Below are 230686 nucleotides of genomic sequence, written 5' to 3'. Positions count from 1 at the left end.
CGGCGAGGCCGTTCGGGAAAGCCAGCACCACACCAATAAACAGCGCGCCCATGGCGAAGGGCCAGAGTTCCGGGAAGGACTCGGAGAAACCACTCTTGGCTGCGTTCACCAGCAAAGCGCCGTAAACCGCCCCAAGAATTGACAGCCGACCGCCAAGGGCGCAGAAGATCACCATCTCGATGGAAGCGACAATGCCGATGAACGATGGCGACATGAAGCCCACGATCAGGGTGAACATCGCGCCCCCGATTCCGGCGAAGGCTGCCGCCAGGCAGAAAACGAAAATCTTGAAGGCGGCGACGTCGTAGCCCGAGAAACGTACCCGCATTTCCTGGGCATTCATGGCCACCAGAATGCGTCCCAGTTTCCGGTTCTGGACAAGCCGTGCCGCGAACAGACAAAGGAACAGCATTCCGACGCAGACGAAGTACAGGGTGGTCCGTGCCTCATCGGTGCGGATATCCCAGCCCTTCAGGGTCTGCAGATCGGTAATGCCGTTTACGCCCCCGGTGTACCCCTGTTGTCCGATAATCAGGATGGTCAGGATTGCGGCTATGGCCTGGGTGATGATGGCAAAGTACACCCCGCCCACACGGCGGGTGAACATGGCAAAACCGATCACGAACGCCAGCAGAACGGGCACGCCTATAACCGCGATCAACGTGAACGAGAAGCTATGGAACGGTTCCCAGAACCACGGCAGCTCGGTGAGCTGGTTCCAGTCCATGAAATCCGGAATGCCCGGGGTGGACTGGATCGCCGTGGCCTCTGGCGTGGAAGCTTCCAGCTTCAGGAACATCGCCATGCAATAGCCACCCAGGCCGAAGAACACGCCCTGGCCCAGGCTGAGGATGCCGGCTTTACCCCAGCACATCACCAGTCCGATCGCCACAAAGGCGTATGTCAGGTACTTACCCACCATGTTCAGCCGGAACGGGTCCAGCGCCAGCGGCAGGATAACAACCAGCAGAAACGCCAGCGCCAGGTAATACAGGCCCTCGCGGGAGCCGAACCATTTCAGGGGGGATGAACTCTTCATGACAATCTCCTAGCGACGGACCTTGAGGGCCATGAGTCCTTCTGGACGCAGCATCAGAATGCCGACGACAACCAGCAGGGTGAGTACCTTGGCCATGGAACCACTCAGGAAAAACTCCATGGTGGACTGGGCCTGGGAAATGCCGAAGGCGGAAATAATGGTGCCAATCAGGCTTTGGGCACCGCCGAAGACCACCACCAGGAAGGTATCAACAATGTAGGCCTGGCCGGACGACGGCCCGGTGGAGCCGATCATGGTGAACGCAGCGCCAGCAATTCCGGCGATACCGCAGCCGAGGGCAAAGGTGGCGCGGTCAATACCAGCACTGTTGATGCCGACAGCCTCAGCCATAGAACGGTTCTGAACCACAGCCCGCACGTTCTTGCCCCAGCCGGAGCGGTACATGAGCAGGTAAACGGCGACTGCAATGGAGAGCGCGATGATCATCACGAACAAGCCGTTGATCGGCAGTTCCACCAAATCGGTCACCTGGAAGGCGCCCATCATCCATTCGGGAAGATCAACGCCCACTTCCCGGGCACCAAAGATGGAGCGGTAGGCCTGCTGCATGATCAGGCTCAGACCCCAGGTGGCCAGCAGTGTATCGAGTGGACGGTGGTAGAGATGCCGTATCATCAGCCACTCAACGAGTGCTCCCAAGACGGCGCAGATCAGAAAGGCCAGAATGATGGCGAAAAAGAAGTAACCGCCAAACAGTCCGGGCAGGTAGGACTGGAAAAAACCCGACGTCAGGTAGGTTGTGTAGGCACCGAGGATCATGAATTCCCCGTGGGCCATATTGATCACCCCCATCTGACCAAAGATGATGGCCAGGCCCATTGCCATCAGTACGAACACTGAAAACAGGGAGAGCCCGGCAAACCCCTGCATGGCAAATATCGACATCAATTCACTGCTGGTGTAGCCATCGAACATGACCCTTCTCCCCTTCAAACCAACATGCTTTGCGTTGCGGAGGCGATGAAGGCCGGCGCGCGGTAGCGCCGGCCAATCTGTTTTACTGGTAACCTTCCGGGAACGGGTCTGGCTCCATCAGCTCTTCAGTTTCGTGAACCACCTTGTACTGACCATCAACCTGGGCCTGGCCAATCCGGGTCTTGGACCAAAGGTGGTGGTTTTCGTGGATGCGTACGTAGCCTTCCGGTGCCTTGGTGAACTCGATGCCAGCGAACTCTTCGCGAATCTTGTCGATGTCGAAAGAGCCGGCCTTTTCAACCGCCGCTTTCCACAACCATGGGCCGAGGTACGCGGCCTGGGTGACGTCGCCGATGACCATGTCATCGCCGTAGGTTTCCTTGAAGGCCGCAACAAACTCATTGTTGTTGGGGTTGTCCAGGCTCTGGAAGTACTTCATGGAGGCGTAGATACCTTCCACGTTGTCACCGCCGATACCGCGGATTTCGTCCTCGGTTACGGAGATGGTCAGCAGCAGCGGCTTCTCGTCGGTGAAATCAACACCGGCGGCTTTCATCTGCTTGTAGAAGGCCACGTTGGAACCGCCCACCACGGACGCGAAGATCACATCGGGCTTCTTGAGCTTGATCTTGTTGATGACTGAATTGAACTGGGTGTGCCCCAATGGGTAGTACTCTTCACCCACAACTTTCAGACCCAGCTTATCGATGTGCTTTCGGGCGATTTTGTTAGAAGTTCGTGGCCAGATGTAGTCGGATCCGAGCAGATAGAAACTTTTGGCGCCCTTTTCCTTTACCGCCCAGTCGATACCCGCAAGAATCTGCTGGGTGGCTTCCTGGCCGGTGTAAACCACGTTAGGGGACTGCTCAAGACCTTCATAGAAGGTGGGGTAATACAGCATGCCGTTGTACTGCTCAATGACCGGCAGGATGGCCTTGCGTGACGCAGAAGTCCACGCGCCAAAGATCGCGGCCACGTTATCCTGACGCAGAAGCTTGCGGGACTTTTCGGCAAACGTCGGCCAGTCGCTGGCGCCGTCTTCCTGAACAAATTCTATCTGGCGCCCCAGAACGCCGCCGGACTCGTTAATCTGTTCAATCGCCAGCTTTTCCGCCTGCACCGAGCCAATCTCACTGATTGCCATGGTGCCGGTGATGGAGTGCAGTATACCAACCGTCACGGTGTCATCCGTCACCGCCAGATCGGTTGTATTGACGTCTGCCGTACTGGGTGTCGCCGCTTGCGCGGAGGTAGCCAGCATAACGGACGCCGCCAGTGTCATCAGACTCTTTCTAAACCCCAGCCTCTTGCCAGGCGATCGTACGCTGGCGTTTGTATCTGTCGTACCCATGGTGATTCCTCGCAGTGTTTGAAATCCGGTACCGCGCTTTTCATCGAAAGCACAGCGTCCACATCAAACATTCTGCTTGCGCCCCTTAAGGGAGCCCATTCGGCAATCACCCCAGCGCACTACGTCATTTGACGCATTCCTGATTCCGGCAATACAGGCTAAAACGCGGGTACACGATTTAAATGTGTCCGCTTTTCCTTGCGTTCCTGTCCATGGCACGAAAATTGTTGGTGTTTTCAGGTCCGGTGCACCGCGCCACGCAACCGCACTTATTTCGGGCACTCCTTATCCAGCGACACAGGCAACACAACGATGGCCGCACGACAAAGCATTTTCCGTGTAAGGCGCAATTACAATCAGTGGGTGGCCAACCAGACGCTCGAAGACTACGCCTTGCGGTTTACCGCGAAGAGTGCACGGCGCTGGTCCGCCGCCCGCGTTACTAATACGGCTCTGGGAGCGATTTCCTTTCTGGCGCTGGAAGCCATCGGTGGGGCCATCACTATCCACTATGGATTCAACAACGCGGTCGCAGCCATCTGCGCCGTGGCGCTGATCATCTTTCTGACGGCGATACCCATCAGCTACTACGCCGCTCGCTACGGTGTTGATATAGACCTGCTTACCCGCGGCGCTGGCTTCGGCTACATCGGCTCCACCATCACCTCGCTGATCTACGCCTCGTTTACGTTTATCTTCTTCGCGATCGAAGCGGCAATCATGGCCATGGCGCTGGAGCTGCTGCTGGATATACCGTTGGTGATCGGTTATCTCATTTGTTCGGTGGTGATTATTCCCCTGGTCACCCACGGCATAACCGCCATCAGCAAGTTCCAGCTCTGGACCCAACCGGCGTGGATTGTGCTGCAGCTGCTGCCGTTCGTTTTCATCATCTGCATGGATGCCGGCTCGGTGTCGGACTGGACGCAGTTTGAGGGTACTGCCCCCAATCAGGGCGGCGAGCTCAATCTGCTGCTTTTTGGGGCAGCGTCGGCCGTGGTGTTCTCGCTGATTGCACAGATAGGCGAACAGGTCGATTTCCTGCGTTTTGTCCCTGAGCCTGAGCAAGGGCAGCGTTTGCGGTGGTGGACGGCAGTGATGGCCGGTGGGCCTGGATGGATTGTCATTGGCGCATTGAAAATCCTGGCGGGCTCGTTCCTGGCCGTGCTGGCCCTGAACCATGGCGTGTCGGCGTTGGACGCCTCCGACCCCACCCGCATGTACATGGTGGCATTCGGCTATCTCTCGTCGTCACCGGAAGTGGCGCTGGCCATCGCGGGCATCTTTGTCATTCTTTGCCAGGTCAAGATCAACGTCACTAACGCCTATGCGGGGTCCATTGCCTGGTCGAATTTTTTCTCACGCCTGACCCACAGCCATCCGGGCCGGGTGGTGTGGCTGGTCTTCAACGTGACCATCGCATTGCTGGTGATGGAGTTGGGTGTTTATCGCGCCCTGGAAGAGACTCTGGGCTTCTACGGTATCGTGGCGGTGGCATGGGTGGGCACCCTGGTGGCCGACCTGGTGATCAACAAACCACTGGGCTTCAGCCCGAAGCACATCGAGTTCAAGCGGGCACACCTATACGACATCAACCCCGTTGGTGTCGGCGCCATGGTACTGGCCTCGGTCATTGGCATGGTGTGCCACGGTGGTGCCTTGGGCGAGATTGCCCAGGCTCTGTCGCATTTTATTACTCTGGGCGCGGCATTGGTAATCGCCCCTCTCATTGCGTGGCAGACCGGAGGGCGCTTCTACACCGCTCGACCGTTCGTACCCATCGCCACCGACAGACAACTCGTTGGCTGCTGCATCTGCGAATATGAGTTCGAGCCGGAAGACGTGACCGGCTGCCCGGCCTACGCCGGCAATATCTGCTCGCTGTGCTGTTCGCTGGATGCACGCTGTGGCGATTTCTGTAAACCCGGTGCAGGTTATCGACATCAGCTGCAGCAGTTTTTTGGCCTGTTTATTCCCGCGTCAGTGCTCTCAAAACTACATTCGCGTATTGGCCACTTCCTGACGTTGTTGTTCCTGATCAACGGTCTGTCCGGGCTGCTTCTGGCACTGATATACGCCAAGACACCGGTGAATTCGGCCACCGAAGCCATGCTGCTGTCGATCACCCTGTGGAAGGTGTTCTTCGTCCTGATCATTATCACCGGCGTGGTGTGCTGGCTGTTTGTGCTGGCCCATGAAAGCCGCGTGGTGGCCGAGGAGGAGTCCCAGCGACAGACCCGCCTTCTGACCGAGGAGATTGTGGCCCACGAGCGCACTGATCAGGCCCTGCAACAGGCCAAGGAGCACGCGGAAGCGGCCAATGGCGCAAAGAGCCGATACCTGACTGGTATCAGCCACGAGCTGCGCTCACCGCTGAACGCAATCCTGGGTTACGCCCAGCTGATGGAAAACGACACCGCGATCCCGGACAACCGCAAGGACGCACTGGGTGTCATACGCCGTAGCGGTGAGTATCTGGCAGACCTGATCGAAGGCCTGCTGGACATCTCCAAGATCGAAGCGGGGCGGCTGGACCTGCACCGGGACGAAGTGCGTATTGACCTGCTGATGGAACAACTGGTGCATATGTTCCGGCTACAAGCGGAAGAGAAAGGGCTGGCCTTCAGTTACCACGGCCCTGCCCGCTTACCAGAACTGGTGACCACGGATGAAAAGCGCCTGCGGCAGATACTCATCAACCTGCTGTCCAATGCGCTCAAATACACCGACAACGGCAGCATTTCGTTAACCCTGAAATATCGCAGCCAGGTGGCCGAGTTCACGATAAAGGATACCGGCGAAGGCATCGCCGAAGAGAACATTGAGCGCATATTCCGGCCTTTCGAGCGTATACGCACCCCCGGACAAAGTCGCACCGGGACCGGGCTCGGGCTCACCATCACCCGACTGTTGACCGAAATCATGGGCGGCGATCTCTCTGTAGAGAGCACGCCCGGAGAAGGAAGTATCTTTCGCGTCAGCCTGATGCTGTCCAGCCTGCATACCTCCCGTCCGGAATCCATGACATCCCCGGCGCGGCGCATTTATGGCTACAAAGGCCCGCGACGCAAGATCATGGTGGTGGATGACGAATCCTCCCACCGCCAGGTGATCCGAGCCATGCTTGCTCCCCTGGGGTTTGAAATTGTCGATATCGGCAACTCCCTGGCGGTGGTGGATGCCATCGACAACAGCCATCCCGACCTGCTGTTACTCGATGTCTCCATGCCCGGGTACAGTGGCTGGGATATCCTTACGCAGTTGCGAAGCAACAACCATCAGGTGCCCGTGGTAATGGTATCGGCCGACGCCAGTGAAGGACGCAACCGGCCGGAATCACCCACCCTGCACAACGGCTACATCATTAAGCCGGTGCGCTTGAACCTGCTGCTGGACCACATCGCCCGCCTGCTTGCCCTCGACTGGCGCTTCGAGAAAAGCCCGGAACCGCTGGCAGCCAGCATTACGCCCGAATCGGAAACGCTGATTCTGCCCGCGGAAGAACATCGTGCCGCGCTGGTGGGGCTGGCCACCATCGGCCACAAAAAAGGACTTCTTGAGGCACTGCACGGGCTCCGTTACCGGAGCGAGGCAGATCCGGTGTTTGTAGAAGAACTCGTGAAGCTCACCAACGACTTCCAGTTCGAAAAAATCATTGATTTGATCAAGGTGACGGAACATGAACACACCTGAAGCCCGAAAGACGGTGGTTATGGTGGTGGACGACGCTGTCGACTGCATTCGCATGATCAACGACGCCCTGGAAGGTGCCGGCATGACGGTATTGATTGCACTGGAAGGCAGCCAGGCCCTGACCATCAGCCAGAACATCACCCCGGACATCGTGCTGATGGACGCCATCATGCCCAACATGGACGGCTTCGAAACCTGCCGTCGGCTGAAGCAGAATCCGGACTTCGCAAATACCCCCATCATTTTCATGACCGGCCTCAGCGATACCGAACACGTGGTGATGGGCCTTAAATGCGGCGGCGTGGACTACGTCACCAAACCCATCAACACTACCGAGCTGATGGCCCGCATGCAGGTACACCTGACCAACGCCCGCATGGCACACAGCGCTCGGGCCGCACTGGATACCGCCGGACAGAACCTGTTTGCCGTGGACCGTAACGGAGTCATTCTGTGGACAACCCCCCAGGTTCATCAGCGGCTCATTGGCGGCGGCTCGAATAACCTCGAACTGCTGACCAACAACCTGGCCACCTGGTTGAGTCACAATCCGGAGAACGGCCACAGCCTTACGCTGGATTTCCTGCCCGAGCTCCACGCGGTGGAATTCCTCACCCTGGTCGACCAAAGAGAATACCTGTTGCGCCTGCAAGAGGTGCAGAAGCCCAGCGAGGCTACTGGTGCGCTGCGGGCGCGCTTCAGCCTGACCGGACGGGAGTCCGATGTGCTGTTGTGGATCGCCAATGGCAAAACCAACCGCGAGATCGGACAGATACTGGAAATGAGCCCACGCACGGTAAACAAGCACCTGGAGCAGGTATTTCGCAAACTGGGTGTGGAAAACCGCACGTCGGCCGCTGCTGCCGCCATCAAATGTCTGGCGCGAACCTGACCACTACGGGCAACGAAAGGGGCGTAGCCGCAGGGAGGAGCCTTACCCGTTCCACACCGGATAAGATGGGCCGATCTTCCTGCCGAGGCCAACCCCATGAACAAACCCATCGTCATCATCGGCGGCGCATCGCTGGATACCATCATTCAACTCGATGCCCTGCCAACCCCAATGCCACAAACACTGTGGCCGCGAAGCAGTTACAAATCCGTGGGCAGCACCGGTGCTGGCAAGGCGCTGAACCTTGCAGCGCTGGGGCGCAGCGTAGTCTTGCATTCGCTGCTGGGGCAGGACGCGGAGGCCGATCTGGTGCGCCACGCCCTGAATAAGCCTGGCATTGAGCTACTTGCAGAAATCACCGACACGCCGACAGAACAGCACGTAAACCTGATGGACCCTCACGGCGGGCGGGTTTCCCTGTTTGTACAGCCTCCGGCTGACCCAAGTGGCGTTGATTGGACGCCGGTGACCTCCGCAATTTCAGGCTGCGAACTGGTGGTGATCAATATCCTGAGCTATGCGAAGCCGGCACTGGCCCTGGCAAAAAACGCGAACAAACCGGTGTGGACCGACCTGCATGACTATGACGGTCGGAACCCACATCATCAGCCGTTTATCGATGCGGCGACTGTCGTTTTCCTGTCCAGCGACAACCTTCCGGACTATCGCAGTTTCATGGAAACGATGATCGATGATGGCAAGGAGCTGGTGGTGTGCACCCATGGCAGTGAAGGCGCCACTCTATTGAGCAGGGAGGGAGGATGGGTTGCGCAGCCGGCGTTTCCAGTTGACCGGGTGCGGGATACCAATGGCGCGGGTGACGCCTTTTTCAGTGGCTTTCTGTGCGGCTACCTGGGCGGCGAAGACCTGCGAACGTGCCTTCAGCTTGGCGCGGCCTGTGGCGCACTCTGCGTGACCTCACGATCACTGGCGGCGGAACACCTGAGCCTTCAGCGACTTTATGACCATTTGCGCGAGGGCGGCTGGTAGTTTCTCAGGGCGGATACCAGCTCGTTGGGCTGGTCTTTGACGATCACCATCTCGGCGTACTCCGGCTTCAGGAAGCCGGCACCGGACATCGTGCGGATAAACGCCAGCAACTCATCGTAGTAGCCATCCACGTTGTAAAACGCACAGGGCTTGCTGTGATATCCAAGCTGGCCCCAGGTCCAGGCCTCGAAGATTTCATCCATGGTACCCGGACCTCCCGGCAGGGCCACAAACGCGTCGGCCATATCCGCCATCAGCGCTTTGCGCTCGTGCATGCTGCTCACCACATCCAGGCGGGTCAGGCCCTGATGGGCCAGTTCGCGGTCGCGAAGGGATTCGGGTATGACGCCGTATACGTCCCGGCCGCCGGCCAGAACGGCATCGGCAACCACGCCCATCAGGCCCACCTTGCCACCCCCGAACACAAGATCCATGCCCTGGCTGGCCATATACTGGCCAAACGCATCGGCGGCTTGGGCAAAACGTTCGTCATTTCCCAGGCTGGAGCCACAGAAGACGGCGATTTTCATAACAGAGTCCTGTAACAGGTTCGTGGTTTGGTGGCACGGGTAATATACTGTCAGATATCGGCAAGGGACCGCTAGCATCAACTTAGTGCACAACCAATACGGAATCGTTTTCCATGAAAACCGTTTTTTCTCCGCTGCACAATCGCCGTACCGCAACGACCGAGTTGGACGGCGGCATATTAATCGCCCCCCACGAAAAACCGTCCAGAGCGGAGACCATACTGGGCCGGGTCAAACAGGAACAACTGGGAGACGTCCTTCCACCAGACGACTTCGGCCTCGAACCAGTTCTGCGCGTGCACACCCCGGATTACGTGAGCTTCCTCCAGGCCTGCTGGAAAGATTGGGAAGCCGAGGATAAACCCGGCGAGGCTATTCCCGCCGTCTGGCCGGGCCGGGGGATGCGGGAAAGGGTGCCCAAAGACATCGACGGCCGCCTGGGCTATTACAGCTTTGCCGCTGAAACCTCGATCACCGAGGGTACCTGGGACGCTGCCTGCGCCTCGGCAAACGTCGCTCTGACCGCACAGGCTCTGGTGGCCAACGGAGAGCCTGCCGCGTTTGCACTATGCCGCCCACCTGGGCATCACGCCCATGCCGACCTGTTCGGAGGCTACTGCTTTTTCAATAACGCGGCTATTTCCGCCCAGGCATTTCGGGACCAGGGCGTCAAACGCGTGGCAATACTGGACGTCGACTTCCACCATGGTAACGGTACCCAGGCCATTTTCTATCAGCGCAGCGACGTCCTGACCATCAGCCTGCACGGCGATCCGGACCTGGTGTTCCCTCACTTCCTCGGGTTTGAGGATGAAACCGGCGAAGGCGACGGCAGCGGCTATAACCAGAACCTAGTGTATCCACCGGGCACGCCCTTCAAGGTCTGGCGCGAAGGGCTGGAAACCGCTTGCCAGCGAATTACGGAATACCAACCCGAAGCATTAGTGATCGCCCTGGGAGTAGACACCTTCGAGGACGATCCGATTTCCTTCTTCAAGCTCACGTCTGCGGACTACGTGCTGATGGGGGAGCGGCTGGCGGAACTGAACCTGCCGACCCTGTTCACCATGGAGGGCGGCTACGATGTGGATGCCATTGGCGTGAATGTGGTGAACGTACTGAAGGGTTTTGAACGCGGCCGGCTATGACTCCGGCTCGTTCAGTTTGGCGAAAGCCTCCGGGTAACGGCGCTTCATCCGCGCTAACCGAAAGATAGTGATGAAATTAGTCACCACCACCATACCCTCTGCCAGCGTTCCACCCACGGAGCCAATCAGCAGGTTGTTCAACATCCAGCAGATTGCAGCGCCGGCCAGCGTCAGTCGCATGGGAATGCCGCGCAGCATGAACATACCGACGGTGCCGAACATGGCCGCGCCAATGGCGAAGAAGTCAACGGGGGTACGCCAGGTCAGAGCCGCTGCCAGCAGGTTTACCGCGAGTACCGCCAGCATGACCTTCCAGTTGCCCAGGTATCGCCGGGCCAGCACGATGCGACCGATCACCAGCAAACTCAGTACCGCCGCCGTCCAACTGCCGAACAGGGCAAACTGAAGCGCAAAGGCCACATTCGCGGAGATCAGCAACACCATCAAACGGTCGTCCCGCTTGCTGGCAAAGCCGACAATGCAAAAGCCCAATGCAATCAGACTGACCGCCTGGCCAGCCAACTCTGTCAGGCTCATTCCCTCAAACATCGCCGGCGGCACGGCCTGGCATTTGATGGCTGCGGTTAACCCGGATCACCGCCTGCGGTAATCCGGGTCAGTCCAGCACTGCGGCAGGGATTCCCCGGACGGGAAATTCAGGCCGGCCTTTTCGAAAAACTCCGGGTCCTGGGCTTCTTCACCAAAATGCAGGCTGCCCTTAACGCTCGATTCGTTGGGATCCATCAGCATTCTGGTGTCCAACACCTCAATCATGTGTCCGGTCGATTTCTCGGCGAGAAACATAAAGCCCTCCCGGGTTTCCCCTGATGATGTGTGAAGCTATCTAGCTCGCTAACTCAATCTTCCTGAAGTCGAGTGTATTCTCTTTGGGCGAACCTTCAATGCCCATCACCTCAGCGCGACGTTTCGTGACAATGTACACGAAGCAGCCGAAGTACAGCGCAATTACCAGCGCGCCCACCCATTGAATGCGCAGGAAGTCGAGCTGGAACAGCAGCGTCAAACCACACATCGCAATCAGGTTGCCAAAATAATACTTCCACTGGCCCAGTCGGCTTGCGGTCAGGTTGAGATTGTCGGTGTATAACCGGATCAGCGAGTCCAGTGAGTTGATTACCATCAGGATACCCACCGTAATCATGGCGATGTTGATATAGCTGGCGATGTTCAGGCCTTCAGCGTGATAGTGGTAAAGCACCGAAAACCAGGTACCGATAGCAATGGACGGAAACACCAGCATGGCGATCATCAACTGCCAGGTACGCAGGCCGCTGACAAAGCGCGCGGTGAACTGGCCGATCATTATGCTCCAGGAGAACCACCAGAACAGGTAAAACTCGTGGTAATCGTTCAGCGGTAACATGAAGTGATGCAGGTTGGTGAAGTACTCACCAATCAGCCCAGCCGTACCGAAGAAGTCTCCCACGCTGCCGTTGCCCGTCAGGAAAGCACGGCCCCACATCACCGCAATCAGCGCGATGAACAACCAGCTGGAACCCAGGCTGAGTATGCGCACGTATTTGATTTTACTGCTGGAATAAACCGCAGCCGCAATCGCCGCGAAAACGATCAGGTAGAAAGTGGGCACGACCGTTTCGCCATCACCAATTTCCGGCAGATACCAGGGCAGGTTGACCAGTAACAGGAACGCGGTAAAGGCGCAGGTTCCGATGATGACCACATTGTTAACCACTCGCACCAGCGGTATGTCGAAGAACTTCACCCGCGGCTCGATCACACAGAAGTAGAAGCAGGTAAGGAAGTAGAACCCCCAGATCAGAAAGGCCCAGAACCCGAACTCAATCGCCAGTGGGTTGGCGAAGCCGTATTCGGGGCTTTCCGTCAGGTTGCCGTAACCGGCAAATTCCGTCAGCGGAAACATGATCAGGCCGACGTCCAGGCCCGAAGTAAACAGAATGGCTATAAACGTGAAGGTACGTACCGGCGTCACGCCGATGACTTTCAGGTCCCACCATTTGAACAGGATCAGCGCGATAGCCGCGAAAGTGAAAATCAGGCCTGTCGATAACCAGAGTGTCATACACACCTCCGGTTTCTCGCTTTACTTATTATATAGGACAACATGGGTGTTCCTCCTCTACTTTGAAGCACGTGTTCATTCGAATCGGACACAAACCCCCGCGTTGACGGGTCAACACTTAACTATCGCGCGCTCAGAACGGCACGGTTATCGCGCCGCAGCGACGATAGGTAAGTCCTGATGGTTTGCATAACAACCGGCGGCCATTGCGCCGCCGGGAACGGTATCAGGCGATCCCGCGCGCGGCCCCTCCGGGACGCTGGCGATCACGCCATTGCTCGTCCATCGCCACAGGGGCGTCAGACGGATTCAGTGGCGCCACGCCACGAATGAGGTCAGCGGCACGCTCCGCCACCATGATGGTGGGAGCATTGAGGTTGCCGTTGGGAATGGTGGGGAAGATGGACGAGTCCACTACCCTCAGGCCGGTGAGGCCATGAACCCGTGTGTCGGGCCCTACGACTGCCTGGTCATCCACACCCATCTTGCAGGTGCAGGAAGGGTGATAGGCGCTTTCCACCGCCTGGCGGACAAAGGCGTCAATTTCCTCGTCACTCTGCACATCAACACCGGGCTGGATTTCGGGTCCTCGATAGGCATCCATAGCAGGCTGGCTGACAATCTCACGGGTCAGGCGCACACAATCACGGAAGCCTTCGCGGTCATCCTCGTGCTGCAGGTAGTTGAACTGTATGCGCGGCGGCTGGCGCGGGTCGTCGGACTGCACAGTCACTGAGCCACGGCTCTTGGGCTTGTTATGACCGACGTGCAACTGGAAGCCATCGCCGTTGAAGGCTTCTTTACCGTCATACCGCATGGCCGCTGGCAGAAAGTGATATTGCAGGTCCGGCCATTCGACCCCCGCCTTGGAGCGGATAAATCCGCAGGACTCGAAGTGGTTGGTGGCGCCCAGGCCGTCTTTCTTAAGCAACCAGCGAACACCGATCTTGAGCTTGTTCCACCAGTCGAGCTTGCCATTGAGAGAAACCGGCTGCTTGCAGCGGAACTGGAAGTAGAACTCCAAATGATCCTGCAGGTTGCCGCCGACACCGGGCAGTTCGTGATTGACGGGGATTTCGGCCTGCTCCAGTACGTCGCGGTTGCCAATGCCGGAAAGCTGCAAAAGATGGGGTGAACCAATAGAGCCGGCCGACAGGATCACTTCCTCTGACGCTGTAACATCCACCCGTTTGCCGTCTTTCTCGTAGCGCACGCCGGTAGCCTGCTTGCCCTCCAGCAACACCTTGTGCACCAGTGCATGGGTGACCACTGTCAGATTGTCCCGCGCCATGGCCGGGCGCAGATAGGCATTGGCCGTGGACCAGCGACGGCCATTCTTGACGGTCATATGCATGGCGCCGAAACCTTCCTGGCGCTCGCCGTTGTAGTCGTTGGTGGCGAAATAACCGGCATCCACGCCTGCGTCCACAAAGGCCTTGTAGAGCGGGTTCTGCATGTTATTGCCGTTGTTCACGCCCAGCGGGCCCTGGTCACCACGGTAGTCATCAGCGCCAAAGGCCCAGGTTTCCGCCTTCTTGAAGTAGGGCAGACAGTGACGATAGTCCCAGCCTTCGGCGCCCTGCTCCTGCCACTCGTCGAAATCACGGGCATGACCACGTACGTAAACCATGCCGTTGATGGAGGAAGAGCCACCCAGCACCTTTCCCCGGGGGCAGTGCATGCGGCGGTTATCCAGGTAGGGTTCCGGCTCAGTCTCAAACTGCCAGGCGAATTTTTTGGTGTTCATGGGGATGGACAGTGCCGTCGGCATCTGGATAAAGATGCTCTTGTCGCTGCCGCCGGTTTCCAGCAGCAGCACCCGGTGGCGGCCATCCTCGGTAAGCCGGTTGGCCAGCACACAGCCTGCAGACCCCGCGCCGACAATGATGTAATCGTAGTTCACTTCTTTCATACGCAACTCCGAACAGACCGCTTAGAACGGACTGTCTATGTCCTCCATGCCCACGTACACCGCCTTCAGTTGGGTGTAGTGATCGAGTGTGACGCGGCCGTTTTCGCGGCCAACACCGGAGAGCTTGTAGCCACCCACCGGCATTTCCGCAGGCGATGCTCCATAGCTGTTGATCCAGCAGATGCCAGCCTGGATGCGGTGAATCACCCGGTGGGCGCGACGGATATCGTTGGTGAACACCCCAGCTGCCAGACCCGTATCCGTGCTGTTCGCACGGCCGATCACCTCCTCCTCGTCGGAGAAGGTCAGTACCGACATCACCGGCCCGAAGATTTCCTCGCGGCAGATGGTCATGTCATCGGTACAGTTGGTGAAGATGGTGGGCTCCACGAAGTAACCGCCAGGCGCGGAGGCCGGCTTCGCGGCCTTACCGCCATGACTGAGGGTGGCGCCCTCGGCAATGCCTTTCTCGATGTAATCCAGCACCAGTTGCTGGTGCTTCTGCGAGATCAGCGCGCCGAAGTTGGTGTCCGGGTCGGTGGGATCACCCATGCGAATGTTGTTCAGAGTGCGCTCGAGCAACCGGTCCATAAATTCGGAATAGATGTCCTGGTGCACGAACACGCGGGTGCCGTTGGTGCAGATCTCGCCCTGGGTGTAGAAGTTACCCAGCATGGCCGCGGAAACCGCGTTATCGATATCCGCATCGTCGAAAACAATCAGCGGTGATTTACCGCCAAGCTCCATGGTGACGTCTTTCAGGGTGGAGGCGGCTGCGGTCATTACCTTCCGGCCAGTGCCGACTTCTCCGGTGAACGACACCTTGGCAATATCGGGGTTGTGAGTCAGCCAGGCACCAACATCACCCGCGCCCTGGACCACGTTGAACACACCCGCCGGTACACCGGCTTCAACAAAGATCTCAGCCAGCTTGAGGGCGCCCATCGGAGTTTCCTCCGAGGGCTTGAAAATCATGCTGTTACCCGTTGCCAGGGCCGGGGCGGACTTCCAGCAGGCAATCTGCAGCGGATAGTTCCACGCACCGATACCCGCACACACACCCAGCGGTTCACGACGGGTGTAATAGAAATCCCCGCCAAGGTCCTGCTGGCCACCTTCAACGGACGCGGCCAGGCCGGCAAAGTATTCCAGGGTGTCCGCACCGGTCACCACGTCAACAACCTGGGCTTCCTGCCAGGGTTTGCCAGTGTCCTGAACTTCCAGCGCGGCCAATTCGTCGTTACGTTCCCGCAGTAACGCCACGGCACGCTGGAGAATACGGCCACGCTGGGCACCGGTCATCGCAGACCAGACCTTGAAGCCGGCCTGGGCGCTGTCTATCGCGGACTTTTTTACAGCCTCATCGGCGATTTCCATTTCATAGATCACCTCGCCCGTGGCCGGATTCACAACCGGGAAGGTTTCGCCGGAGGCATTGGCCATGGGCTGGCCGTTGATAAAGTTCTGATAACGGGGCAATTCAGTCATGGGGTTCAAACCTGATCGTGTGAATTCGGGGTTAATTAAGGGTGGATTCGAGTGCGTTCAATGCAAATCGTTTACACAGCGTTTCCGCCGCCGAGAAGCCTTCCTGAGGATCGGTACTCAGGGCGCTGCGCAGCCAGAAGCCGTCGATCATCGACGCCAGCTGGCGGGCAGCTTCGGTGGCGGCCTGTTTTGGCAAACGCTGGGCGAAGGAATAACGCAGATTGCTGTACAGCCTGGCGTTGTTGATCTGCTGCAGGCGCTGCAAACCCGGCTCGTGCATGGAGCGGGCCCAGAAGCTGAGCCAGGTCTTTGCTGCCAGATCGGTGCGCTGAAACTCGGAAAAGTTGGCTTCCACGATGCACTGAAGGCGTTGTTCCGGCGACCCATCGGTGCGGGCCATCCGCTCCCGCAGCTCCTTCCCCAACTGGTCCAACAAATAACGCAACGCGGCTTCGATCAGCCCCTGCTTACCACCGAAATAATGGCTGATGATGCCGGACGACATGCCGGCACGACGGCTGATGGAGATGATGGTGGTGTTCTGCAGCCCCAGCTCGGCAATAGACGCCATGGTGGCATCAATCAGTTGCTGCTTTCGGGTGTCTTTCACGCCAACAATCGGCATCGCGTTTCCTGTCCGTTTTATTAATTGAACGTTCAATTAAAATAAAGTGTACAGAAAGTAATCGACTTGTACAACCTAACCGACCCACTCCCAAGAGACGCCCATAAAAAAGCCCCGCTATCCGGAAGCCGGACAGCAGGGCTGAAAAACACGAACTGGTTAGGGGTCAGCCGTGTGTGAACCTGTTTAGCGGAGGTTCAGGCCGCCGCTTCGTCGCTCTCGCTCTCATCAACGGAGTTTCGAATCAGGAAATCGAACGCGCTCAGGGCGGCCTTGGAGCCTTCACCCATGGAGATCACGATCTGCTTGTAGGGCACGGTGGTGACGTCACCGGCGGCAAACACGCCCGGAATGGAGGTTTCACCGCGCTCGTCAACAATGATCTCGCCATGCTGGCTCAGCTCGATGTCGCCTTTCAGCCACTCGGTGTTCGGCACCAGGCCGATCTGGACGAACACGCCTTCCAGCGATACATGGTGGCTCTCTCCGGTTGTGCGGTCGGTATACTGCAGGCCGTTTACCTTGCCGTTCTCGCCGGTAATCTCTGTGGTCTGGCCCGAGGTGATGATTTCCACATTCTTCAGGCTGCGCAGTTTCTTCTGCAGCACATCGTCTGCTCGCATAGCCGCGCCGAACTCAATCAGAGTCACGTGGCCAACAATACCGGCAAGGTCGATGGCCGCTTCCACGCCGGAGTTACCGCCGCCGATCACCGCCACACGCTTGCCCTTGAACAACGGGCCGTCGCAGTGCGGGCAATAGGCCACACCTTTATTGCGGTATTCCTCTTCACCCGGAACCCCCATCTGGCGCCAGCGGGCACCCGTGGACAGGACCAGCGTGCGGCTCTTCAAAGAGGCACCATTGGCCAACCGTACTTCATGATAGCCACCCTTGCGGGCCGCCGGAATCAGCTTCTCCGCGCGTTGCAGGTTCATGATGTCCACGTCGTATTCCTTGACGTGCTGCTCCATCGCCGCCACCAGCTTGGGGCCTTCGGTGTAGGGCACGGAAATCAGGTTCTCGATGCCCATGGTGTCCGCCACCTGTCCGCCGAAACGTTCGGCGGCAATACCGGTAGAGATGCCCTTGCGTGCCGCGTAGATAGCGGCTGAAGAACCCGCCGGGCCACCTCCGATGACCAACACCTCGAACGGGTCTTTTTGCTTGAGCTTGTCAGCGTCACGAGCCTCGGCACCGGTGTCGACCTTCGCGATAATCTGCTCCAGAGTCATGCGACCCTGGCCAAACGGCTTGCCATTGAGATAAACGCTGGGCACCGCCATGACCTCGCGCTGCTCGACTTCGTCCTGGAACAGGGCACCGTCGATCGCCGTATGCTTGATCCTTGGATTGAGGACGCTCATCAGATTCAGCGCCTGGACCACGTCCGGGCAGTTCTGGCACGACAGCGAAAAGTAGGTTTCAAACTCAAAGTCGCCGTCCAGGTTTTTGACCTGTTCAATCACGTCTTCGCTGGCTTTCGGCGGATGACCACCTACCTGCAACAGCGCCAGCACAAGGGAGGTAAACTCATGACCCATGGGGATGCCGGCGAATCGCACGCCGATGTCGCTGCCAACACGATTGATGGCAAATGACGGGCGACGTACTTGCTCTGACTCTTCCGTACGCAGGCTGATCTTGTCAGACATGGGCTCGAGCTCGTCCAGCAACTGCTTCAGTTCCTGGGACTTATCGCTGTCGTCATAAGCAGCAACCAGCTCGATCGGCTGCTGCAGCTTGTCCATGTAGGCGTTCAACTGTTCCTTGATACTGGCATCCAACATGCTCTTTTTCCCCTTTGGATAGCTTTAAACTGAATGTGCGAACTCGGTTTGAGTCGTGAATCGAATATAGGAGAACGATACGGACTGGCCCGTCCAAGCTCAAATTAATTGATCCAAAGTATTTGATAGGCCTTTGCTATTCAAATCGATAAATCAATTGGATAGAAACGAAAAAGGCCCGCAGAGCGGGCCTTTTTCAGGTTTCACTGTTACCGAAACCTTAGATCTTGCCAACCAGGTCCAGTGACGGCGTCAGAGTCGCTTCGCCTTCTTTCCACTTGGCCGGGCAAACTTCGCCGGGATTGTTACGAACGTACTGAGCCGCTTTTACCTTGCGCAGCAGGTCATCAGCGTCACGGCCGATGCCTTCGGCAGTGATTTCCATGGCCTGGATAACGCCATCCGGGTCGATCAGGAAGGTAGCGCGGTCTGCCAGGCCCTGGCCTTCACGCATCACACCGAAGTTGTTGGTGATAGTGCCGGTCTGGTCGCCTACCATGAAGTAGTTGATCTTGCCGATAGTCTCGGAGCTGCTGTGCCACGCCTTGTGGGTGAAGTGGGTGTCGGTGGATACGGAGAACACTTCCACACCCAGCTTCTGAAGCTCTTCATACTTGTCGGCCACGTCGCCCAGCTCGGTCGGGCAAACGAAAGTGAAGTCGGCCGGGTAGAAGAAAAATACCGACCACTTACCTTTTACATCGGCTTCGGAAATTTCAACAAACTCGCCGCCCTTAAAGGCGGTGGCGTTGAACGGTTTAATTTCGCTGTTAATCATACCCATAGTAGATATCTCCAGTTGGTTGAGTTTAGGCATTGGCTAACGTGAGTTGGCTAAGGTATTGATTTGATCAAAAACATTCAAATTGATTGTTTTTAGCCGTTCGATAGGAAACCGCTATTTTGATTCTGGGAAGGCTGCAGGAAAAGACTAATCCGTGTTATCGGGCTCGAAGGCGCCCTTATGAAAGTCAATGGCAGCGTCCACTTCTTCCATGCCGCAGACCCTTGGTTCCGTCAACGTGCCACCGGCCAGTGCCCGAAGCACTGCGTGCACGCCATGAGACAATGATTCGGTATTGTAACCGCCCTCCAGCACCATGGCCAGCCGGCCATTACAGTGCTTGTCCGCAATCTCCTGAACAATGCCCGTCATGGCCGCGAAGCCTTCGTAGGACACATTGAGCGCCAGGTCGTACCAATGGGCATCAAAGCCGGCGGAGACCAGTACCAGGTCCGGTTTGAAATAGTCGGCGGCGGGTACCAAAATTTCGCGTAGCGCTTTGAGATAGGCTACGTCCCCCGCGCCACCGGGCATGGGAACGTTGATGGTGGTGCCCTCGCCCAGGCCGGCACCTACGTCGGTTAATGCTCCGCTACCCGGGTAGAAAGGCGCAGCCCGGTGAATATCAAAAAACATGGTGTCCGGATCAGCCCAGAAGATATCCTGGGTGCCATTGCCATGGTGGGCGTCCCAATCGACGATCAATACCCGTTCACAGCCCAACTCTGCCTGCGCGTGTGCGGCCGCAACAGCAACATTATTGAAAAGGCAGAACCCCCTTGCGCGCACTGGTTCGGCATGGTGGCCAGGCGGCCTGACCATCGCGAAGGCGCTGTTCGTGCGGCCCTCAACCACCGCTTCCACGGCTGCGATAGCGGTACCTGCCGCCACTTCGGCGGCTTCAACACTGCCCGGTGAAACGGCTGTGGTATCGACATCCAGCCACGCACTTTCGTCCCGTAGTGAGAATATGTCGTCCAGGAAGGAAGTGGTATGAACCCGGCTCAACTGGTCTGGCGTTGCCGCTTTACCTGGCTCGATCCGAACACCGGGAATGGGGTCACGGGCGAGCAAGTCCATGATCGCGGTAATACGGCCCGGATGCTCCGGGTACTTCCACTGCACATTAAGCCCCGACAGAATGGAACGTACCCGTTTGTCCAGGCGACCGGGCAGGAAATCCATGTTGGTATCAGGGTGATGGGCCAACACCCGTTCATCATAAAAGACGGTGACGTCCCGCTGTTGTGACAAGGCGATGCTCTCCTCTGTCGGGCCTTAGCACAATCATAGTCTTATCAGGGCAAATCACAACGTTGCTCACAATCGCCAGCGCATTGGATGTGCATGTTTGAGCACGCCGACACCATCCCAGTCATTCCAGCCAGTAAACGGAATTGGCAAGTCCTGTTCCACTCCCGACAAACGGCGCGCCCATTGGTCTTTCAGTGCGCCCAGATGATCCCGGAATGCACCTTCACCCTGGTAGCTGATGCCACCACCCTGTACTCCATAGCTTAGGTGCGGCGCCAGCACGTCATAACCCACGTAATACAGTGAAGAGTGAACCGGCCACAGCCACTCCACCATATTACCGGCACGGCCAAACGGCATGAACGCCTGCTCCGGAGAACCAGTGGTTACAGAACACATCGCCTGTTTACCGCGAAAATAGCCGCGATCGTAGCGCATGCTTCCCGAATAAAGTCCGCCATAAACCAACACGCGATCAAACCAGCCCTTCAATATGGCGGGTTGAGAATGCCACCACAGCGGAAACTGGAAAATCACCAGATCGGCCCAATTCAGCCGAGCGATCTCGCGCTGAACATCTTGAGGTAATGCATTGGCATCATAGTGAGCCCGCTGCTCCGTCAGCGGCGCAAAATAGCACTCATCCTGCCGCTTGCCATACCACGACGAACGCTCCACCGGGTCAAAGCCTTCTCCATAGAGGTCGTCTATTTCTACCTCATGCCCAGCCAGATTCAGGGTTTCTGTAGCCACATCCACCAAACCACCACTGAATGACCGCCTTTCCGGGTGGGCCAGAACGATCAGTACCTTCATGCCTGAATTCTCCTTAGTGTTTCGGTGAATTCAGACTAACCTGTTCGATTATGGACATGTATTCCAAATGTTTGAGAACATTGTTTGCATAAAAGAACAAGTGGTGAAGCAATGGCAAGAGAGGGCACGCTCCCCAGGCAGGCCTTACTCATCCGTTTTGGGAGGTGACCACAAGGGCACCTCCTCACGACGGGGCGGTTCCCAGTCCTGTTGCATCACATCGCTCAGGGTATCCTCCAGCTTCATGAACAGCTCACCATAACGGGGGCTAAAGCGGATACCCTCTTCGATTTCCTTCCAGGCGTCGAACAGCTCGTCCTCGTGGGACTTTTCATTATTGATAAACGCCCAGGTCATCTGTCGCGACCGCAATGGGTGAACGCCGAATGCGGTCAGCGCATGCCCGCCCAGCTCCACCGCAGAGTGGTAGGTTTCGCTGACGACGTCGTCAGCGCCGGCCTGGCGCAATTGATAGCCATGGCCCCGGTCGAACGCCCGTGCCAGAACCCAGACGCCGGGGTAGTGTTGCTTGACGTGGTGCACCAGCGACACAGCTCGATCCCTGTCATCAATTGCAACCACGAGCAAGCGCGCGTGGGCGATGCCCGCCGTTTCCAATAACCCCGTATGGCTGGCATCACCGAAATAGCTCTTGATATTGATACGTCGCAGGTTTTCGATCTGATCCAGAGCCAGGTCCAGCGCGACAATGGGAATCTTGTTGGCGCGCAATAACCGGCACACAATCTGGCCAAATCGTCCAACCCCGGCCACGATCACTGGCGCCTGCTCCTCGATCACATCGGCTTCCCGCTGCTCATTGCGGGCTTCACGATACCGCGGCAGGATCAGCCGGTCGTAGGCAATGAACAACAGCGGCGTAAGGAACATGGACAACGCCACCACCAACCCCAGAAGCTGGACGATGTCTGTGGGGATCACACTGTTCTGCATGCTGTAGGTCAGCAGCACGAAGCCGAATTCGCCGGCCTGTGCCAGCCCCAGGGTGAACAACCAGCCATCACGGCCCCGCAGCCCGAATAACAATGCAAGGAGCAACAGAATGGCTGCCTTGACCAGGATAACCGCCAGCGCCAATGTGATCACAGTGCCCCATTGCGCTGCCAGCATCTCAAAGTTGATACCGGCGCCCACTGTGATGAAAAACAACCCGAGCAGTAGCCCTTTAAAGGGTTCGATGTTGGCCACGAGTTCGTGACGGAACTCGCTGTTGGCCAGCACCACACCGGCGAGGAAAGCCCCAAGCGCCGGCGACAGATTGACGACACTCATCAGCGCGGCAATACCGATCACCAGCATCAGAGCGGTGGCTGTAAAAACCTCCCGCATACCGGACTGAACCACGTAACGAAACAGGGGCCGACTCAGGAAATGACCGCCGACGATCACCGTGGTCACAGAGCCGATCACCACCAGGGCGTGAGCCCATCCCGGCAGATGCGCCACCAGGCTGAAACCGCCCTGGTGCCCCGGATCCGTCGCCCCAACGCCCGCCAGTTCGGATATCGCCAGCAGGGGAATCACCGCCAGCATCGGAATAACGGCAATGTCCTGGAACAACAGCACCGAGAAAGCACCCCGGCCACCCTCGGTTTTACTGAGCCCCTTCTCGTTCAGGGTCTGCAGAACAATGGCGGTGGAAGATAACGAGAAGATAAGGCCAACGGCGACGGTGGTCTGCCATTGCAGCCCCATCCACCAGGCAATCGCCATTCCGGCAGCAGAGGTAAGCACCACTTGCAGACCGCCCAGGCCCAGCAAGCGAATCCGCATGGCCCAGAGGGATTTCGGGTCCAGTTCCATGCCCACCAGAAACAGCATCATGACCACACCAAATTCGGCGAAATGCTGAATGGTTGCGGTTTCTTGCCCTACCAGCCCCGTCACCGGCCCGATAACGACACCGGCCACCAGATACCCCAATACCGAACCCAATCCCAGGCGCTTCGCCAATGGCACCGCGACAACAGCGGCGGTCAGATAGATAAACGCCTGGATAAAGTATTCGGTCATTACAGCTCCATCAGGTCAGCGAATGATAAACACCTTGATACTAGCTGGATTCCCCCGTGTTGCCATCCACCGTAACCGCAAACCTCTGGGATGCAGGATCGTTAATCACTCCGCCAGTGCTGTTCAAGCAACGCACGTTCCTGGCTGGGCCCGATGGCGGGCTTGGCCATCATCCGATCCAATTCCTCGTCAAGCACACTGCCACCGCTCGCCGTCTGGTATGCATCAGATGCCAGGGAAGGCTCTGCTTCGGCCGTGGCCACCTGCTCCCAGGAACCTGTGCCGGTGCGACAGGCAATTTGCTCCGACGCGGACGTTTGTGTCTCCAGGCGGAACTGGCGGCACCATTGACCGGCCTGGCTCTGGAACGTCAGTCTCGGCGTCACGTTCGCCTGGTCATTAACCTGGTATACCTCGCCACTGGGCTGGCTATCCAGAACGTCTGCCACTGCGGGCGACATCGGATCGCCGTTCGTTGCCACGGTCAGCCATTGCGTCAGCGCCACCCCCGCGATGATTGCGGCGGCGACAGCTTTACCCGTGTGTCCGGGCAGCCTTCGCCACCACGGAAAGGCGACCACATTGTCCTGCGCAGGTGTAGCACCCCGGGAGGCCTTTTCTTCCAGCATTTGGGTGATCGATGCGGGCAAAGGACGATCATCAATCGATCCGTAATGGGCCTGCAGCTCGGCATCCACCGACGCCATATCGGCCAGTCGATCGGCCAGCGTCGGATCCTTCTCGAGTTGGTCCCGAACGGCCTCCATCTCCGCGTCAGTTAGTTCGTTATCGAGGAAAGCCGACAGGGTTTCGTTAGTCATGTTCATGAATCGGTCCTCATGGTTACAGGCGCCAGAGCCTCACTTAACGCCGCCCTGGCTCGGGCCAGCCGGCTCATCACCGTGCCCTTGGGTACCTCCAGAATCTCAGCCACGATCTTGTAGGGCATGCCCTGGATCGCCACCAGGGATATGATCTGGCGCTGATCCTGGGGCAACCTTGCCATGGCAGCGTCCACCCGGTGCCACTCGATCTCTTTGGTGGTCTGGTGCTCGCCATTGATCACCTGCCCATCCGTCAGCTCCGGGTGTTCTGCTGCGTCTCGCCGAACCTTGCGCGCTCGGCACTCGTCTATCCAGACATTACGGCAAACCCGGAACGCCCACTTGGTAAGGTCGGCGTCGTCCGGCATGTCCCTGGTCAACAAGCGCTCCACCGTATTCTGCAGCAGGTCGTCGGCGTCTGACAGGGAGCCGGTCAACGAGTAGGCGAATCGTCGGAGCCTTGGTAATAATTCGGTGATTTCCTCTTTCATAGCCTTCAACTTCCAAAGGTGTTATCGGTAAAACGGCCGTGAAACCGATTTATTCCATGGACCAAGGAATTTTTTTTCCGCCGGGCCGTTGTATCGTATGACACACATCATCAGTCGGACGGGCACGATGAAACCTTTTCCCATGAGACACTTGTTCCCTGCTATCGCACTTTGCACGCTTTCTGCGCCGGCCTTATCCATCGGTGTCGGCGACGTAACCAGCGGTCAGATAGATCCGATAACCCGCCAGATCGAACAGAAGACGCAGCGCATGGTGGAGCAGGCCATGGACCGTCGCCTTGAGAAACAAATCAACGCACAGGCCACAGAGCTGATGGAACAACTCGTGGAGTTACCGTCGGTCCTTCCCATTCTCACGCGTCAGGGACAGAAAGCGTTCAATGATATTCGACTGGACGACGGTGCCCGGGCGGTGGAAAGTCAGTGGTTGGTGACCGGTACCGCTCCGGAACTCGCCCGCCTTGACCGGCCCGGGATCACGGTTCTCGGGCGCCACGAGCTGACCGGCCTGGGAATGACCGTCGTTCGGTTCCGGGTCACTGCCGAGCTGGATTCTCATAAAGCCTTAGGGGCCGCCCTGCCAGAGCTCGCGGATCGGCTGGACCGCAATCATATCTACGCACCACAGACGGGCGCCAAAGAACCCTCACCCGAAACCGGAATCCCGCAATGGCATAGCCTCTGCACCGTACCGGTTCGCATTGGAATGGTGGACACGTCGATTGCCACCGACCATTGGGTATTTGGCGACGCAAAGATTGTGCAGGAGCGTTTTCTGGCATTGGCGGAAGTGGATGGGGCACTGACTGAGCCGACAATTCACGGCACGGCCGTCGCCAGCCTGCTGGTCGGCAACCGCCCTGGGCAATGGCCTGCCCGGCTGCCGCAGGCAACGATCTTCAACGCGTCGGTGTTCTATGACCGGGATCGCAGCCTCTCAGGCGCCACACTTGGCCATTTACTGGAAGGCCTGAACTGGCTGGCCGGTCAGGATCTGTCCGTGATCAACATCAGCCTGACAGGCCCGGACAACCAGCTTCTCGCTGCGGCGGTGAACCGCCTCAGGGAACGCGGCGTGCTGATGGTTGCGGCGGTCGGCAATCAAGGGCCCTCTGCCCCGCCATTATATCCGGCCGCCTACACGGAAGTGATCGGTGTGACGGCGGCGGACCGTTCCGGGAAGCTCTACCGCTGGGCCAATCGGGGTGAACAGGTGATGTTTGCCAGCAACGGCGTCACCGTTCCGGTAGCGCATCCTGACGCCGGCATGGCTGCAGACAGCGGTACCTCGCTGGCGTCACCGGTGGTTGCCGCTGCACTGGCCTGCCGACGTAATAAACTTTCGGAAAACAAGGCCGTTGGTGCCCTGATCAATGCAGCGAAGGATCTTGGCCGTCCTGGCCGCGACACCGAATTCGGTCACGGCTTTCTGGATTTCTGACCGCCGGGGTTCAGAAATCCGCCCTGAGTGTCACCCCCGCCACGGTCTTGTCGTAATCGGCGGAATCCACGTTCGAGGTATACTGGCCCCAGGAAACACTGGGCTCAACACTGAATACCTCGTTAAGCCCGATCCGCCAGCTGGCCTCCAGAATACGGGCTTTGTCCGCCCGCTCATTGCTCGAGCGTTCGGTAAGGTCGCCGGTCAGAGGGTCCGTCAGAACCGGATCGGTGCTGGTGACGGTCACCTCTTCATATTCTCTGTCCTCATAGCGCCAGCCAAACCGCAACCGGTTTTCCTCGCCGGCCAGGGTAAACCGATGCACCAGCGCTACCCGAACCCGAAACAGGTCGTTGTCGTAGGCTTTCGCCTCCGCATCTTCGCGATCACCGTCGAGGCCGATTAGAAAGTGGCTCTGGGCCTGGTTGAAAAAGAAAAACGCATCCAGGCTGGCACCTTTTATCTCGGCATCCCGCGCATCACTGTCATCAAATTCCTTGCGCTTGTCCTGCAGGCTGCCCCGCAGATAAACGTCCTCCGCGAGCAGGCTGCCCAGGTAGACACTGGCACGCCGGAAATCAAGGAATGGGTCCGATCCCAGGGTTGCGTGGGAATAGTAATAACTGGTGCCAACGGTGACCGGGTCGAAGTCATAACTGACATCGGCCGACAGCAGGTGAATGTTTTGATCGAATTCATCAAGGTTCTGGTACCGTCTGCCCGAGAGCGAATAGCCGAGCGTCACGTTCAATCGCTCGGTGGGTTTCAGGATACCTTCCAGACCGGCGTCGAAAACCCAGGCCTGATCGCTCTCATCGGCGGACGTGTTCAGTTCGTCCACGGTCACGTTGCTGTCGTGCTCATAACCGCCTTCAAGATATCCAGTCGCCGACGCTTTCTCCTGCGCCTGAACCATCAATGCCGGTGACGCCAAGCCAATGGCCAGCGGCAATGTCAGAATACGTGGAATCAGCTGCATGTCTGCTCCTTTAAGTTGGGCGTCCAAAAGAAAGCCGGGCCATAGGGCCCGGCGAGTCTGGAGGAATTGTTACAGTAGGCCGCCACTGCCGGACCCTTTCACGGTCCCCTTGACGGTGCTCTGCACTTCACTCCGGACGCTCTCAGATACTGACGTTCCGATCTGCTGATTGGTTTCAGCGCGAATCTCGGCATTTCGAGCCTCATTCATGCGCTCTTGCGCCTGTTCGCGCTTCTCACCGGCTTCATCGCGAGCTGTATCCGCTGTGGCATCAGCGGTTGCTCGCACTTTCTCGCCAGTTTCGACACCGGCGCTGACCGCCTGATTGGCCCTTCCGCGGGCTTCTTCGCTGGCCGCCTGGCGTTGGTCGGCAGCTTCGTCTCGAGCGGCTTCGCCGTTGACACTGCCCTCTGCGCTTGCAGAGGCACCACCGTTCGCGGAAACACCGTTGCGGGTGCTGGCTTCCGCACTCATGTTGGTCTCAGCCTGCGCGTTGGCATTGGCCGAGCCAGACCCTTCAGCGGCGAAAGCGCCGGTGGAAAGGATGGAACAGATTGCGAGTGTCAGTACGTGCTTTTTCATGGTTACGTCCTCCTGATTTACCCGTTTCGGGTGGCTTTCATCAGGGAGACGGCTGAGCCTGGTGTTTATTCCAAAAAAATTCACCGTCTAGGTTTTTGGCACGTAAGAGCGGACATCCCAGCAGAAATAGCGTTTCAGCACACTGTTCGCCTCCAGCTCTTTCTGGCGCCAGCCGTAGACCTTGGGTTTGCTGGTTTCAATGGCGAGGGTGCCAAACACCAGCCAATCGTAGATCGCCAGTGTGGAGGTCACATTCTTCGCTGAATTGGGCCCGCGGGCATGATGATGGTGATGCTGAGTGGGAAACACCAGAATGTGCGCCAGTGCCCACATGGTCCTGCGCACCCAGGCCCAGCGGTGGTTGTGGAAGTACAGGTCATAGTTCCAGTTCACATGAGTATGGGCCGCCCATAGACCCTTGAAGGCGGTGGCAATCAGGAACACCTCTACCAGCCCCAGATAGAGGCACAGCAACTGAAAGGTGTAATTGGGCATGATCAACCACCAGGCCCAGCCGTTGACGAAGGTCTGCGTTACCGTCAATTGGCCCTTGTTGTCCTGGCCCCCCGACATGTGGTGCGGGCGGTGGCTCATCTTGTAAAACGCCTGAACCCATTGCAGAACACGGTTATTGGGTCGGCGCCGGTGGGCAAACAGGTGGAAACTGCCGTGGATAAACTCCTCCACGCAGAAAAACACAATCAATGTGGGCCAGAAATACGACTGCTCGAGCCAGGCCAGTGAACCGGCGCTGCCGGGAAGCAACGTTGACAGGCCAAGCGTCAGCAATAGCAGCACCAGCGGCCGCTGCACGGCCACCATCATGAACGTGGCCAGGAACGCCATGCGCCAGTCCTGCTTATTCTTTCGGCCGTCACGGGTACGGCCGCTTAGCACCTCCCAGAGGGCGGTGACCACAATAAAAGCCGTAACCAGCATCGTCAGTTTCTGATCATCCATTATTGTTCTCCGAGACGAGGGTTTGTACGTCTTCTGACGCTACTGGGGAGAGCTATATTTTTCTATTCAATATTTGCTATAAGTATTATCCATGAAACTGAATTTACGAAGTGTCGATCTCAACCTGCTGCCGGTCTTCGACGCCATAATGGAAGCCGGGCAGCTCTCCCGCGCCGCCGATTCCCTGGGCATGAGCCAGCCGGCGATCAGTGCCGCATTGCAGCGCCTGCGTCATACCCTGGGTGATCCCCTGTTTGTGCGTACCCATCAGGGTATGGTGCCGACGCCCCGCGCCCGTGAGCTGCACAGAAGTCTCAGCCAACAACTGGGGGCCATGCGGGACACGCTGGACCCGGCCAATCGCTTTGTGCCCGGGACCAGCCAGCGACGCTTTCGCGTGCTCAGCAACGACTATTTCGAAATGGTGGTGTTACCAACGTTACTGACCCGCCTGAGAAGCGAGGCGCCCAATGTGGTGGTGGAGGTTGCCCTGGCCGGCGATGACATGCCCCAGAGGCTGTATACCGCCGAAGCGGATCTTGCCGTGGATGCCTTTGCAACGGAGAACGATCGATTACGGCGGCAAGTGCTTCTGGCGGAAAGGCTTGCAGTGGTGGCACGAAAAGACCACCCCGATCTGCGGGGCGATTGCAGCAAGCAGCAGTTTCTGGACGCCGAACACGTCGTACTGCCGGATCGGAACCGGCGCTTGCCCCTGGACCAGATCCTCAACGAACCGGGTTGGCAACGGAGAACCGGGGCGAGGGTCACCCAGTTCGCCAGTATGCTGGCCACCTGCAGCCGCTCCGACATGATTGCCACGGTGCCCGAACGTCTGGCCCAACAGTACGCCCGCGCATTCGGGCTGAAGACCCTGCCGTTTCCGGTAGAGGTGCCCCCGTTACCCGTCTACCTGCTTTGGGCCCCCGTCATGGACAGCGACCCGGCCCACGAGTGGTTCCGCCAGCATCTGATGGAAAGCGTCACAGGCTAATGGGCCGGCTTTCACGATCGATGTCATCAAGAGTTTCAAACAACCACACACCGGCAAGAGCCTCCAGTGCCTCTGCAATCACCAGCTCGTCCTCACGGTCCTTGCGCCAGATAAAACTCAGGGCACAGGGGATGCGCACGCCATCCACAACGACCAGCCCCCGTTCCTGTCGCTCTGCCATTGCCAGGGCATCCCGGGCCAGGCTGAGCCCGACGCCCGCCCTGACCAGATCCAGCATGCAGGCTTCCTGGTCGACCTGTGCCACCCCATTTGGAACCAATCCGTGAGGCGCCATTGCGTCAGCCAATAATCGATTGTGCACTGAATCCGGCGGCGTCACGATCCAGGGCAGCCCGGCGAGGCTCGACCAGCGACTGTCCGCCACCCGTGATGCCCATCCCGCCGGTGCAATAACGTGATAGTCAAACCGGGTCAGCTCTCTGTACATTAACTCTGGCGACGACTGTCCAGCGCCCAGACCTGGTGGGGCAAGAAAAAACCCCACGTCCAGGCTGCCATTGCGAACCTGTTCCAGAACCCGGCCACTCATCCCCTGATGCAGCTCGGTTTCAAGTTGCGGCGCGCGAGCCACCAATTGGCGTAGAAACGACCCCAGGCGGATAAATTCCGGATCCACGATGGTGCCAATCTTAAGGCGTCCACGAACCGTGCTGTGCAATGCCTGGGCGCTTTGCTCAAATGCGGCTATTCCCGCCAACGCCTTTTCGGCCACCGGCAACAGGTTTTGGCCATCCGCACTCAGCACCAAACCCTGCGGCTTACGCCGAAAAAGCCTGAGGCCAAGATCATCCTGCAGCTGTTTCAGTTTCAGGCTCACAGCCGGCTGTGTCAGATGCAGTCGCTCGGCAGCCCTGGAAACACTCCCTTCACGAGCCACACACACAAAGGCGCGTAATCCCTGCAAGTGCTGCATAGCCGTCTCCTCTTCAGAATTACAATATAAGAATTACTTATATCATGATTTAAAATAACTCAATTGCTTCGGTACCTGACCGACCGTAAATTATCTGTTCAATTATTATCCAACGGCGACGAATGCCCTGATTAATGGCTTCTAGAACCCTTACAAAAAAACTGAATCAAAAAGCAGGTAAAGACAACCATGAGCACTCCAACGATCCAGCATTATATCAATGGGCAAATTTCAGAAGGCAGATCCGGCCAGACTCAGGACGTATTCAATCCCGCTACCGGCAAAGTCTCGGGCCAGACCGCTCTTGCCAACCGTGGTGATGTTGATCAGGCCGTGGCCGCTGCGTCTGCCGCCTTCCTAAGTTGGGCGGACACCCCACCGATTCGTCGCGCACGTGTCATGTTCAGGTTCCTGGAGCTGCTTAACCAACACAAAGACGAACTGGCCGAAACGATTACTCGCGAACATGGCAAGGTCTTCACCGACGCCCAGGGGGAAGTTGCCCGGGGCATCGACATTGTCGAATTCGCTTGCGGCATTCCACAGCTTTTGAAAGGCGATTACACCGACCAGGTCAGCACTGGCATCGACAACTGGACCATGCGCCAGCCGCTGGGTGTGGTTGCCGGCATCACTCCCTTCAACTTCCCGGTGATGGTGCCCATGTGGATGTTCCCGGTGGCGATCGCCGCCGGTAACACATTCGTACTCAAACCGAGCCCGATCGATCCCAGCGCTTCTCTGATGATTGCTGACTTGCTTCAGAAGGCCGGGTTGCCCGACGGCGTTTTCAACGTCGTGCAGGGCGACAAGGGCGCCGTGGAGGCCCTAATTGAGCACCCGGACGTTATGGCGCTGAGTTTTGTCGGCTCTACTCCGATTGCCAATCTGATCTACGAAAAAGGCGCCCGCCACGGCAAGCGCATTCAGGCTCTCGGCGGCGCCAAGAACCACATGGTGGTTATGCCCGATGCCGATCTGGACAAAGCCGTGGATGCACTCATTGGCGCTGGTTACGGAAGTGCCGGCGAACGCTGCATGGCAATCAGCGTGGCGGTTCTGGTCGGTGATGTCGCTGACAAGCTGATCCCCAGGCTGGCAGAGAGGGCGCGGAGCCTAAAGGTCAGGAACGGCATGGATCTGGACGCCGAAATGGGTCCGATTGTCAGTGCCAGCGCTCACCAGCGCATTACCGGTTATATTGATAAAGGTGTTGCTGAAGGCGCTGAACTGGTGGTCGACGGCCGCGACTTCGATGCAGCGTCAACGGGCGAAGGCTGTGGCGAAGGTTTCTGGATGGGTGGCACGCTGTTTGATCACGTCACTCCGGAGATGACGATTTACCGGGAAGAGATCTTCGGCCCGGTGCTGGCCTGTGTGCGGGTTCCCGATGTTGCGACTGCCATCCGCCTGATCAATGATCATGAATTCGGCAACGGTGTCAGCTGTTTCACCGAGAGCGGCAGCGTCGCCCGTGAATTTGGCCGTCGCATTCAGATTGGCATGGTCGGCATCAACGTACCCATTCCGGTTCCCATGGCCTGGCACGGATTCGGTGGCTGGAAACGCTCGATGTTTGGCGACACCCATGCCTACGGTGAAGAGGGCGTAAAATTCTACACTCGGCAGAAATCCATTATGCAGCGCTGGTCAGACTCCATTGATGCCGGCGCCGAGTTTGTGATGCCAACCGCCAAGTAACACGCAAACCAGTCCGGGAGACAGACCATGTCCAATAACAACAATGCACACGGGCAGCACGAGTTTGACTACATCGTCGTCGGGGCCGGCTCTGCCGGCTGCCTGCTGGCCAACCGTCTGAGCGCCGACCCTGCCAACCGGGTGCTGCTGATCGAGGCGGGTGGCCGTGACAACTACCACTGGATCCATATTCCAGTAGGCTACCTCTATTGCATCGACAATCCGCGCACTGACTGGCGCTTTCGCACCGAGCCGGACCCCGGCCTGAACGGTCGATCACTGATCTACCCCAGGGGGAAAACCCTGGGTGGCTGCTCCAGCATCAATGGCATGCTCTACATTCGTGGCCAGGCCCGGGATTACAACCACTGGGCCGAGGTTACCGGAGAGCAGGCGTGGTCATGGAATAACTGCCTGCCCGACTTTATGCGTCATGAGGATCACTACCGGTTGGACGAAGAGGGCGACGCCGATCCGGAACACGGGAATTACCACGGCCACGGCGGTGAGTGGCGGATCGAGCATCAGCGGCTGAAATGGACCGTTCTGGAGGACTTTGCCAGCGCCTGCGTTCAGGCTGGCATTCCCCGGACCCGGGACTTCAACCGCGGCGACAACGAAGGCGTTGACTACTTCGAAGTCAACCAGCGCTCCGGCTGGCGTTGGAGTACCTCGAAGGCGTTCCTGCGGCCAGCCAGGACGCGCCCTAACCTGACACTGTGGCATTCCACCCATGTCATGGCGCTGGACATGGCGGCAGGTGAAATGCCCCGATGCACCGGCGTGCGTGTGGAGCGAGCGGGAGAGGGGGAAGTGACCGCCAACGCCCGCCGCGAAGTCATCCTCTCAGCCGGCGCTATCGGATCCCCCCAGTTGCTGCAGCTGTCGGGCATTGGCCCGGCGGATCTGCTTCGGGAGCACGATATCCCGGTTGTTGCCGACTTACCCGGCGTCGGCGAGAATCTTCAGGATCACCTACAGATTCGATCGGTCTACAAAGTTCGGGGCGCGAAGACCCTGAACACCATGGCCAATTCACTGATTGGCAAGGCACGAATTGGGCTGGAATATCTGCTTACCCGCTCCGGCCCCATGAGCATGGCCCCCTCCCAACTCTGTCTGTTTACCCGCAGTTCCGAAGAATATGAGCACGCCAACATCCAATACCACGTTCAGCCATTGAGTCTGGAGGCATTTGGCCAGCCGTTGCATGACTTTCCAGCCATTACCGCCAGCGTCTGTAACCTCAATCCGACGAGCCGCGGTACCGTGCGTATTCGTAGCAGAGACTCCAGAATCAAGCCCGCCATTGCCCCCAACTACCTGAACACCGAGGAAGACCGCAAGGTCGCTGCGGACTCTCTTCGGGTAACGCGCCGCATTGCAGAGCAACAGGCATTGGCGAAGTATGAGCCGGAAGAATTCAAGCCGGGCCTTCAGTACCAGACCGATGAGGAACTTACCAGGTTGGCTGGAGACATTGGCACCACGATTTTTCACCCTGTGGGAACCACCCGCATGGGGCGGGCAGACGACGACATGGCCGTCGTCGACCCCCACCTCAGAGTTCGTGGCGTCGCTGGCCTGCGCGTGGTGGATGCCGGCGTCATGCCGACCATCACCAGTGGTAACACCAACTCCCCCACACTGATGATTGCGGAGAAAGCAGCAGGCTGGATTCTGAACGGCACGTAAGTGCCGGCCAGCTTGCCGGACTGAAGGTCAGTAAGTTGCTACCACTCCAACTGCGCGCTGGTCTGGTACTCAATGACCCGGGTTTCGAAAAAGTTCTTCTCTTTGCGCAGGGTGGCCTGCTCATCCAGCCAGGGTGAGACGTTCTTCGCGCCCGGGAACGGTTCTTCCAGGCCCACGGTTCTGGCCCGGCGATTGGCCACAAAACGAAACTGCTCGCTGTGGTACTCCGCGGAATAGCCCAGAATCGGATCCCGCAGGATGTAGTTGGCGTATGCGGTTTCAGCGGCTTCGGACTCGTCCCACATATCACGCACGGCTTTGGGGTCCAGGGTGATGTTTTCCTCTTCCAGGATCTGATTCACCACTTTCAGCCCGAACGAGAAGTGCATGGCTTCGTCCCTCAGGATGTACTGCAGTTGCTCACCGGTGCCCCGCATCAGGCCCCGGCGCTGCAGTGCGAAGATCGGGCTGAAGCCGTTGTAGAACCAGGCACCCTCAAATACCGCTGCGAAGAACAGGTATGACATGATGAATTCCTGCAGGTCGTCCTTGTTACGCAGGTTCATGTCAGAGCGCATGGCGGCATCCAGCCGCCGGTTGGCCATCTGGATCTTGCCGTTGATGGCTGGAACCACCCGATAGCGGTTGTAGATCTCGCTCTGGTCCAGGTTGAGGGTTTCAATGCAGTGCTGGTAGGCCCAGGTGTGCATGGCTTCCTCGTACACCTGCCGCGCCTGGTAAATCTGCAATTCCGGAGCACTCATTTTCTCCATCACCGCCAGGCCGATGTTACGCATCGCCAGGATGTCGGAGGTGGTGAGGTACGCCAGCACGTTCTCATACACGTGCTTTTCCGGGGCGGACAGGCGGTGGTGGTAGTCGTGAACGTCCTGCGCCATGTTCACATCCAACGGTGTCCAGTGGTTCTTGTTGGCATTCATGAAGTATTCCCAGGCCCAGGGATACTTGAAGGGTGCCAGCTGATTGATGTCGGTTTCGCCGTTGATAACGCGTTTGTCATCGACATTGACCGGGGCCGGACCCTCCTGGGCGCCCGGGCGGGTTTGGGTGTTTGGTTCGTCGTCCCAGTTAAGCATCTGTCTACCTCTAGAATCTTGGTGGCGGTCGGATTTACTGGCAGGCTTCGCAGTCCGGCTCATCAATGCTGCATACCTGTGGTTGCGGTGCTGCTACCGGCGCGGTTTTTTCGGCACCTGTGGCCCCCAGAGAGCGCAGGTAATAGGTGGTTTTCAGCCCCCGTTCCCAGGCCAGCTGGTACAACTCGTCCAGCTTCTTGCCGCTGGGCTCCGCCATGTAGAGGTTCAGGCTCTGGGCCTGATCCAGCCATTTCTGACGCCTCGCCGCCGCCTCCACCAGCCAGCGGGCATCGATCTCAAAGGCGGTGGCGTAGCGGGCCTTCAGTGCTGCCGGAATCCGGTCAATCTGCTGCACACTGCCATCGAAGTACTTGAGATCGTTGACCATCACGTTGTCCCACAAACCCTCTGCTTTCAGATCACGAACCAGCGATGGATTAACCACCGTGAACTCGCCGGAGAGGTTCGATTTCACGAACAGGTTCTGGTACGCCGGTTCGATGGACTGGGAGACACCGACGATGTTGGAAATGGTCGCCGTTGGCGCAATGGCCATCACATTGCTGTTACGCATGCCATTGCGGGCGATGAGCTCCCGCACGGGAGTCCAGTCGAGGCGCGTGTCGGTGTTAAGGCTCAAATCGCCCTCACGACGGTTCGCCTTTAGCAGGTTGATGGAATCAATGGGTAAGATCCCCTCGTGCCACAGTGAGCCCTCATAGGTCTCATAGGCACCGCGTTCGCCGGCCAACACCGCCGAGGCCCGGATCGCGAAATAACTGATCTGCTCCATCGCCACATCGGCAAACTCCACCGCTTCCGCGCCGGTATAGGGCAGATTGAGTCGATACAACGCATCCTGGAAGCCCATCAGGCCGAGACCAACAGGCCGATGCTTGAAATTCGAGTTCCTGGCCTGTGGGACCGCGTAGTAATTGATGTCGACCACGTTATCAAGCATTCGGACTGCGGTATTGACCGTGCGTTCGAGGCGCTGGACGTCGAGCCCACCGTTGTGGACATGAGCCGCCAGATTGATCGAGCCCAGGTTGCAGACCGCGATTTCATCCGCACTGGTGTTCAGGGTGATTTCGGTGCATAGATTGGAGCTGTGCACCACGCCCCAATGCTGCTGAGGCGAACGCAGGTTGCACGGGTCCTTGAAGGTAATCCACGGATGACCGGTCTCGAACAGCACGGTCAGCATCTTGCGCCAGAGCTGTTTGGCGGACACCGTCTTGAACAGAGTAATCTCGCCCCTGGCCGCCATCGCTTCGTATTCCTGGTACCGCTCCCTGAAGGCGTTGCCGTACAGGTCATGCAGGTCCGGAGTGTCGTTTGGCGAGAACAGGGTCCAGTCCTGATCACTGCGCATGCGTTCGATCAGCAGGTCCGGTACCCAGTTAGCGGTGTTCATGTCGTGAGTACGACGACGTTCATCGCCGGTGTTCTTGCGCAGCTCCAGGAACTCCTCGATATCCAGGTGCCAGCTTTCCAGATAAGCACACACGGCACCCTTGCGCTTGCCACCCTGATTCACCGCCACCGCCGTGTCGTTCACCACTTTCAGGAATGGCACCACGCCCTGGCTGCTGCCGTTGGTCCCCTTGATGTGGGAGCCCAAAGCCCTGACTGGCGTCCAGTCGTTACCCAGACCGCCGGCCCATTTGGACAGCATGGCGTTGTCGCGGATGGCGCCGTAGATGCCCTCCAGGTCATCCTGAACGGTGGTGAGGTAGCAGGATGAAAGCTGGGAATGGCGGGTACCACTGTTGAACAGGGTCGGCGTGGAGGCCATGTAGTCGAAGGACGACAACAGATCATAGAACTCTATGGCCCGTGTATTAGGGTCATCTTCCTGCAATGCCAGACCCATGGACACGCGCATGAAGAAAACTTGGGGCAATTCCAGCCGGTCACCTTTCCAGTTGAGGAAATAACGGTCGTAGAGGGTCTGCAGGCCCAGGAAGCCAAACTGATCGTCCCGCTCCGGCTTGAGGGCAGCACCCAGGCGTTCCAGGTCGAACGCCGCCATGGCGTCATCCAGCAGTTCGTAGTGGATACCCTGCTCAATGAAGCTGCTCAGGGCCTGCGGGTATATTTCCGCCAACGGCAGGCTGAGGGGCAGCTTGAGGGCGGTCGCGGTTTCCAGCCGCAGTTGTTCCAGCAGCAGACGAGCGGTCACGGCACTGTAGTCCGGTTCCTGTTCGATGCGGCCACGGGCGGTCATGATCAGGGCGGACAACACCTCTTCCTCGGCAATACCGTCGTACAGGTTCCGCAGCGCCCCTTCCACCAGGGATTCGCCATTGATGCCCTCCAATCCCTGACTGGCACGCTCCACCTGGACCTTCATCAGTCCCAGATCCAGCGGCGCGGCCTCACCGTTGGTTTTTTTCACCGTTAACGTGGGATGGGCCTCCACCGGCGCCAGGCTGGCCCGCTCCTGGGCATGGGCTTCCCGGTAGAGCACGTAGGCGCGAGCCACTTTCTGCTCCTCCGCCCGCATCAGCGCCAGCTCCACCTGGTCCTGGATATCTTCAATGTGCACCTTGCCGCCGGCTTTCAAGCGTCGGCTGATGGCCTGCATGACCTGATGGGTAACCTGTTCCACGGAATCGTGGATACGGGCCGAGCCTGCCGCATCATCGCCTTCGACGGCAAGAAACGCTTTGGTCACGGCAACACTGATTTTGCTGGCGTCGAATCCAACCAGGGCGCCATTACGTTTAATAACCTGTAGGGAGGCAGTGTTGGTTGAGGCAGATTGGCCGGGCTCGGCCAGGGTGGCAGTGGACATGTCGGTGCTCCTGAGTACGCGTTTATGCCAAGACCTTCGCGTACGCAGGGGCGAGCATTGCTCTGAACAGAGACAACGCAAAACCGATCTGCTCACCTTGATACGCGAAGGTGCAGTTGTATTCCCTGGCAGGTCTTCGGACTCAGGGGCGTGAACCTGTTGGCTCGGCCTTGCGTGGCGACTTCCCGGCATTCGCCAGTGTCTTTATGCCACGCTCGTTCCCCAATACCGCTGCGCGTCAGTTCCGGAGTCTCACCGGATTCCCGGTACCACGATCATCATGACGAGGGCGATCTCAGATTGATCAACCTTTGTTCACTATATCTGGTACTAAGCCAAGGATATAAACACTATATAGGCTAAGATAAATCACAACAAGGCACTTTTTCGACGGTGTCCGGTCAGTAGCAGAACCCATAGGAGACATCCATGAACAACACCCGACAAAACCTGGTTGCCACTATTGCCCTGATGTTTCTGGCAACCACGGTTCAGGCAGATACCGGAAAAACCTCGCTGGTTAATGCGTTCTCGACCATGACCTCGCTGGACGAAGGTTGGGAGCCACTCAAGTTTCCGAATATAGACCGCCACAGCCGCTATCTGTTGACGGACGACAACGGTGAACAGGTGGTCAAGGCCACCACGGAGAACAGCGCCTCCGGGCTGATTGCGAGGGTATCCGTCGAACCCGGGGATTCGCTGATCCTGCGTTGGCGGTGGAAAGTGTCGAACGTCTATGAGCAGGGAAATGCCCGCACAAAGCAGGGTGATGACTACCCTGCACGAATCTACGTGGCCTTCGAGTTCGAGCCGGACGAAGCCGGCTTTTTCGAGCGCGCCAAACGCAAGACCGTGGAAGTGGTGTTCGGGGAGGAACTGCCGGGCAATGCGCTGAACTACATCTGGGCCAACCGGCTGCCGGTTGGCGAGATCGTTGCCAATCCCTTCACCGATACCACGATGATGGTGGCGGTGAACTCCGGTGCCACCAACACGGGCGAATGGGTCACGGTGGAGCGGGACATCGTCGCGGACTACCGCAAGGCCTTTGGCCGCAAGCCACCGAAACTCGTTGGTGTGGCCATTATGTCGGATTCCGACAATACCGGAGCCTCTGCCACCGCGTGGTATGGCGATGTCAGCCTGGTCAAACCAGATTGACGACGCAAAACAGACCCACCGTACCCATAACGATGGTATAGGGAAACGCCATCACAACCATCCGCCCGTAGGACAATCGCACCAGCGGGGCGATTGCAGACGTCAGCAGGAACAGAAACGCCGCCTGGCCGTTGGGGGTCGCCACGCTGGGCAGGTTGGTGCCGGTGTTGATGGCAATGGCCAGCTCCTGGAAATGCTCGTAGTCGATACTGCCAGCATCCAGCGCCTGTTTGATTTCACTGATATAGACGGTGGCTACGAACACATTGTCGCTGATCATCGACAACAGCCCGTTGGCAATAAAGAACATGCCCGGCTGCTGGTCCTGCGGCAGGCTGAGCACAAAATCGATGATCGGCTTGAACAGGTGTTGCTCGTGAATCACCGCGACAATGGCGAAAAACACCACCAACAGCGAGGTAAACGGCAGCGACTCCTGAAAGGCCTTGCCGATCTGGTGCTCATCGGTAACACCGGTGAACGAGGTGATCAGGATAATCACCAGAAGGCCGATCAATCCCACCTCTGCCAGGTGAAACGCAAGCCCGACAACCAGCACCAGGGCCGCCATCGCCTGCACCCACAGGGCAGCCTGGTCGGCCTTTGTGCGCTTGGTGCGCTCGTTGTCAGCAAACTCTTCCAGTACCTGGCGAACGGGCTTCGGCAGGCGGGCGCCATACCCGAACCAGCGCAGCTTTTCCAATAGCCAGCACGTAGTCAGGCCAGCCACCAGCACCGGCAGGCTCACCGGCGCCATATGCAGGAAGAAACTGACAAAGTCCCACCCAACGACCTTGGCAATCAACAGGTTCTGGGGCTCGCCCACCATGGTAGCCACTCCCCCCAGTGCCGTACCAATGGCGCCGTGCATCAGCAGGCTACGCAGAAAGGCCCGGAACTTATCCAGGTCTTCCCGGTGTAGCTCGATCACGTGTTCATCGCTGTTGGCGTTGTGATCAGCGTGGTGATAGCCCTTGCCGGAGGCCACCTTGTGGTACACCGAGTAAAAACCGACAGCGACACTGATGATGACGGCGGTGACCGTAAGCGCGTCCAGGAATGCGGATAGAACGGCCGCGGCAACACAGAACAGCAGAGACAACGCAGATTTTGAGCGCACACCCACCAGGATCTGGGTAAACGTCACCAGCAGCAGCTCTTTCATGAAATAGATGCCAGCCACCATGAACATCAGCAGCAGGATGACCGGGAAGTTCACCAACACCTCGTGGTACACCGCGTCCGCTGACGTCATCCCCACTAACAGGGCTTCAATCGCCAGCAACCCACCGGGCAACAGTGGATAACACTTCAGCGCCATGGCCAGGGTAAAAATAAACTCTCCCACCAACACCCAACCGGCAACCGCCGGGCCAAGGGTCCAGACAATCAGGGGGTTGGCGATCAAGAAAAGCAGGATGACCTGTTTGTACCAGGCGGGTGCGTTACCCAGGAAGTTGTGGGTAAAGCCGGAGAGAACGGTTGTGGGCATTGCGGGAATCTTCTGAGTAAACGGTTTGTTGGAATTGTGTGGCAGAAGGCCCGCATCTTCCTTGATATTTGTGTAACCGGTAATCCCCCAAAGGTACAGGGTGAGTGCCTATTTGGTCTTAACATGAAACAAGGAAGAGTGGCCGGACGACCACTCAAAAGAGTTTCGTAATATTACTTAAAAACAGGGCCGGAATCGACTCTATTTTCAGCACTCAGGGTTTATGATGCCCATTATCACTTTCCGCTTACGGGTCAGAAACGGTAGGAAACCGACGCCGTAACGTTACGTTCTGCCCCGAAGTAACAGAACTCCAGACTGTTATAGCAGGACGCCACGTATTCCTTGTCCAGCAGGTTGTTCACGTTCAGCTGGGTAGAAACGCCTTCCAGGCCAAGCTTGCTGAAATCGTAGCCCAGGGCCAGATCCACCAGGGTGTAGTCCGGCACTTTTTTGGTGTTGGCGTCATCGGCGTAGATGTCCGCGATGTGACGGACACCCAGTCCGGCGTTGGCACCGTTGAGTACTCCCTGCGAGAACCGGTAGCCTGCCCACAGGGTCAATTGGTGTTCCGGCACCTGGCTGGCGGTATTGCCCTCGCGATAGGCTTCGGACTTCTCAAAGGTGACGTCCGTGAACGCATATCCAGCCTGGACATTCAGGTTCTCCGTCAGCTGTGCTTTGGCCTCCAACTCCACACCCTGCGACTCAATCTCGCCGATGCTGCGGTAGAAGGACTCCTGCGGCAGCTTGGTGGCCAGGTTTTCCTGGTGGATGCGGAACAACGAGAGCGTGTACAAATCCGTGGTTCCCACTGGCTGGTATCTCAGCCCGGTTTCAATCTGCTTGCCTTCGCTGGGGGCCAGCAGGTCGCCGTTCTCGTCGGTATAGGCACTGGGCGAAAACGACGTGGAGTAGGAGACGTAGGGGGCGATGCCGTTGTCGAACAGGTAGAGCAGCCCGGCGCGGCCACTGAACTGGGTTTCGTCCAGCTCTGCCACGACACCGCTGTCACGATTGGTGTTCTCGATCTCCACCCAGTCGTGACGGCCACCCAACGTCAGCCGCCAGCCGCCGGTAGCCAGTTGGTCCTGCAGATAGACCCCGGTTTGTTTCTGCTTGCGGAGATTGCGCTGCGGAGGATACAGGGCGGTGGGTTCAGCCCCGTACTCAGGATTGAAGGCATCGATGGCCGGAAAGGCGCCCGAAGGCCAGACCACGTCGTTTTCACGCTGTTGATAGTCCACCCCCACCAACACGGTGTGATCCACCGCGCCGGTCGTCACTTCCCCCTGGATCTGGTTATCGACGGTAAGTGCCTGCAGATCCTCCTCGCCACCGGAGTAGTAGCGGTTTAGCTCGGTGGCCGAGGCCCAGCCATAGGCATAGACCTGCTTCAACTCAACGTCCGAATCCAGATAGCGGGCTTTCTGCAAGGCGGACCAGTTACGGTTGATTCGATGCTCCAGATCGTACCCCACCATGGTCATATCGCGCCGGAACAGGTCGTAGTCCGGCTCGCCCTCAAAAAAGGTGTTGTCGATTTTCTGTCCGTTGCGGGACTCCACCGTGCCCTCGTACGGCAAACCGCTGTGGTAACCACCTTCCGGATCACGTTGAAGGTAGGCCAGCAGCGTCACGCTGGTATCGTCGGTCATGTCCCAGGTCAGCGACGGGGCAATGGCACGACGATCCAGTTCCACGTGGTCCTGTTGCGCATCGGCAGCGGAGACAATGCCGGTCACACGGTAGGCCACCCGTTGCTCATCATCCACCGGGCCGGTGACGTCAAAGGCAAAGCTACGCTGGGCGTTGTTGCCGAGCGAGACACGGATTTCTCCCCCGTCCCGGAACTCCGGACGCTTGCTGGTCAGGGCAACAATCCCTCCGGGGGAGCCCTGGCCGTAAAGAACGGAGGTCGGGCCTTTGACAATCTCGATGCGCTCAAGGAACCAGGGATCAATGGCAAAGGAGCTGTAGGAGCCACCGTCGTTCATCACCCGCAGGCCATCCAGATAGGTGTTGTTGATACTGCCATCGGAAAAACCGCGGAGAATCAGGTAATCGTAACGGTTGGAAGAGCCCACCTGGTTCGTACCCACACCCGGGGTATAGCTGGCGGCGCGCTGAACCGTGCGGGCGCCTTTTTCTTCCCAGTCTTCACGGCTGACAACGGATACTGATTGCGGGGTTTCAATCACCGGGGTATCGGTTTTCGTGGCGCTGCGGGTCGCTGTCACGTTTAACGCATCCAGCATTGTCGGCTCGCCCTGTCCCTGGGCAACGGTCACTGGTGCGCCGGTGACACCGATAAGGGTCACGGCAACCGCAAATGACAAACGGGAATGTCGGAACATGAAAACCTCACTTGGACCTAAAAATTATGTAATGAGAATTATTATCTTTTAGATCCAGGATTAGATATTCAATATGACAGATTGTGTATGAGAGGTGCCAAATCCGGCTACTCAGATGACATTTTTGGGGGAAACACCGAAGTGGCGTCGAAAGGCAGTGGCGAAATTGGTGGCGTGACGATAACCCGACCGGTGCGCCGCCTGCTGCACGGAGTAGCCCTGCTCCAGGTAATGCCAGGCCAGGTTCAGCCGGCATTTACGCAGATACCCGAACACCGACAATCCGTAGGTCGCACGGAATTTACTACGCAAACTGCTGGGACTCATTGCGGCACGGCGGGCGAGCTCTGTCAGGGCGTAATCGTCCGTCGGGGCGAATTCCAGCAGCTGACGAATGGCCTCCAGGCGCTGGTGCTCCTGGGTGGACGCGCGACTTTTCCGCTCAATCGCTGGCACCTTCTCCGGGAGACCATAACCCACCAACTGCAGCGCCAGGCCTTCCAGCACCAGCGTTTTCTGAAGCTCGGGCAGCCTGGCGCCAAGGGCTTGCTCAAGGGCCGTCATGAGAACCGGTGGAACGTTCCACAGCACCACCGGATCCTGCACCCCCCTGAGCAGGGCTCGCAGAGAACCCTGTTCGGTCTGCGCCGGCAATGGGCCGTCGGGATCAAAGGCCAGCACGATGGTTTCCAGACGTTGTCCGGCAGGCTGATAGGCTTCCAGCGCATATTCCGGTCGTAATTGCAGGCTGGCGGCCATGCCACACCCAAGCTCCCGCTGGACCGCACCGATCGACAGGCGAATGCGTCCTTCGAGCACGATCACCATCAACAGCGGCGCATGACCCAGCGACACCGATTCGTAGCTGTGGGAAATTGTCAGGTTGGAATGGGTAAAACGAAACCCCGAAGGTAGCGAGGTTTCATCAATCCGCCCCCGGGCGATGGTTGAATCGTCATCGGGGGCATCGTGACCATCGACACCGGGAAAGCGGTAGCTAATCCCATAGTCGCGGCCAAAAGCCAGGAAATCCTGCCTGCCGAACGACATTGATTCGGCACGATCGCCCAACACTAGCCAGCGGAACTCGCTGTCGTGCCTGACGACGCGGGCACAACGGCATCTGCCAGCAACTCAGCAGTGATCGCAGACAGGGTCCAGCCCAGATGACCATGCCCCGTGTTATAGAACACGGTGGGTAACCGACCCGGACCGACTCGCGGCATCATATTGGGCAACATGGGGCGCAGTCCCGCCCAGGGTACGACGCGGCGGGTACAAACCCCCGGGAAACACTGCTCGACCCATCGGGTGAGCGGCCGGATACGATCATCCCGGATATCACGGTTATAACCGCTGAATTCTGCCGTACCCGCAACGCGGAAACGATCATCTCCCAGCCGGCTGGTGACAATCTTGGTGGCGTCGTCCAGCAAACTGACGGTCGGTGCCGCTTCCTGGGAGGCTTGGTCGTCCAGCTCAACGGTGATGGAATATCCCTTCACCGGGTATATGTTGACTCGGTCCCCCAGCTTGGCGGCCAGTTCCCGGCTACCCACACCCGCACAGATCACCACACCATCAAAAGTGTCGCGGGTCTGCTCCTCGCCGTCATGGGAGGTTACCCAGGCATGGGACCCGTCCGCACTAAGCTCGGTCACCGAGTGTCCATAGCAGGTTTTGACGCCGAGGCGAAGAATGGCCTCCGCCAAGCCATTGGTGAACTTATGGATATCACCGGTTGAATCGCTTTCGGTGTAGAAACCGCCGTAATAGGTCCCTGCCAGCGTGGGCTCAATAGTGCGCATTTCCTCGGGTGTGACTGCCCGACGCTCCAGGCCGCCGGCGGCCAGCAACCTGGAAACATTCGCCGCATGGTCGAACCCGGCCTTGTCACGGTAGATATGGAGGATGCCCTGCTTCTTCAGATCAAAGTCGATCCCTTCGTTCTGCGCCCAGGCAAACAGGTGATCGCGAGCGGCAATCGCAAGGCGGGCGGTTTCCGTGGTGTTCTGTTCGTACTGGGGAATCGCGGCAATGAACTCGGCGAACCAGCTCAGTTTGTGCCAGGAAGGCTTGGGGTTGACCAGTAGCGGCGCATCCCTTCGGGACATCCACTTAAGGCCCTTGATGATGGTCTGCCAGTTGTTCCAGACCTCAGCGTTGGAGGCGGACAATTGGCCACCGTTGGCAAACGAGGTTTCCATTGCCGCATAGCGGTGTTTCTCGTAAACGGTGACATCCAGGCCGCGCTTGGCCAGGGTGTAAGCGGTGGTGATACCCGTGATGCCACCGCCAATAACTGCAATTCGCTTCATAACACTCTCCAGGGGCGTCCAGGGTTTCCTTTCTCCACAGCATGGTAGAAAGCACCCCTTCCGTCACTGGACCTGAGAGATTCACGCACCGTTCCAACGGAACCGGCCGCTTGCTCCTTCGGTGTGCCAACGGACGCAGTCGCCGGCAACTCTTCGGAAAGTATTCATGCTAGCGGTCCGTTTGCCTGAGAGTTTCCGGGGCAGTTGCTCCTTCGGCGCCGGTCGCAGGGGGGTGCGACGCGATCTCTCCCGCTAGCATGTCTGATTGGTAATTAACGCCAATCTGCATCGCAACATAGCAAATAACGCAGCTTCACAAAACCTTTATGCATGCATCTCGATCTTGCCAAGCCGGTGCTGGCCTTCATCGCGAGCGGCGATTCCCCCGCTACCTGCCTGGTTAAAAAGGTATCAGGGACACAACTGCCCACCGTTGACATCGATTACCTGGCCCGTGATGTAACCGCTGGCCGCATGAGAGGCCAGGAACAGGAAGGATGGAGCCACTTCTTCCGAGGTTCCCAGGCGGCCCATAGCAATCGTAGACGCAATCTTGCCGAGCAACTCTTCACTCTTGTCGGCATGGAAGGCGGTATCAATGGTACCGGGTGCCACGATGTTGAAGCGAATATGGTCCTTGGTAAATTCCTTGACCCAGTTGCGATGCAAGTTGTGCAGCATCGCTTTACTGCCGCCATAGAGGGACGCTCCGAGGCCGCCCCCCTCGCGTCCGGCAATGGAGCCGGTGCTGATCACGCTGGCAGTCTCGCCACGTTCTTCCGCTGAGGCTTTCAAGTGCGGCATGGCAAAGCGGGTGGTCATGATGACCGAGCGCAGGTTCAGGTTCATGACCAGATCGAAGTCATCGTCTTCAAGCGATTCGAGACCTTTTCGCACACCCAGCCCACCGGCGTTGTTCACCAGTACATCCAGCCCACCAAAACGATCCACGAATTCGCCAATCAAGGCCTCGCACTCACTGCTGTCACAAAGATCGTGCTCAAAGTACGCGAAGCGGACCTTTTCTTTCTCCAGATGTGAAATCAACTCCAGGGCGGCCTCATCTTTCTGACTACTGTTGATGCCGATGATGGCTCCCTGGCGGGCAAAAGCGATAGCCGCAGCGCGACCGATGCCCTTGGTAGAGCCAGTGATGAGGACTTTCTTGTTATTGAGATCTGAAAACATGGGGGTTCTCTCCTGCAATGGGGATTCAGTGATCGTGTGGCCGATTCAACCTGAAGAACGAATCCGGGTAGACGTTTTTTGCCGAAAATTTGGTCACCTGTTCACGTTACCTTTGCATTCACACAGCGTCAAACAAATATTTACAAATCAGGCTAGTTTTGCCAACTGACCGGACGAAAACAAGCTTCGATAGAAAAAGTTCGGTCAGCCGCCGATACACACTGCCACAAAGATGCAGAGAATATTGTCACTAAAAAACAGATATTTATGAACACTTTGTTAATATTATGGTCAGCATTTCAGAGCGAAAAACGGCCCTGTCGAAACAAAAAATCAGAAAAATAAGTTGTAATAACTTGTCTTTTTCTGAGTCATGGTGCACGCTTTCTATCGAGCTTTCAGAATCGATGCTGACCATCAGGTGTCATCGATGACTTGAGCTCACACCACAAATACAATAAGAGAGAAAATCGATGAACAAGCTCAAAAGACTTAGCTGTATCACTCTGTTCTCGGCAATCTCAACGATTGCCATCGCGGATAACTACCCTTCCAAGCCCATCACACTGATCGTGCCCTGGTCCGCCGGCGGCGGGACAGACGCTGTGGGTCGCCAGTTTGCGGCGGGCTTGCATGAAGAGCTGGGGCAACGGGTCAACGTCGTCAACCGTACCGGTGGGTCCGGCGTGATTGGCCATATGGCCATGAAGATGGCTCGTCCTGACGGTTACACGCTCGGTTTGGGAACCGCCGAAATCGCCACCTATCAGCATATCGGCACCGCTGACCTGTCCTATGAGGACTTTACGCCGATTGCACTGCTGAACCTCGACTACGCCGCCTTTACCGTCAACAACGACGCGCCATGGCAAACGTTGGACCAGGCGTTGAATGATCTTGCCCAGTCTCCCAATGAGTACACGGTATCCGGATCGGCGCCGGGTGCGGCCTATCACCTCTCCTTCGCAGGATTCCTCGATCAGCAGGACATCAATCCGAATACCGTCAATCTGGTACCCAGTGAAGGGGCTGCGCCCGGTCTACAGGAGTTGGCAGCTGGTGGCGTTGATATCGTCTTCTCGTCACTTCCTGAGATTGACTCTATGCGCAAGTCAGGTCGCGTGCGCACCCTGGCGGTGCTCGCCAATGAACGTCAGGAGCTCTTCCCGGACGTGCCGGCAGCGAAGGAAGTCACCGGAGACAGTTGGTCCCATGGTTCCTGGCGTGGTTTTGTTGGTCCCAAGGGACTGCCAGAGGATGTCCGCCAGCGACTCGAACAGGCAGCCGAGAAAGTCTGGAACTCCGATGACTTCCAGTCCTTCATGAGTAGTCGCGGCTTCGGCGCGGTGTGGAAAGGGCCTGAAGGGTTTCACCAGTTCATGGCCGAGCAGGACAGTAACAACAAGGCGACGATCGACAAGCTGGGATTGGGTCAGTAATGACACTCGCCCTCCTACTTGAGAGTGATCAATATGCGTACCAATGATGCAGTTTCAGGAGCAATAGCGGCAGCTCTCGGAGCTGCCCTCATTGTCGCCTCGGCGGATCTGAGCCCGCTTCCTCGACAGGTCTACGGTGCCGGAACCTTTCCGACAGTGACCGGCGTGCTGCTACTGCTGGTCGGAGGGCTTCTGGTTGTTAAGGGGCTGCGTGATCGGCAGCCGTGGATACGCTGGACCGCCAAGGTACCACTACGAGCCTTCCTGAAGGCGCTTGGCGCAGTGGTAGCAAGCGTGACCGCCTACATTCTGCTAACGCCGGTACTGGGTTTTCCAGTCGTCGCATTGGTTATTCTGAGTCTCCTGTTTCAGGTTTACTACCGCCGTGGCTGGGTACTGTCGGTCTCAATCGCGGGCATTTCAACGGCAGCGATCTGGGGCCTGTTTGCGCAGATGCTTTATGTGCCGCTGGAACCTGGACTACTTGAGTGGGTGCTCTATCCATGACTGACATCCTGGAAGCTATATCGCTGGTCGCCAGCTGGGACGTGATTCTCGTCATCGTCGCAGCGTCCCTGTTCGGGCTTTTCATGGGCGCCATACCCGGCCTGACAGCAACTATGGCCACGGCGCTACTGGTGCCGGTGACCTTCTTCATGGAACCCCTGCCTGCCATCGCCGCCATTGTCTCGGCAACCGCTATGGCCATCGTGGCGGGGGATATTCCCGGCGCGTTACTGCGCATGCCCGGAACACCGGCCTCCGCTGTCTACGCCGATGAAGCCTATCTGATGGGTAAAAAAGGAAAGCTGGGTCTTGCCCTCGGTATCAATGTGACCTGCTCTATGCTCGGCGGAATAATTGGCGTCATCGTCCTGGCACTGTTTGCCCCGCGGATTGCGGAATTTGCGCTGCAGTTCACCAGCGACGAGTATTTCTGGCTGGCGCTACTGGGGTTGTCCTGTGCCATCCTGGTGTCGGGCAAAGACCCGCTTAAAGGCGCCGTCTCGATGCTGATCGGCCTTACTATCGCCATGGTCGGAATGGACAGCGTATCCGGCCAGGTGCGTTTCACCTTTGGCAGTTACGACCTGCTGGCTGGTGTGTCCTTGTTGCCGATACTGATCGGGCTGTTTGCCATTACCGAGCTGCTTCGTAGCATTCCAGGTTCCGGGCATGGCGCTCCCAAAACCGATGTGCCTCCAGGTTGCGTGCTGAGCGGGGTTGGCTCCACGACCTGGCGTTACAAAGGTGGTGTGGCCCGTGGTGGGTTACTGGGCACCATGATCGGCGCCTTGCCAGGTGCCGGCGCTGATATCGCATCCTGGATCAGCTATGCGATCAGTCGCAAGCTGTCCCGTACACCGGAAAAATACGGAACCGGTCACCCGGAGGGACTCGTGTCGGCGAGTGCCGCCAACAATGCTGCCCTGTCAGGCGCCTATATACCGGCGCTCGTCTTCGGCATCCCCGGCGATACCGTAACCGCCATCATCATTGGTGTGCTGACCACCAAGGGCATTACCCCGGGACCCGATGTTTTCACCGAACAGGGTGCGTTGGTGAACGCCATCTTCCTGGTGTTCGTGCTGGCCAATCTGTTGCTGCTGCCCCTGGGAATCCTGGCCATCAAAGGCGCCGGCCGGCTCTTGACGGTGCCAACCGGTGTTCTTTATCCCCTGATTCTGATGTTTTGCATCGTGGGCGCCTTCTCCGCGAACAACACCATGTTCGATGTCTGGATCATGCTGGGGCTGGGGTTACTGGGTTACTTCCTGATGGAAAACGACTTCCCGCTCGGTCCGTTAATCCTGGCCTTCATTTTGGGACCGATTATCGAAAGCAATTTCATGCGCTCCATACTGAAGTCCGACGGTGACCTAATGGCCTTTGTCGATCGCCCCATCGCTATGGTGCTGGCCATTCTTGCAGTACTCGTTTGGACGCTGATCATCGCCAATGGGGTCCTGAAACCCCAGAGCAAAGGCGGGAGTACCGGGAAATCAAACGATGCATTGAACGTAGCGAATGGAAAATAACATGGTACAAGACGATACGTATTCACTGGCGTCGGCGGTCTACGAAAAAATTCTCGCCGCCGTCATTGATGGCCAGTATCCAATCAACAAGAAGCTCCCCACCGAGGCACAGTTATGCCAACGTTATGAGGTTTCCCGCCCTGTTCTGCGTGACGCGCTAGCCCGACTCAAGGAAGACGAATTGGTGGTATCCCGCAGGGGGTCCGGCAGTTTTGTCATTCGCCGCCCCGACAGTGCCGTATTGAAGTTTGCACCGATCTCCAGCATCGCGGATATCCAGCGCTGCTTCGAGTTCCGTACCAATGTCGAATCCAAGGCGGCACATCTTGCCGCACTGCGGCGCACGCCCGAACAGCTTGCCCAAATTCGGCACTGTTACGATCTGATCGACGAAGCCAACGCCCGGCAAATGCTTGCTACCGAAGAAGACTACCGTCTTCATCTGGCCATCACCGAGGCAGCCAGCAACCACTACTACTACACCGTGCTGAAATCACTTCATGAGAGCATCAAGGAAGGCATGAACCTGACCAGGAATCTGTCACTGATGGCGCCGAAAGAGCGTCTTCGGCTGGTACAGGATGAACATCTGGCCATCGTCGAGGCAATCGCTGAACAGGATGGTGAACGGGCAGAGGCCGCAATGAGGTCCCACATCGACAAGGCCCGTCATCGGATGTTCGAGGGAACCCGTTGATGAGCCAAAGACCATGAACGGGAACAACCATCTAAAAGGTCAACACAACAGCATGAAAGACGTGCAAGCCACCAGGATTCTGACATTCGGCGAGGCGATGGCCATGTTCGTTGCAGATGCCCCGGGCAGTCTGGAGGACATTGAGCAGTTCCAGCGTCGAATTGCCGGCGCCGATACCAATGTGGCGATTGGACTGGCCCGGCTGGGCTTTCCCGTTAGCTGGTTGAGTCGGGTCGGTGCGGACGGTTTTGGCCGTTTCATTCGCCGCACCCTGGAGTCGGAGGGGGTCGACTGTCGCTACCTGATTGAGGATGAAAACCATGCCACCGGTCTGATGTTCAAGGAACAGGCCGAACACGGGGCAGACCCCAGAGTGGAATACTTCCGGCGCGGGAGTGCCGCCAGTAACCTGGGCGTGAGGGATGCCAGCGCAGTCGATTTCACCGCGATACGCCACGTCCACGCCACCGGCATCCCCCCTGCTCTCTCACCGAGCTGCCGGGATCTGTCCTGGTGCATTCTGGAAAGAGCTCGGGAAAACGGCGCAAGCATTTCCTTTGATCCGAACCTGAGACCCAGTCTCTGGAAGAGCGAAACTGATATGCGGGACACCCTCAATGCCATGGCCTTCCGGTCAGACTGGGTGTTGCCCGGGCTCGCCGAGGGCCAAAGGCTGACGGGTTGTGATACGCCTGAAGCCATCGCCGATTTTTATCTGCAAAGGGGGGTAAGCGCAGTGATCCTTAAGCTTGGCCCCGAAGGCGCGTTTTTCCGCGGTCGCCTTGGAGGAAGTGAGGAGACCTTCACCGTTCCCGGTTATTCCGTACCCAAAGTCGTGGATACTGTGGGGGCGGGCGACGGGTTCGCGGTTGGTGTGGTCAGTGGGTTGCTTGATGGGCTGTCCCCACAATCGGCCATCCGTCGGGGAAATCTCATCGGAGCTCAAGCTGTCCAGGTGCGTGGTGACATGGAAGGGCTGCCCAGTCGGGCAAGGCTTGGCGACCTGGAAGCTTTATAGAGCAGGAGATCATGGGGTAATTCTCATAGGTTCAGCGTCACCATCTACTCGACGGTAACACTCTTCGCCAGGTTCCGCGGCTGATCCACATCAGTACCTTTTAGAACAGCCACGTGATAGGACAGCAACTGCAGCGGCACGGTATAGACAATCGGTGAGGTTATCGGGTGTACCGATGGTAGCGGCATCACGTGGATGCCTTCCTGTGGCCGCACGTCCGCCGCCTGGTCGGCAAATACAAACAGCTCGCCGCCGCGAGCGCGAACTTCTTCCAGGTTGGACTTCAGCTTCTCCAACAGCTCGTTGTTGGGCGCCACCGTAACCACCGGCATCTCCCCATCCACCAGAGCAAGGGGGCCATGCTTGAGCTCACCGGCCGGATAGGCTTCGGCGTGGATGTAGGAGATTTCCTTGAGTTTCAGTGCCCCCTCAAGGGCTACCGGGAACATGGCGCCACGGCCGAGGAACAGGCTGTGGTTCTTGTCCATGAAAGACTTCGACATCTCAGCGATATCACCGTCCAGTGCCAATACCTGATCCACCTGGCCGGGTAGCAGGCGAATCGCCTCCACAATCTCTGCTTCCCGTGACTCTTCCAGGCCATTGTGGCGAGCCAGTGCCAGGGTGAAGATCAATAGCGCAGTAAGCTGGGTGGTAAACGCCTTGGTTGAGGCCACGCCGATTTCCGGGCCGGCCTGGGTCATGATCACCAGATCGGATTCCCTCACCAGGGAGCTGCCGGGCACGTTGCAGATGGCCATGGCGGCACGGAAGCCAGCTTTTTTGGCCTGGCGCAGTGCGGCCAGAGTATCGGCGGTTTCGCCGGACTGGGAGATGCACAGGAACAGGGTATCCGGCTGAATCACATGTTTGCGGTAGCGAAACTCGGAGGCCACTTCCACGGAACAGGGCACACCCGCCAGTTCCTCTATCCAGTAGCGTGCCACCATACCGGCATGGTAACTGGTGCCACAGGCGATGATCTGAACATGGCGAACGTCTTCCAGCAGGTTGCCGGCCTGGGTGCCGAGCGCCTGTTCCAGCACGCGGGTGTTGGTTACCCGGCCTTCCGTTGTCGCGCGGATGACCCTCGGCTGCTCATGGATTTCCTTGAGCATGAAATGGCGGTACTCGCCTTTTTCGGCGGCATCCTGGCTGTGTTCAAAGCGGGTAACCGCACGTTCCACCGGTTGCTTGTTGCGGTCGTGAATCTCAATCCGATCACGACGGATATCGGCGATATCTCCTTCTTCAAGGAACATGAAACGGTCGGTGACGGGCAGCAACGCGAGCTGGTCGGAGGCGATAAAGTTCTCGCCGATGCCGACACCCACGACCAACGGACTGCCTTCACGGCAAACCACCATATGGTCCGGCTCGTCTGCATGAATCACTGCCAGCGCAAACGCTCCGCGCAAACGTTCAATGGCTGTGCTCACGGCTTCGTATAGGCTGTCGCTCAGGCGGAACTGCTTTTCGATAAGATGCGCAACAACTTCGGTGTCGGTCTGGGAGGTGAATTCAAACCCTTCGGCTTTCAGTTCTTCCCGTAGCTCCTGATAGTTCTCGATAATGCCGTTGTGGACAATGGCCAGACGGTCACCAGACATGTGAGGGTGAGCATTGATCTGGGACGGTTCACCGTGGGTCGCCCAGCGGGTGTGCGCAATGCCGGCAGTTCCCTCAAGCCCATTGCCAGTGATGGCATCGGCCAGGGCCGCAACCTTGCCCACTTCGCGGGCCCGGTTAATGGCCTGTTTGCCGTCGATCACGGCCATGCCGGCGGAGTCGTAGCCCCGATATTCCAGACGACGCAGGCCTTCGAGAAGAATTCCCTGGACATCCCTTTCTGATACCGCACCTACAATGCCACACATGTCGCTGTCACCTGTCCGTTGTATATCGTTTAAATCACTTTTTCGTCGGCCGTTCCCAGCCGGAGATATTGCGCTGACGAGCTCGTGCGACCGCCAGCTCACTCTCCGCCACATCACGGGTGATGGTAGAGCCCGCACCGACGGTAGACCCGGAAGCGATGCTGACCGGCGCCACCAGTGAGGTGTTGGACCCAACAAACACGTCATCACCAATAACGGTTCTGGATTTATTCACCCCATCATAATTACAGGTGATGGTCCCTGCACCCACATTTACATTACGGCCAAGTGAGGCGTCACCAACGTAACTGAGGTGGTTGATCTTGCTTCCCTCGCCCACGTCGGCTTTCTTGGTTTCAACAAAGTTGCCTACCTTGGTGTTGGCCGCCAGCCGGGTACCGGGCCGAAGGCGGGCGAACGGTCCGACACTGGCGCCCGCGCCCACGTTCGCGCCGTCGATTAGCGAGTGCGCTTCGATTGTTGCACCGGCCGCGATATGGCTATCCCGTATCACACAACCAGGTCCGATACTGACACCGTCTGCCAGCGAGACCTTGCCTTCAAACACCACGTTAACATCGATCAGGACATCCTGGCCCACCGACAACTCACCACGCACGTCAATACGGGCAGGATCCGCCAGGGTTGCACCCTCAGTCATTAAACGGTCGGCTTCCTGACGCTGTACCCAGCGCTCAAGTTCGGCGAGTTGAAGACGGTTGTTAACACCCTGGACCTCATATTCGGACGCAGGTTGGGCAACGGCGATATCCACTCCGCGGTCAGCCGCCATGGCAATGATATCGGTCAGGTAGTATTCACCCTGAGCGTTGCTGTTGGAGAGCTGCGGCAGCCAGTCCTTCAAGTGGCGTGCCGAGACCGCCAGGATGCCCGTATTCACCTCCCGGATTTGCTTCTGGGCATCAGTGGCATCCTTCTGTTCCACGATCGCACGCACCTTGCCGCTCTCATCCCGCAGGATGCGCCCGTATCCATCCGGTGTTTCCAGGTTCACGGTTAACAACGCGAGTGAACGATCACTTACCTGAGAAACCAGGTTTTCAAGCGTCTCAACTTTGGTTAGTGGTACGTCGCCATAGAGAATCAACACTCGCGCCTCATCCGGCAGAGCCGGCAGAGCCTGAGCAACCGCGTGGCCCGTGCCCAGTTGCTGTTCCTGCAGTGCCCAGATGAGATCTTCGGCGGGTGTAATCTGCCGGACCTGGTCCGCACCATGCCCAATGACGCCATGGATACCGGAGGCGCCCAACTGGCGGGCGGTATCAACAACGTGATGGAGCATGGGCTTGCCAGCCACCCGATGGAGAACTTTCGGCAGCGACGATTTCATTCTCGAACCCTGGCCGGCGGCCAGAATCACAACGTGAAGGGGAGTCATACGATTACCACGCTCCGGATCGGTAGCCAGTTTCAGTGCCTGAACAAAAAAAACCGCACCCTTCGTTGCCTGACAACGTTTCGCTGTTCTCAGGCGACTCAAGATGCGGTTTTGGTGATCGGCAGTCCCGAAAAGATACGCCTAGCGCATCTTGTTGCGCAGCTGCTGGATGGTTCGAAGCTGGGCAACAGCTTCGGCCAACTCGGCGGCGGCACGGGAATACTCAAATTCACCCGTTTGATTGGCGAGTGCCTTCTCAGCCTCACGCTGAGCTTCAATCGCCGCTGCTTCGTCCACATCCTTGGCACGGACAGCCGTGTCCGCGAGCAGCGTTACCAGATTCGGCTGAACTTCCAGATAACCACCAGACACGTAAAGGATCTCTTCCTCTCCGCCCTGTTTGATTATCCGGATAGGACCCGGCTTAAGCTGGGTCAGCAGCGGCGTATGGCCCGGGGCGATACCCAGGTCACCTTCAGAGCCCGCTGCGATCAGCATTTCAACCAATCCGGAATAGATCTTTGTTTCGGCACTTACCACGTCACAATGCACGGTCATACCCATGTTGTTGCCTCTCTGATCGATCCGGAAACAAGCGCTTTAGGCTCAGATTACTTCTTTGCCTTGCTCTTCATTTCCTTCGCTTTCTCGACCGCTTCCTCAATGGTACCAACCATGTAGAACGCCTGCTCAGGCATATCATCATAGTCACCGTTGAGAATGCCCTTAAAGCTGCTGATGGTTTCCTTCAGGGAAACGTACTTACCGGGAGAACCAGTGAAGACTTCAGCAACATGGAACGGCTGGGACAGAAAACGCTCGATCTTACGGGCACGGGCAACGGTCAGCTTGTCTTCTTCTGACAGCTCGTCCATACCCAGGATGGCGATGATGTCTTTCAGCTCTTTGTAGCGCTGCAGGTTGGTCTGCACGCCACGAGCCACTTCGTAGTGCTCGTCACCGATGACCAGCGGATCCAGCTGACGAGAGGTGGAGTCAAGCGGGTCGATCGCCGGGTAAATACCCTTGGAAGCGATGTCACGGCTCAGTACCACGGTCGCGTCAAGGTGGGAGAAGGTGGTCGCCGGAGACGGGTCGGTCAAGTCATCCGCCGGTACATAGACCGCCTGGATGGACGTGATGGAACCGGTCTTGGTCGACGTGATCCGCTCCTGCAGCTCACCCATCTCCTGGGCCAGAGTCGGCTGGTAACCTACCGCAGACGGCATACGGCCGAGCAGGGCTGATACTTCGGTACCCGCCAGCGTGTAACGGTAGATGTTATCGACGAACAGCAGTACGTCACGACCTTCGTCACGGAACTTCTCAGCCATGGTGAGACCGGTCAGGGCCACACGCAGACGGTTTCCGGGAGGCTCGTTCATCTGGCCATAGACCATCGCTACTTTATCAAGAACGTTGGAGTCCTTCATTTCGTAGTAGAAGTCGTTACCTTCACGGGTCCGCTCACCAACACCGGCGAATACAGAGAGACCGGAGTGCTCTTTCGCAATGTTGTTGATCAGCTCCATCATGTTGACGGTCTTACCAACACCGGCACCACCGAACAGGCCGACCTTACCACCTTTGGCGAACGGGCAGATCAAGTCGATAACCTTGATGCCGGTTTCCAGCAGGTCTGCGGACGCTGCCTGGTCGGCATAGCCCGGTGCCTTGCGGTGGATACCCCAGCGCTCTTCTTCGCCGATCTCGCCCTGTTCGTCGATGGGACGACCCAGAACATCCATGATACGGCCCAGAGTCTGGGTGCCAACCGGTACTGAAATGGCTTTACCGGTGTTGTCTGCTTTCAGGCCACGCTTCAGGCCTTCGGTGCTGCCCATGGCGATGGTACGAACAATGCCGTCACCCAGCTGCTGCTGGACTTCCAGAGTTGTATCGCCACCTTCAAGCAGCAGTGCGTCATATACGTTGGGTACGGAGTCACGTGGAAATTCCACGTCGATAACCGCGCCAATGATCTGAACGATGTGTCCGCTACTCATGCTCGGTTCCTCGTTATCTTGATAGTCAATAAAACCAGTTGGATTGCTGGCGGATCAGACCGAAGCCGCACCGCTGACAATCTCCGAAATCTCTTGGGTGATAGCTGCCTGACGCGCCTTGTTGTAAGCCAGCTGAAGCTCGTCGATGATGCCACCGGCGTTGTCAGTTGCACTCTTCATGGCGATCATACGGGCGGCCTGTTCACATGCCAGATTTTCCACCACACCCTGGTACACTTGGGATTCAATGTAACGTGGCAGAAGGCCATCGAGGATCTGCCTGGCATCGGGCTCGTAGAGATAATCCCACTGGTTCTTGATCTCTTCCTCGTCTTCTCCCGGAGGCAGTGGCAGAATCTGCTCCACCTGCGGGGTCTGGGTCATGGTGTTTTCGAACTCGTTGCTGACCAGGTAAAGACGGTCGATCTTGCCTTCCGAGAACGCATCCAGCATGACTTTGACGTTGCCGATGAGTTTTTCAGAGCTCGGGCTGTCCCCCAGATGGGTCAGCGCCGCAACGACGTTGCCGCCATAGCTCCTGAAGAAAGAAGCACCTTTCTGCCCGATGGTACACAGATCAGCCTCTACTCCTTTCTCTTTCCACGCTCGCATGTCACGAACAAGCGCTTTGAACAGGTTGATGTTCAGACCACCACACAGGCCACGATCCGTAGACACCACCACATAGCCCACGCGCTTGACTTCACGCTCGACCATGAACGGGTGCTTGTACTGGACGTTCGCCTTGGCAATATGCCCAATAACCTGGCGCATCTTTTCCGCATAAGGGCGTGTTGCCTTCATGCGCTCCTGAGCCTTGCGCATCTTGCTCGCCGCAACCATTTCCATGGCGCTGGTGATTTTCTGCGTGCTCTTGATGCTGGATATCTGGTTACGTATTTCTTTTCCGGCGGCCATAACTCACTGCCCTCTCAAGTTAGACACTCGTTGCTCGAAAATCGGCCCGCAACGCATTGCAGGCCCATTCGTTACCAGCTTTGAGTGGTCTTGAATTTCTCAAGTGCAGCTTTCAGGCTCGCGGCAATTTCATCGTTGTAATCGCCTTTCTCGTTGATCTTGTCGAGAAGTTCTTTCTGCTCGGACCGCATCCAGTCCAGCATCAGTGCTTCGAACTTCACTACATTGTCGACATCAACGTCGTCCAGGAAGCCTTCGTTGGCTGCGAACAGAACCGTACCCATTTCAGCCACGGACATCGGGCTGTACTGGTTCTGTTTCATCAGTTCGGTCACCCGCTGACCGTGCTCAAGCTGCTTACGGGTCGCTTCGTCAAGGTCGGAAGCAAACTGTGCGAAAGCGGCCAGTTCACGATACTGGGCCAGCGCGAGACGGATGTTACCGCCAAGCTTCTTCATGATCTTGGTCTGGGCGGAACCACCCACCCGCGATACCGAGACACCCGCGTTCATCGCCGGACGGATACCGGAGTTGAACAGGTTGGTCTCCAGGAAGATCTGGCCGTCGGTGATCGAGATCACGTTGGTCGGTACGAACGCGGAAACGTCGCCGGCCTGGGTCTCGATGATCGGCAGAGCCGTCAGCGAACCGGTCTGGCCTTTTACTTCGCCGTTGGTCAGCTTTTCAACTTCGTCGGCGTTGATCCGGGACGCCCGCTCCAGCAGACGGGAGTGCAGGTAGAAAACGTCACCCGGGTAAGCTTCACGACCCGGCGGACGACGCAGCAGCAGGGAGATCTGGCGATAGGCCACAGCCTGCTTGGACAGATCATCATAGATGATCAGTGCGTCTTCACCGCGGTCACGGAAGTATTCACCCATGGATGTGCCGGAGTAGGGGGCCAGGAACTGCATCGCTGCAGGATCGGCGGCACCGGCGGCAACCACGATGGTGTGATCCATCGCGCCGTGCTCTTCCAGCTTGCGCACAACCGCGGCAATGGAAGACTGCTTCTGGCCGACAGCCACGTAGATACACTTGATGCCGGAACCTTTCTGGTTGATGATCGCGTCGATGGCGACGGCGGTCTTACCGATCTGGCGGTCACCGATGATCAGCTCACGCTGGCCACGACCGATTGGCACCATGGTGTCGATGGCTTTCAGACCGGTCTGGACCGGCTCATCAACGGATTGACGAGCGATAACGCCGGGAGCCACTTTCTCGACCGGTGAGGTCAGATCGGTGCCCAGTTCGCCCTTGCCATCGACGGGATTACCCAGGCCATCAACCACACGGCCCATCAGTTCCGGACCTACCGGTACTTCCAGGATGCGGCCGGTACAACGAACCTTCTGGCCTTCCGCCAGATCTTCGTAGTCACCCAGTACAACCGCACCCACAGAGTCACGCTCCAGGTTCAGGGCCATACCGAATATGCCGTTGGCAAATTCAATCATCTCACCGTACATAACGTCGGCGAGACCGTGGATCAGTACGATACCGTCAGAAACGGAGAGGATCGTACCTTCGTTCTTTGCATCGGAAGAGATATCGAGCTTTTCGATTCTCTTCTTGATGATGTCACTGATCTCGGATGGATTCAGTTGCTGCATGCCTTTATCCTCAAACCTTGTGCTGAAATCAGGAGCCCAGAGCGTCGGCCAGTTTGGTCAGCTTTCCGCGTACAGATGCGTCAATCACCATGTCGCCGGTGCGTACAATCACACCGCCGATCAAAGACTTGTCCATTGACGCTGCGAGTGACACTTGGCGCTCGAGTTTGGTCGACAGTGCCTGGGCGAGCTTCTGCTGTTGTTCGTCCGTCAACTCATATGCAGAGGTGACATCAATATCAACAGTGCGCTCAAAGTCAGCCCGGTACGTGTTGAAGAGCGCTGCAATCTCGGGCAGAAGACTCAACCGGCGATTGGCCGCCAGAATCATTAAGAAATTGCGAACCGACTCTGTGACGTTGTCTCCAACGCACTCCAGAATCATGTCTGCCTTCTTCTGCTCTTCGGTGCCTGGACTGGCGAGAAGCTGTCGAATGTCTTCGTTGGCTGTAATCTGCCCGGCAACGGTTAGCACTTCAGACCATTCAGCCAGTTGCTTCTGGTCCTGAGCGGCCGAAAATGCTGCCTTTGCGTAAGGGCGGGCCAGCGTTCTCAGTTGTGCCATGATGAACCTCGTCGTTTAGAGTTCTGCTGCCAGTTTGTCCAGCATCTCACTGTGCTTGTTGGCATCGACAGAGGTTTCCAGGATCTTCTCAGCACCGGCAACCGCGATGGCGGCAATTTCTGCACGCAACGCGTCACGAGCCTGATTGCGCTCCTGCTCAATTTCGGCCTTGGCCTGCTCAATCAGCTTCTGGCCTTCCTTGCGGGCATCGTCTTTCGATGCTTCCACAATCTGGGCCGCACGCTTGTTGGCCTGTTCGATCAGGCCAGCCGCTTGCTGCTTGGCTTCACGCAGTTCCTTGGCTGACTTTTCCTGAGCCAGTTCCAGATCGCGCGCGGCGCGGTCTGAGGCAGCCAGTCCGTCAGCGATCTTCTTTTGACGTTCCTGCAGTGCGGCCATAATCGGCGGCCACACATATTTCATGCAGAACACGACAAAGATAAAGAACGCGATGGCTTGACCAATCATCGTCAAATTAATGTTCACGTCTTCACCTCTCGCCTGTTGTGTAAAGAATCATCAGACCGGGAGTATTCCCGGCGGCGACTCGATTAACCGGCGATCTGGCCGACAAACGGGTTGGCGAAAGTGAAGAACAGAGCGATACCAACACCGATCATGGTTACGGCGTCCAGCAGGCCAGCAACGATGAACATTTTAACCTGCAGCATCGGGGTCATTTCCGGTTGACGTGCGGCGCCTTCCAGGAACTTGCCACCGAGGATACCAAAGCCGATAGCAGTACCCAGGGCACCCAGGCCGATCAGCAGTGCAACGGCAATCGCGGTCATTCCAACTACAGTTTCCATGATAACTCCCAGTTTTCAGTTAGGTTTTCAGTTTAAGGGTTTTGGTTTTCAAACTACGTTTTAATGGTTCCGATCAATGACTGTCTTCGTGAGCCATGCTCAGGTAGACAATCGTCAACATCATGAAGATGAACGCCTGCAGCGTGATGATCAGAATGTGGAAAATGGCCCAGGGTACCGACAACGCCCACTGTGCCCAGAACGGCAGCAGGGCAATCAGGATAAAGATCAACTCACCGGCATAGAGGTTACCGAACAGACGCAGTGCCAGTGAAATGGGCTTGGCCAGCAGGCTCACACCTTCCAGCAACAGGTTAACCGGTACCAGCAATACTTTGAGAAAGAAGTTGTCGGACGAGAACGGGTGCAGGGTCAACTCCCCGACAAAACCACCGACGCCTTTGACCTTGATGCTGTAGTAGATGATCAGGAAGAACACGGAGAGCGACATGCCCAGTGTGACATTGACGTCCGTAGTCGGCACGACCTTCATGTATTCCAGACCCATCATGTGGAACAACTGGGGCAGGAAGTCCACCGGTACCAGGTCCATCAGGTTCATCAGGAAGACCCAGCAGAAGATGGTCAGCGACAGTGGCGCAATCACCTTGTTCCGGCCGTGGAAGGTCTCTTTGACACTGGTATCAACAAATTCGATCAGAATTTCAACAAAGTTCTGGAGACCACTGGGCTGCCCGGAGGTCGCTCGCTTTGCTGCCACGCGAAACAGAATCAGGAACAGGGCGCCCAGCGCAACAGCCCATCCGAGAGAATCCACGTGAACGGCCCAGAAACCCATATCAGAGGCTTCCCGGGCATTGTGGGCCATGGTCCAGCCTGCTTCCGACATCACCGAACCATCAGCACGCTCATAGCCGGCCGGAAGTTTCCCATAGGTGAGATTCTGGAGGTGGTGCTGGATATACTCTGATGCGCTGCCTGCCATAACGTTCTCTCAGGTCCTGTTAGCTTCGCTGCGTTCTGCGGCTCGCAAGGAGCGGAGTCAACCAATTGGTGACCAACATGATCGCAAATGATAAAAAAAGTGCCGCTATATCAAGCGACGGAATCCATTTGAACACCATCGTAAACAGGATGGCGCACAGGATGAGCTTGCCGGCCTCACCCTGGTAAAAAGAACTCATGATCTGCCGGGCAGACCGCGCGCCGGAGTAGCGGAAAGCCTTGAAGGCAAAATAGCCGTGGGGCAGAAGAAAAATAAGCCCCCCAAGCAGTGCTGAATAACCGGCCACCTGGCTTTTAAAGAGGAAGGCCAGACTGACGACGACCAATACCACACTTTCTATTACAAACCATCGTGCGATGGGCGGACGCTGTATCCCACCCTGTTCAGCCTTCGTCATGGTATTTCCCGGTTGCCACACCGCTTTGGCTCGGTGCCGTTTATTAATTAGACAATCGCACCGATACAAGCGCCGCAGATTATATGTGTTCAATCTACACGAATCAACAAAACCGGAATTGTCTCTCCGCCCTGAAACACGCAGAAAAACTGGCGTTGGGGGAAATGGGGACACAAATAGACACCAAAGCGAAGGGGCAGCACTATATGTAGTGGTACCTAGTCAATACTGACCTTTGGCACCCCGTCGTTGGTCGCAGAGTGCCAGCACTAAATTGTTAACAGCGGCACTGTGGGAATCCTGCCAGGAGCGTTACTTGATATGGCCCAGAATGCCATCCAGCTCGTCGAGGGAGGTGTATTCAATCACCAGTTTGCCCTTGCCACGCTGGCCATGGTCAATCGACACCCGGGCACCGAGTCGCTCGGCCAGGTCGTCCTGCAGAGCGCGGATGTTCGGATCCACTTCACCCTTGGTTTTCTTGCGGTTCGGCGATTCCTGTTGCACCCGGCGAACCAGGGCTTCCGTCTGCCGAACCGACAGGGACTTCGCGACCACCTGCCGCGCTACCTGCATTTGCTGCTCAGGCTGAAGCGTAAGCATGGCACGGCCATGCCCCATTTCCAGGTCGCCATGTTCCAACATAACACGAACGTCTTCCGACAGGCTGATCAGTCGCAGCAGGTTGGTGATGGTGGTACGGGACTTACCCACCGCTTCAGCGACCTGAGCCTGGGTCAGGCCAAACTCATCCTGCAGACGTTGTAGTGCAAAGGCTTCTTCGATGGGATTGAGGTTCTCGCGCTGGATATTCTCAATCAGCGCCATGGCGATGGCGGCATCATCCGGCACGTCACGGATAATGGCAGGAATGCGGTCCAGCTCGGCCATCTGGGTGGCTCGCCAGCGGCGCTCGCCTGCGATCAACTCAAAGCGGCCTTCGGCAATCGGGCGTACGACAACGGGCTGCATCACACCCTGCTGACGGATGGAGTCAGCCAGTTCCTGAAGAGCCGCCGGGTCCATGTCACGGCGAGGCTGGAACCGGCCACGTTGGATCAGGTCGATCGGAACTTCCCGGAGCTCACCGTCGTGGTCCTTCAGTTCCTGGTCCAGGTTGACTCTGGAGCCCTGCAACAGAGCGCCCAGTCCGCGCTCACCCAGTCCTCGTTTCTTCGCCGCCATGGTATTTGTCATTCTTCCCGATGAAATATCTGTGTGCAAAGGAGAGGTAGTTTACACGGCAACGGCCGCAGATGTCTTTTGCGATCCATGCCGGCGTACCATTTCACCGGCCAGGGCCAGGTAGGCCACCGCGCCCTTGGACGCGCGATCGTATTTCAGCGCCGGCATACCATAGCTCGGGGCTTCCGCCAGCCTCACGTTGCGGGGGATCACCGCACGGTAGACCTTGTCGCCGAAAAACTCGTTGAGCTGGCTGGAAACATCCAGGGTCAGGCTGTTGCGGGGGTCGTACATGGTGCGCAGGATGCCTTCTACCTGCAGGTCCGGGTTGACGGTTTCCTGAATCTGCTCAACCGTGTTCATCAATGCCGCCAGGCCCTCAAGAGCATAATATTCACACTGCATGGGAATCAGCACCGTATCCGCCGCTGACAGCGCATTGACGGTCAGCAGGCTGAGGGACGGCGGACAGTCGATCAGGATGTAGTCGTAGTTCTCCCGCACCTTGTTCAGGGCCAGACGCAGGCGATGCTCGCGGCCGATTTCGTTCATCAGTTCCACTTCGGCAGCGGTCAGGTCGCCGTTGGCCGGCAGTATGTCGAACCCAGAGACTTCAGCCCGGAAAATGACCTCGGCTGCCGTTGCCCGTTTGGTGAGCATGTCGTAGCCGGAGAGCTCCAAGGCATTCTTGTCCACACCACTGCCCATGGTGGCGTTGCCCTGGGGGTCCATATCCACCAGTAACACGCGGCGCTTGGTTGCGGCCAACGACGCAGCCAGGTTGACGCAGGTGGTGGTTTTACCCACACCGCCTTTTTGATTGGTCACTGCAATCACACGCGCCATGACTCGCCTCCTGTCGTGAAATTCTGATGGCTGGAATCCCGACCGATCACCAGCAGGTGACGGTCGCCGTCCGAGCCAGGTACCGATAATGACTGTCGGGATGTTACCTGCCAACCCGCTGGCAGGGCAGCCACCTCATCATCCGGAAACTGACCTTTCATGGCAAGGAACTCACCCTCATCCGCAAGCAGATGCCCGCACCAGTTGACGAGGTTATCCAGTGCCGTAAACGCACGACTGCTGATCTGCCGGTATCGGATCGCGGGATCACAGCTTTCAGCCCGGCCGTGAATGATCTCCACATTTTTCAGGCCAAGTTCCAGCACACACTGGGTCAGGAAGCGGGTTTTCTTGCTGTTGCTGTCCAGCAGGGTAAAACGCCTGTCGGGTAACGTGATCGCCAGGGGGATGCCGGGCAACCCGCCCCCGGCACCAACATCCAGCAGATGGTCCGCGGTGACAAACGGCAGGATACTGAGGCTGTCCAACAACTGGCGCGACACCATCTGTCGTGGCTCCCGCACAGCCGTGAGGTTATAGGCGCGGTTCCACTTATTCAGCAGGGCCAGAAACGCCAGCAGCTGTTGCTGGCTGGCGCTGTCCAGTTCCAGGTTGAGGTCAACCAGGCCCTGGGCGAGCTGGCGTTGCCAGAGTGCATCGCTCATGGGCGCACTCAGGCGGATTGCTTGCGCAGCAGGTCGCGCTTCTTGAGATGTACCAGCACCTGGGAAATGGCGGCCGGGGTCACACCCTGGATGCGTGAAGCCTGGGCCACGGTTTCCGGCCGTACTTCCTTGAGCTTCTGCTTGATCTCGTTGGACAGGCCACCAATGGCATCAAAATCAATATCATCCGGTAAACGGGTATTTTCGTTCCGGCGCAGGCGCTCGATTTCGTCCGCCTGGCGGGAGATATAGCCCTCGTACTTGATCTCGATTTCCACCTGATCCGCCACCGCCGGGTCGTCTGCGTGGCCTTCGGCCATGTCAGCAATGTGGCGATAGTTGATCTCGGGGCGCCGCAGCAGCTCCGCCAGTGTCTGGTCACGGTTCATGGGCTGGCGCAGGTGGCTGTTGGCGGCGTCCCCACCAGAGGTGCCCGGATGAATGCGTGTGGTTTCAAGGCGCTGACGTTCAGCCGCGATGGCTTCACGCTTGCTGTTGAAGGCCTGCCAGCGTTGGTCATCCACCAACCCAAGCTTGTGACCGGTTTCCGTCAGGCGAAGGTCGGCGTTGTCCTCCCGCAGGATCAGTCGGTATTCGGCACGGCTGGTAAACATGCGGTACGGCTCGGAAGTACCCATGGTGATCAGGTCGTCCACCAGAACGCCAAGATAGGCTTCGTCACGGCGGGGGTACCATTCGTCCTTGTCTTGAGCACGCAATGCCGCGTTGATACCCGCGAGAAGGCCCTGGGCACCGGCTTCTTCGTAACCGGTGGTGCCATTGATCTGGCCCGCAAAGTACAGGCCCTGGATGAATTTGGTTTCCAGGGTGTGGCGCAGATCCTGTGGGTTCAGGAAGTCGTACTCAATGGCGTAGCCGGGCCGCGTAATGTGGGCATTCTCGAAGCCGGGAATGGTGCGCACAGCGGCAAGCTGGATATCGAACGGCAGACTGGTGGAGATGCCGTTGGGGTACAACTCATTGGTGGTCAGCCCCTCCGGCTCCACGAAAATCTGGTGCGAGTCCTTGTCGGCAAACCGGTTTACCTTGTCCTCGATGGAGGGGCAATAGCGAGGCCCGATACCTTCGATGTTACCGGCAAACATGGGCGACCGGTCAAAGCCACTGCGAATGATGTCGTGGGTTTGTTCGGTGGTGCGGGTAACGTAGCAACATACCTGTTCAGGATGCTGGTTGCGGGAACCCAGGAAGGACATCACTGGCGCCGGATCATCACCCCACTGCTCCTGCATCACGGAGAAATCCACGCTGCGAGCGTCAATACGGGGTGGGGTGCCGGTTTTCAGGCGCCCGACGTTGAACGGCAGTTCACGTAAACGCTGTGCCAGCGCGTTCGCCGGTGCGTCACCGGCACGGCCACCGGAATGCTGCTGCATGCCTATGTGGATAACACCGCCAAGGAAGGTTCCGGTGGTCAGCACCACCGTGGGCGCGCGAAAACGAATGCCGGACTGGGTAACCACACCGGTGATGCGCCCACCATCCACAATCAGGTCGTCAGCGGCCTGCTGGAACAGGGTCAGGTTGGGCTGGTTCTCGAGGATTTCGCGGATGGCCGCCTTGTACAGCACCCGGTCTGCCTGGGCGCGGGTGGCTCGTACCGCCGGTCCTTTGCGCGAGTTGAGAACGCGGAACTGGATTCCCGCCTTGTCGGTGGCCATGGCCATGGCGCCACCGAGGGCATCGATTTCCTTGACCAGATGGCTCTTGCCGATACCGCCAATGGCGGGGTTGCAGGACATCTGGCCCAGGGTCTCGATGTTGTGGGTCAGCAGCAGGGTCTGCGAACCCATGCGTGCAGCCGCCAGCGCGGCTTCAGTGCCGGCATGGCCACCACCAATGACTATGACATCGAAACGGGTCGGATAATCCACAACATCACCTCGGCAAACGGGGATTCAGAAAAATTCTCGGTCTCAGGAAACAGCCTGAAAATCAGGGCGGGGAGTATAACGCCTCACCCGGTAAATTGCAGTCAGAATGTGCAAATTTTAACCAGACATGAGGGATTATCGAAAGACCCCGGGCATTACCTACCCGGTACATAGGGTTCCACGCCGGGTTTCACGAATAGTGGATAACCGAAATCTGACGGATATCAGCGGCTTGTAGACACCTTTTCAGAAAACTTTTCAAGAAAGTTATCCACACCTTAGATGTGTTCTAAAACGCCTTATAATGTCACTTAATTATTTGTTTTTAAATAAGTATTTTTGTTTTAACCAAAGCTTATCCGAAGGTTATCCCATAAATTATCCACAGGTTGGTGCTACCTGCGGTAGAAGGAACCCACCACTGATCGGCAGCCAGTATGTTTTCGGTAAACACTCTGAACCCCGGTCGTTAGAACTGATCCATCTCTTTTGACTGCGGCGCGGCCGTCATGCCGCGGCCACCGGGGGACTGACTGGCCTGTTTTTCAAGTTCCAGTGCAATCGCGTTGGTGGACTTGGCAAACCGTGCCAGCAGGTTATAGAGCACAGGAATGATAAACAGGGTCAGGGTTGTGGCAAACACCAGCCCGCCGAGGATAACGATACCGATCGAAGCCCGGCTTTCCGCACCCGCACCCGTTGCGAGCACCAAAGGCACGGCGCCGAAGACCGTGGATATGGTGGTCATCAGCACCGGCCGGAAGCGCAGACTGGCACCTTCCAGAATCGCGTCCTTCACTTCATAGCCCTTATCGCGGAGCTGATTGGCAAACTCAACAATCAATATGCCGTTCTTCGCCATCAACCCCAGCAACATGATGATGCCAATCTGGCTGTAGATATTCAGGCTGATGCCGGCCCACCACAGGCCCAGCAGGGCTCCGGTGACCGCCAATGGTACTGACAGCATGATGATCAGCGGGTGAATCCAGCTTTCGAACTGGGCCGCCAATACCAGAAAGACAATCACGAAGGCCAGACCAAAGGTGACGTAGATCGCCGACGACGATTCCTGGAATTCCCGCGATAGTCCCTTGTAGCTCACCCTCGCCTCCGGCGGAAGGTTATCCACAGCCAGGTTGTTCAGATACGTCAGTGCCGACCCCAGATCATAGCCATCGGCCAGCGAGGCACTGATGACAACTGCCGGCAAGCGGTCGATGCGTCGCAGGTCGGGATTGGCGCCAATTTCCTCCACCGACACCAGCGCCTGGAGAGGAATCAGGGTGCCTCCTTCGCGAGGGCGCAGGAAAATCTGGCCCAGGTCTGACGGCGTTGCCCGATCAGCATCTGCAGCTTGTAGAATGACGTCGTATTCGCGTCCACGGTCCAGGTAGGTGGTGACTTGTCGTGACGCCAACATGGTCTGCAGTGTCAGCCCCACATCTTCGATGGTGACATCCAGGTCCGCAGCTCTCTCCCGATCGATGGAAACGCGCAGTTCGGGGCGGGTCAGCTCGAAATCAGTGTCCAGGTTCAGCAGGTTCGGGTTGTCCTTCGCTCGTTCGACGATTTCCTCGCTCCAGGCCTGCACACTTTCGTAATCCGGCCCGGCCACTACAAATTCCACCGGTTGATCAAAGCCGCGCTGACCGAGCCCTGGCGGGTTCACCGCAATCGCACGAATACCCGTGATCTCACTGAGTTTTCCCCGCAACTCGCTGGTTATTTGCTGTTGTTTGATATTGCGATCTTCCCAGGGCACCAGGCCCATGATCATGAAGGCGTTGTCCTCTTCGTCGCGGAAGCCAACGATCGATAACAACCGATTGGAGACACCCTCTTCCAGGTAGGGCAACAGGTCCTGCTCCGCCTTGCGCACGTAGTGATCGGTGAACTCGACCGTCGAACCCCGGGGCGCGCTGGTTGGCATAATGATTACGCCCCGGTCTTCCGTGGGCGCCAACTCCTGCGGCAATCTTGGGAAAATCACCGTGGCAACGATCAACCCGGCAAGCCCAAGTCCCAGCAACAATCCGGGCTGGTTGAGGGAGAAGCTGAGCATCCGTTCGTAGCCGTGGGTCAGGCCATTGAGCACTTTTTCACTGGCCGCCCACAACCGGTGTCCTTCCGCCGATTCCGGGCTATGCCGCAACCATTTCGAGCACAGCATGGGTGCCAGGGTAAGTGCCACCAGGCTGGACACCACCACCGCCGCAGCCAGGGTGAAGCCAAACTCGGCAAACAGTCGCCCGATGTTGCCGCCCATAAAGGAGATGGGTACGAACACGGCTACCAGGGTGAGCGTGGTGGCAATAACGGCAAAGGCCACTTGCTTGGCGCCGCGATAGGACGCCAGCAGTGGAGGTTCGCCCTCATCGATCCGGCGCTGGATGTTTTCCAGCATGACGATGGCGTCGTCTACCACCAGACCGATGGCCAGAATCACCGCAAGCAGGGTCAGCACGTTGATGGAGAATCCAAGGAAACCGAGCCCGATAAAGGCGCCGATAACCGCCACCGGGATGGTCACCGCCGGTATCAAGGTGGCCCGCCAGGAGCGCAGGAACAGAAAGATCACCAGAATGACCAGGGACACCGCAATGGCGAGCGTAAATACCACTTCCTTGATCGACGCGCGGATGAATATCGACTCGTCGTAGCTTTCTGCAATCGTCACTTCCGGGGGCAGTGTTTCGCGTATTTTTTCCAGCTCAGCGCGCACGGCATCGGAGACCGCCACCGTGTTGGCCTTGGACTGGCGAATAATGCCCATGCCGATTGCGGTCTTGCCGTTGGCCCGCAGTCGGCTGACATCAGACTCCACCCCCATCTGGACATTGGCCACCTCGCCCAGGCGCAGAAGGTCATTGCCGTCGCGACGAATCACCAGATCACGGAACTGCTCAACATTGGTGAGCCGGCCCTCCGCACGCACCGTGAAGTTGCGGGTGGAAGAGTCCACCGAGCCGGCTGGCAGTTCAACGTTGTTGGCTCGCAGTGAGCGTTCCACCTCAGCTACGGTGATATCCCGCGCGGCCAACCGTTCACGGTCCAGCCAGACCCGGATGGCGTAGCGCCGCTCACCACCAATGCGTACGTCGGCAACGCCATCCAGCACGGACAGTCGGTCGGCAAGCACCCGTTCGGCAAAATCGCTCAATTCCGCACTGTCCCAGATGTCACTGCGCAGGGTCACCCACATCATCGGGCGGGCGTCCGAATCGGCCTTCTGGACCACCGGCGCCTCGGCCTCTTCGGGCAGCTGATCGGCAATGCGGGACACGGCATCGCGCACATCGTTGGCAGCAATATCGACGTTGCGGGAAATGGTAAATTCGATACTGGTCCGGGATTCGCCCTGTTCGGTGGAGGACTCAATGGAGCGAATACCTTCGATTCCGCTGATAGCCCCTTCAACCACCTGAGTAATCTGGGTGTCCACCACTTCGGCGGCGGCGCCAATGTAATCCGTGGAGATGGACACCACGGGTGGGTCAATGTCCGGATACTCCCGCACTGGAAGCCCCAGCAAAGCCGCCAGGCCGAAAACCACAATGAGAAGACTGAGAACCGTCGCAAAGACAGGACGTTTAATGGAGACATCAGACAGGATCACGGTTCACGACTCCAGGGAATTGGCAAAGCGGTTGTCGGGGACCACATTCTCCCCTTCTACCACACTGATCCTGTCGCCACTGCTCAGTCTGTCCTGGCCGGTTACGATCACCTGCTCATCCAGCGACAGTCCGTCAACGATTTCCACCAGGCCAGGCATCCGGGACCCCAGGGTCACCGACACCCGTCGGGCAATACCGTCTTCGGCCACGAACACGTATTTTTCATCACCACGAATCATCACCGCCTGCTCGGGAATGACCAGGGATTCACGTTCGCGGAGCGTCAGCGTGGCCGACATGAACTGGCCAGGCTTGAGTTTGCCATCGGGATTGTCGACCAAGGCCCGGACCGGCAGTGTTCGGCTCAGCTCATCAATTCGTGTGCCCAGCTCCACCAGTTCACCGCCAAAAACTTCTCCGGTATAAGCCGGCGACGTGCCCCGCACGGTCTGGCCAATGTGAATCTGGCCGAGGAAGCGCTCTGGGATTGCGAAGCCCAATTCCATCTTGGTGGTGGAATCCAGTGTTGCCACCGACGTGCCTGCACCGAGATAGGTTCCCAGGCTGATATCGGAAAGGCCAATAATCCCGGCAAACGGCGCTTCAATACGGTGATTGTCGAGACGGGTACGGGCCGCCTCACGCTGGGCTTCCGCCACATCGACAGCGGTGCGCAATTCATCCACCTGGGACTGGGAAATGCTATTGTTGGTCTGGAGCTTCCGCGCGCGATCAAACTGGCGACGGGCATCGGAGAGGGTGGCTTCTACCACTTGCAGATCGGCACTGGCCTGACGATCGTCCAGACGCAGCAACAGGTCACCGGCCTGGACCCGCTTTCCTGCATCAAGGTTCATTTCAACGACACGACCGCTGACTTCGGTGGTCAATTCCACCTGATCCCGGGCCCGAAGGCTTCCCACCGCCCTGACGGTGTCACTGACCAGCTCCATTTCGGGAGTGACCGTATTCACCTTGCTTGCAGGGCGTTCCCGTTGGGCGTCCGCCGCCTGCTCCCCGGTCAGATGCTGCCAGGAGAACGCCCCCCCGGCGGCCAAAGCTACGAGTACCAGCGCGATCAACCATTGCTTTACCATAATGCATTATCCGTCTGCTTGATTGTGTCCCAACAACCGGCTGAAAGTTCAACATAGGCTATCGTTTGCTGATCACCAGCACGATCTCCCCGACTTCAATCCCCCATTTGGTCATGGTGGTCTGGTTGATCAGGGTGTCCGGTGTAATCAGGTACATCCAGTCATCCATGCGGACATCAATAGTGCCGTCTCCATAGGACACCCGCAGGACATAGTTCATGTTAATGGCATTGCCTTGCCAACGCATGGTGCCCGGTTCCACCACATCACCGGCATCGGCGTGCAATGCGCCGTTGTCGGGTGTCAGTGTCCATACCCGGGTCTGTATTTCGCCATCGTCGAACCGGAATTCCTCATCCAGGGTGCCGACGCCGTTGCTGTCCCAACTGGCGGAAATATCCGCATCGAAGGTGCGAATCACTTCGCCCGAGAAATCCTTGACCACACCCCGGGCAGAAAGTTCGCCGGTAAAGAATTCCCGGGGCGTCAACACCGGCCCGCGGTCACTGTAGTCCTCAAGCGCCGGCCCGGCACAGCCGGCAAGCAACACTGTCGCCAACAATAACCAGAGACAGCGGGGCAAACCAGTGATCCTGCTCGTCCCAATCGATATTTGCATGATATTTACACTCCCCTGGTAATTCAGAATGGATGATCGGCCCTTCAAATACGCCCATCACGTTGCTACCGATCATTAGAGAACGTCGGCGTGCATGCTCGCGTCATTTCAGCCAATTGTCCTTTTTGACAGGGGACATGGCGGTTTCCGTCAATGGCAGGTCGCCGGCAATGCCGTAAAACATCGGGCAATGGAAACAGAACCACAGAGGTATTTGCTATGCCGGTGTACAAGGCACCCTTGCGCGACATGAAGTTCCTGCTCAACGAGGTTTTCGACTACCCGGGGCACTACACTCGCTTGAAGACCGGGGAGAACGCCACTCCGGATATCGTCGATGCGATACTCAACGAATGCAGCAAATTCTGTGAAGAGGTATTGAGCCCGCTCTATCAGAGTGGCGACGAGGAAGGCTGCAGACTGGATAACGGCGAAGTCATCACCCCCACGGGCTACCGTGAAGCCTATCAACAGTATGCGCAGGGTGGCTGGCAGGGTCTGTCTGCACCGGAGGAGTACGGCGGGCAGGGACTTCCGGCCTCCATGGGCCTGTTCAAACAGGAGATGATGGGTACCGCCAACTGGTCTTTCTCCATGTACCCGGGTCTGTCGATGGGAGCCATGAACACCATCTTTCTGCACGGCAGCCAAGACCAGAAGCAAACTTACCTGGTACCACTAACCGAAGGCCGGTGGGGTGGCACCATGTGCCTGACCGAGCCCCAGTGCGGGACCGATCTGGGACAGGTGAAAACCAAGGCGGCCCTTCAGGAAGACGGCAGCTTCAAACTCTCCGGCACCAAGATCTTCATTTCCTCCGGTGACCATGATCTGACCGAGAACATCGTTCATATTGTGTTGGCCCGTTTGCCGGATGCTCCGAAAGGCACCCGGGGCATCAGCCTGTTCATCGTGCCCAAGTTCCTGCCTGACGGGAACGGTGGCGTTGGCGAAGCCAATGGCGTGAGCTGTGGCAGCCTGGAAAAGAAAATGGGGATCAAGGCCTCAGCCACCTGCGTGATGAATTTCGATGAGGCCATCGGCTTCCTGATCGGGCCGCAGAACGAGGGGTTGAACTGTATGTTCACCTTCATGAACACGGCGCGGATCGGCACCGCCATCCAGGGTGTCGGCCCGGCGGAACTGTCCTACCAGTGGGCGCTGGAGTACGCCAAAGAACGCCGCTCCATGCGCGCCCTGTCAGGAAAGAAGGAACCGGAACAGGTGGCCGACAGCCTGATTCACCATGCCGATGTCCGCCGCATGTTGCTGACCCAGAAAGCCATTGCCGAAGGCGGGCGGGCGATGCTGTATTACGCCGCGCGGCTCGCTGACCATATGGTGGAAGGCCACACCACCGGCGATCAGAAAAAGGTCGATGCCTACGATGACAAACTGGGGTTCCTGACGCCTATCCTCAAAGGTTTCCTGACAGAACTGGGTAACGAAGCCGCAAACCATGGGGTTCAGGTCTTCGGGGGGCATGGGTACATCCGAGAGCACGGTATGGAACAGATCGTGCGCGATACCCGGATTGCCACGCTCTATGAAGGCACCACCGGTATCCAGGCGCTGGACCTGCTGGGCCGCAAGGTACTGTTGATGACTCAGGGCGGGGCGGTCAGGGAATTCACCCTCAAGGTCGCCAATTTTGCCCGCAAGACCCTGACGGACAAACGGGTACGACCTTTCTCGGTGGAGCTGCTCAAACTGACCGCGCAATGGAATGTGCTGACGGTTCGCCTGATGCTGGCCGCCCGCAAGGACCGTGACGTCGTGAGTTCAGCAGCCCATGATTTCCTGATGTACAGCGGTTACGTCACCATGGCCTATATGTGGGCACGAATGGCTGCTGCCGCCTCTGATAAACTGGACAAGGGAGGCGCCGACTCCGAGGACTTCTATCGCGCCAAACTGGCGACGGCGGAATTCTACTACGAACGCCTGTTGCCACGGGCACAGGCTCATGCCACCGGAATGCTGAGCCCCAGCCGGAATCTGATGCAACTGGCCCCTGAGCACATGGCCTTCACTGACTGATTGCGGCTCATGGTATGGCGAGGCTGGAAACACAGACCTCGCTCATACACCACCAACGCAGGCTTACAGCCCGTATTTGGTTTCGATGGCCTCGAACATGCCGGATTCGTGCACCTTTTTGAGCCCGGCGTTAAGTTTTTCAACGGTGGCTTCGGGGGTTTCGGGGTTGATGGCGAGAAACAGCTCGGTGTCATTGAAAGAGAAAACGGGTTCGATTCCGTCCACATTCTGCTGCGACGCCACATAGGGCCCGCCCAGGCGGTCGGCGAGCCAGAGGTCAATCTGGCCGAGTTCCAGGCGCTTGGGATTGAGGTCATCACTGTCCAGTGCTGACACCTCATATCCATGCTCAATCAGATACTCGGTCTTGACGTCATTACGGTAGCCGCCGAAAAGCATGCCTCTGGTGTCTTCCAGCCGGTCAATCTGCAGATCGGTGCCCGGGGGCGCGAAAACAGTCCACAGATTACGGGACAACGGGCCAACCCATTTGAATCGGGGTGCACGCTCTTCGGTATAGGTTGTACAAAAGATGCCGTGGTTGCTCTTGTTCAGCGCCCGATTGTAACCATAGTCCCAGTTTCTAAGCTTGATCACGTATTCAAGATCGGTGTTGTTCAGAATGGCCTTGACCATTTCCGTGCAGATACCGTCAATAGCGTTGCCTTTGTGCTCAAAAGCGCGGCCAGTGGCACTCATGTTGTAAGGAGGAAAATTCTCCGTATACAGGTAGAGCTTTTCATCAGCCTGAGCTGTAGGAACACTCACCATTGCGACCAGAGCAGCCAGCAGCAGGGATAGAATATTCCGCACGGTTTACCTCCTTAACATTCATGATCGCCACAACGAGGCGTTATTATTTGCATATTAGAGCCTAACCCAGGCTTTGACGGTGTTTGACAATAAAAGTGTGTGTTTTCGTAAGGAAATGAACGCGTGTCTGCCTAGTCTGCAGACCCGGGAGTCGGTATCGGCATGCTGAAGTGTTCGCCCTGGGAAAAGTTTATCCCCAATTCCCGTACCCTAGCCTGAACCGGCTCATTGTGGACAAACTCCGCTACCGTTTGAATGTTCAGGCTGCGGGCGAACTGGACGATACCACTGGTCACCAGAAACGCGGTGTGATCCTGATGGAGATTACGGATCAGGCTGCCATCAATCTTGATGAAGTCCACGTTCAGGCTCAGCAGGTGGGAAAAATTGGAGTAGCCGGTGCCGAAATCGTCGATGGCAATACGGCACCCATAGGGTTTGACCTGTTCGATGAACACACGGATATCGTCGTAATTGGTAATACCATCGGATTCCAGGATCTCGAAGATAACGCGATTACCAATGCCTGAGGTCTCGATGGCGGAGAGAATCCGAGCGACGGTCTCCGGCTCGGTGATGTCGCCGTAGGAGAGGTTGATCGAAAACTCCTCGTCGCGCCCAGTAAAACAGGCGAAACACTTCTCGATCATCAGTTCGGTAATACGCTGATTCAGCCGCAGTTTATTAGCGATGTCCATAAAACGGCCAGCACTGATCACGCTGCCATCCGGTTCTACCATTCTCACCAGGCACTCGTACTTGGAGATACGGCCACTCTGGTTATCGTGAATCGGCTGAAACCAGGGCATCAGGCGATCATGGTCGATGGCTTCTTTCAGGCGATTGGCCCAGTACAGGTTGTTTTCGTAGTTTTCCTCAACCCCCACAGCCGGGTCATACAACAGATGGTGGCGACCCGTTTCGCGGGCCTGCAACACCGCCACTTTTGCCTGGCTGATCAACTGATCGGCGGCATCTTCCGGCTTCCGGTTCTTGCGAAGCGCGATGCCGATACTGACATCCACCGTCAGGCGCTGTTCCTGCCAGTACACCCGGTCGCCCGTAACCAGATGCCGAACCTGAACAGCAAGTTGGTGAGCCACTTCCGGCTCCATTGCTGGTGCCATGATAGCGAACTCGTCACCGGGAAGACGGTACACCCGAAAAATCTCACGGTTGTGATCGCGGCTAAACGCGGTCAATCGTGTGGCAACCGCCAAGAGTACATGGTCGCCACAGACATTGCCGAACAAGCTGTTGATCTGGTTGAAACGGTCCAGATTGATAATCAGCAAGGCGGCGGCTTGACGGTTCTGGAGATCCCGCAACAGACGAACACGGTTGGGGAGACCGGTGAGCTCGTCAGTATAGGATGCCTGCAATTCGCGAATCAGCTGGATAATCCGGTACAACAGGTACAGGCTCAGAATCAGCATCGCCGACACGGTACCGACAAGAATCCGGTAGTTGGTGCGCTCCATCGGCACCAGGACTGCATTGATCTCATTTCGCGGCACGCCCGCACCGTAGACCATGCCACCAGCAGTGGCCGCAAAGTAGAGTTCGTAGTCTTCGTTGCCCACTGAGAGGCCCCGGGTGGTCAATTCACCGAGCTCGCCCGGTAGCCGGGCTGCGTCAACATCGGCACCAAGGTCAAGCGCCAGGATGGCATCAATCAGGGCCTGACCCTCACGGGTGTCTTCCCCCTGACTGAGGCTCGAGAGGTTGCGATTGTTACGGTCATTCAGGAAGGCGAAACTGTGTTGGGTGACAGTGATGCGACTGACGACATCAATGATCTGGTCCGCACCCCAGGCCGTTGTGGCCAGGCCCAACAGGTTGCCGTCGCGATCGTACATAGGAGTGGCGAGCGTCAGCACTGCTCTTTCGGTATTAAGGTCGAAATACACTGGCGACCAATAGACGCGCCCGGAATGGTCGGGGTCGGCCGTCCACTCCTGCTCCAGTGTACGATTGAACCAGGGGGCGTTGCGATAGTGGTCAAAGCGGGATTCGGTATCCAGCCTCGTCAGGGTTTTGTCATTACCCTGCAGAAAGTAGGGCATATAGCTGGAGCCTGTTTCTGACAAAACGCCCGGTTCAAACCAGAGACCGGCGCCCGCCGCTCCGTCGAAATCCTGTAAGTGGGCCCTCAAGGCGTGTTCCAGGCTCTCCCGAAGCTCTTGGGAAGCGTTATCGGACATCCCGCTCGCAACCATTCCATGAAAACTCTCGCCGATGTTAGCCAGGGTCATGGTGTAGCTTGCCAATGCGGATTGGCGGGCGTTGATGCGCGACAGTCCCGCACCTACAACCTCATTGATCTGCTGCCGGCGGAGCTCGGAGAGGGCATCCCTTGAGTAGCTGAGATTCAGGCTCGACAACAGAAACATTCCAGCAACAAACACCAGCAACAACAAACCCAACATCCACATGATAGATTGGCGTGAAGATGGATTTTTCCGTTTACTAAGGCGGCTGGGAAGAGTCCCTGGCATTAAGGCTATCCTCGGACAATGGATCAGGTATCGCCGGCAGGGAGGTCTTCAAGGTGCCGATCCAGCGCTGCCTGGGCTCGCTTGTGGCCCCGCTTTGCGGCCTCAGTGTACCAATAAACGGCTTGATCCATATCCTGCCCGATACCATGGCCGGTGGCGTACATCTGGCCCAGCAGGAACGCGGCCTCACCAGAGGCCGGCGAGGCCTTTTCTGCCCACACCAGTGCACTGGTGTAATCCTCGAAGGCATAGAAAATTATGGCCATATTTGCCTGCGAGCGCACGTCGCCGTTGTCTGCCGGTCCTTGGCAGGCTTTTCTGGCCTCGCTGTAATTACGAATGGCCGTCAATAGGTAGCAGTCACTCAGGGCCCGGTCTGAAACTCCGTTGTCATCGGCAACCACCACCGTGGCTGGCTCCGGCTCAGCACGAGGCTTGGGTTCCGGTATCGGCGGTTGCCGCTCAACCCGTTCCGAAAAGGCAGCAACATGGTCCGGGCATGAGTAGTTGTAGCCGGCTTCATAGCGCTGGAGCGTTACTTCCGTAGCTGGCTTATTGGCGTATTTCACAGCCACAGCCTCACAACGCACATCCCTCTCGCGCTCTACCTGTTGCAGCATGGAAGCCCGGGACGGATCGTCGCGGTGCTCAGCAAGGTATTCCGTCAGTGGATCGATGTACGGCTGGTCAAACAGCGCCTGCTGCTCCCTTTGGTACGGATTCGACGATCCCGGGTTAACAATTTTCTTCATCACCTGCCCGGTTCGTTCCAGCAAATCGGACGATGCCGCGGACAAACGATCACCGTCAACGCTTGCGCACCCGCTGAGAAGGACGAAAATCAGAAGACAGGAATACGGACGATACATCTACACTCACCAGCCGTTTTCAGCAGTCGATTGAGTGCCTAGTTTTACATGGAAAAAGGCACGTTCAAACCGTTTCTTTCGAGGCTTATTTGCCGATGCAGAAACTGCTGAAGATTTTTCCCAGTAAGTCATCGGGCGTCATTGCGCCTGTGATCTCTCCAAGAGAATCCTGGGCGGCACGAAGGTCCTCTGCCAACAGTTCACCGGCGCCGTAGCCCTGCAACTGGTCCTCACCCTGCAGTAGGGAAACGCGAGCACGCTCAAGGGCATCCAAGTGGCGACGCCGGGCGATAAAGCCACCTTCGGTGGTACTGGCAAATCCCATGCACTGCTTCAGATGATCGCGCAGCACTTCCAGACCGTCTGCTGACTTGGCCGCAATGCGGACCACCGGCGCGGCACTGTTGTCCAGTTGCTCGATACCCGCAGGCTCGTCAGTCAGGTCCACTTTGTTACGGATGACGGTCAGGGGGGCGCCCGGCGGTAACTGGTCGATGAAGTCTGGCCACAGTTGATGAGGTTCGGTTTCCGGTGTGGTGGTCGCATCCACCATCAACAATATACGGTCGGCCTGACGAATCTCGTCCCAGGCCCTGGCAATCCCGATCTGTTCCACTTCGTCAGGGCTGTCCCGCAGGCCGGCGGTATCGATGATGTGCAGGGGCATGCCATCAATATGGATGTGTTCGCGCAACACATCCCGGGTGGTGCCTTCAACCGCGGTCACAATGGCCGCTTCCCGTCCCGCCAGGGCATTGAGCAGGCTGGACTTGCCAGCGTTGGGACGGCCGGCAATCACCACCTTCATACCATCTCGCAGAATGGTGCCCTGCTGGGCTTCCGCAAGAATAATATCCAGGTCCTGAATAATAACCTGCAGGTCGTTCGCCACTTTGCCATCCGCCAGGAAATCGATTTCCTCTTCCGGGAAATCGATCGCTGCCTCGACATAAATCCTTAGGTGGGTAACAGCTTCAACCAGGGCGTCGATTCTGCGGGAAAATACACCCTGCAGGGATCGCACGGCGCAGCGTGCTGCTTGCTCCGAACTGCTTTCAATCAGGTCAGCGATAGCCTCGGCCTGGGTCAGGTCCAGTTTGTCGTTCAGGAAAGCCCGTTCTGAAAATTCACCGGGCCGGGCGAGGCGAGCGCCAAGTTCGCACACCGTTCTCAACAGCAGGTCCAGAATAACGGTGCCACCGTGACCCTGGAGCTCAAACACATCTTCGCCGGTAAACGAATGGGGATTGGGAAAATACAGCCCGATACCTTCATCGATCAGCTCCCCCCGATTGTCGAGGAACGGCCCATAATGGGCGTAACGCGGCCTGGGCTCGAACCCCAGCATCTGGCGTGCAATGGCCGTCGCCTGCGGCCCAGATACCCGAACAATACCCACCCCGGATTGGCCCGGCGCCGTGGCAATCGCTGCAATGGTATCGGTGGCATAAAACATCGTTACTATCCCCTTGTCCCTTGGACCCCCTGAAACAACAGAGGCTCCTAAAAGGAGCCTCTGTAATCACTGGAACCGCTGGATGACCGGTCAGCTCTTCTTGGCCGCAACTTCTGCTTCAATCTTGCGGGTAATGTACCACTGCTGACTGATGGACAGGATGTTGTTGACCAACCAGTACAGTACCAGGCCTGCCGGGAACCAGAGGAAGAACACGGTAAAGATCAGCGGCATCAGCTTCATGATCTTCGCCTGCATCGGGTCCGGAGGTGTCGGGTTCAGACTCATCTGCAACATCATGCTGGCACCCATCAGGATCGGCAGGATGAAGTACGGGTCCATGACCGACAGATCCTGGATCCACAGCATGAAGGGGGCATGTCTCAGCTGGACACTTTCAAACAGCACCCAGTACAGGGATATAAAGACGGGCATCTGTACCAGTATCGGCAGACAACCACCTAACGGATTTATCTTCTCCCGTTTGTACAACGCCATCATTTCCTGGGACATTCGCTGGCGATCATCGCCATACAGTTCCTTCAACCTTGTCAGCTGGGGCGCCACCGCTCGCATTCTTGCCATGGACCGGTAACTGGTGGCTGACAGTTTGAAGAACACCGCCTTGACCAGGACAGTCAACAGGATGATCGCCACACCCCAGTTGCCCACCAACCCGTGGAACCAGTCAAGAATAATGAACAACGGCAAGGCAATGAAGAACAGGAAGCCAAAATCGACCGTCCGGTCGAGGTTCGGGGCAACCCTTTCAAGGCGCTCAATGATCTTGGGACCGACATAGGCCTTGGCGGATACTTCGCTGGTTTGACCCGGCTCCACAATGGTCGCGGGGTACACAAAGCCCATCACGTAGAGCGGGCCACGACGAGTGGACTGGAACTGGGCCGGCTGATCACGTTCGGGAACCCAGGCCGCCAGGAAATAATGCTGGAGGAAGGCCAGCCAGCCATTGGTCACCGACTGGTTGATCGGGTTCTCGGAGAGGTCGTCAAAATCGAACTTCTCGTAGGGATCTTCCGGCGAACTGACGACCATGCCGAGGAAGGCACGTATACCCAGGCTGTTCTGGGCAGTGGGGTCCGGTGCCTGATCACGGACAATCTTGCCGGTCATATTAGCCTGCCAGACGCTGTCGGACTGGTTGTTGATCTGATAACGAACATCAATCTCGTAGCTGTCCCGGCTAAACAGATACTGTTTGGTGACTTCGACGTTGTTGTCTGTGGTGAAGGTGAGATCGACCGTCAGTGTATTCTCGCCCTCCTGGAGTTCATATTCTGACGCAGACGCGTTGTACACCGGTGCACTGCCATTGCGTTTACTGTCTATGCCATCGCGGCCAATCAGCCCACTCTCCATGATGTAGGTGCGCTTGCTGGTATTGGTCAACAACCTCAGCGATTCTTCACTGTCGAGCGACCGGTCGTGCTGTAGTAGAGAACTTTCAATCAGATTACCGCCTACACGGTCGATCTTGAGCTCGTAGACGTCGGTCCGCACAGTGATGAGTTGATCACTGGCTGAAACTGAGGATGTTTCCGAGGCTGAGAGGGTCTGGCCGTCGCCTTCCGGAGTGGTGAATTCTTCGCTTGAAGTATCGCGGCCACTGGTGCTCTCGCCAGGGAGAGTCATGTCATCCGTGGATGCAGGCTGGGTGCCGGTACTGGCCTGTTCCGTGGCGGGTTGGGTCTGCGGCTGGTTATAGTCTTCGTTCCAGGCAAGCACCATCATGTAACTGACAATGGCAAGGCCGGCAAATAATACAATGCGTTGAATATCCATAAACTTACTGTTTGGTCGGGTTAGTGTTATGGGTTTGGCTGGCCGGCCCGCAGCAGATGGAAGGTACTACCTCAGTGCGAACGTCAGTGCCCGGAACGGGATCATACCCGCCTTTTGCCCATGGATGACACCTCATTAGACGTTTGACCGAAAGAAAAAGGCCTCTAATGGCGCCGTGGGCGGTGATCGCTTCGACAGCGTATTGGGAACAAGTGGGGTAGTGACGGCAATGACTGGCCATCATCGGGCTGATCGCGTACTGGTAGACTCGGATGGGCAGGAGCAGCAGTTTGCGCATTAACCCGTTCCTTTGCCGGTACCGGAGAGTTCCGATGTGGTTGGTTTCTGGAGCTGGCGGTTTTTCTTCCTGAGGCGTGCCCAGAGCTCCGTCAGGGTAGCATTGAGTGCCGTATTATCAAGCTCCGTCAATCCTCGCCGTCCAAGAACCACGATGTCCAGGGCAGGGTACTCCTGTTCGTGCCTGAAGGTTTCCCGAACCCGTCGTTTAACGCGGTTGCGCTGTACCGCCAGTTTGAGATTCTTCTTTGAAAACACCAAACCAATCCTGGCGTGCCCCAGGGAATTGGGTGTGGCCAGGATCAGGAAATGTCGGTGCGGAACCCTGAGCTGTACGTCATCGAAGACTTTGCCGTAATCGGATGGCTTGAGCAGCCGGGACGATTTTGGAAAGGTCAAAGCCTTCATCAGGCGGTCAATGTCTTATGCAGACAGACGGGCACGGCCCTTGGCGCGACGACGGGAAATTACCTTACGGCCGTTGGCGGTTGCCATGCGGGCACGGAAACCGTGAACGCGCTTACGCTTCAGTACGCTTGGTTGAAACGTTCTTTTCATGGTGTCGGTCTCACATTACAGATGTTGGAAATTCAATTGTTGGCTGGAAAATGAACAGCCAAAACAGGAGCGGCATTCTATGCAATGTGGCGGTGGAATTCAATGGTTATTCGAGACCAGTCACGGGTTATTTCCATCTCCGCTGATTCAGGGTTCAGGTAATAAATTCATTAAGTCTTTTTGTATTCTCTTTAAGGATTATTATTACTGTTATTACGCAGGCCTTTTTCTGTGGAAAATCGATGGAATTTATTTAGAAACAGCAGATTGGAAGGTTTATAAAGTGGTTGAGAAGTGGGGTTGAGGCCTGTGTATATTCGAGGCAGGAAATGTGGGTAAGTTGCGGGTTTGCTCAGATCGCGATTTATCCACCGAACATCGGGGTGTCGTCCACAGGGTTAAGGGCGCTCTGTACACACAGGTCTGTGGGTAACTTTTTCTGCGCGATATTTCTGTACACAAGCCTGTAGGTAAGTCTGTAAAAAATTGAAATAAAAGAAAATAAATTTCCACAGGCTGTTTATTAAATGCGTTTGGCCCTTTCACTTGGGAGGTGCTCAGGTTAGAATCCTTGGTCATCTCTTTCGTCGGGTCATGGAGATCCGTGACGAGAAATTTCTGAGGCATCGGAGGCAAGACTGTCGTGCCGAACAACCTATGGCATCAGTGTCTGGAAGTACTCCGGGACGAGTTTCCCGCCCAGCAATTCAACACCTGGCTTAGACCCTTGCAGTCGGATCACCGCGAGGGTCAGCTGATGCTGTTTGCACCCAACCGGTTTGTCATGGACTGGGTGAACGAAAAATACCTCAGAAGAATTGAAGAAGTCCTGAAGGATCTTCACGGTGGCCAGGCGCCTCGAATTGATATGAAGGTGGGGTCCGCACCACGGTCGTCTGACCTGGTGGTCCGTTCCGAGAACGCGGTCAGTGGCGTAGCCGCCGAACAGGAGGAAGCGGGTAGTCGGGTAACGGAAGAAGAGAAAGGCGTTGCGGCCACAGTGACCACGCCGTCGGTAAAGGCCAAGAGTACCAGCGAACGGCGTTCGGTTCAGGTTGAGGGTGACATCAAGCACCAGAGTTTCCTCAACGAAGGCTTTACCTTTGACACGTTTGTGGAGGGTAAATCGAACCAGTTGGCTCGGGCGGCCTCGATGCAGGTCGCAGAAAATCCTGGTGGGGCCTACAACCCACTGTTTTTGTATGGTGGTGTGGGGCTGGGTAAGACCCACCTGATGCATGCCATTGGCAATGACATTGTACGGCGCAACCCCAGGGCCAAGGTGGCCTATCTTCGCTCCGAGCGGTTTGTCGCGGATATGGTGAAGGCGCTTCAGTTAAACGCCATCAATGAGTTCAAGCGCTATTACCGTTCTGTGGACGCACTGTTGATAGACGATATTCAGTTTTTTGCCCGCAAGGAGCGCTCCCAGGAGGAATTCTTCCATACCTTCAATGCGTTACTGGAGGGTGGGCAACAGGTTATTGTGACCTGTGACCGCTTTCCGAAAGAAATTGTGGATATGGAAGAGCGCCTCAAATCCCGTTTCGGCTGGGGCCTGACTGTGATGGTAGAGCCACCGGAGCTGGAGACGAGGGTCGCCATCCTGATGAAGAAAGCGGAGCAGGTGAACGTCAAACTCAGCAGCGAGGCGGCGTTTTTCATTGCGCAGAAAATTCGATCGAACGTTCGTGAGCTAGAAGGGGCGCTGCGTCTGGTGATAGCGAATGCTCACTTCACTGGATCGGAAATCACCCCGCCGTTTATCCGGGAAAGCCTCAAGGATCTGTTGGCGCTGCATGAGAAGCAGGTCAGTATAGATAACATCCAGCGTACGGTGGCGGAGTACTACAAGATCAAGGTGGCCGATCTGTTGTCAAAACGGCGCACTCGTACGGTGACCCGGCCAAGACAGGTTGCCATGTCCCTGGCCAAGGAATTGACCAATCACAGCCTGCCGGAAATTGGCGATGCGTTTGGTGGCCGTGATCACACCACGGTATTGCATGCCTGCAAAAAGATTGTAGAGCTGCAGGAAACGGATCCTGGCATCCGTGAGGATTATCAGAACTTTATGCGGCTACTGACAACCTGACCGGGTTAGCGGCGGCCAATACACATTCACCTTCCAATAAAAGAATGCTGAGTGCCATGAAACTGACGATCAGCCGAGAATCTCTGCTTACCCCCCTTCAGTCCATTGCCGGTGTGGTGGAGCGAAAACAGACAATGCCCGTTCTCTCCAACGTGTTGTTGGTGGCCGAGGACAATACCCTCACGCTGACCGGTACCAATATGGAAGTGGAACTGGTGGGACGGGTGTCACCGGTACACGTTGACCAGCCGGGCCGTATTACAGTACCGGCGCGGAAGTTGTCCGATATTTGCCGGGCGTTGGGTGACGAGGCGCCTATTGAGTTGGCGTTGGAGGGCGACCGCCTGCATCTGCGTTGCGGTGCCAGCCACTTTACGCTGTCGACCTTGCCGGCGGAGCATTTTCCCAACGTTGAGGATGATGCGGAAAGTTTTGGCCTGGAGCTGCCCCAGAAAGAACTCAGTCGAATGTTCGATGCCACCGCTTTTGCAATGGCTCAACAGGATGTTCGCTATTACCTGAATGGGCTGTTGCTGGAAGTTGACAAGGATCACGTTCGCACTGTGGCTACAGACGGCCATCGCCTGGCCATGGCGCATTTTGATTTGCCCACCGGCTGCCCGGAACCTCGCCAGGTGATCGTGCCGCGTAAGGGTGTGCTGGAACTGGCGCGCTTGCTGGATGATGTGGAAACCCCGGTGACCCTGGTGATCGGAGACAATCATCTGCGGGCGACGGTTGGTTCCTATACCTTTACCTCGAAGTTGATCGAAGGCAAGTTCCCCGACTATAACCGGGTGATTCCCCGGGGCGGGGATAAAGTTGTCCTGGCGGATCGCGCTACCCTCAAGAACACACTTCAGCGTGCCGGCATTCTTTCCCATGAAAACATCCGTGGCGTACGCCTGAACCTGGCGCCCAACGAGTTGCAGGTATTTGCCAACAACCCGGACCAGGAACAGGCCGAAGACGCGCTGCCGGTCGAGTATCAGGGCGAATCACTTCAGATTGGCTTTAATGTAGGCTATCTGGTGGATGTGATGAATGCGCTGGATGAAGATCAGGTCAAGATTACCCTGGCCAATCCCAACAGCAGCGCGTTGATCGAGGCCGAGAACGACAATCGCTGCCTCTATGTTGTCATGCCGATGCGGCTGTAGGTGAGCCGGATTGGTTGTGGCCGCCAGATATTTACCGGATCAGTAAGGAAGAGAGTCATGGGAACGGTGACGAACAGCCTCAAGGGTGCCTTTCGAATCGGTCAGACCGTATCGGTGTTAGGACGCGCCGGAGTGAATTGGGTGCGGGGCGACCGCCCGCCCGCACCGCGGTTGCTCAGGCAGACGTTTGAATCCCTGGGTGCCACCTACATCAAGCTCGGCCAGTTTATCGCCAGCTCCCCCACGTTTTTCCCCAAGGAATACGTGGAGGAATTCCAATACTGTCTGGACCGTACCCCAAGCCTGCCATTCAGTGTGATCCGGAAAATTATCCGGGACGAACTGGGCCGACCAATCGAAGACGTTTACTCTGACATTGACCCGGTGGCTTTGGCATCGGCGTCGATTGCACAGGTTCATGCCGCGAAGCTGGTCACCGGTGAGGATGTGGTGATCAAGGTGCAAAAGCCGGGTGTGGAAAACATTCTGCTGACAGATCTCAATTTCCTGTACCTGTCCGCAAAAATTCTGGAAACCCTGGCGCCTAAACTGTCCTGGACATCGTTGTCCGGAATCGTGGAGGAAATCCAGCGCACCATGATGGAGGAATGCGACTTCATCAAGGAAGCGAACAACCTTAAGGTGTTCCGGGAGTTTCTCCATAACACCCATAACGAAGACGCCACTGTGCCACGGGTTTATGAAAGCTGCAGTACCCGGCGCATTCTTACCATGGAGCGCTTCCACGGCGTACCCCTGACGGATCTTGAAAGCATCCGGGGTTACGCTCGCGATCCGGAGCGCACGCTGATTACGGCAATGAACACCTGGTTTTCCAGTCTCACCCAGTGTGAGTTTTTCCATGCTGATGTTCATGCGGGCAACCTGATGGTGCTGAAAGATGGCCGGGTTGGTTTTATTGATTTCGGTATTGTCGGACGTATCCGTCCGGATACCTGGCAGGCCGTCAGCGATTTTATTTCGACGGTCATGGTGGGCAATTTTGAAGGCATGGCCGACGCCATGATTCGTATCGGTATTACTCACCAAAAGGTTCAGGTTGCGGAACTGGCAGCCGACCTGCGACGTCTTTATCAGCAAATGGATACCATGGTGCCGGATGAAGTTCCCTATCAGGCTGAACAAGCCGAGGATGACGTGAACAACATCCTGATGGATATGGTACGAATTGGTGAGGGCCACGGGCTACATTTTCCCAGGGAGTTCGCGCTTCTGCTGAAACAGTTCCTGTATTTCGACCGTTACGTTCACATACTGGCACCTGAAATGGATGTCTTCATGGACGAGCGGTTGAACATGCTGCATTAATCGCGTTCACCCGCAAGGTTTTGTACACTGGGCAGCGTTGTCGATAAGGCACGCTGCCTTTTTTGTCCCCGTCTCCTGCAGGTTGATAACCTATCGTGACCTATGGCGCTCGTTAAACTTCAATCGGAACATTTCCGCAATCTATCGCCTGCGCCAGTCGGTTTCTCACCTTCCATTAATCTGTTGTATGGCGCCAACGGCAGTGGAAAAACCAGCGTGCTGGAAGCCATTGGTTACCTGGGGCTTGGCCGCTCCTTCCGGGTAAGTCGACATCAGGCGGTGGTTAGCCACGGTGAACACAAACTCACGGTGTTCGGCGGTCTGGATCAGGGAATTCCCGGAGGAGAACAAACATCAGTTGGTGAGCTTAACCATCGTGTGGGTATTTCCAGGGATGTGACCGCTAAAGAAACCACCCTTCGAGTGGATGGCGAAGCGGTTCGTAACCTGTCTTCACTTGCCCGGCATCTGCCCGTCTCGGTTATCGATCCGGGGGTGTTTGATATTGTTGCCGGCGGGCCTGGAAAACGCAGACAGTTTCTGGATTGGGCAGTGTTCCACGTGGAACCTTCGTTTGCTTCGTTGTGGCAGCAGTGTCAAAGAGTGACGTCACAGCGGAATCAGATCCTGAGAAATGGTAGAATAGATGACGCTCTGATGAAGGTCTGGGATTCCCAGTACACGGAGTTGGCAGAGCGCCTGACGCAAGCCCGGAACGAAACCTTTCGGCTTTTTACCAAGGCTTTTTACAGTTTACTCGGTGAGATAGATGCCCCCTGGGTTGATGGGCTCAAGCTGGACTATTACGTGGGTTGGGACGCCAGTCAATCCCTGGCCGAGGTACTACGTTCGCACCGGGAGAAGGAACAGAAAATGGGCCATACCCTGTACGGTCCCAATCGGGCTGACATCCGCTTGAGATACCAGGGAAGGCCGGTGGCGGAAACCTTCTCCCGGGGCCAGCAAAAGACGCTGGTCATTTTGATGAAGATCGCACAAGGCATGGTGCTAAGCGATCTGGGAAAGCAGGTTACCTTTCTGCTGGACGATATCAATGCAGAGCTGGATATCGTCCACAGGGCCATGCTGGCCCAAAAGCTCTACGAATTGCGATGTCAGGTGTTTGTGACTTCGATAGAGGCACCCAGGCCTGATGAGTTATGGCGGCACACCATGCCGGAATACAGATTGTTCCACGTGGAACATGGCAAATTGACGGAAGAACAGGAACCCGGATGACCCACTTTTATCGCTCTGAAATAACAGCGGCAATGGCTTCACGCCGGGAAATCACCCTTCAGGAGTACCCTAATGAGTGAATCGAACTACAACTCCTCAAGTATCAAGGTATTGAAAGGACTGGATGCCGTTCGGAAGCGGCCCGGTATGTATATCGGTGACACTGACGACGGCACGGGCCTGCATCACATGGTTTTTGAGTTGGTGGACAACTCCATTGACGAGGCGTTGGCTGGGCACTGTTCTGAAATCGGGGTGATCATCCATCCGGACGAATCGGTCACGGTCAGGGATAATGGCCGGGGCATTCCGGTCGACCTTCACAAGGAAGAAGGTGTCTCCGCTGCGGAAGTCATCATGACGGTTCTCCATGCCGGTGGTAAGTTTGATGACAACAGCTACAAGGTCTCAGGCGGGCTTCACGGTGTTGGGGTGTCGGTGGTCAATGCCCTCTCCTCTTCCCTCACGTTGACCATTCGACGTGATGGCAAGGTTTATGAGCAAACCTACAACAACGGCGTACCAAAAGCGCCGCTCGATGTGGTTGGCGACACCGACGCCAGTGGTACGAAGGTTCACTTCATTCCTTCCCCGGAAACGTTTACCAGCATTGAGTTCCACTGGGATATTCTGGCCAAGCGCCTGCGGGAGTTGGCGTTCCTGAACAGCGGTGTGCGTATCCGCCTGCAGGATGAGCGTAGTGGCAAGGAGGAGGTATTCGAATACGAGGGTGGCTTGCGTGCCTTTGTTGAGCACCTTAACGCTAACAAGACACCGATCAACCGCGTGTTTCATTTCATTAAGGAACGTGAAGACGGTATCGCGGTGGAAGTGGCGATGCAGTGGAACGATGCCTTCCAGGAAAATATCTACACGTTTACCAACAATATCCCGCAGCGCGACGGCGGTACCCACCTCGCTGGCTTCCGTGCGGCCCTGACACGTTCGCTCAACAATTATATTGAGCACGAAGGCCTGGGTAAAAAGGCCAAGGTCAGCACATCCGGTGACGACGCCCGGGAAGGTCTGACGGCCATCATCAGCGTGAAGGTTCCTGACCCCAAGTTCTCGTCCCAGACCAAGGACAAGTTGGTTTCTTCCGAGGTCAAAACCGCGGTTGAGCAGGAGCTGTATCAATCCTTTGCGGACTTCCTGCAGGAGCAACCCAACGAGGCGAAGTTAATCGTCAACAAGATGATTGAAGCCGCCCGCGCCCGTGAAGCAGCCCGCAAGGCCCGTGACATGACGCGCCGCAAGGGGGCACTGGATATCGCCGGTCTGCCGGGTAAGTTGGCGGACTGTCAGGAAAAGGATCCCGCGCTTTCCGAACTGTTCATTGTGGAGGGTGATTCCGCCGGCGGGAGTGCCAAACAGGGGCGTGACCGGAAGACACAGGCCATCCTGCCCCTCAAAGGTAAGATCCTGAACGTGGAGAAGGCCCGCTTCGACAAGATGTTGTCCTCGGCGGAAGTGGGTACGCTCATTACCGCGCTGGGCTGCGGCATCGGGCGAGAGGAATTCAATCCGGAAAAACTCCGCTACCACTCCCTGATTATCATGACCGATGCGGACGTGGACGGTTCCCACATTCGTACGCTGCTACTCACCTTCCTGTTCCGTCAGATGCGTGAAATCATAGAGCGTGGCCATGTGTTCATTGCCATGCCGCCGTTGTACAAGGTCAAGCGTGGCAAGCAGGAGCAGTACCTGAAAGACGAGAAGGCCAAGGAAGCCTACCTGACACAGACCGCCCTGGAAGGCGCCCAGCTCTATGTCAATCCGGAAGCGCCGGCCATCAAGGATTCCGCTCTGGAAACCATGGTGAAGGATTACCAGGCGGTGATGGCAATGATTGATCGTCTGTCCCGCGCCTACCCGGCCAAGGTACTCCAGCAAATGCTGGACAACGTGACCCTGAAGCCGGAGCACCTGAAGGAAGAGGCGGAAGTGGCTCGCTGGGTTGCCCGCCTGGGCGAAGGGCTGCAGCTGGATACCCGTACCGGCACCAAGTACACCTTCTCGGTGGAAAAGGACACTGAACGCAATCTCTACCTGCCCAAGGTAGTGATTTACGTGCACGGTATTCCCCATAACCACGTGTTCAGCCATGAGTTCTTCGAGTCGTCCTCCTACGCGGCCATCGCGAGGATGGGTGAGACGCTGGACGGTTTGATCGAAGATGGTGCTTACATCCAGCGTGGCGAGCGCAAGCAAGCGGTGCTGTCATTCGAGGGCGCTCTGGACTGGCTGATGAAGGAAGCTCAACGCGGCCTGAACATCCAGCGCTATAAGGGGCTGGGCGAAATGAATCCGGAGCAGTTGTGGGAAACCACCATGGATCCGGAGACTCGTCGCATGATGAAGGTCACCATCGAGGATGCCATTGCGGCGGACCAGATCTTCACTACCCTGATGGGCGATGACGTCGAGCCACGGCGGTTGTTTATCCAGAGTAACGCGCTTGAAGTGACTAACCTGGACGTGTGATCGCGGCGGTTTTGTGATCGGACCCGGGTTATCCGGGCAGACGAAAAAGGCGACCTGATGGTCGCCTTTTTTCTTTATGATTCAGTTGCTTATAGTAATTCAGTATTGCTGGATGGAGTTAACCACCTTTCCTCGTGGATGTGTCAGAAGACTTGCTGTCGTGCTGGGCCGCCAGGTGAGGCGCCATAACATCCTCAAGGGTGTAGCCGGTGAGCCGGCGAATGGAACGCCACAGGTAGTAGAAAATGGCGATCATCATGATCATCGAGGGAATGGCGATCATGGGATAACTCACCAGGGTCATCCTGCCCAGTTCCTCATTGAACGCCTGGGTTCCGGACGGGCTGGTGACAATCCACTTGGCCAGCACGAAATTCATGATGGAGGAGAATAGAAAGGTCAGGCTGAAGAAATAGCTGGCCTTGAGCAGTCGAGCGTCGAACTCTTCCTCACTTCCGTTTTCCTTCAGCACCGCCTGAATCTTGTTAACGTTCAGCACGGACGGGTTGTACAGCAGGGTTCTAACCAGCGGATAGCGTGTACGGGTTGAAACAAGCACGGCAATACCGATGACGGCGGGAACCGCAGCTTCCTTGATCGCCAACCAGCCGGCATCCAGTTCCATCAGGCCGATACCTCCGGTCAGGCCTACGCTGACAATGCCGAGCACGGCTATAAAGTTGTATTTGCGATAGCGCACCAACTCGAACAGTCCCCATCCGAGGGGAAAGGCAAGCCCAATGACCAGGGCCATGACACTGCCCAGATATTCATCCCCGCTCAATTTCATCAGAATGAAGGAGGGAATGATGATACTGACGAGTAGGTCAACCCAGGGCCTTGGCTTGTGGGTCGGTGGTGATTGGGTTTCCGGGTCGGTCATAAATCAGCCTGATCGTTCGGGGAAGTGATGCCGGTGGAATCCAGCATACCGAATAAGTCGTCAGGCAGTATACGATGAAACCGTGATTGTGAGTAACCGAGGTCGGCGGTAACCGACCCGCTGATGCGGGCCGGTTGTCAGTTGGTGGCAGGTCCGTTCTAGAACGAACCGGAAGTGGAACTGATGGTGCCCTCTCCTCCGGTCTGGACCTGGTTATTACCACCCGACTGCCACTGCTGCTGCGCGCCAGGATCGGTTTCGCTGCGCTTGAGACATTTCCATTCGATGGAGGTCTCCGCTGGCAGATCGATCGACCCACTCCAGGTTGGGTAGGCTGTTGGATCCAGTTTTACCGCATCGGCGGGTGACCAGTTCCCCAGTGCGCCATCGTTGCCGGTGACGTACACGCTTTGCCCCATGGTGGTAGTGCCGTTCTGGCACTGGAAGGTGACGGATGCTGTTCCTGCCGTTGGCGGGTTGGGATTGCCTCCGTCACAGGGGCCTCCGGTATGAAGTGCGGCCGCTTCCATCGCTGGTACCGTCAAGGCCACCTGGCCATTCTGCACCGTCACGCAGGCACCGTTGCCAGCCACATTGCGATAGTCACCATCGGCCAGTCCGGTGCTAAAGGTCCTAGACAGAGCGCCCCCTTCACGATTGATGGCGACGAACCCCTTGTTGCCCCGACTGAACGCAATCTGGTTATTGCCGTTGTCCCACCAGTTGTTCACGCCCTGGCCGTCGGTTTCCGCCCGGAAGGCAACCATGTTGGCAATGGAGTCCCAGCGATGTTCGCACACCCAGGCCGAACCGCACTGGGCTGTACCATTCTGATAGACGTTTTGGGCCGGCGGGCCCTGGTCGCCGTTGGAAAACGTGTAACTCGACATTACCTTGGGGTAGCCATAGGGCCAGCCCAGCATGAACACGTTGGCCAGGTTGTAAAGAGCACCATCCTTGTAGGTCAACACATTGCTGCCACCGGCTCCATGGCCACGCTGGTTGTCATGGTTGTCGGTGAATACCACGGCATCAGTGCCGGACAGGAATCCCCAGCTCTCGCCAAAGGCGTTGAGATTGGCCAGTTGCAGGTTCTTGAAGACGTTGCCGATGGACGCGCTGTAGCGGAACTCGGTGACGTCTGACGTCCCGGTGTATTCAGTGGCACTGACGGCTTCACCACCCAGGTCGATCACCTCCTGGAATACGTACAGTGGGCCGTTGGCCTGATTGATGATGGCGCCGATATCACCGGGCGACATATGTTTGGCGGCGTCCACCCGAATACCCTTTACACCCAGCGAAGTGAGTTGATTGAGGTAGCCGGCCAGAGTGTTGCGCACATAGCTGCTTCCGGTATCCAGGTCCGGTAAGCCGACGAGGCGGCAATTGCGCACGCGCCAGGCATCCGAACTGTAATCCGAGCCGTTGATACTGCATTCGGCGTGGAAATCGTTGCCACTGTAGATGGGATACGTCAGGGAATCGCTATTGTAATAGGACCCCGCCGTACCGGTTCCCGTACCATTGGCGGTATGGTTGATCACCGCATCGACATAAACATCGACCCCTGCCGTGTTGCAGCGCGACACCATGTTGGCGAACTGGCTGGCGTTGCCACTGCGGCTCTGGAGCTGGTAGCTGACCGGTTGATAGCGCGTCCACCAGGCGCTGCCCTGAATGTGTTCCTGCGGCGGTGACACCTGTACGGCGCTGTAACCCTTGGGCCCGAGAAACTGTTCACATTCGGTGGCGACATCGCTCCATTTCCATTCGAACAGATGGACAAAGGTACCGGCATGGGCGGTATTGATGGGCAACGCAAGTGTCAGGCCGAGACTGACACCGGTTACCAGGCGTTGTATGGAGATCATTGTGTGCTCCTGTCTTGTATTTGTTGTGGAGACGATCCAATGGCCAATGCCGCCTGTTGACGGCAGTTGTGGATGTCCATTGTCAACATGAAGTGTTCAATCGTTAGCCAAAACATCCTTTCAGGCAGTTTGCGGGGAGTAGTCAGGGGGAGGAGTTACGATATGTGCGTAGCCTTAAGATACGTGTCACTAAACTGAAACACGCTTGCCAGAGGGATCGGTTAAGCTTGCAGCCGATGTTTTGATGGGGCTTTAGGAGGAAGCATGAAGATCATTGCGTTTTACAGTCTTAAAGGCGGTGTCGGTAAAACCGCTGCGGCTGTAAACATTGCCTACCTGGCCAGCCAGGCTGGCATTCCCACCCTGCTGTGGGATCTCGACCCTCAGGGGGCGGCCAGTTGGTATTTGTCAGGAACGGATGAGATCAAAGGGCGGAAACTGGCCGCACTGATGGATGGCAAGACCCCCATCGGCAAGTTCATTCGTGCCAGTGCCTACCCTGACCTCGATTTTATCCCGGCCCATAACAGTTTTCGCAACCTAGATGTCCGCCTGGATAAGAATGACAGCGCCAATACCCTCAAAAACTGGCTGGCGCCGTTATCGGAGGAAACCAGCCTGGTCGTACTGGATTGCCCACCCTCGATGTCGCGGTTGTCCGAGCAGGTGTTGAAAACCGCTGATGGCGTGTTCGTGCCAGTGGTTCCGACCTGGCTTGCCCTGAATAGCTGGCAACAGCTCCAGGCGTTCGCCAGGGACAAGAAGCTCAAACCCGGTCGTTTGCACCCGTTTTTCTCCATCGTGGACCGCCGCAAGAATCTGCATCGCGAGATGGTGATTCATCGCAAACAGCGCCTCGAGAATGGGTTGAACGCGCTGATTCCCAATGCCAGTGTGGTGGAGAAGATGGGTGAGAGTGGCCAGCCGGTGGAATTGATGGACCGGTCATCCGCGGCTGCCGATGCCTACCGGCGCTTGTGGAAGGAGATCAGGAAGTTGATCTAGAACGGTTAGAACCCATAAAAAACGCTGGTCAGCTTCACACTGACCAGCGTTGCGGTGCTCAGAGGCAGGTGTGTTAAAGACCCTGCCTGAGGGCGTTTCAGCCCACCTCTTTCAGTGCCTGCTCAACGATCGCCAGGCCTTCCTCAAGAATATTATCCTCGATGGTGACCGGCATCAGGAAACGCAGGGTATTGCCGTACATGCCGCAGCTCAGCAGGATCAGGCCATTTTCCTTGGCTTTCTTTGTAACGGCCGCCGCCAGGTCTGCTCTGGGTTCTTTGCTGGTCTTGTCGGTGACCAGTTCAATGGCTGCCATGGGCCCGAGGTTGCGCACGTTGTCCACGTGGGGGAACTGTTCCTGCCACTGATCAAAACGTTTGCGCAGCGTGTCACCCAGGCGCTGACTCTTGCCCAGAATGTCTTCTTCCTTGAACACGTCAAATACTGCCAGGGCTGCCGCACACGCCGTCGGGCTGCCAGTGTAGGTGCCGCCGAGGGAGTTCGGGCCGGACGAGTCCATCACCTTGTCGGTACCGACAATGGCTGAGATCGGCATACCATCGGCCATACTCTTGGCCATGGTCATCATGTCGGGCTCGACACCGCTGTGCTCAATGGCGAACATCTTGCCGGTCCGGCCAAAGCCGCTCTGAACCTCATCCGCGATCATCAGGATGCCGTTTTCATCGCAGATCTTGCGAATCTCTTTGAGGAAGCTGGCGGGTGCGGCGTAGAAACCGCCCTCACCCAATACCGGCTCTATCACGATGGCGGCGGTGTCACTGGCGGGTGAATCAGCTTTCATGGCCATCTTCAGGCCACGGAGCGCTTCATCCTCACTGACGCCGTGATAGGGAACCGGATAGGGGGCGCGGAAGACGGTGCCCGGCATCGGGCCGAAATCGGTCTGGTAAGGCGCGGCTTTGCCGTTCATGGCCATGGTGTAGAAGGTACGGCCGTGATAACCGCCGTCAAAACAGATCACGTTGGTTTTGCCGGTCGCCGCGCGGGCGATTTTCATGGCGTTTTCCAGGGCCTCTGCGCCGGAGTTGGCCAGCATGACCTTGGCGTGGCCCTTTACCGGAACCACTTCACTGAGCTTCTGTGCCAGCTTCACATAGCCCTCGTAGGGCATGACGGTCTGGCAGGTATGCATCAGCTTGTCCAACTGCGCCTTCACCGCTTCAACCACTTTGGGGTGACGATGGCCGATATTCAGTACACCAATGCCGCCGGCGAAGTCGATCATACGCTTGCCATCGGCATCCCAGAGCTCGGCATTGGTCGCATGGTCGGCAAACTGCTCGTTGGGGCTGGCAGCACCGGCCGCGACATAACGTTCTTTGAGTGCCTGCAATTCTTTGTTCGTCACTTTGCCTCTCCTCGAATTCGGTTTGGTACTGTCAGCATACACGAAATGATGGCCCGGTTTGAAAACCCGGCCCTGTTGTTTCTACGTACTGGGGCCGCCAATGTCTTCCCGGAACTGAAGTTCCGAAAGTCTCCGGTACAGCGGATTCCGTTCGACAAGTTCATCGTGGTTGCCGATATCTTGAATAATTCCGGCGTCCATCACAATGATACGATCGGCGTGCCTGACGGTGGCCAGCCGGTGTGCGATGACCAATGTCGTGCGGTTGGACATCAGTCCCGGCATGGCATGCTGGATCAGGTGTTCGCTTTCTGCATCCAGTGCACTGGTCGCCTCATCCAATAACAGTATAGGCGCATCCGCAAGTAGTGCGCGGGCAATCGCCAGCCGCTGCTTCTGCCCACCTGACAGTCCGAGACCGGTGTCGCCCAGTGGCGTTTCATAACCCTTTGGCAGTTTGCGGATAAACTCATCGGCATGGGCAATCCTGGCGGCCTCCACCATGGCAGTGTCGCTGGCCTCCGGTCGGGCGTAGCGGATGTTATCGGCAATGGTGCCGTGAAACAGCGCGGGATTCTGTGGCACCAGTGCAAAGCATTGGCGCAGGTCTGTAAGCGCTAACTTACGACTATCGATGCCGTCGATGAGGATCTGCCCCGTATCTGGGTCATAGAACCTCAAGAGCAGGTCGAACAGCGTAGACTTCCCGGCACCAGAGGGACCAACCAGGGCCACGGTTTCGCCTGCCTGGATACTAAGTGAAAGGCTTTGCAGAACCTTGATATCGCGACGAGCCGGATAGGAAAAGGTTAAATGGCGGATCTCGATATCGCCGCGAAGCGTGTCGGGCAGAGCCTGGGTCGCGTTTGCCTCACTGTGGATTTCACTGGGTGTCTGCAGCAGCTCGAAAATCCGCGCCGCTGCCCCGGCTGCGCGCTGCAACTCACCAATTACCTCACTAATGGCCCCGGCGGCGAGTCCCACCAGCAGGCTGTAGAACACAAATGCCGCCAGCTCGCCCGGGCTGGTACGGCCGGAAATCACGTCCAGCCCGCCAATCCAGATCACCACACCGATGGCTCCCATGACCAGGGTAATGGCGATGGTGGTCAGCCAGGCCCGCTGGTGAATTCTCACACGGGCAATATCGAAGGCATTCTCCGCCACCTGTGAGAAAAACCGGCGGTCATGGGGCTGATGGTTGAACGCCTGCACCGTCTTGATCTGGGTGAGGTTCTCTCCCACGTAACTGCCCACTTCCGCGACCCGGTCCTGGCTCAGCCTGGACAGCTGGCGGACGCGGCGCCCGTAAACCAGGATGGGAATAATCACCAGCGGAAAGCCGAGGATGATGATGCTGGCAAGTTTGGCATTGGTCACGAACAGCAGGATCAGCCCGCCCACCAGCATCAGGGTGTTGCGCAGCGCGATGGAGACCGTGGAGCCAATGACGGATTGCAGCACAGTGGTATCAGCGGTAAACCGCGACTGTATTTCCAGGCTTCGGTTTTTCTCGTAGAAGCCAGGGTGAAGGTCGATCAGGTGGTTAAACACCTGCTTGCGAATATCCGCCACCACCCTTTCGCCAATCCATGAGACAAGATAAAAGCGGGCAAAGGAACCAATAGCCAGCCCGATCACCAGCACAAAAAACAGCCCTACCGCTTTGGACAACATCGCGGGTGACTGCGTGGCGAGGCCCTGGTCCACCAGAATTCGTAGACCTTGACCGAGTGCAAGCGTGATGCCGGCTGTAATAACCAGAGCCACGAGAGCGCCGGCAACGGCTCTTTTGTAAGGGCTGATGAAATCGATAACCAGCTTCAGGGCTTTTCGGTGACGGGTGTTAATGATGTGCCTCCTGACTTCGGGGTACTGTAAACTCTGGCAACAATACGGTTTCTACTCCTAACAGGACCTATCATACATGCGGGCAGAGCACGCGTGGGTGGCAGGGTCTTCCGGGACACGCTGTAAATACGTCCCTGTACGCTCGACAAAAGCCATCCCTGGCTTTTGACGGTCCCGGAAGACCCTGCCACCCACACGCGCTCCCTAACCTTGGAGTTATTTTCGACAGTGAGAGCCTACGCCGATAACGATTACCCCGCTGACCACAAACCCGACTGGAAAGTTATCGCTGGCCTGTGGCCCTATCTGGCGGAATTCCGGGGCCGTGTCGTTCTGGCATTGGCTTTCCTGTTGATCTCCAAATTGGCGACAGTTGCGACCCCAGTCGCCCTGAAATACATCGTCGACTACCTGGACGAAAATCAGGGCGGCGAGGTGCTGCTGTGGATACCGGTCATACTGGTCGTCGCCTACGGCCTGCTCCGATTTGGCAGCACGCTGTTCAGTGAACTGCGGGACGCGGCTTTTGCGAGAGTGGCAGAGAGAGCCATGCGACGCGTGTCGCTGCGGGTTTTCGAACATCTGCACAACCGGGAGCTGGCTTTCCACCTGGACCGGAAAACCGGTGGACTGGCCCGGGACATTGAGCGGGGCACCAACGGCATCAGCTTTCTGCTGCGCTTCACCCTCTTCAACATTGTACCCACCCTCCTCGAAATCCTGCTGGTGGCCGGCATTCTCTTCGTAGTGTTCAACGTGGGCTACGTGCTGGCGATTCTGGTGGCGGTGGTGGTGTATGTGGTGTTTTCCATTAAGGTCACCGAGTGGCGCACGAAATACGTGCGGGAAGCCAATGCCCGTGACAACCAGTCCAATTCCCGGGCGGTGGACAGCCTGCTCAACTACGAGACCGTAAAGTATTTCAATAACGAACGCTTCGAAGCAGAGCTCTACGACAAGGACCTGGATGACTGGGAACAGGCACGGCTCAAAAACCGACTGTCGCTGGCTGCCCTGAATTCAGGCCAGGCCCTGATCATCGGCGCAGCGATGATCGTCATCATGGCCATGGCAGTGCAGGAAGTGGCCAGTGGAGAGATCACCCTGGGAGATTTCACCATGATCAACGCTTACCTGCTGCAGCTGTTTATCCCGCTCAACGCACTGGGGTTCGTGTATCGGGAGATCCGCCAGGCATTAGTGAATGTGGAGAGGCTGTTCGGTTTGCTCGGCGACGAACCGGTCATCGAGGACGCACCGAGCGCCAAGGCGCTGGTGGTGGAGAAAGGCGACGTTCGTTTCGACCAGGTTCATTTTGGCTATCGCCCGAACCGACAGATTCTCCGGAACGTGAGTTTCTCTATTCCCGCAGGCCACACCGTCGCCGTCGTGGGCGCCAGTGGTGCGGGGAAATCGACGCTCGCCCGCCTGCTTTTCCGGTTCTACGATGTGAATCAGGGCAGTATCACCATCGATGGTCAGGATATCCGTGAGGTTACCCAGGATAGCCTGCGTTCTGCCATTGGTGTGGTGCCCCAGGATACGGTGCTGTTTAACGATACGCTTTTTCGCAACCTGGCCTACGGTCGGCCTGAGGCCAGTGAGGAAGAGGTATACCAGGCGGCCCGAATGGCGCACCTGGAACAGTTTATCCACAGCCTGCCCGATGGCTACAACACACAGGTTGGTGAACGGGGATTGAAACTTTCCGGCGGTGAGAAACAGCGGGTCGCCATTGCCCGGGTGATTCTCAAGAATCCGCCGCTGCTGATTCTGGATGAAGCTACTTCATCCCTGGATTCGCTGTCTGAACAGGCGATCCTGGGGGCCTTGAAGGAAGTCAGCCGCCAGCGCACCTCCCTGGTTATCGCTCATCGGCTGTCGACGACGCGGGATGCGGATACCATTCTGGTGATGGAAGGCGGCCGTATTGTTGAGAGTGGAAACCATGTCGAGCTGCTGGGCCAGAAGGGGCATTACGCCAGGCTCTGGGAACAGCAGCATCGGATTGGTGATGATGTTGTCAGGCAAGCCCCTGATCACGGGCCATGGCCATAGCCGCTTTTGGCCCTGTCCATAGCGATGGCAGTATGACAAAGGAGACCGGTATGGCAGTTATCACAATGAACTGCTGAAGCACGCCGATCTGGCCTGAGCCCATATACAGCAGAATGGCGGCCATCAGGGCCATGGCACCGCCCCAGAATACCCGGATCCAAGGATTTGGCTCATCATGGCCAGCGCCCACCATGGCGATGGAATAACTCATGGAGTCACCGGTGGTGGCAACAAAAATGGTGGTGAGCACCAGTATCGCGGCGGCCATCCAGGTGCCTCCTGGCAGTGCCTGGGCAACGGTCAGTGTGGCGACGTCAAAACGGAAATTGTTTAACGCTTCGGTCAGGTCAAAGGTGCCGGCCAGCTGATGATAGATACCGGAGCCGCCCAGCAGTGTAAACCAGATTGTGGTGGCGATGGGTGCGAGCACGGCAACCGCGAGGATCATTTCACGAACCGTGCGTCCGCGGGAAATTCGCGAAACAAACACCGCCATCAATGGTGTGTAACCGATAAACCAGGCAAAGAAAAACACCGTCCACCATTTCATCCACCAGTCCGGCGCCGTTTCAGCGGTCATCGTCGACATCGCCATGAAAGACGTCAGGTACTCGCCGAACGACTGAGTAAAGGTGTTGGTTAGAAACAGTGTGGGACCGAACAGGAAAATCACCGCGGCGATGGCCAGGGCGAGGAGCACGTTGAACCGGCTGAGCAGCTGAATGCCCTTGTGCAGGCCGGTCATGGCGGAGGTCATGTACACCCCGGCCAGAATGATCAGTACCGCGAGCTGGGTGCCATAGCCATCGGTGGTGCCAAACAGCTCATGCAAGCCAAAACTCACCTGGGTGGCCAGGAAACCAATAGGGCCTACGGTTCCTGCGACCACGGCAATGACGCAGAGAGCGTCAATCACTCCACCGATCTTGCCTTGAACAGCGTTCTCACCAAACACCGGATACAACAGGGTTCGCGGCTGCAGCGGTTTGCCCTGATCATAGTGAGCCCTGCTGAGAACCAGTGCGGTCAGCGAGCCCAGAACTGCCCAGGCAAGGAAGCCCCAGTGAGTGAACGACTGCGCCATGGCGGGAGCAGTGGCCGCAGCCGTTCCGGCTTCGGTATCAAACGCCGGTGGTGTTACCACAAAGTGATAGACCGGTTCCCCGGCGGCGAAAAACACCCCTCCTCCGGCCAGCAACGTACACATAATCATTGAAAGCCAACGGAAACGGCTGATTTCCGGCTCGTCCAGGCCACCAATCCTTGCATTGCCCGCCTTGCTGACCGCTGTTCCGAGTGAGATGAAAAAAGTTGCCAGCAACAGTAATTGGAAGAACGACCCCAAGTATTTTGCCGTCCAGGTAAATCCGGCGCCAATCGCTGTAGCGACGGCGCTGCTATCAATAATGGAAGCGCCAACGAAAAGCAGGATGAAGCCAATCGTAAGCGTCAGAACGATCGGGTCGCTATCGGAGAAAGCGCCCGGCCGTTCAGAGGTAGCCAGGGAGTCTGTCTGGGAGGTCATGGTTGTTCCTTTCGCGAAGAGCCGCGCAGGGTACAGAAAAGTTCAGACCTCTGCATTCCTTTGTGGGCGTAGCCGCCCTCCCAGGCACTGATAAGCTCGTCAGGACTCCGGAAATGCCGTCCAGTCGTCCAGCCAGGTTGATGTGGCCCTGGGGTTGATTGCGCCCTGGTATATCGCCGACTCATCAAAGAATTCGGCTTTCGGAGGCCGTTTGGCGGTCATGACGCGCACTGAGCTTCTGGGGCGGAAATGCGGCGAAGACTCACTGGTGACAGAGGGCTGCAAGCCGGTTTCAACCTGAACGGTGTTCTGCAGTTCGGGGCTTCGTATCCACAGTTCTTCGTTGAACCCGAAGTCATCGTCGTCCGCCTCGTTGACAATGTTGAGGTTGCCCAGCCTACCGTTGTTGGCAAGCAGGTTGTGGCTGAACGTCAGGGCCTTCATGCCGACCAGCGCGGTCACTTCGTCCCGTGTATCCAGGGCTTCAATAGCGTAACTGTCGATGATCATATTGTGGAAGTGGCCGCCGGAGCCTTCCCTCAACAGAATGGCCCGATGTTCCTTCGCGGAACGGCCGCTTCCATAAAGGGTGACGTTGTAGAACGTGGGTTCGGATTGCGGCTGGGCCGAGTGGCTGGAGCCATTGTTGTCGCCCTCAAAGGCGTTGTCGCCAATGTCCCGGTACTGCTGGACAATGGCAAACTGTACCCGGCCTCGCCAGCCCCAGTCCCAGTCGATGCTGTCATCGGCGGCGCCGGTCACCAGGATGTTTTTCAGGTCGACAGTGCCACCGAACATTTCGATGCCGTCGTCCAGTGCGCGGTGAACCTGCACGTTCTGGATAATGGTGTTGGAGCCACAGCCACCCAGGGTTAAGCCGTTCAACTCGTTGTTCTGGTAGACCTCGAAACCGGCAAATTCAATGCGGGTGTATTGCACCACGCCGCAGCTGTGTTGCGTGTCGCTGCCACCGAACTGTCCACGGGTGTCGTTTTCAGGCACGCCTTCTATTCGCGCATTCGGTTCGTTAACCGGCGCCTTGCCCAGAAGCACCACGCCACCCCAGTCCCCGCGAGCCCGTTGGCCGGGTTCCTTGCTGCTGGTGAAGACCACCGGTTGGTTCCGGCTGCCACGGGCAAACAGTCTGGCACTGGGCGTTACGATCAGTGCAGAACCGGGTTCACCCTCGACGGTTACGCCGGGTTCGATGGTCAGGTTCGCGCCCTCCACAAAGACGGTGTTTTCAAGGGTGTATCGATGCCCGCTTTGCCAGACGGTGTCTGCGGTAATGTCGTCGCTGATGCGTACGTTGCGATTCTCAAATGCCGTAAAGCCGGCGACCGTGGCGACAACGGCGCCAATCACGGGCACCAGTACCAGTGCGTGACGGGCAAACCAACTGCGTCTTTTCTGGGGCGTGACGGGACTGGCCTGAAGTTTCTGGTTCGACGATTTGGCCATCAGCGGACGGCCATCATCATTGGCCATGATCTCGCGCGCCAGCGTCTGAAGCTCAGGTGTGCCATTGGCTTCCACGCGCATCAGAACGTCGTTGCGATAGTTTGGCTCTCTCAGCAAGACGTTGAGATGGACAAAGTCGACGCCCGGGCACTGGCCCTTATCGATACGGCGTTTGAGTCGCCAGAGCTTCTCTACCAGAAGGGAGGATTGGTCGGACATTACTGCTGCTCCGTTGGGATGAGAGCACCGTTGTACCTGTCCTTTGTTAAAGCTTTATGTCAATTGCAGGAAATAAATCGGGTATCCAGGGAAATTGTTGCGAGGGAGGGGGCAATAGCGGGAAAATGGTCGGCGTGGCAGGATTCGAACCTGCGACCCCTTCGTCCCGAACGAAGTGCGCTACCAAGCTGCGCCACACGCCGATCAACGGCCGGTATTATACGGATTGGCTGGTTATTTACCAGCCCCCGTATGATTTTCACTGCCCACTGGCAGTGGGCAAAACCGAGATATCCGCCACCCGCAGAAACAGGTTTCTCAGCAGGTTGAGCATGGCCAGGCGGTTATTGCGCACGGCCTCGTCGTCAGCCATCACCATGACTTCATCAAAGAAGTTGTCCACCGGCTCCCGCAGGCTGGCCAGGGAGCTCAGGGCAGTGGCGTAATCGCCTTTTTCGAACAGCGGCAGTGCCTTATCGGCCTGCTGGCGAATTCGGTCGGCCAGCGTTATTTCAGCCTCGTCCTGCAGCAACTCGCTGTCGATGCTTTCACTGATGCCGTCGCCACCCTGTTTGGTGAGGATGTTGGACACCCGTTTGTTGGCACCGGCCAGGGCCAGGGCTTCCGGCAGTTGGCGGAAGGCTTCCACGGCTTTCACCCGGCGGTCAAAGTCCAGCGGGCGTGTGGGACGGCGGGCGTGCACGGCGAGGTAGACTTCGGCACTGATGCCCTGCTCTTCATAATGCGCGCGGAAACGCTCGAGCATGTAGTCCACCACCGCGTTGGCCACTTTCGGTTCGGTAAAGCTGTTGTGTTGCTCTACCGCCCATTCGCACAGGGTTTGCAGGTCCAGCGGCAGCTCTCGCTCGATGATGATGCGCAATACGCCCAGTGAAGCTCGACGCAGCCCGAACGGGTCACGGGTACCAGACGGTGGCTGATTGATGCCGAACAGCCCCACCAGGGAATCGATGCGGTCGGCAATGGCCACGGCGCAGCCCGTCAGTGTTGCGGGCAGGTCGTCACCGGCAAAGCGGGGCATATACTGCTCGTTCAGGGCGCTGGCCACGTCTTCGTTTTCGCCGTCGTTGGCGGCGTAGTACTGGCCCATGATGCCCTGCAGGTCAGTGAATTCCAGCACCATCTCGGTGACCAGGTCGGTCTTGGCGAGCATGGCGGCGCGCTCGGCCAGAACGGGATCGCTGCCAATGGCGTCGGCGATCTTCTTCGCCAGTGCGGCAACCCGCACGGACTTGTCGTAGATGCTGCCCAGCTTGTCCTGGAACACGATCGGCTTGAGCTGGTCGATGCGGTCCTCCAGCCGGGTCTTGCGGTCAGTGTCATAGAAGAAGGCCGCATCGGACAGGCGTGGGCGGATGACCTTTTCGTTGCCGGAAATGACCTGTTGCGGGTCCTTGCTTTCCAGGTTGGCGACGGTGATGAACAGCGGAAGCATCCGGCCGTCGGCGGAGACGACGTGAAAATATTTCTGGTGCTCCTTCATGGAGGAAATCAGTGCCTCGGCGGGAACTTCCAGGAAGCGTTCCTCGAAACGGCCCATGAGAGGAACGGGCCACTCGTTGAGGGCGGTGACTTCGTCCAGCAGGTCTTCATCGATAACCGCCTGGCCGCCTGCTTCCTTCTTGGCGATAGCGGTGACGCCATCACGGATCTGCTCGCGGCGTTCGGCGAAGTCAGCGATCACATACCCTTCCTGGCGTAGCACCACTTCGTAGTCGCCGGGCGTGGGCACAATCAATGATTTCGGGCAGTGGAATCGGTGGCCACGAGTCTTGTTGCCCGGGGTCAGCCCCATGATCGGGGCGTCGATCACCTTGTTGCCAAACAGAAGGATGGCCCAGTGCACCGGACGCACGAACTCGGTTCTGTGCGCGCCCCAGCGCATGCGTTTTGGGATCGGCAGTGCGGCCAGGGATTGGTCCACCAGTTCCGGCATCAGTTCAACGGTGGGACGGCCTTTCTCGATAGTGCGATAGACCACCCAGGCACCCTTGTCGGTTTCCATGGTGTCGAGCTGGTCTGGTGTCACGCCCAGGGATGTGGCGAAGCCGGTCAGTGCCCGGGTGGGGTTGCCGGAATCGTCGAACGCAGCTTTCACGGCCGGGCCGCGTTTTTCCACCGGTTTGTCCGGTTGAGCGTCTTCCAGGTCCCTTACCCTGACGGCAAGCCGGCGTGGTGCGGCAAAAGCTTCCACTTTGCCGAACTGAATACCGGCCTCTTCCAGGCCATTGGTAATGCCACGGGTAAACGCGTCCGACAGTGGCTTGAGGGCCTTGGGAGGCAACTCTTCAGTGCCCAGTTCGACCAGAAAATCCTGTGTTGCCATGATTATGCGTTCCCCTGTTCCTGCTGAGCTTTTTTCGCTTTCTTACCCTTCTTGCCGTTCGCCTTTTCGGCGGCGGCCTCGGTCGCTGCCAGTACCTCTTTGCGCAGGGCGTCCGGTGCCAGCGGGAAGCCAAGCTTGCGACGACTGTCGAAATACGCCTGGGCAACGGCTCGGGCCAGGGTGCGAACCCGCAGGATAAAGCGTTGGCGCTCGGTCACGGAGATGGCGTGGCGGGCGTCAAGCAGGTTGAAAGTGTGTGAAGCCTTGAGCACCTGCTCATAGGCGGGCAATGCCAGGCCAGCTTCGATCAGGCGCGCGCTCTCGCGTTCGTGTACATCGAAACTGTGAAACAGGAACTCGGTGTCGGCGTGCTCGAAGTTGTAGGTGGACATCTCCACCTCCTGCTGATGGAACACGTCTCCGTAGGTGACCACACCATCCGGGCCTTCGGTCCACACCAGGTCGTAGACACTATCCACGCCCTGCAGGTACATGGCAATGCGCTCAAGCCCGTAGGTGAGCTCGCCAGTAACGGGGTAGCATTCGAGGCCGCCCACTTGCTGGAAGTAGGTGAACTGGGTGACTTCCATGCCGTTCAGCCAGATTTCCCAACCCAGGCCCCAGGCGCCGAGGGTCGGTGATTCCCAGTTGTCCTCGACAAAACGGATATCGTGTACCAGTGGATCCAGCCCAAGAGCCTTCAGGGAATCCAGGTACAGCTCCTGAATGTTGTCCGGAGACGGTTTCAGCACCACCTGGAACTGGTAGTAATGTTGCAGGCGGTTGGGGTTCTCACCGTAGCGGCCATCGGTGGGTCGACGGCTGGGCTGAACATAGGCGGCGTTCCAGGTTTCCGGGCCGATGGAGCGCAGGAAGGTGGCCGGGTGGAAGGTGCCGGCACCCACTTCCATGTCCAGGGGCTGTAGGACTACGCAGCCGTGCTGCGCCCAGAAATTCTGCAGGGCGAGAATGAGGCCCTGGAAGGTTTTGATATCCGGCGTGTTTGCGGAAGTTGCCTTGTCTGTCACGACGTTTGCCTGCTGGTCAGTCTGTGTGTGGCGCCCGGGCATTCGGCCGGGGCACTCCGAAAAAAGGGGCATTATACGCCTGCCAATCGCGTATTTCTAAGTTGGGTTCAGACGATTGATTTTGCGCTAGAAGAACGTCAGTCCCACCTGGAACAGTTTCTCCACATCCCGTATCCGCGACTTGTCCACCAGGAACAGGATAACGTGGTCATCCGGCTGTACCCGCAGGTGGTCGTGGGCGATGAGGACTTCGCTGTGGCGGACGATGGCGCCGATGGTGGTGCCTTCCGGCAGGTTGATCTCGTCAAGCCGCTTACCCACTACCCGGGAGGACCGGTGGTCGCCATGGGCGATGGCCTCAATGGCTTCGGCAGCGCCCCTACGGAGTGAGTGAACGTTTACTACGTCCCCACGGCGAATGTGGGTGAGCAGACTGCCAATGGTCGTTTGCTGGGGCGAAATAGCGACATCAATGTCGCCACCCTGGATCAGGTCAACATAGTCCGGGTTGTTGATCAGCGTCAGTACCTTGCGGGCACCCAGACGTTTGGCCAGCAGTGACGCCATGATGTTGGCTTCATCATCGTTGGTGACCGCACAGAAGACATCGGTATTTTCGATGTTTTCTTCCAGCAGAATGTCCTTGTTGGCGGCGTTGCCCTCCAGCACCACGGTTTTACGAAGGTTCTCGGACAGCATCACGCAACGTTCGTGGTCCCGTTCCAGAAGTTTCACCTGGTAGCGGGATTCGAGGGTATGGGCCAGGCGCTGGCCGATGTTGCCACCGCCACAGATAAAGATGCGCTTGTAGGGCTTCTCCAGTGGCTGCAACTCGCTCATTACCGAGCGGATATGGTCGGAGGCAGCGATGAAGAAGACCTCGTCGCCGTCTTCGATCACCGTATCCCCCTGAGGCATGATCGCACGGTCCTTCCTGAAAATGGCGGCGACCCGTGTTTCGATTTTGGGCATATGGCTGCGCAGGTACGACAACTCGTGGCCAACCAGTGGGCCGCCTTCCGTCGCCCGAATGGCGACCAGCTGAACAAGTCCCTTGGAAAATTCCAGTACCTGCAGGGCGCCGGGGTATTCGATCAGTCGTGTAATGTGCTTGGTGACCAGGTGCTCCGGGCTGATCAGAACATCTATGGGGAAACCCCGCAGGCTGTCCAGATCCTTTTTCTGATCCCGCTGGTAGAACAGTTCCGGTTTTGCCAGGTAGGCGTTGGCCCTGACCCGGCAGATGGTTGTCGGGGTTTTGTACAACAGCTTGGAGACCTGGCAGGCCACCATGTTGACCTCATCGCTGTTGGTCACGGCGATGACCATGTCGCCATCTTCAGCGCCCGCCTGACGCAGAACCGTGGGGAAGGAGGCCATGCCCTGGACAGTCCGAATATCCAGGCGATCCTGAAGCTCCCGCAGGCGGGTACTGTCACTGTCGATCACGGTGATGTCGTTGGCTTCGTTGGCAAGGTTTTCTGCCAGGGTCCCGCCCACCTGGCCGGCACCGAGAATCAGGATTTTCATGGTTCGGGTTTCTCCAGCACAGCGTAGAAAAATCCATCGTGGCTTTCGGGAACGGGCAGCATCTGGCGGCCGGTTTCCATATCGCGCCCCCAAAGGACGTCAGGCTCCACCAGGGCAGCGTTGTCCTGCTGTTTCAGGAATCGACGAATTATACGGTGATTCTCCTGCGGAAACACCGAACAGGTGGCATAGACCAGGCGCCCTCCGGGCGCGAGCACTTGCCACATCGACTCCAGCAGGCCCAACTGAATGCTGGCGAGCGGGACAATGTCTGATTCCCGGCGCAGCAGCTTGATGTCCGGATGGCGGCGAATCACGCCGGTGGCGCTGCAGGGCACGTCGAGCAGGATGCGATCGAACGGCTTCCGGTCCCACCACTGGTCAATATCTGCGGCATCGGCCTGTTTCAGTGTCGCCACGAGGTCCAGCCGTTCCAGGTTTTCCTGCACCCGAGGCAGTCGATCAGCGGATTCGTCGATAGCGACCACTTCTTCCAGTTGCCCACAGCTTTCAAGGATAGCGCAGGTTTTGCCTCCCGGTGCGGCACAGGCATCCAATACCCGTTGGCCGGGCGCCAGGTCCATCAGGGTGGTGCAGAGCTGGGCTGCTTCGTCCTGCACACTGACCGCGCCTTCGGAAAACCAGGGCAGGAGGTCTACCGGCACCGGGGCGGTCAGTTGGATGCCGTGGGGCGCGAACAGGGTGGCTTTGGCGTCGATGCCGGCATCGGACAGCAGCTGCAGGTAGTCGTCGCGGCTGAAGCGCAGGGCGTTCACCCGCAGGGTCATGGGGGCCTGGGTGTTATTGGTTTCGAGAATGGCCTGCCAGTCGTGGGGCCAGTTATGGCGCAGCTTTTCAAGCATCCAGGGAGGATGGCTGAAACGACCCGCTTCGTCGGCAAGGGGCGGTTCCCCTTCCCGCTCCGCAGCCCGCAGAACGCCGTTCACCAGCCCTGTCAGATGCGGTTTGTCGAGGGCGCGGCAGGCTTCCACGGTTTCATTCAGAATCGCGTAGGTGGCCTGCTGGCTGAAGCGAAGCTGGAACAGTGCCACCAGCATCAGGTGATGGACCACCCGGTCGGATTTGCGCAGCGGTTTTTTCAGGCGCGTCTGTAGTTCGCCATCAAGCCGGTGAAACCAGCGGCAGGTGCCGTAACACAGTGCCTGTAGTGGTGGCCGTTCGTTGTCTGCCACATCACCCATGGCGTGGGGCAGGCATTGGGACAGCGACTGGCCGTTCTCAACGGATTGCAACACTCGGGCAGCAACCGCCCGCAGTGGCTGGCCCTGCTGGCTCATTCAGTTCAGCTCCTGGCCGGGCATCAGTATGTCCTTGCCGCCGTTGATCAGGTCGTTCACCGATTGTGGCCGCGAGCCGGACAACTGCAAACGGGTGATCCTCAGGGATTCCAGGCCGCAGGCAATGTCGATCCCTGTCCGGTCGCGGCGGATCACCGTACCCGGGTGTTTGTCGCTGGTGTCGTCCAGAATCTCCGCCTGATGAATGCGGATGCGCAGGTCCTCCAGGTCGGTGTAGGTGCCCGGCCAGGGATTAAAGGCACGAATCAGCCGGCTGATGGCGGGGGCGTCCCGGGTCCAGTCGATGTGCCCTTCTTCCTTGCTGAGTTTACGGGCATAGCAGGCCCGGGCCTCGTCCTGGATTTCGCCCTGCAGCTCGCCTTTTTCAAGCTGCTCCAGCGCCTTGACAATGGCTTCGCCACCCAGGCCCGCCAGCCGGTCATGAAGGCTGCCGCCGGTATCGGCGTCTTCGATCGGGGTAATGGCTTTCAGCAGCATTGCGCCGGTGTCCAGGCCAGCGTCCATCTGCATGATGGTAATACCGGTTTCCCGGTCACCCGCGGCAATCGCACGCTGAATAGGTGCGGCACCGCGCCAGCGAGGCAGCAACGAAGCATGGATGTTCAGGCAGCCGTGACGAGGGAGATCCAGTACAGCCTGTGGCAGAATCAGGCCGTAGGCAGCGACTATCATCACGTCTGCGTTAAGGCTGCGCAGCTGTTCCTGCGCTTCGGGCGATTTCAGGGACTCTGGTTGGAACACGGGAATGCCCGCCTCAACAGCAACCTGTTTGACCGGGCTGGGTGTCAGTTTGCGGCCACGGCCAGCGGGCCGGTCGGGTTGGGAGTACACGCCAACCACCTGGTGATGGGTCGTGAGCACTGCTTTCAGTGCGGTGGCTGCGAATTCAGGGGTGCCGGCAAAAACAAGTCGCACGGGTATCGCTTCCTGGTCCGTTGAATACGAAAAGACCGGGTTTTCACCCGGTCCCGATTTACGCTGTTTTGGCGGCTTCAGGCGCTTTTCTTGTGAAGCTTTTCCAGTTTCTTGCGAATACGGGTGCGCTTCAGTGAACTCAGGTAGTCCACAAACAGCTTGCCGTTGAGGTGATCCATCTCATGCTGGATACACACCGCCAACAGGCCGCGGGCTTCCAGTTCAAACGGTTTGCCGTCACGGCCAATGGCCCTGATCATGCAGTGTTCAATACGGGAGACGTCCTCGTAGAAACCCGGCACCGACAGGCAGCCTTCCTGCATCTCCTCAAGCTCACCCTCAAGCACGTCCACTTCCGGGTTGATGAATACCCGCGGTTCACTTTTGTCTTCGGACAGATCCATGACGATGATCTGCTTATGCACGTTGACCTGGGTGGCTGCCAGGCCAATGCCGGGCGCATCGTACATGGTCTCGAACATGTCGTCGATCAGCTTGCGGGTCTCGTCTGTCACCTCGTCCACGGGCTTGGCAAGGGTGCGCAAGCGGGGGTCCGGGTATTCGAGAATATCTAGTATCATGGCGCTCGTACTTTTGGTGTCTGATTCTGGCTTTCACCGTTATCTTTTGTAACGGTGTGAATACTGTCTCCGAAATGCGACAGCGTACTGCGCATTTTTCCATCCCGTGACTATTATGATCGGGATGAAAGAGCCGGTTTCAACGGGTTGTTGCCGTTTATGGTGCTATTATCCCTCAACTCGCTCATTGAGTACAAACTGATCAGTTGATAGTCAAAAGCTTTCGACCCTAGCGTAGAATTTACTGGAAGAACAAAAGATAACATCACAATTTGCGAGACATCTTCTATAGTAGTGGTATAAAAGGCAGAGTACCGGCTGCATACCAAGAACAGAATCTATCGATTCAAGGCACGCGATCAAGGACTTAAACAATGAGGAAACTGCTGTACGCTCTGGCAGCAAGCATGCTGCTGCTAACTTCCTGGGCCCACGCCGCCCCGGAACTGAGGTCCGATCATCCCGAGCGTTACACTGTCGTGAAGGGTGACACCCTGTGGGATATTTCCGCCCGCTTCCTGAATAACCCCTGGTACTGGCCGGAAATCTGGCACGTTAATCCACAGGTTGCAAACCCACACCTTATTTATCCGGGTGACGAGCTGGCGCTGGTCTATATTGACGGCAAGCCGCGTGTTACCAAGGTTTCCAGTGATCGGGTGGTGAAGCTGTCACCAAAAGTGCGTTCTGAGCCCATCGACACGCCGATTCCCGCCATTCCCCTGGATGCGATCAGCAGTTTCCTGACCGACACGCGCATCGTTGACGTTGAGGCGCTGAATGGAGCGCCTTACGTGCTGGAGGGCGAGGACGGCCGGATTATCACCGGCGCGGGTGATCGGATTTACGCCCGTGGTGAGAAGCCGGCCGACAACGTGGGCGTATTCCGCCGCAGCAAGGAATTCCGCGACCCGGAAACCGGCGAGTTCCTTGGCCTTGAGGCCCGGAGTATTGCCCGCGGTGAAGTCATTGCCGAGAATAAAGACGTTCTGACACTCCGACTGAAGCAGTCCAATGAAGAAGTTCGCATCGGGGACCGTCTGCTGGTGGGCGAAGAGCGTCGCATCACCACCAGTTTTGTGCCCAGTTCTCCCGACAGTGACATCGAGGCCCAGATGATCTCGGTCGATGGTGGAGTCAGCCAGATCGGGCAGTTTGACGTGGTGGCTATCAACCGCGGTCAACGGGAAGGCCTGAAGCCGGGCAATGTCATGGCCGTGCTGAAAAGTGGCAACCTGGTTCGGGACCCGGTCACCAATGAAACCATCGAACTGCCCTCCGAGCGTGCCGGGCTGATGATGGTGTTCCAGACCTACGAGAAAATGAGCTATGGCCTGATCCTGCAGGCCACCCGTCCGTTGTCGGTGGGTGACAAGGTCACTAACCCCTGAGCTGATCACAACGTACAACGTCCGTAGAAAGGGAGCCGCATCGCCGGCTCCTTTTTTTATGGCATAATTCACCTACGGCCTGCCAGGAAGGCAAGCCCCGATACCCAACCCTGATCCACGGAAGGATGCCATGCCCCTCTCTACCGCCCCCCTGTCTGTCCCGAACCTGTACCAGTCGGAACACGGATTCTGGATATTCCTGTCCTGTCTGCCGAAATTCGGAGCCCGTCGTCAGCAGGCGATCCTCGAACAACTCCCGGAGTTCGAGCAACTACTGACCCACAATGCGGCCACGCTGAAAGCCCTGGGTTTGGCGGCTGAAACGATCGATGCTCTTGAGGCATGGCGCCGGCAGGATAGCGCCCACCCTGTGGTCGCCAGCGCCGATGACATATACCGGAATTGCCTGAGGACCGGCACGGCCATCGTGACCATGGCTGATGCTGACTACCCCGAGCCTCTCAGGCATATTCACGACGGGCCACTGGTACTCTATGTGCGCGGCGATCGCTCCCTGCTGGGGCGCGAGCAGATCGGTATTGTGGGTAGCCGCAACGCCACCCGGGCCGGGCTGGAGCACGCCCGTTCCTTTGCTGCGGCGCTGGGTCAGAAAGGTTTGCTGGTGACCAGCGGGTTGGCTCTGGGGGTGGACGGCGCCGCCCATGCCGGCGCCCTGGATGCCGGCTTCCCGACCGTCGCGGTAATTGGCAATGGTGTTGATAAACCCTACCCCTATCGTCACCGCACGCTCAGTGAGCGTATTGCCGGTGAGGGGGTGATTGTGTCCGAATACCCGCCGGGCACGTCCGCCAAGGCGGGCCACTTTCCCCGCCGAAACCGGATTATCAGCGGCCTTAGTCGCGGCATCCTGGTGGTAGAGGCGGGACTCAAAAGCGGTTCCCTGATCACCGCCCGCCTGGCGCTGGAACAGGGGCGGGAGGTGTTTGCCATTCCCGGCTCGGTCCACAATCCCCTGGCTCGTGGTTGCCATCACCTGATACGCCAGGGTGCGAAGCTGGTAGAAACCGTGGACGATATCTGTGAGGAACTGGGCGGCTGGTGGACGGGCCAGAACGAGGGCGATCCCTCTTCGGTGGTCATGAAAAGGCCAGCGATCGAAGGCCTGGACTCTCGGGAAATCGCGGTGCTGGAGGCTTTAGGGTATGATCCGCAATCAACCGATGATCTGTGTTCAGTGACCGGCCTTCCCGCCGATCAGTTGATGCAGTCGCTGCTTCTCCTGGAGTTACAGGGGTTGGTGGATTCTGCACCGGGAGGGTTTCAACGGATTGGCTGAGCCACGTATAAAGACTTGAAGACTTCATGAAATCACCACAACAACCTTTGTCCGACTGGCACCTTCACTGCGCCCGCCGCACCGTTTTGGGTGGCGGTGTCATTGCCTATCCCACGGAAGCCGTTTGGGGCCTGGGTTGTGATCCCTGGGATCAGGAAGCCGTTGAACGAGTCCTGTCGCTAAAGCAGCGTCCGATGGAGAAAGGACTGATCCTTGTGGCGTCGTCTGTCGATCAGATACGGTTTCTGCTCGACCCGTTGCCGAAGGAGCAACAGCACCAGGCGATGAGTCATTGGCCCGGCCCGGTCACCTGTCTTCTGCCGGATGTCCGCCAGCAAGTCCCACAACAGGTTCGGGGGCGTCACAGCTCCATTGCTGTCAGGGTCAGTGACCATCCGGTTGTGCGCGCCCTGTGCGAGGCGGCCGGCTTTCCCCTGGTCTCGACCTCCTGTAACCCGGCAGGACGCCAGCCGGCCCGGACCTCCTGGCAGGTGCGTCGTTACTTTGAGGGTGAACTGGACTGGTTGGTGCCGGGAGAACTGGGCGGTAACCGTCAACCAAGCCGTATCATCGATATCGTCAGCGGAAAGCAACTGCGCTAGGAGTTCCCATGTCTCAGCATCCTATTCAGCACCCCGAACCCCATGCCGTGAAGCAGTACCTGCTTGGCCTGCAGGATCGGATCTGCGAACGGCTGGCAGCGGTCGATGGCAGGGGCGTTTTTGAAACCGATACCTGGGATCGGCCCGAAGGCGGAGGCGGCATCAGCCGGGTGATCAGCGACGGTGGGGTGTTCGAGAAAGGCGGCGTGAACTTCTCCCATGTGATGGGCGAGACCATGCCCGCGTCAGCCACCGCGCATCGGCCCCACCTGGCGGGTGCGCCCTGGCAAGCCATGGGGGTGTCTCTGGTCATGCACCCTTTGAACCCCTACGTACCCACGTCCCACGCCAACGTCCGTTTCTTCGTTGCGACCCCTGAGGATGCAGAGCCGGTCTATTGGTTTGGCGGGGGCTATGATCTTACGCCCTATTACGGCTTCGACGAGGATTGCGTCCATTGGCACCGGGTCGCGAAAGCCGCCTGTGATCCTTTCGGCGACCAACTTTATCGCGAGTACAAGCACTGGTGTGACAACTATTTCTACCTCAAGCACCGGGACGAGCCCCGGGGCGTGGGAGGGTTGTTTTTCGACGACCACAATACCGGGGACTTTGGTCGTGATTTTGCCTTGATGCAGTCAGTTGGCGACAGCTTCATCGATGCCTATGAGCCCATTGTCGCGCGCCGAAAAGCGATGGACTGGGGCGAGCGCGAGCGTGATTTCCAGCTATATCGCCGCGGCCGTTACGTGGAGTTCAACCTGGTGTATGACCGGGGCACCCTGTTTGGCCTGCAGTCCGGTGGCCGCACCGAGTCCATCCTGATGTCGCTGCCTCCTCTGGTGCGCTGGGAGTATGCCTTCGTGCCAGTGCCCGGCTCGGAAGAGGCCCGGTTGACGGATTATTTTCTCACTGAACGGGACTGGCTGGGGGATTGGCGGGAGGATTGCCGGGAGAGTGTCGATGCATAACGATCTTTACGCCGTAGTGGGCAACCCTATAAGTCACAGCAAATCCCCACGCATTCATAACCTGTTTGCCCGCCAGACCGGCGAGCAGCTGGAGTACACGGCCATACAGGCGCCGGAAGACGATTTCGTGGGTACCGTCAAAGGCTTTTTCGAACGCGGTGGCAAGGGATTGAATATCACCGTCCCTTTCAAGGAGCAGGCCTGGCAGTTGGCGGAGCTGCGCACTCAGCGCGCCGAGCGAGCGGGTGCGGCGAACACGCTCTACAAAGACAGTAAAGGCTCACTTACCGCTGATAACACCGATGGCAAAGGGCTGGTTACCGACCTGATGGTCAACCATGGCGTTCGCCTGGCGGGTAAACGCCTGCTGGTGTTGGGCGCCGGCGGGGCCGTCCGTGGTGTCCTGGGGCCGATTCTTGCTGAAGAACCCGCCGCCCTGACGATTGCCAACCGCACCTTGGTAAAAGCCGAGAGCCTGGTCAGTTTCTTTGAATCCGTGGCCGGCGATACGCACCTGGAGGCCTGTGGGTTTGAGCAGCCCGCCGACGCTTTCGACGTTATCATCAATGGCACCAGTGCCAGCCTGCAGGGAGATTTGCCACCAGTTTCCGCAAGTGTGATCGGTGCCGACACGGTGATCTACGACATGATGTATTCTCTGCAGACCACCACGTTCAACCAGTGGGCACTGGACCAGGGAGCCACCCGGGTGTTTGACGGCCTGGGCATGCTGGTGGAACAGGCGGCGGAGTCGTTCCGGATATGGCGTGGAAAAACCCCGGACACCCGCCCGGTGATTGAAGAATTGCGAAACGGCTGAGCCCAACCGGGATGAATGGGCTATGCTTCGCAGGTGTAAACGGTTTCCGAAGATCGTTGATTAATCGCTGATTTAAGGTCTCTGATGGATATACTCACCCTTGTCGGGCTGGTGGCAGGTGTACTGATTGTATTACTTGCGATGCTGGCCAACGCGTCGATACTGACCTTTTTCAACCTTCCGGGGCTGGCGATTGTGCTGGGTGGCACTTTTGCCGTCACCCTCATCAAGTTCCGTCTGCCTTCGGTGATGAGTGCTTTCAGGCTGGCGTTTTCAGCGGCATTCAAGGATCGCGTCGAACGGCCGGCGGAGTTGATCCGCGAAGTTGGCACATTGGCTCTCGTCGTTCGCAAGGAAGGTATTCTGGGCCTGGAAAACCACACCACCAATAACGAGTTCCTGCAGAAAGCCATCAATCTTTGCGTGGACGGCCACCCGCCGGAGCTGGTTGAAGAAGCTCTGGCCCAGGAAACCCAGCAGACGGCCGAACGTTACGAAGTCTCCGAACGGGTATTTCGCGGTATTGGTGAATCCGCCCCGGCCATCGGTATGCTGGGTACACTCGTAGGCCTGGTGCAGATGCTCAACACCCTCGATGACCCGTCCTCCATTGGCCCGGCCATGGCGATCGCCCTGCTGACCACGCTTTATGGCGCCTTCATCGCCCAGCTGATCGCCCTGCCCCTGGCCGACAAGCTGCAGCTCAAGGCCGAAGATGAGGCGCGTAACCAGGTACTGATCACCACGTCGATGCGCACGATCATGCGCGGCGAGAATCCCCGGGTGATGACCGAACTGCTGTCTTCCTTTGTAACGCCGGAGCATCGCAATGGTCTTGCGCCGGAGCGGGAGGCATAGGTTTTGGTGGTTCGCCAGCCCGTCAAAAAGAAGAAGCATGGCCGTGGCTCCCCGGCCTGGATCGTCACCTTTGCCGATCTGGCCACCCTGCTGCTGACGTTTTTTATCCTGTTGCTGTCCTTCGCGGAAATGGATGTTGAGAAGTACCGTGCCATGGCCAATTCCATGGCGGTGGCTTTCGGCAGCAACCAGGTGCTTGGTGATGCTGTGGGGGGCTCGCCGCTGACACTGATTGAGTCGGATACGGTTTCCCTTCCGGAGCCAATGGAGACCGCGACCGACGAGCCCGAATTTATTGATGAACGCGCGGAAGCGGATGCCCCGACCAAAATTCCGGCGGGTGTGATCGATCTGGCCAGCCGAATGATCCAAGAGCTTGAACCGGAAGTGGCTTCGGAGGCACTGAGCGTCAACTACGATGAAAGCCGGGTGGTGATCCGGTTTTCGGAGGAAGCCACGTTCCGCTCCGGAGAAGCGGCGATCAAGCCGGGAATGGTGCCGATCATTGAGCGGGTGGTAGAGGTACTGTCTGGTTGTACCGGTGACGTTCTGGTCGCGGGTTACACGGACGACCGCCCGATAGCCAGTGGCCGCTATCGCTCCAACTGGGACCTGTCTGCTGCACGTGCCGTGTCGGTGGTTCACGAGCTGGTAATGAATCGTCAAGTGCCGGCGGAGCGGGTCGTCGCGGCGGGCCGGGCGGAAACCAACCCGCTGGTGCCCAACGACAGCCCGGAGAACCGGGCCAAGAACCGGAGGGTGGAGATCGCCATCCGCAACCCGCAATGTGACGACAGCGTGGAAACGGACCAGTTACCGGTGGAAATTAACTCGTGACGTTCGCATATGCCTGCCGGGAAGCTCCTCATAGTCAATTTATATAACCCCGACGCTTTTAGATCTTTATACTGTGCGGCCAAACGCGAATACATTCGTCGTAACTATTTGCTGTAAAAGCTGTAACAAAAAGGCCAGAGAGAGATTATGAGCGGACCTGACAAACCGAAAGTGATTGGTGAGGAATGGAGTGATGAGCGGGTAAAGAGCTTCCTGGCCATTACGCCGTACGACAGCAATATCAATTCTGACTTCAACGCCCTGATCAAGGCCTACCAGGCGATGATTGCCGAAGACTTTGACCGTTTCGTCGGTTTCTTCGTGGAAGCGGGTCGGGATCTCAATGCAGTCGATGAAAACGGTGAGACCATACTGGACCTGGTGTCGCGGCACCGTCGTAGCACTGCATACGCAGAGACACTTCGGAAAGCCGGCGCAAAAACAACGGCAGAGGCCGGGAGCTGAGCCCCGGCTCTGCCATTGGCGGCCCGCCGGTTTACTGGACGTCCACCTCAATAGCCTTGGGTTCGGCAGGCTCGGCCTTGGTTAACGTCAGCGAAAGGATGCCATCCCTGAAGTTGGCCTGGATATTGTTTTCATCCACATTCTCCGGCAGGGTGAACCGGCGCAGGAAGCTGCCATAGATTCGCTCCACGCGGTGGTGCTTGCTGTCGCTGGTTTCTTCCTCTTGCTTGCGCTCACCCCGGATGCTCAACACTCCATCCTGCACGGTGACTTTTACATCATCCTTTGACATGCCCGGCAGTTCCGCCTCAATGTGAAACGCTTCCGGTGTTTCCCGGATATCCACCGCCGGTGCCCAGTCGCTGCGGCTGAACAGGTCTTTACCCTCACGCTCGCCATTGCTACGGGCAAGGCCGAAGTAGCGGTTGTAGCGGTTAATCAGGTCTTCGAACTCGTTGACCGGATTCCAGCGAGTAATGTTGGTCATATGAAACCCCTCCTACGAATCTGAAATCACACGTTGATGTCAGCTTCGCTCGCGGAACAGCTCCATACCGGTGGCGCCAGCCGGATGGTTTTCCGTGAACCTCTGCTATTTTCGAATGTAGGATCGATTGCTTATTTTTCAATAGTGTCTGAAGCAGAAGTTTTTACCGGGATGCGGGGCGGGCTGAAAGCCTGATGAAGAAAGGGCCTGAAGCTGGCCATTGAAGGCCCCTGCTGATCCGAGTGGGGGTGCGCGCCCCACCGGAATCCGCGTAAGCCTTCCTGATCACCGCCGCCAACAAACGGTGCCAGCATATTGGGGTCGGCGCTGATCACATGAACAATGACGTCGCGGCTGGCGTCGTCGCCGGTGATCAAAGGGGCCGCCTGATGGTCGCCTGTCAGCACCAGCAGGGTTTTGTTATCCACATGGCGTTTGGCGTATTCAGTGGCCACGTTCAGCGCATAATCCAGCGAACGGGCGTAGTGATCGCGTACGCGCTCGGGATCCCGCCACAGGCTCGCGGGTGCTTCGCCGACACCTTCCCAGCGGTCAAAGATTTCTCCGTTGCCAATGCTGTCCCAATCGTCCAGAACCGGAAGTATTGGGACCCATGGCGCATGGCTGCTGATCAGTGCCACCTCAGCGAACACCGGGCTATGATCGGCGCGCTCCCGAATCTGGCGCTGGAACCATGACCAGGTGTACTGGTCCGGCATGGTGACCCAGTTCAGGGCCGGCCCGCGGTAGTCCATGGTGGTGGAGTGGTATATGCGGTTATAGCCAAACGCACGCCCTTCCGGCCAATCGCTGGTGATAGCGGGCATAACCGCGACGGTATCGTGTCCGGTAGCGCCCAGGTCATCAATCAGCGTGGGGTAGTCACTGGCGAGAAAGATGTCGTAGTCGAGTTGGGTATCGATCCATTGCCCGCTGAGCAACGTGGTGTGAGCCAGCCAGGATTGGCCACCCTGAACCGGGGAGCGCAAGCGGCCCGTGACGATGTGAAGACCGGCGTCGGCCAGTGTCTGTTCCATTTGCGTCAGACGAGGTCGGATCAGCGGACCGTAACGAGTGTCAGCAACCGCGGAAATGCCATAGGATTCAATGAAACCCAGTATGACGTCGGTTTCCCCCAACCCTGCCAGCGGCGTGGACTGGACAGCGGCCGAATTATCCTCCAGATGTTGTCGGAACGATGCTGTCGACTGGTGGGTGTCAATGGCCAGCCTGACCTGGTGAGCTGCGGTGCGGGCGGCACTGAGGCCCACGAACGGCTGCGAGATGAGAGAGATACCCAATGTGACAACACCCAGGGCAGTAAGTGTCATTGCCGCGCGGCGTGGGACGCCGGACCCTGTACGGAGCAATAATCGGCTGACACAGGTTGCCAGTCCCAAAAGCGTTGCCAGGACCAGAGCGACGAGTGCCAACGACAGTGGGATTCCCAAATTGCCGTGCATCTGGTCGAAAACCGGGCCTGCCACGCCGAGTTCGAGATAGAGGTTGAAAGGCCGTCCAAGGCTTTCACGGACCACAAGGTCGCTCAGCGCAAAGAATGCCAGCATGCCGTAAAGCCCACCGACAAAGGCCGCACAGAGACGCTTGCCGGCGCCATCTGGCAGTAATGCGAATAGCCCGCACAACAAAACAGCCTCAGCCGCAATCCACGGGATCCATGGGTAATGAGGTATCAGTAACGCCAGAAACAGGGCGTTAAGCAAAACCGTCGTGAACAGGAGTCGCGTCAAGCACAGATCCCTTCTAAGGGGTGACCAATAGCCGCCACTCTTCAGGACATGGCGTCGTCACTGGTAGATACGTCGGCGCTGGCGGCTTCGGATCGGAGCACCGGATTAAACCTCATTCAGGTAGTCGTCCTTGAGTTTGACGTAATTGGCCGCGGTGTACTTGAAGAAGGTCTTTTCCTGATCCGACAACGCCCGGGCCTGTTTGCAGGGTGAGCCTACATACAGGTAACCGGACTCCAGGGTTTTGCCCGGCGGCACCAGGCAGCCTGCGGCGACAATCACTTCGTCCTCCACCACGGCGCCGTCCATGATGATGCAGCCCATGCCCACCAGCACCCGATTGCCAATCGTACAGCCATGCAGCAGCGCCTTGTGGCCAACGGTCACGTCATCCCCGATCAGAAGTGGATAGCCGCCGGGGTTATAGTCACTGGCATGAGTGATATGCAGCACCGACCCATCCTGGATGCTGCAGCGGTTGCCGATGCGGATTTTGTGCATGTCACCGCGCACCACCGTCATCGGCCAGATGGAGACGTCATCCCCTGTCTGGACATCCCCAATGACCACCGCACCGGGATCAATCCAGGCGCGTTCTCCAAATTGTGGCGTGTTACCCTTGAGTGTTCGTACATTCGACATTACATATACCTATATGGTGTTTACCCGAAGGTTCGGGGCACCTGTGGGGAAGCCTTTCCAAAACTGTACGGAGCCATGGATGGCGAAGTCCAAGCGTCACATGGATGTGCCGAAGGAGCGTGTTTTGGAAAGGCTTCCCCACAGGTGCCTTTCCCGATGTTGAATACTCGAAGCTACCTGACAAATTAAAGGCTGAGAAGGGGACTTATGAATAACCCGTTATTGACTGACGACCTGTTGCCCAAGTTTGACCATGTTCGCACCGAACACATGGAACCGGCAATTGACCAGATTCTCAGCGAGAACCGCGTGAAAATCTCACAGCTGGCGCAACAGGACGAACCTTCGTGGGAAACCCTGGCGCAACCGATGCAGGCAACCGAAGACCGGCTGGAAAGAGCCTGGTCCGTGATTTCCCACCTGAACGGTGTGATGAACAGTGACGACCTGCGCAAGGTGTACAAGAACTGCCTGGAAAAGCTCACTGAGTACAGCACCGAGCTGAGCCAGAATGCAGAACTCTGCGAGGCTTACAAGAAGCTGGCAGCAAGCGACCAGTTCAACGAACTCAGCGAAGCCCAGCGTAAATCCGTGGACAACACCCTGCGGGATTTCCACCTCGGTGGTGTCGATCTGCCCCAGGAAAAGAAGGAGCAGTACGCCAATTTGTCGATGGAGCTGTCGGAGCTGTCCAACCGCTTCAGTGACAATGTTCTGGATGCCACCCAACACTGGTTCAAACACATCACCGATGTGGAGGAGCTTGCGGGTGTTCCTGAGACCGCGCTCGATGGCGCCAGGCAGGCAGCGCAACAGAAGGATCTGGACGGCTATGTGATTACCCTGGATTTTCCCAGTTTCTACCCGGTGATGACCTACGGTGACAACCGCGACCTGCGTCGTGAAGTCTACGAAGCCTTTGTGACCAGAGCGTCTGACATGGGCCCGGATGCCGGCACCTGGGACAACACGCCGGTGATGGCGGAAATCCTCAAGCGTCGTCATGCCATGGCGAATCTGCTCGGCTTCGACAACTACGCTGAGCGCTCGCTGGCGACCAAGATGGCCCGCAATGTCGACGAAGTGCTGGACTTCCTGAACCAGCTGGCGGCCAAGTCAAAGCCCATTGCCGAGCGGGAATTTGCCGAGTTGAAGGCGTTCGCCAAAGACACCCACGATGTCGACGACCTACAGGCCTGGGACATTGGCTATTACAGCGAAAAACTGCGCCAGGAAAGGTATGACATCTCCCCGGAAACCTTGCGTCCCTGGTTCCCGGTGAACAAAGTGGTGCCCGGCCTGTTCGCCGTGGCCGAGAAACTGTTCGACGTGCAGATTGAAGCCAAACCGGACGTGGAAACCTGGCATCCGGATGCCACGGCCTATTGCATCAGCCGCAATGGCGAGCCCCTGGCCTGGTTTTACCTTGATCTGTACGCCCGCCAGGGCAAGCGTGGCGGCGCCTGGATGGCGGACTGCCGGGTGCGTTGGCGCAACCTGCGCGGCCAGCTGCAACTGCCAGTGGCCTTCCTGACCTGTAACTTCACGCCGCCGGTGAACGGCAAGCCGTCGCTGCTGACCCACGACGAGGTCACTACGCTGTTCCACGAGTTCGGCCACGGCCTGCACCACATGCTGACCCAGGTGGATGTGCTGGACGTATCCGGTATTAACGGCGTTGCCTGGGACGCGGTGGAGCTGCCCAGCCAGTTCCTGGAAAACTGGTGCTGGAACCCGGAGTCCCTGGCCCTGATCGCGTCGCACCATGAAACCGGTGAACCGCTGCCAGACGACCTGCTGCAAAAACTTCTGGCCGCCAAGAACTTCCAGTCCGGCATGGCGATGGTGCGACAGCTGGAGTTCTCGTTGTTCGACTTCCGCCTGCACGCGGAATTCACCCCGGACGCCCCCACCAACCCGCTGGACATGCATCGTACGGTACGGAGCGAAATCGCTGTGGTGGAAGCACCGTCATTCAACCGTTTCCCCAACAGCTTCTCCCATATCTTCGCCGGCGGTTACGCCGCGGGCTATTACAGCTACAAATGGGCCGAGGTGCTGGCGGCGGACGCGTTTTCGCTGTTCGAGGAGAAGGGTATCTTCGATCCGCAAACCGGCAAGGCGTTCCTGCAGAACATCCTGGAAAAAGGCGGCTCCCAGGAGCCGATGGAATTGTTCAAGGCGTTCCGTGGTCGTGAACCGGAGGTGGGTGCCCTGCTGAAACAGACGGGTATCACCGAAGACGCGGCCTAAGCCGATATCACCCGGTCAGTGTTGTGGCTGGCCGGGTTCTGGAATTGTTGGAGTTTTAACCATGGCGACCCCCAAACGTTTTATCGCCGGCGCCGTCTGTCCCCGCTGTGCGGAGATGGACAAAATCATGATGTTTACCACCGACGACGATGATCAGGTTCGCGAGTGCGTGGCCTGCGGTTTCACGGATGCGGTGTCGGATACCCCGGAGCCGACTAATCCCGAACTGGAAACCCGGGTGAACAAGCTCGGCAACGAAGACGATCATACCGTTAAGCAGGTGGTGTTCTTTTCTTCCAAGGACGACTAACACTTGGGAGTTTGGCCTCTTTTTGTAGCCTGCTTGGATTGGGGCTGCGAGGGGGCAGGGGGAGTTTTTACTCTTGAAATGGAACTCGCTGCGCTCAGACACCCATTTCTGGCGAGTAAAAATCCCCCTACCCCCTCACGAAGGAACCACCAGAGTATCGCCGAGCACACACAGCACTTGATTGTATTTCAATGCGATACCTCTGTGGTTTAAACCGGAGGGTGTTGGGGTGCTTTCTGCCGGGAAAAAGGTGTCTGAGCGCAGCGAGTTCTTTTTCCCAGAAGAAAGCACCACGACGCCGTCCAGGCCCCCACAAACCAGCAGGCTACAAAAAAGCAGGCAACTCCCAGCCTCAAAGAACCATAGCCGCCAACCACCCAAAGCCCAACAACGGCAGGTTGTAGTGCAGGAACGTCGGCACCACCGTATCCCAGATGTGGTTGTGCTGGCCATCGACGTTAAGGCCGGCGGTGGGGCCGAGGGTGGAGTCCGATGCAGGGGAACCGGCATCGCCCAGGGCGCCGGCGGTGCCGACCAGGGCCACGATGGCCAGGGGGCTGAAGCCCAGTTCCAGGGCCAGCGGGACATAGAGGGCGGCGATGATGGGGATGGTGGAGAACGACGAACCGATGCCCATGGTGATCAGCAGGCCGACGACCAGCATCAGCAGGGCGGCCAGGGCTTTGTTGTCGCCGATGGTGGAGACGGAGCCTTCCACCAGAGTGGCGATGTCGCCGGTTTCGCGCATGACCTCTGCAAAGCCTGAGGCGGCGATCATGATGAAGCCGATCATTGCCAGCATTTTCATGCCTTCGGTGAACAGGTCGTCGGCTTCTTTCCATTTCACCACGCCGGACAGGTTGAACAGTACAAAGCCCGCCAATGCCCCGAGGATCATGGAACCCAGCCATAGCTGCACCACGAACGCCGCCACGATGGCGACCAGGGCCATGAGCAGCGTGCCGCCGTTGTAGGTCACATCCACCCGCTCGGTGCGGGCAATGGCGTCCAGGTTGTAGTGGCGCTCGCCGCGGTAGCTGAAAAAGACGGCAACGAGAAGACCACAGAGCATGCCAAGTGCGGGCAGGGCCATGGCGGACATGACATTGAGGTCCGTGGCGTCGATGCCGTTCTCACCGACATTCGCCAGCAGGATTTCATTCAGGTAGATACCGCCAAAGCCTACCGGGAGGAACATGTAGGGTGTGATCAGGCCGAACGTCAGCACGCAGGCCACCAGGCGTCGGTCCATGTTCAGTTTGGCCATCACATACAGCAGCGGGGGCACCACCAATGGGATGAAAGCGATGTGAATCGGCAGGATATTCTGGGACGACATGGCGATGGCCAGCAGCAGGCCAACGATCAGCAGGCGGATTCCGCCAGCGGCCTTGCCGTCATCCTGCCGGCCCACCAGGTTCAGGGCTTTGTCGGCCAGGGCATGGGCGAGGCCGGATTTGCCGATGGCAACGGCGAAGGCACCGAGGGTGGCGTAGGACAGGGCGACGGTGGCGCCGCCCCCCAGGCCCTCGTTAAACGCGGCAATAGTGGCGTCCAGTGACAGGCCGCTGATCAGTCCGCCGGCGACGGCACCGATGATCAGGGCAACAACAACGTGGATGCGGCACAAGCTCAGCACGAGCATGATTACTACCGCAGCAACAACGGCATTCATGGCAAACTCCGGGATGTCGGGAATGGCTTTCAGCGCCCCTGAGGTGGGGCGGTTAAGGAAAGCGCGCTAATGTGCCGGAAACGCGTGCTGCAGTCAAAAATCGTGCTTACGGGCGATCGTCAGCCACGTAGGTAAACCGGGGAACATCCTCGCCAGCGACTTCCACTGTCTCCTGGAACATCGCCAACGGTCGTACCCATAGGCTGTAGTCACCGTACAGGCAGCGGTAAACGACCATCGGCTCTTCGGTTTCGCTGTGGCGGGCCACACCGATGACGTCATAGTCCCTGCCCTTATAGTGTCGGTACCGGCCTGGGCGGAGCTCTGACTTTTTATCGGTCATCGTACCTGTCTCCATGCGTAGTTAGTTACACGCGACCGGTGGCTACTCGAACGGTCAGTTCTTGAGCTTGTAGCGGCCCGGTCCAAGAAAAACAACGGCAATGGCAATGAACAGGAAGAAGCCCTGCAGTTCGAGTGCCCAGCCGCCGTTATTGCCCAGTGCCATCAGTTCATGGCTGTGTACCAGAGCAATGGCCACCAGCATGTTGAAGGCGATGAGTAACGCGCCGATACGGGTCTGGTAACCCAGGATCACCATCAGTGGTGCCAGCAACTCACCAATGAACACGCCCCACGCGAAAAAGGCGGGAATTCCATGGCTGGCCAGTTGGCCTTCGATGAAGCCCACGCCATGGAACAGCTTGGCGATGCCATGAAACAGCAATAGTCCGCCCAGGGTCAGTCGAACAATCAGTTTTCCCAGATCCGCGTTGTCGAGCAAGGTTTATCTCCCGTCAGGAAAGGTTTATCGGTCAGCGGGCAAGCTTAACCGGTTTGTCGCCCGGCTCAAAGGTTGCGGATCTGGGGGTAAAGCGGCACCAGCTTTTTGATCAGCCGGTTCTGTGCGCCTGTGGGTATGCCGTTTTCTTCCATGGCCAGTATGAGGTTCTCAGCCAGGGCATTGAACTGGGTGTCCGTCACGTTCATATCGGCGTGGCTTTCGCGCATTCCGCGCCCGGAATAAGTGCACGGGCCACCACTGAGTTCACAGAGTTGGTCCGTCAGGTTGGTGTGGAACTGGCGTACGTCAATGCCACGAAACTGGTCGTTGATACGCTCGTCCTCGACAATCCGGTAGAGCAGATCTTCGACGATATCGGCAATGCCGGAACGTTCGCCGAGCTGTTGGTAGAGAGCAGAATTCTGTTGGTTGGTTTCAACCATGGCCTGGCAACCGGAGAGAGCCAGAAGAGGTAATAGAACCAAGATGATGACAGAATGTTTCATAATGATCTCCCGGGTTGTCAGAAACTGGCCTGCAGTGAAAGGTAGGCGCCGCGCTGGTCTTCCAGGGTGGCAACGTCACCAAGATTGACCAGGGCCGCCGTGACCGACAAGCGCCGGTCGGGTACCCAGGCAACGAAGACATCCCACCAGTCGTCCTCGGTGGCGAAACCCAGATTGTCCGGTTTCTGGCGGTATTCGGTACCCACCAGCCACTGGCGGGTCACAAACAACCCGACGCTGCCTTCAAACATCGCCTCGTAGCTGTCGTTGCGGTCGCCGCCGAAACCTAATAGCCCGCCCTGATTGGCCTTGGTACCGCGGACGGTGGCGTTGACCAGCAGATTGCGATCCATCACCGCCGCGAAGAAGAGTTTGCTGCCACTAACGTAGACATCGGTGCCGCTGTCGTCTTCAGCGCCGATGGCGTCGGGTACGGTGAATTCGCGGTTGCGTTTGTGCAGAAGGCCGGCTGACCATTGCCCCCATGGGCTGTATAGGGCATCGCCGGCGAGCCTTACTTTGAGCCCGAAAACGTCCTGCACCAGTTCGTCCTCTTCTAGGCCAAAGCCGTTTTTCAGGGTGAACACCAGGCTGTCCAGGTCGAGGGTCTGGCGTGCCAGCGTCAGCTCGACACGATTGTTCCAGGTGACGCCCGCCCCGACAACTGAAAGCGTGTAGTCGTCAGTTTCGGCGCGGGATAGCGTTAGCGTGCCTCCCCACTCCTCATCGCTGGCATACCCGCCAAGCAGGGCCCAGGGGGAGAGGCCGCCACCTGCGCCGCCCTCGACAGAGGTAACCCCGCCGGTGGCCCACAATCGGCTGCCAGTGTCCGCAGACAGGTTTGCTGATATCAGTAATGCCAGTAAACCGGTGCTGAATACCCTGGCCATACATGTCATGACGTGGTTTCTCCTGTGTCTCTGAGTTCCTGCTGACGGTTCGCCAGCGACTTTTCCGTATCTTGTAGGTCACCCACACCGACGGGCCGGCTGAGGAAAAACCCCTGACCGCTTTCGCAGCCCCAATCCCGCAGTAATGCCCAGCTTTCGACGTTTTCGATCCCTTCCGCGACGACCCTCAACCCCAGGCCATGGGCCATATCGATGGTGGAGCGAACGATGAGCTGATCCTGCGGCTCAGTGTTCAGGCGCAGGACGAAGGATTTGTCGATCTTCAGTTCCTGCACCGGCAGCTTGCGCAACTGTGACAGCGAGGAATAGCCGGTACCGAAATCATCCACCGATAACGTCACACCTAGTTGGCGCAGGCGTCGCAGAGTTTCAAAGGCTGTTTCTGGGTCTTCCATCAGGGCACTTTCGGTTACTTCCAGGGTGATGCTGGACATGGGTAACTGCCATTGGGTAAACGCCTCGGCAACTTCCCGGGCCAATTCCGGGCGGGTCAGGTCCAGCGCCGACAGGTTAATGGCAACACCGATATTCAGGCCCGCGGCGTGCCACTTGCCCGCGTCGTTGGCCACACGGCGGAGGATATGCCGGGTCAGGTCGGTGATCTGGCCGGATTGTTCTGCCAGGAAAATAAACTCTTCCGGGGAAATGAAGCCCAGGTCTGGGTGAATCCATCGCACCAGTGCTTCAGCCTGATAGAAACTGGCAGATGCCATGTCAAGTTTGGGCTGGTAGTTCATGTGCAAGCCGTTGCTGGCAATGGCGTGATGCAGATCAGAGATCAGCTGAAGCTCCCGCAGGTGGTTCTCATCGTGTCCTGGCTGATAGTGGGTGACGGGCAGCCGGCTTTTCTGTGCCTGCTCGAAGGTCAGGTTCAGTCGCCTGCGAACCTGGTCGGTATCGATGGCGTCCTGGGGGAGCTGTAGCGTCACCATGGTGCAGCGAAGGGAGAACGGAGTGTTGTCAATGAATAAGGGAGACTCCACAATTTTGCTGAGTTTCATGGCAAGCTTGTCAAGCTCGGATTGCGACTGGGGCGCGACCATCATCAGGAATTCGGCGCCGCCAGTCCTTGCCAGCGATGAGCTGCCGGGCAATGCTTCCTCCAGCCGTGTCGACACCGAACGCAGAACCTTGTCTCCGAATTCAAGCCCAAGGGTGTCATTGACGTCAGAAATATCATTGAGGCGCAAGCCCATCAGGCTGCAGGGGCGGTTGCTGTTGAACTGTTCCCGCAGGCGCGACAGGAAGGCGTTGCGATTAGGTAGCCCGGTAATCTCGTCGTGGCTGGCGGCGTAGTGTATCTGCTCTTCGCGGTCCCGTAGTTTGCTCAGCATGTCGCCAAGCGCCCTGCGCAATTCGGCCAGTTCGCCTCCGGCGCGAATGTGGGGAGGTGTAGGCGTGTCGCCATCACCGATGGCCTTGGCATAGTCGGCCAGTTGCAGGACTGGCCGCCCCATGTTGCGAGCGATAATGAGCGCAATCAGGGCCGCCAGCGCAAGAACGGCACTGACCAGAAGCAGAATCTCCCAAGCGCGCTCATAGTAATTGCTCAGACGGGCATCGCGGTTGATCAACAGCAGCAGCTGCAGGGCCGGCATTTCGTTTCCGGTCAGGTTTTTGATGCGGGTAAAATAGTGTGTACTTTCGAGAAACTGATTCTCGTCGGAGGTCCTGGCCATGGCATTGTTCAGTTCATCCAGCCTGGACAGGTTGATGGAACCTGGATCGGTAAGAATCTGATAGCCATGGTCCTCGCCGGAGAAGGCCCTGAACAACACCTCGGTTCCGCTGAGTTGACCGATGATGTCGGTAAGATCACCATTGACGCTAAAACCGGCAATCAGCCATGCCCTTAATCCGGGTGCTTCCACTGGGATGGTGAGCAGTTCAAAACCGTCTGCACCGAAAACGCTCATCTGGCTGGCAAAGCCTGTTTGTCGCGCCTTGGAAAGCATTTCTGTAACCAGCGGGCTGTTGGTAAACGCCTCGGGCAGTCCATCGGTGTCGGCAAGGATACTCCCGTCGCTGCCAAGCAAGACGGCGAAATCGGCATTTACCCTTTGGGCCTGATTGGTCAGTGCGCTGTCTGTGGTGGCGCGGTCCCCACTGGCGACGGCGGAGCGAAAGCCGAAATCGCGGACTACAACGTCCAGCCGGGACAGAATCAGGCTGGTGCGGCGCTCAAGCACTTCCTCCGCAACTTGCTCACCGAGACTCAGTTGCTCAAGTGCACGTGCTTTCTCATCCTCGAACAGGTAAAGCATTAGCAGCGCACCGATGCTCAGGCTGACGATGGCAACCATGGTGACCATGACGGTCACCAAACGTCCACGAAACCCTATTCGGCTAGTGACCGCCATCAAAGCTCCCGGAAACGTTCTTGCAGGCCATCCAGCCTGTCATCACTCGCGGGCTCCGGGGACAATTCCACCGAAAGTTCAAGCGATCCTGAAGACGGCTGCTCAATAGTGAAACGGGCCATACGGGTGTTGTCTGTTAGTCGCGGGTGCCATACCAGGAGCTCGATTTTGCCGGAATCATCGTCTACCGACGGTGGAATCTCGACCGTCAATCGGCCTTGTTCATCGGTTCGGCCGGAGGGTGCGCTGTCGGTAATCAGGATAAAAGCCTGCATATGATCATGAATGTTGCAGCCAATTTCCACCACACCGGTTTTGTTGAAGACAACCGGTTCTGTCGGTCGTCCGGCGTAAAGCTCTATGTTGAAGGCCTTGGCGGGTGAGAACGAGTAGACGTGGTGCTGAGTGTTGTCCTGGTTGGGAAAATCCACCCTGGAGTGTTTGGGTATGATCAATGTGTGGGGGTAAAAATTACGGTTTTTCTGAACAATTTCAGCCTCTACAGGGGGCTCCGAGGGGCCGTCTTCCAGAATCACCACGGCATCGGCGACCGGCTCTCCTGACAGACTATCGGTCAGTTCAAGTGGTATTGTGTTGGTCTCAGCTGCGTGGCAAAGAGCGCCCACAAGCACCAGTAACAGGGCAACAGTCAGTTTGTAGATCAATGTGAGTCATCCGTATTGTTTTAGAGGCCCGCACCCAACGACAAACGTATGTGGTTGCGGACCAGCAGGTTTTCCCAATAGTGTCTCATCCAGTCCCATGCGGCGTTCCTTGTCTGTTCTACGAACGGGTCCAGATTCAGTTCGTAATAGTCTGGCGAGCCGGCAATTTGCAACACCGTCACGGTGATAGATTGGTCCAGTTCGTTGGCGAATGGTTCGCCGATCAACTGATGTGCCAGCAAATTGGCCCGTGTTGCCTCCACATCGACCAGTTCGCTGGCGCGGGTGGAACGATTGTTCTCGTACATTTCCTCCATCAGCCGGTGACAGAGATAGGCCCTGATAAGAAGTCCGTCAAGCCCATCATAACGTACCAGAAGAACTGATGGTTGGGTAAAATAGCCGATCGCTGCCTCGACAAAAGGCGCAAACAGCTCGGCCTTGCGAGCTTCTCTTGCACAGGCTTCCACGCATTCAATCAGTCGGGGCGCCATTTCGATGTACTCAATGGCAAACTGGAATAGGCAGGTCGCTGGCTGGTAACCGTCAATGGTGATGGTGGCAGGCAGCGACGACGCCCTCTCCCGCATCTGCTTTAGAAAGGTGCCGGAGCGGGCTTCCTGCCTTCGGGCCTGATCAATGATGTCGAGAACTACCTTTGGTGTCATTTCAGGAGAAGCCGGTCTCTGAACGGAATGGGGTCGCAAGGCGCCTCCCGTTATACGCTTGGGATTGTCAGGGGCATGGGAAGCGGTTGGCTACCGCAACATGCCTGCCTTTTCTCACAAGTGTAGACGAGTTTTGACAGGCTGCTGTGGTGTGAGCATTAAACCTGAACAGGTTGTACCTGGTTTGCCAGCACGCCCACTTACTGCCCTGAAAACCAGCGATCGTGCCGTGAATGGCTCAAAAACAGCAAACCCATGGAAATTGCCCGTGCCAGCATCAGGCAGATCAGCGAGAACCACAGTCCATGATTACCCCACCCGGTCGTCAGCCACCAGACCGGCAGGAAAACCACCAGTGCTGAAAACAGCATCGTGTTCTGCATGTCTCGCGTTCGGGTTGCGCCGATAAACACGCCATCCAGAAGGAAGCCCCACACCGATGCCAGCGGTAGCATCCACAACCACGGTAGATAATCCCACGCGGTTGCACGCACTTCCTCGATACCTGTTAGCAAACCAATCAGAAAGCGTCCGCCAAGAACAAAGGCGACGGTAAACAGCACAGAGCCCCATAGCGACCACCGGAACGCCACCCGGAATACGTTTTTGAACTGGCGCCGACTGTTTTTCCCCACGGCTTCACCAATCAACGCTTCTGCGGCATTGGCAAAGCCGTCAAGGCCGTTGGAAATAACCAGCAGAAAGGTAATCAGCACTGCGTTGGCGGCCAGTATGGTGTCGCCCTGTCGCGCACCCTGTGCGGTGAAGAAGGCCAACACCAGAAGCAGGGCAATGGTGCGCACCATAATGTACCGGTTCACCTGCAGTATTCTTAGGTAATCCCGCAACTGCCCGAACAACGCCCGTTCGATCCCCTGGCCGTCCGGCATCCGTTTCAGCACCATGTAAAATCCAATGGCGGCCGCCGAGTACTCCGCCATCACGGTGGCCATGGCAACGCCACGACTGTTCCAGCCAAAGCCGGTCACAAAGAGCACATCAAGAACAATGTTGAGCCCGTTAGCCACAATCAGCATGACCATGGGCCCCCGCGCATACTGGGTGCCAATCAGCCAGCCTACCAACGTGTATTGGCAGAGCACGGCTGGAGCGCTCCAGATACGGATGCTGGCGTACTCCGATGCCAGTGCGGCAACACGTTCACTGGGGTTCATCAGGGTCAGGCCCAGTTTGATCAGTGGCTGATGGAACAGAATCAGCAGCAGGCCGATACCGATTGCCAACAGCACGGAGCGCAGCAGCAGGGCAATCTGCGCGAATTCATCGCGTTTGCCCCAGGCCTGGGCAGCCAGCCCCGTCGTGCCCATGCGCATAAAACCAAAGGTCCAGTACAGGATGCTGAACAGGTTTGCGCCCACCGCGACAGCACCCAGATATTCCGGCGTGTCGAGATGCCCCAGCACGGCGGTATCCAAAAGTCCCAGCAATGGAACCGTGAGATTGGTGAGCATCAGTGGCCAGGCCAGTGCCCAGAGCCTGCGATCGGTGGTGGCGAGTCGCGGAGACGATTCTACGGGAATGAGCCAGCTTCCTTCTTTAGTACATTTATCGGTGGACGGACTTTCGCATTTTTTTCATCTATGTCTATACTGGGTTGTGTATTATCCATAGCAGACTTCCACCCTGTCTTGAATAGTGTGTGCGAGCACTGGCCGGAGCAGGGCGGATTGGACGCAAAATCCGACAAGAATAACACTCTGTGGAGACACAGTATTATGCGCGTGCACGCTAAGCGGGCAGGTGTCCTCTTGGGCGGGCTTATGACGCCAGCGTTGTCCATGGCGGACTGGACGCTGAACATGAGTCCCGGGGTCACCGGTACCAGCAATGAAATCTTCAGCCTTCACATGACGATCCTCTGGATCTGCGTTGTCATCGGCATCGTGGTGTTCGGGGTCATGTTCTGGTCCATCTTCGCTCATCGCAAGTCCCCGGGCCGGAAGCCGGCAAATTTTCACGAGAATACCCTGGTCGAGATTCTCTGGACCATCATTCCCCTTGTGATTCTCGTTGTGATGGCCATTCCTGCCACAGCAACTCTGGTGGACATGTACGACACCACTGAGGCTGACGTCGATATTAAGGTCACCGGCTATCAGTGGCGCTGGAAGTATGATTACGTCGATGAGGAGTTTGGGTACTTCTCGAACATCACCACCAGCGACGACGAAATCTACAACCGCACCGAGAAAACCGAAAACTATCTGCTGGAAGTCGATAACCCGATGGTGGTGCCCGTTGGGGCGAAAATCCGCCTGTTGGTTACCGCCAATGATGTGATCCACTCCTGGTGGGTGCCTGCCTTTGGCGTAAAAAAGGACGCCATTCCCGGTTTTGTGAACGAAACCTGGACCAGGGTCGACGAGCCGGGCATCTATCGTGGTCAATGCACCGAGTTGTGTGGCGTAAAACACGGTTTCATGCCGGTGGTGGTCAAGGCTGTTCCTCAGGATGAATACGATGCCTGGGTGGCTGAGCAGAAGGAAGCGGCCCAGCGTGAGCGTGAGCTGACCGAGAAGGACTGGACCCTGGAAGAGTTGATGGCACGTGGCGAAAAAGCCTATGCCAGCGCGTGTGCTGCCTGCCACCAGGCGGATGGTAGCGGTGCGCCGCCAGCATTCCCTGCCCTGAAGGGTAGCAAAGTCGCGACTGAAGACATGCAGGCGCATCTGGACATTGTTGTAAACGGCGTTTCCGGCACTGCCATGCAAGCGTTTGGCGGTCAGCTGAGCGAAGTCGACCTCGCGGCGGTCATTACCTATGAGCGGAATGCCTGGGGTAATGACACCGGTGAAATGGTGACGCCAAAAGAAGTCTTTGAGTACAAGAATCAGGAATGATGAACCGGGTGGGTTGCAGCGAAAGCTTCAGCCCACCCTATCCAATGACGCCAGATTAATGACATCACCAGCCTGAATATACGGCGGTAACGGGGGTTTTTCATGAGTGCGGTTGCAGATACCCACGCCCAGGACGATCATCACCACGGCCCCGCAAAGGGCTTTTCTCGGTGGCTGCTGACGACCAACCACAAAGATATCGGGACCATGTACCTGATATTCAGTTTCACGATGTTCCTGCTCGGCGGAACCATGGCCATGGTGATCCGGGCTGAACTGTTCCAGCCGGGCCTGCAGATTGTTGAGCCGGAATTTTTCAACCAGATGACCACTATGCATGGTCTGATCATGGTGTTCGGCGCGGTTATGCCGGCCTTTGTTGGTCTTGCCAACTGGATGATTCCGCTGATGGTGGGCGCGCCTGACATGGCGCTGCCACGAATGAACAACTGGAGCTTCTGGCTCCTGCCGTGCGCCTTCCTGATTCTGATATCCACACTGTTCATGCAGGGTGGTGCGCCCAACTTCGGCTGGACCTTTTACGCGCCGCTTTCGACGACCTACGGCCCGCCCAGTACCACGTTCTTCATCTTCGCCATTCACATCATGGGCGTGTCGTCGATCATGGGTGCTATCAACGTGATCGCTACCATCCTGAACATGCGGGCGCCGGGCATGACACTGATGAAGATGCCCCTGTTCGTCTGGACCTGGCTGATAACGGCGTTCCTGCTGATTGCTGTCATGCCAGTTCTGGCGGGCGTGGTCACCATGATGCTGATGGACATCAACTTTGGCACCAGCTTCTTTGACGCTTCTGGTGGTGGCGACCCGGTGCTGTTCCAGCATGTGTTCTGGTTCTTCGGGCACCCGGAGGTCTATATCATGATCCTGCCGGCCTTCGGTGCGGTGTCGCACATCATCCCGGCGTTTTCCCGCAAGCCCCTGTTCGGTTACGCCTCCATGGTGTATGCGGTGGGTGCTATTGCCCTGCTGTCGTTTGTGGTTTGGGCTCACCACATGTTCACCGTCGGTATTCCCATCGCCGGGCAACTGTTCTTCATGTACGCCACCATGCTGATTGCCGTGCCCACTGGCGTGAAGGTATTTAACTGGGTGGCGACCATGTTCCGGGGTTCACTGACGTTCGAGGCGCCGATGCTGTTTGCGGTCGCCTTCGTCATCCTGTTCACCATCGGCGGTTTCTCCGGCCTGATGCTGGCCATTGCGCCGGCTGACTTCCAGTATCACGACACCTACTTCGTGGTAGCACACTTCCACTACGTACTGGTACCGGGCGCCATCTTCGGCATTTTTGCCTCGGCGTATTTCTGGCTGCCCAAGTGGACCGGCCATATGTACGACGAAACACTGGGGAAGACGCATTTCTGGTTGTCGTTCATCGGCATGAACCTGGCGTTCTTCCCGATGCACTTCCTCGGGCTGGCGGGTATGCCGCGGCGTATTCCGGATTACGCGCTGCAGTTTGCCGATTTCAACATGGTGTCCAGCATCGGCGCATTCCTGTTTGGTGCCAGTCAGATCCTGTTCCTGGTGATTGTGGTCAAGTGCGTCAAGGGCGGTGAAAAGGCGTCTGCCCAGCCGTGGGATGGTGCTGAAGGCCTTGAGTGGACGGTGCCTTCTCCGGCGCCCTACCACACCTTTGCCACGCCGCCGGAAGTAAAGTGAAACAGAGGCTGACTGGCGCCCACAACAACAAACGATAACGGATAAGCCATCGGAGATTGTCATGGCGGAAAACCAGACGTACTACGTTCCGGAACAGAGCAAGTGGCCGATTGTCGCCACCGTCGGGCTGGGGGTTACCCTCTACGGCGCTGCGGCCATCATGGTGAACGGCCAGCAGGGTGAGAGCACCACCGGCCCCTGGGTGATGTTCTTGATAGGCTCCCTGATCATGGCCTATATGCTATTCGGGTGGTTCGGCACGGTCATCAAGGAAAGCCGGTCAGGCCTGTACAGCCCGCAAATGGATCGTTCTTTCCGTTGGGGTATGAGCTGGTTCATTTTTTCCGAGGTCATGTTCTTCGCGGCTTTTTTCGGTGCCCTGTTCTACACCCGGGTATTTGCGGTGCCCTGGCTTGGCGGTGAAGGCGATCGCGGCAGTTCCAACATCCTCTGGGAAGGTTTCCAGGCGACATGGCCGTTGATCAACAACCCCGACCCCGACGCCTACCCGGCACCGGAAGGCATTATCGGCCCCTGGGGGTTGCCGCTGATTAACACCATCCTGCTGGTGACGTCGTCCTTCACGGTCACGGTTGCCCACCATGCCCTCAAGGAAGACAATCGCAAAAAGGTCAAGCTCTGGCTGGGTGCCACTATTGCACTGGCCCTGATCTTTGTGTGCGTCCAGGGTTATGAATACGCTCATGCCTATCAGGATCTGAACCTGACCCTGCAGTCCGGCATTTATGGCAGCACCTTCTTCATGTTGACCGGTTTCCACGGCGCCCACGTGATACTGGGTACCCTGATGCTCACGATCATGTTAATCCGCATACACAAAGGCCATTTCACGGGTGATTATCACTTCGGCTTCGAAGCGTCGGCGTGGTATTGGCACTTCGTGGATGTGGTCTGGCTCGGGCTGTTCGTCTTCGTTTACGTGCTCTGACGGCGCGCGTCAGGGGGTCGGATTCAGGGTCAGGCCCCCTTGCCATACCGAGATCAGAATGACTGCCAGCAGCAGTACGCTGAGGGCGACCCGCAACGCCAGGGAATTCAGGACACGGTTCGTTTTCCCTCCATCCCGGATCAGGAAGAACAGACCGCTGAACAGGCTCACCAGAACGGCCAGCATGAGTATGACAATGAGAATCTTCAGCATGGGAAATCCTGTAGACGGGAATGTATATATCCAAGGCCCACTATAGCAGAGCATGTCTGATCCAACCGCTCGTTCTCGTCGCCAATGGCACTTTGATTGGCGCCTTTTGGTGTTCTCCGGCTTCTTTCTGCCGATACTGGTGGGCCTGGGTGTCTGGCAGCTGGAGCGAGCTGGAGAGAAACAGGCCCAGCTTGAACAGTGGCAGCAACAGGCCGAAAACCTGAATTGGTCGCAACATCTGACGGCAGGCCTCGAAGCTGGGCAACCGGTGACGCTGTCCGGCCGTTACAGCGAGGTATCCTGGCTTCTCGATAACCGCACACGCGATGGCGCGCCGGGCTATGAGGTACTGACCCTTTTTCTCCCGGTTCAGGGTCGCCCCGTGGTTGTGAATCGCGGTTGGGTGCAAGCGCCCCGGCGACGTGATCAACTGCCCTATGTCCGCCAACCGTCCGGGGAGCTTAGTGTTAAGGGGCGGTTGAGTGAGTTTCCGGAACCCCCGGTGCTCAAGTCCGTGCCATCCGATAAAGCCGGCTGGCCGAAGCGAACACAGTCCCTGTCCCACGGGCAGGCTCAGGAAATTGAGGGTGATGTTGCCAGCCTGGTGCTCAGGCTGTCCGGGCCGGAACAACCAGGCGCCTACCGCGCCGACTGGGCTCCGGACCGGATGGGGCCACAAACTCATTATGGATATGCGGTGCAATGGTTTTCACTGGCCATCGCGCTGGTTATATTGACGGTCGTAGCGAGCTATCGCAAAACAGGAGTCCGTAACCACAATGACAACGGCTGAGCGTATGGACCAGAAAAATCAGGACGACACCGTTTCCCCCGAGCAGGTACGTCGCGGCAGGCGAACCGCCCTTTTGCTGTTTGCCATCGGTTTCGGCCCGATGATTTTCGCCACCATCATGTACTACACTGGTTGGCTGAATCCTGCCGGCAATAGCAATCATGGCGAGCTGATCCAACCGCCAGCGCCTCTGGCCGAAATACAGCTTCAGGGAGCCAGCGGCAACCCGCTTGTCGACCGCTTTGGCCCCGACAAACCCGACGCCGAATGGATGATGGTGGTGGTTTCCGAGCAATGTGCCTCGGAGTGTGAAGAGCTTCTGTATCTGGCGCGCCAGGTCAATATTGCCCTGGGCAAGAACGCTAACCGGGTAAATCGTTCGGCCTGGCTCGGTAGTGTCCCTGACGATCTATCGGCCCGCTGGAGCAACGAATACAGCTCCATGGAACGACTGAGTATCCTGGAGGGCCGCGCTCCGAAATGGCCACCCGGCATCAACCCGGAGCACCAGCCACGGATTTTGCTGGTGGATCCTTTTGGTAACGTAATCATGCACTACGGCACCGAACACACGGGAAAGGATATGCTGAAAGATTTGAAACACCTGTTAAAGCTGTCACAGATCGGCTGACCATCAGTAACCGGAGATGCCCCGTTGAACACCACTCAACCCCGTCTTTCCCGCCCGGCCCACCTCATGGCGCGCTGGTCGCTGCTGGCCACCCTGCTGGCGGTGGTCGTCATCATGCTCGGGGCCTGGACCCGATTGGTGGATGCGGGCCTTGGCTGTCCGGACTGGCCCGGCTGTTACGGGTTTCTGACGGTGCCCCATGATGAGCCGCGGATGGCCATCGCCAACGCGCGTTTCCCCGACACGCCGGTCGACGTGGAGAAAGGCTGGCCTGAGATGATTCACCGATACGCCGCCGGCACGCTGGGGCTGGTGGTGTTTGGTCTGGCGGCCTACGCGTTCCGTCATCGTCGTGACGGAGTACCACTTCGACTGCCACTGTTTATTGCTGCCTTCATTCTGCTGCAGGGCGCTTTTGGCATGTGGACTGTGACCCTGAAGCTCTGGCCGCAGGTGGTTGCCCTGCACCTGCTAGGAGGGTTTACCACCCTGAGCCTGCTGACGCTGCTCACGCTTCGCCTACGCGGTAAACGACAATCTGGAGGCGGAGAGTCCGGCGCAGACCGGCTCCCCGGGGTGCGCCGTTTCCGGCCGTGGCTGTACGGCGGCCTGGTGCTGGTTGTTATGCAGATCGCCTTGGGAGCCTGGACAGCGGCCAACTACGCGGCCGTGGCCTGCACCGACCTACCCACCTGCCAGGGTGAATGGTGGCCGGCTGATATGGACTTTCAGCATGGATTCGACGTTGCCCAGCATGTGGGGCCGAATTACCTGGGCGGGCAGCTAACGGCTGATGGTCGTGTCGCCATCCATGTCAGTCACCGGCTGGGAGCGATGATAGTGCTTGCGTACTTCACGGTTTTTCTGGCATTACTGTGGCGCAGGACAAAGCAAACACCCCTGGCGTGGCATGTGCAGCTGGTGGCCGTGACCCTGATTACGCAGATTGCGCTGGGCCTGGCCAACATCGTGTTTCACATACCCCTGTCAGTGGCGGTGGCGCACAACGCGATGGGCGCAGGGCTTCTACTGGCAGTGATTAACCTGCTCTGGCGATTTCACCAACAGGCCCTGCCAGAGGCAGCGAAAACAAAACCTACAACAACAATCGAGCGAGAGGTGACGGCATGAGCGAGCACGTAAAGGCACTGCCGGCGCAGGGAACGACCAATGAGTCCGCTGCTGCGGGCATTTCCTGGCGGGATTTTCTGGAGCTGACCAAGCCCACTGTGGTGGCGATGATGATCCTCACCTCAGTCATAGGCATGCTGCTGGCCACGCCCGGTGTGCCGGGTTGGGAGGTTATGATCTACGGTAACCTTGGCATCGCCCTGCTGGCGGGCGCGGCAGCCGTGGTCAATCACGTGGTGGATCAGAAAATCGACACAGTCATGGCCCGTACCCGCAAGCGGCCCGTCGCCACCGGGAAAATCTCGCCGCTGGACGCGCTGCTGTTTGCGACGGTGCTGGCGGTTGCCGGCATGGTCATCCTGGTGTGGCAGGTGAATGCGCTGACAGCCTGGCTGACCCTGGCGTCGCTGGTGGGGTACGCGGGCGTCTACACCCTGTTTCTCAAGCGTATGACCCCGCAAAACATCGTGATCGGTGGCCTGGCCGGTGCCATGCCGCCGCTGCTGGGCTGGGCCGCAGTGACCGGGCAGGTGGAAGGCCACGCCCTGCTGCTGGTACTGATCATCTTCGCGTGGACACCGCCACACTTCTGGGCGCTGGCCATCCATCGCAAGGAAGAATACGCCAAGGCCGGTATTCCCATGCTGCCAGTCACCCATGGCAACAAGTACACCGAGCTGCACATACTGCTTTACACCTTAATGCTGCTCGCCGTCAGTTTGCTGCCGTTCGTCACCGGTATGTCCGGCATTATCTATCTGGCAGGGGCACTGGCCCTTGGCCTGCGTTTCCTGCAATATGCCGTACGTTTGCTCAGGGGGGATGACCGCCGTGTGGCGCTCAATACCTTCAAATATTCCATCACCTATCTGATGGCCCTGTTTGTGGTGCTGCTGGTCGACCACTTTGTGTTTTTCTGAAGACTGATTTACCGGAGATTCCATGGACCGTTCGATTCGCCTGACGCTGATCCTGCTGCTATTGGTTGTCGTGCTGATCTTCGGGCTGGTGGTTGGACGGCAGGTGTTGCTGGTCGGAAATGACGAGCCCTCTCCCCCGCCGGAGCTCCGCGACATCAATGCCTACGTGTACGAAAAGAGTCGTACACTTGCTGATTTCGAACTGCTTAACGAACAGGGCGAAACAGTCACCCAGGATAGTCTAAAGGGTAAATGGACGTTCGCCTTTGTAGGCTACACCAATTGTCCGGACATCTGCCCGGCGGCTATGGCGACCCTGCGCAAAACCGACAAGATGCTGTCAGAGGAGCTGCCGCAGCCAGAGTTCCTGCTGATTTCTGCTGACCCGGAACACGATACGCCCCAGAGACTGAAAGACTATGTCGGCTTTTTCGGCGACGACTTTCACGGCCTGACCGGCGACATTGAGACGCTGAGAGAGCTTGCCAGAAGCATGAACGCGGTTTTCTCCCATCGTCAGGTGGATGGTGAACGACTGGTGGAACACAGCGGGCATTTCACACTGATCAACCCGGACGGCGAAATGACTGCCGTGCTTCAGCCGCCCCACAAGCCTGAAGATCTCGTTGAGGCCTATCGTGAGATCTACGAGTGGGCCCGGGAAAATCATCCGCGGGCGTCCCAGTCATGACCTCGCGCTCCTGCGCCCTGAGTCGGCTGACTCCCTGCTCGCACTGACTTAGACTGCCTACCGGCTTTCCCCTGGGGTTCTGTGATGCCAAATTCCCATCCTTCCTGCACACCGCCGCGGGATCTCTATCTGGTCGTGGTAGCGGGTGCCATCCTGTTGCTGGTCACCCACGGCCTCGGCCGTTTCATCTACACGCCGCTACTGCCATATCTGGTGGACGATGGTCAGATCACCGCCGGGCAGGGTGCTGCGGTGGCCACCTGGAACTACCTTGGCTACCTACTGGGCGCCTTGCTGGCCATCCGCTGGCACACCATCAGCCACATTCGCATGCTGCTGCCGGCTTCCCTCGCGGTTCACCTGTTGACCACCCTCGCCATGACGCAGACTGACCACCTTGTCGCCATGTCCGCCGCCCGCCTGTTCAACGGCATCGCCAACGGTGTTGTCTTTGTCCAGGCTCCGGCATTGATCCTGGAATGGCTGGTGCTTCGCAACCGCGCCACCCTGAGCGGGCATCTTTACATCGGTGTAGGGCTGGGGCTCCTGGTATCAAGTGGCCTGGTCAGCTCCAGCGCCCACTGGCTTGAAGGGACTGAACGCTGGTGGCCCGCTGTCGTGCTTTCCATCCCTCTGGCCTGGTGGGCCACCGCGCGGTTGCTCCGACTGGACGTACCGGTGAGGGCGCAAAGCGATGGCGAAACGCCGGCGGGAAAATCACCCCTGTTCGACCGGGCAAGCGTGCCCCTGTTTCTCTCCTACGCCGGCGCCGGTCTCGGCTACATACTGCCGATGACGTTCCTGCCATTGCTGGCCAAGGATCAGTTACCGGCTGACCACTGGCTGCTGGATGGTGCCTGGTTCCTGGCAGCTCTGGCGACGATCCTGTCGCCCTCGATCTGGAACTATCTGGGCTCTAAAATCGGCGATCTTCCTGCATTGCGGATGAACTTCGTGGTGCAGCTTGCCGGCGTCCTGGCAGCAGTGATCTTGCCCGGTGCCTTTGGCCTGGCTGTTTGTGCCGCTCTGGTGGGCAGCACGTTCGTGGGTACGGTGATGCTCACCCAACGCATCGGCCGGGCCCTGCATCCGCACCAGGGGCCGCGACTGTCAGCGGCAATGGTGTCGGTCTACGGCTTCACCCAGATGGCCGGCCCCTGGCTCACCAAGCAATGGCTGGAAGCCGGTGGCACCCTGACCACGGCCTTTGGCATTGGGGTGGCGGCGCTGGCTCTTGGAGCGGTGTTTGCGTTTTTTGTCCCTCGGCCTGGTTCTGTTCAGGACTGACTGTTTGGTGGCAGGAGCGGGGTGGTGGAATTATTTTCTTTGGGAATGGAACTCGCTGCGCTCAGACACCCATTCCTGGCAGAAAATAGTTCCACCACCCCACTCTCAGGTAACCCGGAGTTCTCGTTTCTTATGAGATAGGATCATCACTGTTTCATGCAAAACAGAGTAGGCTCATAGTACGCTTTTGAAAAACCGACGAGTTACCTAAAGGTGTGGGGGTGTTTTATTTTTCAATAAAAGAAAATGGTGCCTGAGCGAAGCGAGTTCATTTTCAACTTGAAAAATAAAACACCCCCACGCCCCTCCCCCAACCCGACCAGTCCTAAACATAGCCAGAAACAAATGCTCCCAATCAACAACATCATCCCGGACCTGTTAAACACCCTGGCGTCCCAAACAACCATTCTGCTACAGGCACCACCGGGCGCCGGTAAAACCACCAGGGTGCCACTTGCTCTGATGGATGCTCCCTGGCGTGAGGATCGCAAGATCCTGATGTTGGAGCCGAGACGGCTGGCAGCCAGGTCGGCGGCAAGGTACATGGCCGGGCAGGTGGGAGAGAAGCCGGGTCAGACGGTGGGTTATCGAACCAGGCTGGATACCCGGGTGACGCCTGCCACGGTGATCGAGGTGGTCACCGAAGGCATTCTTACTCGGTTGATTCAGAACGACCCTGCGCTGGAAGACTACGCCGTTGTGATTTTCGACGAGTTTCACGAACGGTCACTGCAGGCCGATCTTGGGCTGGCGCTGGTTCGGGAGTCCCGCCAGGCTTTGCGGGAGGACCTGCGGGTCATCGTGATGTCCGCCACGCTGGATACCGCACCCATTGCCCGGTTGCTGGGCAATGTGCCGGTGTTGAGTAGTGAAGGCCGGGCGTTCCCTGTGGAGGTGGCGTATCGTCCGATTCCGCGCAATGGCCGGGTAGAAGAACAGGTGGTGTCCGTTATTCATGAGGCCCTGGCGGATCAGAGTGGGTCGTTGCTGGTTTTTCTGCCCGGTGCGGGCGAGATTCGTCGGGTTGAGCGCCAGCTTCAGAGTCAGACAGGCAATGAGGTGATCGTGGCGCCGTTGTACGGCAACCTGAAAAGCGAGGAGCAGGACCGGGCCATCACGCCGGCGCCCGACGGTTATCGCAAGGTGGTTCTGGCCACCGCTATCGCTGAATCGAGTCTCACCATTGAAGGCGTGCGCGTCGTCATCGACAGCGGTCAGCAACGCCGGGCGGTGTTTGATGCCAACAGCGGCATGACACGGCTGGTGACCGGCTGGGTGTCGAAAGCGTCTGCGGAGCAGCGCAAGGGCCGGGCCGGTCGGATTGAGCCTGGCGCCTGTTACCGGCTTTGGAGTGAGTCCTCCCAGTTCGGCCTGGCCGAGTTCACCCCGCCGGAAATACAGGAAGCGGATCTCACCCCCCTGGTGCTGGAACTGGCGCAATGGGGCGCGCGGTCGTCGGCTCAGCTGGACTGGATTGACCCGCCCCCTGCCGCGCACTGGCAGCAGGCCGTGGCGTTGTTGCAGTGGCTGGATATGCTGGATGCCGACAGTGCCATTACGGAACATGGCAAGGCGGCCCGGGACATGGGCGTTCATCCGCGGCTGGCGCACATGATTCTTCACGGGCGGAATATCGGCCATGGCTATCTCGCGGCCGAGTTGGCGGCGCTGCTGGAAGAGCGTGATCTGGCGGGCCGATCAGTCGGGGCGGATATGCAGGAGCGTGTCAGAATGCTGCGGGGCTCCGGCCCCCGACAAAGTGTGGATACCGCCAGGGTGGCATCGATCATCAAGTCGGTGTCCCGCCTGGCGGCCGGGCTTGAACGACCACAGGCAATGCCCTCCGAGGATGAGGTAGGACGCGTACTCGCACAGGCTTACCCGGACCGGATTGCCCGTAAGCGGCGGGGCGAGGAACCGCGATATCAGCTCAGCAACGGTCGTGGCGCGGCCCTTCGCAGCGACGACCGGCTGGCCCGCTATGAGTGGCTGGTTGCCGCTGAACTGGACGGTAGGGCCAGGGAGGCCACGATCTATCTTGCTGCACCGGTTACCCCAGCGGTGCTGGAACAGGACCTGTCCGGTCACATTGAAGAATACGAGGAGGCGGTCTGGGATGAGCGACGCGGAACCGTGGTGGCCCGTCGCGTCCGAAAACTGGGGCAGTTGGAGCTGGAAGAAATGGCCTTGCCGGCCCCGTCGCCGGAACTGGTGCAGCAGGGGTTGCTGGCCGCCGTGCGCAAAAAGGGCCTTGGGAGCCTGCCGTGGACGCTGGCGGCGGAGCAGTGGCTTGCCCGGGTCTCCCTGCTGGCAGAGCGCTTTCCCGGAGAATGGCCAAAGGTCGGCGAGCGCTGGCTGACCGACAACCTGGAAACCTGGCTAGGCCCGTTCCTGGCAGGGATGACCCGCTGGCGTGACCTGGACAAACTCAGTCTGAATCACGCTCTTTCCAGCCTGCTGGAGTATCCACAACAACAGGCTCTTGAAGAGCTGGCACCCTCCCGCCTGACGATCCCAACCGGCCAGTCCGTGGCGTTGGATTACAGCGCAGAAAACGGCCCTGTACTGGCGGCCAAGCTCCAGGCCCTGTTCGGCTGGACCAAAACCCCGACGGTTGCCGGAGGTCAGGTGCCGGTGGTCATCCATCTGTTGTCCCCGGCCCAGCGCCCGTTGGCCGTTACGGCCGATCTGGCAAGCTTCTGGCAGAACGCCTATCCGGAGGTCCGCAAGGATATGCGCGGTCGTTATCCCAAGCATCCCTGGCCGGAAGATCCCCTGACGGCGGATGCGAGTCAGGGGACTAAGAAGCGTCCTGTTCGTTGATTCTTTACCTTTGGCTTTGGGTAGGACTGAGGCCTTTGTGGGGATCGGGGAGGTGGGGGTATTTTTCCTTGGGAATGGAACTCGCTGCGCTCAGACACCCATTCCTGGCGGAAAAATACCCCCACCTCCCCGCTCTATTGACAAATGGTGATGTCGTTACGGAAAGCTGGAATTCAACTGCGCTTTGATTTCGAATGTATGCGTGCGGACACCGTACCAGCGGTAAAAAGCTCTCAGGTAAACCCAGTCAAAACCACAGTAAATCGTCGCGACAACTGGCGTTAACTAAAGGTATGGGGGTGTTTTATTTTTCAATAAAGAAAATGGTGTCTGAGCGAAGCGAGTTCATTTTCATTTGAAAAATAAAACACCCCCATGCCCCTCCCCTAAACCCCCAGTCCAACTCAAAGCCAAAGCAAACAATAAACATTGCACCCAACCCAAACCTGTATAAAATGCGACCAACCCAACCACGCACCCAACCCAAATGAAACTGGTCTCCTTCGACATATTCCGCACCCTCGGCTTCCCGGATACCAAAACCCTCAAGCCCGAACAAATCCTGGCTCACAAAGAACTGCTTAAAGACGCAGACTGGGTGCTGTTCCCGGAATACTGGCAGCTGAATGCCCTCGTACACGGCCTGAAATGCCGCGTTTTCCCCAGTGTCGCCAGCTATCGCATCGGTCACGACAAGGTGGAAATGACTCGGGCTTTCCAGGCGGTCGCACCTGAGCACACCCCGTGGACGCTGATTGAAGCCAATGGCCCGGAGGAACAGCAGGCGGTGTGGGATGCCATGGTCGTGCCCTTCGTGGCCAAGCTGCCCAAGGCCAGCATGGGTGAGGGGGTGTGGCTGATCGAGAGCAAAGCCGACTGGCAGCGATATTGTGAGCGGACCAACGTTCTCTACGCTCAGGAATACCTGCCGATAGATCGGGACGTGCGGGTGGTGATTGTCGGGGATCGGGTGGTGTCTGCCTACTGGCGAACCCAGGCAGACCAGGGGTTTTACAACAACGTGTCGCAGGGTGGGCGCATTGACCGGGGGCCGGTACCCACCGTGGTAACCGACCTGGCACTGCGCCTTGCGCGGGAGCTGGAAGTGGATCACGCGGGGTTTGATATTGCTCTGGTAGAGGGTTACCCCTACGTGCTCGAGTTCAATCGGCTATTTGGCAATCAGGGGCTGGGTCAGGGCAGTGATCTGAAAACCGCAATTCTGGATTATCTGCAGCGCCAGGCTGAGCCCGAAGATCCCAACGGCCCCACTGGGCCGGCGCCTTTGTGGCCGGTTGCGGTGTGAGGTAAAGGCGGATGTACCCGGTGTCGGTTATGGGTAGATATGCTCATATCCTGCCCCCGGAAAAGAACCGATGATCGCGCGATTGACGGGTGCTGCAGTGTTGCTGTGGTGCCTTTTTTTTGGTTCATCGCGCTTTACCGGGAAACGCTGCTTTTATCTTCAAGAAGAAGTAGCCGTTATCCCGGTAGCCATACGCCATCCTCTTGATCACCTTGATCTTGTTGTTCATGCCTTCCAAGACGCTGGTGTTCATGCGGTAGATCGCACTGGCAATGATCCCTTCTATATAGCCTTTGAGGCGTCGAGCAAATTGCTGGACCGGCGCCAATCCGCTGCTCATGGCGAGTTCCAGCCATTCCTCCCAGCGCCGTCTGGCCTCGGCTTCAGACGGGGCATACCAGAGTTCTTTGAGTTGGTCTTTCAGCAGGTAAACGGTCATCAAGGGCTGGTTGGCTTGCAGCAACTCTTCCAGCTTCACGGCCTGTTCGGCCTTGAGGTTGTCTCGGTTCCTCAACAGTAACCAGCGACTGCGTTTAACCACTTTGCGCGCTGGCTTGTCATGACGCAGCTGGTTCGACTGATCAACCCTGACGCGGTCGATCACTTCGCGGCCGAACTTGGCCACGACATGGAACAGATCGTAAACAACCCGAGCCTGGGTACAGTGGTGCTGGACCTCCAGGTCCATGGCCGTGTTCATGTCCATCGCGACCGCTTCGATCTGAGCGCAAGCCTCTGGCCCCAGCCATTCAAAGAAGGGCCGTATGGCCTGTCGGCTATTACCCTCTCCAACCCAGAGAACCTGCTGAGTGTCGGCGTTGATCACAACGGTGGCATAACGGTGGCCCTTGAACAGGGCAAACTCGTCCATGATCAGGCGCCGTATCTGGCTGCGGTCTGGCTCGACAACCTCACGGGCAAGCCGATGGTGATCAATAGCTTTGACCGTATGCCAGTGCAGCCCTAACAGGCGAGCCACATGCTGAACCGGCATCAGCCGAACCAGAGATTCGACCCAACTGACCATGCCCGCTGTCAGGCGCTGTCGCCCCGACAGCCATCGAATCTGTTCCAACTTGGGCCCGCAGGTCGTACAGCGAACACGCCGTACAGGAACCTCCAGCCAGACGCGGTACTGGAACAAGTCACGCTCTCTCACGCGGCGAATAGTCGTGTCGTGGATCGCAAGGCAGTGCTGATGGCAACCACTACAACATGGATGGTAATCATCCGCAGAATGCAGTCGTATCAGCAAGGACTCGGGAGCAATCTGGGTGCAGGACTCAATCGTGAATCCTTCCCAGAAAAGGGCAAGAGGATTAGCATGCATAGTGACGGCGGTGGACCGGTTGGCTTTGTTGTTTTGGCGAACTCAAAACTAACCGGTTTTACCGCCGTCTCCTACTTTTTCACGCTTATCTGCGAAGAACCCTTTTTTATGCCTGTTCATTTCTCTCCATCAATACGATATCCGACGACTGATTAGAGACAGTCGCCAGGGCTGGGTTACAATCGTGACTTTTCTCCGGAGATGCAGCATGACGGGTGACGACTTCCATTTCCGCTTCGGCGGTATCGAACGACTCTATGGCCGCCGGGCCCTGGAGCACTTCCGTCACGCTCACATTGCCATCGTCGGATTGGGTGGCGTGGGCTCCTGGGCGGCAGAAGCCCTTGCCCGCTCCGGAGTCGGCACCTTGACGCTGATCGACATGGACGATATCTGCGTGTCCAATACCAATCGCCAGCTCCACGCTCTGACCGGGCAGTACGGGCGCACCAAGACGGACGCCATGGCAGACCGTTTGCGGTCGATCAACCCGGAGGGTGACATTCGGGTCCATTTCGGATTCCTGAACACGAAAAACGTCGATGAACTGATTACCCCGGAGATGTCAGGGGTGGTCGATGCCATCGACAGCGTCAAAGCCAAGGCTGGGCTGATTGCACACTGCCAGCGGCGCAAGATTCCATTGGTGTGTGCTGGCGGCGCCGGCGGTCAGATGGACCCGACCCAGATCCGCGTCAGTGACCTGAGCAAAACCACACAGGATCCATTGTTGGCCAAGGTTCGTAATACACTCCGTCGGGAGTACGGTTTCTCTCGCAATCCCAAGCGGCGTTTCGGGATTGAAGCCGTGTACTCACTGGAACAGCTCACGTATCCTGCAGGGGACGGTGAGGTTTGCCTCCAAAAGCCTGCCACCGAGGGCCCGGTCCGTTTGGATTGTGCCTCCGGGTTTGGTGCTGCCAGCCCTGTCACAGCCAGCTTTGGTTTCTTTGCGGCGGCGCGGTTGCTGGCTCGCATGGCGCGCAAGGCCAATTCCGATAAGACAGCAGACTTTCCTGCGGGACTACAGAATTAAACCCATACTTCAACGGAACTGACCCCATTATGACCGTCAGCACTGTCTTTCTTCTTGCTTGCATCGGTGTGCTCTCCCTGTTTTGCCAGTGGCTAGCCTGGCGGGTTCGCATGCCGGCCATCCTGTTCCTGTTGGCCGGTGGCCTTGCCGCGGGGCCGCTACTGGGATTTCTGGACCCCGAAATCGTATTTGGAGAGCTACTGTTCCCGGTCATTTCCCTGGCTGTCGCCATCATCCTGTTTGAAGGCAGCCTGACTCTCCGCTACGACGAAATCCGCGGCCATGGCAAAATGGTCCGCAACCTGATTCCCGTCGGCTCCATTGTCACCTGCATCATTGGCACCCTGGCTGCCCGCTGGATCCTTGATGTGTCATGGGAAGTGGCTCTCCTGTTTGGCGCCATATCCATCGTCACAGGCCCTACTGTCATCGCCCCTCTACTCCGATCCGTACGACCGGATGCGAAACTGGCCAATATTCTGCGCTGGGAAGGCATCATCATCGATCCAGTGGGCGCCCTTCTGGCGGTACTGGTCTTCGAGGGCATTGTGTCCTGGGGCCAGGGCAACGTATTCAGCCACTCGCTGTATATTTTTGGCAAGACCCTGGCAGTGGGCTTCCTGATTGGCGCTGTCGCGGGCTGGCTGAACGGTATCGCGCTGCGCAAGCACCTGCTGCCGCAATACCTTCACAACGCCGGCACGCTGACGTTCATGCTCGGGGTCTATGCCCTGTCGAATGAGATGGCCCACGAATCCGGCCTGTTGACGGTCACTGTGATGGGCATCTGGATGGCTAACATGAAGCAGGTCCCCATCGACAGCATCCTCGAATTCAAGGAATCCCTGAGCGTACTGCTGATCTCAGCTCTCTTCATCATCCTGGCGGCACGGGTGGAGTTCGAGGCCATCGCTCAACTGGGCTGGGGCCTGGTGGCCGTATTGGCGTTGCTGATGCTGGTCGCACGCCCGGCAAGCATCTTCCTGTCGGCCATTGGCACCAGTCTCAACTGGCGCGATAAATTGTTCCTGAGCTGGATCGCCCCCCGTGGCATCGTAGCCGCTGCCGTATCCGCGCTGTTTGCGTTTCAGTTGCAGAAACTGGGCTATGAAAGCGCCGGGGCTCTGGTACCACTGATATTCATGCTGATCATCGCCACCGTCACCCTGCAGAGCCTTACCGCAAGGCCGCTGGCGAGGTTGCTGAAGGTCGCCGAGCCGGCGGAATATGGGTTCCTGATTCTCGGCGCCAACCCGGTGGCCCGCAAAATCGGCTTGGCGCTGAAGAAGCTGGACGTCCCCGTTACCCTGGCGGACACCAACTGGGAAAACGTCAAACAGGCGCGCATGGAGAACCTGCAGGTGTATTTTGGCAACCCGGTGTCGGAACATGCGTCGACCCACCTGGATCTCACCGGCATTGGTAACCTGCTGGTTATTTCCCCCTACAAGCACATGAACTCCCTGGCAACCTATCATTTCCTGGACTGGTTCGGAAAAGATTCAGTGCTGACCCTGGCCGAAGGTGATCAGGACCAGAAGGCCCGGCACCAGACCGCCGAGAAAATACAGCTGACGAGGGGGCTTTTTGGCGGTGTGAGCTATGCCAAGCTCGCCAGCCTTGCCAGCCAGGACTATTCGGTGAAAACCACCCAGCTCAGCGACGAATTTACGTTCGAGGATTTCCTGGACAAATACGATCGTCAGGCGATGGTACTGTTTGTACTGAACAGCCGCGACCACATCACGCCGGTCAAGAGCATGGCGGCCATCAAGCCCGAGAAAGACTGGACATTGGTGAGCCTGGTGCCACCCCAGGCGAGGAAGGAACGCAAGGAGCGGGATACCGGGGAGTCACCGGAACAGCCACCAGACCAGTCACCGGAACCCGCTCCAACCTGAGAGCCTATCAGCGGGCCCCGCAGTCCAGGACCAGCTTACCCCGGACGTGCCCGCCCTCCAGCAAGCGATGGGCATCAGCGACCTGATCCAGCGGGAAGGCCTTGTCGATATGAACACGTACATCGCCGTCTTCGATCAGTTCGGCGATTTCATCGAGATGAAACACATCGGGGCGGACGGTCATGCCATGGGCTCTCAGCCCAAGGGACTCCGCCGCGGTTATGATGTCATCCGCCGTCACGGTGGGAATCGTGACCAGTACGCCGTGCTCGCTCAGGGTATGCAGAGAACGCTTGCCTGCTTCGCCGCCGACCAGATCCAGCACCACGTCCAGACCATAGCACTCGTCTACAACGTCGGTGGTGTGGTAATCAATCACCTCATGGACCCCAAAGGCCGCCAGGAAATCACGATTACTGGAAGACGCAGTGGCAATCACATGGGCGCCCCGCTCAAGCGCAAACTGCACCGCAAAATGCCCGACTCCGCCAGCACCGGCGTGAATCAGCACTTTCTGACCGGCCTCCAGTTCCGCCACTTCGAACAGCGCCTGCCAGGCGGTCAGCGCGGCCAGCGGCAAAGCGCCGGCGGTTACCAGGTCCAGTTCCTCCGGCACAATGGCGAGCTCATCGGCGCGCGCCACCGTGTATTGGGAATAACCTCCTCCGCCAGCCGGGAAGCCCACCATGCCCATCACCCGATCGCCTGGTGCCAACGTGGTCACGTCAGGACCAACCGCAATCACTTCGCCCGAAACATCGTAGCCGGGCGTCCACGGCAGGTGGTCTTCAATCTGCCTGGCGGCAAACCCCAGACCTTTCCGTGTTTTCCAGTCGATGGGATTCAATCCTGCGCCAGCCACCCTGAGCAACACTTCGTCGGCGCCCGGTTCGGGAATGGTGGAGCTTTCGATCCGCAGTACGTCAGTATCGCCGAAGTGGTCGTAGACCACGTGACGCATGGCATGACCAGAATTCGGATCAACGGTGTTTTCCATGGGGCTCTCCAGACAGCTTCAGGGACGGGATCATCTGTTCAGACTAGCAGAATCCTCAGGGTGTGGTATCAAAGCCGCGACCACCGGGCACCATCGCGCCGCCGAGAATTTCGGTGTATTCGGCGGGCATCCGCGAGGGCCTCTGACTCTTCATGCTGACACAGGCATGGGTGGATACTGCCCGCACCAGGGTCTTGCCATCTGATTCACGCACCAGTTGGAATTGCCGCGCTGAACGAAAGCGTCCATCAAATCCAGTCAGCCAAGTGCCCAGCACCAGCCGGTCGCCCGCATTGGCGGACGCCAGATAATCGATTTCGGTGCGGGTAATAGCCATGGCTTTGCCGGTTTTTTCATGCAGCTCCCAGGTCATGCCCAGGCTGTCGATGTGCTGCCAACTGATATCTTCAAGCCAGCGCACATACACCACGTTGTTGGCGTGCCCGAGCCTGTCGGTATCCGCATCCCGAACGTCGATGGTCATGGTGAACGGTTCGGGAAGATCCCAGTTCACCGGACCAGATTCACTCATTGCTGCTGCCTCCCAGCTCCGGAATAGCCGACAAGGCTAGCCGGCCGATACGGTCGTTGTGAAGTGAACCAAAGTAGAGGTGACCATCATGGGGATTGACCGACGTAATCTCCTGAAGATGGCTACCCTTGGTATCGTGAAGGCTGGTAATCACGCTGCCGTCCTCGTCCATGGCCACGACAAGCCCGTATTCCTGAGGCTTCGGCTTGAAGTAGTCCGGCAACTTGGCCAGCAGGTCCTTCAACCATGGCTGCCGGTGCAGGGTATCCATCTGGGAGTTCCGGAGCGTGGGAAACGCAACCCAGAAGCGGCCTTCGTGGTCGACCGCCAGGTTGTCGGGGAAACCGGGCAGGTTATCGGCGAACACTTCCGCCTGCCCGGGATAACGACCACCGATCCAGTATTTGAGAATTCGATACTTCCAGGTTTCGTTCACCAACAGGTACTCTCCGTCCGGCGACACCGCCACGCCGTTGGCGAAATGCAGGTTGCTGAGCAACACCTCGGTTTTACGTGTGGCCGGATCATAGCGAAGCAGGCGACCGTGGGGGCGCATTTCCAGCAAATCCAGCCGATACTCGGGTAGACGGAATTGCGAACTGGCATCCGTAAAGTAGATGCGACCGTCCGGGGCAATGTCCACATCGTCGGTGAATCGGAAAGGCAAGCCCTCCGCCTCTCGGGTCAGCACGGTAACGGTCTTGTCCGGCGCAATGGAGAGAAGTCCCTTCCAGGCATCCGCCACGATCAGGTTGCCGTGACGATCAAACACCATGCCCAGGGGCCGGCCTCCGGTTTCCAGCCACTTCTCCGTCTGGCCTTCCGGTTTAACCCGGACAATCCAGCCATCCTGCGTGCCCGTGTAGAGAATGCCGTCATCATCCACAGTGGTGTCTTCCGGACCGTAAACCTCTCCCCTGGCCAACAGGTCTGCCAGTCTCAGGCGTTCGTTGGGAGCCAGCTTACCGGTCAACGGCTGCGGCGAAGGGGCGTTCCAGGCCTGACTGTTGATGGGAGATGGCGACAACAGGAAACCACCCAGCACCAGAAAACCAATCAGCAATGCGCCCAGAAGCCACTTCATAGAGGATGCCCGTTCCTGTCAGATACGATTCCGTAACCTTATCAGACACCCGCCGGCGGCTAAACTGGCAGGCATCCGTCGTCACCAGGCGCTATTCGGTGAGGAAACGTCGGCAAAGCGCCGCAAAGCTATCGGGCTTCTCTGCGTGCAGCCAGTGCCCGGTACCGGTGATGATTCGCAAGTCCGCTGCGGGAAAGCGCTGGCGGATGTCGTCGCGATGCTTCTCCTGGATATAGGCCGAATCGGCCCCCTTGATAAACAATACCGGACCTTCAAACGGCCCGTCCCCCTCCGGTGCCTGCGCAAGGCGGGGGTAACATTGCTCAATCACCGGTAGGTTCAGCCGCCAACGGTACGGTCCCGGATGCCGGCTTCGTTCGTCATCCCCCACCCGCACCAGGTTTTTCAGCAGAAACTGCCTGACACCAAGCTCCTCTACATAGTCCGCCAGCACACTGTCGGCATCCTGTCGCGTGCGGATCGAGCCCAAATCCACTGAGGTCAACCCCTCCAGCACCGCATCGTGGCGAGGTTTATAGGTTACCGGCGAGATATCCGCCACGATAATCCGCTCAACCCGACCCGGAGCTTGCAACGCCACCTGCATCGCGGTCTTTCCACCCATGGAATGGCCCAGAATAGACGCCTTTTCCAGACCCTGAGCGTCCATGTAAGCCAACACATCGTCGGCCATAGCCGGGTAATCCATGGTGTCGGTATGGGGAGAAGCGCCGTGATTGCGCTGATCCAGAGCATGAATCTGCCACTGGTCCTGCAGGCGACGGGTGATGCCACCCAGATTTTCCAGCGAGCCAAACAGGCCATGGAGAAGGATCAATGGCGGACCTTCGCCGGTAATACGGTGATTGAGTTCAACACTCATGGTCAGGACCTCCTGGAGTCGCCGGATAGGTTCGTGTGAGAATGGGCTGCTATCGTTAAGCCGACTACATTACCATCGAATGTTATTGGCACAAGGGCAAACCGCAGCCTTGCCCGACAACCGGCCAGCTATTTCAGGCAAAAAAAAGCCGGGGTCTCCCCCGGCTCAGGTCATAAACGTTTGCAGAAACTGATTAGCAGTAGTACATGCTGTTCAGGTACTCAGCCAAAGCGGCGATATTGGAGCGCTCCAGCTCGTTATGGGGCACAAAAATTTCCAGTTCCATGAAAACACCTCCAATCCAGATGTGCGAGTGAGAATACTCAATGACTTAATGCTATCGTTGTTGGGACAACAAACCGTTGACAGGCTGTCCCACAGGTTTGACATTTTGTATCAGCACCGATGAATTCCTGTTAACTCTCAATCATAGGTGACCGTGAACTCACCCCAGGCAAAAGCCACCACATCGCCATTGGTTGCAGCCTCGAGCACGCTGGCCCTGGTTCACTACCTGGACCGCCAAGGCGTGCTGGACATTTCCGCCGTTGAGCGGATCGCCGGGTTCAATAAAAACGAGCTGGCAGACCCGGACCTGCGCATTCCGGCCGAGCGACACTACCACCTGTGGGAGCATGCCGAAAAAGTCACCGGCGACCCTGCCGTTGGCCTCCATGCCGGCCAGGTGGTCGATCCTGACCGAATGGGGCTGGTCGGCCACGTGTTTTTCAATTGCGACACTCTCGGCGAGGCCGTTACCCAGTATGTTCGCCTGCACCGGTTGATCAACGAATCGGTGATCCTGAGTTTTGAACAAACCGGCGAGCAGGCCATCCTGACCTGGCAGGCGGACACCCCCGGGCACTACTGTCGCCAGGATATGGACCGGACGGTGGCGGCGGCTTTATGCCGCACCCGGCATTTCATTCATCCGTCCATTGTTGCCGACTGGGCCGAGATCGCCCACCCCAAACCAGTCTATGCTGGCGAATACCAGCGATTACTGGGTGGCCCGGTGTTTTTTGGCTGTGGCGCAACTCGCCTCGCCTTCAGTAGCGGCCACCTGAGCCATCCGATTCCCCATCGCAACCCATACGTTTATTCCGCCGTGCTGAAACAGGTCAACGCAGTGCTGGCCCGGCTGCAAAGCAGGCGCACCTTCGGCCGCAAGATCCGGCGACTGATTTCACGTCAGATGTCCACCGATCGCATTGACGCCGACACTCTGGCGAAACAGTGCCATATGAGCCGGCAAACACTGTATCGACGGCTAAAAAAGGAAGGGCTTGGATTTCACGATCTGGTGGAGGAAGTGCGCAAGGACAAAGCCATGCGCTACGTGGCGTCGGACCATTACGCACTGGGCGAAATCGCGTTCCTGCTGGGTTTTTCCGAGCTCAGCGCCTTCAGCCGTGCGTTCAAACGCTGGACCGGGATGGCACCGGCCCAGTACCGCGCCCGCCACCTGAACATCGACAATGGAGACGCGCCGGAATGAGCATCGCAGATGTGCCCTGGCTGCCCCTCGCACTGGCCCTGATCTATCTGGCTGCGGCTGCCTGCATCTATCGGATACTGATGACCTATCGTGTGGCACAGGGGGCCATCGCCTGGATTCTGGCGCTGATCGGCCTGCCCTACATCGCCGTTCCCATGTTCCTGTTGTTCGGACGCAACCGGTTCGGCGGTTATATCAGGGCCAGACGCACCGGCGATGCCGCGCTGACGGAATTGCTCAACCATTTCGAACGGCAGACAGCTGCGATCAGCAAGCGCGCCGACGAACATTTTCCGGACGAGCTCCAGGTACTTTGCAAACTGGGCCGGCAGCCGTTTACCACCGGTAATCGGTGCGACCTCCTCAAGAATGGAGAAGCCACCTTTGAGGCGCTGTTCGATGCCATGGAAAACGCCCGACACTATATTCTGCTGGAGTTCTACATCGTTCGCTCCGACAAGGTCGGCCAACGCATCAAGTCGATCCTGAAGCGTAAGCTGGCCCAGGGCGTTCAGGTCTGGTTCCTCTATGACGACATTGGCAGTGTCTGGCTGCCGAGGAAGTACCTCCGGGAACTGGCCGCCGCCGGCGCAAAGGTTGCCTCGTTCGGGGACGGCAATTTTCGCCGCATGCGCCTGCAGGTCAACTTCCGCAATCACCGAAAACTGCTGGTCTGTGATGGTGACGTGGGATTTGTCGGGGGCATCAACCTCGGCGACGAGTACCTGGGCACCGCCATGGACGAGGAGCCTTGGCGTGACAGCCACTGCCGCATCACCGGCCCGGCGGTGACCGGGCTGCAACTGGCCTGGCTTGAAGACTGGAACTGGGCCAGTGAGGACTTCCCGACACTCAACTGGACGTATTCCCGACCGACGCCTGGCAATCAGGAAGTCCTGATTCTGCCAACCGGCCCGGCAGATACCTACGAAACCTGCACGCTGTTTTTCCTCAATTGCATCAACAACGCCCGCACGCGGATCTGGATCGCCTCGCCCTATTTCGTGCCCGACGTTCAGATCATGAACGCCTTGCAGCTGGCCGCCCTGCGGGGTGTGGACGTGCGAATCATTATTCCCGAGAAATCCGACAGCCGGCTGATCCGACTGGCTGCGTACTCATACCTGGTACAGGCATGCCGCGCCGGCATTGGCATCTATCGCTACCAGCCGGGCTTCATGCATCAGAAAGTCGTATTGGTGGATGACCGTTACGCGGCCATCGGCACCGCCAACCTGGACAACCGCTCGATGCGGCTGAACTTCGAGATTACCGCCATCAGTACCGCCGTTGAGTTTGTGAACGGCATTGAACATCTGCTGGAACAGGATCTCACCACCAGTCGACTGATGACGGAACGGGATTACCAGGCCCGTTCTGTGGCCTTCCGGTTGACGTGCCGCACCATAAGGTTGCTTGGCCCCCTGCTCTGAAACCGTCCACCAGGGCCTGGCCAGTTCCGGTGTGCCCATTTTCCATACCCAAAGAATGTGAGAGTATTCCAGTACCATTGAGCCAGCATGCTGTAACGAAGCAGGACCATGACCACATTCAAGCCCCGCGAAACCCTGACCGAACAGGTCGCCCGTCACATCGAAAACCTCATCGCTTTCGGCCAGCTTCGTTCCGGCGAACGCATCTATGAAAGCGCCATGGCAAAACAAATGGACGTAAGCCACGGGTCGATCCGCGAAGGCTTGCTGCTGCTGGAGAAACGCCACCTGGTACAGAACGTGCCCCGCAAGGGCGCATTCGTTACCCCGCTGGACGAGTATTTTGTACGCAGCCTGTACGAAGTGCTGCAACTGTACCTGACCCATACCGGGCGCAAGCTGGTGCGGCAGTGGCAGACCGCCGACATGGACAAGCTCGAATCCCTCTATCAGCGCATGAAAGGCTGCCATGACAATAACGACCTGCTGGCGTTTCTGGAGCTGGGCATAGAGTACACTCAGGCATCGCTGGCCTACGCCGACAACTATTTCATCATTTCCGCCATTGAGGATCTGTGGCCATCGGCGAAACGTTGCGCCTTTGTGGCGTTCCAGCGCGGTGGCAACCGAGTGCTGGAAGACAACCTCGCCCATGTGCGGGAATCGATCAGTGCGATCAAAGACCGAGATGAGGAACGCCTTGCCGCCATTCTCGCCGGATACGCAGAACAGCAATGTCAGCAGGTACTTGACGCTATCGACAGCGCATCGGCTACGGCTTGAGCAACCGGCCGTTCATTCAAACAGGCGGGTAAACGAAAAGCCGACGTTGAGATAGGCACTCCAGTCATCCCGGTTGTTGTAGGCCGTGGCAATCTGTACTGGTCCCAGAAAGGTTTCAACGCCTGCAAACAGACTTCCGGAGCGCAACAGGTTGTTCCACCGTGCGTCCCCCAGCGAGGACCAGGCGTTACCGGTCTCGAACCCGGCTCCGGCAAACCAGGGCACAAACGGCCCGCCAAATTCCTGGCGGACGAAGACGCCCGCCAGGGCCGCATCCTCTCCCGCCACTTCGCCCTGGCTGTATGCCGATAACCGGTGGAAGCCGCCCAGCAGTACTGAATTCTCGATGCCGGCAACGCCCTTGGTGACCGCGTTGGCATACAACAGGCCGGTGATACTGGCCCTTCTCCAGCTTGCGGTGCCCAGTGCCATGACGGTAACCGAGTCAAAATGACGGTCGGACCCAAGGCCCGGGCGCTCGAATCGGCCGCGAATGCCAGCGAACCCGCCAGATTCCGGCAGGAAGGTATCGTCGAGGGAATCATGAACGAACTGGAGCCGGAGACTGCCACTCTGGAAGGAACCAGAGGGCCCCATAGGCTCGCCAATCTGCTCGTCGACAGTGGCGTAGCCCCGCACATATTCAAGACGCGCCTCGCCGTTCACTCCCAACTCGGTGCCCAGAGCCAAATCAACCTGGCGGTTGGTGATATCCACTTCGGTAATGCGCTCGCCTTCTCCATCGAACGCGCTGAGGCTATCACGGGAATAGGTACCGCCTAGCGTGAGGAATCTTTCGAAGCCGTAGTCCAGTGGTTGGAACCACTCGGTTCGAACCCGGGGCTGGGTGCCTAACTGGAGCCCGGTTGTCCACTCACCACCCAGGGCGTTCAGGCCAGTCATCCGCAACGATGTGGCGACATTGAACCGAGTATCGTTCTCGAAATTGTCTTCATAGTTCAAGCCAAAGGACAGGTAATTCGGCCCCCAGCTTTTCTCGCGCACCCGGATAACCAGGTCCGTACCCGGTCCGTCCGTCGGCACCAGCGAATAGGAAACGGTTTCATAGTAACCAAGGCCATAGATACGCTTAAGATCCTCCTCCAGCGCATGCACGTCCAGAGGCTCACCCGTCTGCTGCCGTATACGCTCGCGAAGGAAATCCCCTGCCAGGCGTGAACGGTCATCAATGCGAATGTCGGTGATAACGCCCGGGCTGGACGAGTGTGCCTTTAGCCGGTTGCGAAACCGGTCCCACTCATCGTCACTGACACTCAGGTGGCGAAGCTCACCGGCGTGACCACGCGCACTGCTGGCACCCAGTTCGAACAACGCCGGGGCCTCGTGGAAATCCGCCGATGACAGCCCCTTCAGATCCGGCCGAACCAGGATGTCCTGATCACCCAGCAACTTGAGCTGTCGCTCGGTATTTTGCCGCGTCATCATGGTGGTCAATTGACCAACCACAGAAAACGCCTCGCGTATATCCTCCCGCTCCAACAGGGGATCAGTGATATCCACGGCAATGACAATATCGGCTCCAAGCTCATGGGCCACATTGACCGGCAGGTTGTTGGCCACGCCTCCGTCCACCAGCAAACGCCCATCGAGCGTGACGGGTGCATAGACGCCAGGAATGCTCATGCTGGCGCGGATGGCTTCCGACAGGTTGCCACTGCCGATGACGACTTCCTCGCCGGTTTCCAGATCCGTGGCGATTGCCCTGAATGGAATGGCCAGTTCATCAAAATCCTCAACGAGGGCGGCATCACGGGTGAGTTCATTGAGAATAAAACCCAGGTTCTGGCCGGCGATGATACCGCCACCCAAATGCAGGCCGTCCAGGCGCACACCGATGCCGGGGGACACGGGATAGCGCCAGCCCTGGCGCTTGCGCCTGACGGGCTTGTAGGCACGCCCCGGGTCGTCACGGAAACTGGATACCCAGTCCATCTCGATAAAGCGCTCTTCAATCTCCCGTACTTCCATACCGGAGGCATAGAGTGCCCCAACGGCAGAGCCGGCACTGGTACCTACCACAATATCCACTGGCACCTTCAGCTCTTCCAGCACTCGCAGTACACCCACATGGGCCATGCCCTTGGCCCCGCCGCCGCTTAGCACCAGGCCCACTTTCGGCCGCCCTACATCAGCTATGAGGGGCATGGCCGCAAGCATCGCAAGCAGAAGGCCAATCAATCGAGCTGGTAACATCATCCCGTCCGACTGTCAGGCATCGTCTGCGGGATCCTCGTCCGCAAGGGACAGGTGGGAGACATCTGGCACAACCGGTGGTGGAACCTCACGCTTCACGCCCAGATCGCTGCCCGGGGGCGCCAGCGTCCAGTCGTCCAGGTGCTGGAACATGGGAGCAGGAGCCTCCCGGTGCTCCTCCAGCGTGACGCCAACGGGGTCAAGTGTCAGTCCGGACCCGGAAAGAATGCTGTCGACCTTGTCGCCCGCCACCGGCAAACGATCGCCCGGTTCAACGGCAACGGCGCTTCCTGATCTGGTATCATTGCGCGCCGGCTCTGCCGGAGGCGCTGAAGATGCTGGTTTTGGCTCTGACGGTGATTGAGCGGCGGGTGCCGTACGCGCGGCAGGGGCAACCGCGCCCTCCATGGGCTCGACATAAGCCAGCATGCCGTGCTTTTGCAACACCGAACGGTATTTTTCCGCCTGGACTTCCTCCAGTTTGTTGCGGATAACGACCGGTTGGCCACTGAACATACGTTCAATCTGTTCCACCGTTGCCTTGAACAGGGTTCTGGCATTACTGCGGGCGGTTGCCTGGTCGGTACCCGGCGTACATTCACCTTTGAAGACGAGTTGGAACATCATCCTGCCTCTATGCGCTTCTGTTTTTATCCATAGTAGTTGATCCTGGCAGGCTCCGGAAATCCACACCCAGCCGACGGATTCTCTGAAAATTGCAAACAATTGAAAAATTCACGCAAAAAATACGCAAACCAGTTCGCACTCTGCAATAATCATCAGTAACTAAACGTTACATATGTTTACATTGATCGACGAACCGACTCCAAAGGAGTGGCTCCCATGGCCATCAAATGCATCACCGGCGCTTTCATGCTGTTACTGGCACTGGCCACACAACCGGTCATGGCTGGCAACCTGGACGTGCTGCTCAGCGGAATCTTCCCCGATAAACGGGCGACCTACATTGGCTATGAAAGCGTTGAGCGTGAAGACATCCCTGCCACATCCGCCGTCGAGCGCAAATATCTGATCGTCGATTTCCGGTTCGAGTCCGAGCCGCCCCAGGAACAACTTCAGGCCAACGTGCACCGGGTATGCATGGCTCTGCTGAAAGATCGCGAGTTGATTCGTTCGCTGTCGGACTCGGGCTACGACATGGTCGCCGTCGCCTTTGACCGCAAGTCGCAGTTCGACTGCCTCTGACACTTTCCTGTCACTGATCCCGTCCCAGAAGGCGCGGAAAGGATTCGAGAGCACTGTTCACGGAATCCAGATTAAACGCCTCCACGTCCGCCAACAGTTTCTCTCCATATCGTGTAACCGAGGGCGAACGGAACCGCTTACCCCATACCAGCACCCGATTGGCAAAATCCTTCATCTGTTCCGGATCGCCGCTTTCCCGTACCGTCTCCCACTCGTCGCCAAAATCTCGTGCAAGCTGCTCCTGCAACCATCCGCGTTCCTGCATGCTGAGTGTCTGGGCCAGCAGACGCTCCGACTCCTCGGGTGTGCCATCGTCTTCAGCCTGGGCGCCCGTTGCCTCAACCCGAGGAAGTCTGACCGTAAAGGTGGACCCCGACCCAGGCTCGCTCTCAACCTGAAGCTCCCCACCCATCATGCGAACCAGCTTGCGGCTGATTGCCAGGCCCAGGCCCGTGCCCCCATAACGCCGCGTGTTCTGACCTTCCTGTTGCTCAAAGGCGTCGAAGATCTGCTCCTGCTGGTCGGGAGGAATGCCGATGCCGGTATCGGACACTGTCACAACCAACCGGTAAAAGCAGCGACGATCAGCCTCACTGGCCACCTCCTCGACCGGTTTCTCCGATGACTTCCGCGGTGTAGCCGTGGCACGGACCGTCACACCACCCTCATGGGTAAACTTGATGGCATTGCCAACGAGATTGAAAAGTACCTGTCGCAGCCGCGTTTCATCAAGCATCATCGCCGCCGGCATCTTGGAATCAACGCTGACTTCCAGTGAAATGCCCTGCTCGGTGGCGCGCAGGTCGAATATATGGCGCACATCACTGAGCAGCCGCCGCACCGATACCGCCGAATACTCCAACCGCATCTTTCCCGCTTCAATGCGGGACAGGTCCAGGATGTCGTTAATCAGCATCAACAGGCTGCGACTGCCCGCGCGAATGGCATCCAGGTAATTCCGTTGCTGGGGGTCCTTGACCGTATTGCTCAACAAGTCACTGTAGCCAATCACTGCGTTCATCGGAGTGCGGATCTCATGGGACATATTGGCGAGGAATTCGCTTTTCGTCAGGCTGGCCGCCTCAGCTTCCCGCGCCAGGCGCTCCGCCTCCAGTTTGGCCGCCCGAAGCTCGTCTTCGCTGCGGCGTAGTGCGTTCTCAGATCGAATTCGCTCGTCTACCTCCCGCGACAGTTTACGGTTCCAGTACAGGAAGATCAGTACCACCACGAGGGCGATAAGCACAATACGACGCACCACGGTGTAGTCGGTTTCCTGCTCGATATCCAGGTGGATCCAGCGATTGTAGATCGACTCGGTCTCGGTGGCATCCAGACTGCCCAGCGCTTTATTGAGGATGCGCTGCAATTCGGGCCGCTCCTTACTGACGGCGAACCGTAGCTCATACTGGTAAGGCGTGATGCTTGTTATCCGAAGGTTGGACAACCCCAGGCGGGCAACGGTATAGCTGACCGCCGGAATATGGGTCACCATGACATCGAGGTCACCGTTGGACAGGGCCAGCAGGCCTTCCTCAATGGACGTCATCGGATACAGATCAAGGTTGGGGTGATTGATCAATAGATAATCATGCCCCGCCTGCCGGTTAACCACACCCACCTTTTCGTCTCTCAGCTCCCTCAGCTCTCCAATGAAGCGACCGTCATCACGAATGGCAAGGGCAATAGGAACGGTCAAATAGGCGCGGCTAAACAGGAAAGACTCCTCCACCCTTGGCGTTCGGGACATTGCGGGCAGTATATCCACCTCTCCCGAACGCAGAGCGTTTTCCTCGTCGGCGCTGTCGTCCATCACCTGTCGGCTAAAGCGAATGTTCAGTTGTTCTTCCAGGCGTTTGACCAAATCCGGCACGAGCCCGGCAGACTGACCATTCTGGGTATACTCGAATGGCGGCCAGTCCGGTCGAAAGGCCACTCGAAGATTCGGGTTTTGATTGAGAAATGCCCGCTCGTCAACCGACAGGGAAATGGCGGAGGGGTCCAGTTCCGGCAACTCGGTCTGCAACCACGACTGGCGGATCGACCGGTGCTCACCGTGGTCAATAGCCAGAACCGCCTGGTTGAGCACCCGATAAAGCTGATCGCTCTCCTGATCACTCCCCGCTGCCATTTCCAGCACCACGTCGACCGATTGCTGGTTCAGCAATGTCGCCACCCCAACCCCATTGACCATAGCGGACTGCAGGTAATCCGACACCACCGGCACTGGCCCCAGAAACGCGTCCGCCTGTCCCGACAACACCATACCAACGGCTTCGCTGATACTGGAAACCGGCACGGGGGAAAAGCTATCAACCGGATCAAGTAATGCAAACTGGTTGGGATCGTTGGTGATCAGGGCAATGCTCGCGTCCTCAAGGTCGGAGAGCGAGCGGATGCCTGCATCGTCGGCACCAACAAATATGCCGTAGGTCAGGCTCATCAGCGGCGAGGAAAGCCGCACATTGGAAGGGGGGGAACGATGGGCCAGATAGGTACTCAGCTGGGCATCCAGGGTCCCGTCCTGCAGCCATTCATCGAGTTGCTCTTCCGGGGCCGACACCGGCTCAACCGGCACGCCAAGCTTCTCTGACAACCGGTTTAGGTAATCAATATAGATGCCCGCCAGCTCACCCTCGCCAGTATCGAACACCAACGGCACCTGGCCACTTCGTACCCCGACTCGGAACGATTCCCTCGCCGCCAGCCATCGCAGGTCCTCGCTCCCCAACACCGGCGCCGGAGAGAGCTGCGGTGGCTCAGCAGCGGAAACGCCAGGCACCAGCAGACCGGTCAGCAACAGCACAATATGAAAAACGGACCTCACTGGATATCCTCACCGGTTCGGCTACAGTTCAAGGAACCATACCCGTAAACTCTTCCGATTGCATTCAGCGGGTTACCCGATCTACTCTGATCGTGCCCACAGCGTATTAAAGTACCGGCAACCTTGGGGAGACCCCTGACCATGGATACCAGCAAACACGATTTCAGCGCGCTCTTTGAACAACTCGGCATGCCATCCGACAGCGTCAGCATTGAGGACTTTATCGCCAAACACTCGCCACTTCCCTCGGAAATTGCCCTGCAGGATGCCCCTTTCTGGTCGGAAAGCCAGTCACATTTCCTCGAAGAAGGCCTTGAGGACGATTCTGACTGGGCGGAAATTATCGATGAACTCGATGCCCTGATGAGGCATTGAATCAGACATTGCGCCCGGCAATAAGTACCTGATCGCGGCCGGAGTCCTTGGCGAGGTACAGAGCCTTGTCGGCCCGGTCGAACACATCATCCTCGTCGTCGTCCCCATCGAATTCCGCCAGCCCTGCTGAAAACGTCACCGACACCGGCTCGCCCCGGAAATGGAATGGCAATGCCGCAATATGCCCACGCATGCTGTCCAATACCGCCCGGGCGTTGTCCACATTGGTTTCGGGCAACAGGACCACGAACTCTTCCCCGCCGAAACGGGCGATGAAGTCGGTTGCCCTCAGCCGTTCACGGAGGGCACGCGCAACCAGTTGCAACACGCGATCACCCGCCTTGTGCCCATAGGAATCGTTCACACGCTTGAAAAAATCGATATCAAGCACGCAAATCGACAGTGAATGACGATAACGCTGCCAGCGCTGGTACTCGAATGACAGTCGTTCCTGCCAGGCTTCCCGATTGGGTAATTGGGTCAGGACATCGGTAAGGGCTTTCTCGCGTTCCTCCCTGAGCTTTTCTCGAACCTGTTCCGACTGGGCCTCCATCGTCACCAGTTTTTCCTGCATGAGCTCCAGTTCCAGCGACAGGTTGCGCTCGCGCTCGGACTCCTGCTCCCGAAACCGCTCGACGGCACCACTGATCGACTCCAGGTGCCGGCTCACCGAATCTTTCAGTTCGTCGAAGTCGACGCTGCTTTCCACTTGCTGGCCGAACGACCATAGCTCCTGGCGAATGTCGCGATCCAATTCCTGCGAGGCGTCCAGTCGCCCGGCCTGGGCATTCGCCTGCTCTGCGAAACACTGGCGCAATGCTTCCAGCCGTTCATCGAGACGCCGGAGAAAGGCCTCGAACTCCCTTTGTCCGCGGGTCACCGCTGCGATTACCAGCTCCGCCACGCTGCTCAGGCCCTCCCGCAGTTCATCCCAGTTATCGCTGCTCAACAGCGACTCCTGTAATCGTCGGGCTCTCGCCTCCGACACAGCCTCCAGTGTCACCTGATCCAGCATATGGCCCAGCAGCTCACCAACCCGACGCGCAATCTTCAGGCGCTCGCTGTCTACGGTGCCAGGAGTTGCCGGTTCAACGGCGGACGGTGCGGGCAGGTTCTCGGCGGCTTCCGCCAATATTGGCTGGTCGGACGACTCCTGGTTTCCCCGGCCGCCAAACAGGCGACCAAACGGGCTTCGCTTGCGATCCCGCCCGTCACCGCTGCCCAGCCCTGTTTCCAACACCCATGCCAGATCGACCAACCATTCGGTAGCATCCAGTTGGAGGGTTTCCGGTTTCCGGAGTCGTTTCTCAAGGTCACGAATACGGTCCTTGCCGGATTTGAACAGAGGATGGGAACGCAGCCCTGACAGCAACTGCTCGAATGTCGTTCTTAGCCGGTCCGTGGATTCGGACTTGCGCTCGTCCAGGGCGGCCACCTGCCGGTCAATTCTCTCCTGCAAATCCCGCCAACTGTCTGCGTTGAGAGCGGGGCTTCGTAGCTCGTCGCGAACTCGTTCCAGCAAACGATCCAGCTCCGCAGTCTGCCCTTCGGACGCCAGACTGGTACGCACCAGCATACGCTGAAGCAGATTTCTTTCAGTTTCCCAATGCGATTCACGCTGATCTGATGATTCAAGTGCCTGGAGATACTTATCCTTCCAGGATGGGTCCGATGACATTTAGCGCTCCTGGCCCTTTACTGGACGCCTATTCCGTGACTGATGCCTCAACGATGCTACGTTTCCTGCCTGTTACGACGCCGGCGAGCCCTGGGATGACTCTGATCGTAGACCTTTGCCAGATGCTGGAAGTCCAGATGAGTATAGACCTGGGTCGTCGCTATGTCCGCATGGCCCAGCAACTCCTGTACCGCTCGCAGGTCGCCACTGGACTCCAGCATGTGGCTGGCGAAGGAATGCCGAAGCAGGTGTGGGTGAAGCCTCTGATCCGCCCCTTTATACATTCCCCACCGGCTCAGGCGGGACTGGATACTGCGGGTACTGAGCCGATCGCCTCGTCGGCTCACATACAAGGCACTTTCTCTGTCCGGAGCCATCGCTCCGCGCACGTCAAGCCACTGCGCCAGCGCGTCCAACGCCCTTCTCCCTACCGGCAGAAGGCGCTCCTTGCGGCCCTTACCCAGCACCCGGACCTCCCCGCCTCGGACGTCCACGGATTGGAGGTCCAGCCCCGCCAGTTCCGAAAGCCGCAGCCCTGAGGAATACATCAGCTCGAACATGCTCAGGTCGCGAATTTCCAGAGGGTCATCGGGCGTTGCGTCCAGCAGGTGGTTGAGTTGGTCCACATCTGCCACCTTCGGCAGACGCTTACCAGACTTAGGAGCTCGGATGTCCAGCGCGGGGTTGTCCACCGCAAGGTTTTCCCGCAACAGGTATTCGTAAAACCGGCGGATGGCAGACAGGTGACGGGCAATACTCCGACCGCCCAGCCCTTCACGGCTGAGCTGTGCAACGTATCGTCGCAAGTCGTGGCTGGTGACTGACCGCCAGGCCGGCGACGGTTGATGCTCAACCCACACAGCGAATCGGTTCAGGTCATCGCGGTAACTGGCACAGGTGCGCGGTGAGTGTCGCTTCTCCGACGCCAGATAACGCAGGAACGCGGCCACCGGCTCTGCCAGTGTGGCAGCCTGGCCGGCTCCCTCGTCAGCCGGCGACATGGTCAGCGGGACTCCGCGACCACATCGGTGACAGGTAACGTGGCGGCATGCCTTTGCAGGATGGGCGGCAACAGGCGGCTCAGGGTGTCACTGATGTAGGTCAGGAAGAGTGAGCCCATACTCTGGTCGAAGTACCCGGGCTCGCAGCTGCCCACGGCAAACACCCCGACCAGTTCGTTGTTACGCAGCGGCACCAGCGCCACTGAGGCAATGGGTTCCTCCCGGTCCGGGAACAGGAAACTGCGCTCACTCTCACGGAACTGGCCACAGACGGCGCGATCCCCTTCCAGCAAACCGCCCAGGCGCGCTTTCGCCACGTCCGGCGACACGACGTGCAGGGCGCCCTGCGCCGCTGCCGGCAACTCGCTGTCGGTGAAGAGAATCACCGAGGCCGCGTCCAGACCGAAATCACCACGGATACTGTCATCAATCGCGGCGGCCATATCATTCAGGTTGCGGGCCTCGATCACCTGCATCAGCAGGCGTTTGCTCTTTTCGAACAGGCGGTCGTTGTGGCGGGCAATGGACACCAGTTCTACCAACTCGCGGCGCAACGTGTCGCGCTGTTCGCGGAACAGGTGCACCTGGCGCTCCACCAGCGAGATCGCCCGGCCGCTGTCGTGGGGCAGGGTCAGGCTGCGCAGGAGCTCGTCCTGATCAATAAAGAAATCGGGGTTGTTCCGCAGATAATCTGCGACGGCTTCCCGGGTGAGCCCTTCGGCCTTCTTGTGGGCCGTTTGTTCTGTCATGCTGCTCTCCTGATGGTCAGGGCCTTGATGTGGCCGGCTGGCGATGGCGATTGTTCTGTCGGTTGGTACCGGATTTTGCATCGCTGTGCCGCGTGTTCTTACGTCGTCTCGGGGCCTGGTCTGCCGGCAGGCGAAGCTGACCCTCGAAAACGCTGGCCGTCGGGCCTTCCATCATAACAGGGGCCCCTTCACCCTGCCATTCGATGACCAGGCGCCCACCTTTCAGCTCGACGTCCACCCGGCTATCCAACAAACCTCGCAGGCAGCCGGCAACCACTGCCGCACAGGCGCCACTGCCACAGGCCATGGTTTCACCAGAACCACGCTCGAACACCCTCAGGCGAACGCGGGTCCGGTCAATAATCTGCAGGAACCCGATGTTGGCCCGCGCCGGGAACCGCGGATGATTCTCAAGCCTGGGGCCAAACTCACCTACCGGGGCGGTATCCACGTCATCCACCAAGAGCACGCCATGGGGGTTGCCCATGGAGACGGCGCTGAGTTCCACGGTATCATCGCCGAGTTCCACCGTGTACACGTCCTTGCGGCGGTCGGCGGCGAACGGTATGGCCGGAGGATTGAGCTCCGGCACCCCCATATCGACGGTGACCATGCCCGCACGCCCGACTCTCAATTCGATAACGCCCTTGGCGGTCTGAACCCGGATCACCTTCTTGTTGGTCAGGCGCTGGTCGCGAACAAAGCGGGCAAAACAGCGTGCTCCATTGCCGCATTGCTCGACTTCCGAGCCGTCGCTGTTGAATATCCGGTAACGGAAGTCCACGTCGGGCAGCCCCGGAGGTTCAACCACCAGCAACTGATCAAAGCCAATACCAAAATTCCGGTCGGCCAATTCGCGGATCATCTCCGGGCGCAGGCGAAAGGGCTGGCTGATGGCGTCCACCACCATGAAATCGTTCCCCAGACCGTGCATCTTGGTGAAGTTAAGCATTGGGCCCTGGCTGCGCCGTGACTGACTCATTTCCGCCTCCCCACTCATTCCGGCAAACAGCTTTCTGGGCCGAGCTGTTCTTCCAGGGTTTCACGTCGACGCACAATGTGTACCTGTTCACCATCCACCATCAGTTCCGGTGGGCGGTTACGGGTGTTGTAGTTGGAGCTCATGACAAAACCATAGGCCCCGGCGGACCGAACCGCCAGCAAATCGCCCGCCTGGAGTCTCAGTTTGCGATCCTTGCCGAGGAAATCACCCGTCTCACACACCGGCCCGACCAGATCCCAGTGTTTCTCGTCGCCGCCGTTGCGGGGGGTTACCGGGATAATGGATTGCCACGCGCTGTACAGTGCGGGACGAATCAGGTCGTTCATCGCCGCATCTATGATGGCAAAGTTGCGATGTTCAGTGCACTTGAGGAATTCGACCCGCGTCAGCAGGATGCCGGCGTTGGCGGCAATGGACCGCCCCGGCTCCATGATCAGTTCCAGCGACCGGTCGCCCAGGCGCTCCGCCAGCGCGGTCACGTAATCCGACGGTTGCGGCGGCTGTTCCTGGTCGTAGGTGACCCCCAGGCCACCGCCCATGTCCAGATGTCGGATATTAATGTTCTTTTTTGCCAGGGTGTCGATCAGCTCCAACACACGGTCCAGTGCATCGAGGAAAGGTGACACCGAGGTGAGCTGCGAGCCGATGTGACAATCCACACCCTGTATATCCAGGTTTGGCATGGCGGCAGCGCGCTCATAGACGGCCGGCGCTTCCGCAATGTCGATACCGAACTTATTCTCTTTCAGCCCGGTGGAGATATAGGGATGGGTACCGGCGTCCACGTCGGGGTTCACACGCAGGGAAACCGGCGCCCTGACACCAAGCTCACCCGCTACTTCATTCAGGCGATCCAGTTCGGTGTCGGATTCCACATTGAAACAGCGAACACCGGCCTCGAGGGCGCGGTGCATTTCCCAGCGCTGTTTACCAACCCCGGAAAATACGGTTTTCGCAGGGTCCCCGCCGGCACGGATCACCCGTTCCAGTTCTCCGGCAGACACGATGTCAAAGCCGGCGCCAAGCCTTGCCAACACGTTCAGTACAGCGATATTGCTGTTGGCCTTGACGGCGTAGCACACCAGATGTGGCCGACCGGCAAGGGCATCATCATAGGCGCGGTAATGACGTTCGAGAGTGGCGCGGGAATAGACATAAGCAGGCGTACCAAAACGCCGGGCAATGTCCTCAACCGCCACGTTCTCAGCGAACAGTTCACCGCTGCGGTAATTGAAGTGATCCATGGATTTCCTGAGCCTGTTATCGCGGCAGCCTGCCGAACCTAGTGGTCTTCAGCCGGTTCACTGCGGTCATGTTCGCCAGATTTCTGGCTTGGCGTGTCCTGCTCGGTAGCCGTATCGTCACTGGCCGGTGCCTGGCGATACAAAGGCCCCTTCTGGCCACACCCAACCAGAAACGCGACCATCACCAGCAGGAACATGAGTGTCTGTCCTGGCTTCATGGGTAGCTGCCCCCGTTGTCTGTATGCACGCAGTATACCTGAGTGAGGCCGTGCCCGGCGAGTTGCCACCGCACACGATTCCGGATACTACAGATGCCGGTTCAGCAAATCTTCCAGCTCGGTGCGGTAGTAGAGATACTGGATGGTCTGTATATGCTGCTGGTATACCTGTGGATCCAGGTCATGGGGTAGGTGAACATCCGTCAGGTAGACGGGGTAGCGCTCGTCACTTTGGCGGAGCGAACGAATATAGTGGGCCACTGCGGGTATCAACTGATCTCCATACTCCTGAACGGTAAATTCCTGGTCGCCACAGAAAATATCGAAGCGCACCCGGGAGTCGCCCTCCTGAACACCGATGGCCTGCACATCCAGCCCGGGCAGGCGCACGTTGCTGTCGGCGTCCGGTCGCCTTTCCGCATGCCACTGACCGTCGCGAAGCACCATCTCATAGCACTGGACACCTGCAACATCGGTCAAGGCATCCAGTTGTCGCAACTGCCGGCGTTCCATCAGGTTCTCCAGGAATCGCAGCAAGGGCACCAGCAGGAATCGACGATTGGTGTAACCTTGCTGCCAGCAGAATACCGACCCCAGTTCGTCCACAACCCACACCGTCGCGGTCTCTCCGGTGACCCGGTAGAACACCTGGATATTATCCGGTTCGCTGGCATGGCACACGGCGCGCAATGACCTATCATCCAGCAAGGCGTATTGGTCAAACACCACCGGCACGTAGGATTCCTGGGGTTTGGACAGATACACCATCAGTGTTTCTTTGCTGTCGAGGGCCACGAATCCGGGCTCGGTGCCACTGAACTGAAGCAGGAAGAATCGCCGATCCATCTCGATGACATAGCGCAGCGGATGGGGGCCGACACCACCGGCGAAGAAATAACGCATCACGTCCTTGAACAGCTCGCGTACCCGGCGGGCAATGGCGGCTCCGTGGCCCGTGCTATGGCTATGAACCATAATGTCCGGCAACCGGTCCGGAGCGGTGGCCACCGACGCCAGCACGTTTTTAAGGCACTGCACCAGTGTGTCTCCAGCCGCATAGTGCTGCAAACTCACCTCGTGCCAGCTATTGAAGGTAACCTGATCAATAGTGCTCACCAGGTTTTCCCGTCCGCCGCTGAAACCCAGTGAGTCGTGACGGGCGCTAAGCTTGTGCAGTCCCCGCTCGGTCAGATAGGCCTGCGGGTCAACCCCCACATTGACAAACAGCAGATTGCGCAGCGGGTGTATGCCCCGGGACAGGGACTCCCGGTCGGCGGGCTCAACCGGAAATGGCAGGAACGCACCGAGCGCATCCAGCATTTCCCGCAGTTCCGCCACCGAGGCAACGCTGCTACCGGATCTCACATTCAACCGTGTGGACCGGGTCAGCAAGCCGTTGCAATAGCTCCACACCAGCAGTTCAGCAAGGTTGCCCGAACGGCGGATGACCGGCTGCCAGAGCGCATCTGACGGGTCTTCAAGATCACGGTACAACAACCAGCCATCATGACCGGCCGACCCGCTCTGCTCGGACTGATGATGGAACGCAAGATTTTCTTCCACCAGCGAGGGGGCAAGCCCGGGGTTGATCTGCTCAACCTTGCCCGCCTTACGCTGGAAGGCGGCATACAGCTTCCGTCCCAGCAGGTTCATGTCATTGCTGCTGATGGCCGCGCCTGTGTCATGGTCCCGCGCCAGCCGGGAAAGTAGCCGGTAGCTGTGGGTCAACTCGCCCACCACAACCCGACGAAGGGTTACCACGTCCTCTGCACGCCAACGGATACGGTTGTCCAGGTCTTTCAACTCTGTCGCCGACCAGCCCCAGGATTCCACCAGGGCCTGCAGCAGCGTGGCCCTCCAACCGGAGAGAGCCTGTGCCGAACGGGTCAGAGGCAGTCCTGCCTTGAGATAAAGACTCTGACGCACCAGGGCCAGGCGCTGAGGGGCATCTTCTTCGAGCAGCCACTGCTCGAGGCGTTCATACAACAGTATGTATGGATCAAGCCGATCAGGGTTAGTTTCACCGGAGTACACCGCCGATTTGAAGACCCGAGACAACAGTGGTTTCTCGTTGCTTTCGCTACTCTCACTGCCCTCATTACTGCGGGCATAGCATTCGATCAGCAGCAGCTTAAGGATCGACTTCCAGGGCATGTCGATGCCTTTGTACAACTGCCAGACTCCAGCTCCCAGAAATTCTTCCTGCGGTATCGAGGACACGGGACCGAAATCAATGTATTCATCGCTCCGAATAAAACGGCAGTCAATCAGCTGCCGGGCGCACTCGTCGTAGCGCTGCTCATCCTCCACGGGGACCAGCCACCACAATGGATAACGGCCTCCCAGGTGAATGCTCGTGCGGTAGAACTCGTCCAGGAGCAGATAGTGCTGCGAACTGCCGCAGTTTTCTCCGGTCACTTCCGCCCGCTGCCTCCCGGCACGCCAGTCGGCGGCGGAAAACACAAACACATGGAGTTCAACCCCCAGGCTCTCGGCCCAGACTGACAGACTCTGCGCCTTACGCTCCAGACAACGCACACCCCGCTCCGAAAGATCCGGGCGATGACACAGCCAGATATCCAGGTCACTGGCCACCGAGTGGCCCAGGGTACCGGGACTGCCCATCAGGAAGAGGGCTTCCAGATCTGGTTTTCTGCGCCCCTCGTCCTTGAGCGAAAAGGTTCTTGCCAGGCGCCGGGCAGCGTTCAGCGTGGATTCAGGGGGCCGATAGTGGCTCAGTCCGTAGGGGCAGTCGCTGTCGAGATAACCGGGCAGAGCCGGATGATTAAGATGAAACACCAGTGGCAACACGTCCAGGACCGCCTGTTGCCGATAGGTCAGGGCCGAATGGGCACGATCCCAGCGCTGCCCGTTGACAGCCATGAACCGGTCCCGCAGCCGGCGCAGCGTTTTTCGATCTATACCCTCATCAAAGTCCAGGGCAATAGGAACGGTTTGGATGGTCAAGGCGACTCCGCGGGAGAGGTTCTTTCCGATACCATTATCAGTATGATGACTGAATCGTGGCAAAATCGGCAAAAAAATAAAAGCGGGATTACATTAGCACGCTCCCGTCACAACTTGGCTGAGGCTTTTCCGTCGTGAAAGAATTCTTTATCCGTCGAGATCGTTCCGACGCCCCCCAGGGTGCCGAACGTCGAACCCTGATCCGCATCAACGACGACGGCGTGATCCTGTTCGCTGATCATCACGCCGAGGCAGTGCTGGGTTTTGACGCCAGCGAACTGGAAGGCCGCAAAGTCCAGTGCATCCTGGCAGCACGCCAGGATGATCCCTTTGCGCCAGCCCACCGCCACCGCATTGAAAACGGCGAGTCGATACTGATCACCTTCCGTCATAAAAACGGCTTTTTCTTTACGGCGGGCCTCAGCCTGCGCATGGACATTCGCGATTCCGACCAGGCCGCCAGTGCGTTTATAAGCCAGCGGGACCACTCCCCTATTGACCACCGCCTGATCCGGCTGACCGAAACCTCTGCTGGCGTTGGCATCTGGGAACTGGACCTCCACAGCAATGAGCTGATCTGGACGGACGGCATGTATCACCTGCTGGAATTGAGACCCGGTAGCGAAATCACGCCCGAACAGGCACTTTTCTACTGCCAGTCCAGCCAGGGCAGGATACGCGCCCTGTTCCGTCGCTGCATCCGCACCGGGCAGCCCTTCTCCCTGACATTGGATCTGATAACCGCGCGACAGAACGTTCGTCAAGTAACGTTGACAGGCCGGGCCCTGAAAGCCGGCGAACGGATACAGCGGCTGGGGGGAACCCTGGTTGACCACACGCCTGAGCGCACTCATACCCTCGCCCGCCAGCAGGCGGAGCAGATGCTGGGCGCCACCATCAACGCCACCAACGACCTGGTGGTCGCCGTTGATCGACAGCTCAACCTGCTGCATTTCAATTGTGCTTTCAGTCGCCAGTTCGAGCTCACCTTTGGCCTTCGGCCGGAATCCGGGAGCAATCTGAGTGCAGCCTTGCAGGGTTTTCCCAATGAACGACGGCTTATCGAGCGACTCTGGCACCGCGCTTTCGAGCGCGACAGCTTTGTGGTGGAAATGCCCATGGCGCAGCAGCACCGGGAGCTGCCGCTGTACGAGATTCACTATCAACGCCTGACCAACAACCAGGGCGACGTGATTGGCGCCGTTCACGTGGCCCGGGACATCAGCGACCGCCAGCAGAATTCCTCCAGCAGCGAATACCGCATCCAGCACGACCCGGTCACCGGCCTGATGAACCGAAAAGCTTTCCTGGGGCGTCTGCAACGAATACTGGAGCAGAAGTCCCGGCGGGAAGGCAATGACAGCCTGCTCTATCTCGACCTGGATGGATTTGACCATTTCAATGACATCGCCGGCAGCGGTACCTGCGACCGTTACCTGCGTGAGTTGGCCGGCAACCTTGGGATCAAGATCCGACAGAGGGACGCGCTGGCGCGATTGGCTGGCGACACCTTCGTCCTGTTGATTGAGAACTGCCCCGAAGCGCGCGCCCGCCAGATTGCTGACAGCATCCTCGAGCTGATCGGCAGCTTTGTGTTCCACTGGCAGGACAAGCAGTTGCAGACAACGGCCAGTGGCGGCCTGCTGTTTCTGGACGACGATGCACCTACCGATTCCGAACAACTGCTGACCCAGGCAGCTGATCTGTGCCACACCGCAAAAACCTCTGGCCGCAACCGCATCCATGCCGCCCGGGCCATGTCCCTTTCGCTGGACGAGGGCACTGCCAATGAGGTGCTGGCACAGATCCAGCAGGCGCTCGACAGCGGCTACCTCAAGCTTGAATACCAATCAATGCGCCCGGTCGCCAGCGTTACCTGGGGCGACCACATCGAAATACTGACCCGGATTCCCGGTGAGACCCCGGACAGCCCTCCGCTGACCCCGGACGCTTTCCTGCCCGTTGCCGAACGGTTTGACCTCGCCAAACGCCTGGATCGCCAGGTGATCCGCCAGACCCTGGCCTGGCTCGAACAGCACCGCTTGCTGGAGCCGCGCCTGAAGTACTGCGGTTTCAACCTGTCCCTTGCCAGCGTACTGGATGATTCGTTTGCCGATTTCATGGAAACCGCGCTGAAAGGGTCACCTTTTGCCCCGGAATGCTTCTGCCTGGAAATCAGAGAAGCCCACGCCACACAGTATCCAAACGACGTAGCGGTGCTGTGCGACAGTCTGCACCGCATTGGCTGCCGGGTAGCGCTGGATGGCGCGGGAGCATCGGTGGAAAGTTACGGGCTGGCGGCAAAGCTGCCAGTGGACATCATCAAACTTGACCACAAGATCATGCAGCACCTGAACGACGATCCTGTGCAGCAGGTGATGGTGGAGGCACTTCATAAAATAGCGGAAGCTTCGGGCAAGGTGACGGTCGCCACCTTCATCGAGAACGACGACACCCTCCGAAAGGTACGTACCCTGGGCATTCATTACGGCCAGGGCTTCCGACTCTACCGGCCTCGCCCACTGGAGGAACTGAAGCCGGTGGAGGTCGCCCTGACCACGGGGAAAATCGGCGGCTAGAGTGCTTTGCGCGCACGCGCAACCGCAGCGCGCACTTGCTTGGGCGCGGTGCCGCCAAGGTGATCACGTGCCTGCACGGAACCTTCCAGCGTCAGCACATCGAATACATCTTCGCCGATGATGTCGGAGAAGCGAGTGAGCTCTTCCGTGGTCATCTCGGAGAGATCACGCCCTTCAGCAACGCCAAACGCAACGGCTTTGCCCACAATCTCATGGGCATCGCGGAAGGCGACACCTTTCTTGACCAGATAGTCCGCCAGATCCGTTGCGGTGGAGAAACCCCGCTTGGCCGCCACGCGCATGTTGTCGGCCCGGGCTTCGATGGCCGGGATCATGTCGGCGTAGGCCTTGAGGCAGCCCTTCACGGTGTCCACGGTATCGAACAACGGTTCCTTGTCCTCCTGATTGTCCTTGTTATAGGCCAGCGGCTGGCTCTTCATCAGGGTCAGCAAACTGATCAGGTGGCCGTTCACCCGGCCGGTCTTGCCGCGTACCAGTTCAGGCACGTCCGGGTTCTTCTTCTGGGGCATGATGGACGACCCGGTGCAGAAACGATCCGGCAGGTCGATGAAATCAAACTGGGCAGAGGTCCAGAGCACCAGTTCTTCGCTGAAGCGTGACAGGTGGGTCATCAACAGGGCAGCGAAACTGCAGAATTCGATGGCAAAGTCCCGGTCACTCACGGAATCCAGGGAATTCTCACTGGGCCGGTCAAAGCCCAGCAGCTTTGCGGTAATGCCGCGATCAATCGGATAGGTTGTGCCCGCCAGCGCCGCCGCACCGAGGGGCATCACGTTCACGCGTTTGCGGCAGTCCTGCAGACGCTCGGCGTCCCGCACCAGCATTTCGTACCAGGCCAACAGGTGATGGCCAAAGGTAACCGGCTGGGCGGTCTGAAGGTGCGTAAATCCCGGCATGATGGTCTCGGCCTCGCGCTCGGCCAGGTCCAGCAGGCCGGCTTGCAGGCGCCGGAGCTCTTCGGCAATGACGTCGATTTCGTCGCGCAGGTAGAGGCGGATGTCCGTCGCCACCTGATCGTTACGGCTGCGCCCCGTGTGCAGCTTCTTGCCCGTAATACCAATCCGATCCGTCAGCCGTGCCTCAATGTTCATGTGCACGTCTTCCAGACTCACCGACCACTCGAAGGTGCCAGCCTCGATATCCGCCTTGACGGCTTTCAGACCCTCAATAATGGTGTCACGTTCTTCCTCGGTCAGCACACCCACTTCCGCCAGCATGGTGGCATGGGCAATGGAACCGGTAATATCGTGATGGTATAAGCGCTGATCAAAGCCTACGGATGCGGTGAAACGCTCCACAAAGGCATCGGTGGGTTCGGTGAAACGACCGCCCCAGGGTTTCTCGGCGCTCTTGTTCTGATCCGTCATGGTCTATCTTTCCTGCTGACAGCCCGGCATCATTCTGCGGGAATGGGTAAATGGAATATCGCGGGATTATAGCATTCCGTGGCACTCAGTTGCCCTCCCCTAATCAGGAATAGGAATCAGGAACAGGTCCAATGGCCGCAAGACACAACAGGGAACGCCCAGCCCAGGCGGTCGCAGACAGCGACGACGATTTCTATGTGCCGGACCTTTGCCGGGTCAGAGCCGTTTTCCTGCTGGTGGTCACCAGTGAACTGCTGGTGCTGGTGCTGTCCATCGTTCAGGCCGAAAGCCGCTGGATTGACTGGAACTACTTCGGCCTGCTGTCCCTGTTCGTGCAATGGACGGTGCTGACCAGCGCCGCCCTGATCTGCCTCACGCGGCGTTGGCTGTCACGGCTGACGGTTACCCGTGCCACAGCGGTGATTGTCGCCATCGTGATGCTGGATGTGCTTGCCTTCAGCCTTTTCGCTGACAGCGTGCTGCACCCTCAACCCGGCCTGGAAGCCTGGCAGGGCGTTGCCAAGAAACTGCTGCTGGCGCTGTTGATCACACTGATGGTGTTGCGGTACTTCTATATGCAGTTCCAGTGGCAACAACAACGGGAATCAGAGATGCAGGCCCGGCTGACAGCGTTGCAGGCACGAATCCATCCACACTTCCTGTTCAACAGTATGAATACCATTGCCAGCCTGATCGTCGTTAACCCGGAACGGGCCGAAGACGCCGTACTGGATCTGTCCGAACTATTCCGCGCCAGCCTGCGCACCGTCGACCGCCTGATTCCCCTGAGCGCCGAACTGGACTTGTGCAAGCGTTACCTGGCCATTGAAAAGCTGCGTCTGGAAGACAGGCTGACACTGGAATGGCATATCGAGGACGGGCTGGATCAACAGGCCATTCCGCCCCTGACCGTCCAGCCACTGGTCGAGAACGCCATTTACCATGGCATTCAGCCCCGCCCGAACGGGGGCACCGTAAAAATTGAGGCCTACCGCAAGGGATCCTCAGTCTACCTGATGGTGCAGAACCCGCGCCCGGCCTCTGACCAAGGCCGCCACGATGGCAACCGAATGGCGCTGGCCAACATTCAGTCCCGTCTGCACGCCCTGTTCGGAGAGCCCGCCGTGCTGAAACACAGCCACCAGAATGATATATATACCGTCACTCTCCGATTGCCGTGGCAGAAAGCGAGTGGCAACGGAAAACCTGCAACCGGGAGTAAGTAGGCAAGCATGGCCGACCATAACCACCGCAGCGTACTGATTGCCGACGACGAACCTCTGGCCAGGGAGCGAATACGCCGACTGGTGGAGGCACTGCCTGGCTATAATGTCTGTGACGAGGCTGGCGATGGCGAGGAAGCACTGGAAAAAACCGCGCGCCTGGCGCCGGACATACTGCTACTCGACATCCGCATGCCGGGGACCGATGGCATGGAAGCAGCACGACGAATGACTGCGCTGGAGGCACCTCCGGCCGTTATCTTCTGTACTGCTTATGATCATTACGCCATCCAGGCTTTCGATGTACACGCGGTGGCCTACCTGCTCAAACCGGTGCGTCGGGAAGCGCTGGCCGACGCCCTGAATCGGGCCGGTCGTGTCAACCGGGTGCAATTGCAGGCGCTGGCTGAAAAGCAATCGGGCACGGATGAGCAGTTGGCCATCCGTACCCACCGCGGGACCGAACTGATCGATATCCGGGGCATCCTGTACTGCGAAGCCGACCAGAAATACGTCACCATTCATCATCTGCGCGGCGAGACCGTCACCGATTACACCCTGAAAGAGCTGGAAAGCACCTACTCGCAACACCTGCTCCGGATTCACCGACACACTCTGGTGGGCGTGCGCTATATCCGAGCGCTGCTAAAGCAACGGGATGGCCAGAATCTGATTGACCTGACAGACCAGCATGGGCAACTGCCCGTGAGTCGGAGACACGCCGCCGCTGTGAGGCAATGGCTGAAGGAGCATCGCCCCGGGTAGCCTGGATGCACAACATTCGGCTCCACAATTCGCCTCACAAAGAGTACCCTTGGCGTACCATTTTTCAGATCCGGCAACGAACACCATGTCAAAACGAACCCTTCGCATTGCAACCCGCAGCAGCGCACTGGCGTTGTGGCAGGCGGAATTTATCAAGTCTGAACTGGAACGGCTCCACGATAACGTGACCGTGGAACTGGTCAAGATCAAAACCCAGGGCGACAAGATCCTGGATGTGCCGCTGGCCAAGATTGGCGGCAAGGGGCTGTTCGTCAAGGAACTGGAAGAGGCCATGCTGGCGGGCAGCGCCGACCTGGCTGTGCACTCCATGAAAGATGTGCCCATGGAGTTTCCGGAAGGGTTGGGGTTGGTAGCTATCTGTGAGCGGGAAGACCCTACCGATGCGTTCGTCAGCAATGACTACGAAAACGTGGACGCCCTGCCCCACGGAGCCGTTGTCGGCACTGCCAGCCTGCGCCGGGAAGCCCAGTTGCGCGCCTATCGGCCCGACCTGGAAATCCGCACCTTGCGCGGCAACGTCAACACCCGCCTGGCAAAGCTGGACGCTGGCGATTATCGGGCCATCGTCCTGGCCAGCTCCGGGCTCAAACGTCTTGGCTTCCATGACCGTATCCGCTACTGCCTGCCGGACAGCATATCGCTGCCTGCCGTGGGCCAGGGCGCGCTTGGCATCGAATGCCGTCTCGATGATGCCGAACTGATCGCCATGCTGGAGCCCCTGGATCATCGCGACAGTTCGGACCGAGTGAAGGCGGAACGGGCCTTGAACCGGCGCCTGCAGGGCGGCTGCCAGGTACCCATCGCTGCCTACGCCTTGCTGGAAGACAATGACATGCTTTGGCTTCGGGGACTCGTGGGGGCCGTCGACGGCACTCAGGTGTTCCGCGTTGAAGGCCGCGCGCCCCGCAGCGAAGGCGAGCGCCTTGGACGCGAACTCGCGGAAGATTTACTCGCACTGGGTGCAGACAAGGTACTGGCTGACATCTATGGCCACACCCCAACCTGACTCGCTACCCCTCAAGGGCCGGCGGATACTCGTCTGCCGGCCACAACCGGAAGCCGACCGGCTGGCCTCGCGCTTTTGCGATGCCGGCGCCGATGCGCGGGTCATGCCGCTTATCGCCCGCGAGCCGCTCCCGGAAGACCCCGCAACCCGCACGCTGATCCTCAATCTGGACGAATTTGCCCACGTTATTGCCGTCAGCCCCTACGCCGCCGCCCTGCTGCTGGAATGGTTGGACGAGTGGTGGCCCCAGACACCCACTGGCATCCACTGGTACGGCGTTGGGGCTGGAACCGCCACGGTGCTGGGCAACTACGGCCTGCAAACGCGGCAACCGGAAACCGGCCACACTAGCGAAGATTTGCTACAGTTGCAGGAGCTGGCCACACTGAACCACGAGAAGGTTCTGGTCGTGCGCGGGGAGGAAGGCCGGGAACTGATCCCGCAAACCCTGGAACGCAGAGGTGCGCGAGTCACCGTTCTGCCCCTTTATCGTCGCTTCTGTCCCGACTATGATAAAGCGACGCTCAACGCGATGTTGAATGACTTTTCCCCCGAGGCCATCGTCACACTGTCGGGAGAAACATTGAACAATCTCATCGCACTCAGTGACAATACCGGCCATAATCTTGAAAACACTTTGCTGGTTGTCCCCGTTGAGCGGATTGCCGAACAAGCACGTCTGGCCGGCCTCCGGCGAACGTGTATACCAGGAAGCCTTGCCGATAGCTCGATTGTGGCTGCAGTTGCAGGACAACTTGCCAGCCTGGACGGAGGCTCCGGAAACACCAAGTAAGGATGCCCGTGACAGAATCAAACGCACAACTGCCTGCCCCGATCGAAAAGCATCAGCAAACACGGCAAAAACTGTGGCCCCTCTGGATCATTACACTACTGGCGCTTGCCCTGGCCGTCGCCCTGGCCCTTTGGAGCTGGCAGCAATGGAACAACTACCAGGCACTGCAACAGTCCATCAGCAGCCTGGAAAATGACACCGAGCAACTAGACCGGATGTACGGCCAGACCGGCAGTGAGCAGAGCCGTCGACTGCAGGCGCTGGAAGACAGGCTGTCCGAACAGCGTGAACTGATCGCCACCCAGCAACGGCAGATCGACCACAACGCCCGTGAACTGCTGGAGGCCGGCAACCGTACTCGTACCGACTGGCTCCTGGCGGAGGCGGAATATCTGCTAAGAGTTGCCAACCAGAGGCTCATGATCGAGAAGGACATTCGCGGAGCCTTGGCAGCACTGGAATCCGGTGATGAAGTTCTGGCGGAGTCGGACGACATCGGCGTTTACCCGGTTCGCCAGCAACTGGCCAAGGAAATCCTGGCGCTCAAGGGCATTGTCGATGTCGACCGTACCGGCCTCTACCTGAAGCTGGAAGCGGCCATCGACAGTATCCACCAACTCACAGACAGCGCACTGATTCATGATCGCGCCCCGGGATTTGTCGGTGGCGGCGAAAACCCGGAAGCCAATGCCTCCGAGCAGGGACTGGTTGCCGAGGGATGGCACAAGGTCAAGCAAACCCTGTCTCAGGTGGTTGTGGTCCGCAGGCTCGACGAGCCGGTCAAACCCCTCCTGTCTCCGGAGCAAAGTGCCTATGCGCGGCTCAACCTGCAGTTGATGCTGGAAGAAGCCGAACTGGCCGTACTTCGCGGTCATCAACAGCTCTACTCACGCTCCCTGACCAAAGCCAGCAATGCCATCAACAACTGGTACGACAGCAGCAACACCCGCATCATCGCGCTCTCCCAGACCCTGGAGGAACTCTCCCAAAAGAACGTTGATCCGGAACTGCCAGACATCAGCCGCTCACTGGAATTGCTCAAAGCGCGACTGGCCGGTCGACTGGACAACGGAGAGGCTGGAAAGAATGGCAGTAACGGTGAACAGGGAGACGCATCATGATCCGCATTTTGCTGATCATCCTGGTCGCCTTGCTGCTGGGCACCGGGCTTGCCCTGGGTTTGCAGTACGACCTTGGCTACATCCGCATCAGCCTGGGCAACTACCTGATTGAAACCAATTTCTGGATTGGTCTGGCGTTGCTGGTGCTGCTTGTGGTGGCCTCCGTGCTGACCATCAACCTGTTCCGTCGCCTGCGCCATGGCACCGGCATGGTGGCCGGCTGGCTGGCCCGCAGCAACGAGCGACGGGCCCGGCGGCGCACTACTCAGGGGCTGCTGTCCCTGGCGGAGGGTAACTGGCCCCGTGCCCGCAAGCTGCTCACTTCCTCAGCGGAGCATGCGGACACGCCATTGATCAACTACCTGGCAGCGGCCCAGGCCTCGTTTGAATCCGGCGATCACGAAGCGGTTGATGAACTGTTGCGCAAAGCCTTTGAAAGCACACCAGGTTCCGACATGGCCGTGGGCATTACCCAGGCCCAACTGCAACTGGCGGGCAACCGGCTGGAACAGGCACTGGCAACCCTGGTGCGGTTGCGCAAGCAGGCGCCCCACCATCCGTTTGTACTCAAGTTGCTGAAAAACACTTATGTGCGTCTGGAAGACTGGCGCGAGCTTTCCCGCCTGTTGCCGGAAATCCGCAAGCGCAATCTGATGGAGAGTGAAGAGCAGGGCGATCTGGAACGCCTGGTTTGGCAAAACCTTCTGCAGCGTGCCGCTGAGGAGTGCCGCCGCCACTCGGGCGAGCCTTCCGCTTCCCTTGAGCCGCTCACCAAACTTTGGGATGAGTTGCCAGGATTTCTCCGCCGCGACGAGCACACCATTCGCGAGTATGCCCGGCTGCTTGCCGATCTGGGCGACGAAGCGCAGGCTGAAACCCTGCTGAGAAAAGTTCTGCGCAATCACTGGGGTGATGAACTGGTCAATCTGTATGGCCGCGTAAAAGGCCTGAAACCGGATGAGCAGTTGCTGGTAGCCGAGCAATGGCTGAAAGACCGGCCCAATAATGCGGAACTGCTTTTAGCGCTTGGCCGCCTGAGCCTGCGCAACGAGCTTTGGGGCAAAGCCCGGGAATACTTCGAGACCAGCCTGCGCTTACGCCGCAGCCGTGAAACCATGGCCGAACTGAGTCGCCTGAATGCTCACATGGGTGAGGGCGAGAACAGTGTGAAGCTGTTGATGCAGGGGCTGGTGAAAGATAGCGGATTGCCGGACTTGCCGATGCCCAAGGCCTGATGAGTCAGGAGTTTGGCCTTGTAGCCTGCTGAATTGGGGCTGGGCCCGGGTGGGGTACCTTTTCTTCTGGGAAAAGAACTCGCTTTGCTCGGACACCTTTTCCCTGACAGAAAAGGCATCCCACCCAGGCCCGAATCCACTTACGTGGTATTGCCGCGGTCGGGCATCAGTCTCTTGGGGCGTATTCCAGTACGTCGGAGAAAAATGCCGCCTGCGGTAACCCGGCTTCTATCAACGCATCCATCAAGGTATACACCATCGTCGGCGAGCCGCTGGCGTGGACTTCCACGTTGTTCCAGTCCATCCCCGATGCCAGCACCGTACGGACCAGCTGGTCGTGGTGGCCACTCCACTCGTTGTCTTCGTCATCTCCTACCACGGGCAGGAACGTAAACGGCGGCCACTCCTCCTGCCATTGCTGGGCCAGGGATCGCAGGTACATGTCCTCGTGGCGGCGAACGCCCCAGTAGAATTTCACAGGCTTGTCGTAAGACGTTTTCTGCAGGTAGTCCACCAGGCTCTTCATTTGCGCAAAGCCGGTTCCGGCGGCGACCAACAACAACGGTTTGTCCGGCGCGGACGCCAGGCACGCGCGGCCGTGGGGCAGCTCAACGGTCACCTCTCCGCCAGAGGTGAGTGCGTCAATCACCTTCTGAGCAGACACCCACTCTGGTGTCGCCTGGATGTGCAGTTCGATCAAGTCTTCCGACGGACTGCTGGCAATAGAAAAATAGCAGGGGTCGGTATCCGGCAGATTCACGGACAGGTACTGGCCGGCGTGAAACGACAGTTCCCGGCGACGGGGCAGTTGCAGTTCCACACGGTAAACATCGTGGCTGATGGAACGAACGTCCACCACCTTTGCCTGGAACTTGCGAGGCTGATTGTCTCCGGCTGCCATAACGGCGTCTATCTCCAGTTCAAGGTCACTGAGCGCGAGAGTGCGACACATCATCAGTCGCCCGGTGACCGGAATTGTGTGTTGATTGCGGGTATTCAGGGCCTCGCCGCTGACCAGGCGAGCCTCACAGAGCTCGCACACGCCATTGCGACAGGCGGCGGGAACCGCAATGCCCGCCCTGCTTGCCGCCGCGAGCAGCGTCTCGTCGGCGGCTGCGGCAAAGGACAATACCGCCGGTACGAGTTGAATACGACTTCCACGGCTGGCCATATCAATCGGGGCGATCGGATGAAACTTCAATCCCCAGGCTGTCCCAGATGTCGTCCACACGCTTTTTGACGTCGTCAGACATGGTGATCGGCGTGCCCCACTCCCGATCGGTTTCGCCCGGCCACTTGCTGGTGGCGTCCATCCCCATTTTCGAGCCCAGCCCGGACACCGGCGAAGCGAAATCCAGATAGTCGATGGGAGTGCTTTCAACCAGCGTGGTGTCCCTGGAGGGGTCCATACGGGTCGTCATGGCCCAGATCACGTCTTTCCAGTCCCGGGCGTTCACGTCATCATCGGTGACTATCACGAACTTGGTGTACATGAACTGCCGCAGGAATGACCATACTCCCATCATCACCCGTTTGGCATGGCCGGGGTACTGTTTCTTCATGGTCACCACTGCAAGACGGTAGGAGCACCCCTCAGGAGGCAGGTAAAAATCCACTATCTCGGGGAACTGCTTCTGCAGGATGGGAATGAAGACTTCGTTCAACGCCACGCCCAGAATGGCTGGCTCATCGGGCGGGCGGCCAGTGTAGGTACTGTGGTAAATGGGGTCCTTGCGGTGGGTTACCCGCTCCACGGTGAACACCGGGAATTCGTCCACTTCATTGTAATAACCGGTATGGTCCCCAAACGGACCTTCCGGCGCTACGTCGTCCGGATAGATGAACCCTTCCAGCACAATCTCGGCACTGGCCGGCACCTGCAAATCACTGAGCCCGCACTCTACCAATTCGGTTCTTCCGCCGCGGAGCAGGCCAGCAAAGGCGTATTCCGATAACGAATCCGGCACCGGCGTCACTGCGCCCAGAATAGTCGCCGGGTCTGCGCCCAGCGCTACCGCCACAGGATAGGGCTTACCGGGATTGGCCTTCTGAAACTCCTGGAAATCCAGAGCACCTCCGCGATGGCTCAGCCAGCGCATGATCAGCCGATTACGGCCAATCACCTGTTGCCGGTAAATGCCCAGGTTCTGGCGCTCCTTATGGGGCCCACGGGTTATCACCAGAGGCCAGGTCACCAGCGGGCCGGCATCTCCTGGCCAGCACTGCTGAACCGGTATCTGGTACAGATCCACCCGGTCCTTTTCGATCACCACGTCCTGGCAGGGTGCGGAGCGCAGCACCTTGGGGCTCATGCGCATCACCTGCCGGAACAGCGGCAGTTTCTCGATGGCGTCTTTGAAGCCCTTGGGAGGATCAGGTTCTTTCAGGAAGGCGAGCAGTTTACCGATGTCCCGCAGCGCGGTAACACTGTCCTGCCCCATGCCCATGGCGACGCGTTTCGGCGTACCAAACAGGTTGGCCAACACGGGCATGTCGTAGCCTTTGGGGTTCTCAAACAACAACGCGGGGCCACCTGCCCGCAGGGTGCGGTCGCAGATTTCGGTCATTTCCAGGTGGGGGTCGACTTCCACTGAAATACGCTTCAGCTCTCCCAGCTTTTCAAGCTGGCCTATGAAGTCTCTCAGGTCGTTGTATTTCATCGGCTGCTCCGGTTGATTCCGGCATTGTACGCGAATTCTGGTTCTTTGGTTCGACTCTGGCCCAGGTTTCAGCTTGGGTGCGGGAACAGGATGGGGGACGTGCGCGCGAGTAGTCTGGTCGGTGACGCCGGGGATCGTCTCCCCGGACCGTGCATTGCCAAGGATGGCAATGCCGAGCCCCCATGGATGGGTTCACGGCGTGTCCGGGGAGACGATCCCCGGCGTTACCAGCCCCTAAGCTCAGTGCGCAAAGAGGCCCGTACCGAAACCAAAACTCAGCGACGCTTCATCGACTGGAAGAATTCGTCGTTGGTCTTGGTTTCTCGCAGCTTGTCCAGCAGGAACTCGATGGCACCGGTATCGTCGTCCATGGAGTGCAGCAGTTTACGCAGAATCCAGATGCGCTGGATGTCCGCCTCGCTCATCAGCAAATCCTCGCGGCGGGTGCCGGAGCTGCGAATATTGATGGCCGGATAGGTACGTTTTTCGGCAATCTTGCGATCCAGATGGATCTCCATGTTGCCGGTTCCCTTGAACTCCTCATAGATGACTTCATCCATCTTGGAGCCAGTATTGACCAGCGCGGTGGCAAGAATGGTCAGGCTACCGCCCTCTTCCACGTTACGCGCCGCACCGAAGAAACGCTTCGGCTTCTCAAGGGCGTGGGCGTCCACACCACCGGTTAACACCTTACCGGAAGACGGAATCACCGTGTTGTAGGCACGCGCCAGACGGGTGATCGAGTCCAGCAGGATGACCACGTCTTTCTTGTGCTCGACCAGGCGCTTTGCCTTCTCGATGACCATCTCGGCCACCTGCACGTGACGGGCCGGGGGCTCATCGAAGGTGGAGGCAATCACTTCACCACGCACCGTGCGCTGCATCTCGGTCACTTCTTCCGGACGCTCGTCAATCAGCAGCACCATCACATGGCACTCTGGATTGTTACGGGTAATGGACTGGGCGATGCTCTGCATAAGCAGCGTCTTACCGGCTTTGGGTGGAGACACAATCAGGCCACGCTGACCCTTGCCGATGGGCGCTACCAGGTCCAGCACCCGGGAAGACAGGTCCTCAGTGCTGCCGTTACCGGCTTCGAGCATCAGGCGCTCGTCGGGGAACAGCGGCGTGAGGTTTTCGAACAGGATCTTGTTTCGCGCGTTATCCGGTTTGTCGAAGTTAATCTCGTTAACTTTCAACAGGGCAAAGTAACGCTCGCCGTCTTTGGGCGGGCGGATCTTGCCGGCAACGGTGTCACCAGTCCGCAGGTTGAAGCGGCGAATCTGGCTTGGCGACACGTAGATGTCGTCAGGACCGGCAAGGTATGAGGCATCGGCGGACCGGAGGAAGCCGAAACCGTCCTGCAGAATTTCCAGTACGCCGTCACCGTATATGTCTTCGCCGCTTTTCGCATGCCTCTTCAGAATCGTGAAGATAACATCCTGCTTGCGCGAGCGAGCCAGGTTATCGAGGCCCATCTCTTGCGCAATATCGAGCAATTCGGGCATGGAGTTCTGCTTGAGTTCAGTAAGGTTCATAGGTTGTTAGATAGTCAGGAATGGAAGTAAACGAATATTGGAATGAAAGGGACGCCCCTAAACGGATTGATCGGATATACGTTGAACTTGGTGCTGGCCAGATGGAGCAACCGGTGTAGATGGAGTCCGGAAAGGTACTGAAGCCAGAGACAGGAAGAACAACCGTTCGCCGGGCAACAGCGATCATCAGCCACCTTGCGTACCAATGTCAAGTAATGTCGCGCATTTTTGAACCGAATTATCCTTGCGGGGGTATTCGCAGCATCCGCGAATACCCCCGCCTCCCTATGATGGATGCCTCCCCTTCCATTCATCATTCCCAATAGAGATACTGTTAGACAGACCTATAAAAACTTTGGAGAACATCCATGAGTATCGACGCCACCGTCGAACTGAAACCCCTGAGTATAGCCCTGCTAACGGTGTCCGACAGCCGTGGCGTAGCAGAAGACTCATCGGGCGAGTTCCTGGAGAACAGCATCATTGAAGCGGGCCACCGACTGATTGCCCGACGCATCCTGCCGGATGATGTCTATCTCATACGGGCGCTGATGTCCGGCTGGATTGCCGACCCGGAGATCAATGCGGTGATCATCACCGGCGGCACCGGCTTTCATGAGCGCGACAGCACGCCGGAAGCCGTCGCCCCGCTGTTGGACAAGGCCATCGACGGCTTCGGCGAGGAGTTCCGCCGGCTTTCCGCCAGTGAGATTGGCTCTTCCACTATTCAGTCCCGCGCCTTTGGAGGCTTGGCCAATCACACGGTGATTTTCTGTCTGCCCGGCTCTACAAGTGCCTGCCGCACAGGCTGGAACGGCATTCTGGTCAGCCAGTTGGACAGCCGTCATGGCCCCTGCAACTTCTCGGACCTGGCCCTCGGCAAGCCGGACAAGCCTCTCAGCCGGATCAACCAGGTTATTGGCGAGAACTCGGAGCGATAATCCATGGCAAGCTCCGACCTGACTCCCGTTGAAGAAGCCATTGACCATCTGGTTGCGCGGGCGCGCCCGATCACGCGCTCGCAAACCGTGGCACTGACAAACAGTCTGGACCGGGTTCTGGCCCGTGACTACACAGTTCCGGCGGACGTACCACCAGCGGATAACAGTGCCGTCGACGGTTACGCCGTGCGTGCCGGGGATCTTGCTGGCGGGGGACCACTGCCAGTGTCCGGCCGCACTGCTGCCGGAGAAGCACGCCTTACCCTTAAGCCTGGAACGGCGGTGCGACTTTTCACCGGTTCGGAAATTCCCTCCGGCGCGGACGCGGTCATCATGCAGGAAAGGGTCAGCTTTGACGGCGACGGCATCACCGTCAACGGGCCCGTCAGCGAAGGCCAGAATATTCGTCGCCGTGGTCAGGATCTGGCTCAGGGCGAGCTGGCGCTGGCGGCGGGCACCAGGGTCCGCCCCCAGGAAATGGGCCTGCTGGGCTCCATTGGTGCGGCAGACGTTGCCGTGTATGCAAAACTGAAAGTCGCCATTCTCACAACCGGCGACGAGTTGGTGGACCCCGGACAACCACTGGGCCCCGGACAGATCTATAATAGCAATCGCTACACTCTGCTCGGATTGCTGGCGAAAGCGGGTTGCGAGGTGGTGCTTTGTGAGACCCTGAAAGACACCCGGGAAGCGACCCGCAGCACTCTTGAGCGGGCTGCAGCCGACGCCGACCTGATCATTACCAGCGGCGGCGTGTCGGTGGGCGAGGAAGACCATGTTCGGGCGGTGCTGGAAGAATCAGGCGACCTGTCCCTGTGGCGACTTGCCAGTAAACCTGGCAAACCAATGGCTTTCGGTACGATTGGCGATACGCCGGTGCTGGGCCTGCCCGGCAATCCGGTGGCCGTGCTGGTCAGCTTTATGGTGATGGGTATGCCGTTTATTCGCGCCTGCCAGGGCCGGACGGGGGGCGCTGGCGGTGGTGAATGGGTCCCGGCCGGATTTTCCACAGAGAAACCCTCGATTCGTCGACAGTATGTCCGTGCCCGTAAGAGCGTTGGCGATGACGGCCTCACGATCACGGCCTATCCCAACCAGAGCTCCGGCGTCCTGAGCTCTGCCTGCTGGGCTGAGGGTTTGGCTGTGGTGCCTGAGAACACGACCATTAACCTTGGCGACCCTGTTATTTATTACTCGTTTACGGAGCTTCTGGAATGACCATGGCTACGGACAATTCTATTACGGTAAAGTTCTTTGCCCGCCTGAGGGAGGAACTGGATACAACCACGCTGACGGTTGAGGCCCAACCCGGACTGACAGCCGGGCAACTGTTACACAGCCTCGCCACCAAAGGGGGCAATTGGGCCCAGCTGGACGGCGAGCAACCGGTGATGATTGCGGTCAATCAGGTAATGACCAAGCCTGACAGAGCGCTACAGCCGGGCGATGAAGTGGCCTTTTTCCCACCAGTGACGGGAGGTTGATGTGATCCGCGTCCAGCAACAGGATTTTGATCCTGCCGAAGAGTACCGCGCCCTTCGGAACAGTGGTTCCGGCACCGGGGCCATCGCGACGTTTACCGGCCTGGTTCGGGACAGTGGTGACCTGAACGGTGTAACGGGGCTTTTTCTGGAGCACTATCCGGGGATGACGGAGCAGGTCATTGAGGGGCTGGTTCTTGAAGCCTCACGGCGCTGGGATGTGCGGGACGCGCGGATTATTCACCGGGTGGGGTCGCTGGCCTTGGCTGATCAGATTGTGTTTGTGGGGGTGTGCAGTGCCCATCGCGGAGATGCGTTTGCGGCCTGTGAGTTCATCATGGATGCGTTGAAGACGTCGGCGCCGTTCTGGAAGAAGGAGATTACGGGCGACACGGAGCACTGGGTTGAGCAAAAGGCTGCTGATCTGGACCGGACTCAGAGCTGGGATTAACTCCGAGACTTTGTGGCCAGACGGCGAGCAATACCGAACACCCCTTCCGAAAAACGCTTTGAATACATCCTTGTACGCTTGGGCTCCGCCATCCATGGCTCCGCACATTTTCGGAAGGGGTGTTCGGTATTGCTCGCCTGATTGGTTGCTTGCCTGGCAATAAAAAACCGCCCGTGAACCTCGGCTCAGGGGCGGTTTTTGGCCGGCGACAGCAATCAGAGGTTGCTGTCGAGGAACGCGGCCAGTTGTGATTTGGACAGTGCGCCCACTTTGGTGGCGTCCACGTTGCCGTTCTTGAACAGCATCAGGGTGGGGATGCCGCGAATGTTGAATTTGGGCGGGGTCTGCTCGTTTTCGTCGATGTTCAATTTGCAGACTTTCAGCTTGCCTTCGTACTCTTCAGCCATTTCTTCCAAAACCGGCGCGATCATCTTGCATGGGCCGCACCATTCTGCCCAGTAGTCGACCAGTACCGGCACGTCTGACTGCAGCACATCCTGCTCAAAAGAGGCATCTGTAACGTTTACAATATTTCCGCTCATTTCAGTTTCCCGATTCGTGCACCCACCAGCGGCTTTGGCCGCCTGAATGATGCTGTTGGCTGTTCTGACAGTTGCCGCAAAAGGCTTGGGGCAACCGATTTCCTAAATTATTGTAAGCCTTACTTTACGCGATTGGTCAGGCGGATGTGAAGCGCTTCGTTCCACCCCGGCACTTCGGATTACCCTCACCCTGAGCATTGACGCCCCATTGCGTTACACCGCATATCGCTTATAGTAATCCCCAGGCATAGTGGTTAACGTCCGCCTTGCCCTGACAACAATGGTTACATGAACGCTGCCGTGTTTCCGGCATGCATTCTTTCAAGCTCCCTTCCCTCTATTTAGGGCCTGGCAGAAGGAATTCAATACACGTGACGGCCAACTCTTCCGCCACCCCGCCAGAACTGCTCGCTGCAATCGACATGGGCTCCAACAGCTTCCACATGGTGGTCGCCCGCCTGGTTCACGGGGAGATCCGCACCTTGGAGAAGATGGGGGAAAAGGTGCAGCTCGGTGCCGGGCTGGACAGTCATAACCGCCTCACTGAAGACGCCCAGGAGCGCGCCCTGGCCTGCCTTAGCCGTTTTGCCCAGAGGCTGCAGGGCATGCCGCCGGAGGCGGTCCAGGTGGTGGGCACGAACGCATTGCGGGTGGCGCGCAACGCTCATGAATTCATGACCAGGGCGGAAGAGGTGCTGGGATACCCTGTGGAGATCATCGCCGGCCGGGAGGAGGCCCGTCTGATATACCTGGGCGTGTCACACACCCTGTCGGATGACAGTGGCCGGCGCCTGGTGATTGATATCGGGGGCGGCAGTACCGAGTTTATCATCGGAGAGCGCTTCGAACCCCAGGAACTGGAAAGTCTGCACATGGGCTGCGTGTCGTTTCGCAACCGATACTTTCCGGACGGCAAGATCACCCGCAAGCAAATGGACAAGGCCGTTACCCACGCCGAACAGGAACTGCTCAACATCCGTCAGCACTTCCGTAGCAAGGGCTGGCAAAGTGCGGTGGGGTCATCCGGCTCGATCAAGGCAATTGCCAGTGTGTTGACCAGCCTCAGGATCACTGACGGCACAATCACCCTCGACGCAATGATGGAACTCAGGACCCGACTGGTCGACATGGGCAAGGTTGAGAAACTCGGCGACCTGGGCGTCCGCGCCGACCGACAAAGTATCTTCCCGGCGGGGTTTGCGATTTTGATGGGCGCATTCCAATCGCTGCGGATAACGGAAATGACGTTCGCCGACGGCGCGCTGAGGGAAGGCCTGCTGTACGACATTGCCGGCCGGATTCAGCACGAAGATGTGAGGGTACGAACGATACAGGCCCTCCAGGAACGCTACCACGTAGATCAGGATCACGGCAGCGCCGTGGAGCATACCGCCATCGCGGCCTGGAAGCAGGTGGCCGACGCCTGGGCGCTCAACACGGCAATTGATGAAGAGGTCCTGCGCTGGGCCTGCCGGCTGCATGAAATCGGCCTGACCATTTCACACAGTCAGTACCACAAACATGGCGCCTACCTGTTGCGGTATTCTGACCTTCCCGGCTTCAGCCAGCAGTTCCAGCGCGACCTGGCAACGCTGGTTCGCGGACACCGGCGCAAGTTCTCTTCCGCCATTTTCGACGGGCTGAACCCCGAAGACGTTCCCCGCCTGCGCTACCTCTGCGTACTGGTTCGACTGGCAGTGCTATTACAGCATCCACGGAATCATGAGCAGCCACCCGAATTCCGCCTGCATCCGTCCAACAACGGTCTGGCCCTGGAATTCACTGCAGGATGGCTGGATGAACGCCCGCTGACCCTGGCCGATCTTGAAAACGAACGGGATTACCTGGCCAAACAGAGTTTCACCCTGGAGGTGAAGTTCTAGGGCGTTAGCTCTGCCTCGAGGCTCTCGACCGTTTCGCTGATTTCGAGCCATTCGGCTTCTACCTCTGCCAGACGACTCTTTGCTGTGGCTTGTTGCCCCAACAGATCCTTTAGCTTCTGCTTGCCCTGATCGGCATAGAGCTCCGGCTCTGAAAGGTTCTGTTCCAGCGTCACCAGCGTAGACTGGAGCTGGTCCATCTCTTTCTCCAGCGCACCCTGTTGCTTGCGATAGGGGCTGAGTTTCTGGCGAATGGCTGCTTCCGCCCGTTTTCGCGCCTTGCGATCGTCGGCGTTCTCGCCAGCACCGCCATCCGCAGCCAGTGCCTCATCACCAGTTGTCTGGGCTCCGCCACTTTCTCTGCGTGGCGCTTCTGTTTCGTCCTTACGACGGTCCGCCAACCAGCGCTCGTAGTCTTCCAGGTCGCCTTCGTATTCCGTGACCCGCCCCTCGTTAACCAACCAAAAGTCATCGACCGTGTTGCGCAGCAGGTGACGGTCGTGGGAGACCACCACAATCGCCCCCTCAAAGTTTTGTAGCGCCATGGTCAGCGCCTGACGCATTTCCAGGTCCAGATGGTTGGTGGGTTCGTCCAACAGCAACAGGTTGGGTTTTTGCCAGGCAATCACCGCCAACGCCACGCGGGCCTTTTCGCCACCGGAGAATGAGCGGATAGCACTCAGGGCCTCGTCGCCGTGGAAATCAAAGCCTCCCAAAAAATTACGGACACTTTGCTCAGAGGCTTTCGGAGCCAGCCGCTGCAGGTGCAGGAACGGGCTTGCATCCAGGTCCAGCGACTCCAACTGATGCTGGGCAAAATAACCGATCGCCACGTGTTCTCCCGTGGTCCGCTCACCTCGTAGCAAGGTGCTTTGCCCCCGCAGGGCATCCATCAATGTGGACTTACCCGCGCCGTTAGGACCCAAAAGACCGATGCGACTGCCCGGAAGCAGAGACAGGTTAATACCTTCGAGCACAACGGCGTCTCCATAACCGGCCGCGCCGTTACGAATCGACATCAGCGGATTGGACACCTTGTCAGCCACCGGAAACTCGAAACTGAACGGAGAGTCGACGTGGGCCGGAGCAATTTTCTCCATACGCTCCAGCGCTTTAACCCGGCTCTGGGCCTGACGGGCTTTAGTGGCTTTTGCTTTAAAACGATCGATGAAACGCTGAATCTCGGCGATTCTCGCCTGCTGGCGCTCATACCCGGCCTGCTGCTGGGCAATGCGCTCACTGCGCTGGGTCTCAAATGATGAGTAATTACCCGTATACAGGTCCAGCCGCCGCTGGTCGAAATGCACCAGGTGAGTTGCCACACGATCCATGAAGTCCCGGTCGTGGGAAATAAACAACAGGGTGCCCTCGTATCGTCGCAGCCAGTTCTCAAGCCAAAGGCAGGCGTCCAGATCCAGGTGGTTGGTAGGCTCATCCAACAACAGCAGGTCAGACGGGCGCATCAACGCCTGGGCCAGATTGAGGCGTATCCGCCAGCCACCGGAAAACGAAGACACCGGCCGATCGGCGTCGGCATCCGAAAACCCCAAACCTCTCAGCAACGCTTCCGCGCGGCGCGGCGCAGACCAGGCTTCGTGGATGTCGAGCTCGCCATGAATGCGGGCAATGCGGTGATCGTCACGCCGCTCTTCTGCGTCAGCTAGCTCTGACTCCATGCGTCGCAGGTCGTAGTCGCCATCCAGCACAAAATCCCGGGCTGTGCGGGACGAGGCGGCCACTTCCTGAGCCATGTGGGCGATTCGGCACCCACCGGGCAGAGAAGCACTGCCCTGCTCCGGCGCCAGCTGACCCAGCAATAATTGGAACAAACTGGACTTGCCAGCACCATTGGCGCCCACTATCGCGACCCGTTGGCCGGGTTGGATAGTCAGGTTGACGGCTTCTAGCAACCAGACGCCACCTCGTTGTAAACTAAGATCGGTTATCGTAAGCATAACGTAATGGTATCAAGGAACGTTTGAGAAGGAACCGGCCTGGCCCCTATGGCGTGTAGCGGTAGCAAGATACCTGAGGATGCAGACCCGGAAAACCCATTGTGGCGGTTTGCCTGTCGTTTCTGGGAATCCTCCGCGGCACGGGAGGCGTGCCTTCGCCTGCAGGATCGTGGCTGGAGTGTTACCCGGCTTCTCTGCGCGGCGTGGCTGGCCACGTCAGGCAAGGTGTTGCCTGGCACCGAAAGCGCGCAGGTAACCGCATGGCGGCGCGACGTCACGGAGCCGCTCCGATCAGTGAAGAAAACCATTACGAAAAATAATCCCCGCACTGCTATGGTAAGAGAGTGCATTGCCCGTAGCGAACTTGAAGCGGAGCGGGTGGAACTGGCCCTGGCCTATCAGGCCCTGATTTCAAACAAACATACAGGCAGCGGTGAGGTAACAACGGCCAATCTGGCCCTTAGCAACTTGCTCGCCGCAGCACCAGAGAAGACAATGGATAACGAGACCGGCAGCTTGCTGGACATTTTGACCAGAGAACTGTCGACACTCGTTGAAGGAGATAACAAGCCATGTTGATGAAATGGCTAATCCGGCTGGCGTTTCCCGCTCTCGGCGTCCTGGTGGCACTGATGTTTTTCGGACTGAATGACCCTGCCGAAACCACCAGCCAACCCGCAAAGGCCGAAACCAACGCGGAAATTCCCGCGTTTGAGGGCCTGGTTCCCTCACCGGTTCCGACGGAGGGGCCCGACATCGTCTTCAAATGGAAGGATAGCGATGGCAGTTGGCATTACGCTGACAAGCCGCCTGCGCAAGGCCCCTGGAACGCGTTGGCGATAGAGCGGTCTGAAAGCAAGAGCGTACGCCCGCCCGTGTCCGACTCGGAAACCGATTGGCAATCGCCCTACCGCGCACCTTTTTCGCTTGGTCCCAACACTGCCAATAACGGTAGTTGAGATTACGCCCTTCCTTAACACATGTTCAGTGGCATCTGGCGACAGAACCCGTTACCTTCTGTGCGTTCCCGATCATTCAATGCACGCTTAACTAAGGACGATGTAATGAGAAAAACCCTGATCGCACTGACCGTGGCCGGTGTCATGGCAGGCTGCTCTTCTTCCCAGGAAGCGGTTCCGGAAGATCCGGCGCTGGAATCCACGGATGAAAAAGTCAGCTACGGCATGGGCCTGGTCATGGGCCAGAGAATGAGCAACGACTTGCCGAACCTTAAAATGGAGCAATTCCTGCAAGGCATTCAGCACGGGCACGCCGGCGATGAAGAACAGTCGCGAATGAGCCGTGAGGAAATCCAGGAAGCCCTGATGGCCTACCAGACCCAGCTTCAGGAGCAGGAGTCGGCCAAGACGGAAGAACTGGCGAAGAAAAATCAGGAAGCCGGGGAACAGTTCCTCGCAGAAAACGCCAAACGCGATGGCGTCAAAACCACGGAGTCCGGTCTGCAATATGAAATCCTGGAAGAAGGCGATGGCGAAAAGCCAACGGCCGAAGACCGCGTACAGGTGCACTACACCGGCGAGTTGATCTCAGGCGAAGTATTCGACAGCTCACGCGAGCGTGGCGAGCCGGTCACCTTCGGCCTGAACCAGGTCATACCGGGCTGGACAGAAGGACTGCAACTGATGCCTGAAGGCAGCAGGGCGAAACTTTACATTCCTGCGGAACTGGCTTATGGGCCTGGAGGAAACCAGAGGATCGGGCCCAACGAGACCCTGGTCTTTGACGTGGAACTTCTTGAAATCAACCCGGAATAAACACGCCGTTTGACAACGGCTACTCCCCCTGTTTCCTGTTGGAATCGGGGGGAGATTTCCAGCCTTCACCTCAAGCCGACGACATCACCTTGTCAGCGTGGGCATTATGCAGATGCTCGATCAGGAAATCTTCCATTTCAAACCGGCTTTCCAGGGTTTCACCAAGTTCTGATAGCTGCTGGAACAAGTCGCGAACTTCACTCTCTGTCAGCGACTGACCGTTCAGGCGATCATTGAAATTCAGTGCCGTTTCCGTGGTCTGCTCGATTTTTGGGTACAGTTTTGCCGCCAGTTCCAGTCCACCGTCGTTGAATTCACGAGCTTCCTGAATCAATTGCTCGTATATCTCGAAGTGCCCTGCCGACACGTAATCCACCAGCACCTCACACAGCTTGATAAACTTCGTGCGCAGCGCATCCGTCTGGGAATAGTCCGTCGTACCGGACAGATCGCAATAGTGTACCAGCAGTTCCTGCCTTTCTTTCAGCCAGCGATCAATCAGCTCGCTGACGCCACCCCAACGCTCCCTGGCATTACGGCAATTATCCAACATGACGCCTATCTCCGGTTACCGGGTTCTGGTTTGATTCCTGTTGTGTCGGAACTCAAGTGTGTCGAAACTCAAGTTACCCCATGCCAGCGGTCCGTCGCAACCGTTTCATCCCTGTATCCATTCCGGCTTCGTTGGGGGCCGGAACAGCATCACCAGGCCGACAATCACCAGCAACGAGAAAAAGATGGCCGTCCAGCCAGGAATACTCAGCCCCAGGAAACGCCAGGTCACTTCGGCGCAATCACCCGTGCCTTTCAGCGCCGTGGTCAACACCTCCATCCAGGGCAACACATCCAGCATGTAATCCACTGATGGCCCGCAGGCCGGCACCTGATCCGCCGGCAGGCTTTGAAGCCACAGTTGTCGACCCGCCATCGCCAGGCCAGCACCTGCACTGACGGACAACAACACCCCGTAGACCCTTGCACCGACCCCATGGGGGCCGTGGAGCGCTGCCAGGAGGCTGACGAGGCCGGCGGCCATAAAACCGAATCGCTGCAGCCAACACAGAGGACAGGGTTCCAACCCCATAACATGCTCCATGTAGAAGGCCACACCAAGCAGCCCGGCGCATAGCAGGAATATCAGAAAGAAAACGGCTCTGGAGTTCAAAGGGGTACCTCGGGTCAACGTTCAGGTCAGCCTGTCTCCCGCCTTGGGCGGTAAAGCATCGGATGCTGCAACCGCGCATCGAGCCTGCTATTCTCCCAGCATCAGGTGGCGGCTGCGTGCGCCCAGCTACTTAACCTTAAACCAATACGAACTTCAAGCCTATGACACTTAAGCCAAAGTACGTTCTGCTGGCCCTGTTTTTTGCCTTCCCCCTGGCTCCAACCGCCTTTGCCCAAGAGGACGAAGGGGGCGACGAGACACAGGAAGAGCAGGAAAAGGAACCAGCAATCACGGACTACATCGAAATGGATCCGCCCTTTGTCACCCACGTGGGGGAACCAGGCACCAAACTGACCTACCTGAAGGCCGCGGTTACTATCAGGGCGTCGAAGGAAACCACTCGTCCAGCGGTGGAGGCACACATGCCCCGGCTCCGTCATGAGCTGGTGATGCTGTTCGGGGAGCAGACTGACGCAGAACAGTTGTCCTCGACTGAGGGACAGCAGTCGCTGCGCGAAGAGGCCACGAAGAGAATAAATACTGCACTGGAAGAGCAACAGACCGGTGAGAGCATTACCGGTGTGCTGTTTACGGAGTTCGTTGTTCAGAAGTAATACAACGGCCGGGTGAGCAAGCGGCAGGCGCAGGTATCAGGCGATGCGGGAGAACAGGTCGTCGGCCGGCCGCGCCTCGCTGGCAACCTGTTCAGCGTCTTCCCATCCGGCTTCCCAGGCGGCAACAACAACTTCTCCGCGATAGGGACAGCGGCTGCGCTCCATGCCCATAGAGGCGGCCATATAACCCTGGCGATAGGCTTTGTTCAGGGACTCAACATCCCATCCCAACTTGAAGTCTCTGGCCATACCGGTTCTCCCTTTACCTGTAGCCACCATCGGATGCTGCCATTCTGTTTGCAGAAATTAACAGCGCGAACAGACAGTGACAAACGTTTATTACGTTTCTGTGCGACAGGTCCGGGGAGAGTGTGACGCCCGACCGGCAGGGGCACTCCCGGTTCAGGATTGCAGGTATTGCTCCAGAAATTCTCCGAATGGCTGGTTTTCGGCTTGCTCCATTTCATCCTGCTCGGACAGCGAATCGGCGGTCATCTTTTCGAACGCCGCCATCACATCCGGCGACAAGCCTTCTTCTCGTAGCGTTTGCTGGTGCTGCCTGGACATTTCCAGCCCCCATTCACGATGCCCCATGCCGGAGGACTCCATGGCTTCAAGCACCTTCGCTGAAGGTAACTCACGCGGATCGTCAAGCTTGGCACGCTGGTCATCCAGCGCTCGCCGATAGGTGGAATCTCCGTTCAAGCTGTCCAGCTGCTCTGCAAGGGGGGCAAGACGATCCATCAGGGCAATGGCAGCGTCACCAACCCGGCCCTGTTCACCGGAGCGACAGATCGTCAGATCCGGATTCCGGCCCCGAGCCACCACATCCTGATAATTGTCATCCAGGCGATCACATTCGTCATCGTCAATGCGGGGGCCGTCTGACAGCAAGCAATCCAGCAGGAACAGGTCAAGAAAATCGATCTGGCTTTCGTTGACGCCAACCGGGGAGAACGGATCCAGGTCCAGACAGCGCACTTCGATGTACTCCACGCCCCGTGACTCCAGGGCCTGTATCGGCTTTTCCCCTCGCTCGGTGGTGCGCTTTGGCCGTACGGCACTGTAGTACTCGTTCTCAATCTGCAGCACGCTGGTGTTGATCTGGATGAATTCGCCGTTGCGCCGGGTTCCCATTTCTTCGTAGGCTGGCCACGGCGTGTGAATCGCCCTGAACAGGGTATCGGTGTAGGTCTTCAGTTCATTGAAACAGATGTTGAGCGATGCCTGAGCGTTGTTGTGATAGCCCAGATCGCCCATGCGCAGCGATGTGGCCTCGCGGCCATACCAGGTATCATCGCCGAACCGGCTCAGATCATGACGTACGCCTGCCACAAAACTGGCATCAAGCGCTGGTGACGCTCCAAACAGCAGCATCAGCAACCAGCTGCGACGGCGGAAATTGCGGATCAGCCAGAAATACTGGTCCGACTTGAAGTCCTGCAGGCTTTGCTGGTTACCAAGAGCCTCCTGCCAGAGCCTCCAGAAGCTGTCCGGCAGCGACAGGTTATAGTGGGCGCCGGCAATGCTTTGCATCATGCGTCCGTACCGCACGGCCAGCCCCTGGCGATACACATGCTTCAGGCGACCGATATTGGCAGTGCCATACTCGGCAATGGGAATGCTCGCGTCGCCGTCCAGCTCACACGGCATACTGGCTGCCCAGAACACCTCATCCCCAAGATTGCACTGAACGAACCGATGGGTATCCCGGAGCGAATCGAGCATCCCTCGTGTGGTATCGAATACCGGTGTAATCAGTTCCAGCAAGGCCTCGGAGTAATCCGTGGTGATACGCGGATGGGTCAGTGCGGAACCCAGCGAGCGGGGGTGCGGAGTCTGTGCGATAAAGCCGTTGCGATCGACCCGCAGGCCCTCTTTCTCAACGCCTTTTCGGAATCCGGCCCATTGGTTGGCCGTGAACTGCTGAAAAAGCTGATGGCGGGATTCACCCATGAATGACTCCTGCTTGAATGACCGCCGGGAACACCGGCGGTCATTACGGTAGTGTGTAGCGGCGCGGGTTAACGGCCGTCTTTTCGGGCCGACGCCAGAGCCTGTGCCAGCGCTCCGGCCATGGCACCCTTTTGCCCGCTGTCTGCGCCCTTGTGGCGATCATTTCTAGCGGAAGGCTTGCCACCTCCATCCCGTCGGTTACTGCCGGACCCTGCGCGGTTGTCAGATTTCTCCCCAGGCTGGTCATCCATACGCATGGAAAGCGCAATCCGCTTTCTCGGGATATCCACGTCCATCACTTTCACCTTGACGATATCCCCCGCCTTGACCACTTCCCTCGGATCCTTGACGAACGTGTTCGACAACGCAGAGATGTGCACAAGGCCATCCTGATGCACGCCGATGTCCACGAACGCGCCGAAGTTGGTCACGTTGGTGACCGACCCTTCCAGCACCATGCCCGGCTTCAGGTCATTGAGGGTTTCCACCCCTTCCTCAAAGCTGGCAAAGCGGAACTCCGGCCTGGGGTCACGCCCCGGCTTCTCCAATTCCGTAATAATATCCTTTATGGTCGGCAGACCAAACTGTTCGGTGACGTAGTCCTGCGGGTTCAACGAACGCAGGAAATCGGCGTCTCCGACAATACCTTCAATCTTACGGTTATTCTGGCGGGCAATGGCTTCAACCACGCCATAAGCTTCCGGGTGCACCGACGAGCGATCCAGCGGATTGTCGCCCCCTGCAATGCGAAGGAAACCGGCCGACTGCTCAAAGGTACGATCACCTAGGCGGGACACTTTAAGCAACTGCCTGCGATCACGGAACACACCATTCTGATTACGAAAATCGACGATGTTCTGGGCAATGCTCTGGTTCAGGCCAGACACCCGTGCCAGCAGGGGGATGGATGCGGTGTTGAGATCCACGCCAACACCGTTAACACAGTCCTCTACCACGGCGTCCAGGCTGCGGGCCAGCTGCACTTGAGACACATCGTGCTGATACTGCCCCACGCCGATGGACTTGGGTTCGATCTTCACCATTTCCGCCAATGGATCCTGAAGCCGGCGGGCGATGGAGACCGCTCCACGAATGGTCACATCCAGGTCCGGCAGTTCGCGGGAGGCGAATTCAGAGGCGGAATAGATCGAAGCGCCCGATTCACTGACCACAATCCGCGCCAGCTTCAGCTCCGGGTAACGCTTGCTCAGGTCCGCGACCAGCTTTTCGGTTTCACGGGACGCGGTACCGTTACCAATGGCCACCAGCTCAATACGGTACTGCCGACACCAGTTCGCCAATTGTTCGATCGACTGGTCCCACTGGTTGCGGGGCGCGTGCGGGAAAATACCACCGTGGCCCACCACCTGGCCGGTGCCGTCAATGATAGCCACCTTCACACCGGTGCGCAGGCCGGGGTCCAGCCCCAGTGTGGCTCGGGGACCGGCCGGAGCCAGCAATAACAGATCCTTGAGGTTGGCGGCAAACACATTGATGGCCTCGGTTTCTGCCGCTTCCCGCACCTGGGCCATGAGGTCGGTTTCGATCTGAGTGGACAGTTTTACCCGCCAGGTCCAACGTACCACTTCCGACAACCAGCGGTCGGCCGCACGGCCGTTGTCACGGATGTGCCAGCGCGCGGCAATGCGCTGTTCCGCCGGATGGGGCTGGCGACGGTCGTCTTCAGCATCGCCGACAACGATGGAATAGGTGAGCATGCCTTCATTGCGACCCCGCAGGATGGCAAGCGCACGGTGCGATGGCACCTTTTTCAATGGCTCGACATGGTCGAAGTAGTCGCGGAACTTGGCGCCTTCATTTTCCTTGCCGTCCACCACGGTGACCTTGAGCTGCCCCTGCTGCCAGATAAAATCACGCAGCTCACCCAGAAGTTCCGCGTCCTCGGCAAAACGCTCCATCAGAATGTAGCGGGCACCATCAAGTGCAGCCTTGGTATCGGTAATACCGGCCTCTTGATTGATGTAGCCTTCCGCTGTGCTCTCTGGCTCCAGCGTGGGGTCGTCATACAGGGTGTCGGCCAGGGGCTCCAGACCGGCTTCACGGGCTATCTGCGCCTTGGTCCGTCGCTTGGGCTTATACGGCAGGTAGAGGTCTTCCAGGCGGTTCTTGGTATCCGCCGAATCGATGCTGGCACGTAGCTCATCGGTCAGCTTGCCCTGCTCCTCAATACTGTTGAGGATCGTGGAACGGCGGTCTTCCAGCTCCCGCAGATACCGCAGACGATCTTCCAGAGACCGTAACTGGCTGTCATCCAGCGAGCCGGTGACCTCCTTGCGGTAACGGGCAATAAAGGGAACGGTGGCGCCACCGTCCAGCATTTCAACGGTGGCATTCACCTGCTGTTCACGAACACCCAGTTCGTCAGCAATGCGCCTGATGATACTGTTCATGCAACCTCATCTGATGCTTACGAGTCAAAGCGCAAAGGTACAGCGGCTTATTGCTGCAGGCAAGCAGTGCGGCTACGGTTGTCCAGGAATTGCACAAGATCTGCCCATGGCATGGGGCGGGCGTAGTAGTAACCCTGAATTTCATCACAGTGTTGCTGTCGCAGGAACTCCAGTTGTCCTTCCGTCTCCACCCCTTCAGCCACCACGCTGATCTGCAGGCTGTGAGCCAGGCTGATAATGGCACGAATGATATGCTCCGCGTCGGCAGACTGCCCCAGTTCCTGAACGAAAGACTTGTCGATTTTTACGAGGGAGATGGGCAGGTGCTGAAGGTTGCTGAGTGAGGAGAACCCGGTTCCGAAATCATCCAGGGCGAAACTGATACCCAGTTGATTGAGCTCCCGAAGACATCGCTGGGCATATTCCGGGTCGTGCATCATGGCACTTTCCGTGAGCTCCAGCTCCAGCAGGCTGGTGTCGACATTGGCATTGAATATAATGCGAAAAATGGTCTCGGTCATCTTGCGATCATGGAACTGACGGAACGAAAGATTCACCGCAAAGACCAGCCCCGGATGCCCCAGATCCGAACACTCCTGCAGACGCTTGCAGGCCTGCTCAATCACCCAGTAGCCGATAGGAACGATCAACCCGCTGCGCTCAGCCACCGGGATGAATTCATCCGGTCCCACCAACCCCCGTTCCGGATGATTCCATCGGAGCAGGCACTCCACCCCCCGCACTTCCTCGGACGCGAGATCGATGCGCGGCTGGTAATACACTTCCAGTTCATTGCCCCGCAGCGCATTGCGGAGATCCGCCTCCAGGCGCAACTGGTATCCGGCCGTTATGTGCAACTGACGATCGTAAAATCGATAACTGGTACCGGGGTCGCGCTTGGCCTCAAACATGGCGCGGTTGGCTCGTCGCAGCAGGTTCTCCGGGCTGTCACCTGCTTCCGGATAGGTGGCCACGCCGAGGCTGGCACTGACGACGACGTTCTGACCATCAATGCCGAATGGTTCACCCAGCGTGGTTACGAGCTTGCGGATGATCTGGGTAAGATCCAGGGAGTCTTCCACCTTTTCGACAATGATCGCAAACTCGTCACCACCAATTCGCATCAGCGAATCCACTCGTCGCAGATTGTGTCGCAGCCGTTCCGCCAGCTTCAGCATGATCTGGTCACTCTTCTGATAACCGAAGGATTCATTGAAGCTGCGGAAATCATCCAGATTGATGTGCAACAGTGCCAACCGCTGGCCGGCACGCTCAGCCCTCAGCAGCGCCTGTTGCAGGCGATCAAAGAACAGGTCACGGTTGATAAAACCACTGGCCACTTCCCGACCCAACTGGCCGTGAGCGGACTCCGAGAGCTGTTGTCGGTACCAGAGGCAGCGTACCGCGCGACGCAATCCCCACTCCTCCAACGACTGGCGGCTTAAATAGTCGGAAGCGCCATTGGCAAGCAGATCACCAGCACGCTCGGAGGCCGGCTCGGCGCTCAGTGCCAGTACCGGTTTCTCGTTGCTGGACACGGACAGATACTGCAGGAACGCGTCTTCGGAACCGCCATGAAACACGCAGTCCCAGAGGATAACGTCAAAGTGGGTATTGCGAATCAGATCATCGCAGTCGATAAGATCCGGGCACCAGGTCAGGTCCGGTTCCATTTCACGATCACGTGACAGGAGCGCGCCCAGCCAGAGAAAATCCGAATACTCCGGTGTCAGCACCAGCAGCCGCACATGGCTGGGGTTGGGTTGTTTTACTGCCAGGGTCATCAAGAAGCGTCCCGTTCCTCGTGATCGAACATCTCCATCCCATCAAGAATAGCTGATAGATCGTCAAGGTACAGCAAGTCTGCCTGGTGTAGAATGTCTGCTTCCCAGGTTGTCTCGGAATTTCCCGGATTGGCGCGAATATTGTGAACAAGCTCAACCCCCGACAGAGTGAAGCCGTCCGCTACGCGGAGGGCCCCATGCTGGTGCTTGCCGGTGCCGGCAGCGGCAAGACCAGTGTAATCACTCGCAAAGTGGCTTACCTGATCGAACATCTTGGTATTCCTGGACGACACATTGCCGCCGTCACCTTCACCAACAAGGCAGCCCGGGAAATGAAAGAGCGGGTCGGACGCCTGGTGGACCGCAAGCTGACCCGCGGCTTGATTGTCTCCACCTTTCACAACCTCGGGCTGAACATGATCCGCGAGGAGCACGAGCACCTGGGCTATCACCCCGGCTTTTCCATCTTCGATGCGGAAGACGCCAAGGCCCTGCTGCAAGACCTGATGATGCGCGAGGCCAGCGCGGATGCCGGCGACGAACTGTCTGACGTGCAGATGACCATCTCGTCCTGGAAGAATGCCATGCGCAGCCCCCAGGATGCCTGGAGTCGGGCCGCCGACGAGCGGGAGCAACGTATAGCCATCATCTACCGCCACTACAATGAATACCTGAAAGCCTACAATGCGGTGGATTTCGATGATCTGATCCTGCTGCCGGTACAGCTGTTCCGCGACAATCCGGAGGTGTTACAGAAATGGCGGCGAAAAATCCGCTATATGCTGGTGGATGAATATCAGGATACCAACCTTTGCCAATATGAGCTGGTCAAGCTGTTGGTGGCGGAACGGGCCGCCTTTACCGTCGTTGGTGATGATGACCAGTCGATCTATGCCTGGCGCGGTGCCCGGCCTGAAAACCTTGTTCAGCTCAAGGAAGACTTCCCTAGCCTCAAGATCGTCAAACTGGAACAGAACTACCGTTCCACTGTGCGCATCCTCCGTTGCGCCAACACGGTCATCGCCAACAACCCCCACGTGTTCGAGAAAGCCCTGTGGAGCGATCATACGATTGGGGACGAGCTAAGAATCGTCCGCTGCCGCAATGAGGACGCTGAAGCCGAACGGGTGGCCACGGAAATCCTTGACCAGAAACTCAAGAAAGGCCTGGCCTTTCGGGACTTCGCCGTGCTCTATCGGGGCAATCACCAGGCGCGGCTGCTGGAAATGAAACTTCAGGCCTACCAGATTCCCTACCACATCTCAGGTGGCCAGTCGTTCTTCTCCAAGAACGAAATCAAGGACGCCATGTCCTATCTGCGTCTGCTGGTGAACCCGGATGACGACGCGGCGTTCCTTCGGGTCGTGAACGTGCCTCGCCGGGAGATTGGCCCCCGCACGCTGGAACAGCTCAGCCATTACGCCCGCTCTCGCAACGTCAGCCTGTTTCGTGCCCTGGGTGATATGGGCGCCGAAACTCACGTCACCGAGAAGGGGCTGGACCGCCTGCGGCGCTTTGCACACTGGGTGGACACTACCTGCGAGCGCCTGCACCGCGAAGATCCGATTCCGGTGATCAAGCAGCTGTTCACCGACATCGAGTACGAGGAATGGCTACACCTGCATTCCGGCTCGCCGAAACAGGCAGAACGACGGATGGAGAACATCTGGTACCTGGTGGAATCCATCCAGCGCATGCTGGACGACGGCAAGGGCACGGCCGACGAAATGGGCATTGAAGACGCCATCAGCCGGCTTATCCTGCGGGACATGATGGAACAGCGCGAAGAAGAGGACGACAGCGACAAGGTCCAGCTGCTGACCCTTCACGCCTCAAAAGGCCTGGAATTCCCCCACGTCTTCATCATGGGTCTGGAAGAGGAAATACTGCCTCACCGCTCCAGCATTGAGGAAGGCAATGTCGAGGAAGAACGGCGACTGATGTACGTGGGCATCACCCGAGCCCGGGAAACCCTGACCCTTAGCTTTGCCGCCCAGCGAAGACAGTACGGAGAGAAACTGGAAACCATTCCAAGCCGGTTTCTCGATGAACTGCCCGAGGCCGACCTGAGATGGGAGGGCACCGGCGACCTGGACGTGGAAGCCAACCAGCAAAAAGGCAAGGCCACCCTCAGCGCGTTGCTTGGCGACCTGGGGAACTGAATTTCACGTTTTTTCACAATCCCTGCAACTTTATGACCTCCTGATCCGTAACTGCCCAGGGGACTCCGTTCCCCACGTACACAAAAACAACATCAGGAGGACATTATGTCCCGTCTATCCAACCGATTGTCGACCGTCACCGGCTCACTGCTGCTGGTGGCTGCCGGGTCGACACCCGTCAACGCTGGCCTTCTCGGCAACCTTCTTGGCGGATCCGCAGATAATTCGTCAACGCAGACCGAAACATCTGCAGCACAGAAGGGCGCATTCAGCGATCCCTTTGCCGAGCCCACCATCATCGTGGATGGAGAAGAGATTCAGACCGATGAGAAATGCATCACCCGAAGTGACGGCATGGACGAATGCAAGCCTGCCGCCGGTACCATGGCGCTTCTCAAGGATGGACGCCTGCTATACCTGAATGCTCTTGAAGGCACGGAAAACGTCGAGCTGTCGATCGTCGCCGAATTCGGCGAAGTATCCGTCAACGACCAGACCCGTGTCTTGTCCCTCGACGAAAACGACAACCCATCCTGGCTGAAACCAACACCCCTGGATGCCGGCGCTAACCCGAACGGTAACGACAGCGAAACCCTGCTCAACGGCACGGACCTGGATGGACTGATCGATACGGCCGACAACACCAGCAAGAATGACGGTGCGCTTTTTTGTTCTGACGTGATTGGGCTGGCCAATGGCAACGTGATGGCCGTTGGCGGCACGGACTACTATTCGGAGCCAGGCATTGACGGCCTACCTCTGGGGGTTGCCGAACTGGAGGGCATCAAGAACTCCAGAATTTTCGACGAAGAGACGAACACCTGGAGCCAGAGTGGCGATATGGCCTTCGGTCGCTGGTATCCGTCGCTCGTTACCATGGGCAATGGCAACGTCTTCGTCGCCAGTGGTGTCACCAAGCTGCTGAAGCCAGTGTACCCGGATGAGCCACTGAACAGCGGACGCAACGTGGTGCAAACAGAAACCTACGACCCCTGCGCCGGCGCCTGGACGCAGAACCCGTCTACCGCTGATCGCTCCTTACCGCTCTATCCACGCATGCACCTGCTGCCGAATGGACACATCTTCTACAACGCTGGTGGCCAGGCCTTCAACCCGTTCGGCCAGGGTTACGACCAGGCATTGTGGAACATCGTTGCCAGTTTCAACCCGGATACTCAGCGCTGGAACGACATTGGCTATGCAGGTCTCCCACTGAGACTGGATGAAGCCGGGCTGGGTCAGTTGAGCAGCACCCTGAACATCACCAACCTGTCTCTTGATCAGGTCGGCTCACTGCTTGGCGATGTTCTCGACTCGCCCACGGATTTGCTGACCAGTGCGGCCGATCTTGGAGTATCCGAAGAAGATCTGCGCATGGCGATCGCCGGTGGTATGCGGGGCTCCACGTCATCCACCATGTTGCCGCTGAAACCAGATGCCAGCGGTAACTACAACGAAGTGGAACTGCTGACCGCGGGCGGCGTGCCCAGTTATGCAGTACTGACGAACCCCGGCGGCTACCTGCCCACCGACCAGACCCGCATCGATACCGTCACCACCAACGGCGACGAAATCGGCTACGAGTCGCGTTTGGCCGGTCCACTGAATCAGCCTCGCTGGTACGGCACAAACGTTGTGATGCCCGACGGCACCGTGATGGTGTTCAGCGGCGGCAATCGCGACGGTGTGGTAGCGCCCGGCCTCGAAGGCCCGATCCGCACCGCCGAGCGGTTCAACCCGGAAACCGGAGAATGGACGGAAATGGCTACTGGCCACCGTGCCCGCACCTACCACAACACTGCGGTACTGATGGAGGACGGCCGCGTTATGGTTGCCGGCCACTCACCAATCAATACCGCTTACCTGACGTTCGTGGATCTTCAGGATTTCGGACTCGCACCCTATGACGGCCGCGATCCGAGTTTCGAAATCTACACCCCACCCTACGCCATGCGGGACGACCGCCCCACAATTAGAAGTGCACCCAGCAATCTGACCATTGGCGACCGATTCAACATCAAGGTCGACCAGGTGGATCAGATCGACAAGGCACTGCTGATTCGCCGCACGGTCATGACCCACGTCATTGACGGTGACCAGCGCACCATTGAGCTGGTCATGGAGCGGGGCCCTGGCAACAAGCTGACTCTGACCATGCCCGACAACCACAATGTGGTGCCCGCCGGCGAATACATGCTGTTCGTCAGCAAGGACACCGCAGATGGCCGCGTGCCCTCGGTGTCTGCACCGATCACTGTGGTGAATGAGAGTCTCGCCTGCATGGCGCCCACTCAGGTGGCCAGTGACACCACCACCAGCGGTGGCATCATTGAGTCAACCCTCGAGTTGCTGTAACCGTCAGGAGAATTGTTTATGAAACACATCGAACAGATCGGAGCTCGCCTGGCGGCCCCGGTGTTGTTCGGCCTGGTGTCCCTGTCGGCCTCCGGGCTGGCAGGGGCCCACGGTGCACCGGAGACAAAGGACGTTCCGGACGGCATCGTAAAGGCCCGAATAGCACATCAGCCCGACATTCCCGGACTCAGTGCGATCATTCTGGATGCGCCGCGTCCAGGCATATTGCTTCGATACAAAGGTGAAGAACCTCTGACCGTATTAGGCACGGACGGAGAGGCGTTTATACGATTTACCCGAACCGAAGTCACCGTTAATACCGACAGCCCGAGCTGGAAAGCGCTACCAAACCAGTCAACGGAAACGAGCCAGACGTCCTGGGTGACGATGTCTCAATCCGGCGCTTTCGGCTGGCTGGACTCCCGGCTCAACGTTCTGCATGACAGCGACAGCGCAGACGGGCCCAAAACCTGGTCAATTGCAGTGACAACGACCAAGCGCGGCACTGATCGCATCGAAGGGGAACTGACCTATACGCCCATTCACTAACGGGCGAAAATTCCGCTAACCACCAAAAAAGCCCCCGTATTATCGGGGGCTTTTTTGGTCTACCGACCGTAGTCAGGAATACAGTTGCTACTGGCTGGCCTCAACCATGTGTTTGACGGCGCTCTCGATTTCCTCATCAGAGCACCCGGAACAACCGCCCTTGGCCGGCATGGCATTGAAGCCGTTGATCGCGTGGTTGACCAGTGTGTCCAGTCCTTTTTCAATACGGGGTGACCATGCGGCTGTGTCGCCCTTCTTGGGAGCGCCTGCCGCGCCAGTGCTGTGGCAGGCGGTACAGGCTGCATCGTAAACGTCACTTCCAGAACGGGGGCCCGAGCTTGCGCTTGCAGTTGGAGCGGCTGCCTGCCCGCAGTCTTCACCCTGAACGCACACTTCGCCAACCGGGGCAATGCGAGCACGAATTTCATCTTCAACATTGGCCATTACGGCACCTGCGGTCAGGCCGAAACCAAGCAATACGGCAGCCAGGACTCTCTTCATCATCACAATGCACCTCACAATTGGGCGTTATAATCGTTAGTGCCCGCATTATAGCGACTGCGGCAAGCCAAAAAAACCAAACTGCAAAATGAACCCCCGATTTCAATCAATTTTCGTTGCCATTTCGTAAGTCAGAGGGCTCCGAAAGCACTTTCCGGGTACCATGCACCAAACAGATACCGAGGGTTAGAATGTATGCCTGATACCAACCAGCCACACCCGTGGCGCAAGCCATTACTGATCACCGAGTTTACGGCGGTAGCCGTACTGCTGGCGTCCATGGGCTGGTTTTCCAGCCGTGCGGCAGAGGGCGCTGCACTGAGCCCTGTGTGGTTGTTGATCCCCGCCGCCGCGAGCCTGGCGGTATTCATCAGCTTTATCGGGCTGATGTACCTGCGCTGGGTGGTTGCAGCGGCTGCGGAACGCAAACCCCGGCACAAAATCGTTTTTTCCCTGCTGGTGATGACGCTGCTCGGCGTATGGGCTTACGGCGTCGCCAATACCTGGATCAGTGTTTCCAACGCATAAGGACTGGACCATGCCTGTCGTTCGCCGCTATGAACTTTTGGGGTTTTCTGGCTTGCTGTTGTCTCTTAACCTGTTCCTTCCCGGCACGGTCAGCGCGCAGGACGAGCCCCCCGATGATCGGAATTTTGAGGGGGTGAAGTCGGAGGAGTGCGCCCTGATCAAGGATGGCGTACAGCGCCTGGCGTGCTATGACGCGATCAATGATCCCGCCACGGCTCGAAACGGTGCCTCTGACGACAGCCTGGAAGCCATCGACAAATCAACAGAAGCACTGCAGTACAGGGACGCGACCAGCGCAGAAGATGGTGATGCCACTTTTGAGGGTGTCAAAAACACTGCTCAGAGGAAGGAAGGCGAAGACACCGGCGTGATGTCGGCGATCCTGAGCCGTTATATGGCGGCCGAGAAGGCTATTTTTTCGTTCTCAGGCAGCTTTGTTGGCCATCGGCCGATGTACATCCTGCCGTTCAGCTACATGAAGAATGCCAATCGTAACCCCACGAATCCGAGACTCGGCGCAGCCGACTACGACTATGGCATCGATAATCAGGAGGCGAAGTACCAGATCAGTTTCAAGGTACCCTTGCTGACCGGTTGGCTGGATCAGCGTACGACACTATGGTTCGGTTACACCCAGAAATCGTTCTGGCAGGTGTATAACACGGATGACTCAGCGCCGTTCCGGGAAACCAATTATGAGCCGGAGATCTTTGTGCGCTATGCGACCAATTATGATCTGGGGCCTGGCAGGCTGAACGGTGTCACGCTGGGCTTTAATCATGAGTCCAATGGTCAGTCGGAACCCCGCTCCCGCAGTTGGAACCGGATCGTGGGGTCGGCGGCGTACAGCTATGATCGCTGGCTGTTCATCCTTCAGCCCTGGTATCGACTGCCGGAGGATGACAGCGAGGACGACAATGAAGATATTGAGCGCTATCTGGGTTACGCGAACTATATGGCAATCTACAAGTGGAGTGAGGATCGGACGCTGTCGCTGAAGCTGATGAACAACTTGCGGTCAGACAACAAGACGTCTGTGGAGCTGGGTTACAGCTTTCCGATGGGGGATACGATCAAGGGGTATATCCACTATTACAATGGCTATGGTGAGAGTCTGATTGATTACAATGAGCGGATTCAGCGGATTGGTATCGGGGTTATGTTGAACGACTGGCTTTGAGTTATTTGTGACTTTTGGCGCAAGGCCGGTTGGGGCGATATCTGTTCAGAAACACGCTCCTTGCGGCACATCCATGTGATGCTTGGGCACTCGTGCAAGACCAATCAGGCGGATAGTAAGGCCAGAAACACGCTGTAAATACGTCCCTGTACGCTTGGGCTCCGCCATCCATGGCTCCGCACAGTTTCTGGCCTTACTATCCGCCTGATTGGCCCCATACTTCTATGGCAGCCTTACTTGTTCAAACGCTCCATTTCTGCCAATAACTCTGCGGTCTTTTCCTTCATCAACGAAATATCACCACGGGATTCCACGTTCAGGCGCACAACCGGTTCAGTGTTGGACATGCGGAGGTTGAACCGCCAGTCGTCGAATTCGATGCTGGCGCCGTCGACGTGGCTGACACTTTTGGCGCCGGGGCTGTATTTGGCCTCGATAGCGGCAATGACCTTGGGGGGATCATCGATGGTGCGGTTGATTTCGCCGCTGGCCGGATAGGCCTCGATGCGTGCGTCTATCAGGGAGGACAGGGTCTGGCCGGACTGGCACAGGCGTTCGGCGACAAGCAACCAGGGAATCATGCCGCTGTCGCAGTAGGCGAAGTCGCGGAAGTAGTGGTGGGCGCTCATTTCGCCGCCGTAGACCGCATCTTCGTCGCGCATGCGTTGCTTGATGAAGGCGTGGCCGGTTTTGCTTTCGATGGCTTTGCCGCCAGCCGCGTTGACCAGGTCGATGGTGTTCCAGGTCAGTCTTGGGTCGTGGATGACTTTGCCACCGCCGGTTTTTCGGAGGAACTGGTCTGCCAGCAGGCCGACAATGTAATAGCCCTCGATAAAGCGGCCGTTTTCGTCGAAGAAGAAGCAGCGATCGTAGTCGCCGTCCCAGGCAATGCCCATGGCAGCACCGTACTCAACAACCGCATCCGCGGTGGCGGCGCGGTTTTCTTCCAGAATGGGGTTGGGGACGCCATTGGGGAAATGACCGTCGGCCTGGTGGTGCACTTTGATGAAATCGAACGGCAGGTGTTGCTCCAGCTCGTCGATCATCAACCCTGCCCCGCCGTTGCCGGCGTTGACCACGATGGTTTTGGGCTTGAGCGATCCTGTCGTTATGTAACCCAACAGGTGATCGATATAGGCGGTCACTACTTCCAGCGGCTCATACCGTCCCTGTTCCGGGGCATCGCCGAAAGGCTCAAGCACACGGTCGCGGATATCATTCAGGCCGTTGTCGGAACTGATAGGGCGCGAGTCCGGCCCCACCATCTTCATGCCATTGTGATCCCGCGGATTGTGGCTGGCGGTGACCATGATGCCGCCGTCCATTTTGTAATGGCTGGTGGCGAAGTAGACCAGCTCGGTACCACACAGGCCAATGTCGAAAACGTCGGCTCCGGCGGCCATCAGGCCGGAGCAGAGGGCGTCGGCGATGTCTCGGCTGGACAATCGAATGTCGTAGCCGACGATGACCCGCTTGGCGCCGGTCACTTCCACATACGCGCGACCGATGCGCTCGGCCAGTGTCGGATTAAGCTGATCCGGCACCCGGCCGCGAAGGTCATAGGCTTTAAAGCAGGACAGATCCATTGTCACTGATGTTTACTCCGCGGCGGACGATTGAAGCTGGATGTAGTTCTGGATGCCCATCTTGCCGATCATGTCGAGCTGGGTTTCAAGCCAGTCAATGTGCTCTTCTTCGCTGTCGAGAATGCCACGGAACAGTTCACGACTGGTGTAGTCCTTCACCTGCTCACAATGAACAACCGCATCTTTCAGATCCTGATGGGCAATCATCTCCAGCTTGAGGTCGCAGGAAAGCATTTCTTCGACGTTTTCACCGATCAGCAGCTTATTGAGATCCTGGAGATTAGGCAGCCCTTCCAGAAACAGGATGCGTTCGATCAGCAGATCCGCATGCTTCATTTCATCGATGGACTCTTCGTATTCCTTTTCCGCCAGTTTGGTGATGCCCCAGTCTTTGTACATGCGGGAATGGAGGAAGTACTGGTTGATGGCGGTCAGCTCGTTGGCGAGCACTTTATTCAGGAACTGGATGACTTTCTTGTCGCCTTTCATGACGGATCTCCTTTCGTGAGTGTGCGATCCTTACAAGGATAGTCTTTCACACGGGGAGAAAAAATCACATTTAGGAATCAGATGCAGGCAAGAACGGATTCCGCTCCATCAAACCTGTCCTTCAGGCGGGCTGGGCTAACATGTCAGCCATGGCCAGGTAGTCTGGAGTTCGGCTTTCGCGGAGAATTTCCCGTGCTGTGCAGGCACAGCGACCACATTGCGTGCCAACACCGAGCTCCTTGCCAAGCTGACGCATGGAACTGACGCCATTGTCGGCGGCTTCACGGATTTCTCGGTCTGTCACACCATGGCAAAGGCATACGTACATAGGATCATCTCACTAACGATAACAAAGCTAGTGATAATTATTGTCATTTGCATGCGGCTTTGCAAGCCCAAAGAGCGATTTTTGTGCAAAATCTTTTTAACCGTCCGCCTCACGGGTCAGGTTCCGGGCTCCATCGGGTGTGACAACGACATTATCCTCAATGCGGATACCACCGCAGCCTCGCAACTCATCAATCGCTGAACGATTAAAATTCTTGCCAAGTGGACCGTTCAATACCGGGTCCAGCAATGAAGGAATGATATAGAACCCCGGTTCGATGGTTACGACCATGCCTGCCTCCAGGGTCCTGGTCAGGCGCAGGAATGGGGCGTCTGATGGCGACGACGCTTTCTTGCCAGCGACGTCATGCACCTGAACTCCCAGGAAATGGCCAATACCGTGCGGGAAAAACGCCCGGGTAACGCCCTGCTCCACCAGGGTTTCGTCGTCCACCCCCTGAACGACTCCGGCGGCATTCAACAGAGCCGCAATGCCTTGGTGGGTCTTGCGATGGATCGCCACATAATCCACGCCAGGTGCAACCATTCCGCATAGCCGCTGCTGCAATTGCTCCAACCCCTGAATCAACGCGGCGAAACGCCTTTCCCCTGCCCCGGGCGTGGTGCGGGTAATGTCGGAACAGTAACCGCGGAAACGCACACCGGCGTCTATAAGAAGGCTGCGGGGGCGCACAGGCGCTTCGGTGTCATAGTACTGGTAATGCAGGGTGCCGGCGTGTTCATTCACGCCGATGATACTATGGTACGGCGCCTGGGCTTCACGTTGCCCAGTCGCCTGCTGGTAGGCCAGGTTTATTTCAAACTCACTGCCTCCGTCCAGAAACGTCTCCCGGGCCGCCCGGTGGCCCTGCATGGCAATGAGGTTGGCACGGGCCAGGCAGGCTATTTCATAAGGGGTCTTATGCACCCGGGTTTCGTCCAGAGCGGACAACAGGCCCTCCGGATTATGCTCACCATCAACCCCGGACAACTGGGACGGATCGCCCACAACGGCAAGCCGGCCGTTGAAGTCCATAACGGGCGGTTCCCGACGATCGCTGAAACATACCTCCATCGACTGCAGCCAGGGCTCGTCCGGCAACTCCGGGGTGGCATGCCAGAAGTCCACGGGCTGATAAAGGCTGAGTATCGGCTTTTGCCCGGGCCGAACAAGTAACCAGCTGTGTTCCTGCCCGGTCAGCCCGGTCCAGTGCAGGAAGGGGCCAAAACCCTGAAAATGCCACCCCTGGTCGTCACCGTAACGCACGGGGGCAGCACCGGAACTGATCAGCAGACCGTCATAGCCCTGCTCGGCGATAGCCTGTTCGTAACGCTGCTGAAGCGTGCGGATATGATCCGTCTGCAGTGACAGTAACTCGGTGTCAGACATGCTTGTTTTCCAGTTTTTTCCAGAGGGTTAACAGATCGTCGGAACGGGGCTCACGCAGGCGGATCAAACGGATCTCCAATGGCACGTCGCAACGCTTGTCCCCGGCCCGGGTGAGGCTGCCAAAACGCTCGCTCTTTTCCGTCATTCGTTGCGGCAGCCACCCCATGCCAAAGCCCTGTTTTACCAGCGCCTTGATACTGGCCGACTGGGTATTTTCATTCAGTGGCAACAGGTTGGCTGGCAGCTTGCGCCTGTTCAGGTGGCCCTCAATGGCAGACTGCAGAAACCCCCGGGAGTGATAGGCAATCAGCGGGACGGGCTGCTCTGGCGTGCCCGGCAGCGCAAATCGTGGTTGCCCGTTTTCATCGGCCACACTTACAGGCACCAGAAACTCCCTGGCCAGCGTCACCCACTCGTAGTGGTCCTCGCTCAGATGATCTTTCCAGGGCAGATCCTCGTGCCAGTAGCACAACACCAGGTCACATTCGCCATTATCCAGCGCATCCAGAAACTGCTCTCCCACCCAGCTGGTGGCTTTCAGGTTCAGCTGCAGCCGCTCAGCCAATCCCTCCTGCTGTGCCCACCCCTGATAGAAATGCGAAAACAGCCCCTGGGTTGACCCCACGCTGATCCGGGCAGACGCCTCGGACTCCATGTCACTGATCCGGTCTTTGGTTTCACGAACGTCCCGCGTTACGCGCTCGCACAGCTCAACAAACGCCTCCCCTGCCGGAGTCAAAGACAGCGGCAGTGTCTGGCGGTTGATCAGTGTTGCCCCCATGGCTTCCTCGAGAAGCTTGATGCGGCGGCTGAACGTCGGCTGGCTCACATGCTGCAGTTCAGCGGCACGTGAGAAATGACGCGTTCGGGCCAGCGCCATGAAGTCTTCAAGCCAGCGTATTTCCATGGTGTTACCAGCGTCGGGAATGGTTGTCAGGCATCATAGCCCATCGTGGGGAACTGGCTATAGCCGCCCTTCCTCCACCGCATGACACGCAACCTGGGCGCCGCCATCCGTCGCTATCAACTGAGGTATTTCCTGCCGGCATCGGTCGTCGGCATACGGGCAGCGACCATGGAAGACGCAACCTGACGGCAACTGCACCGGTGTCGGAACCTCGCCCTGTAACCGGATATGGTTGGGCCGGTCGTCCTCCAGCTTTGGAATAGCCGACAGCAACGCCTGGGTATATGGATGCCTCGGGGTATTGAACAGCGTTCTGGTATCTGCCAACTCGCATACCCGGCCAAGGTACATGACCGCGACCCGGGTACCAAAATGCTCTACCACGGCCAGATCATGAGTAATAAAAAGATAGGTCAGGTTGCGGCTTTCCTGAGCTTCCATCAGCAGGTTGAGCACCTGCGCCTGAATAGAGACGTCCAGCGCCGAAATCGGTTCGTCCGCAACGATGAACTCGGGGTCGACCGCCAGCGCCCGGGCAATGGCAATGCGCTGGCGCTGACCGCCGGAAAATTCATGACCAAAACGGCTACCCCAGTCCGGGTCGATCCCCACCGACTCCATAACATCCTGCACCTTGTCACGGATCTGGGACTCCGAGGCATCCGGCTGATGAAAGCGAATTGGCTCTTCCAGGGTTTGCTGGATGGTCATCCTCGGGTTCAGCGAGGCGTAGGGGTTCTGGAAGATCATCTGCATCTTGCGGCGGTACGGCAGCACCTCTTTACCGTCAAGATTGTCGATACGCTGGCCGTCGTAGTGGATCTCACCAGCGCTGGGAGACAACAACCCCATAACGGTACGGGCCACGGTCGATTTACCACAGCCGGACTCACCCACAACACACAACGCTTCGCCTTTCTGGACCTGCAGATCAACGCCATTGATCGCATGCACGGCTTCCTGTTTGCGGTGGAAACGACCGCCTTTGAATGAGATCTGCTCCAGCAGGCCACCGGAAAGATCAAACTTCTTCTCCAGGCCGCGTATATCGACCAGCGTGGATGACGGGGAGGTCACGATTCCACCTCCTGCATGCGTTTCTCCTGCTCAATAAGGTTGCTGACTTCGTAACAGGCCACGTCCACGTTACCCGAGCGGACATACTCGGGCATCAGGCGAGTGCACTGATCGGTGGCGAAGGCACAGCGCGGATGGAAGGGGCAGCCTGTGGGCACGTTCTTCAGCGACGGCATCGAGCCGGGGATCTGGAACAGCCGCTCGCCGGGCTCACCCATCTGGGGCAGCGCGTTGATCAGCCCCTGGGTATAGGGATGCTGGGCATCATTGATGATTTCGCGGGTGGGCCCTTGCTCAATGATTCGGCCGGAATACATCACCAGCATGCGCTGGGTGACCTGAGACACCACACCGAGATCGTGAGTGATCAGCATCAGCGCCACGTTGTCCTGCTCGCACAGCTCCAACAGCAACGCCATGATCTCAGCCTGAATCGTCACATCCAGGGCCGTCGTCGGCTCATCCGCGATGATGATTTCCGGGTCCAGCAGCAATGCGATGGCGATGATAACGCGCTGGCGCATGCCGCCAGACAGTTCATGGGGGTATTGATCCAGGCGCTTGTCCGGCGACGGAATCTGCACCTTGCGTAGTTTGGTCAGGGCGATATCCCGGGCCGCCCTGGTGCTGATCCGGCGGTGTGCCTTGAGCGCTTCCACCATCTGGGTGCCAATGGTCAGCACCGGGTTCAGGGTCATCATCGGGTCCTGGAAAATCATGGCGATGCGGTTGCCGCGAATCTTGCGCAGCTCCCGCTCGCTCATCGCTGCCAGGTCCTTGCCCTCGAACAGGATCTGTCCAGAGGCGATAAAACCGGGCCGGGCAATCAGGTTGAGAATGGAGAAAGCCGCCACGGATTTACCCGCGCCGGATTCCCCCACCAGCCCCAGGCGCTCGCCCTTGTCGAGACTGAAACTGATGCCTCGCAGGGCGGTAAGGTCCCCACCTCGCACGGCGAAGCGGGCAACAAGATCGTTTACTTCCAGTAATGGCATGGCGTTACCCCTTGTACAGCCGTGGGTTCATGACATCCCGCAGCCAGTCACCTAACAGGTTGATGACCAGTACGAGCACCACCAGCACCAGGCCGGGGATCAGGGTGATCCACCAGGAGCCACTCTGGATGTAGTCAAAACCGGATTTGATCAGCGAGCCCAGCGACGGCTGGGTTTCCGGCATGCCAAGACCGAGGAACGACAACGCCGCCTCGGAAATGATCGCATTGGCGATCTGTACCGTGGCAATGACGAAAATCGGTGACAGGGTATTGGGCAGAATGTGGCGAAACATGATCCGGCGGGTGCGAAACCCCATCACCTTCGCCGCATCCACGTATTCCTTTTTCTTCTCCGCCAGCACCGAGGCCCGCACCGTGCGGGCAATCTGGGGCCATTCCGAAACACCGATGATAAAGATCAGCATGTAGATAGCAATCTCGCCAAACATCAGGTTGCCGAAACTGGCCTTGAACACGGCACCGACGATGATCGCGACCATCAGGGTGGAAAACGACAGTTGCACATCGGCAATCCGCATCAGAATGGAGTCGACCCGACCGCCCAGATAGCCCGCCAGCAGGCCAAACAGGATGCCCAGCGCCGCTTGCAGAACAACCGCGCCAAACCCGATCAGCAGCGACACTCGGGTGCCGTACAGAATGGTAGAGAGCAGATCCCTGCCCTGGGCGTCGGTGCCCAGCGGGAAGGCCGGATCGGAGCCATCCAGGCCGACCGGCGGCAGCTCGGAGTTCATGATATTAATCTGCGCCAGGTCGTAGGGGTCGGCCGGCGCCAGCAAAGGCGCAAAGATGGCGGCCAGCACCATAGACACCAGTACGATAAAACTGGCAATCGCCACCTTGTCGCGCTTGAAGCTGTACCAGAGGAAGGACTCGCGAAAGCGATCCCAGCGTGAAAGAGTCGCCGTCGTCATGCTTTCTTACCTGTTAGTTTTACGGTGGGATTCACCAGACCGTAGATCAGATCCACCACGGTATTGGTAATCACGAAGATCAGACCTACCACCATCAGGTACGCCACGATCAGGGGAATATCGCTGCGGGTGATGGCCTCCAGGAACATCAGCCCGACACCGGGCCACTGGAACACGGTTTCCGTGAGGATGGTGTAGGCCACCATGATGCCGATCTGCACACCGCCCACGGTAATCACCGGCAGCATGGTGTTCTTGAGCGCGTGCAGGAAATAGACCCGGGAAGAGCTCAGGCCCTTGGCCCGGGCGTAGCGGATGTAGTCGCTTTGTAGCACTTCCATCATTTCCGCACGGATCAGGCGAATGAACAGCGGCAGCATGATGGACGCCAGCGACACCGACGGCAGGATCAGATGAAGGATGCCGCCTTGGGAGAAAAACCCCGATTCCCAGGTGCCGAACAGCGGCGTCAGGTCATCGCCCCGGCCGTAGGACGGCAAACCGCCTTCGGTGGATAGGGCGGCGTTCAGCCACTGCCCCCAACCAGCATCCTGCGGGAACCAGTCAACGGTGACACCGATAGAGAAAATCTGAATCAGTACGATGGCGGTCAGGAATACCGGGATGGAAATCCCGACGGTACTGACCCCCATGAAGAATTTTGACAGCCAGGCCTGAGGCCGAATCGCGGCGAACACCCCGATGGGCACCGAGAAAATGACGATAATCAGACTGGCCCCGATTACCAGCTCCAGGGTGGCAGGCAAGTGCTCGAGGATGACGTCCATGGTGGGTTTTCCGTAAAAATAGGAAATACCCAGGTCGCCCTGCAGGGCGTTACCGGCGAATCGGACGTATTGCACAACCAATGGGTCATTCAGTCCCATTTCTTCACGGATCGCTTCCCGCTCATCCTGCGAGACGGACATGCCCACCATCTGTTGAAGCGGGTCGCCCAGGCCATCCTGAATGGCGAAAGCAATCACACTGATCACGAACATGACCAGTACGGCCTGGGAAATCCGCTGAACCAAAAACGCTAACATGAAAAATTCCAGGTCAAGCTGCAAACAAAAGGCCGGCTCCAGGCTGTTCCGAAGCCGGCCCGCCCATAAAGGCTGTTACTCCACGACCAGGTCGCCCAGGTACGGGAAGTTCATCACATTGAGGATCGGCTCGATCTTCACATTCTTCTTGCTGGCCCAGGCCAGGTCCTGCCAATGCAGAGGAACGAACGCGGCATCGTGGTACAGGCGCTGCTCCACCTCTTTCAGCATGGCGGTGCGCTTGTCCAGATCCGTCTCTACGTTGGCTTTATTGACCAGCTCGTCGATGTCCGGGTTGCAGTAGTTGCCGGCGTTGTACTGGCCGTCACCGCTCTCCGCATCGGGGCAGAAGGTCAGGAACTCGAAGAAGTTGGCGGAGTCCTCGGTGTCTGCGTGCCAGCCGATCATCATCATGTCAGCGGCGCGGGCGTCGTACTCCGGCCAGTATTGAGCTTTCGGCAGCGTCTTCAGATCCACCTTGATATTGATGCGCGCCAGCATGGCGGCCACCGCCTGGGCGATCTTGTCGTCATTCACGTAACGGTTATTCGGCGCCATCATGGAGATGGTGAAACCGTCTTCGTAACCGGCTTCCTTCATCAATTGCTGGGCTTTTTCGACATCAAACCGGGGCGCCAGGGAGTCGTTGTGGCCCTGGTAACCGTCCGGAGACATCTGAGCGGCCGGGGTGGCGAAGCCCTTCATGATCTTGGCAGCGATGCCTTCCTGATTGATGGCATAGGCAATGGCCTCGCGCACTTTCGGGTTCTTGAACGCTTCCACCCGGTCCTGGTTCATGTGGAACAGGATGATGCGGGTACCGCTCATTGTGACCAGGTCAGAGTTTTTGTCACGACGGATTCGCTCCAAATCCGTGGGCGGCACCGGCGCAATGAAATCCACACCACCAGACAGCAGCGCAGAAACACGGGTGTTATTTTCCTTGATCGGAGTCAGCACGATCTTGCCGACGTTCCCTGGGGATTCGGTATCCCAGTAATCGTCAAAGCGCTCAAATTCGACACGCACGCCCTGCTGACGACCGGTAATGACGTAAGGGCCAGTGCCGGACAGATTCTCGGAAGCAAAAGAGTTGCCGTGCTTGGTGATGGCGCTCTTGTCTTTTCCGCTTTCGGTCTTACCAGTGTAGAACTCGCTGTCCAGCGGGAAGATGTAAGTAGCGGTGTTCAGCAGCAGCGGGTATGGCTCGGTGGTCACCAGCTCAAAGGTGTAGTCGTCAATGACCTTGAGTTCGCTGAACGGTTTGAAGATCGCTTTGTAGTCCTGGCTCTGCTTCAGGCGGTCAAAGGTGAATTTGACGTCTTTGGCGGTCAGCTCGTTGCCAGAGTGAAAGTTCACACCTTCACGCAGCTCGAAGCGCATGGTGTTCTCATCAATACGCTCCCAGCTTTTTGCCAGGCGCGGCTCGAAGCCGAGGTCCTTGGTCCAGCGGATTAGGGGATCAAAGGTCATGTGGCTTAACTGCAACATGCCGCCGGAGAGCTGTTCGTGAATATCCAGGCTTACAGGATCGGCGTCGTACGCCATTTTCAGTTCCTTGTTCGCCTCGGCAGACATCGCCATCGGGGCGGTTGCCAGGGCCATGGAACCAACAAAAGCAGTCAGTAGTGTTTTCATCGCGTTTTCCGTCGCTGTTTTAAGAGTTTTTGCGGCACATCGGCGCAATTCCTCGCCAGATGTCTGCGCTAAAAACTAGTCGTGGAAAACCCGAACAGCAATCGAAATTGCGACTTGGCGTTATTCGTGACGTGAATGACCCTGCTTGGGGCGCTCACCAAAGACGGAACGCCAGCGGAAGAATCAGCGCGGTGAACACCCCCGTGAGCCCCATTCCCAGCGAGGCAAACGCACCAGCTGTGCGACTGATCTCGAACGCTCGTGCCGTTCCCACCGCATGGCCGTTCAGCCCGAGCGCAAAACCCAGAATGCGGTCATCGGTGATCGACAACACCCTGGAAAGCAGGTCGACAAAGAGCGTTGCGACAACACCGGTCACCAGCAGTCCGCCCATCATCAGGGGCACCGAACCGCCCAGTTGTTCGGTAATACCGATGGCAATGGGTGCGGTCACCGACTTCGGCGCCAGGGACGCCAGCACCAGAGGCGTCGCCCCCAGGGCCCAGGCGATCACGACCGCATACACGGCCGCCAGGGTGGCCGCCACTGGCAGGGTGCACAGAATCGGACGCCACAACGCCCGCACGTGGTGCATTTGCTGGTACAGCGGTATGCCCAGCGCGACGGTGGCTGGCCCGAGCAGCAGCATCAGCCACTGAGCGCCCTGCTGATACCGGTTGTAATCGAGAGACAGTAGCGCGATGGTGGCCGACAGCAGGAAGGCGGAAAGCACCACCGGAGGCAGCCAAAGCGGGCGTCCCATCCGCCGGAAAAGCCAGTTGCCCGCAAAGAACGCGCCCAGGGTTAACCCAATCGCCAGTATCGGGCTCGCAGACAGGGTATTGGGAAGTGCGAGAAAACGCTCCGGGAGGTCAGTCATCCGACGCTCTCCGCTGCCCTGCCCTGACCAGCGACGCCATCAGCAGCAGTGTGGTCAGTACACTCAAAAAGGTGCCAACCAACAGCGCCCCCGCCACCGCCAGCCACTGCCCGCTGAACTGGTCCGCAGAGAAGAACACACCCACCACGCCTGGCATGATCAGCAGCACCAGCACCGAAATCAGCCCCTGGCTCGCCGTTGCCAGATCGTCACTGACACTGCCCTTCAACATCAGCGTTATCGTCATCAGAATCATGCCCAGCACACCGCCACTGACCGGAATCAGGAAAACCAGTCGCAAGGCTTCGCCAAGCATGAAGCATAAAACCAGAGTCAGGAAACCCCGCAACATCGACATATTGTCATGCTCATCAAGTAACGAATTGCTCTACACTAGCCCATACCCAAAGTTTGACACCAGTTCGGATACCCCATGGCGCTCAAGGCAACCATCTTTAAAGCAACACTGAACATCGCGGATATGGACCGGCACTATTACGGTGACCACCACCTCACCATCGCCCGTCATCCCTCGGAAACCGACGAACGCATGATGATACGCCTGCTGGCTTTCATACTGAACGCCAGTGAGAACCTGGAATTCACCAAAGGGATCAGCACGGACGACGAGCCGGATCTGTGGCAAAAAAGCCTGAGCGACGAGATCGAACTGTGGATTGAGCTCGGCCTGCCCGACGAGAGCCGCCTGCGCAAGGCCTGCAACCGCGCCGATAAAGTGATTCTCTACACCTACGGTGGCCGCGCCGTGCCGCTGTGGTGGGAAAAACATCAGGGCAAGCTGACTCGCTTCGACAACCTCACCATCATCGACCTGCCTGCAGACGACACCGAGTCGCTGGCTGCCCTGGCTGAGCGTGGCATGAACCTGCAATGCACCGTCCAGGACGGCACCGTCAATATTGGCAATGACGACACGCTCGTCAGTGTGACACCCGACCCGCTCTACCCTGAGTAAAAAATCCCCCGCCGGGGTCTACCAGAACGATCCAGTTTACGTTAAGGTAAACTTTAGCCGCTATTGACCCGGGCCGCACCAGGTTCCGTCAGTTTGGCTATACTCAAAGCAAGCATCGACACCCTCACAAGGGGTGTTTTGTTCCTCAGGCCACTACCCCAGGAAGAGGATTATGACAACAACAAAATCCAAAGTTGTTTATAACCCGGTTTTTACCGACGGTGCGGAGTTCCGAATTCCCACCTTCAAGTTACTCAAGCAGGACGGCTCGCTCTACAAAGGCGCCAAGGCTCCTGAGCTCGACAAAGACAAAGCCCTGCGCATCTACCGGGCGATGGTCACCACCCGGATTCTCGACGAACGTATGCTCGCGGCCCAACGGCAGGGGCGCCTGAGCTTTTACATGCAGTGCACCGGCGAGGAAGCCGCGGTGATCGGCAGTACCGCCGCACTGGATGACGCCGACATGATCATGGCTCAGTACCGTGAACAGGGCGCACTGACCTATCGCGGCTTCTCCATCGATGAGTTCATGAACCAGCTGTTCGGCAACGAACTGGACTACGGCAAAGGTCGCCAGATGCCGGTTCATTACGGTTCCCGCAAGCTGAACTACATGACCATCTCGTCGCCATTGGCCACACAGATCCCCCAGGCCACGGGCTACGCCTACGGTCAGAAGCTGGCGGGCGAAGGCCATTGCACCATCACCTACTTCGGTGAAGGTGCCGCCTCCGAAGGGGACTTCCATGCCGCCCTGAACATGGCCGCCGTCCACCGCGTTCCGGTTATTTTCCTGTGTCGGAACAACGGCTACGCCATTTCCACCCCTGCCGCCGAGCAGTTTGCCGCAGACGGCGTGGCACCCAGGGCCTATGGCTACAAGATGGACGTGATCCGTGTCGATGGCAACGACATCCTGGCCGTGCATGAGGCCACCAAAGAGGCCCGCAAGCTGGCGGTGGAACACAACCGGCCAGTTTTGATTGAAACCATGACTTACCGCTTGGCAGCGCATTCCTCCTCTGACGACCCCTCCGGCTACCGCAGCAAAGACGAGGAAGCGGTATGGCGCGAGAAAGACCCAATCCTGCGCATGCGCCTCTGGCTCGAACGCAAGAAGTGGTGGGGCGAGGACGATGAGAAGCAACTGCAGGAAAACATGCGCCGGGAAGTGCTCGAAACCATGAAACGGGCACAAAAGCGGCCGCCACCCGCGCTCGATACCCTGGTGAGCGACGTCTACGACGAAGTACCACCGGGCCTGGCCGAGCAGTTCGACAAACTCAAGGCGCACATCCGCCGGCATCCGGACGAATACCCGAAAACCGCAGAACAAGCAAAGGGAGGTGCGTGAGATGCCCCAGATGAATATGCTCCAGGCCATCAACAACGCCCTCGACACTGCCATGGCCGCTAACGAGCGGGTGCTGTGTTTCGGTGAAGACGTGGGCATTTTCGGTGGTGTGTTCCGCGCCACCAGCAACCTGCAACAGAAATACGGCAAGGCCCGCTGTTTCAACACGCCCCTGGTCGAGCAGGGTATCGTCGGCTTTGCCAACGGCCTGGCCGCACAGGGCTCTGTGCCCGTAGCCGAGATTCAGTTTGCCGATTACATTTTCCCGGCCTTCGACCAGATCGTGAACGAGTCGGCCAAGTTCCGCTACCGCTCGGGCAGCCTGTTCGATGTCGGTGGGCTGACGATTCGTGCGCCCTACGGCGGCGGCATCGCCGGCGGTCTTTATCACTCACAGTCACCGGAAGCCTACTTTGCCCACACCCCGGGCCTGAAGATCGTGGTGCCACGCAACCCGCACCAAGCCAAGGGCCTGCTACTGGGCGCCATCCACGATCCCAACCCGACCCTGTTCTTCGAACCCAAGCGCCTCTACCGCGCCTCGGTCGGGGAAGTGCCCGACGAAGATTACCGGCTGCCGCTGGGCGAAGCCGAAGTGATCAAGGAAGGCACCGACATCACCGTGCTGGGCTGGGGTGCGCAGATGGAAGTGATTGAGCACGCCGTCGAAAGGGCGGAGAAAGAGGGCATTTCCTGTGAGGTCATTGACCTGAGAACCATCCTGCCCTGGGATGTGGAAACCGTGGCCAAATCCGTGCTCAAGACCGGGCGCCTGGTGGTCACCCACGAAGCGCCACTGACCGGTGGTTTTGCCGCTGAAATCGCGGCGACCATACAGGAGCGTTGCTTCCTGTACCTGGAATCCCCGATCGCTCGCGTGACCGGGATGGACACCCCCTTCCCGCTGGTGCTGGAAAAAGAGCACCTGCCCAATCACCTGAAGGTCTACGAGGCCATCAGATCGAGCGTGGATTTCTAGGTTGATATCAGGACAGGAGAGCAATCATGAGTGATTTTATACTGCCCGATATCGGCGAAGGTATCGTGGAGTGCGAACTGGTTAAATGGCTGGTCAGCGAAGGTGACATCATCGAAGAAGACCAGCCAGTGGCCGAGGTCATGACCGACAAGGCGTTGGTGGAAATCCCGGCGCCCTATAAAGGCAAGGTAACACGCCTCTATCACAAGGAAGGGGACATCGCGAAAGTGCACGCCCCACTGTTTGAACTGGTGGAGGAAGGCGGCGACAGCCAGGAAGATTCAACGCCTGAGCCCAAAGCCACGGAAACCGCCAAAGAAACGCCGGCAACCCAGGCACAAGCCAGCTCCGGCGAAGCCGATGGCAATGACCCAACGGAGGACTTCATCCTTCCGGACATCGGCGAAGGCATCGTCGAATGCGAAGTGGTGGAATGGCGCGTGGCCGAGGGCGACGAAATCGAAGAAGACCAGCCGGTGGTGGACGTCATGACCGACAAGGCCATGGTGGAGATCACCGCCCCCGAGGCCGGCCGTGTCACGAAGCTTTACCATAAGCAGCAGGAAATGGCGCGGGTGCATTCACCGCTGTTTGCGTTCGTTCCCCGTGAGCGTGACGAGCCGGCTCAGGCCAGGAAAACGTCACAAGCAACCCCGGAAGCAGAATCGAAACCAACGCCGACCACCGCGCAACCCGTCGTATCCCGCAACCAACCGCGGACGCCGGCCAGCCCGGCTGTCCGCCGGATTGTTCGCGAACACGACCTGGACCTGGCGGACATCACCGGTTCCGGCAAGGATGGCCGGGTACTGAAAGCCGACGTACTGGCTCATCTCGACAAACCCGCCACAACCTCACCAGCACGGGACAGCACCGGCGAGCCGCAACCGGCAAGCTCAGGCGGTGAGCGCCGCCGGCCATCCCGGGAACAGGAAGTGCGCGTTGAGCCAATTCGCGGCATGAAAGCCGCCATGGCACGCAGCATGGTGACGTCGGCGACCACCATTCCGCACTTCATCTACAGTGAGGACATTGATGTCACCGACCTGCTCAAACTACGGGAACAGCTAAAACCAGAGGCCGAAGCCAGCGGGTCAAGGCTCACGCTGATGCCCTTCTTTATGAAGGCCATGGCCCTGGCAGTGCAGGAATACCCGGTGCTCAACAGCCGCCTCAACGATGATGTCACCGAGATCCACTACCAGCCACAGTGCAATATCGGCATGGCCGTGGACGGCAAGGCCGGGCTGATGGTTCCCAATATCAAGGGCGTGGAAGACCTGACCCTGCTGGGCATTGCCGACGAAGTCGCACGCCTGACCGAGGCAGCTCGCTCGGGTCGTGTCAGCCAGGAAGATCTCAAGGGCGGCACCATCACCATTTCCAACATTGGCGCTTTGGGTGGCACCTACGCCGCACCCATCATCAACCCTCCGGAAGTGGCGATTGTGGCCCTTGGCCGCACCCAGAAACTGCCGCGCTTTGACAGCAATGGCCAGGTGGTGGAGCGGGCCATCATGACCGTGAGCTGGGCAGGCGACCACCGCATCATCGATGGCGGCACCATTGCGCGCTTCTGCAATCGCTGGAAAGGCTACCTGGAATCGCCGCAGTCGATGCTGCTGCATCTGGGCTGACGGAGCATCATGGCGCAGAAGACGCAACTGCAGCAGTTCTACATCCCTGAAGAGCAGTCGATCTATCTGCTCAGCCATGACGATGCCAAGAAGCTCAAGGACTGGGTGGCGCTCTGCGCCGCCCAGCTTCGCCAACTGGGCTACCAGGACATCGAACTGATCGGTAAAGGCGCCTACGGCTTTGTATTCGCCGGCCGCCTGCCACACCAGGACAGCACCAGCCCCGAACACGTCTTCAAATTCACCCGCATCAACCTTCCCCAACACCTGCAGGACCGCCTGGAGGATGAAGCCTACATCCTCGAGCAGGTTCGGCATCCAAGGGTTCCTCGCCTGGTTGCCTATCAACGGGCCCACAACCAGCCCATCCTGGTAATGGAGCGTGCGGCGGGCCTGAACCTGGAAGAGGTGTCCCTGCGGGAGGGCCGGCTGAAGCCCCGACTGGTCATGCGGATTGCCGACCAGATTGCCGATATCCTGCGCAACCTGCGCCGAGAGAACGGCCCCTCGGGGCGCCCCATCGTGCACGGAGACATCAAACCGTCGAATCTGGTGTTCGATGCCAGCACCGAGAACATCGCCCTGATCGACTGGGGTTCGTCGGTGTTCGCCCAGCTTGATGCCAACCAGCAGTTCCTCACCACCAACGTGATGGAACTGATGTCAGACAACCTGCAACAGACCAATGCCCGGCTCGGGGATGTCTACTTCATCGGCGATGAACAACTGAACGGTGGGCTGTCTTCCCCCCGCTTTGATGAACAGGGTGCAGCGGGCACATTGTATGCGCTGGCATCCGGTCAATCGTGCCGGTTTGGCCATCAGGCCATTCCCGCAGCGTCCCTCGGGCTGCCCATGGAGTTCGCCCGCATGCTCGACGGCATGCTATCCCCGGACCCACAAATGCGCAGAAAAGCCGGTGACCACTACCTGAACGAAATGCCGCGAATGGCACGCACGGTGATGATCGATCTCAAGGAACCACTGCTGGCCCCCATGGTCCCGGTGTGGACCCGGCCCTCAGACCACGAAATCGACACCGTCGTCTACAGCTCCCGGAAGTCTTTCCTGCGCCAGGAAGGCGCGCCGGAAACCCTCAATGATGTGAACGATGTGCAGCTGGACCGCTACTATAAAAATTTCATGCAAGGCATGGGCGAAACCGAAAAAGCCTTCCTGGCCGCCGTCAGCCGGCTGGGGCGATACCCTGTCGAAGGTGGGCTTGCCGTGCGCTGGGAAACTGATGGCGTGTATATCGACACCTCCCTGAACCTCCACGACCCCAGCCTGAAAACCGCCTTCATCCGCGCCGTCAACAACATGGTCTACCTCGCCCAGGCCATCTACCGACAGGGGATTTTCAAGAGCTGCCTGTTCAACGCCCGTAACACCCTGCACATCGACCGTGCCGAACCCGACCAGCCTTTCGCGCCTGAACCCGGCATGGAATTGAAATACGAAGTCAGCGCCGCGCCGGAAGTGGAAGACGAATCCCGGGTGCACTCCTACTTTGAAGACGGCCCCGACCCGGAAGAATTCCTGGTACTACCGCAAACCATCATCACCGCGCTGGAATCCCTCAACGACATCCATCACACCGGCATGATCATCTTCGAAGCCCTGCCCCGCCACCTCAAGATCCACAGCCATTACCGCCTGCTGGACCCGGACCGGGAGAGTGAATTCAGCCACCTGCTGGGCGAGATACTGTCCGCTGTGAATCAAATCACTGGCTTGGGTGTCTCGGGCTTTATGAAAATGCCCTACAAGGACACCCGCTTCTTCCCTCATATCGAACGTCTGCCGGAGCGTTACTACCCCAAAAATCCAAGGGCGAAGAGCGGTTAATCGAAAGCTTGCCGCTGCATATATCAATACCAACAGGACTGGACAGAGCCCCCCATCACACGTAAGATTGCGCACTCGAAATTGACGCCAAAGCGTTGGATTTCATCCGCCCGTAGCTTTTATGCTGGGAGCGAAGCGAGACAGTACAGCTGAGTCATGCGAAGCATGGCCTCTCAACCTCTCGAACAAAGTTTAATCCGCCCGTAGCTCAGCTGGATAGAGCGTTGCCCTCCGGAGGCAAGGGTCACTGAAAAAATCCGGAACCGAAGGCAACGGTCAAACATGCCAACTTTGTTGAAGACCGCCCGTAGCTCAGCTGGATAGAGCGCCGCCCTCCGGAGGCGGAGGTCTCAGGTTCGAATCCTGACGGGCGGGCCATTTTCATGGCAATTCAACACGTTACACTCCTCAATCCTATCTGCTATAGTTGTTTCGCGAAACTGCAATCGCTCAAGCTTCGAACCAGTTAATGACCTCTGCCCTGTTTTTGAAATTGCCCTGTCTGGCATACGAAATTGAGCCTGTGTCCAAATTGTGTCCACGGTGTGTCCACGGCTTTAGGTCGATATTTCGAGAGCTCAAAATTTTGACCTTTGCACCGATCGTCAAGAAAACCAGTTTGGACACAAAGTAAGAGGCTGCCTGACAAACTGCTCAAGGCCGTCGACCTGTATACTCCCAATCAACTGAAAGTCTTGCGTAGAGCCTTCCACCTGCCTTCTGCCCAGACAACAACAGATCGCACATGTAGTGGTTCAATGATTCCGGACACCAACGTAGGTGGTAATATCGCCACCATAAACGAGGTGTCTGATGACCAGAAAGCGACGTTCTTTTTCTCCTGAGTTCAAACAGGAAGCAGCCAGCCTGGTGCTGGATCAAGGCTA

General features: G+C 58.1%; 196 protein-coding genes, 2 tRNA genes and 2 riboswitches (1 of these 200 cut by a window edge). Of the genes, 78 read left to right on the top strand and 120 right to left on the bottom strand.

Annotation, left to right across the window (positions count from 1 at the left end):
- The 3 genes from urtC to urtA form a co-directional block, all read right to left on the bottom strand.
- Window positions 1-1039, bottom strand: the 5' portion of a protein-coding gene (urtC, locus tag AC13D2_RS19830; RefSeq protein WP_292048910.1) for an urea ABC transporter permease subunit UrtC. It extends 161 nt beyond the left edge of the window; 1039 of the gene's 1200 nt are visible here — the first part of the coding sequence; the start codon lies at window positions 1037-1039; its stop codon lies beyond the left edge, outside the window.
- A 9-nt stretch (window positions 1040-1048) separates the two neighbouring features.
- Complete coding sequence (urtB, locus tag AC13D2_RS19825) at window positions 1049-1975, bottom strand: urea ABC transporter permease subunit UrtB (protein ID WP_300496025.1); 927 nt, start codon at window positions 1973-1975, stop codon at window positions 1049-1051.
- 82 nt (window positions 1976-2057) lie between these two features.
- Window positions 2058-3236: an urea ABC transporter substrate-binding protein gene (gene urtA, locus AC13D2_RS19820; protein WP_420391159.1), complete on the bottom strand. Its 1179-nt coding sequence runs from the start codon at window positions 3234-3236 to the stop codon at window positions 2058-2060.
- A gap of 402 nt (window positions 3237-3638) precedes the next feature.
- Here urtA and AC13D2_RS19815 point away from each other — a divergent pair, with 402 nt between their 5' ends.
- From AC13D2_RS19815 to AC13D2_RS19805, 3 genes are all read left to right on the top strand, one after another.
- Window positions 3639-7019 carry a hybrid sensor histidine kinase/response regulator gene (locus AC13D2_RS19815; RefSeq protein WP_300496021.1) on the top strand — a complete coding sequence of 1127 codons (3381 nt, stop codon included), beginning with the start codon at window positions 3639-3641 and terminating at the stop codon, window positions 7017-7019.
- A complete protein-coding gene (locus AC13D2_RS19810; protein ID WP_292048914.1) occupies window positions 7006-7911 on the top strand; it encodes a response regulator transcription factor in 906 nt (301 codons plus the stop codon). Before AC13D2_RS19815 ends, AC13D2_RS19810 begins: the two co-directional genes overlap by 14 nt.
- A gap of 96 nt (window positions 7912-8007) precedes the next feature.
- On the top strand, window positions 8008-8901 hold the full coding sequence (locus AC13D2_RS19805; protein WP_300496018.1) for a carbohydrate kinase family protein: 894 nt from the start codon (window positions 8008-8010) through the stop codon (window positions 8899-8901).
- On the opposite strand, the gene AC13D2_RS19800 is transcribed toward AC13D2_RS19805, so the two are convergent.
- The gene (locus AC13D2_RS19800; protein WP_292048916.1) at window positions 8871-9431 is read right to left on the bottom strand and encodes an LOG family protein; all 561 of its coding nucleotides are present in this window, start codon (window positions 9429-9431) and stop codon (window positions 8871-8873) included. The genes AC13D2_RS19805 and AC13D2_RS19800 overlap by 31 nt on opposite strands.
- A gap of 113 nt (window positions 9432-9544) precedes the next feature.
- Here AC13D2_RS19800 and AC13D2_RS19795 point away from each other — a divergent pair, with 113 nt between their 5' ends.
- On the top strand, window positions 9545-10579 hold the full coding sequence (locus AC13D2_RS19795) for a histone deacetylase family protein (RefSeq protein ID WP_300496016.1): 1035 nt from the start codon (window positions 9545-9547) through the stop codon (window positions 10577-10579).
- On the opposite strand, the gene AC13D2_RS19790 is transcribed toward AC13D2_RS19795, so the two are convergent.
- The 13 genes from AC13D2_RS19790 to AC13D2_RS19730 form a co-directional block, all read right to left on the bottom strand.
- Window positions 10574-11128: a YgjV family protein gene (locus AC13D2_RS19790; RefSeq protein ID WP_300496013.1), complete on the bottom strand. Its 555-nt coding sequence runs from the start codon at window positions 11126-11128 to the stop codon at window positions 10574-10576. The genes AC13D2_RS19795 and AC13D2_RS19790 overlap by 6 nt on opposite strands.
- Before the next feature lie 45 nt (window positions 11129-11173).
- Window positions 11174-11383, bottom strand: coding sequence for an acetyltransferase (locus tag AC13D2_RS19785; protein ID WP_300496011.1), 210 nt, complete (start codon window positions 11381-11383; stop codon window positions 11174-11176).
- Window positions 11384-11423: 40 nt separating this feature from the next.
- Entirely contained in the window at window positions 11424-12641 is a 1218-nt protein-coding gene (locus AC13D2_RS19780) for a choline transporter (protein WP_036211635.1), read from the bottom strand.
- Window positions 12642-12867: 226 nt separating this feature from the next.
- Window positions 12868-14553 (bottom strand): choline dehydrogenase, encoded by a 1686-nt coding sequence (gene betA, locus AC13D2_RS19775; RefSeq protein WP_300496005.1) that lies wholly within the window; start codon window positions 14551-14553, stop codon window positions 12868-12870.
- 21 nt (window positions 14554-14574) lie between these two features.
- Window positions 14575-16041: a betaine-aldehyde dehydrogenase gene (betB, locus tag AC13D2_RS19770; RefSeq protein WP_292048920.1), complete on the bottom strand. Its 1467-nt coding sequence runs from the start codon at window positions 16039-16041 to the stop codon at window positions 14575-14577.
- A gap of 31 nt (window positions 16042-16072) precedes the next feature.
- Window positions 16073-16666, bottom strand: coding sequence for a transcriptional regulator BetI (gene betI, locus AC13D2_RS19765; RefSeq protein ID WP_007153034.1), 594 nt, complete (start codon window positions 16664-16666; stop codon window positions 16073-16075).
- A 197-nt stretch (window positions 16667-16863) separates the two neighbouring features.
- Window positions 16864-18456: an alkyl hydroperoxide reductase subunit F gene (ahpF, locus tag AC13D2_RS19760; protein ID WP_300496000.1), complete on the bottom strand. Its 1593-nt coding sequence runs from the start codon at window positions 18454-18456 to the stop codon at window positions 16864-16866.
- A 220-nt stretch (window positions 18457-18676) separates the two neighbouring features.
- Window positions 18677-19240, bottom strand: coding sequence for an alkyl hydroperoxide reductase subunit C (gene ahpC, locus AC13D2_RS19755; protein WP_007153032.1), 564 nt, complete (start codon window positions 19238-19240; stop codon window positions 18677-18679).
- A gap of 147 nt (window positions 19241-19387) precedes the next feature.
- On the bottom strand, window positions 19388-20494 hold the full coding sequence (locus tag AC13D2_RS19750; protein WP_300495996.1) for a histone deacetylase family protein: 1107 nt from the start codon (window positions 20492-20494) through the stop codon (window positions 19388-19390).
- A 66-nt stretch (window positions 20495-20560) separates the two neighbouring features.
- Window positions 20561-21310 (bottom strand): NAD(P)H-dependent oxidoreductase, encoded by a 750-nt coding sequence (locus AC13D2_RS19745; RefSeq protein ID WP_300495993.1) that lies wholly within the window; start codon window positions 21308-21310, stop codon window positions 20561-20563.
- Between the two features lie 144 nt (window positions 21311-21454).
- Window positions 21455-23344 carry a monovalent cation:proton antiporter-2 (CPA2) family protein gene (locus tag AC13D2_RS19740; RefSeq protein ID WP_482939059.1) on the bottom strand — a complete coding sequence of 630 codons (1890 nt, stop codon included), beginning with the start codon at window positions 23342-23344 and terminating at the stop codon, window positions 21455-21457.
- A 101-nt stretch (window positions 23345-23445) separates the two neighbouring features.
- Entirely contained in the window at window positions 23446-24171 is a 726-nt protein-coding gene (locus AC13D2_RS19735; protein WP_300495979.1) for a hypothetical protein, read from the bottom strand.
- Window positions 24168-24659, bottom strand: coding sequence for an RNA polymerase sigma factor (locus AC13D2_RS19730; RefSeq protein ID WP_041332886.1), 492 nt, complete (start codon window positions 24657-24659; stop codon window positions 24168-24170). The genes AC13D2_RS19735 and AC13D2_RS19730 overlap by 4 nt, the downstream gene beginning before the upstream one ends.
- A 142-nt stretch (window positions 24660-24801) precedes the next feature.
- Between AC13D2_RS19730 and AC13D2_RS19725 the strand changes: the two genes are divergently transcribed.
- Window positions 24802-26121 (top strand): S8 family serine peptidase, encoded by a 1320-nt coding sequence (locus tag AC13D2_RS19725; RefSeq protein ID WP_482939058.1) that lies wholly within the window; start codon window positions 24802-24804, stop codon window positions 26119-26121.
- A gap of 10 nt (window positions 26122-26131) precedes the next feature.
- Here the strand turns inward: AC13D2_RS19725 and AC13D2_RS19720 are convergent, their stop codons facing one another.
- From AC13D2_RS19720 to AC13D2_RS19710, 3 genes are all read right to left on the bottom strand, one after another.
- Entirely contained in the window at window positions 26132-27100 is a 969-nt protein-coding gene (locus AC13D2_RS19720) for a surface lipoprotein assembly modifier (RefSeq protein ID WP_300495971.1), read from the bottom strand.
- Between the two features lie 69 nt (window positions 27101-27169).
- On the bottom strand, window positions 27170-27682 hold the full coding sequence (locus AC13D2_RS19715; protein WP_292049197.1) for a hypothetical protein: 513 nt from the start codon (window positions 27680-27682) through the stop codon (window positions 27170-27172).
- Between the two features lie 87 nt (window positions 27683-27769).
- Entirely contained in the window at window positions 27770-28642 is an 873-nt protein-coding gene (locus AC13D2_RS19710; RefSeq protein WP_292049196.1) for a sterol desaturase family protein, read from the bottom strand.
- A gap of 91 nt (window positions 28643-28733) precedes the next feature.
- Here AC13D2_RS19710 and AC13D2_RS19705 point away from each other — a divergent pair, with 91 nt between their 5' ends.
- Entirely contained in the window at window positions 28734-29636 is a 903-nt protein-coding gene (locus tag AC13D2_RS19705) for a LysR family transcriptional regulator (protein ID WP_292049195.1), read from the top strand.
- On the opposite strand, the gene AC13D2_RS19700 is transcribed toward AC13D2_RS19705, so the two are convergent.
- Window positions 29626-30570, bottom strand: coding sequence for a LysR family transcriptional regulator (locus tag AC13D2_RS19700; RefSeq protein ID WP_292049193.1), 945 nt, complete (start codon window positions 30568-30570; stop codon window positions 29626-29628). The two genes, AC13D2_RS19705 and AC13D2_RS19700, sit on opposite strands and share 11 nt — an antisense overlap.
- 189 nt (window positions 30571-30759) lie before the next feature.
- Here AC13D2_RS19700 and AC13D2_RS19695 point away from each other — a divergent pair, with 189 nt between their 5' ends.
- Window positions 30760-32271 carry a CoA-acylating methylmalonate-semialdehyde dehydrogenase gene (locus tag AC13D2_RS19695; protein WP_300495964.1) on the top strand — a complete coding sequence of 504 codons (1512 nt, stop codon included), beginning with the start codon at window positions 30760-30762 and terminating at the stop codon, window positions 32269-32271.
- 27 nt (window positions 32272-32298) lie between these two features.
- Window positions 32299-33966: a GMC family oxidoreductase gene (locus AC13D2_RS19690; protein ID WP_300495961.1), complete on the top strand. Its 1668-nt coding sequence runs from the start codon at window positions 32299-32301 to the stop codon at window positions 33964-33966.
- A gap of 38 nt (window positions 33967-34004) precedes the next feature.
- Here AC13D2_RS19690 and AC13D2_RS19685 read toward each other — a convergent pair whose 3' ends face one another.
- Both AC13D2_RS19685 and AC13D2_RS19680 read right to left on the bottom strand, forming a co-directional pair.
- Window positions 34005-35126, bottom strand: a complete 1122-nt coding sequence (locus tag AC13D2_RS19685; protein ID WP_300495958.1) for a ribonucleotide-diphosphate reductase subunit beta — start codon at window positions 35124-35126, stop codon at window positions 34005-34007.
- Window positions 35098-37863, bottom strand: a complete 2766-nt coding sequence (locus AC13D2_RS19680) for a ribonucleoside-diphosphate reductase subunit alpha (RefSeq protein ID WP_300495956.1) — start codon at window positions 37861-37863, stop codon at window positions 35098-35100. Before AC13D2_RS19680 ends, AC13D2_RS19685 begins: the two co-directional genes overlap by 29 nt.
- Before the next feature lie 110 nt (window positions 37864-37973).
- Window positions 37974-38167: riboswitch (cobalamin riboswitch) on the bottom strand.
- A 125-nt stretch (window positions 38168-38292) separates the two neighbouring features.
- Here AC13D2_RS19680 and AC13D2_RS19675 point away from each other — a divergent pair.
- The gene (locus AC13D2_RS19675) at window positions 38293-39027 is read left to right on the top strand and encodes a DUF3047 domain-containing protein (protein ID WP_300495953.1); all 735 of its coding nucleotides are present in this window, start codon (window positions 38293-38295) and stop codon (window positions 39025-39027) included.
- On the opposite strand, the gene nhaB is transcribed toward AC13D2_RS19675, so the two are convergent.
- The 5 genes from nhaB to AC13D2_RS19650 all read right to left on the bottom strand — a co-directional run bounded on the left by nhaB (window position 39014) and on the right by AC13D2_RS19650 (window position 46382).
- Window positions 39014-40519 carry a sodium/proton antiporter NhaB gene (nhaB, locus tag AC13D2_RS19670; protein ID WP_300495950.1) on the bottom strand — a complete coding sequence of 502 codons (1506 nt, stop codon included), beginning with the start codon at window positions 40517-40519 and terminating at the stop codon, window positions 39014-39016. The two genes, AC13D2_RS19675 and nhaB, sit on opposite strands and share 14 nt — an antisense overlap.
- A 254-nt stretch (window positions 40520-40773) precedes the next feature.
- Window positions 40774-42876, bottom strand: coding sequence for a TonB-dependent siderophore receptor (locus AC13D2_RS19665; protein ID WP_300495947.1), 2103 nt, complete (start codon window positions 42874-42876; stop codon window positions 40774-40776).
- A gap of 111 nt (window positions 42877-42987) precedes the next feature.
- Window positions 42988-43926, bottom strand: coding sequence for an AraC family transcriptional regulator (locus tag AC13D2_RS19660; RefSeq protein WP_300495944.1), 939 nt, complete (start codon window positions 43924-43926; stop codon window positions 42988-42990).
- A 23-nt stretch (window positions 43927-43949) separates the two neighbouring features.
- Window positions 43950-45194, bottom strand: a complete 1245-nt coding sequence (locus tag AC13D2_RS19655) for a D-amino acid dehydrogenase (protein ID WP_300495942.1) — start codon at window positions 45192-45194, stop codon at window positions 43950-43952.
- Between the two features lie 163 nt (window positions 45195-45357).
- Window positions 45358-45456, bottom strand: a riboswitch (glycine riboswitch).
- A gap of 149 nt (window positions 45457-45605) precedes the next feature.
- The gene (locus AC13D2_RS19650) at window positions 45606-46382 is read right to left on the bottom strand and encodes an SDR family NAD(P)-dependent oxidoreductase (protein ID WP_300495939.1); all 777 of its coding nucleotides are present in this window, start codon (window positions 46380-46382) and stop codon (window positions 45606-45608) included.
- Window positions 46383-46855: 473 nt separating this feature from the next.
- Between AC13D2_RS19650 and AC13D2_RS19645 the strand changes: the two genes are divergently transcribed.
- From AC13D2_RS19645 to AC13D2_RS19625, 5 genes are read left to right on the top strand one after another with little or no spacing between them, the layout of a single operon-like run.
- Window positions 46856-47821 carry a tripartite tricarboxylate transporter substrate binding protein gene (locus AC13D2_RS19645; protein WP_292049179.1) on the top strand — a complete coding sequence of 322 codons (966 nt, stop codon included), beginning with the start codon at window positions 46856-46858 and terminating at the stop codon, window positions 47819-47821.
- 33 nt (window positions 47822-47854) lie between these two features.
- Window positions 47855-48328: a tripartite tricarboxylate transporter TctB family protein gene (locus AC13D2_RS19640; RefSeq protein WP_292049178.1), complete on the top strand. Its 474-nt coding sequence runs from the start codon at window positions 47855-47857 to the stop codon at window positions 48326-48328.
- Window positions 48325-49860, top strand: a complete 1536-nt coding sequence (locus AC13D2_RS19635) for a tripartite tricarboxylate transporter permease (protein WP_292049176.1) — start codon at window positions 48325-48327, stop codon at window positions 49858-49860. Before AC13D2_RS19640 ends, AC13D2_RS19635 begins: the two co-directional genes overlap by 4 nt.
- Before the next feature lies 1 nt (window position 49861).
- A complete protein-coding gene (locus tag AC13D2_RS19630; RefSeq protein ID WP_292049174.1) occupies window positions 49862-50557 on the top strand; it encodes a FadR/GntR family transcriptional regulator in 696 nt (231 codons plus the stop codon).
- Between the two features lie 52 nt (window positions 50558-50609).
- Window positions 50610-51575: a sugar kinase gene (locus AC13D2_RS19625; RefSeq protein ID WP_292049173.1), complete on the top strand. Its 966-nt coding sequence runs from the start codon at window positions 50610-50612 to the stop codon at window positions 51573-51575.
- A gap of 44 nt (window positions 51576-51619) precedes the next feature.
- Here the strand turns inward: AC13D2_RS19625 and glmS are convergent, their stop codons facing one another.
- The 18 genes from glmS to AC13D2_RS19535 all read right to left on the bottom strand — a co-directional run bounded on the left by glmS (window position 51620) and on the right by AC13D2_RS19535 (window position 71984).
- Window positions 51620-53452, bottom strand: a complete 1833-nt coding sequence (gene glmS, locus AC13D2_RS19620) for a glutamine--fructose-6-phosphate transaminase (isomerizing) (protein WP_300495933.1) — start codon at window positions 53450-53452, stop codon at window positions 51620-51622.
- Between the two features lie 34 nt (window positions 53453-53486).
- A complete protein-coding gene (gene glmU, locus AC13D2_RS19615) occupies window positions 53487-54851 on the bottom strand; it encodes a bifunctional UDP-N-acetylglucosamine diphosphorylase/glucosamine-1-phosphate N-acetyltransferase GlmU (RefSeq protein WP_300495930.1) in 1365 nt (454 codons plus the stop codon).
- A 141-nt stretch (window positions 54852-54992) separates the two neighbouring features.
- Window positions 54993-55415 carry a F0F1 ATP synthase subunit epsilon gene (locus tag AC13D2_RS19610; RefSeq protein ID WP_007153013.1) on the bottom strand — a complete coding sequence of 141 codons (423 nt, stop codon included), beginning with the start codon at window positions 55413-55415 and terminating at the stop codon, window positions 54993-54995.
- Between the two features lie 47 nt (window positions 55416-55462).
- The gene (gene atpD, locus AC13D2_RS19605; RefSeq protein WP_300495926.1) at window positions 55463-56857 is read right to left on the bottom strand and encodes a F0F1 ATP synthase subunit beta; all 1395 of its coding nucleotides are present in this window, start codon (window positions 56855-56857) and stop codon (window positions 55463-55465) included.
- A 54-nt stretch (window positions 56858-56911) separates the two neighbouring features.
- Window positions 56912-57775 carry a F0F1 ATP synthase subunit gamma gene (gene atpG, locus AC13D2_RS19600; RefSeq protein ID WP_292049170.1) on the bottom strand — a complete coding sequence of 288 codons (864 nt, stop codon included), beginning with the start codon at window positions 57773-57775 and terminating at the stop codon, window positions 56912-56914.
- A 71-nt stretch (window positions 57776-57846) separates the two neighbouring features.
- Entirely contained in the window at window positions 57847-59391 is a 1545-nt protein-coding gene (gene atpA, locus AC13D2_RS19595) for a F0F1 ATP synthase subunit alpha (RefSeq protein WP_292049169.1), read from the bottom strand.
- A gap of 28 nt (window positions 59392-59419) precedes the next feature.
- The gene (locus AC13D2_RS19590) at window positions 59420-59956 is read right to left on the bottom strand and encodes a F0F1 ATP synthase subunit delta (protein ID WP_292049168.1); all 537 of its coding nucleotides are present in this window, start codon (window positions 59954-59956) and stop codon (window positions 59420-59422) included.
- A gap of 15 nt (window positions 59957-59971) precedes the next feature.
- The gene (locus AC13D2_RS19585) at window positions 59972-60442 is read right to left on the bottom strand and encodes a F0F1 ATP synthase subunit B (RefSeq protein WP_040474381.1); all 471 of its coding nucleotides are present in this window, start codon (window positions 60440-60442) and stop codon (window positions 59972-59974) included.
- A gap of 65 nt (window positions 60443-60507) precedes the next feature.
- Window positions 60508-60765 carry a F0F1 ATP synthase subunit C gene (atpE, locus tag AC13D2_RS19580; RefSeq protein WP_012138088.1) on the bottom strand — a complete coding sequence of 86 codons (258 nt, stop codon included), beginning with the start codon at window positions 60763-60765 and terminating at the stop codon, window positions 60508-60510.
- Window positions 60766-60838: 73 nt separating this feature from the next.
- Complete coding sequence (gene atpB, locus AC13D2_RS19575; protein ID WP_292049165.1) at window positions 60839-61711, bottom strand: F0F1 ATP synthase subunit A; 873 nt, start codon at window positions 61709-61711, stop codon at window positions 60839-60841.
- 19 nt (window positions 61712-61730) lie between these two features.
- A complete protein-coding gene (locus AC13D2_RS19570) occupies window positions 61731-62129 on the bottom strand; it encodes a F0F1 ATP synthase subunit I (protein WP_292049164.1) in 399 nt (132 codons plus the stop codon).
- 312 nt (window positions 62130-62441) lie between these two features.
- Entirely contained in the window at window positions 62442-63314 is an 873-nt protein-coding gene (locus AC13D2_RS19565; RefSeq protein WP_292049162.1) for a ParB/RepB/Spo0J family partition protein, read from the bottom strand.
- Between the two features lie 51 nt (window positions 63315-63365).
- Window positions 63366-64160 carry a ParA family protein gene (locus tag AC13D2_RS19560; protein WP_036211720.1) on the bottom strand — a complete coding sequence of 265 codons (795 nt, stop codon included), beginning with the start codon at window positions 64158-64160 and terminating at the stop codon, window positions 63366-63368.
- Complete coding sequence (gene rsmG, locus AC13D2_RS19555; protein ID WP_292049159.1) at window positions 64148-64825, bottom strand: 16S rRNA (guanine(527)-N(7))-methyltransferase RsmG; 678 nt, start codon at window positions 64823-64825, stop codon at window positions 64148-64150. The genes AC13D2_RS19560 and rsmG overlap by 13 nt, the downstream gene beginning before the upstream one ends.
- A gap of 8 nt (window positions 64826-64833) precedes the next feature.
- Window positions 64834-66720, bottom strand: coding sequence for a tRNA uridine-5-carboxymethylaminomethyl(34) synthesis enzyme MnmG (mnmG, locus tag AC13D2_RS19550; RefSeq protein ID WP_292049157.1), 1887 nt, complete (start codon window positions 66718-66720; stop codon window positions 64834-64836).
- A gap of 469 nt (window positions 66721-67189) precedes the next feature.
- Complete coding sequence (locus AC13D2_RS19545; protein WP_292049156.1) at window positions 67190-70339, bottom strand: efflux RND transporter permease subunit; 3150 nt, start codon at window positions 70337-70339, stop codon at window positions 67190-67192.
- Window positions 70340-70342: 3 nt separating this feature from the next.
- On the bottom strand, window positions 70343-71437 hold the full coding sequence (locus AC13D2_RS19540) for an efflux RND transporter periplasmic adaptor subunit (RefSeq protein ID WP_300495914.1): 1095 nt from the start codon (window positions 71435-71437) through the stop codon (window positions 70343-70345).
- A 58-nt stretch (window positions 71438-71495) separates the two neighbouring features.
- A complete protein-coding gene (locus AC13D2_RS19535; protein WP_482939101.1) occupies window positions 71496-71984 on the bottom strand; it encodes a DUF3833 domain-containing protein in 489 nt (162 codons plus the stop codon).
- A 291-nt stretch (window positions 71985-72275) separates the two neighbouring features.
- Here AC13D2_RS19535 and AC13D2_RS19530 point away from each other — a divergent pair, with 291 nt between their 5' ends.
- Window positions 72276-74096 (top strand): acyl-CoA dehydrogenase C-terminal domain-containing protein, encoded by a 1821-nt coding sequence (locus tag AC13D2_RS19530; RefSeq protein ID WP_300495909.1) that lies wholly within the window; start codon window positions 72276-72278, stop codon window positions 74094-74096.
- A 63-nt stretch (window positions 74097-74159) separates the two neighbouring features.
- Here AC13D2_RS19530 and AC13D2_RS19525 read toward each other — a convergent pair whose 3' ends face one another.
- From AC13D2_RS19525 to rpmH, 8 genes are all read right to left on the bottom strand, one after another.
- On the bottom strand, window positions 74160-74909 hold the full coding sequence (locus AC13D2_RS19525) for a substrate-binding periplasmic protein (RefSeq protein ID WP_300495906.1): 750 nt from the start codon (window positions 74907-74909) through the stop codon (window positions 74160-74162).
- Window positions 74910-75040: 131 nt separating this feature from the next.
- Window positions 75041-77344: a bifunctional diguanylate cyclase/phosphodiesterase gene (locus tag AC13D2_RS19520; protein ID WP_292049151.1), complete on the bottom strand. Its 2304-nt coding sequence runs from the start codon at window positions 77342-77344 to the stop codon at window positions 75041-75043.
- Window positions 77345-77430: 86 nt separating this feature from the next.
- Window positions 77431-78204, bottom strand: a complete 774-nt coding sequence (locus tag AC13D2_RS19515) for a tetratricopeptide repeat protein (protein ID WP_292049150.1) — start codon at window positions 78202-78204, stop codon at window positions 77431-77433.
- Window positions 78205-78361: 157 nt separating this feature from the next.
- Window positions 78362-79732, bottom strand: coding sequence for a tRNA uridine-5-carboxymethylaminomethyl(34) synthesis GTPase MnmE (mnmE, locus tag AC13D2_RS19510; protein ID WP_300495900.1), 1371 nt, complete (start codon window positions 79730-79732; stop codon window positions 78362-78364).
- A 90-nt stretch (window positions 79733-79822) separates the two neighbouring features.
- Window positions 79823-81535: a membrane protein insertase YidC gene (gene yidC, locus AC13D2_RS19505; RefSeq protein WP_482939057.1), complete on the bottom strand. Its 1713-nt coding sequence runs from the start codon at window positions 81533-81535 to the stop codon at window positions 79823-79825.
- Window positions 81536-81539: 4 nt separating this feature from the next.
- Window positions 81540-81833: a membrane protein insertion efficiency factor YidD gene (yidD, locus tag AC13D2_RS19500; RefSeq protein ID WP_300495895.1), complete on the bottom strand. Its 294-nt coding sequence runs from the start codon at window positions 81831-81833 to the stop codon at window positions 81540-81542.
- Window positions 81833-82240, bottom strand: coding sequence for a ribonuclease P protein component (gene rnpA, locus AC13D2_RS19495; RefSeq protein ID WP_300495893.1), 408 nt, complete (start codon window positions 82238-82240; stop codon window positions 81833-81835). The genes yidD and rnpA overlap by 1 nt, the downstream gene beginning before the upstream one ends.
- 15 nt (window positions 82241-82255) lie before the next feature.
- Window positions 82256-82390 (bottom strand): 50S ribosomal protein L34, encoded by a 135-nt coding sequence (rpmH, locus tag AC13D2_RS19490; protein ID WP_008172542.1) that lies wholly within the window; start codon window positions 82388-82390, stop codon window positions 82256-82258.
- A gap of 643 nt (window positions 82391-83033) precedes the next feature.
- On the opposite strand from rpmH, the gene dnaA reads away from it, so the two are divergent.
- The 5 genes from dnaA (at window position 83034) to gyrB (ending at window position 90700) form a co-directional block, all read left to right on the top strand.
- Complete coding sequence (gene dnaA / locus AC13D2_RS19485) at window positions 83034-84485, top strand: chromosomal replication initiator protein DnaA (RefSeq protein WP_288074239.1); 1452 nt, start codon at window positions 83034-83036, stop codon at window positions 84483-84485.
- A gap of 56 nt (window positions 84486-84541) precedes the next feature.
- Window positions 84542-85645, top strand: a complete 1104-nt coding sequence (gene dnaN / locus AC13D2_RS19480) for a DNA polymerase III subunit beta (RefSeq protein WP_036211756.1) — start codon at window positions 84542-84544, stop codon at window positions 85643-85645.
- 57 nt (window positions 85646-85702) lie between these two features.
- Window positions 85703-86974: an ABC1 kinase family protein gene (locus AC13D2_RS19475; protein ID WP_292048526.1), complete on the top strand. Its 1272-nt coding sequence runs from the start codon at window positions 85703-85705 to the stop codon at window positions 86972-86974.
- 102 nt (window positions 86975-87076) lie between these two features.
- The gene (gene recF, locus AC13D2_RS19470; RefSeq protein ID WP_482939056.1) at window positions 87077-88213 is read left to right on the top strand and encodes a DNA replication/repair protein RecF; all 1137 of its coding nucleotides are present in this window, start codon (window positions 87077-87079) and stop codon (window positions 88211-88213) included.
- A 72-nt stretch (window positions 88214-88285) separates the two neighbouring features.
- Window positions 88286-90700: a DNA topoisomerase (ATP-hydrolyzing) subunit B gene (gyrB, locus tag AC13D2_RS19465; RefSeq protein WP_300495880.1), complete on the top strand. Its 2415-nt coding sequence runs from the start codon at window positions 88286-88288 to the stop codon at window positions 90698-90700.
- Between the two features lie 118 nt (window positions 90701-90818).
- Here the strand turns inward: gyrB and AC13D2_RS19460 are convergent, their stop codons facing one another.
- The gene (locus tag AC13D2_RS19460; protein WP_482939055.1) at window positions 90819-91583 is read right to left on the bottom strand and encodes a VC0807 family protein; all 765 of its coding nucleotides are present in this window, start codon (window positions 91581-91583) and stop codon (window positions 90819-90821) included.
- 158 nt (window positions 91584-91741) lie between these two features.
- A complete protein-coding gene (locus AC13D2_RS19455) occupies window positions 91742-93457 on the bottom strand; it encodes a carbohydrate-binding module family 20 domain-containing protein (protein ID WP_482939054.1) in 1716 nt (571 codons plus the stop codon).
- Window positions 93458-93721: 264 nt separating this feature from the next.
- Between AC13D2_RS19455 and AC13D2_RS19450 the strand changes: the two genes are divergently transcribed.
- A complete protein-coding gene (locus AC13D2_RS19450) occupies window positions 93722-94462 on the top strand; it encodes a ParA family protein (RefSeq protein ID WP_420390002.1) in 741 nt (246 codons plus the stop codon).
- A gap of 97 nt (window positions 94463-94559) precedes the next feature.
- Here the strand turns inward: AC13D2_RS19450 and gabT are convergent, their stop codons facing one another.
- Window positions 94560-95834, bottom strand: coding sequence for a 4-aminobutyrate--2-oxoglutarate transaminase (gene gabT, locus AC13D2_RS19445; protein WP_007152976.1), 1275 nt, complete (start codon window positions 95832-95834; stop codon window positions 94560-94562).
- A gap of 81 nt (window positions 95835-95915) precedes the next feature.
- The gene (locus tag AC13D2_RS19440) at window positions 95916-97661 is read right to left on the bottom strand and encodes an ABC transporter transmembrane domain-containing protein (RefSeq protein WP_421912110.1); all 1746 of its coding nucleotides are present in this window, start codon (window positions 97659-97661) and stop codon (window positions 95916-95918) included.
- A 252-nt stretch (window positions 97662-97913) separates the two neighbouring features.
- On the opposite strand from AC13D2_RS19440, the gene AC13D2_RS19435 reads away from it, so the two are divergent.
- A complete protein-coding gene (locus AC13D2_RS19435; protein WP_482939053.1) occupies window positions 97914-99743 on the top strand; it encodes an ABCB family ABC transporter ATP-binding protein/permease in 1830 nt (609 codons plus the stop codon).
- On the opposite strand, the gene AC13D2_RS19430 is transcribed toward AC13D2_RS19435, so the two are convergent.
- The 9 genes from AC13D2_RS19430 to def form a co-directional block, all read right to left on the bottom strand.
- Complete coding sequence (locus AC13D2_RS19430) at window positions 99709-101268, bottom strand: BCCT family transporter (protein WP_300495864.1); 1560 nt, start codon at window positions 101266-101268, stop codon at window positions 99709-99711. The genes AC13D2_RS19435 and AC13D2_RS19430 overlap by 35 nt on opposite strands.
- A 99-nt stretch (window positions 101269-101367) precedes the next feature.
- Complete coding sequence (locus AC13D2_RS19425) at window positions 101368-102948, bottom strand: hypothetical protein (protein WP_482939052.1); 1581 nt, start codon at window positions 102946-102948, stop codon at window positions 101368-101370.
- 126 nt (window positions 102949-103074) lie between these two features.
- Window positions 103075-103151, bottom strand: a tRNA-Pro gene (locus tag AC13D2_RS19420).
- Window positions 103152-103207: 56 nt separating this feature from the next.
- Window positions 103208-105295: a glycine--tRNA ligase subunit beta gene (glyS, locus tag AC13D2_RS19415; protein WP_482939051.1), complete on the bottom strand. Its 2088-nt coding sequence runs from the start codon at window positions 105293-105295 to the stop codon at window positions 103208-103210.
- A gap of 2 nt (window positions 105296-105297) precedes the next feature.
- A complete protein-coding gene (gene glyQ / locus AC13D2_RS19410) occupies window positions 105298-106323 on the bottom strand; it encodes a glycine--tRNA ligase subunit alpha (RefSeq protein ID WP_036212087.1) in 1026 nt (341 codons plus the stop codon).
- A 126-nt stretch (window positions 106324-106449) separates the two neighbouring features.
- A complete protein-coding gene (gene trkA, locus AC13D2_RS19405; protein ID WP_036211787.1) occupies window positions 106450-107853 on the bottom strand; it encodes a Trk system potassium transporter TrkA in 1404 nt (467 codons plus the stop codon).
- Window positions 107850-109151, bottom strand: a complete 1302-nt coding sequence (gene rsmB / locus AC13D2_RS19400; RefSeq protein WP_420390006.1) for a 16S rRNA (cytosine(967)-C(5))-methyltransferase RsmB — start codon at window positions 109149-109151, stop codon at window positions 107850-107852. The genes trkA and rsmB overlap by 4 nt, the downstream gene beginning before the upstream one ends.
- A complete protein-coding gene (gene fmt / locus AC13D2_RS19395; RefSeq protein ID WP_421911719.1) occupies window positions 109152-110087 on the bottom strand; it encodes a methionyl-tRNA formyltransferase in 936 nt (311 codons plus the stop codon).
- A gap of 77 nt (window positions 110088-110164) precedes the next feature.
- Window positions 110165-110668, bottom strand: a complete 504-nt coding sequence (gene def / locus AC13D2_RS19390) for a peptide deformylase (protein WP_482939050.1) — start codon at window positions 110666-110668, stop codon at window positions 110165-110167.
- Between the two features lie 374 nt (window positions 110669-111042).
- Here def and AC13D2_RS19385 point away from each other — a divergent pair, with 374 nt between their 5' ends.
- From AC13D2_RS19385 to AC13D2_RS19350, 8 genes are all read left to right on the top strand, one after another.
- Entirely contained in the window at window positions 111043-112059 is a 1017-nt protein-coding gene (locus AC13D2_RS19385; protein WP_292049085.1) for a LysM peptidoglycan-binding domain-containing protein, read from the top strand.
- Between the two features lie 130 nt (window positions 112060-112189).
- A complete protein-coding gene (gene dprA / locus AC13D2_RS19380) occupies window positions 112190-113356 on the top strand; it encodes a DNA-processing protein DprA (protein ID WP_292049084.1) in 1167 nt (388 codons plus the stop codon).
- A gap of 26 nt (window positions 113357-113382) precedes the next feature.
- Window positions 113383-113958 (top strand): L-threonylcarbamoyladenylate synthase type 1 TsaC, encoded by a 576-nt coding sequence (gene tsaC, locus AC13D2_RS19375; protein ID WP_292049083.1) that lies wholly within the window; start codon window positions 113383-113385, stop codon window positions 113956-113958.
- An 8-nt stretch (window positions 113959-113966) separates the two neighbouring features.
- Window positions 113967-114929, top strand: a complete 963-nt coding sequence (gene hemF / locus AC13D2_RS19370) for an oxygen-dependent coproporphyrinogen oxidase (protein WP_482939049.1) — start codon at window positions 113967-113969, stop codon at window positions 114927-114929.
- Entirely contained in the window at window positions 114922-115749 is an 828-nt protein-coding gene (aroE, locus tag AC13D2_RS19365; RefSeq protein WP_292049080.1) for a shikimate dehydrogenase, read from the top strand. Before hemF ends, aroE begins: the two co-directional genes overlap by 8 nt.
- An 84-nt stretch (window positions 115750-115833) precedes the next feature.
- A complete protein-coding gene (locus AC13D2_RS19360) occupies window positions 115834-116607 on the top strand; it encodes a motility protein A (RefSeq protein WP_007152960.1) in 774 nt (257 codons plus the stop codon).
- Window positions 116608-116610: 3 nt separating this feature from the next.
- A complete protein-coding gene (locus AC13D2_RS19355) occupies window positions 116611-117444 on the top strand; it encodes a flagellar motor protein MotB (RefSeq protein ID WP_292049078.1) in 834 nt (277 codons plus the stop codon).
- A gap of 147 nt (window positions 117445-117591) precedes the next feature.
- The gene (locus tag AC13D2_RS19350; RefSeq protein WP_292049077.1) at window positions 117592-117909 is read left to right on the top strand and encodes a PA4642 family protein; all 318 of its coding nucleotides are present in this window, start codon (window positions 117592-117594) and stop codon (window positions 117907-117909) included.
- Window positions 117910-117940: 31 nt separating this feature from the next.
- On the opposite strand, the gene AC13D2_RS19345 is transcribed toward AC13D2_RS19350, so the two are convergent.
- The 3 genes from AC13D2_RS19345 to AC13D2_RS19335 all read right to left on the bottom strand — a co-directional run bounded on the left by AC13D2_RS19345 (window position 117941) and on the right by AC13D2_RS19335 (window position 120789).
- Window positions 117941-118396, bottom strand: coding sequence for an Hsp20/alpha crystallin family protein (locus AC13D2_RS19345; protein ID WP_482939048.1), 456 nt, complete (start codon window positions 118394-118396; stop codon window positions 117941-117943).
- 131 nt (window positions 118397-118527) lie between these two features.
- Window positions 118528-120147: an alkaline phosphatase family protein gene (locus tag AC13D2_RS19340; RefSeq protein ID WP_482939047.1), complete on the bottom strand. Its 1620-nt coding sequence runs from the start codon at window positions 120145-120147 to the stop codon at window positions 118528-118530.
- Window positions 120148-120252: 105 nt separating this feature from the next.
- On the bottom strand, window positions 120253-120789 hold the full coding sequence (locus tag AC13D2_RS19335; protein WP_482939046.1) for a gamma carbonic anhydrase family protein: 537 nt from the start codon (window positions 120787-120789) through the stop codon (window positions 120253-120255).
- A gap of 207 nt (window positions 120790-120996) precedes the next feature.
- Between AC13D2_RS19335 and prlC the strand changes: the two genes are divergently transcribed.
- Together prlC and AC13D2_RS19325 are read left to right on the top strand one after the other, a co-directional pair.
- On the top strand, window positions 120997-123042 hold the full coding sequence (gene prlC, locus AC13D2_RS19330; RefSeq protein ID WP_300497217.1) for an oligopeptidase A: 2046 nt from the start codon (window positions 120997-120999) through the stop codon (window positions 123040-123042).
- A gap of 61 nt (window positions 123043-123103) precedes the next feature.
- Complete coding sequence (locus AC13D2_RS19325; RefSeq protein WP_007152953.1) at window positions 123104-123352, top strand: YheV family putative zinc ribbon protein; 249 nt, start codon at window positions 123104-123106, stop codon at window positions 123350-123352.
- Window positions 123353-123704: 352 nt separating this feature from the next.
- Here AC13D2_RS19325 and AC13D2_RS19320 read toward each other — a convergent pair whose 3' ends face one another.
- The 9 genes from AC13D2_RS19320 to AC13D2_RS19280 form a co-directional block, all read right to left on the bottom strand.
- Window positions 123705-125027 carry a Na+/H+ antiporter family protein gene (locus tag AC13D2_RS19320; RefSeq protein ID WP_300497221.1) on the bottom strand — a complete coding sequence of 441 codons (1323 nt, stop codon included), beginning with the start codon at window positions 125025-125027 and terminating at the stop codon, window positions 123705-123707.
- A 106-nt stretch (window positions 125028-125133) separates the two neighbouring features.
- On the bottom strand, window positions 125134-125370 hold the full coding sequence (locus tag AC13D2_RS19315; RefSeq protein ID WP_292049069.1) for a DUF1653 domain-containing protein: 237 nt from the start codon (window positions 125368-125370) through the stop codon (window positions 125134-125136).
- Between the two features lie 54 nt (window positions 125371-125424).
- A complete protein-coding gene (locus AC13D2_RS19310) occupies window positions 125425-125811 on the bottom strand; it encodes a DoxX family protein (RefSeq protein ID WP_292049068.1) in 387 nt (128 codons plus the stop codon).
- Between the two features lie 65 nt (window positions 125812-125876).
- A complete protein-coding gene (locus AC13D2_RS19305) occupies window positions 125877-126317 on the bottom strand; it encodes a group I truncated hemoglobin (RefSeq protein ID WP_292049067.1) in 441 nt (146 codons plus the stop codon).
- 17 nt (window positions 126318-126334) lie between these two features.
- A complete protein-coding gene (locus tag AC13D2_RS19300) occupies window positions 126335-127207 on the bottom strand; it encodes a DUF3034 family protein (RefSeq protein ID WP_482939100.1) in 873 nt (290 codons plus the stop codon).
- A 5-nt stretch (window positions 127208-127212) separates the two neighbouring features.
- Entirely contained in the window at window positions 127213-129588 is a 2376-nt protein-coding gene (locus tag AC13D2_RS19295; RefSeq protein ID WP_292049063.1) for a putative bifunctional diguanylate cyclase/phosphodiesterase, read from the bottom strand.
- Window positions 129588-130253 carry a cupredoxin domain-containing protein gene (locus tag AC13D2_RS19290; RefSeq protein WP_300497236.1) on the bottom strand — a complete coding sequence of 222 codons (666 nt, stop codon included), beginning with the start codon at window positions 130251-130253 and terminating at the stop codon, window positions 129588-129590. Before AC13D2_RS19290 ends, AC13D2_RS19295 begins: the two co-directional genes overlap by 1 nt.
- 20 nt (window positions 130254-130273) lie before the next feature.
- Window positions 130274-130921, bottom strand: a complete 648-nt coding sequence (locus AC13D2_RS19285) for a hypothetical protein (RefSeq protein WP_420390014.1) — start codon at window positions 130919-130921, stop codon at window positions 130274-130276.
- A 200-nt stretch (window positions 130922-131121) separates the two neighbouring features.
- Entirely contained in the window at window positions 131122-132393 is a 1272-nt protein-coding gene (locus AC13D2_RS19280) for an MATE family efflux transporter (RefSeq protein ID WP_482939045.1), read from the bottom strand.
- A gap of 264 nt (window positions 132394-132657) precedes the next feature.
- Between AC13D2_RS19280 and coxB the strand changes: the two genes are divergently transcribed.
- The 3 genes from coxB to AC13D2_RS19265 all read left to right on the top strand — a co-directional run bounded on the left by coxB (window position 132658) and on the right by AC13D2_RS19265 (window position 136420).
- Entirely contained in the window at window positions 132658-133782 is a 1125-nt protein-coding gene (coxB, locus tag AC13D2_RS19275) for a cytochrome c oxidase subunit II (protein WP_300497245.1), read from the top strand.
- A gap of 102 nt (window positions 133783-133884) precedes the next feature.
- The gene (gene ctaD, locus AC13D2_RS19270) at window positions 133885-135471 is read left to right on the top strand and encodes a cytochrome c oxidase subunit I (RefSeq protein ID WP_300497248.1); all 1587 of its coding nucleotides are present in this window, start codon (window positions 133885-133887) and stop codon (window positions 135469-135471) included.
- A 61-nt stretch (window positions 135472-135532) separates the two neighbouring features.
- Window positions 135533-136420 carry a cytochrome c oxidase subunit 3 gene (locus AC13D2_RS19265; protein WP_300497251.1) on the top strand — a complete coding sequence of 296 codons (888 nt, stop codon included), beginning with the start codon at window positions 135533-135535 and terminating at the stop codon, window positions 136418-136420.
- Between the two features lie 9 nt (window positions 136421-136429).
- Here the strand turns inward: AC13D2_RS19265 and AC13D2_RS19260 are convergent, their stop codons facing one another.
- Window positions 136430-136633 (bottom strand): twin transmembrane helix small protein, encoded by a 204-nt coding sequence (locus AC13D2_RS19260; protein ID WP_300497254.1) that lies wholly within the window; start codon window positions 136631-136633, stop codon window positions 136430-136432.
- Between the two features lie 52 nt (window positions 136634-136685).
- Between AC13D2_RS19260 and AC13D2_RS19255 the strand changes: the two genes are divergently transcribed.
- From AC13D2_RS19255 to AC13D2_RS19220, 8 genes are all read left to right on the top strand, one after another.
- Complete coding sequence (locus tag AC13D2_RS19255; protein WP_421911728.1) at window positions 136686-137426, top strand: SURF1 family protein; 741 nt, start codon at window positions 136686-136688, stop codon at window positions 137424-137426.
- Window positions 137413-138057: a hypothetical protein gene (locus AC13D2_RS19250; protein ID WP_300497259.1), complete on the top strand. Its 645-nt coding sequence runs from the start codon at window positions 137413-137415 to the stop codon at window positions 138055-138057. The genes AC13D2_RS19255 and AC13D2_RS19250 overlap by 14 nt, the downstream gene beginning before the upstream one ends.
- Window positions 138058-138081: 24 nt before the next feature.
- Window positions 138082-139188 carry a COX15/CtaA family protein gene (locus tag AC13D2_RS19245; protein ID WP_482939044.1) on the top strand — a complete coding sequence of 369 codons (1107 nt, stop codon included), beginning with the start codon at window positions 138082-138084 and terminating at the stop codon, window positions 139186-139188.
- Window positions 139185-140108, top strand: a complete 924-nt coding sequence (gene cyoE / locus AC13D2_RS19240; RefSeq protein WP_300497262.1) for a heme o synthase — start codon at window positions 139185-139187, stop codon at window positions 140106-140108. The genes AC13D2_RS19245 and cyoE overlap by 4 nt, the downstream gene beginning before the upstream one ends.
- Before the next feature lie 22 nt (window positions 140109-140130).
- Window positions 140131-140799, top strand: coding sequence for an SCO family protein (locus AC13D2_RS19235; protein ID WP_292049051.1), 669 nt, complete (start codon window positions 140131-140133; stop codon window positions 140797-140799).
- A gap of 84 nt (window positions 140800-140883) precedes the next feature.
- The gene (locus AC13D2_RS19230; RefSeq protein ID WP_482939043.1) at window positions 140884-142086 is read left to right on the top strand and encodes a YbfB/YjiJ family MFS transporter; all 1203 of its coding nucleotides are present in this window, start codon (window positions 140884-140886) and stop codon (window positions 142084-142086) included.
- A 345-nt stretch (window positions 142087-142431) separates the two neighbouring features.
- Window positions 142432-144909 carry an ATP-dependent helicase HrpB gene (hrpB, locus tag AC13D2_RS19225; protein ID WP_482939042.1) on the top strand — a complete coding sequence of 826 codons (2478 nt, stop codon included), beginning with the start codon at window positions 142432-142434 and terminating at the stop codon, window positions 144907-144909.
- Window positions 144910-145396: 487 nt separating this feature from the next.
- Window positions 145397-146215: an ATP-grasp domain-containing protein gene (locus AC13D2_RS19220; RefSeq protein WP_300497273.1), complete on the top strand. Its 819-nt coding sequence runs from the start codon at window positions 145397-145399 to the stop codon at window positions 146213-146215.
- Between the two features lie 124 nt (window positions 146216-146339).
- On the opposite strand, the gene AC13D2_RS19215 is transcribed toward AC13D2_RS19220, so the two are convergent.
- The gene (locus tag AC13D2_RS19215; RefSeq protein WP_300500962.1) at window positions 146340-147485 is read right to left on the bottom strand and encodes an ISL3 family transposase; all 1146 of its coding nucleotides are present in this window, start codon (window positions 147483-147485) and stop codon (window positions 146340-146342) included.
- Here AC13D2_RS19215 and AC13D2_RS19210 point away from each other — a divergent pair.
- The 3 genes from AC13D2_RS19210 to AC13D2_RS19200 are packed head-to-tail and all read left to right on the top strand — an operon-like array spanning window position 147414 to window position 150482.
- A complete protein-coding gene (locus AC13D2_RS19210) occupies window positions 147414-147701 on the top strand; it encodes a hypothetical protein (protein WP_482939102.1) in 288 nt (95 codons plus the stop codon). The two genes, AC13D2_RS19215 and AC13D2_RS19210, sit on opposite strands and share 72 nt — an antisense overlap.
- Window positions 147702-147753: 52 nt before the next feature.
- On the top strand, window positions 147754-148581 hold the full coding sequence (gene tcdA, locus AC13D2_RS19205; protein ID WP_300498233.1) for a tRNA cyclic N6-threonylcarbamoyladenosine(37) synthase TcdA: 828 nt from the start codon (window positions 147754-147756) through the stop codon (window positions 148579-148581).
- Between the two features lie 29 nt (window positions 148582-148610).
- Window positions 148611-150482, top strand: a complete 1872-nt coding sequence (locus tag AC13D2_RS19200) for a cation:proton antiporter (protein WP_300498235.1) — start codon at window positions 148611-148613, stop codon at window positions 150480-150482.
- 7 nt (window positions 150483-150489) lie between these two features.
- Here the strand turns inward: AC13D2_RS19200 and AC13D2_RS19195 are convergent, their stop codons facing one another.
- From AC13D2_RS19195 to AC13D2_RS19180, 4 genes are all read right to left on the bottom strand, one after another.
- Window positions 150490-151479, bottom strand: coding sequence for an NADP-dependent oxidoreductase (locus AC13D2_RS19195; RefSeq protein WP_292049035.1), 990 nt, complete (start codon window positions 151477-151479; stop codon window positions 150490-150492).
- Window positions 151480-151534: 55 nt separating this feature from the next.
- Window positions 151535-152011 carry an acyl-CoA thioesterase gene (locus tag AC13D2_RS19190; RefSeq protein WP_292049036.1) on the bottom strand — a complete coding sequence of 159 codons (477 nt, stop codon included), beginning with the start codon at window positions 152009-152011 and terminating at the stop codon, window positions 151535-151537.
- On the bottom strand, window positions 152004-153095 hold the full coding sequence (locus AC13D2_RS19185) for an SMP-30/gluconolactonase/LRE family protein (protein WP_292049037.1): 1092 nt from the start codon (window positions 153093-153095) through the stop codon (window positions 152004-152006). The genes AC13D2_RS19190 and AC13D2_RS19185 overlap by 8 nt, the downstream gene beginning before the upstream one ends.
- A 91-nt stretch (window positions 153096-153186) precedes the next feature.
- Window positions 153187-153978, bottom strand: a complete 792-nt coding sequence (locus tag AC13D2_RS19180; protein WP_292049039.1) for an alpha/beta fold hydrolase — start codon at window positions 153976-153978, stop codon at window positions 153187-153189.
- A 433-nt stretch (window positions 153979-154411) separates the two neighbouring features.
- Here AC13D2_RS19180 and AC13D2_RS19175 point away from each other — a divergent pair, with 433 nt between their 5' ends.
- The 3 genes from AC13D2_RS19175 to AC13D2_RS19165 all read left to right on the top strand — a co-directional run bounded on the left by AC13D2_RS19175 (window position 154412) and on the right by AC13D2_RS19165 (window position 157692).
- Window positions 154412-155476 (top strand): AraC family transcriptional regulator, encoded by a 1065-nt coding sequence (locus AC13D2_RS19175; RefSeq protein WP_420390413.1) that lies wholly within the window; start codon window positions 154412-154414, stop codon window positions 155474-155476.
- The gene (cls, locus tag AC13D2_RS19170; RefSeq protein ID WP_300498520.1) at window positions 155473-156909 is read left to right on the top strand and encodes a cardiolipin synthase; all 1437 of its coding nucleotides are present in this window, start codon (window positions 155473-155475) and stop codon (window positions 156907-156909) included. The genes AC13D2_RS19175 and cls overlap by 4 nt, the downstream gene beginning before the upstream one ends.
- 108 nt (window positions 156910-157017) lie before the next feature.
- Window positions 157018-157692 carry a GntR family transcriptional regulator gene (locus AC13D2_RS19165; protein WP_300498522.1) on the top strand — a complete coding sequence of 225 codons (675 nt, stop codon included), beginning with the start codon at window positions 157018-157020 and terminating at the stop codon, window positions 157690-157692.
- A 12-nt stretch (window positions 157693-157704) separates the two neighbouring features.
- On the opposite strand, the gene AC13D2_RS19160 is transcribed toward AC13D2_RS19165, so the two are convergent.
- Together AC13D2_RS19160 and AC13D2_RS19155 are read right to left on the bottom strand one after the other, a co-directional pair.
- Window positions 157705-159909 (bottom strand): patatin-like phospholipase family protein, encoded by a 2205-nt coding sequence (locus AC13D2_RS19160; RefSeq protein WP_292046264.1) that lies wholly within the window; start codon window positions 159907-159909, stop codon window positions 157705-157707.
- Window positions 159910-159921: 12 nt separating this feature from the next.
- Window positions 159922-160530, bottom strand: a complete 609-nt coding sequence (locus AC13D2_RS19155) for a hypothetical protein (protein WP_292046300.1) — start codon at window positions 160528-160530, stop codon at window positions 159922-159924.
- 219 nt (window positions 160531-160749) lie between these two features.
- Here AC13D2_RS19155 and AC13D2_RS19150 point away from each other — a divergent pair, with 219 nt between their 5' ends.
- Window positions 160750-161112 carry a hypothetical protein gene (locus tag AC13D2_RS19150; RefSeq protein WP_292046261.1) on the top strand — a complete coding sequence of 121 codons (363 nt, stop codon included), beginning with the start codon at window positions 160750-160752 and terminating at the stop codon, window positions 161110-161112.
- A gap of 10 nt (window positions 161113-161122) precedes the next feature.
- Here the strand turns inward: AC13D2_RS19150 and AC13D2_RS19145 are convergent, their stop codons facing one another.
- Window positions 161123-163936 carry a transporter substrate-binding domain-containing protein gene (locus AC13D2_RS19145; protein WP_482939041.1) on the bottom strand — a complete coding sequence of 938 codons (2814 nt, stop codon included), beginning with the start codon at window positions 163934-163936 and terminating at the stop codon, window positions 161123-161125.
- A 141-nt stretch (window positions 163937-164077) separates the two neighbouring features.
- On the opposite strand from AC13D2_RS19145, the gene AC13D2_RS19140 reads away from it, so the two are divergent.
- Complete coding sequence (locus AC13D2_RS19140; protein ID WP_292046260.1) at window positions 164078-164311, top strand: DUF2789 domain-containing protein; 234 nt, start codon at window positions 164078-164080, stop codon at window positions 164309-164311.
- 1 nt (window position 164312) lies between these two features.
- On the opposite strand, the gene AC13D2_RS19135 is transcribed toward AC13D2_RS19140, so the two are convergent.
- From AC13D2_RS19135 to AC13D2_RS19105, 7 genes are all read right to left on the bottom strand, one after another.
- On the bottom strand, window positions 164313-165989 hold the full coding sequence (locus AC13D2_RS19135) for a GGDEF domain-containing protein (protein ID WP_292046259.1): 1677 nt from the start codon (window positions 165987-165989) through the stop codon (window positions 164313-164315).
- 56 nt (window positions 165990-166045) lie between these two features.
- Complete coding sequence (xerC, locus tag AC13D2_RS19130) at window positions 166046-166990, bottom strand: tyrosine recombinase XerC (protein ID WP_292046258.1); 945 nt, start codon at window positions 166988-166990, stop codon at window positions 166046-166048.
- A gap of 2 nt (window positions 166991-166992) precedes the next feature.
- On the bottom strand, window positions 166993-167739 hold the full coding sequence (locus tag AC13D2_RS19125) for a DUF484 family protein (RefSeq protein ID WP_292046257.1): 747 nt from the start codon (window positions 167737-167739) through the stop codon (window positions 166993-166995).
- A 16-nt stretch (window positions 167740-167755) separates the two neighbouring features.
- Complete coding sequence (dapF, locus tag AC13D2_RS19120) at window positions 167756-168721, bottom strand: diaminopimelate epimerase (protein WP_292046256.1); 966 nt, start codon at window positions 168719-168721, stop codon at window positions 167756-167758.
- 14 nt (window positions 168722-168735) lie between these two features.
- Entirely contained in the window at window positions 168736-169986 is a 1251-nt protein-coding gene (gene lysA / locus AC13D2_RS19115) for a diaminopimelate decarboxylase (RefSeq protein WP_292046255.1), read from the bottom strand.
- A gap of 38 nt (window positions 169987-170024) precedes the next feature.
- Complete coding sequence (lptM, locus tag AC13D2_RS19110; protein WP_482939040.1) at window positions 170025-170204, bottom strand: LPS translocon maturation chaperone LptM; 180 nt, start codon at window positions 170202-170204, stop codon at window positions 170025-170027.
- An 87-nt stretch (window positions 170205-170291) separates the two neighbouring features.
- A complete protein-coding gene (locus AC13D2_RS19105) occupies window positions 170292-173171 on the bottom strand; it encodes a class I adenylate cyclase (protein ID WP_292046252.1) in 2880 nt (959 codons plus the stop codon).
- Between the two features lie 134 nt (window positions 173172-173305).
- On the opposite strand from AC13D2_RS19105, the gene AC13D2_RS19100 reads away from it, so the two are divergent.
- On the top strand, window positions 173306-175750 hold the full coding sequence (locus AC13D2_RS19100; protein WP_292046251.1) for an EAL domain-containing protein: 2445 nt from the start codon (window positions 173306-173308) through the stop codon (window positions 175748-175750).
- Here the strand turns inward: AC13D2_RS19100 and argH are convergent.
- Complete coding sequence (gene argH, locus AC13D2_RS19095) at window positions 175747-177138, bottom strand: argininosuccinate lyase (protein WP_292046250.1); 1392 nt, start codon at window positions 177136-177138, stop codon at window positions 175747-175749. The genes AC13D2_RS19100 and argH overlap by 4 nt on opposite strands.
- Before the next feature lie 131 nt (window positions 177139-177269).
- Between argH and AC13D2_RS19090 the strand changes: the two genes are divergently transcribed.
- From AC13D2_RS19090 to AC13D2_RS19065, 6 genes are all read left to right on the top strand, one after another.
- On the top strand, window positions 177270-178364 hold the full coding sequence (locus AC13D2_RS19090; protein WP_300498525.1) for a sensor histidine kinase: 1095 nt from the start codon (window positions 177270-177272) through the stop codon (window positions 178362-178364).
- 6 nt (window positions 178365-178370) lie between these two features.
- On the top strand, window positions 178371-179126 hold the full coding sequence (locus AC13D2_RS19085; protein WP_292047887.1) for a LytR/AlgR family response regulator transcription factor: 756 nt from the start codon (window positions 178371-178373) through the stop codon (window positions 179124-179126).
- Between the two features lie 85 nt (window positions 179127-179211).
- Window positions 179212-180153 (top strand): hydroxymethylbilane synthase, encoded by a 942-nt coding sequence (hemC, locus tag AC13D2_RS19080; protein WP_420390403.1) that lies wholly within the window; start codon window positions 179212-179214, stop codon window positions 180151-180153.
- Window positions 180134-180946 (top strand): uroporphyrinogen-III synthase, encoded by an 813-nt coding sequence (locus AC13D2_RS19075; protein ID WP_292047889.1) that lies wholly within the window; start codon window positions 180134-180136, stop codon window positions 180944-180946. Before hemC ends, AC13D2_RS19075 begins: the two co-directional genes overlap by 20 nt.
- Window positions 180947-180948: 2 nt before the next feature.
- Window positions 180949-182067, top strand: coding sequence for a uroporphyrinogen-III C-methyltransferase (locus tag AC13D2_RS19070; protein WP_292047891.1), 1119 nt, complete (start codon window positions 180949-180951; stop codon window positions 182065-182067).
- Window positions 182064-183302, top strand: coding sequence for a heme biosynthesis HemY N-terminal domain-containing protein (locus tag AC13D2_RS19065; RefSeq protein ID WP_292047892.1), 1239 nt, complete (start codon window positions 182064-182066; stop codon window positions 183300-183302). The genes AC13D2_RS19070 and AC13D2_RS19065 overlap by 4 nt, the downstream gene beginning before the upstream one ends.
- Window positions 183303-183468: 166 nt before the next feature.
- Here the strand turns inward: AC13D2_RS19065 and AC13D2_RS19060 are convergent, their stop codons facing one another.
- From AC13D2_RS19060 to rho, 3 genes are all read right to left on the bottom strand, one after another.
- Window positions 183469-184473: a 2Fe-2S iron-sulfur cluster-binding protein gene (locus AC13D2_RS19060; RefSeq protein ID WP_292047895.1), complete on the bottom strand. Its 1005-nt coding sequence runs from the start codon at window positions 184471-184473 to the stop codon at window positions 183469-183471.
- Window position 184474: 1 nt separating this feature from the next.
- Window positions 184475-185962 carry a 4-hydroxy-3-polyprenylbenzoate decarboxylase gene (gene ubiD / locus AC13D2_RS19055; protein WP_300498532.1) on the bottom strand — a complete coding sequence of 496 codons (1488 nt, stop codon included), beginning with the start codon at window positions 185960-185962 and terminating at the stop codon, window positions 184475-184477.
- Window positions 185963-186237: 275 nt separating this feature from the next.
- Window positions 186238-187500 (bottom strand): transcription termination factor Rho, encoded by a 1263-nt coding sequence (gene rho / locus AC13D2_RS19050; RefSeq protein ID WP_292049217.1) that lies wholly within the window; start codon window positions 187498-187500, stop codon window positions 186238-186240.
- 368 nt (window positions 187501-187868) lie between these two features.
- Between rho and moaB the strand changes: the two genes are divergently transcribed.
- The 4 genes from moaB to AC13D2_RS19030 are packed head-to-tail and all read left to right on the top strand — an operon-like array spanning window position 187869 to window position 190373.
- A complete protein-coding gene (gene moaB, locus AC13D2_RS19045; protein WP_292049215.1) occupies window positions 187869-188441 on the top strand; it encodes a molybdenum cofactor biosynthesis protein B in 573 nt (190 codons plus the stop codon).
- A gap of 3 nt (window positions 188442-188444) precedes the next feature.
- Window positions 188445-189659, top strand: coding sequence for a molybdopterin molybdotransferase MoeA (locus AC13D2_RS19040; protein WP_482939039.1), 1215 nt, complete (start codon window positions 188445-188447; stop codon window positions 189657-189659).
- Entirely contained in the window at window positions 189656-189925 is a 270-nt protein-coding gene (moaD, locus tag AC13D2_RS19035; RefSeq protein ID WP_292049213.1) for a molybdopterin converting factor subunit 1, read from the top strand. Before AC13D2_RS19040 ends, moaD begins: the two co-directional genes overlap by 4 nt.
- A 1-nt stretch (window position 189926) precedes the next feature.
- A complete protein-coding gene (locus AC13D2_RS19030) occupies window positions 189927-190373 on the top strand; it encodes a molybdenum cofactor biosynthesis protein MoaE (protein ID WP_292049212.1) in 447 nt (148 codons plus the stop codon).
- Between the two features lie 215 nt (window positions 190374-190588).
- On the opposite strand, the gene trxA is transcribed toward AC13D2_RS19030, so the two are convergent.
- On the bottom strand, window positions 190589-190915 hold the full coding sequence (trxA, locus tag AC13D2_RS19025; protein ID WP_007153552.1) for a thioredoxin TrxA: 327 nt from the start codon (window positions 190913-190915) through the stop codon (window positions 190589-190591).
- A 371-nt stretch (window positions 190916-191286) separates the two neighbouring features.
- Between trxA and ppx the strand changes: the two genes are divergently transcribed.
- Window positions 191287-192798, top strand: a complete 1512-nt coding sequence (gene ppx, locus AC13D2_RS19020; protein ID WP_482939038.1) for an exopolyphosphatase — start codon at window positions 191287-191289, stop codon at window positions 192796-192798.
- On the opposite strand, the gene AC13D2_RS19015 is transcribed toward ppx, so the two are convergent.
- A complete protein-coding gene (locus AC13D2_RS19015; protein ID WP_482939037.1) occupies window positions 192795-194750 on the bottom strand; it encodes an ATP-binding cassette domain-containing protein in 1956 nt (651 codons plus the stop codon). The two genes, ppx and AC13D2_RS19015, sit on opposite strands and share 4 nt — an antisense overlap.
- A gap of 48 nt (window positions 194751-194798) precedes the next feature.
- Here AC13D2_RS19015 and AC13D2_RS19010 point away from each other — a divergent pair, with 48 nt between their 5' ends.
- The 3 genes from AC13D2_RS19010 to bamJ all read left to right on the top strand — a co-directional run bounded on the left by AC13D2_RS19010 (window position 194799) and on the right by bamJ (window position 196525).
- On the top strand, window positions 194799-195329 hold the full coding sequence (locus AC13D2_RS19010) for a TIGR02444 family protein (RefSeq protein ID WP_300499209.1): 531 nt from the start codon (window positions 194799-194801) through the stop codon (window positions 195327-195329).
- A complete protein-coding gene (locus AC13D2_RS19005) occupies window positions 195323-195709 on the top strand; it encodes a DUF4124 domain-containing protein (protein WP_300499206.1) in 387 nt (128 codons plus the stop codon). The genes AC13D2_RS19010 and AC13D2_RS19005 overlap by 7 nt, the downstream gene beginning before the upstream one ends.
- A gap of 105 nt (window positions 195710-195814) precedes the next feature.
- On the top strand, window positions 195815-196525 hold the full coding sequence (gene bamJ, locus AC13D2_RS19000) for a BamJ family beta-barrel-assembly machinery protein (protein WP_300499203.1): 711 nt from the start codon (window positions 195815-195817) through the stop codon (window positions 196523-196525).
- A 70-nt stretch (window positions 196526-196595) separates the two neighbouring features.
- Here the strand turns inward: bamJ and rsd are convergent, their stop codons facing one another.
- Complete coding sequence (gene rsd, locus AC13D2_RS18995) at window positions 196596-197078, bottom strand: sigma D regulator (protein WP_300499200.1); 483 nt, start codon at window positions 197076-197078, stop codon at window positions 196596-196598.
- A 105-nt stretch (window positions 197079-197183) separates the two neighbouring features.
- The gene (locus AC13D2_RS18990; RefSeq protein WP_273064516.1) at window positions 197184-197690 is read right to left on the bottom strand and encodes a disulfide bond formation protein B; all 507 of its coding nucleotides are present in this window, start codon (window positions 197688-197690) and stop codon (window positions 197184-197186) included.
- 161 nt (window positions 197691-197851) lie between these two features.
- On the opposite strand from AC13D2_RS18990, the gene AC13D2_RS18985 reads away from it, so the two are divergent.
- The gene (locus tag AC13D2_RS18985; protein WP_292049208.1) at window positions 197852-198304 is read left to right on the top strand and encodes a flagellar basal body-associated FliL family protein; all 453 of its coding nucleotides are present in this window, start codon (window positions 197852-197854) and stop codon (window positions 198302-198304) included.
- 36 nt (window positions 198305-198340) lie between these two features.
- On the opposite strand, the gene rmf is transcribed toward AC13D2_RS18985, so the two are convergent.
- The 4 genes from rmf to AC13D2_RS18965 form a co-directional block, all read right to left on the bottom strand.
- On the bottom strand, window positions 198341-198553 hold the full coding sequence (gene rmf / locus AC13D2_RS18980; protein WP_273064512.1) for a ribosome modulation factor: 213 nt from the start codon (window positions 198551-198553) through the stop codon (window positions 198341-198343).
- A gap of 153 nt (window positions 198554-198706) precedes the next feature.
- Window positions 198707-200260 carry a glutamate--cysteine ligase gene (gshA, locus tag AC13D2_RS18975; protein ID WP_300499191.1) on the bottom strand — a complete coding sequence of 518 codons (1554 nt, stop codon included), beginning with the start codon at window positions 200258-200260 and terminating at the stop codon, window positions 198707-198709.
- A 68-nt stretch (window positions 200261-200328) separates the two neighbouring features.
- Window positions 200329-202671, bottom strand: coding sequence for a Tex family protein (locus tag AC13D2_RS18970; protein ID WP_482939036.1), 2343 nt, complete (start codon window positions 202669-202671; stop codon window positions 200329-200331).
- A gap of 47 nt (window positions 202672-202718) precedes the next feature.
- Complete coding sequence (locus AC13D2_RS18965) at window positions 202719-204455, bottom strand: GGDEF/EAL domain-containing response regulator (protein WP_292049205.1); 1737 nt, start codon at window positions 204453-204455, stop codon at window positions 202719-202721.
- A gap of 143 nt (window positions 204456-204598) precedes the next feature.
- On the opposite strand from AC13D2_RS18965, the gene rep reads away from it, so the two are divergent.
- From rep to AC13D2_RS18950, 3 genes are all read left to right on the top strand, one after another.
- Window positions 204599-206617 (top strand): DNA helicase Rep, encoded by a 2019-nt coding sequence (gene rep / locus AC13D2_RS18960; protein ID WP_292049203.1) that lies wholly within the window; start codon window positions 204599-204601, stop codon window positions 206615-206617.
- Window positions 206618-206722: 105 nt separating this feature from the next.
- Window positions 206723-208972: a galactose oxidase early set domain-containing protein gene (locus AC13D2_RS18955; RefSeq protein WP_482939035.1), complete on the top strand. Its 2250-nt coding sequence runs from the start codon at window positions 206723-206725 to the stop codon at window positions 208970-208972.
- 18 nt (window positions 208973-208990) lie between these two features.
- A complete protein-coding gene (locus tag AC13D2_RS18950) occupies window positions 208991-209521 on the top strand; it encodes a hypothetical protein (RefSeq protein WP_300499182.1) in 531 nt (176 codons plus the stop codon).
- 87 nt (window positions 209522-209608) lie between these two features.
- Here the strand turns inward: AC13D2_RS18950 and AC13D2_RS18945 are convergent, their stop codons facing one another.
- Entirely contained in the window at window positions 209609-210022 is a 414-nt protein-coding gene (locus tag AC13D2_RS18945; RefSeq protein ID WP_300496226.1) for a c-type cytochrome, read from the bottom strand.
- Between the two features lie 195 nt (window positions 210023-210217).
- On the opposite strand from AC13D2_RS18945, the gene AC13D2_RS18940 reads away from it, so the two are divergent.
- Together AC13D2_RS18940 and AC13D2_RS18935 are read left to right on the top strand one after the other, a co-directional pair.
- Complete coding sequence (locus AC13D2_RS18940; RefSeq protein WP_420390393.1) at window positions 210218-210550, top strand: hypothetical protein; 333 nt, start codon at window positions 210218-210220, stop codon at window positions 210548-210550.
- A gap of 10 nt (window positions 210551-210560) precedes the next feature.
- On the top strand, window positions 210561-211730 hold the full coding sequence (locus AC13D2_RS18935; RefSeq protein ID WP_482939034.1) for a phospholipase A: 1170 nt from the start codon (window positions 210561-210563) through the stop codon (window positions 211728-211730).
- Window positions 211731-211963: 233 nt separating this feature from the next.
- Here the strand turns inward: AC13D2_RS18935 and AC13D2_RS18930 are convergent, their stop codons facing one another.
- The 12 genes from AC13D2_RS18930 to AC13D2_RS18875 form a co-directional block, all read right to left on the bottom strand.
- Window positions 211964-213316, bottom strand: coding sequence for a phosphohexomutase domain-containing protein (locus AC13D2_RS18930; protein ID WP_286811096.1), 1353 nt, complete (start codon window positions 213314-213316; stop codon window positions 211964-211966).
- Between the two features lie 12 nt (window positions 213317-213328).
- Window positions 213329-213805 (bottom strand): bacterioferritin, encoded by a 477-nt coding sequence (gene bfr, locus AC13D2_RS18925; RefSeq protein WP_420390391.1) that lies wholly within the window; start codon window positions 213803-213805, stop codon window positions 213329-213331.
- 121 nt (window positions 213806-213926) lie between these two features.
- A complete protein-coding gene (locus AC13D2_RS18920) occupies window positions 213927-214133 on the bottom strand; it encodes a bacterioferritin-associated ferredoxin (protein ID WP_007153573.1) in 207 nt (68 codons plus the stop codon).
- Window positions 214134-214229: 96 nt separating this feature from the next.
- Window positions 214230-215522, bottom strand: a complete 1293-nt coding sequence (gene pepQ / locus AC13D2_RS18915) for a Xaa-Pro dipeptidase (protein ID WP_482939033.1) — start codon at window positions 215520-215522, stop codon at window positions 214230-214232.
- The gene (locus AC13D2_RS18910) at window positions 215515-216429 is read right to left on the bottom strand and encodes a LysR family transcriptional regulator (RefSeq protein WP_286811072.1); all 915 of its coding nucleotides are present in this window, start codon (window positions 216427-216429) and stop codon (window positions 215515-215517) included. The genes pepQ and AC13D2_RS18910 overlap by 8 nt, the downstream gene beginning before the upstream one ends.
- 57 nt (window positions 216430-216486) lie before the next feature.
- Window positions 216487-217506: an ABC transporter ATP-binding protein gene (locus AC13D2_RS18905; protein WP_036202954.1), complete on the bottom strand. Its 1020-nt coding sequence runs from the start codon at window positions 217504-217506 to the stop codon at window positions 216487-216489.
- Window positions 217503-218501: an ABC transporter ATP-binding protein gene (locus AC13D2_RS18900; RefSeq protein ID WP_286811070.1), complete on the bottom strand. Its 999-nt coding sequence runs from the start codon at window positions 218499-218501 to the stop codon at window positions 217503-217505. The genes AC13D2_RS18905 and AC13D2_RS18900 overlap by 4 nt, the downstream gene beginning before the upstream one ends.
- A gap of 4 nt (window positions 218502-218505) precedes the next feature.
- Window positions 218506-219438: an ABC transporter permease gene (locus AC13D2_RS18895; protein WP_286811069.1), complete on the bottom strand. Its 933-nt coding sequence runs from the start codon at window positions 219436-219438 to the stop codon at window positions 218506-218508.
- Window positions 219435-220484: an ABC transporter permease gene (locus AC13D2_RS18890; RefSeq protein ID WP_286811068.1), complete on the bottom strand. Its 1050-nt coding sequence runs from the start codon at window positions 220482-220484 to the stop codon at window positions 219435-219437. The genes AC13D2_RS18895 and AC13D2_RS18890 overlap by 4 nt, the downstream gene beginning before the upstream one ends.
- A 75-nt stretch (window positions 220485-220559) precedes the next feature.
- Window positions 220560-222122 (bottom strand): ABC transporter substrate-binding protein, encoded by a 1563-nt coding sequence (locus AC13D2_RS18885; RefSeq protein ID WP_292047704.1) that lies wholly within the window; start codon window positions 222120-222122, stop codon window positions 220560-220562.
- 154 nt (window positions 222123-222276) lie between these two features.
- Entirely contained in the window at window positions 222277-223002 is a 726-nt protein-coding gene (locus AC13D2_RS18880) for an LrgB family protein (protein WP_286811065.1), read from the bottom strand.
- Window positions 222995-223360 carry a CidA/LrgA family protein gene (locus tag AC13D2_RS18875; RefSeq protein WP_286811064.1) on the bottom strand — a complete coding sequence of 122 codons (366 nt, stop codon included), beginning with the start codon at window positions 223358-223360 and terminating at the stop codon, window positions 222995-222997. The genes AC13D2_RS18880 and AC13D2_RS18875 overlap by 8 nt, the downstream gene beginning before the upstream one ends.
- A gap of 75 nt (window positions 223361-223435) precedes the next feature.
- Here AC13D2_RS18875 and AC13D2_RS18870 point away from each other — a divergent pair, with 75 nt between their 5' ends.
- The 6 genes from AC13D2_RS18870 to AC13D2_RS18845 all read left to right on the top strand — a co-directional run bounded on the left by AC13D2_RS18870 (window position 223436) and on the right by AC13D2_RS18845 (window position 230177).
- Window positions 223436-223978: a YaeQ family protein gene (locus AC13D2_RS18870; protein WP_482939032.1), complete on the top strand. Its 543-nt coding sequence runs from the start codon at window positions 223436-223438 to the stop codon at window positions 223976-223978.
- Between the two features lie 172 nt (window positions 223979-224150).
- Entirely contained in the window at window positions 224151-225335 is a 1185-nt protein-coding gene (locus tag AC13D2_RS18865; RefSeq protein ID WP_292047711.1) for a thiamine pyrophosphate-dependent dehydrogenase E1 component subunit alpha, read from the top strand.
- 1 nt (window position 225336) lies between these two features.
- Window positions 225337-226314, top strand: a complete 978-nt coding sequence (locus tag AC13D2_RS18860) for an alpha-ketoacid dehydrogenase subunit beta (protein ID WP_482939031.1) — start codon at window positions 225337-225339, stop codon at window positions 226312-226314.
- Between the two features lie 26 nt (window positions 226315-226340).
- A complete protein-coding gene (locus AC13D2_RS18855) occupies window positions 226341-227951 on the top strand; it encodes a dihydrolipoyllysine-residue acetyltransferase (RefSeq protein ID WP_482939030.1) in 1611 nt (536 codons plus the stop codon).
- A 9-nt stretch (window positions 227952-227960) separates the two neighbouring features.
- Window positions 227961-229799 carry a protein kinase domain-containing protein gene (locus tag AC13D2_RS18850; RefSeq protein WP_482939029.1) on the top strand — a complete coding sequence of 613 codons (1839 nt, stop codon included), beginning with the start codon at window positions 227961-227963 and terminating at the stop codon, window positions 229797-229799.
- Between the two features lie 301 nt (window positions 229800-230100).
- Window positions 230101-230177 (top strand) — tRNA-Arg (locus AC13D2_RS18845).
- The last annotated feature ends 509 nt before the right edge of the window (window positions 230178-230686 follow it).

Source organism: Marinobacter sp. B-12 (genome assembly GCF_056857915.1).
This window is presented reverse-complemented; position numbering and strand designations above follow the sequence as displayed.

Coding starts and splice junctions, on each gene's coding strand:
- rho (WP_292049217.1), bottom strand. CDS start 187,500: ATGAACCTTACTGAACTCAAGCAGAACTCCATGCCCGAATTGCTCGAT.
- rpmH (WP_008172542.1), bottom strand. CDS start 82,390: ATGAAAAGAACGTTTCAACCAAGCGTACTGAAGCGTAAGCGCGTTCAC.
- atpA (WP_292049169.1), bottom strand. CDS start 59,391: ATGCAGCAACTGAATCCATCCGAGATCAGTGACATCATCAAGAAGAGA.
- AC13D2_RS19665 (WP_300495947.1), bottom strand. CDS start 42,876: ATGTTCCGACATTCCCGTTTGTCATTTGCGGTTGCCGTGACCCTTATC.
- AC13D2_RS18945 (WP_300496226.1), bottom strand. CDS start 210,022: ATGAAGAGAGTCCTGGCTGCCGTATTGCTTGGTTTCGGCCTGACCGCA.
- glmU (WP_300495930.1), bottom strand. CDS start 54,851: ATGACTCCCCTTCACGTTGTGATTCTGGCCGCCGGCCAGGGTTCGAGA.
- gyrB (WP_300495880.1), top strand. CDS start 88,286: ATGAGTGAATCGAACTACAACTCCTCAAGTATCAAGGTATTGAAAGGA.
- AC13D2_RS18955 (WP_482939035.1), top strand. CDS start 206,723: ATGTCCCGTCTATCCAACCGATTGTCGACCGTCACCGGCTCACTGCTG.
- hemC (WP_420390403.1), top strand. CDS start 179,212: ATGTCAAAACGAACCCTTCGCATTGCAACCCGCAGCAGCGCACTGGCG.
- betI (WP_007153034.1), bottom strand. CDS start 16,666: ATGCCGATTGTTGGCGTGAAAGACACCCGAAAGCAGCAACTGATTGAT.
- betA (WP_300496005.1), bottom strand. CDS start 14,553: ATGAAAGAAGTGAACTACGATTACATCATTGTCGGCGCGGGGTCTGCA.
- AC13D2_RS18970 (WP_482939036.1), bottom strand. CDS start 202,671: ATGAACAGTATCATCAGGCGCATTGCTGACGAACTGGGTGTTCGTGAA.
- AC13D2_RS19720 (WP_300495971.1), bottom strand. CDS start 27,100: ATGCAGCTGATTCCACGTATTCTGACATTGCCGCTGGCCATTGGCTTG.
- AC13D2_RS19625 (WP_292049173.1), top strand. CDS start 50,610: ATGAAAGACGTGCAAGCCACCAGGATTCTGACATTCGGCGAGGCGATG.
- AC13D2_RS19725 (WP_482939058.1), top strand. CDS start 24,802: ATGAGACACTTGTTCCCTGCTATCGCACTTTGCACGCTTTCTGCGCCG.
- AC13D2_RS19070 (WP_292047891.1), top strand. CDS start 180,949: ATGCCCGTGACAGAATCAAACGCACAACTGCCTGCCCCGATCGAAAAG.
- AC13D2_RS19090 (WP_300498525.1), top strand. CDS start 177,270: ATGGCCGCAAGACACAACAGGGAACGCCCAGCCCAGGCGGTCGCAGAC.
- AC13D2_RS19155 (WP_292046300.1), bottom strand. CDS start 160,530: ATGTTCCAACTCGTCTTCAAAGGTGAATGTACGCCGGGTACCGACCAG.
- moaB (WP_292049215.1), top strand. CDS start 187,869: ATGAGTATCGACGCCACCGTCGAACTGAAACCCCTGAGTATAGCCCTG.
- AC13D2_RS19645 (WP_292049179.1), top strand. CDS start 46,856: ATGAACAAGCTCAAAAGACTTAGCTGTATCACTCTGTTCTCGGCAATC.
- AC13D2_RS19180 (WP_292049039.1), bottom strand. CDS start 153,978: ATGAGTGTTGAACTCAATCACCGTATTACCGGCGAAGGTCCGCCATTG.
- AC13D2_RS19260 (WP_300497254.1), bottom strand. CDS start 136,633: ATGCTGAAGATTCTCATTGTCATACTCATGCTGGCCGTTCTGGTGAGC.
- atpB (WP_292049165.1), bottom strand. CDS start 61,711: ATGGCAGGCAGCGCATCAGAGTATATCCAGCACCACCTCCAGAATCTC.
- AC13D2_RS19320 (WP_300497221.1), bottom strand. CDS start 125,027: ATGAATGCCGTTGTTGCTGCGGTAGTAATCATGCTCGTGCTGAGCTTG.
- AC13D2_RS19530 (WP_300495909.1), top strand. CDS start 72,276: ATGCCGGTGTACAAGGCACCCTTGCGCGACATGAAGTTCCTGCTCAAC.
- AC13D2_RS19560 (WP_036211720.1), bottom strand. CDS start 64,160: ATGGCGCGTGTGATTGCAGTGACCAATCAAAAAGGCGGTGTGGGTAAA.
- AC13D2_RS18940 (WP_420390393.1), top strand. CDS start 210,218: ATGCCTGATACCAACCAGCCACACCCGTGGCGCAAGCCATTACTGATC.
- AC13D2_RS19125 (WP_292046257.1), bottom strand. CDS start 167,739: ATGACAGAACAAACGGCCCACAAGAAGGCCGAAGGGCTCACCCGGGAA.
- AC13D2_RS19690 (WP_300495961.1), top strand. CDS start 32,299: ATGTCCAATAACAACAATGCACACGGGCAGCACGAGTTTGACTACATC.
- hrpB (WP_482939042.1), top strand. CDS start 142,432: ATGCTCCCAATCAACAACATCATCCCGGACCTGTTAAACACCCTGGCG.
- rsmG (WP_292049159.1), bottom strand. CDS start 64,825: ATGAGCGATGCACTCTGGCAACGCCAGCTCGCCCAGGGCCTGGTTGAC.
- AC13D2_RS19640 (WP_292049178.1), top strand. CDS start 47,855: ATGCGTACCAATGATGCAGTTTCAGGAGCAATAGCGGCAGCTCTCGGA.
- AC13D2_RS18895 (WP_286811069.1), bottom strand. CDS start 219,438: ATGACGACGGCGACTCTTTCACGCTGGGATCGCTTTCGCGAGTCCTTC.
- AC13D2_RS19305 (WP_292049067.1), bottom strand. CDS start 126,317: ATGAAACATTCTGTCATCATCTTGGTTCTATTACCTCTTCTGGCTCTC.
- AC13D2_RS18950 (WP_300499182.1), top strand. CDS start 208,991: ATGAAACACATCGAACAGATCGGAGCTCGCCTGGCGGCCCCGGTGTTG.
- AC13D2_RS18910 (WP_286811072.1), bottom strand. CDS start 216,429: ATGGAAATACGCTGGCTTGAAGACTTCATGGCGCTGGCCCGAACGCGT.
- AC13D2_RS19075 (WP_292047889.1), top strand. CDS start 180,134: ATGGCCACACCCCAACCTGACTCGCTACCCCTCAAGGGCCGGCGGATA.
- AC13D2_RS19385 (WP_292049085.1), top strand. CDS start 111,043: ATGAGGAAACTGCTGTACGCTCTGGCAGCAAGCATGCTGCTGCTAACT.
- cls (WP_300498520.1), top strand. CDS start 155,473: ATGAGCATCGCAGATGTGCCCTGGCTGCCCCTCGCACTGGCCCTGATC.
- AC13D2_RS19780 (WP_036211635.1), bottom strand. CDS start 12,641: ATGACACTCTGGTTATCGACAGGCCTGATTTTCACTTTCGCGGCTATC.
- glmS (WP_300495933.1), bottom strand. CDS start 53,452: ATGTGTGGCATTGTAGGTGCGGTATCAGAAAGGGATGTCCAGGGAATT.
- AC13D2_RS19790 (WP_300496013.1), bottom strand. CDS start 11,128: ATGTTTGAGGGAATGAGCCTGACAGAGTTGGCTGGCCAGGCGGTCAGT.
- AC13D2_RS19710 (WP_292049196.1), bottom strand. CDS start 28,642: ATGGATGATCAGAAACTGACGATGCTGGTTACGGCTTTTATTGTGGTC.
- argH (WP_292046250.1), bottom strand. CDS start 177,138: ATGACGGATCAGAACAAGAGCGCCGAGAAACCCTGGGGCGGTCGTTTC.
- AC13D2_RS19185 (WP_292049037.1), bottom strand. CDS start 153,095: ATGAAGTGGCTTCTGGGCGCATTGCTGATTGGTTTTCTGGTGCTGGGT.
- gshA (WP_300499191.1), bottom strand. CDS start 200,260: ATGGGTGAATCCCGCCATCAGCTTTTTCAGCAGTTCACGGCCAACCAA.
- AC13D2_RS19565 (WP_292049162.1), bottom strand. CDS start 63,314: ATGGCGGCGAAGAAACGAGGACTGGGTGAGCGCGGACTGGGCGCTCTG.
- AC13D2_RS19315 (WP_292049069.1), bottom strand. CDS start 125,370: ATGACCGATAAAAAGTCAGAGCTCCGCCCAGGCCGGTACCGACACTAT.
- AC13D2_RS19685 (WP_300495958.1), bottom strand. CDS start 35,126: ATGAGCCGGACTGCGAAGCCTGCCAGTAAATCCGACCGCCACCAAGAT.
- AC13D2_RS18890 (WP_286811068.1), bottom strand. CDS start 220,484: ATGTTAGCGTTTTTGGTTCAGCGGATTTCCCAGGCCGTACTGGTCATG.
- AC13D2_RS19150 (WP_292046261.1), top strand. CDS start 160,750: ATGGCCATCAAATGCATCACCGGCGCTTTCATGCTGTTACTGGCACTG.
- AC13D2_RS19360 (WP_007152960.1), top strand. CDS start 115,834: ATGGATATACTCACCCTTGTCGGGCTGGTGGCAGGTGTACTGATTGTA.
- moaD (WP_292049213.1), top strand. CDS start 189,656: ATGACCATGGCTACGGACAATTCTATTACGGTAAAGTTCTTTGCCCGC.
- AC13D2_RS19815 (WP_300496021.1), top strand. CDS start 3,639: ATGGCCGCACGACAAAGCATTTTCCGTGTAAGGCGCAATTACAATCAG.
- AC13D2_RS19630 (WP_292049174.1), top strand. CDS start 49,862: ATGGTACAAGACGATACGTATTCACTGGCGTCGGCGGTCTACGAAAAA.
- AC13D2_RS19540 (WP_300495914.1), bottom strand. CDS start 71,437: ATGGTAAAGCAATGGTTGATCGCGCTGGTACTCGTAGCTTTGGCCGCC.
- rsd (WP_300499200.1), bottom strand. CDS start 197,078: ATGTTGGATAATTGCCGTAATGCCAGGGAGCGTTGGGGTGGCGTCAGC.
- dnaN (WP_036211756.1), top strand. CDS start 84,542: ATGAAACTGACGATCAGCCGAGAATCTCTGCTTACCCCCCTTCAGTCC.
- AC13D2_RS19450 (WP_420390002.1), top strand. CDS start 93,722: ATGAAGATCATTGCGTTTTACAGTCTTAAAGGCGGTGTCGGTAAAACC.
- atpD (WP_300495926.1), bottom strand. CDS start 56,857: ATGAGTAGCGGACACATCGTTCAGATCATTGGCGCGGTTATCGACGTG.
- yidC (WP_482939057.1), bottom strand. CDS start 81,535: ATGGATATTCAACGCATTGTATTATTTGCCGGCCTTGCCATTGTCAGT.
- AC13D2_RS19705 (WP_292049195.1), top strand. CDS start 28,734: ATGAAACTGAATTTACGAAGTGTCGATCTCAACCTGCTGCCGGTCTTC.
- AC13D2_RS19250 (WP_300497259.1), top strand. CDS start 137,413: ATGACAACGGCTGAGCGTATGGACCAGAAAAATCAGGACGACACCGTT.
- bfr (WP_420390391.1), bottom strand. CDS start 213,805: ATGAAAGGCGACAAGAAAGTCATCCAGTTCCTGAATAAAGTGCTCGCC.
- ahpF (WP_300496000.1), bottom strand. CDS start 18,456: ATGTTGGATGCCAGTATCAAGGAACAGTTGAACGCCTACATGGACAAG.
- AC13D2_RS19345 (WP_482939048.1), bottom strand. CDS start 118,396: ATGACCAACATTACTCGCTGGAATCCGGTCAACGAGTTCGAAGACCTG.
- AC13D2_RS19195 (WP_292049035.1), bottom strand. CDS start 151,479: ATGGAAAACACCGTTGATCCGAATTCTGGTCATGCCATGCGTCACGTG.
- AC13D2_RS19005 (WP_300499206.1), top strand. CDS start 195,323: ATGTTGATGAAATGGCTAATCCGGCTGGCGTTTCCCGCTCTCGGCGTC.
- ctaD (WP_300497248.1), top strand. CDS start 133,885: ATGAGTGCGGTTGCAGATACCCACGCCCAGGACGATCATCACCACGGC.
- AC13D2_RS19650 (WP_300495939.1), bottom strand. CDS start 46,382: ATGTTTTCAGATCTCAATAACAAGAAAGTCCTCATCACTGGCTCTACC.
- AC13D2_RS19220 (WP_300497273.1), top strand. CDS start 145,397: ATGAAACTGGTCTCCTTCGACATATTCCGCACCCTCGGCTTCCCGGAT.
- AC13D2_RS19475 (WP_292048526.1), top strand. CDS start 85,703: ATGGGAACGGTGACGAACAGCCTCAAGGGTGCCTTTCGAATCGGTCAG.
- AC13D2_RS18865 (WP_292047711.1), top strand. CDS start 224,151: ATGACAACAACAAAATCCAAAGTTGTTTATAACCCGGTTTTTACCGAC.
- AC13D2_RS19200 (WP_300498235.1), top strand. CDS start 148,611: ATGACCGTCAGCACTGTCTTTCTTCTTGCTTGCATCGGTGTGCTCTCC.
- ahpC (WP_007153032.1), bottom strand. CDS start 19,240: ATGGGTATGATTAACAGCGAAATTAAACCGTTCAACGCCACCGCCTTT.
- AC13D2_RS19785 (WP_300496011.1), bottom strand. CDS start 11,383: ATGTTTCTCGCCGAGAAATCGACCGGACACATGATTGAGGTGTTGGAC.
- AC13D2_RS19265 (WP_300497251.1), top strand. CDS start 135,533: ATGGCGGAAAACCAGACGTACTACGTTCCGGAACAGAGCAAGTGGCCG.
- recF (WP_482939056.1), top strand. CDS start 87,077: ATGGCGCTCGTTAAACTTCAATCGGAACATTTCCGCAATCTATCGCCT.
- AC13D2_RS19795 (WP_300496016.1), top strand. CDS start 9,545: ATGAAAACCGTTTTTTCTCCGCTGCACAATCGCCGTACCGCAACGACC.
- AC13D2_RS19335 (WP_482939046.1), bottom strand. CDS start 120,789: ATGTCGAATGTACGAACACTCAAGGGTAACACGCCACAATTTGGAGAA.
- hemF (WP_482939049.1), top strand. CDS start 113,967: ATGTCTCAGCATCCTATTCAGCACCCCGAACCCCATGCCGTGAAGCAG.
- AC13D2_RS19675 (WP_300495953.1), top strand. CDS start 38,293: ATGAACAACACCCGACAAAACCTGGTTGCCACTATTGCCCTGATGTTT.
- AC13D2_RS19160 (WP_292046264.1), bottom strand. CDS start 159,909: ATGATGTTACCAGCTCGATTGATTGGCCTTCTGCTTGCGATGCTTGCG.
- pepQ (WP_482939033.1), bottom strand. CDS start 215,522: ATGTCTGACACCGAGTTACTGTCACTGCAGACGGATCATATCCGCACG.
- rsmB (WP_420390006.1), bottom strand. CDS start 109,151: ATGAGCCAGCAGGGCCAGCCACTGCGGGCGGTTGCTGCCCGAGTGTTG.
- AC13D2_RS19735 (WP_300495979.1), bottom strand. CDS start 24,171: ATGAACATGACTAACGAAACCCTGTCGGCTTTCCTCGATAACGAACTA.
- AC13D2_RS19285 (WP_420390014.1), bottom strand. CDS start 130,921: ATGACACCAAAGGTAGTTCTCGACATCATTGATCAGGCCCGAAGGCAG.
- AC13D2_RS19635 (WP_292049176.1), top strand. CDS start 48,325: ATGACTGACATCCTGGAAGCTATATCGCTGGTCGCCAGCTGGGACGTG.
- AC13D2_RS19590 (WP_292049168.1), bottom strand. CDS start 59,956: ATGGCACAACTGAGAACGCTGGCCCGCCCTTACGCAAAGGCAGCATTT.
- AC13D2_RS19235 (WP_292049051.1), top strand. CDS start 140,131: ATGGACCGTTCGATTCGCCTGACGCTGATCCTGCTGCTATTGGTTGTC.
- AC13D2_RS18860 (WP_482939031.1), top strand. CDS start 225,337: ATGCCCCAGATGAATATGCTCCAGGCCATCAACAACGCCCTCGACACT.
- xerC (WP_292046258.1), bottom strand. CDS start 166,990: ATGTCGCCGGCTGACGAGGGAGCCGGCCAGGCTGCCACACTGGCAGAG.
- AC13D2_RS19065 (WP_292047892.1), top strand. CDS start 182,064: ATGATCCGCATTTTGCTGATCATCCTGGTCGCCTTGCTGCTGGGCACC.
- AC13D2_RS19460 (WP_482939055.1), bottom strand. CDS start 91,583: ATGACCGACCCGGAAACCCAATCACCACCGACCCACAAGCCAAGGCCC.
- lptM (WP_482939040.1), bottom strand. CDS start 170,204: ATGAAGCCAGGACAGACACTCATGTTCCTGCTGGTGATGGTCGCGTTT.
- prlC (WP_300497217.1), top strand. CDS start 120,997: ATGAATAACCCGTTATTGACTGACGACCTGTTGCCCAAGTTTGACCAT.
- AC13D2_RS18875 (WP_286811064.1), bottom strand. CDS start 223,360: ATGTCGATGTTGCGGGGTTTCCTGACTCTGGTTTTATGCTTCATGCTT.
- AC13D2_RS19060 (WP_292047895.1), bottom strand. CDS start 184,473: ATGGCCAGCCGTGGAAGTCGTATTCAACTCGTACCGGCGGTATTGTCC.
- trxA (WP_007153552.1), bottom strand. CDS start 190,915: ATGAGCGGAAATATTGTAAACGTTACAGATGCCTCTTTTGAGCAGGAT.
- AC13D2_RS19700 (WP_292049193.1), bottom strand. CDS start 30,570: ATGCAGCACTTGCAGGGATTACGCGCCTTTGTGTGTGTGGCTCGTGAA.
- AC13D2_RS19680 (WP_300495956.1), bottom strand. CDS start 37,863: ATGTCCACTGCCACCCTGGCCGAGCCCGGCCAATCTGCCTCAACCAAC.
- AC13D2_RS19805 (WP_300496018.1), top strand. CDS start 8,008: ATGAACAAACCCATCGTCATCATCGGCGGCGCATCGCTGGATACCATC.
- ubiD (WP_300498532.1), bottom strand. CDS start 185,962: ATGAAATACAACGACCTGAGAGACTTCATAGGCCAGCTTGAAAAGCTG.
- dprA (WP_292049084.1), top strand. CDS start 112,190: ATGCCCCTCTCTACCGCCCCCCTGTCTGTCCCGAACCTGTACCAGTCG.
- AC13D2_RS19570 (WP_292049164.1), bottom strand. CDS start 62,129: ATGACGAAGGCTGAACAGGGTGGGATACAGCGTCCGCCCATCGCACGA.
- tsaC (WP_292049083.1), top strand. CDS start 113,383: ATGAAATCACCACAACAACCTTTGTCCGACTGGCACCTTCACTGCGCC.
- betB (WP_292048920.1), bottom strand. CDS start 16,041: ATGACTGAATTGCCCCGTTATCAGAACTTTATCAACGGCCAGCCCATG.
- AC13D2_RS19280 (WP_482939045.1), bottom strand. CDS start 132,393: ATGCTCACCAATCTCACGGTTCCATTGCTGGGACTTTTGGATACCGCC.
- AC13D2_RS19455 (WP_482939054.1), bottom strand. CDS start 93,457: ATGATCTCCATACAACGCCTGGTAACCGGTGTCAGTCTCGGCCTGACA.
- def (WP_482939050.1), bottom strand. CDS start 110,668: ATGATACTAGATATTCTCGAATACCCGGACCCCCGCTTGCGCACCCTT.
- AC13D2_RS19800 (WP_292048916.1), bottom strand. CDS start 9,431: ATGAAAATCGCCGTCTTCTGTGGCTCCAGCCTGGGAAATGACGAACGT.
- AC13D2_RS19140 (WP_292046260.1), top strand. CDS start 164,078: ATGGATACCAGCAAACACGATTTCAGCGCGCTCTTTGAACAACTCGGC.
- AC13D2_RS18900 (WP_286811070.1), bottom strand. CDS start 218,501: ATGCCATTACTGGAAGTAAACGATCTTGTTGCCCGCTTCGCCGTGCGA.
- AC13D2_RS19295 (WP_292049063.1), bottom strand. CDS start 129,588: ATGGCGGTCACTAGCCGAATAGGGTTTCGTGGACGTTTGGTGACCGTC.
- AC13D2_RS19165 (WP_300498522.1), top strand. CDS start 157,018: ATGACCACATTCAAGCCCCGCGAAACCCTGACCGAACAGGTCGCCCGT.
- AC13D2_RS19210 (WP_482939102.1), top strand. CDS start 147,414: ATGGCAACCACTACAACATGGATGGTAATCATCCGCAGAATGCAGTCG.
- atpE (WP_012138088.1), bottom strand. CDS start 60,765: ATGGAAACTGTAGTTGGAATGACCGCGATTGCCGTTGCACTGCTGATC.
- AC13D2_RS19610 (WP_007153013.1), bottom strand. CDS start 55,415: ATGGGTATGACCGTGCATTGTGACGTGGTAAGTGCCGAAACAAAGATC.
- cyoE (WP_300497262.1), top strand. CDS start 139,185: ATGAGCGAGCACGTAAAGGCACTGCCGGCGCAGGGAACGACCAATGAG.
- nhaB (WP_300495950.1), bottom strand. CDS start 40,519: ATGCCCACAACCGTTCTCTCCGGCTTTACCCACAACTTCCTGGGTAAC.
- AC13D2_RS19745 (WP_300495993.1), bottom strand. CDS start 21,310: ATGAAGGTACTGATCGTTCTGGCCCACCCGGAAAGGCGGTCATTCAGT.
- AC13D2_RS19300 (WP_482939100.1), bottom strand. CDS start 127,207: ATGGCCAGGGTATTCAGCACCGGTTTACTGGCATTACTGATATCAGCA.
- AC13D2_RS18870 (WP_482939032.1), top strand. CDS start 223,436: ATGGCGCTCAAGGCAACCATCTTTAAAGCAACACTGAACATCGCGGAT.
- AC13D2_RS19085 (WP_292047887.1), top strand. CDS start 178,371: ATGGCCGACCATAACCACCGCAGCGTACTGATTGCCGACGACGAACCT.
- atpG (WP_292049170.1), bottom strand. CDS start 57,775: ATGGCCGCCGGAAAAGAAATACGTAACCAGATATCCAGCATCAAGAGC.
- AC13D2_RS19655 (WP_300495942.1), bottom strand. CDS start 45,194: ATGAAGCGAATTGCAGTTATTGGCGGTGGCATCACGGGTATCACCACC.
- AC13D2_RS19350 (WP_292049077.1), top strand. CDS start 117,592: ATGAGCGGACCTGACAAACCGAAAGTGATTGGTGAGGAATGGAGTGAT.
- AC13D2_RS18935 (WP_482939034.1), top strand. CDS start 210,561: ATGCCTGTCGTTCGCCGCTATGAACTTTTGGGGTTTTCTGGCTTGCTG.
- aroE (WP_292049080.1), top strand. CDS start 114,922: ATGCATAACGATCTTTACGCCGTAGTGGGCAACCCTATAAGTCACAGC.
- AC13D2_RS19325 (WP_007152953.1), top strand. CDS start 123,104: ATGGCGACCCCCAAACGTTTTATCGCCGGCGCCGTCTGTCCCCGCTGT.
- AC13D2_RS18850 (WP_482939029.1), top strand. CDS start 227,961: ATGGCGCAGAAGACGCAACTGCAGCAGTTCTACATCCCTGAAGAGCAG.
- dapF (WP_292046256.1), bottom strand. CDS start 168,721: ATGAGTCAGTCACGGCGCAGCCAGGGCCCAATGCTTAACTTCACCAAG.
- bamJ (WP_300499203.1), top strand. CDS start 195,815: ATGAGAAAAACCCTGATCGCACTGACCGTGGCCGGTGTCATGGCAGGC.
- AC13D2_RS18855 (WP_482939030.1), top strand. CDS start 226,341: ATGAGTGATTTTATACTGCCCGATATCGGCGAAGGTATCGTGGAGTGC.
- coxB (WP_300497245.1), top strand. CDS start 132,658: ATGCGCGTGCACGCTAAGCGGGCAGGTGTCCTCTTGGGCGGGCTTATG.
- AC13D2_RS19425 (WP_482939052.1), bottom strand. CDS start 102,948: ATGTCCGACCAATCCTCCCTTCTGGTAGAGAAGCTCTGGCGACTCAAA.
- AC13D2_RS18965 (WP_292049205.1), bottom strand. CDS start 204,455: ATGACCCTGGCAGTAAAACAACCCAACCCCAGCCATGTGCGGCTGCTG.
- AC13D2_RS19255 (WP_421911728.1), top strand. CDS start 136,686: ATGTCTGATCCAACCGCTCGTTCTCGTCGCCAATGGCACTTTGATTGG.
- AC13D2_RS19740 (WP_482939059.1), bottom strand. CDS start 23,344: ATGACCGAATACTTTATCCAGGCGTTTATCTATCTGACCGCCGCTGTT.
- AC13D2_RS19695 (WP_300495964.1), top strand. CDS start 30,760: ATGAGCACTCCAACGATCCAGCATTATATCAATGGGCAAATTTCAGAA.
- AC13D2_RS19230 (WP_482939043.1), top strand. CDS start 140,884: ATGCCAAATTCCCATCCTTCCTGCACACCGCCGCGGGATCTCTATCTG.
- yidD (WP_300495895.1), bottom strand. CDS start 81,833: ATGCGCAAACTGCTGCTCCTGCCCATCCGAGTCTACCAGTACGCGATC.
- AC13D2_RS18985 (WP_292049208.1), top strand. CDS start 197,852: ATGACACTTAAGCCAAAGTACGTTCTGCTGGCCCTGTTTTTTGCCTTC.
- AC13D2_RS19520 (WP_292049151.1), bottom strand. CDS start 77,344: ATGTGGATGTTGGGTTTGTTGTTGCTGGTGTTTGTTGCTGGAATGTTT.
- AC13D2_RS19135 (WP_292046259.1), bottom strand. CDS start 165,989: ATGTCATCGGACCCATCCTGGAAGGATAAGTATCTCCAGGCACTTGAA.
- rmf (WP_273064512.1), bottom strand. CDS start 198,553: ATGGCCAGAGACTTCAAGTTGGGATGGGATGTTGAGTCCCTGAACAAA.
- urtA (WP_420391159.1), bottom strand. CDS start 3,236: ATGCTGGCTACCTCCGCGCAAGCGGCGACACCCAGTACGGCAGACGTC.
- AC13D2_RS19660 (WP_300495944.1), bottom strand. CDS start 43,926: ATGTCGTTCGGCAGGCAGGATTTCCTGGCTTTTGGCCGCGACTATGGG.
- AC13D2_RS18930 (WP_286811096.1), bottom strand. CDS start 213,316: ATGGATCTGTCCTGCTTTAAAGCCTATGACCTTCGCGGCCGGGTGCCG.
- AC13D2_RS18920 (WP_007153573.1), bottom strand. CDS start 214,133: ATGTACGTATGCCTTTGCCATGGTGTGACAGACCGAGAAATCCGTGAA.
- AC13D2_RS19015 (WP_482939037.1), bottom strand. CDS start 194,750: ATGCTTACGATAACCGATCTTAGTTTACAACGAGGTGGCGTCTGGTTG.
- AC13D2_RS19715 (WP_292049197.1), bottom strand. CDS start 27,682: ATGAAAAAGCACGTACTGACACTCGCAATCTGTTCCATCCTTTCCACC.
- AC13D2_RS18880 (WP_286811065.1), bottom strand. CDS start 223,002: ATGACTGACCTCCCGGAGCGTTTTCTCGCACTTCCCAATACCCTGTCT.
- AC13D2_RS19430 (WP_300495864.1), bottom strand. CDS start 101,268: ATGACCTCCCAGACAGACTCCCTGGCTACCTCTGAACGGCCGGGCGCT.
- urtB (WP_300496025.1), bottom strand. CDS start 1,975: ATGTTCGATGGCTACACCAGCAGTGAATTGATGTCGATATTTGCCATG.
- AC13D2_RS19810 (WP_292048914.1), top strand. CDS start 7,006: ATGAACACACCTGAAGCCCGAAAGACGGTGGTTATGGTGGTGGACGAC.
- AC13D2_RS19040 (WP_482939039.1), top strand. CDS start 188,445: ATGGCAAGCTCCGACCTGACTCCCGTTGAAGAAGCCATTGACCATCTG.
- lysA (WP_292046255.1), bottom strand. CDS start 169,986: ATGGATCACTTCAATTACCGCAGCGGTGAACTGTTCGCTGAGAACGTG.
- rnpA (WP_300495893.1), bottom strand. CDS start 82,240: ATGAAGGCTTTGACCTTTCCAAAATCGTCCCGGCTGCTCAAGCCATCC.
- tcdA (WP_300498233.1), top strand. CDS start 147,754: ATGACGGGTGACGACTTCCATTTCCGCTTCGGCGGTATCGAACGACTC.
- glyS (WP_482939051.1), bottom strand. CDS start 105,295: ATGGCAACACAGGATTTTCTGGTCGAACTGGGCACTGAAGAGTTGCCT.
- AC13D2_RS18885 (WP_292047704.1), bottom strand. CDS start 222,122: ATGAAAACACTACTGACTGCTTTTGTTGGTTCCATGGCCCTGGCAACC.
- trkA (WP_036211787.1), bottom strand. CDS start 107,853: ATGAAAATCCTGATTCTCGGTGCCGGCCAGGTGGGCGGGACCCTGGCA.
- mnmE (WP_300495900.1), bottom strand. CDS start 79,732: ATGTTTTATGCCACCGATACCATTGCAGCGATTGCCACGGCGCCGGGC.
- AC13D2_RS19730 (WP_041332886.1), bottom strand. CDS start 24,659: ATGAAAGAGGAAATCACCGAATTATTACCAAGGCTCCGACGATTCGCC.
- AC13D2_RS19190 (WP_292049036.1), bottom strand. CDS start 152,011: ATGAGTGAATCTGGTCCGGTGAACTGGGATCTTCCCGAACCGTTCACC.
- AC13D2_RS19010 (WP_300499209.1), top strand. CDS start 194,799: ATGGCGTGTAGCGGTAGCAAGATACCTGAGGATGCAGACCCGGAAAAC.